199 protein-coding genes, 4 pseudogenes and 1 riboswitch (1 of these 204 only partly in view) are annotated in these 230,686 nt (G+C 42.1%); of the genes and pseudogenes, 163 read left to right on the top strand and 40 right to left on the bottom strand.

All coding sequences use genetic code 11. The features are described 5' to 3' along the window. Positions 1–1,461: the 5' portion of a bifunctional diguanylate cyclase/phosphodiesterase gene (locus AJGP001_RS14380; RefSeq protein WP_058384371.1), read on the bottom strand. It extends 546 nt beyond the left edge of the window; 1,461 of the gene's 2,007 nt are visible here — the first part of the coding sequence; the start codon lies at positions 1,459–1,461; its stop codon lies beyond the left edge, outside the window. Between the two features lie 165 nt (positions 1,462–1,626). Here AJGP001_RS14380 and AJGP001_RS14375 point away from each other — a divergent pair, with 165 nt between their 5' ends. The 6 genes from AJGP001_RS14375 to AJGP001_RS14350 all read left to right on the top strand — a co-directional run bounded on the left by AJGP001_RS14375 (position 1,627) and on the right by AJGP001_RS14350 (position 9,078). Next, positions 1,627–2,169 (top strand): copper resistance CopC family protein, encoded by a 543-nt coding sequence (locus AJGP001_RS14375; protein ID WP_071153147.1) that lies wholly within the window; start codon positions 1,627–1,629, stop codon positions 2,167–2,169. Next, positions 2,166–3,227, top strand: a complete 1,062-nt coding sequence (locus AJGP001_RS14370; protein ID WP_078080687.1) for a copper resistance D family protein — start codon at positions 2,166–2,168, stop codon at positions 3,225–3,227. Before AJGP001_RS14375 ends, AJGP001_RS14370 begins: the two co-directional genes overlap by 4 nt. A 54-nt stretch (positions 3,228–3,281) precedes the next feature. Next, a complete protein-coding gene (locus tag AJGP001_RS14365; protein WP_071153148.1) occupies positions 3,282–4,214 on the top strand; it encodes a DMT family transporter in 933 nt (310 codons plus the stop codon). Between the two features lie 247 nt (positions 4,215–4,461). After that, entirely contained in the window at positions 4,462–6,189 is a 1,728-nt protein-coding gene (locus AJGP001_RS14360; RefSeq protein WP_071153149.1) for an ABC transporter ATP-binding protein, read from the top strand. After that, on the top strand, positions 6,182–8,005 hold the full coding sequence (locus tag AJGP001_RS14355) for an ABC transporter ATP-binding protein (RefSeq protein WP_151897526.1): 1,824 nt from the start codon (positions 6,182–6,184) through the stop codon (positions 8,003–8,005). The genes AJGP001_RS14360 and AJGP001_RS14355 overlap by 8 nt, the downstream gene beginning before the upstream one ends. A gap of 227 nt (positions 8,006–8,232) precedes the next feature. Continuing rightward, positions 8,233–9,078, top strand: a complete 846-nt coding sequence (locus tag AJGP001_RS14350; protein ID WP_071153150.1) for a GNAT family N-acetyltransferase — start codon at positions 8,233–8,235, stop codon at positions 9,076–9,078. Between the two features lie 68 nt (positions 9,079–9,146). On the opposite strand, the gene AJGP001_RS14345 is transcribed toward AJGP001_RS14350, so the two are convergent. Beyond that, positions 9,147–9,374 (bottom strand): hypothetical protein, encoded by a 228-nt coding sequence (locus AJGP001_RS14345; RefSeq protein WP_071153151.1) that lies wholly within the window; start codon positions 9,372–9,374, stop codon positions 9,147–9,149. Between the two features lie 185 nt (positions 9,375–9,559). On the opposite strand from AJGP001_RS14345, the gene kynA reads away from it, so the two are divergent. Together kynA and AJGP001_RS14335 are read left to right on the top strand one after the other, a co-directional pair. After that, positions 9,560–10,414: a tryptophan 2,3-dioxygenase gene (gene kynA, locus AJGP001_RS14340; protein WP_058384379.1), complete on the top strand. Its 855-nt coding sequence runs from the start codon at positions 9,560–9,562 to the stop codon at positions 10,412–10,414. Positions 10,415–10,424: 10 nt separating this feature from the next. After that, on the top strand, positions 10,425–11,138 hold the full coding sequence (locus AJGP001_RS14335) for a glycerophosphodiester phosphodiesterase family protein (protein WP_058384380.1): 714 nt from the start codon (positions 10,425–10,427) through the stop codon (positions 11,136–11,138). 95 nt (positions 11,139–11,233) lie between these two features. Here AJGP001_RS14335 and AJGP001_RS14330 read toward each other — a convergent pair whose 3' ends face one another. From AJGP001_RS14330 to AJGP001_RS14315, 4 genes are all read right to left on the bottom strand, one after another. Beyond that, the gene (locus AJGP001_RS14330) at positions 11,234–12,253 is read right to left on the bottom strand and encodes a DUF2804 domain-containing protein (RefSeq protein ID WP_078080685.1); all 1,020 of its coding nucleotides are present in this window, start codon (positions 12,251–12,253) and stop codon (positions 11,234–11,236) included. A 129-nt stretch (positions 12,254–12,382) separates the two neighbouring features. Then, entirely contained in the window at positions 12,383–13,246 is an 864-nt protein-coding gene (locus AJGP001_RS14325; protein WP_078080684.1) for a DegV family protein, read from the bottom strand. Positions 13,247–13,353: 107 nt separating this feature from the next. Next, positions 13,354–13,914, bottom strand: a complete 561-nt coding sequence (locus AJGP001_RS14320; RefSeq protein ID WP_071153153.1) for a glycerol-3-phosphate acyltransferase — start codon at positions 13,912–13,914, stop codon at positions 13,354–13,356. A gap of 78 nt (positions 13,915–13,992) precedes the next feature. Then, on the bottom strand, positions 13,993–15,369 hold the full coding sequence (locus AJGP001_RS14315) for a dipeptidase (protein WP_078080683.1): 1,377 nt from the start codon (positions 15,367–15,369) through the stop codon (positions 13,993–13,995). 149 nt (positions 15,370–15,518) lie between these two features. Between AJGP001_RS14315 and AJGP001_RS14310 the strand changes: the two genes are divergently transcribed. From AJGP001_RS14310 to AJGP001_RS14300, 3 genes are all read left to right on the top strand, one after another. Then, complete coding sequence (locus tag AJGP001_RS14310; protein WP_071153154.1) at positions 15,519–16,763, top strand: CNNM domain-containing protein; 1,245 nt, start codon at positions 15,519–15,521, stop codon at positions 16,761–16,763. A gap of 551 nt (positions 16,764–17,314) precedes the next feature. After that, entirely contained in the window at positions 17,315–17,851 is a 537-nt protein-coding gene (locus AJGP001_RS14305) for an RNA polymerase sigma factor (RefSeq protein WP_058384386.1), read from the top strand. A gap of 94 nt (positions 17,852–17,945) precedes the next feature. Further along, the gene (locus AJGP001_RS14300; RefSeq protein WP_078080682.1) at positions 17,946–19,400 is read left to right on the top strand and encodes a phospholipase D-like domain-containing protein; all 1,455 of its coding nucleotides are present in this window, start codon (positions 17,946–17,948) and stop codon (positions 19,398–19,400) included. A gap of 45 nt (positions 19,401–19,445) precedes the next feature. Here the strand turns inward: AJGP001_RS14300 and AJGP001_RS14295 are convergent, their stop codons facing one another. Beyond that, positions 19,446–21,011 (bottom strand): ABC-F family ATP-binding cassette domain-containing protein, encoded by a 1,566-nt coding sequence (locus AJGP001_RS14295; RefSeq protein WP_058384388.1) that lies wholly within the window; start codon positions 21,009–21,011, stop codon positions 19,446–19,448. Positions 21,012–21,048: 37 nt separating this feature from the next. Continuing rightward, a complete protein-coding gene (locus tag AJGP001_RS14290) occupies positions 21,049–21,231 on the bottom strand; it encodes an SE1832 family protein (RefSeq protein ID WP_058384389.1) in 183 nt (60 codons plus the stop codon). 146 nt (positions 21,232–21,377) lie between these two features. Here AJGP001_RS14290 and AJGP001_RS14285 point away from each other — a divergent pair, with 146 nt between their 5' ends. Both AJGP001_RS14285 and AJGP001_RS14280 read left to right on the top strand, forming a co-directional pair. Next, on the top strand, positions 21,378–23,201 hold the full coding sequence (locus AJGP001_RS14285; protein WP_071153156.1) for a cation:proton antiporter: 1,824 nt from the start codon (positions 21,378–21,380) through the stop codon (positions 23,199–23,201). A 134-nt stretch (positions 23,202–23,335) separates the two neighbouring features. Then, a complete protein-coding gene (locus AJGP001_RS14280; RefSeq protein ID WP_071153157.1) occupies positions 23,336–23,899 on the top strand; it encodes an NADPH-dependent FMN reductase in 564 nt (187 codons plus the stop codon). Between the two features lie 188 nt (positions 23,900–24,087). On the opposite strand, the gene AJGP001_RS14275 is transcribed toward AJGP001_RS14280, so the two are convergent. Then, positions 24,088–25,035: an NERD domain-containing protein gene (locus tag AJGP001_RS14275; protein ID WP_078080681.1), complete on the bottom strand. Its 948-nt coding sequence runs from the start codon at positions 25,033–25,035 to the stop codon at positions 24,088–24,090. A 254-nt stretch (positions 25,036–25,289) separates the two neighbouring features. On the opposite strand from AJGP001_RS14275, the gene AJGP001_RS14270 reads away from it, so the two are divergent. From AJGP001_RS14270 to AJGP001_RS14235, 8 genes are all read left to right on the top strand, one after another. After that, positions 25,290–27,449, top strand: coding sequence for a DNA topoisomerase III (locus AJGP001_RS14270; protein WP_078080680.1), 2,160 nt, complete (start codon positions 25,290–25,292; stop codon positions 27,447–27,449). Positions 27,450–27,512: 63 nt separating this feature from the next. Then, on the top strand, positions 27,513–28,004 hold the full coding sequence (ybaK, locus tag AJGP001_RS14265; protein WP_078080679.1) for a Cys-tRNA(Pro) deacylase: 492 nt from the start codon (positions 27,513–27,515) through the stop codon (positions 28,002–28,004). 66 nt (positions 28,005–28,070) lie between these two features. Beyond that, positions 28,071–28,712: a YczE/YyaS/YitT family protein gene (locus AJGP001_RS14260; RefSeq protein ID WP_058384395.1), complete on the top strand. Its 642-nt coding sequence runs from the start codon at positions 28,071–28,073 to the stop codon at positions 28,710–28,712. Between the two features lie 225 nt (positions 28,713–28,937). Further along, positions 28,938–29,573, top strand: a complete 636-nt coding sequence (locus tag AJGP001_RS14255; protein ID WP_058384396.1) for a class I SAM-dependent DNA methyltransferase — start codon at positions 28,938–28,940, stop codon at positions 29,571–29,573. 12 nt (positions 29,574–29,585) lie between these two features. Further along, on the top strand, positions 29,586–30,059 hold the full coding sequence (locus AJGP001_RS14250; RefSeq protein WP_071153009.1) for an S-ribosylhomocysteine lyase: 474 nt from the start codon (positions 29,586–29,588) through the stop codon (positions 30,057–30,059). Between the two features lie 11 nt (positions 30,060–30,070). Next, positions 30,071–31,006: a PLP-dependent cysteine synthase family protein gene (locus AJGP001_RS14245; protein WP_071153010.1), complete on the top strand. Its 936-nt coding sequence runs from the start codon at positions 30,071–30,073 to the stop codon at positions 31,004–31,006. Further along, a complete protein-coding gene (locus AJGP001_RS14240; RefSeq protein WP_071153011.1) occupies positions 31,003–32,136 on the top strand; it encodes a bifunctional cystathionine gamma-lyase/homocysteine desulfhydrase in 1,134 nt (377 codons plus the stop codon). Before AJGP001_RS14245 ends, AJGP001_RS14240 begins: the two co-directional genes overlap by 4 nt. 92 nt (positions 32,137–32,228) lie before the next feature. After that, positions 32,229–33,419: a glycine C-acetyltransferase gene (locus tag AJGP001_RS14235; RefSeq protein ID WP_058384400.1), complete on the top strand. Its 1,191-nt coding sequence runs from the start codon at positions 32,229–32,231 to the stop codon at positions 33,417–33,419. A gap of 119 nt (positions 33,420–33,538) precedes the next feature. On the opposite strand, the gene AJGP001_RS14230 is transcribed toward AJGP001_RS14235, so the two are convergent. Further along, on the bottom strand, positions 33,539–34,744 hold the full coding sequence (locus AJGP001_RS14230) for a M20 metallopeptidase family protein (RefSeq protein ID WP_078080678.1): 1,206 nt from the start codon (positions 34,742–34,744) through the stop codon (positions 33,539–33,541). Between the two features lie 98 nt (positions 34,745–34,842). Here AJGP001_RS14230 and AJGP001_RS14225 point away from each other — a divergent pair, with 98 nt between their 5' ends. Further along, complete coding sequence (locus AJGP001_RS14225) at positions 34,843–35,955, top strand: mandelate racemase/muconate lactonizing enzyme family protein (RefSeq protein ID WP_071153012.1); 1,113 nt, start codon at positions 34,843–34,845, stop codon at positions 35,953–35,955. 210 nt (positions 35,956–36,165) lie between these two features. On the opposite strand, the gene AJGP001_RS14220 is transcribed toward AJGP001_RS14225, so the two are convergent. The 3 genes from AJGP001_RS14220 to AJGP001_RS14210 are packed head-to-tail and all read right to left on the bottom strand — an operon-like array spanning position 36,166 to position 38,449. After that, positions 36,166–36,909, bottom strand: a complete 744-nt coding sequence (locus tag AJGP001_RS14220) for an amino acid ABC transporter ATP-binding protein (protein WP_078080677.1) — start codon at positions 36,907–36,909, stop codon at positions 36,166–36,168. A gap of 36 nt (positions 36,910–36,945) precedes the next feature. Next, positions 36,946–37,647, bottom strand: coding sequence for an amino acid ABC transporter permease (locus AJGP001_RS14215; protein WP_058386841.1), 702 nt, complete (start codon positions 37,645–37,647; stop codon positions 36,946–36,948). Next, positions 37,634–38,449 carry an amino acid ABC transporter substrate-binding protein gene (locus tag AJGP001_RS14210; protein ID WP_071153013.1) on the bottom strand — a complete coding sequence of 272 codons (816 nt, stop codon included), beginning with the start codon at positions 38,447–38,449 and terminating at the stop codon, positions 37,634–37,636. Before AJGP001_RS14210 ends, AJGP001_RS14215 begins: the two co-directional genes overlap by 14 nt. A 452-nt stretch (positions 38,450–38,901) precedes the next feature. On the opposite strand from AJGP001_RS14210, the gene AJGP001_RS14205 reads away from it, so the two are divergent. Further along, positions 38,902–39,846, top strand: a complete 945-nt coding sequence (locus AJGP001_RS14205; RefSeq protein WP_058384405.1) for an L-threonine 3-dehydrogenase — start codon at positions 38,902–38,904, stop codon at positions 39,844–39,846. Positions 39,847–39,894: 48 nt separating this feature from the next. Here the strand turns inward: AJGP001_RS14205 and AJGP001_RS14200 are convergent, their stop codons facing one another. The 5 genes from AJGP001_RS14200 to AJGP001_RS14180 form a co-directional block, all read right to left on the bottom strand. Further along, positions 39,895–41,247: a YjiH family protein gene (locus tag AJGP001_RS14200; RefSeq protein WP_071153014.1), complete on the bottom strand. Its 1,353-nt coding sequence runs from the start codon at positions 41,245–41,247 to the stop codon at positions 39,895–39,897. Positions 41,248–41,403: 156 nt separating this feature from the next. Next, complete coding sequence (bshB2, locus tag AJGP001_RS14195; protein ID WP_071153015.1) at positions 41,404–42,093, bottom strand: bacillithiol biosynthesis deacetylase BshB2; 690 nt, start codon at positions 42,091–42,093, stop codon at positions 41,404–41,406. Between the two features lie 14 nt (positions 42,094–42,107). Beyond that, complete coding sequence (locus AJGP001_RS14190) at positions 42,108–42,458, bottom strand: YojF family protein (protein WP_058384408.1); 351 nt, start codon at positions 42,456–42,458, stop codon at positions 42,108–42,110. Positions 42,459–42,660: 202 nt separating this feature from the next. Continuing rightward, entirely contained in the window at positions 42,661–43,494 is an 834-nt protein-coding gene (gene pdxK / locus AJGP001_RS14185) for a pyridoxine/pyridoxal/pyridoxamine kinase (RefSeq protein WP_071153016.1), read from the bottom strand. A gap of 59 nt (positions 43,495–43,553) precedes the next feature. After that, on the bottom strand, positions 43,554–43,808 hold the full coding sequence (locus AJGP001_RS14180; protein ID WP_071153017.1) for a hypothetical protein: 255 nt from the start codon (positions 43,806–43,808) through the stop codon (positions 43,554–43,556). Positions 43,809–43,877: 69 nt separating this feature from the next. Between AJGP001_RS14180 and AJGP001_RS14175 the strand changes: the two genes are divergently transcribed. Genes AJGP001_RS14175 through AJGP001_RS14160 form a run of 4 tightly spaced genes read left to right on the top strand, consistent with a single transcriptional unit; the run spans position 43,878 to position 46,000 of the window. Next, the gene (locus AJGP001_RS14175) at positions 43,878–44,597 is read left to right on the top strand and encodes a DUF4230 domain-containing protein (RefSeq protein WP_071153018.1); all 720 of its coding nucleotides are present in this window, start codon (positions 43,878–43,880) and stop codon (positions 44,595–44,597) included. Further along, the gene (locus tag AJGP001_RS14170; protein ID WP_071153019.1) at positions 44,597–45,277 is read left to right on the top strand and encodes a uracil-DNA glycosylase; all 681 of its coding nucleotides are present in this window, start codon (positions 44,597–44,599) and stop codon (positions 45,275–45,277) included. The genes AJGP001_RS14175 and AJGP001_RS14170 overlap by 1 nt, the downstream gene beginning before the upstream one ends. 58 nt (positions 45,278–45,335) lie before the next feature. Continuing rightward, the gene (locus tag AJGP001_RS14165; RefSeq protein ID WP_071153020.1) at positions 45,336–45,602 is read left to right on the top strand and encodes a YwdI family protein; all 267 of its coding nucleotides are present in this window, start codon (positions 45,336–45,338) and stop codon (positions 45,600–45,602) included. A 20-nt stretch (positions 45,603–45,622) separates the two neighbouring features. Beyond that, positions 45,623–46,000 (top strand): DUF423 domain-containing protein, encoded by a 378-nt coding sequence (locus AJGP001_RS14160; protein WP_071153021.1) that lies wholly within the window; start codon positions 45,623–45,625, stop codon positions 45,998–46,000. A gap of 272 nt (positions 46,001–46,272) precedes the next feature. On the opposite strand, the gene hemQ is transcribed toward AJGP001_RS14160, so the two are convergent. Beyond that, positions 46,273–47,022 (bottom strand): hydrogen peroxide-dependent heme synthase, encoded by a 750-nt coding sequence (gene hemQ / locus AJGP001_RS14155; protein WP_058384415.1) that lies wholly within the window; start codon positions 47,020–47,022, stop codon positions 46,273–46,275. Between the two features lie 175 nt (positions 47,023–47,197). Here hemQ and AJGP001_RS14150 point away from each other — a divergent pair, with 175 nt between their 5' ends. The 3 genes from AJGP001_RS14150 to AJGP001_RS14140 are packed head-to-tail and all read left to right on the top strand — an operon-like array spanning position 47,198 to position 49,872. Then, positions 47,198–48,019, top strand: coding sequence for a lipoate--protein ligase family protein (locus tag AJGP001_RS14150; protein ID WP_071153022.1), 822 nt, complete (start codon positions 47,198–47,200; stop codon positions 48,017–48,019). A 53-nt stretch (positions 48,020–48,072) separates the two neighbouring features. After that, a complete protein-coding gene (locus AJGP001_RS14145) occupies positions 48,073–49,377 on the top strand; it encodes an HD domain-containing protein (RefSeq protein WP_058384417.1) in 1,305 nt (434 codons plus the stop codon). Next, complete coding sequence (locus tag AJGP001_RS14140; protein ID WP_058384418.1) at positions 49,378–49,872, top strand: YwgA family protein; 495 nt, start codon at positions 49,378–49,380, stop codon at positions 49,870–49,872. Between the two features lie 843 nt (positions 49,873–50,715). On the opposite strand, the gene AJGP001_RS14135 is transcribed toward AJGP001_RS14140, so the two are convergent. After that, positions 50,716–50,901, bottom strand: a complete 186-nt coding sequence (locus AJGP001_RS14135) for a 2-hydroxymuconate tautomerase (protein WP_038704761.1) — start codon at positions 50,899–50,901, stop codon at positions 50,716–50,718. 61 nt (positions 50,902–50,962) lie between these two features. Between AJGP001_RS14135 and AJGP001_RS14130 the strand changes: the two genes are divergently transcribed. The 29 genes from AJGP001_RS14130 to AJGP001_RS13985 all read left to right on the top strand — a co-directional run bounded on the left by AJGP001_RS14130 (position 50,963) and on the right by AJGP001_RS13985 (position 83,523). Next, entirely contained in the window at positions 50,963–51,478 is a 516-nt protein-coding gene (locus tag AJGP001_RS14130; protein WP_071153023.1) for a YwhD family protein, read from the top strand. Between the two features lie 397 nt (positions 51,479–51,875). Beyond that, positions 51,876–52,709: a spermidine synthase gene (gene speE, locus AJGP001_RS14125; RefSeq protein ID WP_078080676.1), complete on the top strand. Its 834-nt coding sequence runs from the start codon at positions 51,876–51,878 to the stop codon at positions 52,707–52,709. A gap of 3 nt (positions 52,710–52,712) precedes the next feature. Continuing rightward, complete coding sequence (gene speB, locus AJGP001_RS14120; protein WP_078080675.1) at positions 52,713–53,585, top strand: agmatinase; 873 nt, start codon at positions 52,713–52,715, stop codon at positions 53,583–53,585. A 568-nt stretch (positions 53,586–54,153) separates the two neighbouring features. Then, on the top strand, positions 54,154–54,651 hold the full coding sequence (locus tag AJGP001_RS14115; RefSeq protein ID WP_078080674.1) for an antibiotic biosynthesis monooxygenase family protein: 498 nt from the start codon (positions 54,154–54,156) through the stop codon (positions 54,649–54,651). 138 nt (positions 54,652–54,789) lie between these two features. Next, positions 54,790–56,013 (top strand): cation:proton antiporter, encoded by a 1,224-nt coding sequence (locus AJGP001_RS14110; RefSeq protein ID WP_071153024.1) that lies wholly within the window; start codon positions 54,790–54,792, stop codon positions 56,011–56,013. 193 nt (positions 56,014–56,206) lie between these two features. Then, the gene (locus AJGP001_RS14105) at positions 56,207–56,614 is read left to right on the top strand and encodes a YwiB family protein (protein ID WP_058384424.1); all 408 of its coding nucleotides are present in this window, start codon (positions 56,207–56,209) and stop codon (positions 56,612–56,614) included. Continuing rightward, positions 56,614–58,275, top strand: coding sequence for an arginine--tRNA ligase (argS, locus tag AJGP001_RS14100; protein WP_071153025.1), 1,662 nt, complete (start codon positions 56,614–56,616; stop codon positions 58,273–58,275). Before AJGP001_RS14105 ends, argS begins: the two co-directional genes overlap by 1 nt. Positions 58,276–58,319: 44 nt before the next feature. Continuing rightward, positions 58,320–58,506, top strand: a riboswitch (cobalamin riboswitch). 174 nt (positions 58,507–58,680) lie between these two features. Continuing rightward, complete coding sequence (locus AJGP001_RS14095) at positions 58,681–59,652, top strand: ABC transporter substrate-binding protein (RefSeq protein ID WP_071153100.1); 972 nt, start codon at positions 58,681–58,683, stop codon at positions 59,650–59,652. Continuing rightward, on the top strand, positions 59,636–60,637 hold the full coding sequence (locus AJGP001_RS14090; RefSeq protein WP_425439664.1) for a FecCD family ABC transporter permease: 1,002 nt from the start codon (positions 59,636–59,638) through the stop codon (positions 60,635–60,637). Before AJGP001_RS14095 ends, AJGP001_RS14090 begins: the two co-directional genes overlap by 17 nt. A 2-nt stretch (positions 60,638–60,639) precedes the next feature. Then, positions 60,640–62,103 carry an adenosylcobinamide amidohydrolase gene (locus AJGP001_RS14085; protein WP_071153026.1) on the top strand — a complete coding sequence of 488 codons (1,464 nt, stop codon included), beginning with the start codon at positions 60,640–60,642 and terminating at the stop codon, positions 62,101–62,103. Continuing rightward, complete coding sequence (gene cbiB / locus AJGP001_RS14080) at positions 62,103–63,056, top strand: adenosylcobinamide-phosphate synthase CbiB (protein ID WP_071153101.1); 954 nt, start codon at positions 62,103–62,105, stop codon at positions 63,054–63,056. Before AJGP001_RS14085 ends, cbiB begins: the two co-directional genes overlap by 1 nt. Next, positions 63,043–64,122: a pyridoxal phosphate-dependent aminotransferase gene (locus AJGP001_RS14075; protein WP_071153027.1), complete on the top strand. Its 1,080-nt coding sequence runs from the start codon at positions 63,043–63,045 to the stop codon at positions 64,120–64,122. The genes cbiB and AJGP001_RS14075 overlap by 14 nt, the downstream gene beginning before the upstream one ends. Continuing rightward, entirely contained in the window at positions 64,104–64,652 is a 549-nt protein-coding gene (locus AJGP001_RS14070) for a bifunctional adenosylcobinamide kinase/adenosylcobinamide-phosphate guanylyltransferase (protein WP_071153028.1), read from the top strand. The genes AJGP001_RS14075 and AJGP001_RS14070 overlap by 19 nt, the downstream gene beginning before the upstream one ends. Positions 64,653–64,656: 4 nt before the next feature. Further along, on the top strand, positions 64,657–66,114 hold the full coding sequence (locus tag AJGP001_RS14065; RefSeq protein ID WP_078080673.1) for a cobyric acid synthase: 1,458 nt from the start codon (positions 64,657–64,659) through the stop codon (positions 66,112–66,114). After that, positions 66,111–66,881: an adenosylcobinamide-GDP ribazoletransferase gene (cobS, locus tag AJGP001_RS14060; protein ID WP_071153029.1), complete on the top strand. Its 771-nt coding sequence runs from the start codon at positions 66,111–66,113 to the stop codon at positions 66,879–66,881. The genes AJGP001_RS14065 and cobS overlap by 4 nt, the downstream gene beginning before the upstream one ends. Then, positions 66,854–67,438, top strand: coding sequence for a histidine phosphatase family protein (locus AJGP001_RS14055; RefSeq protein WP_071153030.1), 585 nt, complete (start codon positions 66,854–66,856; stop codon positions 67,436–67,438). The genes cobS and AJGP001_RS14055 overlap by 28 nt, the downstream gene beginning before the upstream one ends. Continuing rightward, positions 67,390–67,818, top strand: coding sequence for a bifunctional adenosylcobinamide kinase/adenosylcobinamide-phosphate guanylyltransferase (locus AJGP001_RS14050; protein WP_071153031.1), 429 nt, complete (start codon positions 67,390–67,392; stop codon positions 67,816–67,818). Before AJGP001_RS14055 ends, AJGP001_RS14050 begins: the two co-directional genes overlap by 49 nt. Beyond that, the gene (locus AJGP001_RS14045; protein WP_071153032.1) at positions 67,790–68,380 is read left to right on the top strand and encodes a cob(I)yrinic acid a,c-diamide adenosyltransferase; all 591 of its coding nucleotides are present in this window, start codon (positions 67,790–67,792) and stop codon (positions 68,378–68,380) included. Before AJGP001_RS14050 ends, AJGP001_RS14045 begins: the two co-directional genes overlap by 29 nt. Then, a complete protein-coding gene (locus AJGP001_RS14040) occupies positions 68,316–68,876 on the top strand; it encodes an ECF transporter S component (protein ID WP_245830199.1) in 561 nt (186 codons plus the stop codon). The genes AJGP001_RS14045 and AJGP001_RS14040 overlap by 65 nt, the downstream gene beginning before the upstream one ends. Next, the gene (locus AJGP001_RS14035) at positions 68,854–69,531 is read left to right on the top strand and encodes an alpha-ribazole-5-phosphate synthase (RefSeq protein ID WP_071153034.1); all 678 of its coding nucleotides are present in this window, start codon (positions 68,854–68,856) and stop codon (positions 69,529–69,531) included. Before AJGP001_RS14040 ends, AJGP001_RS14035 begins: the two co-directional genes overlap by 23 nt. A gap of 274 nt (positions 69,532–69,805) precedes the next feature. Next, positions 69,806–71,941, top strand: coding sequence for a (Fe-S)-binding protein (locus AJGP001_RS14030; protein WP_078080672.1), 2,136 nt, complete (start codon positions 69,806–69,808; stop codon positions 71,939–71,941). A gap of 349 nt (positions 71,942–72,290) precedes the next feature. Continuing rightward, complete coding sequence (locus tag AJGP001_RS14025) at positions 72,291–73,484, top strand: acetyl-CoA C-acetyltransferase (protein WP_071153035.1); 1,194 nt, start codon at positions 72,291–72,293, stop codon at positions 73,482–73,484. Positions 73,485–73,486: 2 nt separating this feature from the next. Next, positions 73,487–74,338, top strand: coding sequence for a 3-hydroxybutyryl-CoA dehydrogenase (locus AJGP001_RS14020; RefSeq protein ID WP_071153036.1), 852 nt, complete (start codon positions 73,487–73,489; stop codon positions 74,336–74,338). 17 nt (positions 74,339–74,355) lie between these two features. After that, entirely contained in the window at positions 74,356–75,492 is a 1,137-nt protein-coding gene (locus tag AJGP001_RS14015; protein ID WP_071153037.1) for an acyl-CoA dehydrogenase, read from the top strand. A 16-nt stretch (positions 75,493–75,508) separates the two neighbouring features. Beyond that, positions 75,509–76,648 carry an acyl-CoA dehydrogenase gene (locus tag AJGP001_RS14010; protein WP_071153038.1) on the top strand — a complete coding sequence of 380 codons (1,140 nt, stop codon included), beginning with the start codon at positions 75,509–75,511 and terminating at the stop codon, positions 76,646–76,648. A 15-nt stretch (positions 76,649–76,663) separates the two neighbouring features. Continuing rightward, on the top strand, positions 76,664–77,305 hold the full coding sequence (locus tag AJGP001_RS14005; RefSeq protein ID WP_071153039.1) for a TetR/AcrR family transcriptional regulator: 642 nt from the start codon (positions 76,664–76,666) through the stop codon (positions 77,303–77,305). Between the two features lie 4 nt (positions 77,306–77,309). After that, complete coding sequence (icmF, locus tag AJGP001_RS14000; RefSeq protein WP_078080671.1) at positions 77,310–80,561, top strand: fused isobutyryl-CoA mutase/GTPase IcmF; 3,252 nt, start codon at positions 77,310–77,312, stop codon at positions 80,559–80,561. Between the two features lie 646 nt (positions 80,562–81,207). Continuing rightward, a complete protein-coding gene (rpoE, locus tag AJGP001_RS13990) occupies positions 81,208–81,768 on the top strand; it encodes a DNA-directed RNA polymerase subunit delta (RefSeq protein WP_071153041.1) in 561 nt (186 codons plus the stop codon). A gap of 156 nt (positions 81,769–81,924) precedes the next feature. Then, positions 81,925–83,523 (top strand): CTP synthase, encoded by a 1,599-nt coding sequence (locus tag AJGP001_RS13985; RefSeq protein ID WP_078080670.1) that lies wholly within the window; start codon positions 81,925–81,927, stop codon positions 83,521–83,523. A 58-nt stretch (positions 83,524–83,581) separates the two neighbouring features. Here the strand turns inward: AJGP001_RS13985 and AJGP001_RS13980 are convergent, their stop codons facing one another. Then, the gene (locus tag AJGP001_RS13980; RefSeq protein ID WP_071153042.1) at positions 83,582–84,058 is read right to left on the bottom strand and encodes a DUF2529 family protein; all 477 of its coding nucleotides are present in this window, start codon (positions 84,056–84,058) and stop codon (positions 83,582–83,584) included. A 47-nt stretch (positions 84,059–84,105) separates the two neighbouring features. On the opposite strand from AJGP001_RS13980, the gene AJGP001_RS13975 reads away from it, so the two are divergent. From AJGP001_RS13975 to wecB, 19 genes are all read left to right on the top strand, one after another. Beyond that, entirely contained in the window at positions 84,106–84,465 is a 360-nt protein-coding gene (locus AJGP001_RS13975; RefSeq protein WP_071153043.1) for a response regulator, read from the top strand. Positions 84,466–84,549: 84 nt separating this feature from the next. Continuing rightward, on the top strand, positions 84,550–85,407 hold the full coding sequence (locus tag AJGP001_RS13970) for a class II fructose-bisphosphate aldolase (protein WP_071153044.1): 858 nt from the start codon (positions 84,550–84,552) through the stop codon (positions 85,405–85,407). A gap of 77 nt (positions 85,408–85,484) precedes the next feature. Next, positions 85,485–86,141: a fructose-6-phosphate aldolase gene (gene fsa, locus AJGP001_RS13965; protein WP_058384448.1), complete on the top strand. Its 657-nt coding sequence runs from the start codon at positions 85,485–85,487 to the stop codon at positions 86,139–86,141. A gap of 49 nt (positions 86,142–86,190) precedes the next feature. Further along, positions 86,191–86,319, top strand: coding sequence for a hypothetical protein (locus AJGP001_RS17750; RefSeq protein WP_256204103.1), 129 nt, complete (start codon positions 86,191–86,193; stop codon positions 86,317–86,319). Further along, a complete protein-coding gene (locus tag AJGP001_RS13960; RefSeq protein ID WP_058384449.1) occupies positions 86,301–87,599 on the top strand; it encodes a UDP-N-acetylglucosamine 1-carboxyvinyltransferase in 1,299 nt (432 codons plus the stop codon). Before AJGP001_RS17750 ends, AJGP001_RS13960 begins: the two co-directional genes overlap by 19 nt. Positions 87,600–87,671: 72 nt before the next feature. Beyond that, complete coding sequence (gene glpX / locus AJGP001_RS13955) at positions 87,672–88,637, top strand: class II fructose-bisphosphatase (RefSeq protein ID WP_071153045.1); 966 nt, start codon at positions 87,672–87,674, stop codon at positions 88,635–88,637. Positions 88,638–88,866: 229 nt separating this feature from the next. After that, complete coding sequence (gene rho, locus AJGP001_RS13950) at positions 88,867–90,150, top strand: transcription termination factor Rho (protein WP_071153046.1); 1,284 nt, start codon at positions 88,867–88,869, stop codon at positions 90,148–90,150. Between the two features lie 150 nt (positions 90,151–90,300). Next, on the top strand, positions 90,301–90,516 hold the full coding sequence (rpmE, locus tag AJGP001_RS13945; protein WP_008432981.1) for a 50S ribosomal protein L31: 216 nt from the start codon (positions 90,301–90,303) through the stop codon (positions 90,514–90,516). 321 nt (positions 90,517–90,837) lie between these two features. Then, positions 90,838–91,428, top strand: a complete 591-nt coding sequence (locus tag AJGP001_RS13940) for a thymidine kinase (RefSeq protein ID WP_071153047.1) — start codon at positions 90,838–90,840, stop codon at positions 91,426–91,428. A 352-nt stretch (positions 91,429–91,780) separates the two neighbouring features. Continuing rightward, positions 91,781–92,860: a peptide chain release factor 1 gene (gene prfA / locus AJGP001_RS13935; protein WP_058384453.1), complete on the top strand. Its 1,080-nt coding sequence runs from the start codon at positions 91,781–91,783 to the stop codon at positions 92,858–92,860. Beyond that, positions 92,847–93,704, top strand: coding sequence for a peptide chain release factor N(5)-glutamine methyltransferase (gene prmC, locus AJGP001_RS13930; RefSeq protein WP_071153048.1), 858 nt, complete (start codon positions 92,847–92,849; stop codon positions 93,702–93,704). Before prfA ends, prmC begins: the two co-directional genes overlap by 14 nt. 89 nt (positions 93,705–93,793) lie before the next feature. Further along, positions 93,794–94,786 carry an L-threonylcarbamoyladenylate synthase gene (locus tag AJGP001_RS13925; protein ID WP_071153049.1) on the top strand — a complete coding sequence of 331 codons (993 nt, stop codon included), beginning with the start codon at positions 93,794–93,796 and terminating at the stop codon, positions 94,784–94,786. A gap of 21 nt (positions 94,787–94,807) precedes the next feature. After that, a complete protein-coding gene (locus AJGP001_RS13920; RefSeq protein WP_071153050.1) occupies positions 94,808–95,236 on the top strand; it encodes a low molecular weight protein arginine phosphatase in 429 nt (142 codons plus the stop codon). Between the two features lie 152 nt (positions 95,237–95,388). Continuing rightward, entirely contained in the window at positions 95,389–95,826 is a 438-nt protein-coding gene (gene rpiB, locus AJGP001_RS13915; protein WP_058384457.1) for a ribose 5-phosphate isomerase B, read from the top strand. Positions 95,827–95,838: 12 nt separating this feature from the next. Beyond that, positions 95,839–96,423: a TIGR01440 family protein gene (locus AJGP001_RS13910; RefSeq protein ID WP_058384458.1), complete on the top strand. Its 585-nt coding sequence runs from the start codon at positions 95,839–95,841 to the stop codon at positions 96,421–96,423. Then, a complete protein-coding gene (gene glyA, locus AJGP001_RS13905) occupies positions 96,410–97,645 on the top strand; it encodes a serine hydroxymethyltransferase (protein ID WP_071153051.1) in 1,236 nt (411 codons plus the stop codon). Before AJGP001_RS13910 ends, glyA begins: the two co-directional genes overlap by 14 nt. A 258-nt stretch (positions 97,646–97,903) precedes the next feature. Continuing rightward, positions 97,904–100,078 carry an EAL domain-containing protein gene (locus tag AJGP001_RS13900; protein WP_071153052.1) on the top strand — a complete coding sequence of 725 codons (2,175 nt, stop codon included), beginning with the start codon at positions 97,904–97,906 and terminating at the stop codon, positions 100,076–100,078. Positions 100,079–100,313: 235 nt separating this feature from the next. Further along, the gene (gene upp / locus AJGP001_RS13895; RefSeq protein WP_058384461.1) at positions 100,314–100,943 is read left to right on the top strand and encodes a uracil phosphoribosyltransferase; all 630 of its coding nucleotides are present in this window, start codon (positions 100,314–100,316) and stop codon (positions 100,941–100,943) included. A 19-nt stretch (positions 100,944–100,962) separates the two neighbouring features. Continuing rightward, positions 100,963–102,081, top strand: coding sequence for a non-hydrolyzing UDP-N-acetylglucosamine 2-epimerase (gene wecB, locus AJGP001_RS13890; protein ID WP_058384462.1), 1,119 nt, complete (start codon positions 100,963–100,965; stop codon positions 102,079–102,081). On the opposite strand, the gene AJGP001_RS13885 is transcribed toward wecB, so the two are convergent. Then, a complete protein-coding gene (locus AJGP001_RS13885; protein WP_071153053.1) occupies positions 102,063–102,248 on the bottom strand; it encodes a hypothetical protein in 186 nt (61 codons plus the stop codon). The genes wecB and AJGP001_RS13885 overlap by 19 nt on opposite strands. A gap of 316 nt (positions 102,249–102,564) precedes the next feature. Between AJGP001_RS13885 and AJGP001_RS13880 the strand changes: the two genes are divergently transcribed. From AJGP001_RS13880 to AJGP001_RS13805, 16 genes are all read left to right on the top strand, one after another. Next, a complete protein-coding gene (locus tag AJGP001_RS13880) occupies positions 102,565–102,786 on the top strand; it encodes an AtpZ/AtpI family protein (RefSeq protein ID WP_058384463.1) in 222 nt (73 codons plus the stop codon). 2 nt (positions 102,787–102,788) lie between these two features. Beyond that, on the top strand, positions 102,789–103,160 hold the full coding sequence (locus AJGP001_RS13875) for an ATP synthase subunit I (RefSeq protein ID WP_058384464.1): 372 nt from the start codon (positions 102,789–102,791) through the stop codon (positions 103,158–103,160). Between the two features lie 27 nt (positions 103,161–103,187). Continuing rightward, positions 103,188–103,898, top strand: a complete 711-nt coding sequence (atpB, locus tag AJGP001_RS13870; RefSeq protein ID WP_058384465.1) for a F0F1 ATP synthase subunit A — start codon at positions 103,188–103,190, stop codon at positions 103,896–103,898. Between the two features lie 58 nt (positions 103,899–103,956). Further along, positions 103,957–104,181 (top strand): F0F1 ATP synthase subunit C, encoded by a 225-nt coding sequence (gene atpE, locus AJGP001_RS13865; protein ID WP_006829234.1) that lies wholly within the window; start codon positions 103,957–103,959, stop codon positions 104,179–104,181. A 160-nt stretch (positions 104,182–104,341) separates the two neighbouring features. Continuing rightward, entirely contained in the window at positions 104,342–104,863 is a 522-nt protein-coding gene (gene atpF / locus AJGP001_RS13860; protein WP_058384466.1) for a F0F1 ATP synthase subunit B, read from the top strand. Then, positions 104,860–105,390: a F0F1 ATP synthase subunit delta gene (locus AJGP001_RS13855; RefSeq protein ID WP_058384467.1), complete on the top strand. Its 531-nt coding sequence runs from the start codon at positions 104,860–104,862 to the stop codon at positions 105,388–105,390. Before atpF ends, AJGP001_RS13855 begins: the two co-directional genes overlap by 4 nt. 27 nt (positions 105,391–105,417) lie before the next feature. Beyond that, positions 105,418–106,926 (top strand): F0F1 ATP synthase subunit alpha, encoded by a 1,509-nt coding sequence (gene atpA, locus AJGP001_RS13850; RefSeq protein ID WP_058384468.1) that lies wholly within the window; start codon positions 105,418–105,420, stop codon positions 106,924–106,926. A 47-nt stretch (positions 106,927–106,973) separates the two neighbouring features. Further along, complete coding sequence (atpG, locus tag AJGP001_RS13845; protein WP_058384469.1) at positions 106,974–107,831, top strand: ATP synthase F1 subunit gamma; 858 nt, start codon at positions 106,974–106,976, stop codon at positions 107,829–107,831. A 168-nt stretch (positions 107,832–107,999) separates the two neighbouring features. Next, on the top strand, positions 108,000–109,415 hold the full coding sequence (gene atpD, locus AJGP001_RS13840) for a F0F1 ATP synthase subunit beta (protein WP_058384470.1): 1,416 nt from the start codon (positions 108,000–108,002) through the stop codon (positions 109,413–109,415). A 24-nt stretch (positions 109,416–109,439) separates the two neighbouring features. Next, positions 109,440–109,844 carry a F0F1 ATP synthase subunit epsilon gene (locus AJGP001_RS13835; protein WP_071153054.1) on the top strand — a complete coding sequence of 135 codons (405 nt, stop codon included), beginning with the start codon at positions 109,440–109,442 and terminating at the stop codon, positions 109,842–109,844. Positions 109,845–110,038: 194 nt separating this feature from the next. Further along, entirely contained in the window at positions 110,039–110,272 is a 234-nt protein-coding gene (locus AJGP001_RS13830; protein ID WP_078080669.1) for a DUF1146 family protein, read from the top strand. Positions 110,273–110,620: 348 nt separating this feature from the next. Further along, complete coding sequence (gene murA / locus AJGP001_RS13825; protein ID WP_071153056.1) at positions 110,621–111,919, top strand: UDP-N-acetylglucosamine 1-carboxyvinyltransferase; 1,299 nt, start codon at positions 110,621–110,623, stop codon at positions 111,917–111,919. A gap of 295 nt (positions 111,920–112,214) precedes the next feature. Beyond that, positions 112,215–113,213 carry a rod shape-determining protein gene (gene mreB, locus AJGP001_RS13820; RefSeq protein WP_058384474.1) on the top strand — a complete coding sequence of 333 codons (999 nt, stop codon included), beginning with the start codon at positions 112,215–112,217 and terminating at the stop codon, positions 113,211–113,213. Positions 113,214–113,330: 117 nt separating this feature from the next. Continuing rightward, a complete protein-coding gene (locus tag AJGP001_RS13815) occupies positions 113,331–113,594 on the top strand; it encodes a DNA-directed RNA polymerase subunit beta (RefSeq protein WP_078080668.1) in 264 nt (87 codons plus the stop codon). Positions 113,595–113,673: 79 nt separating this feature from the next. Further along, entirely contained in the window at positions 113,674–114,114 is a 441-nt protein-coding gene (fabZ, locus tag AJGP001_RS13810; protein WP_058384476.1) for a 3-hydroxyacyl-ACP dehydratase FabZ, read from the top strand. A gap of 52 nt (positions 114,115–114,166) precedes the next feature. Beyond that, positions 114,167–114,553 carry a hypothetical protein gene (locus tag AJGP001_RS13805; protein WP_071153058.1) on the top strand — a complete coding sequence of 129 codons (387 nt, stop codon included), beginning with the start codon at positions 114,167–114,169 and terminating at the stop codon, positions 114,551–114,553. Between the two features lie 116 nt (positions 114,554–114,669). Here AJGP001_RS13805 and AJGP001_RS13800 read toward each other — a convergent pair whose 3' ends face one another. Then, on the bottom strand, positions 114,670–115,101 hold the full coding sequence (locus AJGP001_RS13800) for a YwpF family protein (protein WP_071153059.1): 432 nt from the start codon (positions 115,099–115,101) through the stop codon (positions 114,670–114,672). A gap of 289 nt (positions 115,102–115,390) precedes the next feature. Between AJGP001_RS13800 and AJGP001_RS13795 the strand changes: the two genes are divergently transcribed. Next, positions 115,391–115,801: a single-stranded DNA-binding protein gene (locus AJGP001_RS13795; protein WP_058384479.1), complete on the top strand. Its 411-nt coding sequence runs from the start codon at positions 115,391–115,393 to the stop codon at positions 115,799–115,801. A 27-nt stretch (positions 115,802–115,828) separates the two neighbouring features. Beyond that, positions 115,829–115,972: a hypothetical protein gene (locus tag AJGP001_RS17560; protein WP_169793176.1), complete on the top strand. Its 144-nt coding sequence runs from the start codon at positions 115,829–115,831 to the stop codon at positions 115,970–115,972. Positions 115,973–116,035: 63 nt separating this feature from the next. On the opposite strand, the gene AJGP001_RS13790 is transcribed toward AJGP001_RS17560, so the two are convergent. Both AJGP001_RS13790 and AJGP001_RS13785 read right to left on the bottom strand, forming a co-directional pair. Then, the gene (locus AJGP001_RS13790; protein ID WP_058384480.1) at positions 116,036–118,759 is read right to left on the bottom strand and encodes a DEAD/DEAH box helicase; all 2,724 of its coding nucleotides are present in this window, start codon (positions 118,757–118,759) and stop codon (positions 116,036–116,038) included. Then, positions 118,756–120,288 carry a hypothetical protein gene (locus AJGP001_RS13785; protein WP_058384481.1) on the bottom strand — a complete coding sequence of 511 codons (1,533 nt, stop codon included), beginning with the start codon at positions 120,286–120,288 and terminating at the stop codon, positions 118,756–118,758. Before AJGP001_RS13785 ends, AJGP001_RS13790 begins: the two co-directional genes overlap by 4 nt. Before the next feature lie 197 nt (positions 120,289–120,485). Between AJGP001_RS13785 and AJGP001_RS13780 the strand changes: the two genes are divergently transcribed. The 20 genes and pseudogenes from AJGP001_RS13780 to AJGP001_RS13680 all read left to right on the top strand — a co-directional run bounded on the left by AJGP001_RS13780 (position 120,486) and on the right by AJGP001_RS13680 (position 145,588). Continuing rightward, positions 120,486–120,857, top strand: a complete 372-nt coding sequence (locus tag AJGP001_RS13780) for a hypothetical protein (protein ID WP_071153061.1) — start codon at positions 120,486–120,488, stop codon at positions 120,855–120,857. Positions 120,858–121,223: 366 nt separating this feature from the next. Continuing rightward, a complete protein-coding gene (locus AJGP001_RS13775; protein WP_058384483.1) occupies positions 121,224–121,694 on the top strand; it encodes a hypothetical protein in 471 nt (156 codons plus the stop codon). Positions 121,695–122,207: 513 nt separating this feature from the next. Further along, positions 122,208–123,028: pseudogene (locus AJGP001_RS13770) on the top strand (M55 family metallopeptidase). Positions 123,029–123,105: 77 nt separating this feature from the next. Then, positions 123,106–124,029, top strand: coding sequence for a S66 peptidase family protein (locus AJGP001_RS13765; RefSeq protein ID WP_078080667.1), 924 nt, complete (start codon positions 123,106–123,108; stop codon positions 124,027–124,029). 36 nt (positions 124,030–124,065) lie between these two features. Beyond that, positions 124,066–124,998: a C40 family peptidase gene (locus AJGP001_RS13760; RefSeq protein ID WP_071153063.1), complete on the top strand. Its 933-nt coding sequence runs from the start codon at positions 124,066–124,068 to the stop codon at positions 124,996–124,998. Between the two features lie 156 nt (positions 124,999–125,154). Beyond that, positions 125,155–125,385 (top strand): DUF2187 family protein, encoded by a 231-nt coding sequence (locus AJGP001_RS13755; protein ID WP_237150114.1) that lies wholly within the window; start codon positions 125,155–125,157, stop codon positions 125,383–125,385. A 360-nt stretch (positions 125,386–125,745) separates the two neighbouring features. Further along, entirely contained in the window at positions 125,746–126,438 is a 693-nt protein-coding gene (locus AJGP001_RS13750) for a hypothetical protein (protein WP_245830197.1), read from the top strand. Next, positions 126,431–127,729 (top strand): efflux RND transporter periplasmic adaptor subunit, encoded by a 1,299-nt coding sequence (locus AJGP001_RS13745; RefSeq protein ID WP_071153102.1) that lies wholly within the window; start codon positions 126,431–126,433, stop codon positions 127,727–127,729. The genes AJGP001_RS13750 and AJGP001_RS13745 overlap by 8 nt, the downstream gene beginning before the upstream one ends. Positions 127,730–127,883: 154 nt before the next feature. After that, complete coding sequence (locus AJGP001_RS13740) at positions 127,884–128,150, top strand: YhdT family protein (protein ID WP_058384487.1); 267 nt, start codon at positions 127,884–127,886, stop codon at positions 128,148–128,150. Next, entirely contained in the window at positions 128,150–129,610 is a 1,461-nt protein-coding gene (panF, locus tag AJGP001_RS13735) for a sodium/pantothenate symporter (RefSeq protein ID WP_058384488.1), read from the top strand. The genes AJGP001_RS13740 and panF overlap by 1 nt, the downstream gene beginning before the upstream one ends. 64 nt (positions 129,611–129,674) lie before the next feature. After that, positions 129,675–130,589, top strand: a complete 915-nt coding sequence (locus AJGP001_RS13730) for a DMT family transporter (protein ID WP_078080666.1) — start codon at positions 129,675–129,677, stop codon at positions 130,587–130,589. Positions 130,590–130,731: 142 nt separating this feature from the next. Then, positions 130,732–132,345, top strand: coding sequence for a M20/M25/M40 family metallo-hydrolase (locus AJGP001_RS13725; RefSeq protein ID WP_071153064.1), 1,614 nt, complete (start codon positions 130,732–130,734; stop codon positions 132,343–132,345). 257 nt (positions 132,346–132,602) lie between these two features. Continuing rightward, complete coding sequence (locus AJGP001_RS13715) at positions 132,603–133,547, top strand: nuclease-related domain-containing protein (RefSeq protein WP_071153066.1); 945 nt, start codon at positions 132,603–132,605, stop codon at positions 133,545–133,547. A gap of 173 nt (positions 133,548–133,720) precedes the next feature. Next, positions 133,721–134,812, top strand: coding sequence for an amidohydrolase (locus tag AJGP001_RS13710; RefSeq protein WP_071153067.1), 1,092 nt, complete (start codon positions 133,721–133,723; stop codon positions 134,810–134,812). Between the two features lie 96 nt (positions 134,813–134,908). Beyond that, positions 134,909–135,946: a CAP and S-layer homology domain-containing protein gene (locus tag AJGP001_RS13705; RefSeq protein ID WP_071153068.1), complete on the top strand. Its 1,038-nt coding sequence runs from the start codon at positions 134,909–134,911 to the stop codon at positions 135,944–135,946. Positions 135,947–136,173: 227 nt separating this feature from the next. Then, the gene (locus tag AJGP001_RS13700; protein ID WP_071153069.1) at positions 136,174–137,592 is read left to right on the top strand and encodes an alanine/glycine:cation symporter family protein; all 1,419 of its coding nucleotides are present in this window, start codon (positions 136,174–136,176) and stop codon (positions 137,590–137,592) included. 316 nt (positions 137,593–137,908) lie between these two features. Then, positions 137,909–140,086 (top strand): 5'-nucleotidase C-terminal domain-containing protein, encoded by a 2,178-nt coding sequence (locus tag AJGP001_RS13695; RefSeq protein WP_071153070.1) that lies wholly within the window; start codon positions 137,909–137,911, stop codon positions 140,084–140,086. A gap of 386 nt (positions 140,087–140,472) precedes the next feature. After that, positions 140,473–141,936, top strand: coding sequence for an N-acetylmuramoyl-L-alanine amidase (locus AJGP001_RS13690; protein WP_078080665.1), 1,464 nt, complete (start codon positions 140,473–140,475; stop codon positions 141,934–141,936). 310 nt (positions 141,937–142,246) lie between these two features. After that, a complete protein-coding gene (locus tag AJGP001_RS13685; RefSeq protein WP_143039495.1) occupies positions 142,247–143,293 on the top strand; it encodes a C40 family peptidase in 1,047 nt (348 codons plus the stop codon). 291 nt (positions 143,294–143,584) lie between these two features. After that, positions 143,585–145,588 (top strand): S-layer homology domain-containing protein, encoded by a 2,004-nt coding sequence (locus AJGP001_RS13680; protein ID WP_071153073.1) that lies wholly within the window; start codon positions 143,585–143,587, stop codon positions 145,586–145,588. Between the two features lie 312 nt (positions 145,589–145,900). On the opposite strand, the gene AJGP001_RS13675 is transcribed toward AJGP001_RS13680, so the two are convergent. From AJGP001_RS13675 to csaB, 4 genes are all read right to left on the bottom strand, one after another. Further along, a complete protein-coding gene (locus AJGP001_RS13675) occupies positions 145,901–147,469 on the bottom strand; it encodes a hypothetical protein (protein WP_071153074.1) in 1,569 nt (522 codons plus the stop codon). A gap of 7 nt (positions 147,470–147,476) precedes the next feature. Then, entirely contained in the window at positions 147,477–148,997 is a 1,521-nt protein-coding gene (murJ, locus tag AJGP001_RS13670) for a murein biosynthesis integral membrane protein MurJ (RefSeq protein WP_071153075.1), read from the bottom strand. Between the two features lie 70 nt (positions 148,998–149,067). Beyond that, positions 149,068–150,243, bottom strand: a complete 1,176-nt coding sequence (locus AJGP001_RS13665; RefSeq protein ID WP_058384501.1) for a glycosyltransferase family 4 protein — start codon at positions 150,241–150,243, stop codon at positions 149,068–149,070. 23 nt (positions 150,244–150,266) lie between these two features. After that, positions 150,267–151,376, bottom strand: coding sequence for a polysaccharide pyruvyl transferase CsaB (gene csaB / locus AJGP001_RS13660; protein ID WP_071153076.1), 1,110 nt, complete (start codon positions 151,374–151,376; stop codon positions 150,267–150,269). 133 nt (positions 151,377–151,509) lie between these two features. Here csaB and AJGP001_RS13655 point away from each other — a divergent pair, with 133 nt between their 5' ends. The 7 genes from AJGP001_RS13655 to AJGP001_RS13625 all read left to right on the top strand — a co-directional run bounded on the left by AJGP001_RS13655 (position 151,510) and on the right by AJGP001_RS13625 (position 161,945). Then, positions 151,510–152,226 carry a WecB/TagA/CpsF family glycosyltransferase gene (locus tag AJGP001_RS13655; RefSeq protein WP_071153077.1) on the top strand — a complete coding sequence of 239 codons (717 nt, stop codon included), beginning with the start codon at positions 151,510–151,512 and terminating at the stop codon, positions 152,224–152,226. A gap of 16 nt (positions 152,227–152,242) precedes the next feature. Beyond that, the gene (locus AJGP001_RS13650) at positions 152,243–153,514 is read left to right on the top strand and encodes a nucleotide sugar dehydrogenase (RefSeq protein ID WP_071153078.1); all 1,272 of its coding nucleotides are present in this window, start codon (positions 152,243–152,245) and stop codon (positions 153,512–153,514) included. A gap of 370 nt (positions 153,515–153,884) precedes the next feature. Further along, complete coding sequence (gene galU, locus AJGP001_RS13645; RefSeq protein WP_071153079.1) at positions 153,885–154,757, top strand: UTP--glucose-1-phosphate uridylyltransferase GalU; 873 nt, start codon at positions 153,885–153,887, stop codon at positions 154,755–154,757. Positions 154,758–154,779: 22 nt separating this feature from the next. Continuing rightward, positions 154,780–155,895, top strand: coding sequence for a glycosyltransferase family 4 protein (locus AJGP001_RS13640; RefSeq protein ID WP_071153080.1), 1,116 nt, complete (start codon positions 154,780–154,782; stop codon positions 155,893–155,895). Positions 155,896–155,909: 14 nt separating this feature from the next. After that, complete coding sequence (locus AJGP001_RS13635; RefSeq protein WP_078080664.1) at positions 155,910–157,310, top strand: O-antigen ligase family protein; 1,401 nt, start codon at positions 155,910–155,912, stop codon at positions 157,308–157,310. A gap of 678 nt (positions 157,311–157,988) precedes the next feature. Next, on the top strand, positions 157,989–160,439 hold the full coding sequence (locus AJGP001_RS13630) for an S-layer homology domain-containing protein (protein ID WP_078080663.1): 2,451 nt from the start codon (positions 157,989–157,991) through the stop codon (positions 160,437–160,439). A 165-nt stretch (positions 160,440–160,604) separates the two neighbouring features. Continuing rightward, positions 160,605–161,945, top strand: a complete 1,341-nt coding sequence (locus AJGP001_RS13625; protein WP_078080662.1) for an S-layer homology domain-containing protein — start codon at positions 160,605–160,607, stop codon at positions 161,943–161,945. A gap of 35 nt (positions 161,946–161,980) precedes the next feature. On the opposite strand, the gene AJGP001_RS13620 is transcribed toward AJGP001_RS13625, so the two are convergent. Continuing rightward, positions 161,981–163,837, bottom strand: a complete 1,857-nt coding sequence (locus AJGP001_RS13620) for an LTA synthase family protein (RefSeq protein ID WP_169835277.1) — start codon at positions 163,835–163,837, stop codon at positions 161,981–161,983. 274 nt (positions 163,838–164,111) lie between these two features. Here AJGP001_RS13620 and AJGP001_RS17745 point away from each other — a divergent pair, with 274 nt between their 5' ends. The 4 genes from AJGP001_RS17745 (at position 164,112) to AJGP001_RS13600 (ending at position 173,454) form a co-directional block, all read left to right on the top strand. Next, positions 164,112–167,771, top strand: a complete 3,660-nt coding sequence (locus tag AJGP001_RS17745) for a S8 family serine peptidase (RefSeq protein WP_071153085.1) — start codon at positions 164,112–164,114, stop codon at positions 167,769–167,771. Positions 167,772–168,007: 236 nt separating this feature from the next. Beyond that, positions 168,008–168,589: a transposase gene (locus AJGP001_RS13610; protein WP_071153086.1), complete on the top strand. Its 582-nt coding sequence runs from the start codon at positions 168,008–168,010 to the stop codon at positions 168,587–168,589. A 127-nt stretch (positions 168,590–168,716) separates the two neighbouring features. Next, entirely contained in the window at positions 168,717–172,217 is a 3,501-nt protein-coding gene (locus tag AJGP001_RS13605; protein ID WP_281251054.1) for a DUF6359 domain-containing protein, read from the top strand. 130 nt (positions 172,218–172,347) lie between these two features. Further along, positions 172,348–173,454, top strand: coding sequence for a S1C family serine protease (locus tag AJGP001_RS13600; RefSeq protein WP_078080659.1), 1,107 nt, complete (start codon positions 172,348–172,350; stop codon positions 173,452–173,454). Between the two features lie 1,080 nt (positions 173,455–174,534). On the opposite strand, the gene AJGP001_RS13595 is transcribed toward AJGP001_RS13600, so the two are convergent. Beyond that, positions 174,535–175,275: a C40 family peptidase gene (locus AJGP001_RS13595; RefSeq protein ID WP_078080658.1), complete on the bottom strand. Its 741-nt coding sequence runs from the start codon at positions 175,273–175,275 to the stop codon at positions 174,535–174,537. 520 nt (positions 175,276–175,795) lie between these two features. Between AJGP001_RS13595 and AJGP001_RS13590 the strand changes: the two genes are divergently transcribed. From AJGP001_RS13590 to AJGP001_RS13570, 4 genes are all read left to right on the top strand, one after another. Further along, positions 175,796–176,761 (top strand): CBASS cGAMP-activated phospholipase, encoded by a 966-nt coding sequence (locus tag AJGP001_RS13590; protein WP_078080657.1) that lies wholly within the window; start codon positions 175,796–175,798, stop codon positions 176,759–176,761. A gap of 170 nt (positions 176,762–176,931) precedes the next feature. Next, on the top strand, positions 176,932–177,957 hold the full coding sequence (locus tag AJGP001_RS13585) for an acyltransferase (protein WP_071153088.1): 1,026 nt from the start codon (positions 176,932–176,934) through the stop codon (positions 177,955–177,957). Between the two features lie 1,253 nt (positions 177,958–179,210). Beyond that, a complete protein-coding gene (locus AJGP001_RS13575) occupies positions 179,211–181,121 on the top strand; it encodes a S8 family serine peptidase (protein WP_071153090.1) in 1,911 nt (636 codons plus the stop codon). Between the two features lie 212 nt (positions 181,122–181,333). Continuing rightward, a complete protein-coding gene (locus tag AJGP001_RS13570; RefSeq protein WP_078080656.1) occupies positions 181,334–185,107 on the top strand; it encodes a S8 family serine peptidase in 3,774 nt (1,257 codons plus the stop codon). Between the two features lie 86 nt (positions 185,108–185,193). Here the strand turns inward: AJGP001_RS13570 and AJGP001_RS13565 are convergent, their stop codons facing one another. Further along, on the bottom strand, positions 185,194–186,285 hold the full coding sequence (locus AJGP001_RS13565; protein WP_071153093.1) for an S-layer homology domain-containing protein: 1,092 nt from the start codon (positions 186,283–186,285) through the stop codon (positions 185,194–185,196). Between the two features lie 259 nt (positions 186,286–186,544). Between AJGP001_RS13565 and AJGP001_RS13560 the strand changes: the two genes are divergently transcribed. Further along, on the top strand, positions 186,545–188,905 hold the full coding sequence (locus AJGP001_RS13560) for a bifunctional 2',3'-cyclic-nucleotide 2'-phosphodiesterase/3'-nucleotidase (RefSeq protein ID WP_071153094.1): 2,361 nt from the start codon (positions 186,545–186,547) through the stop codon (positions 188,903–188,905). 77 nt (positions 188,906–188,982) lie between these two features. Here AJGP001_RS13560 and AJGP001_RS13555 read toward each other — a convergent pair whose 3' ends face one another. Then, entirely contained in the window at positions 188,983–190,026 is a 1,044-nt protein-coding gene (locus AJGP001_RS13555; protein ID WP_078080655.1) for a hypothetical protein, read from the bottom strand. Positions 190,027–190,037: 11 nt separating this feature from the next. After that, a complete protein-coding gene (locus tag AJGP001_RS13550; RefSeq protein WP_071153097.1) occupies positions 190,038–191,480 on the bottom strand; it encodes an MBOAT family O-acyltransferase in 1,443 nt (480 codons plus the stop codon). A gap of 1,000 nt (positions 191,481–192,480) precedes the next feature. Here AJGP001_RS13550 and AJGP001_RS13535 point away from each other — a divergent pair. The 7 genes from AJGP001_RS13535 (at position 192,481) to AJGP001_RS13495 (ending at position 199,937) form a co-directional block, all read left to right on the top strand. After that, entirely contained in the window at positions 192,481–193,422 is a 942-nt protein-coding gene (locus tag AJGP001_RS13535; protein WP_058384526.1) for a glycosyltransferase family 2 protein, read from the top strand. Then, on the top strand, positions 193,419–195,158 hold the full coding sequence (locus AJGP001_RS13530) for a DUF6020 family protein (protein WP_078080652.1): 1,740 nt from the start codon (positions 193,419–193,421) through the stop codon (positions 195,156–195,158). The genes AJGP001_RS13535 and AJGP001_RS13530 overlap by 4 nt, the downstream gene beginning before the upstream one ends. Continuing rightward, positions 195,151–195,489: an EamA family transporter gene (locus AJGP001_RS13525; RefSeq protein ID WP_245830195.1), complete on the top strand. Its 339-nt coding sequence runs from the start codon at positions 195,151–195,153 to the stop codon at positions 195,487–195,489. Before AJGP001_RS13530 ends, AJGP001_RS13525 begins: the two co-directional genes overlap by 8 nt. After that, positions 195,476–195,820 (top strand): EamA family transporter, encoded by a 345-nt coding sequence (locus AJGP001_RS13520; RefSeq protein ID WP_245830193.1) that lies wholly within the window; start codon positions 195,476–195,478, stop codon positions 195,818–195,820. The genes AJGP001_RS13525 and AJGP001_RS13520 overlap by 14 nt, the downstream gene beginning before the upstream one ends. Before the next feature lie 1,550 nt (positions 195,821–197,370). Then, the gene (locus AJGP001_RS13505; RefSeq protein WP_071154221.1) at positions 197,371–198,204 is read left to right on the top strand and encodes a GDP-mannose 4,6-dehydratase; all 834 of its coding nucleotides are present in this window, start codon (positions 197,371–197,373) and stop codon (positions 198,202–198,204) included. Positions 198,205–198,336: 132 nt separating this feature from the next. After that, entirely contained in the window at positions 198,337–199,497 is a 1,161-nt protein-coding gene (locus AJGP001_RS13500; RefSeq protein WP_078080651.1) for a glycosyltransferase, read from the top strand. A gap of 197 nt (positions 199,498–199,694) precedes the next feature. Continuing rightward, the gene (locus tag AJGP001_RS13495; protein WP_071154222.1) at positions 199,695–199,937 is read left to right on the top strand and encodes a hypothetical protein; all 243 of its coding nucleotides are present in this window, start codon (positions 199,695–199,697) and stop codon (positions 199,935–199,937) included. A gap of 1,281 nt (positions 199,938–201,218) precedes the next feature. Here AJGP001_RS13495 and tagU read toward each other — a convergent pair. Then, entirely contained in the window at positions 201,219–202,142 is a 924-nt protein-coding gene (gene tagU, locus AJGP001_RS13485; RefSeq protein WP_071154224.1) for a polyisoprenyl-teichoic acid--peptidoglycan teichoic acid transferase TagU, read from the bottom strand. A gap of 14 nt (positions 202,143–202,156) precedes the next feature. After that, positions 202,157–202,942: an SGNH/GDSL hydrolase family protein gene (locus AJGP001_RS13480; RefSeq protein ID WP_071154225.1), complete on the bottom strand. Its 786-nt coding sequence runs from the start codon at positions 202,940–202,942 to the stop codon at positions 202,157–202,159. 181 nt (positions 202,943–203,123) lie between these two features. Between AJGP001_RS13480 and AJGP001_RS13475 the strand changes: the two genes are divergently transcribed. From AJGP001_RS13475 to galE, 17 genes and pseudogenes are all read left to right on the top strand, one after another. After that, entirely contained in the window at positions 203,124–203,888 is a 765-nt protein-coding gene (locus AJGP001_RS13475) for a YveK family protein (protein WP_071154226.1), read from the top strand. Further along, positions 203,848–204,549, top strand: coding sequence for a CpsD/CapB family tyrosine-protein kinase (locus AJGP001_RS13470; RefSeq protein ID WP_071154227.1), 702 nt, complete (start codon positions 203,848–203,850; stop codon positions 204,547–204,549). The genes AJGP001_RS13475 and AJGP001_RS13470 overlap by 41 nt, the downstream gene beginning before the upstream one ends. A gap of 49 nt (positions 204,550–204,598) precedes the next feature. Beyond that, positions 204,599–205,366: a tyrosine-protein phosphatase gene (locus tag AJGP001_RS13465; protein WP_071154228.1), complete on the top strand. Its 768-nt coding sequence runs from the start codon at positions 204,599–204,601 to the stop codon at positions 205,364–205,366. Between the two features lie 127 nt (positions 205,367–205,493). Then, the gene (locus tag AJGP001_RS13460; RefSeq protein WP_071154229.1) at positions 205,494–207,335 is read left to right on the top strand and encodes a polysaccharide biosynthesis protein; all 1,842 of its coding nucleotides are present in this window, start codon (positions 205,494–205,496) and stop codon (positions 207,333–207,335) included. A gap of 42 nt (positions 207,336–207,377) precedes the next feature. After that, a complete protein-coding gene (locus AJGP001_RS13455) occupies positions 207,378–208,490 on the top strand; it encodes a DegT/DnrJ/EryC1/StrS family aminotransferase (protein WP_071154230.1) in 1,113 nt (370 codons plus the stop codon). Between the two features lie 8 nt (positions 208,491–208,498). Next, positions 208,499–209,155, top strand: coding sequence for a sugar transferase (locus AJGP001_RS13450; protein ID WP_071154263.1), 657 nt, complete (start codon positions 208,499–208,501; stop codon positions 209,153–209,155). Beyond that, entirely contained in the window at positions 209,139–209,633 is a 495-nt protein-coding gene (locus AJGP001_RS13445) for a GNAT family N-acetyltransferase (RefSeq protein ID WP_071154231.1), read from the top strand. The genes AJGP001_RS13450 and AJGP001_RS13445 overlap by 17 nt, the downstream gene beginning before the upstream one ends. Further along, on the top strand, positions 209,623–210,576 hold the full coding sequence (locus AJGP001_RS13440; RefSeq protein ID WP_071154232.1) for a DegT/DnrJ/EryC1/StrS family aminotransferase: 954 nt from the start codon (positions 209,623–209,625) through the stop codon (positions 210,574–210,576). Before AJGP001_RS13445 ends, AJGP001_RS13440 begins: the two co-directional genes overlap by 11 nt. Positions 210,577–210,607: 31 nt before the next feature. Further along, entirely contained in the window at positions 210,608–211,645 is a 1,038-nt protein-coding gene (locus AJGP001_RS13435; RefSeq protein WP_078080649.1) for a GNAT family N-acetyltransferase, read from the top strand. Between the two features lie 35 nt (positions 211,646–211,680). Beyond that, complete coding sequence (locus AJGP001_RS13430) at positions 211,681–212,775, top strand: glycosyltransferase family 4 protein (protein WP_078080648.1); 1,095 nt, start codon at positions 211,681–211,683, stop codon at positions 212,773–212,775. Between the two features lie 445 nt (positions 212,776–213,220). Continuing rightward, a complete protein-coding gene (locus tag AJGP001_RS13425; protein ID WP_078080647.1) occupies positions 213,221–214,255 on the top strand; it encodes a glycosyltransferase in 1,035 nt (344 codons plus the stop codon). 129 nt (positions 214,256–214,384) lie between these two features. After that, positions 214,385–215,460 (top strand): annotated as a pseudogene (locus AJGP001_RS17790) (EpsG family protein). 201 nt (positions 215,461–215,661) lie between these two features. Further along, a complete protein-coding gene (locus AJGP001_RS13410; protein WP_071154238.1) occupies positions 215,662–216,537 on the top strand; it encodes a glycosyltransferase family 2 protein in 876 nt (291 codons plus the stop codon). Between the two features lie 49 nt (positions 216,538–216,586). After that, positions 216,587–218,122 (top strand): murein biosynthesis integral membrane protein MurJ, encoded by a 1,536-nt coding sequence (murJ, locus tag AJGP001_RS13405; protein ID WP_071154239.1) that lies wholly within the window; start codon positions 216,587–216,589, stop codon positions 218,120–218,122. Between the two features lie 59 nt (positions 218,123–218,181). Further along, a pseudogene (locus AJGP001_RS13400) lies at positions 218,182–219,079 on the top strand (UTP--glucose-1-phosphate uridylyltransferase). A gap of 74 nt (positions 219,080–219,153) precedes the next feature. Next, a complete protein-coding gene (locus tag AJGP001_RS13395) occupies positions 219,154–219,432 on the top strand; it encodes a hypothetical protein (RefSeq protein ID WP_071154240.1) in 279 nt (92 codons plus the stop codon). Between the two features lie 59 nt (positions 219,433–219,491). Next, the gene (gene galE / locus AJGP001_RS13390) at positions 219,492–220,490 is read left to right on the top strand and encodes a UDP-glucose 4-epimerase GalE (protein ID WP_071154241.1); all 999 of its coding nucleotides are present in this window, start codon (positions 219,492–219,494) and stop codon (positions 220,488–220,490) included. Positions 220,491–220,749: 259 nt separating this feature from the next. On the opposite strand, the pseudogene tnpC reads toward galE, so the two are convergent. Both tnpC and AJGP001_RS13380 read right to left on the bottom strand, forming a co-directional pair. Next, positions 220,750–221,373 (bottom strand): annotated as a pseudogene (tnpC, locus tag AJGP001_RS13385) (IS66 family transposase); the annotation flags it as partial. Between the two features lie 269 nt (positions 221,374–221,642). Next, complete coding sequence (locus AJGP001_RS13380; RefSeq protein WP_071154243.1) at positions 221,643–222,836, bottom strand: IS4 family transposase; 1,194 nt, start codon at positions 222,834–222,836, stop codon at positions 221,643–221,645. A 321-nt stretch (positions 222,837–223,157) separates the two neighbouring features. Here AJGP001_RS13380 and AJGP001_RS17410 point away from each other — a divergent pair, with 321 nt between their 5' ends. From AJGP001_RS17410 to darG, 6 genes are all read left to right on the top strand, one after another. After that, positions 223,158–223,874, top strand: a complete 717-nt coding sequence (locus AJGP001_RS17410) for an SEC-C metal-binding domain-containing protein (protein ID WP_151897516.1) — start codon at positions 223,158–223,160, stop codon at positions 223,872–223,874. Between the two features lie 333 nt (positions 223,875–224,207). After that, positions 224,208–224,681, top strand: a complete 474-nt coding sequence (locus AJGP001_RS13370) for a ParB N-terminal domain-containing protein (protein WP_071154245.1) — start codon at positions 224,208–224,210, stop codon at positions 224,679–224,681. Positions 224,682–225,063: 382 nt separating this feature from the next. Then, on the top strand, positions 225,064–225,186 hold the full coding sequence (locus AJGP001_RS17740; protein ID WP_256204369.1) for a hypothetical protein: 123 nt from the start codon (positions 225,064–225,066) through the stop codon (positions 225,184–225,186). 270 nt (positions 225,187–225,456) lie between these two features. Beyond that, positions 225,457–226,038, top strand: coding sequence for a competence protein ComK (locus tag AJGP001_RS13365; protein ID WP_071154246.1), 582 nt, complete (start codon positions 225,457–225,459; stop codon positions 226,036–226,038). A 343-nt stretch (positions 226,039–226,381) separates the two neighbouring features. Next, positions 226,382–227,002, top strand: a complete 621-nt coding sequence (gene darT, locus AJGP001_RS13360) for a type II toxin-antitoxin system toxin DNA ADP-ribosyl transferase DarT (RefSeq protein ID WP_071154247.1) — start codon at positions 226,382–226,384, stop codon at positions 227,000–227,002. A gap of 10 nt (positions 227,003–227,012) precedes the next feature. Continuing rightward, the gene (gene darG, locus AJGP001_RS13355) at positions 227,013–228,044 is read left to right on the top strand and encodes a type II toxin-antitoxin system antitoxin DNA ADP-ribosyl glycohydrolase DarG (protein WP_078080644.1); all 1,032 of its coding nucleotides are present in this window, start codon (positions 227,013–227,015) and stop codon (positions 228,042–228,044) included. A 208-nt stretch (positions 228,045–228,252) separates the two neighbouring features. On the opposite strand, the gene AJGP001_RS13350 is transcribed toward darG, so the two are convergent. Next, positions 228,253–228,474, bottom strand: coding sequence for a hypothetical protein (locus tag AJGP001_RS13350; protein ID WP_071154248.1), 222 nt, complete (start codon positions 228,472–228,474; stop codon positions 228,253–228,255). Positions 228,475–228,622: 148 nt separating this feature from the next. Further along, positions 228,623–229,726, bottom strand: a complete 1,104-nt coding sequence (locus AJGP001_RS13345; protein ID WP_071154249.1) for a Fic family protein — start codon at positions 229,724–229,726, stop codon at positions 228,623–228,625. A 536-nt stretch (positions 229,727–230,262) separates the two neighbouring features. Here AJGP001_RS13345 and AJGP001_RS17555 point away from each other — a divergent pair. Further along, complete coding sequence (locus AJGP001_RS17555) at positions 230,263–230,433, top strand: DUF7686 domain-containing protein (protein WP_169835275.1); 171 nt, start codon at positions 230,263–230,265, stop codon at positions 230,431–230,433. Positions 230,434–230,686: the final 253 nt, after the last annotated feature.

The following is a 230,686-nucleotide window of genomic DNA, read 5'->3' as shown; positions in this document are numbered from 1 at the left end:
AACGACGAAACTTCCAATTTCATTGATTAACCCATTTTCTTCGGCAATCGGTATTAGCTCATCGGGAGTAATCACGCCGATTTCTGAATCGGTCCAACGTACCAATGCCTCTACTCTTTCGACTTTGCCGTTTTCCAAATTGACTTGTGGCTGATACAAAAGCTGCAAATCTTTACGATCTAATGCGTATATTAATCGTTTTTCAATATGTGCTTTTCGGCTCAAGCGCTCATGATCGTCGGATGTCAATGCAGAAATTGCGCTGCCTCCACGATCTTTCACTTTCTTGATGGTCGCATAAGAAGCTTTGATTAGATGCATAAAATTTTGCTGATCTTCCGGATATTTTGTAATGGCTCCACTGACTGTTAGTGGCATGGCTGTTCCACCTAAGTAGATGGGGTGCTGTTGCAAATAATGGAGAAATCCTTCAATAAACCAATTGCTTAATGGCGTTACTAAAGCAAATTCATGTAAACCAGCGCGTGTAATAATAGAATCGGAAAAATACATGCGTAGACGTTTAGTGAATTCAATAAGTAACTCATTTTCAGTAGCTGTGTCCGACACATCACGTAAGGTATAAAAACGGTCAATATCAAGAAAAATAAAGGAGAAATGGCGTCCTTCTTCTATGTATTCATTGACTATCTGCTCAAGACGATGACGATTTTCCAAGCCTGTGACCGGATCGATAAAAGCAATTTCCTCAAGATGCTGTTGAGCTTGTTTAGTGGCTGTAATGTCTTTTTCTAGAAAAATATAATAAGTATCTTCATTAGAAAGTTGCATAGGAATAGCTGTTAGATCTACCCAGTAAAGTTCGCCATCTTTTTTTACTTTTTTTGCTTCGCCGTTCCAAATTTTACCTTCTCGTAAAGTGGTAATAACTGAGTCGACAAAACGGACATCTGTTTCGCTCTCTCCAAACATATGCCATACAGGCTTGCTTAAAATGCGTTTAGGTGTCCATTTACTTAGCTTTAAAAATAATGGATTTGCATAGGTAATTAAAAATTCTTGATCGAAATACAGCATCATGAAAGAATCATCTAAACCATTTCTCAAATGATTTAATTCTTTCGAGGAAGAGTCATCTTTATCTGCTTCATCCATTTCATAGATTGTCATCACAAACTGTTGGTCTTCGAATGTGTAGGATTTAGCTACGACAGTCGTATATGCCTTAATTCCTTCGCCTAATTCGATTTCAATATCTTCAAATCTCACCGGTTCCTCGGCATGTAATAACTTATCCCACGAATGCTTGCTTAGAGCTGCCTTCTCAGGATTCATATAAGGAGAGATTTTTCCTGTAACCGCTTCAGATTGTATTTGGAAAACGCGCTCTGCATGCTGGTTACACCACGTAATCAAGCCGTTTTTGTCATTAATGATGATAGGGAAGGGAATATGGTTGAAGACAAGGGTGTCAGTTAGTTTTTTTTGCAGTTCATTCATTCGTTGACGCTCCTTAACCGTAGTTTACTTTCATTATAGAGAAGAAAAGGTCTATCGTCATCCTTTTCCAAATATTCTCTAGTGAGATTTGTAGAATTTTTGCTGTCCTTTCCGCGAAAATCGTGAGAGAATAGGCATAAATCATATGAAAATTGAGGTAAAAAAATGTATAAGAAGTTTTTTGTATTTGTATTCCTACTCTTACTTGTTCCTGTTTCAGTTCAAGCACACACAACTTTATTGTCTTCGACACCTGCTGAAGGCGAGAACATTATGGAAGCTTTAAAAGAAGTACAGTTAGTTTTCGGCACAAAAATCGAAGAAGGCAGCACCATGTCCATCGAGGGAGAAAGTGGTTCTTTTGAATTTGACCGTATCGTCGTTGGAGATAATTCGTTAGTTGGGACCCTTAATGAGGCCTTGCCTAACGGATCTTATCGTATTCTTTGGAATATCATTGGAGAAGACGGTCATCCGATTGAAGGAGAGATTACTTTTGGGGTCTCTATCGAAATTGAAGAAGAAGTGACGCCTGCAGTGGTATCTGAAAAGACAGAAGAGCCAGAAGCAAAAACTATAGCAGCTTCAGAAACAGTAGCGGAAACTCAAACTGAAAGTGACAGCAATCTACTCGTAACAATCTTACTGGTTCTTGCTGCAATTTTAGTGGTTTACGGCATTTATAAATTGCTGTTGAAGAAAAAATGACTTTTTTTACTGGATTTGCTGATGTCTTGTTGTATATTGCTTTTTCCTATCTTGCAGGTTTTGTTGTGTTGCAATTCATACCAGAAGACCGAAAACCATCGCTGTCTACCTCTAAAGTTTTGTTGCTAATCAGTATTGCAGGAATAGCTTTGCTGTCATTTGTCCCTGTGTTTGAATTGACTGTATTTTTGCAGAGTAGTCAGGGGCTAGTAGAAGCTTATCAAAATGCTATTACTGAGTTTCGAATAGGACAAGGATGGTTAATTACCTTATTGTTTAGTATCATTTTGGCAATAGTAATTTATTTAAATGGCAGCCGTTATATTCAAGCCTTTTATTTACTTCTACTTATATTAACTGTCGGGTTTTACAGCCACATTTCAACGATTGATCTATGGGTTGGGTTTGCTCTTCATTCAAGTCATATTCTTTTAATGTCGATTTGGACAGGAGTTTTGCTTCACGTAGCGTGGTTTGCAAAAGATGGAGCGAACTGGCGCAAGTTTCTTATGTGGTTCACGCCACTTGCCTTATTTTGTGTAGCAGGAGTAATTGCCAGCGGAATTATCATTATGTTTTTTTTCGTAGCACCTGCGGATTACACAAATTCTTGGGCCCTGCCGTATGGTCAGTTGCTGTTACTCAAGCATGTAAGCATCGTACCCGTTTTGCTAGCCGCTCTCATAAATGGTTTTCTTAACAAGAAAAAAGATTTTCAGCCAACCTGGCTAAAGGTCGAGAGCTTACTGTTACTGGTAGTCTTTGTGTTTACAGCTTTTATGAGCAAACAAGCGCCGCCTCATGATGTTAATGATACATTGCGGATTGAAGGAAGCGGCTGGTTTATCGACAAGCTCACAGGTCCGTTTTATATTCCCATTGCTGCCGAGCTCGATGTGACTTTGAACGGCTCTCTACTAATGGGTCTCAGTTTGTTATTACTAGCATTAATGGTTGTCGGCTTTTACCGACAATTAAATACTTGGTTGTCGCTGTTTTTTAGTGTAGGATTTATCAGTTGCTTTTATACAGGATTGATGTTGAATCTGTCGTTTTGAGTAATTACGGGCCAATCTTTCGGGATTGGTTTTTCTATGTGGAGGGATGCGGAGATGGATCGTTTAAAAGGAATTTCAATGATATTGATTGGTGCGATGATGTGGGGAGCAACAGGCCCTTTGATGGAGTGGATAATGAATAATTATGCTATCACGGTGCCGTTTCTTATTACGATACGGCTGTCGGTTGCGGGCTTATTATTGCTATTATTTCTAAAGTTAAAAGGAGTTCATATCACAGCCGTTTTTCGCAATAAATACTGGATTCGACCTTTGCTGATTTTTTCTATTCTTGGAATGCTCGGTGTTCAATATAGTTTTGTTGCGGCCATTGAAGCAAGTAACGCAGTAGTTGCAACGTTAATGCAGTTTCTTGCTCCCGTTTACATTATTGTTTTTGTTTCCATTACTCATAAAAAAATGCCACCTGTTTATCAAATTATCGGGATGCTAGGCACGTTAGCTGGGTTGTTTTTACTGTTAACTAATGGCAAGCCTGACCAACTGATTATTAGCGGAGAAGCTGTTTTTTGGGGGATCTTAGTAGGTCTAGCGTTTACTTTTTATACACTTTATCCTGCGCGTCTTATGCAGGAATGGGGAGTATTAGTTGTTGTCGGTTGGTCAATGCTGTTTGCTGGGATTTTCTTAGGGTTAGTAAATCCAATCTTTTTATCAGATGAATGGCCAATTTTAGCTGAGCCAGCAGTTGCTGTGTCCATACTTGCTATTATTGTTATCGGGACAGCTGCTTTTGTGCTATTCCTCAGCAGCATGCGCTATATTACTGCAGTTGAAACGAGTATTCTTTCGTCACTTGAACCATTGACGGCAATGGTTATTTCAATGTTCTGGTTTGGCCAAGTATTGACGAAGATTCAGTTATTTGGTGCACTGGCAATGCTAGTATTTGTCGCTTGGCTATCGCTTGCTGGAAATCCAAAAAAGGAAAAAAAGCAGGTTGATTTGCCACAAACTATAGAGTAATTCTCCACTATATAGGTTGAACGTATCATTTCCACTCGCTGATATTACGCAAAATAGTTGTATTTTAACTTATTAATAGGATAATTCCTGTCTGGTTTTCTAGTCTGTATTGATTTGAAGAGAACGATGCCTTTTTATAGGCATCGTTTTTCTGGTTTAAAATAGAAATTCCTATTCGATATCAGAAAATTATGGCATACTATTGAGTATAAAGGTTCGAGTTTCGAAACGTTTAGGAGGCATTCACATGAAAACCGTTTTCTCATACGCTAAACCATATAAATTTTACATTGTTATTGCGTTGATTTTAATGATTCTGGAATTAATAGTTGAATTGATACAGCCACTTGTCATCGCTCGTATCATTGATGAAGGAATTGTTGCGAAAGATCAAGGTGTCATCATTCAATTAGGAATTGTACTGATGGCTTTATCCGTCATCGCTTTTATTTCGGGTATTGTTAACTCGTATTTTGCCGCGCATGCATCACACAGCTTTTCGTTTGATCTCCGACAGGCTCTCTATGGGCGCATTCAATCTTTTTCATTGGCCATGTTCAATAAATTTCCAGCTTCTGGTTTAATCACACGGTTGACCAGTGACATAACGATGGTTCAGCAAGTTCTCTACATGGGATTACGGATTATGCTACGAGCCCCTTTGCTAGTAGTGGGCAGTATGATTATGGCATTTGTCGTTAATCCAAAACTAGCTCTTTATTTAGTCATTGTTTTTCCTATTCTACTAATTTTTCTGTACGTCATGGTTAAAAAAGGCGTTAGCTATTTTGGCTTTGTTCAAAAACGCTTAGACCGTGTTAACCGTATTGTTCAAGAAAACCTGCAAGCAGTGCGGTTGATCAAAGCATATCTACGAGGGAAATATGAATCTAACCGTTTTTCTGAAGTGGCGGGAGCGTTAAAAGTTGATACGGTAAAAGCATTCAGGGTTATGGAAATTATTTTGCCGATTTTATTATTTGGCATGAACCTTTCTTTATTGGCGGTTCTATGGTTTGGTGCTTTTGAGATTCGTAGTGGTGGAGCGCAAATTGGTGAATTGGTAGCTATCGTCAACTATGCCATGCGAATGACGGGTGCGTTCTCGATGTTTTCTTTTATCATTATGATTTTTGCACGAGCAAAAGCTTCTTCTGAGCGAATTGAAGAAGTGTTGCTAGCAGAAGATGTTCATGAACAAGATGAAATTGGCGAGGTCAAAGCTATTCGTCGCGGAGAAGTCCGATTTGAGCATGTATCGTTCGCTTATCCTGAAACTGCGCAACCAGTTCTAAAAGACGTTTCTTTCCATTTAAGAGCCAATGAAAAACTGGCAATTATGGGGGCGACAGGATCTGGGAAATCTTCTTTACTGCAACTGCTTCCGCGTTTTTATGACGCGACTGAAGGAACTGTGTCGGTGCATGGCCGGGATGTCACAGAGTGGTCGCTGCGCGCACTGCGCAAAACGATTGGCATTGTGCCACAGCAATCACTGTTATTTACAGGAACAATTTCTAACAATCTCTCGTGGGGGAAAGATGAAGTGGCACAGGATGAACTGGCTGATGCAGCGATTAAAGCTCAGATTCATGAAACCGTCGAGCGTTTCCCCAAAGGATATTTTACACGGGTTGGCCAAAAAGGGGTCAATTTGTCTGGTGGTCAAAAGCAGCGTTTGTCTATAGCGCGTGCTTTGGTACGCAAGCCTTCTATTTTGATTTTAGACGACAGCACGAGTGCACTGGATGTAAAAACCGAAGCTGCATTATGGGCAGAACTGGACCGTGAAAATGCAACGATGCTCATAGTCACTCAAAAAATTCGGACGGCAATGAGAGCAGATTGGATTTTACTACTAGAGGATGGCATCGTGTCAGGTTATGGAACCCATGAACAGCTCATGAGGAGTTCGGAGTTGTATCGTCAAATTACGATGTCCCAACAAGAGGAGGAGGTGGATGAATATGTTTGATGCTATTCGTCGTCCTTTCGGTCATGAACCGATTCTGACAAAAGAAGACTTGAGTAAAAACAAAGAAAAGAAAAATGAACGTGCTGAAAATTGGAAATCGACACTGCTGCGAATTTGGAAGTTAGTGGACGAACAACGAACCTTACTCATTGTAGTGTTGGCGCTCGTTTTTGTCAGCTCATCTCTAGCGTTACTAGGTCCTTATTTAATCGGCTTTATCATTGATCAGTATATTGTCCCGCAAACTTTTGCAGGTATGGGCATTGTGGTGCTATGGTTAATTGTTGTGTATATGGGCCATTCCGCATCTTTGTATTTGCAAAATTTTTGGATGGTGGGAATTGCCCAACAAGTTATTTACCGATTACGAACAAGGCTCTTTTCACATCTTCAACGGCTGCCTGTAACTTTTTTTGACAAGCGACAACACGGTGAATTGATGAGTCGGATGACTAATGATATTGAAAATGTTTCTTCAACATTAAATACTTCATTTATCCAAGTGTTTTCAAGTATTTTAACTTTAACAGGTACAGCGATCGTCATGCTGACACTTAGTCCTTTGTTGACGTTATTCACGTTGATTATTATTCCGCTCATGTACATTTCCATTCAATGGATTACGAAACGAACTAGCCGTCTTTATAAAGAGCAACAAAAAGCAATTGGTGAATTAAATGGCATGATTGAGGAAACGATTTCTGGACAAAAAATCATAAAGGCGTTTTCACAAGAACCGCGTGTTATGGAGGATTTCAGAGAAAAAAGTGAACGGCTTCGACACGCTGGATTTTGGGCTTGGACTTATGCTGGATTTATTCCAAAAGTGATGAACTTTCTTAATAACGGAAGCTTTGCGGTAGTAGCTGGTGTAGGAGGAATTCTTGCTTTTAATGGATCCATCTCAATAGGTGTCATCGTTATTTTCACCGAGTATTCACGGCAATTTACGCGGCCGTTAAACGATCTGGCCAACCAGTTTAATACGGTGTTGTCAGCAATAGCAGGGGCTGAGCGTGTTTTCTCGATTATGGATGAGGTAGAAGAAAAAGACGATCAAGTTTTGAATGTGGAGAAAAAATTAGAAGGGCAAGTCGTCTTTGACCAAGTTTCTTTTAAATACGAAGGTTCAGAAGAAGCGTGGACTATTCGCGATGTCAGTTTTACCGTTGGCATTGGTCAAACAGTAGCGCTCGTTGGTGCAACGGGAGCAGGGAAAACGACCGTCATGCAATTGTTAGCACGCTTTTATGATGCCAATAAAGGTGAAATCCGTCTAGATGGCACGCCGATTTCTTTTATGCCTCGCGAAACCTTACGTAAACAAATCGCTTTTGTGTTGCAGGATCCTTTCTTGTTTGAGGCGACGGTCAGCGACAATATCCGCTATGGAAAATTGGACGCGACCGACGAAGAAGTAATAGCCGCCGCAAAAGGTGCCAATGCACACGACTTTATCGCGAACCTGCCGGATGGCTACGATACCATTTTAACTGGAGACGGGTCGATGATTAGTCAAGGACAGAAACAATTGCTGTCAATTGCACGAGCGTTGATTGCTGATCCGGTTATTCTATTGCTCGATGAGGCGACGAGCAGTATTGATACCGTTACTGAGCTGAAAATACAAGAAGCACTTGAGCATCTTATGTCGGGCCGAACGAGCTTCGTCATTGCGCACAGATTGAATACCGTTCGAAAAGCTGATTTGGTGCTGGTTATGGAGATGGGAAAACTGGTTGAATCGGGAACACAACAGCAGTTGTTAAATAAAAACGGTATTTATGCCACTATGCTGGCAGATGCGAAGTCATAAAAATGAGTTTCTCCAAGTCAGATTCGCTCTAGTACAGATAGTCTAATTGGAGAAAAAGGTCTGTTCCAGTTAATACGGAACAGGCCTTTTGGTTTAACCGTCTTTATTTGTCCTTTTGAGGCGAATACCGGATTTTGCTACTGTATGATAGGATAAAATACAGGGAGATAGTAAAATTTTTTCTGCAAACCGCTTTAGTGGAATTTAAATTTTTAGGAGGTCGTAAGATGGAATTGTCGTTATCAATCCTTTCATTTCCAGTAGACGAACAAACAGCCAGGGATATGGAGCAGTTGTTGAGCGACTTGCCGACTGAGCATCAAACGGTTCTTCATCCCAACTTGTGGAGAGCTGCTGATTCAAGAGGGTTTGCCGTGATTGCCTACACAGATCAAGAAGAGTTGATTGGCTTTGCCGCAGCAGCAGATATGGTCGGGTTGCATCATTATGAATGGTCACTATTTGTTCATCCGGATTACCGAAGACATTCACTTGGAACCGCTCTAGCAGATGGTGTTTCTCATGCCCTGGAACAGCGCCAAGCGGAAAGTAAGCTAGCGGCTTTCGCCGGAGATATGGAAATTTCTGCGTTTATGGAAAGTATCAACTATTACCCAGACTTTAATGAAATAGTGCTTTCTGCTAAGCCATTACGAGATGATAAAGAAACTGAAGGCGTCGAGTTTGTTCCTTATGCAGGTGCAGCGAAAGAATTAATGGAGTTGTTGACCGCGTCATTTGACGATACAATGACACCAATTATGGAGCACAATATGGTAGATCCAGAAAGAGAGATTTGGCTGCTGCAAAAAGACCAGCAGTTAATCGCGACTGCAACGCTTGTGATCGAAGAGAACGCCTTATGGGTAACTGCATTTGCCGTTCATCCGGATCAGCAAGGCCGTGGGTATGGTCAACAGTTTTTAACGTGGTGTCGGCAGTTGGCGTTTCAGCGGGGACTTACGGAAGTGCTGCTAGACGTCGAAACGGATAATGACGCACTATATGTTTACGAAAAATCCGGATTTCAAAGAATACAGACCATTTCTTACTGGAAACACGAAACTGTGTAATCAAAAAATCATCCGCATCAGCGAACGATTTTCTGGAGTACGTTGCAACTGACAGTCTACTCAACAAATCAGTTGCTGATTTGTTTGTATTCTTTTTTTATGCCGTCCGGATACGTAACTTCGACTTTAATTTCATCGTCCATCCCTGGATAGTCGACGTTGACATCAAACTCAGTAAAGCCGAATGTGTTACCTCCAATATGATTTTGGTCCAAACCACTGTCCGAATGGAGAGATTGTTCTTGATTGTCATTGGTTACAGGGTCAGTTACCTGTTTATCATCTCCACACAGCAAGCAGCCAAACAGAAGATAGCAGTAGAGGCAATGTATTCTTGTTATTAAAAATCATCTGACTTCACCCTTACATTTAGCTTATACTGTGTATATTCCCGGATTTTTAGGGGTTACTCAATTGTTTACAGAAGACCTTACAACTGAGACTAGCAGAGCCTAAGCTGAGAACAAACGGAGTGATTTAAATGAACAATTACGAAAACGGACAAAATATCGCAGCTGCAACCGAAAAGAATATTCGTACAGATTTTAAAGAAAGTATGACCTATGGGGACTACTTGCATTTAGATAAGTTGTTAACAGCACAAGATGGCGTTAGCGGACATCATGATGAAACTTTGTTTATTATCATTCACCAAGTATCAGAACTATGGATGAAGCTAATTTTGCATGAGTTGCAATCAGCTATCGATAACATTACGAAAGACGATTTGCAGCCAGCATTCAAGCAATTGGCAAGGGTATCGCGGATTCAAGCGCAGATTATCCAAGGATGGGACGTCTTGTCTACATTGACCCCTGCTGAATATATGGAGTTTCGTGATGATCTTGGTAACGCCAGTGGATTTCAATCTTATCAATACCGTATGATTGAATTTGCTCTGGGTTATAAAACGAAACACGTATTGAAAATTTATGAAAAAGACGCACCGCTTCACGCACAGCTTGAAAAAGCGTTTAATGCTCCCGGTCTTTACGATGCGGCGATTCAGAAACTGGCAAGAAGTGGATTTGTGATCGATGAAGAAGTATTGCAACGCGATGTCAGTATGGTTTATGAATCTAATGATAGCGTCCGTGAAGCTTGGAAAACGGTTTATCGTGACGTGGATACTTACTGGGAATTGTATCAATTAGCGGAGAAATTAGTCGATATTGAAGATTGGCTACAGCAATGGCGTTTCCGCCACATGAAGACAGTAGAACGGATTATTGGATTCAAGCAAGGAACTGGAGGTTCATCTGGAGTTAATTACTTGAAAAAAGTATTAGATCAATACTTTTTCCCTGAACTGTGGGAAATACGAACAGATATCTAGGAGGGTTTTTGTGAAAATTTATGCACATAGAGGGTGCTCGGGTAGTTATCCAGAAAATACAGCAGTAGCTTTTCGTGCAGCGGCTGAATTGCCAATCACAGGCGTAGAAATTGATGTTCATTTGACCAAAGATGGTCAAATTGTCGTCATCCACGATGAAAAAGTTAACCGCACGACCAACGGCAAAGGCTACGTAAAAGACTTAACGTTAAAAGAATTAAAAGAGCTTGATTGTGGCTCTTGGTATTCTGAAGAGTGGAGCGATGAAAAAATTCTTACGTTGGACGAAGTGTTCGACATTTTTCAAGAGACCAACCACCGACTGAATATCGAGTTAAAATCGGATGTCTTTCCATATGACGGCTTAGTCGATGGAGTAATTGATTTGGCTGCTAAGCGAGGATTTACGAATCGTGTATTGATTTCTTCTTTTAATCACGAAGACATTCAAACAGTTGTGCAAGGAAAACAAGTGGAAAGTGCTATCCTAACATTTGAAGTAATGGTAGACGTCTATGATTACGCGCGCGTCATTGGGACAAAGCGGATCAATGTTTCCTTGCCATCAGCTTTTAGAAGAATGACTACCGACGCATTGAGAAAAGGCGCGATTGTTTATGTTTATACAGTCAATGACATTAGCTATGCAGAGGAATTACAAAGAATTGGAGTTCATGGCATCTTTACGGATTATCCAGAAAAAATGCTCGCCCATTTTGGGTGAACAACTAAAACTAGCAAGCTGAATAAAATGGTATTTATCACAAAAGTGAACGGCAAAAAAGCCGAATTGGATTTTTCCAATTCGGCTTTTTTGAATTACCATTTAGCATAATTCTCCTCGATAGAGCCGAGAAGTTGCGTAATTTTTAGTTTTTTGCCATCAGCATAGCGTACATAGCCATTGTAATAGCCAAAAAGTTGATGAATTTCCGACTTAACGAGCCGCGCATCATTTGCGGACACACGTTCAAAAAACGGAGAAAAGGTCAATCTGACATCATCAGAAAATCTACTATGAATCAACCAAGGTCTTTTGTAGTCTTGGCGGTCATAGTGAAACAAGACATCTTCATGGATTTTCGTCATCTTACCGTTAACGAAAAAAGCATTTTCTGTCATTCCCGTGCCATCTGTCCACTTGCCGCCTAAATTCAAGCCGATCACTTTTCCGAGCGATCGTTGGGAAGTCATCGCCCAATTCCGAAGAGATTCTCGCGGCCAAACACCTCGTCCGAAGTCCAATACGGCAAAGCTGTCTAGAGGATCAAACTTAAAATTCTGACTGCCAATTTTAACCATGCCAGTTACGGGTAAAGACATATGCTTACCGGTGAACTGGAAAGTATGACGATTCCAAGGGACAACGACATTCAACGAGTCATAATCTTTAGGGTGCCTAATAACCAAAATCGCTTCTAAATCTTCTCCGTCAAATTCTTTCGCGTTGACAGTGAGATGCGTTGCGTTCTGGCTATGTATAGATTCAATCGTCATAGAATCGCTACGGAAATAGCAAGGATCCAATGCGTTTTCGGGTAATTTCACATGGCGCGTGAATGGCATGATGACTGTTTTTTCATAAAATCGTTGTGTTTCATAATTAAGGAAATAAACAACACAAACAGTCGCGTAATCGAGATGAGAAATAGTTGCTGAAAACAAAATTTCATCACCGAATATGCACCATGAATTCCATTTTTTTTTACGCATAAAATTACCACGTAAATTACTTTCTACCAAAGGTTGCTTTGCATATCCAATCGCTTTTGGATTTAATTTGCCTCTTGCATCACAAAGTTTTACAAATTCAGTAAGCTCTCGTTCTACATGTTGCATTAAATCCACCTCACCATCATTCTTCTACTCTTATTGTAGCAGAACAGATACTAAATATCCTTTTAGGACGGATGGATTCAGTTGGAAAGTCTGAAAAGATTAAATGACTATCAGGTCATTAGTCCTGTACTAATGCGACAAAACTGGTTTTCGCCATTGCAAAGCAACTGTCCCTTCTCCAGCATGAACTGCCAGGGATGAACTCAAGTCACCAATTAAAATATCAGCAGCCGGAATTTCTTTAAGGAGCTCTTGTTTTAGACTTTCAGCTTCTTTCATGACGTGACCATGCATGATTTGGAAGCGCTGAACACCATACTCATCATGATCTTTTTTCGCATGATTAATTAAATACTGAATGGCTTTTTTATGTGAGCGAACTTTATCAATCGGTTTTAATTCACCATCAGGGGTCAGCTGAACAATCGGTTTAATCTGCAACAAACTTCCCAAATAATATTGAGCGCCACTCATTCGTCCACCTTTATAAAGTTGGGACAGATTACCGATTAAAATATAGTTACGGAAATCCGCTGTTTCCTTTTCCAATCGCTGCGCAATTTCCATAGCTTCGAGCCCTTGTTTTTCAAGCGTAAGTCCACGTTCAATCAAGCCAGACAAGCCATAGGATAACGCTAGCGAATCGATGGCATAGATTTTAAAGTCACTCATTTCCGCACCAGCAGTAGAAGAGGCAATGGTTCCACTGAGTTTTGTCGAAGCATGGACAGCAATAGCGCATTCATAGTCATTTTTTAATTTGTCATACAACTCCGCGAATTTTCCAGCAGATGGCTGAGAAGTTTTTGGGAAACTGGTCGCTTCTTTAATACGTTTATAAAGTTCATCGTTCGTCAAATCAATGCCATCGTCAACAAACTCTTCTGTGCCAAAATGAATATTCAGTGGAACGATATAAACGTCCGGATGTGCTTTAAATTCTTCAGTTACAAAGCCAGTCGTATCCATAATCCACGCTATCGGCTTTTTCATAAAAAAACCCCTATCTTTTTTAGAATAATTTGAATACAAAAACTATACCATGGATAATATTTCAGCGATAGTACGAGTTGAAAAACTGCTCATAACGAATGAGAAAATCAGCGGAATCGGCTATTGAATGATTTTTCGATATCTGATTTATGTTTAATTACAATAACGATAATCGCTATAAATAGCGGCCAGATGACAAACCATACTTGCAAGAGTAACGCCATTGCTATAAACCCGGTAAAACTTGCAAGCATGGATAAGGTTGCGCTTTTGAACCAAGGATAAAACGCCAAAAATAAAATAAACATAACTAAAAATAAATCCGGTGTTAAACAAAAAGTTACACCGACAAAAGCAGCAATTCCTTTGCCACCTCGGTACTTGAGCCAAAAAGGAAACAAGTGACCGAGAATAACAGCCAAACCGGCGACAGCTATTGCCCAAATAGAAAAATTGAAAAAGAAACCAATCCAGACAACCAACGCGCCTTTTCCAGCGTCGCCGAGAAAAGTCAAAACAAACGCGGATTTTCCGAGAATAGCGCCGGCATTTCGCGCGCCGAGATTACCGCTGCGTTGCTGACGTAAATCAACGCCTTTCCATTTACCAATCCACCAAGCAGTTAGGAAATTACCGATTAAATAGGATACTAGCCAGTAAACAATCATAGAAAGTCCCCCAATTCCAAAATTAGCTCGAAGTAGAAAGGCCTTCCCAGCATATCAGGAAGGCCTTTATGGAATAGATTAATTTAGCTTGGCTGCTTCGAAAAGGTAGTCGCTAATGACGCGAAGTCCTTTATCAAAGTTCTCCAAATGGAAATGTTCATTGGGTGCATGAAAATTTTCAGATGCCAATCCGAAGCCCATTAAGACAACAGGCAAGCCAAGAATTTCATCGAATGCAGCAACAATTGGAATCGATCCGCCCATCCGTGTAAAGGCAGTTGGCACACCGTAAACTTTCTCGTAAGAACGTCCGGCTGCTTGAATGGCAGGGTGATCGAACGGTGTCAAGAAAGGTTTTCCTTTATCAAACTCCGTAATTTCAACAGTTACGCCGGCAGGTTTATGGGAGTCAACATGTGCTTTTAGTTTCGCTACGATGTCGTCTGGGTCTTGATTAGGCACTAAGCGACAGGTAATTTTTGTGCTAGCTTCAGCAGGAAGCACAGTTTTGATGCCTTCACCTGAGAAGCCCCCAGTAATGCCGTTTACTTCAAGTGTCGGGCGAATCCAGGTGCGCTCAACAAAAGAATAACCTACCTCACCAAAGTCCTCCGAAATACCGATTTCCTGTTTTTCGTGTTCAAGATCAAATTCAAGTGCGGCAAATTCTTCGCGCTCTTTGTCTGATACTTCGATAACGTCGTCATAAAAACCTTCTACTTGAATTAAGCCTTCTTTGTCGCGGAACGATTGCAAGATTTCCACAATAGCATGCAATGGGTTTTGGACTGCACCGCCGTAAAGACCAGAATGCAAATCGCCTTTTGGTCCTTTAACATCAATTTGAATACCAGCAAGTCCGCGCAAACCATAGCATACAGCAGGACGCCCAGGTCCTTGCATGCCTGTATCGGAAATGACGATGATATCCGCCTTTAATAATTCTTGGTTTTCTTCGACGTATTTCGGAAGATTCGGACTGCCGATTTCTTCTTCACCTTCGATAATGAATTTAATGTTCACTGGCAATTCATCGTTTAACTTGAGTAAAGCTTCCACGGCTTTGACGTGCATAAAAACTTGTCCTTTGTCGTCACTTGCACCGCGAGCAAACAATTTGTTATCGCGCACTTGTGGCTCAAAAGGAGCTGATTCCCAAAGGTGTAGAGGGTCTACTGGCTGCACATCGTAATGGCCGTATACGAGTACAGTGGGTTTGCCTTCTGCATGAAGCCAGTCTGCATAAACAACAGGATGTCCATCAGTTTGGTCGATTTTAACATTTTCCAAACCTACATGTTCCATCGCAGTGACCAGCCATTCTGCAGCTTTGTGCATATCGGCTTTGTGTTCAGATAAAGAACTTACTGAAGGAATGCGTAAAAACGTTTTTAATTCGTCTAAATGTGTTTCCCGGTTGTCTTTAAAGTATTGGTCTACAGCTTGAATGTTCATCAGGATCCCTCGATTCGTTAAATTTACGTATAAAAAAAGTATAACATACCAGGTTTTGGTTTTCGACAAGTGGAAATTGGCTATGGTATAGTGTTTACTACGGAAAGAGTTCGTAAAATTTTGTGTTCATGACACTGGAGGAAATAAAATTGTTTATAGCATTAGGTATCTTTTTATTCATGTCGTTTTTCTTATCGGGAAGCGAAACGGCATTAACTGCGGTAAATAGGATGAAGGTCCATCTTCGCGCGGAGCAGGGTGACGCCAAGGCGCAGAAACTGCAGAAATTGATTGCGAAGCCGGACCGAATGATTACAACAATCTTAATCGGTAATAATATTGCCAATATTATGTTGCCAACACTGGTAACGACAATCGCTATTACTAGAGGATGGGAAGTCGGAGTTGCCACTGCCATTTTGACGGTCATTTTAATTATTTTTGGAGAAGTGTTACCTAAAACCATTTCAGCTACATTTGCTGATAAAGTGGCTTATATTGTTTTCCCAGTTATCAGTTTTATGGTCGTTGCATTGCTGCCGTTAACTTGGTTGCTGGCGCAATTTACGAATATTTTTATTCGTATCATTTCAAAAGGTACAGTAAAAGAAGCGACTATGACGAAAGAGGAATTGCGAACGATGGTTGATATTGCATCGACAGAAGGCACTTTTGAAGAAGATGAATCTGAACGTATCAAAGGAGTTTTGGATTTCCCTCATAAAGACGTATCAGATGTTATGTCTACTCACCGAACAGATACGGTAGGAATTTCCATTGACTCAACCTATGAAGAAGTTCGCGATCTAATCTTAGATTCGTCTTATACGCGTTATCCTGTTTACGAAGAAAGCATGGATAATGTCGTTGGCTTGTTTTATTCGAAAAAATTGATTGAATGGTCGATGAATCCGAATTTGACCTTAGAAGAATTGATGGACGATAATCCACTGTTCGTTGTCCAATCGGTTAGTGTGGAAAAAGTCTTTAAGATGATGATGTCGAAGAAAAAGCATATGGCTGTTATTTTAGACGAGTACGGTGGCACACTAGGCATCGTTACACACGAAGACATTATCGAAGAAATGATTGGTCAGGATATCGAAGATGAAACAGATGAAGATGATGATGAATTAGTTTTTGAAATGACCGACAAGATGTTGTCTTGTCATGGGCGTCTTGAAATTGAAGACGTCAACGACATGTTCAACGTTGAAGTGCCAAATGATCATGACACCATTGCAGGATTTGTCATGCAGCAACTGGGTCATGTGCCAGAAGAAGGCGAACAGTTTACCTATGAAAATCTTTACGTTGAAATCAACGAAATGGATCGTAACCGGATTGTTCGCTTAACCATTACAAAAACAGATAAAGAAGAAGTCTCAGTCTAAAAAACCTCTGTCTCCGGACAGAGGTTTTTTTTGATAGATGACTAGAGAAATCATCTATAGTCATACTATTGTATGGAAGCGGGCAGAGTAGAAATTTAGAAATAGGTTGAACTAATAATTTCTACTTGTCGATATTCCGCAAAACAGCTGTGTTTTCGGGCCTACAGGATGTGGGATATGCATCTGGCGCGAAAGGACGTCACGGTATCAGTTGCCAAGGGCTTGCGCCGAACTCACTTTGGCTGGACGCACAAGTGAGTTCGGCAGTTCACTTACCCACGGAAGTCATGCCTAAAGCGGTGTAGAAATTCGGTTTCTTTCATTTAACTTATCTAACTTGAGAAGTGCCCACAACCGAAACTTTCCAGCTGTCAGTTATTAGTTCAATTTATACAATTTCAAATTGCAGGTTCCCAATATTACACATTTGTAAGGAGAATGAAAGTACAAGCGATAGAGTGAAAGCAAAATTTCCGTCAATATAAGGATATAAGACAAAGCGGAAGCGTTGATGGCTTCGCTGGACAATCAGAACGGACGGGGGCACGATCATGGAAACGTTATATACAGAATACAATCGATACATCTACCATTTATGCTTAAAACTAACACGCAATAAAGCAGAAGCGGAAGATTTAATGCAAGAAGTTTGGCTAAAAGTTGTACGCTACGAATCCTCTATTGCTGAGGTGGACCATGTTAAAGCATGGCTGACAACCATCTGTATGAATACGTTCCGTGATCGTTACCGCAAAAATGTAAGACGCAGCAAGCACTTGATACAACAGCCAGAAGGCTTGGACGTTTCTTTGCTTGATCTAATCGCTTCGGATTCAGAAGGTGTAGCTGAATTGTTGGAAAAACAAGATGTTTCCGTTATGATTCGACATAAAATTTCAGAGCTAGATTCGATTTACCGTACGACAATTTTGTATTTTTATGTTCACCAATACTCGTTGATTGAAATTGCCGATGTCATGAAAGTGTCAATCGGTACGGTGAAATCTCGTTTGTTCCGCGGCAAACAACGCTTAAAAGATATGTTGATGGATGATGCTCGGACACGCGAGTACGTCGTAGCCATTTAAAAAAGCAACCGAATTTTCGGTTGCTTTTTTTATGGAAAAAATTATAAGAATTTTAATCTTTTGCTGGTTATAATGGACTTAAGGGGGAAAGTCTATGAAAAAGAGAAAGTTTAAAAATGGGAGCAAAAGAAAAAGAATTATTATGAGAAGTCTCGGTGTTCTGGCGTTCCTTTATATCGCAGTTATCGCTTGGCAGACATTTAAGCCTTTACCTGAAGGAGTTTCAACTGCAGGTGATCTTCACAAAGTAGACCAAGTTGAAATGATCTATGACTTGTCGTATGCACAAGACAAAGAAGGTACGGAAACAGAAAGTGAACTGCAGATATTCAATGAAATTTACGCAATGATTGATCAAGCAGAAGAATTCATCGTCATAGACCTTTTCCTTTTCGATAATTACAATGACCAAAAAACAGATTTTCCAGCAGTAGCAGAAACTTTAACAGATCACTTATTAGATAAAAAAGAAAAAAATCCGAATCTGCCAATCTATTTTATCACCGATCCATTAAATTACGGTTATGGATCTTATGACAGCCAATTTCTAGATACATTAGAAACTGAAGGCGTTGAAGTCATTGTGACGGATCTGGACAAGCTACGCGATTCCACACCACTTTATTCCGGATTTTACCGTATCATTTTTCAATGGTTCGATAACAGTGGAAAGGGATGGATACCAAACGGCATGTCGAGTGATGCACCTGATTTAACGGCATCTTCTTATCTGGAAATGATGAATATTAAAGCCAATCACAGAAAAGCGGTCATTACCGAAAAAGAAGCAATCATCAGCTCAGCAAACCCTCACAATGCCAGTGGGTTACATAGCAATATGGCTTTCAAAGTCAGTGGTCCGATCATCAATGATATACTAGCAGCTGAAGAAGCCGTGTCCCAGTTTTCAGGCGGACCGGACTTTCCGAGAATCAAAGCAACTGAACAACAAGGTCAATACGAAGTTCAATACCTGACAGAGCGAAAAGTGTTAGATGCGTTGCTTCCGGATATTGAACGAACAAAAAAAGGAGACTCGATTCAACTGGCGATGTTCTATATCTCAGAGACGAGTGTGGTCAATGCGTTAACGGATGCGGCTAATCGCGGAGTCGACGTGCACCTGATACTAGATGCCAACGAAAATGCTTTTGGTACCGAAAAAACAGGATTGCCGAACCGACCTGTAGTGAATGAAATGCTTGCCGAATCAGACGACCATTTGCAAGTGCGTTGGTATAATGCAGTCGTCGGCCAGTTTCATACAAAATCTATTATGATTCAAAGGCAAGATGAAACAGTCGTCATGGGCGGCTCAACGAATTATACGGAACGAGCATTCAATGACTACAACCTTGAAAGTACATTACGCATCGAAGCACCGAATGAAAGTGAACTGACTACAGAAATGACTCAGTATTTCGATCGGCTATGGAGTAACGAGGATGCGCTTTATACACTCGATGTCGAAGAATATCAAGATGATTTCAGCTTTTGGCAACGTGGAATTTATGGCTTCCAAAAACTGTTTAAGTTAACGACTTATTAAAAAAATGCCTCTTCTGGAAACCCAGAAGAGGCATTTTTTCGGTTCTTAAACTTCTTCCGGTTTACCCGCAGAAATCCATTCTTCAACATCCCAGACTTTTGTTGCCAGTCCTTCGTAAAATTCAGGCTCGTGGCTGACCAAAACAATTGTGCCTTTATATGCTTGCATCGCACGTTTCAATTCAGCTTTTGCATCGATGTCCAAGTGATTCGTAGGCTCATCGAAAATGAGCCAATTGCTTTCTTCCATCATCAACTTGCACAGTCGAACTTTAGCTTGTTCGCCACCGCTCAACTGCGTCATTGGACGTGAGATATGCTCGTTTTTCAAACCTGTACGAGCAAGTGCGCCACGTACTTGGCCCTGGTCCATACTTGGGTAAGCTGACCAGATTTCGTCCAGCGGCGTATGAGTTGGTGCTTTGACTTCCTGTTCGAAATAACTTGGCGTCAAATATTCTCCGCGCAGAACATCACCATCAAGCGGTTTGATTTTGCCGAGCATTGTTTTGAGTAACGTCGATTTACCGACACCATTCATGCCGACAAGCGCAATTTTTTCCCCACGTTCGATCATAAACGTTAATGGTGGAAGAAGTGCTTTGTCATAGCCAATCGATAGAGCTTCCGCTTCCACAACATAACGACTCGGGCTACGTGTTTCTTTAAAAGCAAATTGCGGTTTTGCTGCAACTTCAGGCTTATCAATGCGGTCCATACGATCCAGCTGTTTCTGGCGAGATTTAGCACGACCCGTTGTAGAAGCACGAGCTTTGTTTTTCGCAATAAAGGTCTCAGTTTTTTTGATCATGTCTTCTTGTCTTTCATAAGCATCCAAATGCTGTTGCTTGCTTAGTTCTGCAAGTTCAATAAATTTCTCATAAGTTGCTGTATAGCGAGTTAAACGTGAAAATTCCAAGTGGAAAATGACGCTCGTAACACTGCTCATAAATTCCGTATCATGTGAAATCAATAGGAAGGCATGTGGGTAGTTTTTTAAATAGTTAACAAGCCATTGAATATGCTCTTCGTCGAGATAGTTGGTCGGCTCATCCAAAAGCAAAACTTTTGGTTTTTCAAGAAGCAGTTTGGCAAGCAATAGCTTTGTGCGTTGTCCGCCGGAAAGAGCTTCAACATTGCGGTCAAGTCCAATTGCATCAAGACCCAAACCGCGAGCGATTTCTTCCACTTTGCCATCAAGTGTGTAAAAATCACCAGCATCTAAAGCATCTTGCGCTTCAGCCATTTGCTCAAGCAATTCTTCTAATCGCTCAGGATCCGCATCGCCCATTTGCATCGCGACATCGTTCAGTTCTTCTTCTTTTTTATAAAGAGGTAAGAACGCGTCTTGAAGAGTTTGACGGATTGAACGTCCTGGTTGCAATTGCGTATGTTGATCTAAATAACCATAATGTGTCCGTGGCTGCCATTCAACGCGTCCGTCGTCATGAATGATTTTGCCCGTTAAAATGTTCATCATTGTCGATTTACCAACTCCATTGGCCCCGACTAATCCCACATGTTCGCCTTCGACCAAACGGAATGATACATCGTTAAAAAGAGTACGATCACCGAAAGTATGGCTTAAATTTTCTACTGTTAATAAACTCATTTAATAAATTCCTCCATTATCATAAAAAAAATCGCGGTTACAGATCCGCGAGTTTTTGGTTTAATTCCGCAAGTTGTCGTTCCATTTTTTCTAACCGTAGTTCTGCTTTCTCCACCATGCCAGCGTGTCCAGTCGTTTCGAGCTTTTCGATATCACCTTGATGGCTTACATAATCCATCTTCAGTTCAGCAATCGCATATTCCAATTCCTGCTTGTTCACAAAATCACCCTTATTTTTCTACCAGTGTAACACAAAAACACGGAAATTGAATGCTTTACGATTCCCATTCAATATATAATACCTGTATAATGCCAAAAAAGAACGAAAGGAAGTGACCTGCCATCGATACCTTATTATTTGACTTGATGCTTATTATTTTTCTGGGAGTGCTTTCCCAATGGATCGCTTGGCGTCTTCAGCTTCCTGCTATTGTACTGATGTCAATTGCGGGGCTTCTCGTAGGCCCGATTTTTGAAGTGATTCACCCTGCAGAGAGTTTTGGAGAATTGTTTAATCCGTTTATTTCGTTAGCGGTTGCCATTATCTTATTTGAAGGCAGTTTGAATTTAAATTTTAAAGAAATTCGTAACTTTAGCAAACCCATTTTACGAATCGTTACACTTGGTGCTTTTATCGCCTGGATTGCAGGATCTCTCGCAGCCCATTATATAGCTGGGCTATCGTTTGGTGTAGCGTTTGTTATTGGTGGCTTATTCATCGTTACCGGACCTACGGTTATTTTACCGATGTTGCGGCAGGCTAAGTTAAAATCACGTCCTGCAGCTATCTTGAAATGGGAAGGAATTGTAGTGGATCCTTTTGGTGCGCTGCTCGCTTTGTTTGCGTTTCAATTTGTGTTGTTTGCCATTGGTGATGAGACTGCAGCTGCGTTTGGCTTATTTTTCTTGGCATCATTGTTTGCTGTGGCACTCGGTGCTGGAGCAGGATGGCTAATGGGAATGATGTTCGAAAAAGGACAAGTTCCAGAATTCCTCAAAGCTCCGATGGTATTTGGTGTAGTGTTATTGGTTTTCGTTGTATCAGACATTGTAATGCACGAAACAGGACTACTAGCAGTTACAGCAATGGGAATGATTATGGCCAACATGAACATTGCGTCTATTAACGATATGCGTCATTTTAAAGAAAATATTTCTGTCTTGTTGATTTCTAGTATTTTCGTCATGCTCACGGCTTCGCTTAGCTTAGAGGTCTTGATCGGTATCTTTAATTGGCAAGTGATTTCCTTTGTATTGGCAATGCTGTTTATCGTTCGACCTTTATCCATCTGGTTGTCGACCATTGGGACGGACTTGACGATTCAAGAAAAAACGCTGGTTGGCTGGATCGCACCTCGTGGCATTGTCGCATTGACCGTCTCGGGGTATTTTGCAGGCGTCTTGCTGGAAGCTGGTTTTGCGGATGCGGAGTTGTTGACCGCTTTAACATTTGCACTGGTCTTTTCTACTGTGATTGTCCACGGCTTTACGATTGGCTGGGTTGGCAAAAAGCTTGGACTTGCGACAGCTGACGATCCAGGGGTCATTATTATCGGTGCTAGCCGGTTCGCGACAAAACTCGGCAAAGTATTAGCGGATCTTGAAAAAAGCGTTTTGATTATAGATTCCTCTTGGGGGCGTTTGCAAGAAGCCCATCAAATGGGACTAAAGACGTATGCTGGTGAAATTCTATCGGAACACACTGATTATGAAGTTGATTTAACGCCGTATGAAACGATGGTGGTTGCGACTGGAACTGATTCGTATAACGCGCTCGTCGTTAATAATTTTGTTCCAGAAATGGGCCGTGCAAATCTTTACCAGACAGCGATTCAAGAAGGCGACCCAGGCGATTTTCATTCCTCATTGAGTGGTCGAACATTATTTGGAGAAGAATGGAACATCCATAAGTTGGAAACAAAAGCAGAAGCAGGCTACACGATGCGCAAAACACAATTGTCGGAGCAGTTTACTTATGAAGATTTCAAGACAAAATGGTCTAACGATACCATTCCTTTGTTTGTTCAATACGCCCAAGGCAAAATTGAGTTTTTTGCAGAAAACAACAAACTCGAGCCAAAAGCTGGAGACATCATCGTCAGCTTTACTGCATCTTCTCCCGAATCTGAGCGAACGCAGGAACGTTTAGAAAGCAAACGTTCAAAAAACGGAACTCAGACTAAAGAATGAAATCTCTCTCTCAAAAGTAATTAAGGTACGTAATGTGAAACAGGGTTTGTTATGATGAAGACAAACAGGTTATTGCGATGCTGCAAGTAGATGCAGTCGACAGCAAGAACGTATTTTGAGGAGGACAAGAGAGTATGAAAGTTTTATTAGTAGACGGCACGATCATCGGCAGAAAAACCGGTGCCATTCTGGAACAAATTCAAGTTTATATTAATGAAACCAATCCTGAAATTGAGTTAAAATTATTAAAGTTAGCTGATTACGATCATCAGTTTGTTGATGGGCGACCGCTTGGTGAATACAATGACAGCATGCAAGAAATGGTTCATCGTTTTGAAGAAGCAGATGGCTATATCATCGCAACACCGATTTTCCAAGGATCCATTCCGGGTGTGTTGAAAAATACATTTGATATGCTTCACCCGCGCACGATGCGTTACAAACCGGTATCAATCGTGGCAAATGGTGGAACGTATCAGCATCACTTAGTGATTGAAAATCAGTTAAAGCCGATTCTTGATTACTTCCGCTGTCTTGTAACGCCAAACTATGTATACACGCATACGAGTCATTTTGACGAAACCAATACGATTGTCAGTGAAGACGTTCACAATCGCTTGCGCGAATTGGCACGTGTTTTCGTGCAATATGCTGAAATGAGCAAACATTTGTCGAAAGAAACATTGGATAATCATTAATAAGGTAGTGAAGAAACCTCCCGGATGTGGGAGGTTTCTTCTTTTTGGATTTTATTTGAAATGGGTTTAGGTTTTATTCCACTAATTGGGCTTGCTGTCGAAAAGGAGTAGAATACTGTCCGAATTGGCTAGAATACTGTCCGAATTCCACCCAATACTGTCCAAATTACGAAAATACTGTCGAAACGCTAAAACGCCTCGGGAATCACATACTGCCGATCTTTAAAACGGCCGTGATAAGGCATTTTCGTGCTCGCTAAGAGCTTCGAAGCAATCGAAGGAGACGTGATTCCTGTAAAATCGCGAAATTCTCGGCTGCTGATTGTCGGTTTGACCAAACTGCGGTATTGCCTGAGCGCATCAAGATGCGCGAGAGGATCAGCATGCAGACATGCATTACAACGCCATTTTCCACCACGATAATGGAGCAGGCAATATGGGCAGTTGGGGCATAACACACCAGGTGGAAATGAATCCGTAAGTCCAAGTGACGTAAATGGTTTTATTGAATAGAGCGCGAGTAAGTTTTTCGCCAGTGACTCTGTTTTTCTTTGAGATAATACATCGTGCGGGTGAAGAATCAACAATTGTTCCATGAGGTGTGGTAGTCCAGATGACTGAATCATGATGCGACTGCCTGCGCGAGATTGAATCACAGACGATGGGTACGTAAAAATGATGGCGCCGACAACAGGCAGCTGGATGCGTTGCTTGCGTAAAAATTGTTCCAGCCACTTTTCGTGGCGGCGCAATTGATCGTCTGGATTATTCATGCCATCAATGCTGCCGTCTTTATTGGTTCTGGAAAATTGCCTCAAAGTAGGATCGAAATTGAGCAAGCCAGAAATGCTTTTGATTTCCAAAGCCAATACAAATCGACTAGTCACAAGAACACTATCAATTTGATGGGAAGACATCTCTTTTTGAATGAACAAGTCGTGGATGAAATAATGCGGTAACGAGAGGTCGATTTCGTGCCAAAAGGAGTCTACGCGCAATTCGCCGTGATATCCGGCGGTGATGCGACGGAGTTTTTCTGTCCAGTGGGGATGTCGGGGATGGACAGTGGGCATTCGTTGAAGCAAACTTTCCAGTTGGAAAATTTGAGGGGGCTTTATGCGTGTTTTAATGATCAATCGATCCTCTCCTTTATGTGAAATTACTTTAAATATAGCTAGAATGAGCGTGTTGTGCAAGTGGAATTTGAAGTTAATGGAAGTACTGTCCGGATTGGATGAAATACTGTCCAAATTCGTTAGAATACTGTCCGAATTCCACCAAATACTGTCCAAATTCGAGAAATACTGTCCAACCCCCAAAAATACTTCTGAAAAGCCAGTCCCAACAGAAAATGTTACACTAATCACAGTAGAAATGAGGGTGAATATAAATGAAATCAATCGTTTTAGCAGAAAAGCCATCCGTCGCACGTGACATTGCGCGTGTATTAGGGTGCGAGCAAAAAGGCAACGGCTATTTAGAAGGCAAACAGTATATCGTCACGTGGGCACTCGGCCATTTGGTGACGCATGCGCAGCCAGAGCAATACAACAATGATTTTAAAGAGTGGAAAATGGATACGTTGCCGATTATTCCAAAACCATTTAAATTAGTGCCAATCAAACAATCGATGAAACAATTTAATGCGGTAAAATCTCAATTACAGCGCGGCGATGTCAAAGAAGTCATCATCGCAACAGACGCAGGCCGCGAAGGGGAGCTTGTCGCACGTTGGATTTTAGAGAAAACCAATACACATAAACCGGTAAAACGGTTGTGGATTTCGTCGGTAACCGACAAAGCCATTAAAGACGGCTTTAACAACTTAAAAGACGGGCGTGCTTACGAAAATCTATATGCAGCGGCTGTTGCACGCGCAGAAGCGGATTGGGTCGTCGGGATTAACGCAACACGCGCACTAACTGTTAAATACAACGCACAATTATCAACAGGGCGCGTACAAACGCCGACACTTGCGATGATTGCGGAACGCGAAAAGCAAATTCGCAACTTCCAACCGAAACCTTATTACGGTATGCAAGCCATCACCGATCAAGCAAAATTCACTTGGACAGATGGCAACTCGACACAATCATTTGATAAAGAAAAAATTGACAAGCTATTCAACAAACTCGAAAACACACATGAAGGCACCGTGACGGACATTAAAATCACGCCGAAACGTCAGCCAGCACCGCCTTTATTTGATTTGACCGAACTGCAAAAAGAAGCTTATAAGCGCTATAGCTGGTCGGCGAAAGAAACACTTAACACGCTGCAAAATTTATACGAGCGCTATAAAATCGTGACATACCCGCGTACAGACTCGAAACATTTAACGAGTGATATGCGCGATACGTTAAAAGATCGCGTAAAAGCAGTGCAAGTCGGACCGTACCGCAGTTTGTCGGCAATGATTTTGAAAAATCCAGTGGCTCCGCAAAATGGCGTCATTGATGACGCGAAAGTATCCGATCACCATGCCATTATCCCGACGGAAGAAACACCACCGCTGCACGAATTATCAGACAAAGAGCATAAATTATACGACATGATCGTCAAACGGTTTCTTGCTGTATTTTATCCGCAATACGAATATGATCAAACGACGGTCAAGCTAACGGCTGGAGGCGAAACGTTCCAAGCAAAAGGCAATACCGTTCGCAATGAAGGCTGGAAACGCATTTACAAAGATGACGGCGAGGACAACGACACGACGTTGCCAGCGTTTGAAAAAGGTCAATCGTTGACGCTCAAAGGCATTGCATTAACAGATGGCAAAACCAAGCCACCTGCATTTTTCAATGAAGGAACGTTACTTGGCGCCATGGAAAATCCAGCGCAGTTTATGAGTGGCGAAACAAAAGAAGTGATTCAAACGCTTGGCGAAGTGGGCGGACTCGGCACAGTAGCCACACGAGCTGACGTCATCGATAAATTATTTAATACCTTTTTGATCGAGAAAAAAGGCAAAGATTTGACGATTACGTCAAAAGGTCGCCAGTTGCTGGAGCTTGTTCCGGAAGACTTAAAGTCGCCGAAACTGACCGCCGATTGGGAGCAGCAATTAACGAAAATTGCGAAAGGCCAATTGAAAAAAGAAGACTTCATAAAAGAAATGATTGTCTTTGCTGAAAAATCGGTGTCAGATATTAAAAAGAGCGATAAGAAATTCAAACACGATAACATTACTGGCAAAATGTGCCCGGATTGTGGGAAACCGCTTCTTGAAGTCAACGGTAAGCGTGGCAAGATGAACGTCTGCCAAGATCGTGAATGTGGTTATAAAAAACAAGTGGCGATGCAAACCAATGCGCGCTGCCCAAATTGTCATAAAAAATTGGAATTGCAAGGTGAAGGAGACGGCAAGATTTTCGTCTGCAAATGTGGTCATCGTGAAAAACTATCAGCATTTGAGAAACGCAAAAAATCCGGTCAATCCAAAGCCAACAAAAAAGACGTCAATAAATACTTGAACCAGCAAGATGAAGCCCCTCAAAATACCGCAATGGCCGAAGCCTTGAAAAAATTATTAGGTCAAAGCGAATAGAATCTTGAGGCGTATGATGATATGCTGTGACTAAAGAATCTTTTCAAAGCAAGGGGAGAGGTTATGGCGAAGAAAATGGTGAAAACCAATGCAGCACGTATGCTTGATAAAAGTGGAATCTATTACGAACTGCTTCATTACCGTACAGAAGACGGCAAAGTAGACGGAGTTTCTGTCGCTGAAAAAATTGGTTTTGCTGTAGAATTTGTATACAAAACGCTGGTTGCAACGGGGGCATCAAAACAGGCTTACGTCTTTGTCATACCCGTTGCAGAAGAATTGGATTTAAAAAAAGCCGCCCAAGCCACTGGTGAAAAGAAAATCGAAATGCTACCGGTCAAGGAAATCTTGACATTAACTGGCTATATTCGTGGGGGTTGCTCTCCTGTTGGCATGAAAAAACCGTTCCCGACCTTCATTTCCTCAGAAGCTGGACAACTAGATGAAATAATCGTTTCTGCTGGTAAAATTGGTGTTCAGCTGAAACTAGCTCCTAATGAACTGCTGGCTGCAACAACTGGTCAGTTTGCCGAGTTGACAGCATCAAGTCAATAGAGCATCCATCCATTCGCGTTGAATGGGTGGATTTTTCATATCACAATAAAAGAAAGAAGGATGTTGATGAAGCGTTCGCTATTTTATCGCTGGCTGTTCTTTATCGTTGGATTGATTGTCCTTGCTCTTGGCTTTACAATGACCATAAAAGGCAGCAAATTAGGAATTGGGCCGTGGGATGTGCTACACGTCGGATTGTATTTAAAATTTGGACTGACCATTGGTACGTGGTCAGTCATTGCCGGTTTCACACTGATTGGGAGTACGGCTTTCTTTACGCGAAGGATCCCGCAAATCGGTACTTTTTTAAATATGTTGCTCGTCGGAGTCTTTATCGATGTTTTTAATTTTTTAATTCCTGATATTCAAACCTTGGTCGGACAAATTGTGATTTTGTCTGCCGGAATTATTATTTCAGGCTACGGCGTCGGTCTTTACGTATCACCGAAAATTGGTGCAGGTCCTCGGGATAGCTTGATGATGCTGCTCGTTGATAAGACAGGACTTAGTATTAGTGTCGTTCGAGCAGGAATTGAAGTAGGAGTGGCATTACTGGGTTGGTTGCTCGGTGGACCTGTTGGCATTGGAACCATTGCCGTTGCTTTGTTAACTGGTAGAATTGTACAAGTTTCTTTGCCTCAATTTGAAAGATTGTTAGTAACACTGATCGGTGAAAAAGAAAATCTGCCGCCCGTTCTGAAAGTTTAAGAGTTAGGCGTGTGTAACTTATTCTAAAGTGATGTGAAGTCTAACTACAAGTAGAGCCTGGCATTGGTTGCCGGGCTTTTTTGTGCCTCAATTTTAACGCATCCAAATTAAAGATACTAATGCATTTCACAACTCACGATAGTTGAAACCCATACGGCAATATGTTATAAATAAAACCTAGTAAGTCTATTGGTTTTATAAAATACGAATTTAACGGAGGATTTTATGGGTCGAGAATTTGTAGAAATATTTGATGAGTGGGTTCATACGTATGATGATTCAGTTAGTGGAAAAGACGAGGAATACAAAGACGTCTTCTTAAAATACAACGAAATCTTGCAGGCAGTGGCTGATGCAGCCAGTGAGCCAGTTATCGAGTTTGGTGTCGGTACCGGGAATTTGACTGAAAAACTTCTTGAACGAGGGTTGCAAGTAGTAGGAATCGAACCCAACCAAGCGATGCGTAAAGTAACTGCAGAAAAAATGGCAGACTTAAAAGTAATCGACGGAGATTTTTTGGAATTTGAAGCCGGAATTTCACCGCAAAGCTTTGTCAGTTCTTATGCGTTCCATCATTTAACGGATACAGAAAAAGCCCAAGCTTTTCAACTTTATGCCGATCAACTGCCAAGAGGCGGAAAAGTAATTTTTGCAGACACTGTATTCGTTTCAGAAAGAGCCAAACAGGAAATAATTGCGTTTGAACAAAATAGAGGTCATCTTAATTTAGTAGAAGACTTGAACCGTGAATACTACACGACGGTTCCAAAACTAGAAGAGTTGATTACAAAAGCAGGGTTTACCGTAAAGTTGTCGAAGATGAACAACTATGTCTTTCTGATTGAAGCAACTAAAATCTAAGGAGCGATAGAGATGAAAAAAATGAATGTTGAAAGCTTTAACTTGGATCACACAAAAGTAGTGGCACCATATGTCCGTTTAGCTGGAGAAAAAACAGGAGCTAAAGGCGATACGATTCGCAAATACGACATCCGTTTCAAGCAACCAAACAAAGAGCATATGGAAATGCCTGGACTTCATTCGCTTGAACATATGATGGCTGAACACAGTCGCAATCATTCTGATAACATCGTTGATATTGGGCCAATGGGATGCCAGACAGGATTTTATTTGTCTGTTATTAATTTGGATGATTATGATGAAATTCTTCAAATATTAGAAAATACATTAAAAGACGTCTTAGAGGCAGACGAAGTGCCAGCATGCAATGAAGTTCAATGTGGTTGGGCTGCGAGTCATAGCTTAGAAGGCGCGAAAGAATTGGCGCGTGAAATGTTAGCGAAAAAAGATCAATGGACTCAAGTATTCGCTGAAACAGCGAACTAAGGAGAATCTTGATGAATTATGTAACGAACATTCAACAATTGATCGGGAACACACCATTACTAGAGTTAACGCATAGTAAAATCCCAAACGGTTGCCGCATCTTTGCTAAGCTTGAATATTTCAATCCAGGCGGAAGCGTCAAAGACCGATTAGGCGTTTCGCTTATTGAAGATGCCGAAAAGCGTGGTGTCTTGAAGCCAGGCGGCACAATCATAGAGCCAACTGCTGGCAACACTGGCATTGGATTAGCGATTGCTGCAATTGGCAAAGGCTATCACGTGAAATTTGTGGTACCCGAAAAGTTCAGCCAAGAAAAACAAGGTTTGATGCGCGCATTAGGAGCAGAAGTCATTAACACACCGACGGAAGAAGGCATCAAAGGTGCCATCAAAAAAGCCGAGCAATTGGTTAAAGAGCAAAATGCCTTCTCACCTTCTCAATTTTCCAACCCGGCGAATCCACAAACTTATGTTCAAACACTTGGTCCGGAAGTTTGGACTGCATTAGACGGAGAAATTGATATTTTTGTTGCGGGTGCTGGATCAGGTGGAACTTTTATGGGGACTGCTCGCTATTTAAAATCGCAAAAGCCATCGATAAAAACGGTCATTGTGGAACCAGAAGGCTCAATATTAAACGGTGGGTCATCAGGACCTCATTTGACCGAAGGCATCGGCATGGAATTTTTGCCGGATTATATGGATAAAAGCTATTTTGAAGCGATTCATACAATTACGGACAAAGATGCATTCATGGCAGTTCGAGAACTAGCGAAGACAGAAGGCTTATTGGTTGGTAGTTCGTCAGGAGCGGCATTTGTAGCAGCGTTACGCGAAGCCGAAAATGCGAAGCCTGGAAGTCATATCGTGACGGTGTTTGCCGATTCAAGTGAACGCTATATGAGTCAACATATTTACGATAGAAGTTTTGAGGAGGAACAGCAATGAAGCCAAAAACGAGATTAATCCACGGTGGCATTGTCGGCGACGAAGCAACAGGCGCTGTATCGACACCGATTTACCAAGTGAGCACGTATAAGCAGGAAGCGGTCGGGAAATTTAAAGGCTATGAATATTCACGTACCGGAAACCCGACACGTCACGCACTGGAAGAATTGATAGCAGATGTCGAATTCGGTCATGCTGGATTTGCATTTGGCTCAGGGATGGCCGCTATTTCATCAGTTATGATGTTGTTTTCAGCAGGTGACCATATCGTGTTAACCGATGATGTATACGGTGGAACTTACCGTGTCATCAATAAAGTATTAAACCGCTTTGGCTTAGAATTTACTTTTGTGGATACTGGAAACCTAGCAGAAGTAGAAGCCGCTGTAAAAGAAAACACAAAAGCGATTTTCATTGAAACACCGACCAACCCATTGCTAAAAGTAACGGATATTGAAGCTGTTGCAGCATTTGCGAAGTCGAAAAACTTAGTAACGATTGTTGACAATACATTCATGACGCCTTATTTACAAAACCCAATTAAATTAGGTGCAGATATTGTCTTGCATAGTGCGACAAAATACATTGGCGGACATAGTGATGTTGTGGCGGGACTGGTTGTTGTTAATTCAGCGGAGCTTGCAGAAGAAGTTCACTTTGTGCAAAATTCGATCGGGGCAATTTTAGGACCGCAAGATTCGTGGTTGCTTATTCGTGGATTAAAAACTCTAGGCTTGCGCATGGAAGAAGCGAACTCTAATGCTCAAAAAATCGCGGAATTTTTAGAAGGACATGACGCTGTTGGAAAAGTGATTTATCCGGGACTTGAAAGTCACCCGGGACGCGAATTAATGCAAAAACAAGCGACGGGCTTTGGCGGCATGATTTCGTTTGATGTCGGCAGTAAAGAAAAAGCAGGAGAATTACTGGCGAAATTGAAATACTTTACGTTGGCCGAAAGCTTAGGGGCAGTTGAGAGTTTAATTTCTGTGCCAGCGCAAATGACACACGCATCGATTCCAATTGAACGCCGTGCAGAGTTAGGTATTGTAGAAGGTTTGGTGCGAATTTCAGTCGGAATAGAAGATGTAGAAGATTTGATTGAAGACCTAGCGTATGCATTAAAATGAGTAGAAAGCGGACCTCGGTCCGCTTTTTCTTTTGGAAAAAATGACCGTATGGTAAGATAGAGACAGAATTTCGTTTTGAAAGGAAGAGGACATTGTCAAAAAAACTAGATGCATTTTTAGATGAGAACTTAACAGAATTAAAAGAGCAAGGTCTTTACAATGAAATTGACCCGGTTGAAGGACCAAACGGCGCGATCATTAAAGTTCGCGGCAAAGACCTGATCAACCTTTCTTCAAATAACTACTTAGGACTTGCGACAAACGAAGACTTGAAACAAGTAGCAAAAGACGCAATCGATAAATACGGTGTTGGCGCAGGCGCGGTTCGTACAATTAACGGAACACTTGATTTACACGTAAAATTAGAAGAAAAGCTTGCTGAATTCAAAGGAACAGCAGCAGCAATTTCCTATCAATCTGGTTTTAACTGCAACATGGCGGCGATTTCAGCTGTAATGGATAAAAACGATGCGATTCTTTCGGATCAATTAAACCACGCATCGATTATCGATGGTTGCCGTTTATCGAAAGCGAAAATCATCGCATTTAAACACTCGGATATGGAAGATTTGCGCATGAAAGCAAAAGAAGCAACAGAATCTGGCCTTTACAATAAAGTGATGGTCATCACAGACGGCGTCTTCTCGATGGATGGGGATATTGCCAAACTTCCAGAAATCGTTGAAATCGCAAAAGAATTTGATTTGATTACGTATGTGGATGATGCACACGGATCAGGCGTAACGGGCAAAGGAAAAGGAACTGTAAAACATTTCGGTCTTGAAAAAGAAATCGATATGCAAATGGGAACTTTATCTAAAGCAGTCGGCGTTGTCGGTGGTTATGTAGCCGGTAAGAAAAACCTAATCGACTGGTTAAAAGTGCGTTCACGTCCGTTCTTGTTTTCAACAGCGGTAACTCCAGGAGACGTTGCAGCGATTACTGCAGCGGTACAAATGATTATTGACTCAACAGAATTGCACGATAAGCTATGGGAAAATGGCGATTACTTGAAAAAAGGTCTAGACGCATTAGGCTTTGACATCGGTCATTCCGAAACACCAATCACACCTTGCATCATCGGCGACGAGAAGTTAACACAAGAATTTTCGAAGCGCTTATTTGAAGAAGGCGTTTATGCAAAATCAATCGTCTTCCCAACAGTTCCAAAAGGCACGGGACGCGTACGCAATATGCCAACAGCGGCTCACACAAAAGAAATGTTAGATGAAGCGATCGCGACTTACGAAAAAGTCGGCAAAGCATTAGGCGTTATCAACTAAAAAATACGAAACAAGCCAAGCGGCATGCCGCTTGGCTTGTTTTTATTTCCAAATAAAGGCGATACTGTCCAGATTGGACCAAATACTGTCCGAATCGTGCAAAATACTGTCCAAATTTCTCAAATACTGTCCAAATCAACCCGAATACTGTCCAAAGCCTTTTCTTGCGCCTCAAAATAAATCGCAGCAAAGACTTTTGCCGTCATCAACATGGCATTTTCATTAAAATCAAAGTTTTCATGATGATGCGGGTAAACCAATTCGCTATCATCCATTTTGGCGCCAACAAAAAAGTACGCGCCTGGCTTAGCTTGCGTATAATACGTAAAATCCTCAACTGGCATAATCGGATCGATTTCCACTACATGTTCATCTCCCAGCACGCCGCGTGCAGCGGCACGAACAATATCCGTTTCAGTGAGGTGATTCCAAAGCGAGTCGTAGCCCGTTTCGATGATCAATTCGGCAGTGGCGCCCATCGCTATGGCGACATTTTCCACAATTGCCCGTAAACGTTGTCCTGCAAGTATGCGAAGCTCAGGATCAAAGACACGAATGGTGCCTTCTAAAACAGCTTTGCTTGAAATAACGTTATCAGCATCACCCGCATGGAATTTACCGATAGAAACGACCAATTCTTTTAATGGATTGGCGTTACGGCTAACAATGGATTGAAGCGCGACCATAATATGGCTCGCTACTAAAATCGGGTCGATGCCTTGATGAGGTTCTGCGCCATGAGTTCCAGAACCGTGGACGGTAATTTTGATAGCATCTTCAGAAGCTTGCAAAAAGCCATCCCGCAAATAAACGCGACCCACATCCATCTTGCTCTGCAAATGAGCACCGAAAACTGCATCGACCCCGTCTAAGCAACCATCTTCAATCATGGCACGTGCCCCGCCTGGTGATAGTTCCTCACCAAATTGATGGATTAACACGATGGTTCCAGGCAAATCTTTTTGGATCGCGACCATCGCTTTTGCAAAACCAAGTAACGCAGCGGTATGTCCGTCGTGTCCACAAGCATGCATAACACCAGGGACCGTAGATTTATACGAGACATCTTTTTGATCCTCAATCGGCAACGCATCGAAATCGGCACGGAACGCGATCGTCTTGCCCGGTTTGCCACCACGAATTGTTCCAACGACCCCTCGTCCACCAACATTACGACGAACGTCAACGCCCATTGCTTCTAGTTGCTCTGCAATAAAAGCAGGAGTCGCGATTTCTTGATGCGACAACTCAGGATTCATGTGTAAGTATCTTCTAATTTCTACCATCTCTTCGAACAACGAATCGATTTGTTGTATGATTGTCATTTTCAAAACTCCTTTGATTATCAAATAAATTATCAATTATTCATAAAGTTCACTATAGTATAAGTATACAACAAGTTAAATCCATTGGAGGCTCTTAAATGAAAATTACAAAAGCGACGTTACACGCGGTCAGATTTCCTCTCAACGAACCATTTATTATTTCTTACGCAACTTATCCAGATATGCCAGCATTGATTGTCGTATTAGAAACGGATACCGGACTGACCGGCTACGGCGAAGCAGTTCCAGATGAGCATGTCACGGGAGAGTATTTTACTTCGGCATTTGAAGTGTTGAAAGAACAATTCCTCCCGGCAATTATCGGGCTGAGTCCATTCGACATCGAAGCGATTCATTCGAAAATGACTGCCTTAATGACAGGTAACTCAGCTGCAAAAGCCGCTGTGGATATTGCTTGTTATGATTTAATGGGCAAAGCAGTGGGACAGCCAGTTTACAATTTAATTGGTGGACAAGCAACTGCATATTTGGATTATCCCAAAGTGCTGAGCATCGAAGCGCCTGAAATTATGGCGGAAAAAGCGTTGCACGCTGTCGAAATGGGTTATGCTTCCTTGAAATTGAAAGTAGGCAAAGGACAAGCAAAAGAAGACGTAGAGCGAATTTTAGCTGTTCGTCAAGCAGTCGGTAGCGACGTGCCAATCCGTGTTGATGTCAATCAAGGATGGAAATCACCAGGCATTGCAGTCGCAGCGATTAAACAACTCGAGGAGGCTAACATTGCCTGGATTGAACAGCCAATCCGTATGGGGGATATTCGCGGATTAGCAGAAGTCCGGTCAAAGACAGCCGTCCCAATTATGGCTGACGAAAGTATTCAATCGATGGAAGACTTGCTAGAAATTATTCGTTTGCAAGCAGCAGATGTTATTAACATTAAGCTAATGAAATGTGCCGGCATTTTCTATGCTACGCAAATGGCGAAGACTGCTGAAGCCGCTGGCATGTTGTGCCAAATCGGTTCGATGGTAGAATCATCTGTTGCTTCAGCAGCAGGCTATCACGTTGCGATGGCACGTATCAATATCGAAAGCACAGAATTAACCGGACCATTGCTCTTTAGCGAAGAAATTGGCGATTTAACTTATGAACATCCATATGTATTGTTATCAGGCAAGCCGGGTTTAGGTATAGAAATAGATCAAGCACAGCTAGACAAACTAACAGTAAAGTCATGTGTAATTGAGTAGAAACAGAAAAACTCGCATCCCTTACAAGGGGTGCGAGTTTTTCTGTTTATAAGAGTCGAATCTACACGGCAGCTTGCGCTTTTCTGGTTGTCCAGCGCAAGCAGCCAGATTCTAGGGTCTTAAGCCACTCTCACTATGCGACTGACGAGACGTCGCTTCGCGAGAGCGTCTTACGCCCGTCGAATCTACACGGCAGCTTGTGCTTTTCTGTTAATCCGTATCTTGAATTAAACTCAAAAAGCGTTTGGTTCGTTCTTCAGTTGGGTGATTGAAAATGTCTTCCGGCTTGCCGCGTTCGACGATGCGTCCTTCGTCCATAAACAATACTTCGTCAGCGACGCCTTTGGCAAAGCGCATTTCGTGTGTCACGACAACCATTGTCATGCCTTCAGCGGCTAAATCTTTCATAACTTGTAGCACCTCCCCAACTAATTCGGGATCGAGTGCAGATGTTGGTTCGTCGAAGAGCATGACTTTCGGTTCGAGTGCTAGCGCTCGCGCAATACCGACGCGCTGTTGTTGACCACCACTCAGTTGGAACGGGTAGTCATTGATTTTTTCGCCGAGCCCAACTTTTATGAGCAATTGCTCTGCTTTTTGTTTAGCTAGTTTTTTGTTTTGTTTTTGAACAGTAATGGGTCCTTCCATGACATTTTCAAGAGCGGTCATGTGAGGAAATAAATTATAATGCTGAAAGACCATGGCGGATTGTTTACGAAAAGCCATGATTTGCTTTTTTGATAATGGTTTAGCGAAATCGACCGTTTGTTCACCAATTGTTACTAAACCCGAAGTTGGGGTTTCCAACGTATTTAGGCACCGTAGAAATGTCGTTTTTCCAGAACCAGAGGGACCAATCACGACAATTGCTTGTCCTTTTTGAACATCTGTATCGATGCCTTTTAATACTTCGAGTTGACCGAACTTTTTATGCAAATTTTTTATTGAAATCATATTGAACTCCTTACTGCATTCAGTAACCTGCGTGTATTATCTGGAAACATAACGGTCAAAACGATGTTCGAGCCTGCCTTGGACTAATGACAAGGCAAAGCAAATGACCCAGTACAGCAATGCCGCTTGACCGTATAATAGCAGGAATTCATAATTGGTTGCGGCAATTTGCTGTGCGACTCTGAACATTTCGGTAACTAAAATTAGGGAAGCAAGAGACGTATCTTTGACTAAACTGATAAAGGTATTGGACAAGGGAGGCAAAGAAACGCGCGATGCTTGTGGCAAAATGACGCGCCGCAGCGATTGCGTGTAGGACATGCCAATGGTATTGGCTGCCTCCCATTGCCCTTTTGGAATGGACAAGATCGCTGCTCGAATCACTTCAGACGCATAAGCGCCGACGTTCAGCGAAAAACCAATGACTGCTGCTGGGAATGGATCGATTGTGATGCCAAGTGTCGGCAATCCATAAAATAAGATGAACAATTGAACGAGTAAAGGTGTCCCACGAATAATGGAAACATAAACACGTGCGATAAGTTGAAAAATCTTAACTGTGGAAATTCGAGCCAGCGCTGTCAAAACCGCCAATATCAAACCGAAAATAAAAGAGATAATCGATAAAGGTAATGTAAATTGAAGTGTTGCTTCGATCAAAGGAAGAAATGAGGATTGCGCAATATCCACAAGTCGTTCCATTCTGACCGGATCAGAAAAAATACTATTCAAGTACATTTTCACCAAACCATTTTTCTGAAATTTCATCGTACGTGCCGTCTTCAATCATGTCAGCTAGTGCTTGGTTTGCTTCCTCTACTATTGCGCCGCTGCCTTTTCTAAATAGTAGCCCACTTTGTGCAGCATCTTCTGATTTATCTATTACTTTTACTTTCGCATCTGGACGTTGTTTCAGAAAATCCAAAACGGTTAAATTATCGTTAACGGTTGCATCCACGCGACCAGAATTCAATAATTCAATCGCTTGGTTAAATCCTTCAACCCCTTCAAGCTCTGCGCCAAAAGAAGTTGCTGTTTCAGCGTAGTTACTTGTGAGCGATTGTGCAGACAACTGACCTTTTAAATCTTCGAAGCTTTTAATTTCATTATTATCTTCAGCGACTACTAGGACTGCAGTCGACGTAATGTATGGATTTGAAAACTCATAGCTTTCTTGGCGTTCTGGATTAATACCGACTTGATTGGCTACCATATCAAACCGGCCAGCATCCAACCCTGCAAACATGGCATCCCATTGTGTTTCAAGGAATTCAGCTTCTACGCCGAGGCGATCAGCCACTTCACGTGCAATTTCAACATCAAAACCAGTGAGTTCTCCTGAGGCATCATGGAACGTGAAAGGCGGATATGTGCCTTCTGTACCAATGACCAACGTTCCTTCTTCTTGGACTTTAGCCAATACATCGTCTTCGGATTTATTGGCATCATCTGTCGTTGGATCTTCTTCCTTTGAACCGCTGCAAGCAGCTAAAACGAACATTATTCCTACTAATAAAAACGTTAAACTAAATTTTTTCATCAATAATCTCCTCAATTCCTTTGTAGTTTTAATCTAGATAATTTCTTTTTGAATGTGTATCTTCTTATTTTTTTCCTAAGCTAGACAACCAAAATACAAAGTTTATTTAACCTACTTGTATAGTTGGTTTTAAAGCTAAAAAAAAGAACAATTGCTGACTAAAAAAAAGAAATCCTAAAGTTGGTCTATTATAGCATGTATTTTCCTGTTCTCCAACCGTGCAGACATAGAAAATAAGTCCGAAATTTTTGGGTTATCAATGATCAAAGACTTACAAAGGCTATTTCATCAATAGAAGTAGCTATTCAGGTGGATTTCGAAGAAAATATTTGTATTTTTAAAAAGAACATCTTATAATGACTTAATAGGAAAGCTTTAATTGACAAGGTTTATAGGGATATTTTTGTGTTTTTAGACAGGACAAATGTTTTTGGGGAAAAGGAGTGTTGGAAATGGAACGAATTATGATTACGGGTGCTTTAGGACAAATAGGGTCAGAACTTGTTGGCAAAATGCGCAGCATATATGGCAATGATAATGTCTTAGCAACAGATATACGTCAAACTGCCGATCAATCAGGACCTTTTGAAATTTTGGATGTAACAGATGCACAGAGAATGTACGATTTAGCAAAAGATTTCGGTGCAGACACGATGGTTCATATGGCGGCTCTATTATCAGCGACTGCTGAAGAAAAACCATTACTTGCTTGGAACTTGAACATGGGGGGGCTTGTAAATGCACTTGAAGCCTCTCGCAAGCTAGGAATGCAATTTTTTACGCCTAGTTCTATCGGAGCGTTCGGTCCTTCAACACCTAAGAAAGATACGCCACAAGATACGTTACAGCGTCCAACAACAATGTACGGCGTTAATAAAGTAGCTGGTGAATTGCTCTGCGATTATTATCACACGAAATTTGGTGTCGATACACGCGGTGTTCGTTTCCCCGGGCTCATTTCGAACGTAGCACAACCGGGCGGCGGCACAACTGATTATGCAGTCGATATTTATTACCAAGCAATTGAAAAAGCAAGCTACACTTCATATATTGCAGAAGGAACAGCTATGGACATGATGTATATGCCTGACGCGCTGCAAGCGATTGTCGACTTAATGGAAGCAGATTCAGATCAATTAATTCACCGTAACGCATTTAACGTAACAGCAATGAGTTTCACGCCTGAAGAAATTGCAGCGTCTATCCAAAAGCACATTCCCGACTTTAAAATGTCTTACGCAGTTGATCCGGTGAGACAGGAAATTGCAGATAGCTGGCCAGACAATATCGATGCATCGGCGGCGAAAGCCGAATGGGGCTTTAAAACGTCATATGACTTAGATGCAATGACTGTCGATATGTTAGAAAAGCTAAAAAAAAAGCTTCAACTAGTTTAAGACAATAAAAAATGCCATCCGCAATTTGCGGATGGCATTTTGTGTAGATTAGAACAACAAGTGCGCAACGCCTACAACAATCGGCAAAGCGATAATTGTACGAAGCAAGAAGATGATGATCAGGTCCAGGATGTTGACAGGGATTTTAGATCCAAGTAACAATCCACCAACTTCGGACATGTAAATCAATTGTGTGACGGACATGGTAGCGACGACAAAACGTGTCATTTCAGACTCGATGTCTGCACCAAGAATAGCAGGTAAGAACATATCAGCAAAGCCAACAACCATTAATTGAGCGGCTTCAGCTGCTTCTGGAACACCGAGCAATCGCAGGTAGGGTTCAAACGGTGTACCAAGAATGCTGAATACAGGTGTATACTCGGCTAAAATCAATGCAATTGTACCAAATGCCATTACAACTGGTGCAACACCAATCCACATATCTAGTACGTTTTTAAAACCATCCTCAAAAAACTTTTTAACTGAACGATTTTCTTCAGCTTTTGTCAAAGCATTTTCAATTCCGTGAGAAGTGACATTATAGCCTTGTGGAACATCTTCAGATTGAGAATCTTGAGGTGACCCGTCCATGAACGTAGTCGATTTGTTTGTCAGTGGATAAAGGCGTGGCATGATCAATGCCAAAATAACACCTGCTAAGATAACAGTAGCGTAGTACGGAAGGAAATAGGTGCCGAGGCCGATTTCCTGTATGACTACAATAGCAAAAGTAATCGAAACAACGGAGAACGTGGTTCCGATAATCGCTGCTTCACGCTGCGTATATCTGTTTGCCTCATATTGCTTGCTTGTCAATAAAACACCAATGGTACCATCTCCAACCCATGACGCCAAAGCATCAATAGATGAGCGACCTGGCAAGCGGAAAAGTGGACGCATGATTTTTACCATTATCGTACCGAAAAATTCCAATAAGCCAAAGTTCATCAAGAGGGGAAGAAACAATCCAGCAAAAAGAAAAATAGTGAAAAGGAAAGACAGTAAACCATCTCCAGATAAAAGAAGTCCGCCGGTATTTTCATTCCAGATAGGTTCAGGACCGACTTGGAACAACACCATAACCGCAAAAACCGCGCCGAGAATCCGAACAATCGTCCAAAATAGATTGACATTAAAGAGCTTGTCGATAAATGAAACATAGTCAGTTTCATTAACTTTTTTAGTGATAAAGAACAATGAACCGAGAGCGGCTACGATTAAAATGCCCATCATAATCCACGGTACGATGGATTCGATCGCTCCAGCCATAAGGTTAGCAAGAACTGCTATAGTTACCATCCAGCCATCTTCAGTTGGAATTGGCACTAAAAACAGGAGGATTCCGAGTAAAGAAGGAATCAAAAACAATAACCATGTTGAAGTAGAAAACTTTTTCACAAATAATTCCCCTTTTCTCCGTGCATGAATACACATAATAATAACTGATTATACAACGCTTTCCCCTATGTAAACGCTTTTATAACCAATGTTTATATTATCTGAAAATGCCTTAAAAAAACACCCCCCAACTGAGAAAAAGTTGAAGGGTGTTTTTTAGAAGGATTTTTCGAAATCTTCGTGCCAGCGATAATGATAAAAACGTTCTTTGGTTAACCAGTTTTCTGTAGCAGTATCACCTTGCTGAAGCTTATGTTCCATTTCTTCCAGCATCCAAGCTGTTTGTGAAATATGAGCTTTCATGGAATTCATTTTTTGCTCACGGACTTCACGGATGTCAAAAACGACATCAGGTTGGCCGAGCATCTCCACCGTATTATTTGCAAAAGCTACGCCGTGAAGTGTTGGCCGATCTTTCATTCGGCGGACAGCACGAACAACAGCGCGTGCTGTTGCCTCATGATCTGGATGGACCGCAAAGTCCGGGTAAAAGGTGATGATTTTTGAAGGATTGAGTTCTTCAATCAAATCCGTCATCATCTTAACCATTTTCTCATCATCTTCAAACTCAATGGTTTTATCACGCAAGCCCATCATTCGAAGATCGGTTAATCCCATTGCGTCTGCAGAAGCTTGAAGCTCTTTTTTGCGGACTACAGGGAGCGATTCTCTCGTAGCAAAGGGCGGATTGCCTAAGTTGCGTCCCATTTCGCCAAGTGTTAGGCAAGCGTATGTAACAGGGGTGCCTTGTTGAATATGTGTCGTGATCGTTCCGGAAACACCAAATGCTTCGTCATCCGGGTGAGGGAAGACGACCAGCACATGACGTTCGTGTGGAATTGTCATTATGTGTCCCTCCTTTAATAACTAAACGGTGTTTCGCTAATTTCAAGCGCAACCGCTAGTTTTCCGTCTCCGGCGTGTCCGGCAAGCAACAGCCGACCCTCTTCGTCTAATTCGTAATGCGTAATGCCTTGTGCGTAGACCCAGCCATGCGGTAATTTTAGTCCAACACGGTGTGGACTGTCACCAACCACTTTTCCAAGTTCGTAATTGATCACAACGTTCCGGATAAATGCACCGGCGTTGAAAAAACTTTCGTTAAAATGTGAGGCATAAGAGCCGTTGGTTGTTTCCAAATGAAGGTAAACATCTTTACCGGCAAAAGCATCCAGCTGGACTTGTAATTTTTTTACTTCAACTAATTCCATGATGTTCCTCCTATAAAATCGGTATTCTTTCAGTATAAGGAATTATGTATGAGAATGCGATTAGGTTGCTTTGTAAAGCTAAGATTGTCCTGAGAATTCGCCCGCAGATAGGAGGCTAACAACCGCACCTCATTTCAACAGCAACAAAATTGGACCGCAAAAAAAGCGCGCCGAAGAAAATCCGGCACGCGTTTGTTCTTGCTTATAATTCAGTCACAATGACTTCAGGTTTTGTGAATTTCGAAGCGGCACCGTGCATAACTGGACCAACGTATTCGTTCAGCTTCCAGCCGTGCTGAATTGCTGTTGCGACAAAAAATTTCGCATTTAGAACAGCGTCTTTAACAGATTGCCCGTTTGCTAAGTTCGCGGTAATCGCAGCAGCGAACGTACAACCTGCGCCGTGGTTATAAGTGGTATCTGTTTTTTCAGATGTCAGTAAATAATGTGTTTTGCCATCAAACAATAAGTCTGCTGCTTTTTCATGCTGGAGCTGTTTGCCGCCTTTGATGACCACAAATTCTGCGCCGTGTGCGTGAATTTTTTCAGCGGCCGCTTGCATGTCTTCAACAGTTTTCAACACGCCCATTCCGGATAAATTGCCCGCTTCTACCAAGTTGGGTGTCACGACTTTGGCGTTTGGCAATAAATACTTTATCATGGCATCCACATTTTCAGGGAACAACACTTCGTTTTCCCCTTTGCAAGCCATAACGGGATCAATGACAACGTCTTTGATTCCAGAGTCTGCAATGGCTTTGCCGGCCATTTCAATGATGTCTACAGTTGGGAGCATACCAGTCTTCAAAGCGTCAACCCCTGTAGAAAACGCTGTTTTCAACTGGGCGTCTAGTGTATCTAATGCGATTGGATGAATCCCATGACTCCAGCCATTCTCAGGATCCATTGTGACGATGACCGTTAATGCGTTCATGCCATAAGTTCCGTGTTCTTGGAATGTTTTAAGGTCTGCTTGTATGCCTGCACCGCCAGAAGTATCTGATCCAGCAATGGTTAAGGTTTTTTTGAGTGTCATTAGGTTAGCTCCTCTAAATTGGATTGTCTTTGCCACTATTTTAACAAAATTTCGAGTGTTTACAACGAATTACGCTTATTCGGGACAAGCAGTAAAATGGTAGTTGCAACGCAAATAAGCAAAAAGGCAGTCGCAAAAATGCCCATTAAAACAAAGCCGCTTTTGAAAAGACCAATCGTAATAAGTAATGTTAGAATAGAAACAATAGCAATAATTACACCTAAACAGCCTAGTCCAGCGCGCTTTGCGCTTTCAGGAGCTGTTGTGCCTTTCGTTTTTGAAACACTCGTAATCTTTTCGCGCCAATCGGCCATCGTAATCGCTCCTTTGGACAATCGTACCATGAAGCTGGATAAATAGAACATAAGAAAGTAGGGGATATTTTGGCTAAAGATCCACGGATGACTGAAATCGAACGGTTGTTAGAAGAAATGAAAGAGCAAGGGGATACGAAAGAATCTGGCTTCTGGAAATATGCCAAACTGATGATGAGTGTTTTTCGCAATTCTTTTTTAGTGCTCATTGTGGTTTTACTATTACTTTTAGTGGCCTTGCCCCTTGGAGCTTTTTGGATGATTAAAGGCAGCACCTTCACAGAAAGTAAAGGCGCTTTTTTAGAACAGATTCAGGACTTGAATGAACTGTCCACAGCGGAAGCTTTTTCGAAAGTGATTATCGAACGCGAGGACAATTCATTATTTGGTCAGGAGATTGGCCTCGATTTGCCTGGTACAAAACGGCAATTATTGGTCATTATTCCAGGGTCAGTACGAGCTGGAATTGATTTTTCCAAAGTATCTGAAGACGATATAGTACTCGATGAAGATGCTCAAACAGCGACATTAACATTGCCCCCAGCAGAATTTCTAGGAGGACCGGAATTGTTTATGGATCAAGTAGAAGTTTATTCGTATGAAGGGCTGTTTCGCAGCGGGGCTGACATTTCTGAAGCTTACGAACTGGCAGAAGAAGCTAAAAAGTTGATGCTTCAAGAAACGGAAGGTCAAGGTGTGTTACAGACGGCCGAAGATAATGCTGCGCGTTCTGTTCAAGAGATGTTCGGCTTGGTCAATTATGATGTTACAGTCGAGTTCGAGGAGTGATGGAGTTGAAAAAACAAATTTTTCACAACGATTGGCAGCAGGTCATCGGTAAAGAATTCGACAAACCGTATTATTTGGAGCTGCGTGCGTTTTTGAAAGAAGAATACGCTGAGCAAACGATTTATCCTGCAATGGAAAATATTTGGTCGGCCTTTGAACATACTGCCTATCGCGATGTAAAAGTCGTTATTCTCGGACAAGATCCATATCATGGTCCCAACCAAGCACATGGACTTAGTTTTTCTGTTTTACCCGGAGTAGCGCATCCGCCAAGCTTACGGAATTTGCTGAAAGAATTAAAAGAAGATATTGGTTGCGAAAAACCAAAAGATGGCACTTTAACGAAATGGGCCGACCAGGGCATTTTAATGATGAACAGCGTATTGACAGTAAGAGCAGGAGAAGCACATTCGCATCGCAACAAAGGCTGGGAGACGTTTACGGACAGCGTGATTGGTAAATTGTCCGAGCGCGAAGAGCCAATTGTTTTTATATTATGGGGCAAACCTGCCCAAATGAAAAAACGACTGATTGACCTCGATAAACATGATGTGCTTGAAGCGCCTCATCCAAGTCCGCTCAGCGCCCATCGTGGATTTTTTGGCAGTCGGCCTTATTCAAAAGTGAACAGTCTGTTACAAAGCCGTGGACAACAGCCTATTGATTTTTGTTTGGACTGAACTCTAGCAGGTGGACGTGTTAAACTGGAATTAAATCAAAACGGAGAGGGGCTGTATCATGGCCATCGATACGACGCGTATTTTAAATGAAATCGACAAGCATACGACGCGTGCTCGGGATGGCGATTCTTCAAAGTTTCGCGACTCAGTCGTAGCCATTCGTGCATTATGCGATTTGTTGTTAGAAGACGAGCAACCGATGAGCGACATTCAAACCCCACGTGCCGTGCCGCTTTCTTCCCCTCAGCCGCAAACGCAGACAGTATCTGCCGTCAACAAGCTGAAAGAAGAAGACGCAAACGGCGATTCGCTGTTTGAATTTTAAATGGAAAGAGGAAGTCAACTATGAAGTTTTTCTTAATTGCTGGAGCGGTTAACGCTCTTTTATCTGTAGCGTTCGGCGCATTTGGCGCACACCTTTTAGAAGGTCGTGTTGCAGACAAGTATTTGGATACATGGCAAACTGCCGTACAGTATCAAATGTTTCACTCGATTGGCTTGATTGTTGTCGCAATCTTGATGAGTTCAACGCTACTCGGATCACTCAGTTCATTAAGTTGGGCCGGTTATTTAATGCTTGCCGGAATTGTTATTTTCTCAGGTAGCTTATACGTATTAAGTTTGACGGGAATCGGAGTTCTTGGCGCTATTACGCCAATCGGAGGCATTGCGTTTATCGCCGCTTGGATCATGGTCATTATCGCTGCAGCTAAAGCATTATAATGACGTTGAAAAGGGCAATTCGCTTCGCGCGAATTGCCCTTTTTTTGAGTCGTTTTGCCGATTGGACAGTAAAGTATATGATTCGGACAGTATTCGATGGAATTCGGACAGTATTTGTCGCGAAACGGACAGTATTTTGTTCCATTCGGACAGTATATCCAAATAATTGGAATAAATTCATAAAAGTTTGCTGGAAATCTCTTCACGAGGTGCGGTCACAAAAATTCAAATAGAAAAAGTCGCCTAAAGGGCGACTTTTCAATATAGATCAATTAAACTTCTAACATTTTAGTTGTGCGTTCGGCATCTAGGCGTGTGCCTACATAGAATGAACCAAATTCTGCGTAACGCGCGCTGACTTCGTCAAAACGCATTTCGTAGATCAACTTTTTGAATTGAAGAACGTCGTCTGCAAACAAAGTAACGCCCCATTCGTAGTCATCAAAGCCGACAGATCCAGAAATGATCTGTTTGACTTTACCAGCATAGCTACGGCCGATTTTACCATGAGATAGCATTAATTCTTTACGTGTATCCATTGGGAGCATGTACCAGTTATCATCACCGTCGCGACGCTTGTCCATTGGATAGAAGCAAATATACTGCGAACGTTGAAGTTCTGGGTATAGACGAGAACGGATATGTGGATTTTGGTAAGGATCTTCATCTGATTTTCCGGCAAGGTAGTTAGAAAGCTCAACAACTGAAACGTATGAGTACGTAGGAACTGTATAAGCAATCAATGTCAATTTGTTGTATTCTGTTTCAAGTTCGTTTAATTCGTCCATCGTTTCACGCAACATCATTAACATCAAGTCAGCTTTTTGGCCAACAATTGAATACAAGGCATGTGCGCCGGTTTTATTTTCATCAGCTTGGTTGATTTTGTCCATGAATGCTTGGAATTCGTCGATCGCGAATTGGCGTTCTTCGTCCGTTAGCATTTTCCACGAAACCCAGTCCATTGAGCGGAAATCATGGAGAACGTACCAGCCGTCTAATGTAATTGCAGCTTCATTCATTACTCAAACACTCCTTTTAATGTAAATCTCTCATCAATCAGTTTATCACACTGGCCATACAACTTCCTTTAAAACAAATGGCTGTCACTAATTTGACATGACGTCCACGGGTTTTCAGCGCTTGCTGAAAAGAGTAAACTAGAGACATGGAATTGCAGAAAGAGGAGAAAAAAATATGCCGTTATTTTTTGAAGAAACAGCTTGGCGTTTTTGGAATCAATCGTTAAGCGCGAAAAGTCGCTCTGCACTTGAATCATTTGCAGCAGACGACACATTATGCGAGTTGGTGGGGGCGGGAAAGAGCGCGCCAACCGTTCGAACATGGGTGCACGACGATACGGTAGTGTTAGGAATCCAAGATCATCGTTTGCCGCATATTGAAAAAGGCATGGATGTATTAAAAGACCATGGCTTTACGCCGATTGTACGGAATTCAGGAGGACTGGCAGTTGTGCTGGATGCCGGCGTTTTAAACATCTCGCTCGTGCTATCGGAAAAAGACAACGCCATCGATATCTCAGCGGGTTACGACTTGATGCTCGATTTGGTGCGTGAATTATTCCCTGAAGCGGATATTGACGCCTACGAAATCGTGGGATCGTATTGTCCAGGCTCTTACGATCTCAGCATTGGGGGTCGGAAATTCGCGGGCATTTCACAGCGCCGAATTCGTCGCGGCATCGCTGTTCAAGTTTATTTATGTATTGAAGGTAGTGGCGCACAGCGTGCAGAGGTCATTCGTGACTTTTACAAAGCGGGACTCCAAGGCGAAGAAACAAAGTTTGCCTATCCTGAAATAAAACCAGAAACAATGGCATCGCTTAGTGAACTATTGGCAAGACAAATTACTGTCCAAGAAGTTGTTGTAGATTTACATGCTTTGATGGGGTCACCAGTACCGATGGCGCTACAGCCTGATGAAACAGAGTTATACGGATTTTATTTAGATCGTGTAGTTGAGCGGAACCGAAAAATGCTAGAACGTCCTCTTGAATAGCATTGTGGCGCTGGTGTAGAATAGCTGTTACATGAAAAAACGGAGGTGCGCGGGTGAGTTACGCAACACAAAAATTAGCCGAAGAAAAAGTCTTTAAAGATCCAGTTCATCGATATGTCCACGTGCGCGACCAAGTGATTTGGGACTTGATCAATTCGCGCGAAGTTCAGCGTTTGCGCAGGATCAAGCAATTGGGCACTTCATATTTAGTCTTTCACGGGGCGGAACATAGTCGGTTCAACCATTCGCTTGGCGTTTATGAAATCGTCCGCAGGATTTCGGATGATATTTTTCACGGTCGTCCAGAATGGGATGAAAATGAACGGTTAGTGGTGTTGTGCGCAGCGCTTCTTCACGACTTGGGACACGGTCCGTTTTCGCATTCATTTGAAAAAGTTTTCTCTGTCGATCACGAAGAATTTACACGGAAAATCCTGCTTGGAAATACTGAGGTTAACGAAATTCTTCAGAACGTGTCACCAGAGTTTCCGACGAAAGTGGCAGAAGTTATCGCTAAAACGTATTCAAATAAACAGGTTGTGTCGTTGATTTCTAGTCAAATCGACGCGGATCGCATGGATTATCTTCAGCGCGATGCTTATTATACAGGGGTTTCGTACGGTCATTTTGATATGGAGCGAATTCTACGGGTGATGCGCCCACTAGGGGATCAAGTGGTGATCAAATCGAGTGGGATGCATGCAGTTGAGGATTACATCATGAGCCGCTATCAAATGTATTGGCAAGTGTATTTCCATCCAGTTGCGCGCAGTGCAGAAGTGATTTTACGGAAAATCCTTCAACGGGCAAAAGAATTGAGTGGAAATGGCTATAAATTCGAACAACCTCCAACTCATTTCTTATCATTTTTTGACCGCAGTTTTACGTTGAAAGACTATTTGGCGCTAGATGAAGGCGTCTTAATGACTTATTTTCAATTATGGATGACCGAACGCGATCCGATTCTTTCGGACTTGTGCGACCGATTTGTCAACAGGCGTTTGTTTCAATATGTCGATTTTGACCCAGCCAAGAATTACAAGAAGCTGGGCGAGTTGACCGAATTGTTTCGTTCTGCCGGCATAGACCCAGAGTATTATTTGATTGATGATTCAACTTCTGACTTGCCTTATGATTTTTATCGCCCGGGTGAAGAAGAAGAACGTTTGCCAATTCATTTGTTAATGCCAAATGGTGATATTAAAGAATTATCACGCTTGTCACAAATTGTGGATGCGATTTCAGGTAAACGCAGAACGGATTATAAATTGTATTTTCCAGCTGAACTATTGATCGACGGCAAAAAGACAGCCATCAAGCAGCAGATTTTGGAAATGCTTCGAGAAGGAGGGGTCTAGTTGCTCCAAGAACACGCAAAAATTGTGGACTTTATTGCCACTGCAGAAGGTGTAACCGGTCGCAAGAAATTGCAGAAAATGATTTACATCATGAAGAAGCTGGACATTCCGTTTCAGGAAAAATACGAGTTTCATATTTATGGACCGTATTCAGAGGAATTGACTGCTCGTGTAGAGGAGTTATGCGACATGGGATTTTTATCAGAGGCATTAGAGGATAAAGGTTCTTATGTTCAATATAAATATACGGTAACAGAAGAAGGTCAGGAGTTTCGCAAGGTTTTGGGCACCTCTATTTTAGAAAACCCAGCGACTGCTGAAAAACTGAACGCCAAAAGTGGCCGTTTTTTAGAGTTAACCGCAACACTCTTGTATTTCGATAATTTACCTCATCAGGAACAAATTGACAAGCTACACATCGTCAAAGGAAAACTTAACTTTACAGTAGAAGAGATAGAAGATTCTTTTGCCTTTATTGCGGAATTGAGTTCATAACAAGCAGCAAACGAAAAAACTCCCGTAACGGGAGTTTTTTGGCTATTTTATGGGAAATGTCTAATCTAGCTTTTATCGGAGCTGACCAGGCACTTTCACTTTTCTATGGTCCAGTTGCAAGTGCCTAGCTCCTCGGGACATAAGCCAACCCAACTGTGTGGCAGAGAGCGCCACACTGCTGGTCCGTCTTATGCCTGTCGGAGCTGACCAGGCACTTTCACTTTTCTATTGATCCAGCTGCAAGTGCCTAGCTCCTCGGGACATAAGCCAACCCAACTGTGTGGCAAAGAGCGCCACACTGCTGGTCCGTCTTATGCCTGTCGGAGCTGACCAGGCACTTTCACTTTTCTATGGTCCAGTTGCAAGTGCCTAGCTCCTCGGGACATAAGCCAACCCAACTGTGTGGCAGAGAGCACCACACTGCTGGTCCGTCTTATGCCTATCGGAGCTGACCAGGCACTTTCACTTTTCTATTGATCCAGCTGCAAGTGCCTAGCTCCTCGGGACATAAGCCAACCCAACTGTGTGGCAGAGAGCACCACACTGCTGGTCCGTCTTATGCCCGTCGGAGCTGAACAGGCACTTTCACTTTTCTATGGTCCAGTTGCAAGTGCCTAGCTCCTCGGGTCATAAGCCACGCTAGCTGTGCGGCTGAAAACACGCCGCTTCGCCAGCGCGTCTTATGCTTGTCGAAGCTGAACGGCCATTTCCGCTTTTCGAGTTGTCCAGTTCCAGCAGCCAGATTCTCGGGTTATAAGCCACGCTAGCTGTGCGGCTGAAAACACGCCGCTTCGCCAGCGCGTCTTATGCCCGTCGAATCTACACGGCTGCTTTCACTTTTCTTTATTGATCGCTAAAGAGTTTGCCTTTTGTGCCGTAATCTGTTTTTTTCATGTCTTCGATAAAGACGGTTACGTTTTCGATTGGTGCGCCTGTCGTTTCAGAAACGGCTTCGGATACCTTTTCAACAAGTGCGCGTTTCTGGTCTTCTGTGCGACCTTCGAGCATTTTTACAGTAACGTATGGCATAATGAATACAGCTCCTTTTCTTAAGAATACTATCATCATAGCAGAACGGAGGATTCAGACAATGGCGAATGAAGAAAAACCAAAACAAAAAGTAGGATTTACCATTATAAAAAATGATCCAACGGACGGCCATAAAGGTTATGGCATTGGGTCTCTATCTTTGGAGAATGTTTCTCCCTTATTTATTGACGTAGAAGAGCAAGAAGCGTTTATTGATATCGGTGCCATGCATGCCCGCAGTGAAGTAGAGCGCGGCATTAAATTTACAACTAACCGAGAAGATTCGGCAGGTGGCAAAGATTATTGGCTTGTGTGGATCACCATCGATTTTAATCCGGTAGGCCCTTATTACGCCGGAGTTGCAGCGTGTGAAATGGTCGTCAATCGTGAAAAACGAAGAGGCTACAAAATTTTAGCAGATCACGTGAACCGCATGGACAAATCAATGAAACGCAAAATTCTTGTGGACCAAATGGATGAGCCATCAAAACGCGTACTGGCCGACTATTTAGAATCGCATAACGCAGAAATGTGGAACAATAGCTCAGAGCAACTTCATCAAGACTTAGGTAGATGATAAAAAACGTGTTCATGTGATAATAAAATGCTTTTTGAACAGAGTATGACATTTCAAATTGCGTCTACCGGATGGTTGAAGTTGTTTATAAAAGGCAGTACACTAGAACTACAGCTTTTCAATAGAAAGCTAGGACACCTGATAGCGAGCAAGTGCCGTGAGCCATTGCGATAAAACCCAAGCCCAATGCCTCATGTCTCTTTCTCCGCACCATCAGGATTTAAAAAGGTTTTCTGTGCAGGGAAAAAGTTCCCTGCACAGAAAACCTTTTTATTTTTAGTGTAGTGCAGCTTTGAGCGGGTAAAGAGGAGTATGAAATAAATATTGCACTTTTTTGGAAAACACTTATACTTTTTTAAGTGGATTTTATTCAGAATGAAAAGGAGTTTGGTTATAGATGGCAGGATTTTGGTATACAGAAAAGCAAACAGAAAACTTTGGGATTACGATGAAAATCAATAAAACCCTTCATACAGAACAAACAGATTTTCAATATCTTGAAATGGCAGAAACAGCAGAGTGGGGCAATATGCTATTTTTAGACGGCATGGTCATGACTTCTGAAAAAGACGAATTTGTTTATCACGAAATGGTTGCACACGTTCCCTTGTTTACACACCCGAACCCAGAAAACGTTTTAGTCGTTGGCGGCGGTGATGGCGGCGTAATTCGTGAAATTTTAAAGCACCCGTCTGTTAAAAAAGCGACACTTGTCGACATTGATGGAAAAGTAATCGAGTACTCGAAAAAATTCTTGCCGAGCATTGCGTCAGGCTTAGAAGATTCACGCGTAGAAGTAATTGTTGGAGACGGATTTATGCATATTGCAGAATCAGATAACGAATTTGACGTGATTATGGTAGATTCAACAGAGCCTGTTGGACCCGCTGTAAACTTATTCTCTAAAGGTTTTTATGCAGGAATTTCAAAAGCCTTAAAAGAAGACGGTATTTTCGTCGCGCAATCGGACAACCCGTGGTTTAAAGCAGATTTGATCAAGCAAGTGCAAAGTGATGTAAAAGAAATTTTCCCAGTTACTAGTCTGTACTTGGCGAACATTCCAACATACCCAAGTGGTTTGTGGGCGTTCACGATTGGTTCGAAAAAGTACAACCCACTAGAAGTACCAGCAGAACGTTTCCATGAAATCGACACGAAATACTACACGCCAGAGTTACACAACGCTGCGTTTGTATTACCGAAATTCGTGAAAGATTTGACAGGAGAATAACACATGAGATTCGACGAAACGTATTCAGGAAAAGTATTCATTAAAAGCCATCCGAATTACGAAGAATCCAAAGCAGTTCTCTACGGCATGCCGATGGACTGGACCGTTAGCTACCGTCCAGGTTCTCGTTTTGGTCCGAACAAAATTCGCGAAGTTTCCATTGGACTAGAAGAATATAGCCCGTACCTTGATCGTGAGCTAGGAGACGTTAAGTTTTTTGATGCAGGTGATATTCCGTTACCATTCGGTAATCCGGAAAAAAGCTTAGTGGAAATCGAAACGTATGTACACACTCTTTTAGCGGACGAAAAAATTCCAATGGGCATGGGCGGCGAGCATTTGGTGTCATTGCCCGTAATGAAAGCAGTCGCTAGCAAATACGATGATCTGGCAATTATTCACTTTGATGCGCACACAGACCTTCGCGAAAACTACGAAGGTGAAGAATATTCGCATTCGACACCGATACGCAAAATCGCAGATCATATCGGACCGAAGAACGTCTATTCATTTGGTATTCGTTCAGGGATGAAAGAAGAATTTGACTGGGCCAAAGAAAACGGCATGCACCTTTCGAAATTTGAAGTGCTCGAGCCGTTAAAAGAAGTTTTGCCAACGCTTGAAGGGCGCAATGTGTACGTCACGATTGATATGGACGTACTAGACCCTGCACACGCACCAGGAACCGGAACAGTTGACGCAGGCGGTATCACGTCTCGCGAATTACTAGCTTCTATCCATGCAATCGCAGCATCAGGTGTCAATGTCGTCGGTTTTGACCTTGTAGAACTAGCACCCGTGTACGATCATTCCGACCAAACAGCGAACACAGCAAGCAAATTAATGCGCGAAATGATTTTAGGTTGGGTGAAATAAGAAAAGCGCAAGCGGCCGTGTAGATTCGACGGGCGTAAGACGCGCTAGCGAAGCGGCGTTTTTTCAGCCGCACAGCTAGAGTGACTTATGACCCTAGAATCTGGCCGCTAGAGCTAGCCAAAAAGAAAAGCGAAAGCGCACATGTAGCTCTGCCGGGCATAAGACGGATCGACGAAGCGGCGTTCTTTGCCGCACAGTCGAGACGGCTTATGACCCAAAGAGCTGTGCGCTAGAGCTAGCCAATAAGAAAAGCGCAAGCGGCTGTTCAGTCCCGACAGGCTTAAGACAGAACACGCAGGAAATCTTGATTTCTGCAGTGGGCTGACTTAAGACCCCGAGGGACTAGCCGCTAGAGCTAGCCAATAAGAAAAGCGCAAGCGGCCGTGTAGATTCGACGGGCGTAAGACGCGCTAGCGAAGCGGCGTTTTTCCAGCCAATTAAATAGACCGTCAAACCCGTCTGGAATGTTTCTAGACGGGTTTTCTTATGGTGGCAAGAGCCTAAATTAGAAAACTTCTCTTGAAAACGGTAAAATGAAAAAAAGAATCCAGTAGAAGAGGTGCGTAGCATGAAATTGTATAAATGGACGGGGCCACAAGCTCAAGTCGAACAAACTAAGGCAGACCAACCAAATGCGAACATGACCCAGTTACAGAATGAGAAAGAAGCTGTGGTGCTTTACGAGGCAGGAGACGGGACAACTTTACGCAACGCAGAAGCGTATGAAGTGTTAAACGCTGTGGGCCATATTGAGGACGGCGGCTACGCGGTTTTTAACAATATTCCGGTAACAGATGAAGGTCGCGATCTTTTTGAATCGCGTTTTCAAAACAGAGTTGGAATGGTAGAAAAAGAACCTGGCTTTGCAGCAATACGTGTACTGCGTCCGCTTTATTCGGATACTTATACTATTTTAACTTTATGGAAAGACGAGAAATCGTTTAAAGATTGGCAAGAGTCACAAGCATATGGTCATGCACATGCAAAACGTGGTACAAAAGAAGGGATAGACAAACGACCAAATATTTTTCCGCGACCTTCTTTTGTCACTACCTATACGAAGTAACATTAAAATAAGGCAGACGGAGAAAACGAATTGTTTTCCCGTCTGTTTTTGGTTCCAGAAATAGTGGGCGCTACGTTTATTAAAATCCAATAAGAGATATAGATGAAGAAAGCAATAAAAAAGAAAGGACAGTGACTTATGCATGAGTTTGATGAGGTATTCATCCAAATCTTGGTGTTATTGGCCATTGCGATTACAGTTGTCGGGATTGCCAGAAAAATCAAGCAACCAGACACCATTGCATTAGTTCTGGTAGGTCTTTTGCTGGGAACGACTAGCTTACCATTTCCATTCATTGACATGGCCGAAGAATTTATTACACAATCGGAAGTTTTCCAAGTGATCATCATTTCTTTGTTTTTACCTATCCTGCTTGGTGATGCTACGTTAAAGCTTCCTTTTTATCATTTATACAAACGAAGAAAGACCGTATTAGGCCTTGCTTTAGGTGGAACATTTATATCATTTGTTGTGATTGGGTTTTTAACTCATTTTTTGCTAGGTCTTCCTTTAGCGGTCGCTTTTACGTTTGCGGCATTGATGAGCGCAACCGATCCAATCAGTGTCTTATCCATCTTTAAATCTGCAGGGGTTTCAGAAAAGCTTTCCACAATTATGGAAGGCGAATCTCTTTTTAATGACGGAATTGCGATCGTCTTATTTCAAATCGCGTCTGTTTATTTACTGACTTATATTGATATGGGCTGGGCAGGCTTAGGCAGTGGTGTGTTGCTATTTCTTCGTTTTGCTGTAGGAGGCATATTGGTGGGTGTCATTCTGGGGTACCTCTTTTCACAAGTTATTCGCTTTTATGACGATTATCCTTTTGAAATTGCCATCTCTGCATTATTATTTTTCGGGAGTTATTTTATCGCAGAGCATATACACGTGTCTGGAATCATCGCTGTAGTAGCAGGAGGGTTTGTTTTTAATGATTACGGCGGTAAAATCGGGATGTCAGAGTTAACGAAAAATGCGATTAATACATTTTGGGACGTCATCACACTTATTGCGAATTCGTTAATTTTCTTGATTGTCGGATTGGAAATTCGCAATATCGATTTTTCTGGCCAATGGTTGATCATCTTGTTGGCCATTGTGATTGTTTTAGTGGCGAGAGTTGTTGCTCTGTTTTTCAGTACAATGCCGGCTAAAGACTTAAATCGTAAAGAGCGGATTTTATTGAACTGGGGCGGGTTAAAAGGGAGTTTATCGATTGCCTTAGCATTAAGTCTCCCGGCAAGTTTCGACGGACGTGAAACGATTTTAATCTTAACGTTTGCGGTCGTCCTGTTTTCTTTAGTCATTCAAGGCTTAACCATCAAACCATTGATTAAATTATTAGGACTTCAGTCAAGATAAACCCAATCATACGAATGAAAAATAAACCGACCCTAAAATAAAGGGTCGGTTTTTGCTATAAATTTATCGAATTTCTCCATTCGCAACGTCCCGGTAAAAAGAACTGGTGCAAACAAGTAGGTGCTGTATTGAAAAAGCCGAGTGAATCGGGCTATAATGAGAAGGTTATTATTTGACGGGGAGGCGGAGAGACATGCAAAAGACAGTACAAATAAAACTGACAACGACGATCCGTCAGCCGGAAATGGAAGAACAAGTAATGGTATTGGAATCTCGAGGAACATTAACGGAGAAAAACCAGCTGCGCTATTTGCAGTATGCCGAGCAGCAAGATGACCTTGAAATTCGGACGATGGTTAAACTTCAAGAAAATGAAGCGGTGATTATGAGAAGCGGCGGCTTGCAGATGCGGCTCCCTTTTTTATTACATAAAGAACAAACCGGCAATCTGACAAATGAACAAGGATCGTTTATGTTGACGACGAAAGCGCATGAACTGTTGATCAGTGATACACGATTCAAGGTTCGATACGATATGGCATTAGGGTCAGAACATGTCGGTGAATACGAAATGGAAATACAATTTATGGAGGCTAAATAATGAATGCAGTAGAACAAGTTCAACACGCCATTAAAACAGCATTTGCGGAAGCAATCGAAAAAGCAGAGTTAACAACAGAATCAGTTGAAGTACAGTTGGAAACACCGAGAGATAAAACAAATGGCGATTATGCAACGAATATTGCGATGCAATTAACACGTTTGGCGAAAAAGCCACCTCGTGCAATTGCCGAAGCGATTGTAGCAAATCTTGATAAAGATGCAGCGAACATCCAAACAGTAGATATTGCTGGACCCGGATTTATCAACATTACAATCAAAAAAGATTATTTGCAGGACGTTGTCAAAACCGTACTAGAGCAAAAAGTAGATTACGGGCGTTCAACGGCAGGCGGCAATGAACGCATCCAAGTAGAGTTTGTTTCGGCTAATCCAACTGGAGACCTGCATTTAGGGCATGCGCGTGGCTCGTCAGTCGGCGATTCGCTATGCAACATTCTAGACTTGGCTGGATATGATGTATCTCGTGAATATTATATTAACGATGCCGGTAACCAAATTAACAATTTGGCTTTATCGATCGAAGCGCGTTATTTTGAGGCACTTGGCAAAGGCGACAGCATGCCAGAAGATGGCTACCGTGGCCAAGATATTAAAGACATCGCAGAAGCGCTGGTTCAAGAACATGGCGAAAAATTTGTCAGCATGACGCATGAAGAGCGTTTTGAAACATTCCGTCAACACGGGTTAAAAGTGGAATTAGCTAAACTGCAGCAAGATTTAGCAAACTTCCGCGTTGAGTTTGATGAATGGTACCCAGAATCATCCTTATACAAAAACGGTAAAATCGATGAAGCATTAGCTAAGCTCCGTGCAAATGGTCATGTCTTTGAAGAAGAAGGTGCTACTTGGTTCCGGTCAACAACATTTGGAGATGACAAAGATCGTGTCTTAATTAAAAATGATGGCACGTATACGTATTTAATGCCGGATATTGCCTACCATGAAGATAAATTGCAACGCGGTTTTGGCAAGCTGATCAACGTTTGGGGTGCTGACCACCACGGTTATATTCCACGGATGAAAGCGGCGATCGAAGCGCTTGGGTATGACCGTGATACACTTGAAGTGAGCATTATTCAAATGGTGCAATTGTACAAAGACGGCGAAAAAATGAAGATGAGCAAGCGTACAGGAAAAGCGGTAACGATGCGCGAACTAGTCGAACTAGTTGGACTAGATGCCGTTCGTTATTTCTTCGCGATGCGTTCAGGCGATTCGCATATGGACTTTGATTTGGATTTGGCTGTTTCTCAGTCCAACGAAAATCCGGTTTATTACTCGCAATATGCGCATGCTCGTATTAGCTCAATCTTGCGTCAAGCAGAAGAACAAGGTTTACTAGCTTCAGAAGAGCATTTAAACTTGTTGACTTCTGAAAAAGAAATTGATGTGTTGAAAAAAATTGGGGATTTCCCACAAGTCATCGCAGATGCAGCGAAACAACGTGCACCTCACCGCATTACAACGTACATTCAAGAATTGGCGTCAAATTTCCATAGTTTCTACAATGCCAATAAAGTATTAGATGCAGCAAACGCCGAAATGACAAGTGCTCGTTTGGCATTGATCACGGCTGTGAAAACAACGTTAGCGAATGCACTCAAAACAGTCGGCGTTAGAGCTCCTGAAAAAATGTAAGCGAAAGCTAAACGGTTACGTGTATAATGAAACAGAATTCGAACTTTATAGCGATTCATAAAGGTGCTTATGTCTAAGAACATGAGTTAAAAGGGAAGCCGGTTCAACTCCGGCGCGGTCCCGCCACTGTATGTGAGAGGAATTTGCAACATGCCACTGAAGCAATGCTTTGGGAAGGTGCAAACACCAATGATCACAAGCCAGGAGACCTGCCTTTATGACAACACACCCATATGCCTGCGAGGAAAGGCTGGATGCGCATGCTTTTTTATGGCGTCCTTTCAATCCCTCGCAGAACTTTGCGGGGGATTTTGTTTTGTGTCAGTTTTAAGTAGTCCACAAATCAGCGTCCGCCTGCAGCGATTTTTTATAACAAAAACACGACACTCTAGGGGGATTTTAATGATGAACAAGTTTTGGAAGTTTGGAGCAACAGCGGGATTAGCAGCCGTTTTACTAGCAGGATGTGGAGATACAGCAACGCCAGAAGAGGATGTCGAAACACCAGCAGAACCACCGACAGAAGTAGCAGAAGTTGAATATCCGGTAACCATCATAGATGCAGTCGGAGATGAAATTGTTATTGAAGAAGAGCCAGAAGCTATTGTCTCGATGATTCCATCGAATACAGAAATTGCTTATGAATTAGGATTAGGCGAAAAAATGGTCGGCGTATCCGATTATGATAACTACCCAGAAGAAACAGCGGATGTTGAAAAAATTGGGGGACAAGAATTTAATGTAGAAAAAATTATTAGCCTTCAGCCAGACTTAGTGCTTGCACACGAATCGGGACTAGGTGTTGGAGATGCTGGATTGCAACAATTACGTGATGCAGGCCTTGACGTATTCGTCGTTCAAAATGCGGCTAGTTTTGAAGAAGTTTACGATTCAATTACAGAAATTGCACAAGCGACAGGAACGATGGAAGCAGCAGAAAAACTAGTTTCAGAAATGGAAGTCCAAGTGGCTGAAATCGAAGAACTGGCAGCAACAATTGAAGAACCCAAAACGGTCTTTTTAGAAGTCGGCAGCCAACCGGACATTTACACAACGGGAAGCGGCACATTCATGGATGAAATGTTGACATTGATTAATGCGGAAAACGTTGCTGGCGAATTAGAAGGATGGGTTATTATGGACCCAGAAGCAATCGTTGCAGCAAATCCGGATGTTATGATCACGACAGAAGGCGATTATGTTGAAGATGCAGTCGGTCAAATTAAAAAACGTGGCGGCTTTGCAGAAGTAACAGCTGTTAAAGAAGATGCCATCTACAGCTTAAATTCAGATATGCTCACTCGTTCAGGACCACGTTTAACTGCAGGACTAATGGAAATGGCACAGGCAGTTTATCCTGATGTTTTCAATGAGTAAACATCTAGTAGCATACAGCGTCTCTCTGCTGATTTTAGTAGGAGCCGTATTGCTCGGGGTGACCGTTGGAACGGTTTCTATTTCACCAGTTGTGCTGTGGAATCCGTCATCAGATGAAGCGGCGGCCAATATTTTATGGAATATTCGCATGCCTCGCGTAATTTTGGCAGGGCTTGTTGGAGCAGCGTTAGCGATTGCGGGTGCTGCGTTCCAAGGGCTTTTAAAAAATCCATTGGCCGATCCTTACACCCTGGGAGTGTCTTCCGGTGCCTCAGTCGGCGCTGTGACGACGCTCTTTTTTGGTATTTCGATACCGTTTTTAGGACCCTTCACCTTACCGGTTATGAGCATGATCGGAGCATTGCTGACGATGTTTGCCGTTATGAGCTTTGCAAAACTGGTGGATCGCTCGATGAAAATGGAAACCGTCATTTTAACTGGAATCATCTTTAGTTCATTTCTTGGATCAATTATTTCTTTAATGATTGCTTTAACAGGAGAAGAGTTACGGCAAATTATCGGGTGGCTGCTCGGCAGTGTGTCTATGCGTGGTTGGCCATATGTCCGAATGGCGTTGCCGTTTGTGTTAATCGGTTCTTTCATATTATGGCTAAAGCGTCGTGAATTAAATGCGATGCTGTTCGGTGAAGAACGCGCGCAGCACTTAGGCGTAGATGTCAAAAAGAGCAAAATGACGATCTTGATTGGCGGATCGGTACTAACAGGAGCCGCTGTTTCGGTTTCTGGAACGATTGGTTTTGTCGGATTGGTCGTTCCGCATATGACCCGTTTATTATGGGGATCGGATCATCGCCACGTTTTGCCTTTGTCGTTTATTAATGGAGCCGCTCTTTTGATCGTTTGTGATTTGGTATCACGAACGATTATCTCACCAACAGAATTGCCAATTGGTGTCATTACGGCGTTTATCGGCGCACCGGTATTTGCCTTTATCTTTTTCCGGCAGCGCAAAGGAGGGGTATAACAATGCTTGAAATAAAGGATCTAACAGGTGGCTACGGCGATAAAAATATCGTAAAAGACGTATCTTTTACTGTGAAGAAAGGCTCTATTCTAGGTATTTTAGGGCCAAATGGTAGCGGCAAATCGACCTTAATGAAATTAATTAGTGGTGTATTGCCAGCTGAAAGCGGCGAAGTTCGAATCGAAGGTATGTCGATTGCAGATTTTCCAGCTAAAGAACTAGCGAAAAAAATGGCGGTATTGCCTCAATTGCATACACACGCCTTTTCCCATACAGTTCGAGAAACGGTCTCGCTTGGCAGGTATCCGCATCAAGGGGGCTGGTTTTCATTATGGTCTGAAGAAGATGAGCGGACCGTTATAGAAGCCATGCGCTTGATGGACATTAGCCATTATGAAAAAACGCAAATTGACCGGATGTCTGGTGGCGAGCAGCAGCGTGTTTTCGTCGCACAAGCATTAGCGCAAGATGCGGACATTTTACTATTAGATGAACCAACGAACCACTTAGATATTAACCATCAAAAGGAATTGCTCGATACCATTAAAAAGCAAGCTATTGAAAAAGAGTTAACCATTGTTTCGATTTTTCACGATATCAATTTGGCGTCTATGTATTGCGATCAATTATTGTTGCTTGACCGGGGTCAAGTTGTTCGAATGGGTGAACCACATGAAGTGGTTCGCGAACAGGATATTGAACGGGTCTATAAAACGCGAGTTAGCAATCACCCACATCCTGAATTACCAAAGCCGCAAATCACTTTATTGCCAGGAGTTAAGAATGCTTCAGCCATCTTCAAAATTCGGGCAGAAGAATTTCAGATTTCTAAAGACATGGTGCTATACAAAAGCCCCATTCCGTTAAAAACGGTTTCCTCAGCAGTCGTCAATGCAGGCTCCGGATGGTTCCGGAATTTTATGAACCGCCATGTGGATGCGTTTTATAATGTAGATGATAGTGTTCTTGAAATGACGGAGTATATTGCGGGAAATGGCTTGAAAACGACGGATACAGTAGGAATGATGACAGCGGTTCAAACGCAAGATGCCATTGTTAAAGAATATGCAGGTCCTTTTGGTTCGGTCGTCATTGCGGTAACTGCAGGCGTTGGAAACGGTGTGGATGTCTCAAAAGCAGTAGAACGTACGCTACGCGTTGGTACCATCAACACATGGATACTAGTTAATGGAGTTTTGTCGGATGAAGCATTTATCCAAGCAATGATTACGGCGACTGAAGCCAAAACGAAAGCACTTCAACAAGAGCAAGTTAAAGATCCGCTGACTGGTACAATTGCAACCGGAACATCGACTGATAGTTGTTTGGTTGCGGCAACGCAACAAGGGGAGCAATTGCCTTATGCAGGGCCAATTACCGAGCTTGGAAAATTAATCGGTGTTGGCGTTTTTGAGTGTACTGTCGAAGCACTCAAATTATATGAACTAGCGAAAGCGAAAAATTGATAATGGCACATATTATCGCGATAATGCTAGGTTTAACCATCGATCGTATGGTTGGAGATCCACCAAATTGGCCGCATCCGGTTCGCTGGATCGGCACAGCAATAAGCATATTAACGCGTCGCTGGAACAAGGGGGCAAACGCCTACCGAAACGGCTTTTTGTTAGTAGGAACTATTGCCTTGACCGTGTTTTTGATTGTTTATCTAGTTGTCGCACTGGCGTACTCGTCGAACCTTTTTGTAGGAATTGTCTTAGAAGCTTTACTGATTGCTTCTGGACTTGCCCAGAAGAGCTTAAAAGACGCAGCGATGGATGTTTACACGCCGCTGATCGATAAAGATATGGTGTTAGCACGTGAAAAATTATCTTGGATTGTCGGCAGAGATACAGCTGGCTTGAATGAAAGTGAAATAACGCGAGGCGTTGTTGAAACGGTTTCTGAAAATACGAGCGACGGTGTGACCGCGCCATTATTCTGGGCATTTTTGCTTGGAGCACCTGGATTATGGTTGTATAAAGCGGTCAATACGCTGGATTCAATGGTCGGTTATCATAATGAGGAATTTGAGAAGTTTGGCTTTGCTTCAGCAAAAACCGATGATGTGCTGAATTTCATTCCGAGTCGGTTAACCGGCTTTTTGATTTTAATCATGACAGAAAACAAACAGGCACTGTCCTTACATCAACGTTTTGCGAAATGGCTACAAGATGCACCCAAGCATCCAAGTCCAAACAGTGGTTGGTTAGAAGCGGCTACAGCGGTGCAACTGGGCATTGAGCTCGGTGGTGTAAATCGTTATCGTGGAGTCGAGACTTACCGTGCACGAATGGGAATCCCGATTTATCCATTAGAAGCACGACATATTCATGACACTGTTGGACACATGCAACGAGTCACCATTGGATTTTTCATTTTATTTGTTTTAGGAGGGGTCTTGCTTGGTATTGCCTAATCACGGAGCTAATCCACTACATCTGTATAAACAAGCTGGAATCACTCCCCCTGAGCAAATTGTGGATTTCAGCGAAAACGTTCATCCGTTCGGTCCACCTGCATTCTTGGCAGAACAGTGGCCCAAAATGCTAGAACGGGTCGGAACTTATCCCGATCCACAAGGAGAACCGTTTCGCACAGCAGCTGCAAAATTTCATCAAGTAAAAGTAGACCAACTGGCTATAGGGAACGGTGCAGCTGAGATTTTCACTTGGTTAGCTAGAAGATATCGCAATCAACAAGTAGTATTAATCGAACCGGCATTTTCTGAATACCGCCAAACGCTGGAATCGGAAAACGTTCAGATCAGAGTGATTCAGCTGGGACCGGAAAATGGCTGGAAATTGACGTTGGAAAAACTTCAACCCGCCATTGTAGGCTGCACGGCGCTGTACATTTGCAACCCACAGAATCCTACAGGTATTTTGTTAGACCTCGAAACACTTAAAAAAATAGCGCAAGCTTGTTTAATTCAAAACTGCGAACTGGTACTTGATGAAGCCTTTATCGATTTTATTGGCGAACAAGTTTCGTTTATGCCGTTTTTACAGGAATTTCCGAATGTTATCATTGTTCGTTCGATGACCAAAATGTATGCAATTCCTGGGTTGCGACTGGGCTATGCGGTTAGTCAAACTGAAACAATCGATCAATTAAAGCAAGGAGCGGCACATTGGAATGTTAATGCCTTGTCTGCTGCGATTGGAGCAGATTGTCTGAAAGCAGTCAGTTATCGCTTCAAGGTGATTGGAGCCGCTTCAGCAGAACGACAGAAGATGCAGCAGTTTTTTAGTAGAAATCATTGTCGAACAACTGATTCTGCCGCTAATTTCTTGTCGTTTCAGTTGCCAGACCCGTATGATTCTCAAGCGTTTTTCGTAGAACTATTAAAAAAAGGAATGGTCCTTAGACACACGGAATCGTTCCGAGGAATGGATGGCAAGTGGTTCCGAATCGGCATGAAGTCAACGGAAAATATGGAGAAACTTCGGGAGGCGATTGCAGCATGGCTCGAGGTCAATTAGTTTTTATCAGTGGTGGAGTTCGTAGCGGCAAAAGCACTTATGCAGAAATGCTTGTACGTGATACTGGCAAGGGCCGGAGGATTTATTTGGCTAGCGGTCAAGCTTATGATGAAGAGATGATCGAGCGCATTGAACGTCATCGAAAAGATCGGCAGGAAGATGGCTGGCTAACTATTGAGCAAGCCTACAGTATGGCAAATGTGTTACAAGAGCTTGAACCGGACGATTTGGTGCTATGGGACTGCGTAACAACGTGGCTTGCCAATGAACTTTATGAAGGTTGGGAAACGGGCAATATGTGTGCTGACATTGAAGACTGCATGGAGCAGAAATGGGGTAAGTTACAAGAGACGATTCTGGAAATGTTGAATACAGTCCATTCGTTGACAATTGTCTCAAATGAAGTATTAGACGACTTTGTGCGAGATCGACTGTACCAAAGCTGGCTTGGGCGTATTCATATTTGGCTCGTTCAGCAAGCTGATCAGGCACTCGAAATGGAAAATGGGTTGTCATTTAGAAGGAAGTGAAAAAATGCGTGGAATAATGATTCAAGGAACTTCATCAGATGTCGGAAAAAGCATGATATGTACAGCTTTTTGCCGAATTTTTTCTGATGAAGGATTCGAAGTAGCTCCTTTTAAATCGCAGAACATGTCGAACAATTCCTACGTCACAATACTTGGCGAAGAGATTGGTCGCGCGCAAGGTGTTCAAGCAGAAGCAGCGCGTGTTTTAGCGACCGTAGACATGAATCCAATCTTACTGAAACCTGAAAGTGGGATGAAATCGCAAGTGATTTTATTTGGTGAAAAACTTGAAACGATGGATGGTATGGATTACCGAGCACAGTTTTACGAAAAAGGATTAAAAGCAATCGATCAAGCACTAGCAAATTTGGCGCAAGACTTTACTCATCTAGTTATTGAAGGAGCTGGGAGTCCAGCTGAAGTCAACTTAAACGACCGCGAGATAGTTAATATGACGGTTGCTAAACGTGCAGATGTTCCGGTAATTTTAGTAGCCGATATCGAACGAGGTGGTGTTTTTGCATCGATTATCGGAACGCTCGCTTTGATACCCGAAAAACAGCGAGTTAAGGGTCTAATCATTAATAAATTCAGAGGCGACGTACAGCTTTTTGAAGAGGGTATCCGTTTTCTTGAATCGTATACAGGCATACCGGTACTCGGAGTTATTCCTCATATGGATCGTCATGAAATCGAACAAGAAGATTCGCTTGGAGTTCAAGCTGTTCAGCAGATATCCAGAGTTGAACATGCGATTGAACTAGTTGTCTGCAAACATCCTTATATGTCAAACTTCACAGATATTGAACCTTTTCTCAATGAACCAGATATTACCATTCGTTGGGCTGAAACAGTTGCTGATATTGGACATCCAGATATCTTGCTGTTACCAGGCACGAAAAGCACCATTGCAGATCTGCGCTACTGGAAACAGCAAAAGCTTGGAGCCAAACTGAGTGAACTGTACGGCAACACATGGATTGTCGGTTTGTGCGGAGGCTTTCAACTGTTTGCTGAAACCTTAACAGATCCACAAGGTTACGACGGCACAGCAGTAGAAAATGAAGAAGGATTTAGCTTGATCCCATCTATGCATGTGGAGTTTCAAAAGCAGAAAATGGTTCGACGCCAGAGAGCTACAGTAAAGTTTGAACATGCAGAAGTTGAAGTCGCAGGTTATGAAATTCATCACGGTAAAGTGACAGCATCCGCTTATCCGCTTATGCATTGTGGAGATATTGGAGAGGGATATTTTCATAATCGGCTACTGGGCACACATCTACATGGGTTTTTCCAGGATCTACACTGCCGTACTGCGTTTCTCGCACCCATTCGAAGGCAGAAAAATCTACCAATACCTTCACGTGAAGTAGTGAAGGATCCTTTTGATCGCTGGGCAGGACATGTTAAACGTCATCTCGACTGGGAGAAAGTCATAGAAATAATGGAAGCCGATCAATGAGCCAGCAGCTAAGAACAGGCCTTTTATTAGCGCTTCAATTTTTTTCAGTGATCCCAGTGAAAAAACAATTACCAATGGAAAAAATTCATATTACGGCGATGTATGCGATGCTGCCACTAGTAGGCATCCTTTTCGGTAGTGTTTTAGCAGTGTCGGTTTGGTTGTTACGTGATGCGACGGATGTCAGTTCATTGCTAATCGGCTTTGTCGTTGTCGCAATTGGCCTAGTGGTAACCGGAGGATTGCATATGGACGGACTGGCAGATACGGGCGATGCTTATTTTTCTTATCAAGACCGAGAAAAACGCTTAGCTATTATGGCAGATCCGCGGATTGGTGCTTTTGGAACGATGGTGTTACTACTGGCGATTGTTGGAAAAGTGATTATCGTGGCCGAATCGGTAGACTCTGTTTCTCTAGCAGTGATTTTATGGATTCCTGTTTTTTCAAGAATTGGCATGCTGGTCTTGTTCAGCTCAACCAAGTCAGCAAAACTTGATGGACTTGCAGCATTCTTTCAGCAACGGACAAATCACAAAGTCGTCTGGCTACTGGCGATTGCATGGCTGGGTTTTAGCTTTGCTGTGACCGTTTGGAGTACGACTAGTTGGATTGCGCTGATTTTGCTGATGCTATTACTTGTCTCACTTTGGCTGTACCGCGCTTGGTGCCTAAAGAATTTTGGCGGTGTTACAGGTGATTTGTTCGGCGCTTATGTGGAAGGAGTGGAAATTTTATTATGGATCAGTCTTTTGTTCTTCGTTTAATTCGCCATGCCGCTACACGAGGCAATGAACAAAAACGCTATATCGGTTGGACCGATGAATCCATTTTGCCCTTTAAAGCCACGCCTGACCTGCAGATAAAAAAAGTTGTGGGCAGTGATTTAAAGCGGTGTCGAGAAACTGCTGCTATCCTGTTTCCCAATGCAGTTTACCAGGCAAACAGAGATTTTCGAGAATGTCATTTCGGTCAATGGGAAATGAAAACTTACGATGAGTTGAAAAGTAGTCAACTGTATCGGAACTGGATAGATCACCCTTGGCAGATCAGACCACCAAGTGGTGAAAGTCTCGCTGACATGGCGGAGCGAGTCGAACGAGGTTTGAAGAAACTGCCAGAAGGTAAAGCGATTACGCTCGTTCTTCACGGGGGACCGATTCGTTACTTAATTGCTGAAGCTTTGGGTGACAAATTTCAAAATCAAACTGCGCTGCATGGTGGTTGCCACATGTTAACGTGGCAGAGTCGCCAAGCGTTCGAGGAGCGTGAATTATGCACATCGTTTTCGGTGGAGCCTTTAACGGCAAACGGCAATACGTAAAAGAGCAATTGAAAAACCATAATGTTGACTGGAATGAAGCTCGGTTACCTGAAATAGCAACTCGAGAAACCGTCGTTATTGCAGGTTTAGAAAATTGGGTGAGACAACAACTTGAACAAGGTTTTTCAGAACAGTATATGATAGAACAAGTAAGGAAAATAGCTGGCCAGAAACAACTGTTGCAAATTTGGGTGCTGACAGATTTGAATCGCGGCATCGTGCCGACTGAACGGATCGAGCGTGAAATGCGCGACGTTCTTGGCCGGTTATATCAATTTTTATTTCATGAAGCAGAAAGTATTACACGAATTTGGTACGGCATTCCACAAACAATAAAAGGGGCGGATCAAGATGAAAATTTACACAAAAACAGGCGATAAAGGGCAAACTAGTTTAATCGGAGCACGTACGGATAAAGATGCACCACGCGTAGAAGCCTATGGCACTATTGACGAAGTGAATTCGTTTATTGGCAAGGCGATGACGGAATTGGCACCGGAAAAATACGCCGATTTGTTAGAAGACCTAGAAGCGATACAAAACGAATTATTCGATTGCGGCGGAGATTTAGCTGACGTTCGAAAAGAGCCGAATTTTAAGATGACGGAAGCACCCGTTGAAGTTTTAGAAAAACGCATCGATGAACTAATGGAAGAACCGCCACTACTTGAACGATTCATTTTACCAGGAGGATCACCAGCAGCTGCAACTTTGCATATTGCACGTACGATTACGCGTCGTGCTGAGCGACAAACAGTGACGTTGATGAGATCAGGCGAAGAGTTTCCACTAGTCGTTCAACGTTATTTAAACCGTTTATCGGATTATCTATTTGCGGCATCGCGTGTCGTCAATTCACGTGCAGGTGTGCCAGATAATGAATATGTTCGTAGCGCTAAAGTCTTTAAAGGCGGCGGACGCGGCAAGAAATCGGCCGAGTGAGATGACGACAAAAAAATTAGCGCTTGCGGCGTTATTTATTAGCTTATCGGCAATCGGCGGGATGATTAAAATTCCGCTTGGCATCACGTCTATTGCGCTCGATTCGATGCCCGCATTAATTGCGGTGCTGTTTTTTACAGCACCTCTGGCAGCTACCATTGCGGCATTTGGTCACTTGATTTCGGCGCTATTTGGCGGTATGCCACTCGGACCATTACACCTGATTATTGCAGTCGAAATGTGGCTTGTTGTTTGGCTGTTCGCAAAACTGCATCAAGCAGGTAGGCATTGGTTGAAATGGCTGGCATTTGTTATTGGCAATGGAGTAGTAGCGGCAGTGCCGTTTTACTTTTTACTATCGCCCGCATTTTTTTATGCGTCCGTGCCAGGACTGTTAATTGCTGCTTCTATTAATGCAGCAGTTGCTGCTCTTTTAATGCCGTATGTCCTAAAAGCTAGTGGAGGTTCACACTATGCGTCACGAAATATGGATTGATGACTTTGTCATTACGTCGGACAATGCAGCAGGAATTGGTGAAAAACAGCACGACATCATCTATGCGCCTAATGCCATTACTGCGAAGTTTGCGGCACGCGTCGCGTTACTTGAACAATGGGCTGCAGGTAGCGAACCAGACGCAGTGCTGCTTCATAACTTTAGTGGAGCTGCGGAGTGGAACGATTACGTTACGGGTCTCACTGAACTATTTACTGAAGCAGAAACGCTAGTGCCCTCCATTTCGGGAAGTACAGAAAGCAATATGCCGACGCTGCAATCGGGTATTTCTGTAACAATGATTGGCAAACGAAAAAGAAATTTTATGCCGGCAGATGCTCTTAGGTGGTTTGCTTATGGTGTTCCACTTGTTGGGGAAGACGTGCTGACTAAGGTGGATCAAATTGCGGATCTTGTTCTCCTCAAGACAGCCCTTGAAACAGCCTTGATCGAACGCATGTGGCCAGTCGGCTCAAAAGGAATCGCACAAGAGTTTGAGTTGTTGATGGAGCGTCGTGTGGGAATATCCACTGCGCTTAACACAGAAACTTCTGGCGGTCCGGCGACCTGTGTTTTGGTCGGTGTACAGCACAGTAAAGCTGAATACGCTCAGCGTTACTTTGGGGAAAATCTTTTTGAGATAGAGTTTAGATAGGGAAAAGCATTATCCATTCTTTAGGATAATGCTTTTTTATTTAAGAGTAGAAAGTTAAGAGAGTTCTGTACCTAGCATTTTTTCAGCGTACATCTAACAAATTTTTCTTATATAAATACAAGTAAACTCTGACAATTTAAAAATTATTCAAAATATAAGTTGACTGAATGCTCATTCATATTTTAATATAGAACATAGTATCGACAAGCTGCTGTCATTCACGTAAACTTTGAGTAAGTTATTTTTAGAATATACACACAAGGGGGATCTCGCGATGGAACCATTGTTAATTGCAAACTGGATTTTATTCATAGCTGTAACCGCTTACGCAGTTTATCTCTTCATCTATTTATTGAAGTCGAGATATGATTTTATCCAACTCGGTAAAAAAGTCGAGTTTGAAGAAAATTTCAACGAGCGTTTGCGTAAAGTTATGGTCAACGTATTTGGTCAGAAAAAATTATTGAAAGATAAGAAGAGCGGGACAATTCACGTTATGTTCTTCTATGGCTTCTTGTTAGTTCAAGCGAGCGCTATTGATTTTATTATTAAGGGATTATCGCCAGATTCACATTTACCGCTTGGACCTCTTTACCCAGCGTTTACTTTTTTCCAAGAAATTGTGACGTTAACCATTTTGGTTGCTGTAATTTGGGCGTTCTACCGACGCTATATTGAAAAGCTTGTTCGCTTGAAACGCGGATGGAAATCAGGACTTGTTCTTATTTTCATCGGTGGATTAATGGTAACAGTACTGATCGGTAACGGAATGAACATGATTTGGCACGGCCATGAAGCTGCCTGGACTGAACCAGTTGCTTCTTTAGTCGCGGGTGCATTTGCTTGGTTACCTGAAGCTGCAGCCATTTCGATTTTCTACGTGATGTGGTGGGCACATTTGCTATTCCTGCTGACGTTCTTAGTTTATGTACCACAATCAAAACACGCTCACTTGATCTTCGGACCAGTGAACACATGGTTCCACAGAGTAGATCATGTAGGTCGCTTAAAGCCAATCAACTTTGAAGAAATGGAAGACGAAGAAGATCCAGACGCAATGCCATCATTTGGAGTCGGGAAAATCACTGATTTCTCACAAAGCCAAATGATCGATTTCTACGCTTGCGTAGAATGTGGCCGTTGTACGAATATGTGTCCAGCAACAGGGACAGGGAAAATGCTGTCACCGATGGATTTGATCACAAAATTGCGTGACAACCTGACAAACACTGGTGCTGTCATGACGCAGAAAAAACCATGGGTGCCGGCCATGGCATTCAACAATACGCAAGGAAACCAGTTGGCAATGGCTGCGGGCGCTGAAGGTATTACAATCGACGAACTTTACAGCCCGAGCTTAATTGGAGACGTTATTACAGAAGAAGAAATTTGGGCGTGTACGACTTGCCGAAACTGTGAAGACCAATGTCCAGTTATGAACGAGCACGTGGACAAAATCATCGATCTTCGCCGTTATTTAGTAATGACAGAAGGAAAAATGAATCCGGATGCGCAGCGCGCGATGACAAACATCGAACGTCAAGGAAATCCTTGGGGTCTTAACCGTAAAGAAAAAGAAAATTGGAGAGATGCACGTCCAGATATTCAAATTCCGACAGTCAAAGAAATGAACAAAGCAGGCGAAGAGTTTGAATTCCTATTCTGGGTTGGCTCGATGGGTTCATTCGACAGTCGCTCGCAAAAGATCGCTTTGTCATTTGCTCGACTGATGAACGAAGCGGGTGTGAAATTTGCAATTCTCGGTAACAAAGAGAAAAACTCAGGTGACACGCCACGTCGTCTTGGAAATGAATTTTTATTCCAAGAACTAGCAACCGCTAATATTAAAGAATTTGAAAAAGCGGAAGTGAAAAAAATCGTCACAATTGATCCGCACGCTTACAATATCTTTAAAAACGAATACCCGGATTTTGGTTTTAAAGTTGAAGTTTATCACCATACGGAAATGTTGTTTGATCTCGTTCAAGAGGGACGTCTAAAACCACAATTCGCGGTAAACGAGCGAATTACGTTCCATGACTCTTGTTATCTAGGTCGCTACAACGATGTTTACGATGCACCGCGCGAAATATTAAAAGCGATCGAAGGCGTAGAATTAGTTGAAATGAAACGTAATCGTGAAGACGGCATGTGCTGTGGAGCTGGTGGCGGAATGATGTGGATGGAAGAAGATGTAGGCCACCGTGTTAACGTTGCCCGTACTGAGCAAGCACTTGAAGTTAGCCCAACGATGATTTCTTCTGGCTGTCCGTATTGCTTAACAATGTTATCAGACGGAACAAAAGCGAAAGAAGTCGAAGAACAAGTTGGCACATACGACGTAGCTGAACTATTGGAAATGGCGGTTCTTGGAAACATGGCACCAGAGCCGGAAGCAATTGTTCAATAACTAGCAACCTCGTGAAGATTTTCTTGAGTACTTCTGGTCAAATTAATGAGCCAGCAATAAATAATTGATTAATGACAGAAGATTGAGTAGAATAACAGCATAAGCAATAAAAAAAAGGGAGTAGAATACTCCCTTTTCTTTTCGGTAAAAATCGAGCGAGCGTTCAGTCACTAAATGAACTAAAAATAATTCGGGCGATTTATTTGTCACGAAGCTAGTAGACCCATGCAAGAGCATGGCGTTTGAGTCGTGTAGTTTACACGATATCCGAACACAATATAAGAGGTATTTCTTTTTTTAAAAGAAGTTGAAACCGTTTTCAAGAAAGCATAAAGGGAGGAAAATCATCATGGCAAAAACAGTCATTATCGACGGGGCACGTACAGCATTTGGGAAATTCGGCGGTAACTTGAGCACGCTAACAGCAAGTGACCTTGGAGCAGAAGCCATCAAAGCCGCGATGAGCCGCGCAGCTATTCAACCAGAAGACGTTCAAGAAGTGATCATGGGTAATGTGCTGCAAGCAGGACAAGGCCAAATTCCTTCTCGTCAAGCTGCGACAAAAGCAGGAATTCCATACAACGTAAAATCTGAAACAATCAATAAAGTCTGTGCATCGGGTATGCGCAGTGTTACATTAGCCGATCAACTTATCCGTTTAGGTGATGAAGAAGTTATTGTTGCAGGTGGCATGGAATCGATGTCCAATGCACCTTATTATTTACCAAAAGCACGCTGGGGTCTTCGTATGGGAGACGCTCAAGTCGTTGACGGCATGGTCCATGACGGTTTGTCATGCTCATTCCACCCAGACCGTGTTCACATGGGAACTTACGGCAATTCAACTGCTGAAGACTTTGACTTGTCTCGTGAAGAGCAAGACAAATGGTCGGCTCGTTCGCATGAACGTGCGATCAAAGCAAAAGATTTGTTTGCAGAAGAAATTGTGGCAATCGACATTCCGCAGCGCAAAGGAGATCCAATTACAGTTGATGTGGATGAAGCTCCGCGCGCCAATTCAACAATTGAAGCATTGGCAAAGCTAAAACCAGCATTCGGTAAAGATGGTACCATTACTGCTGGAAACGCACCTGGAATTAATGACGGAGCGGCGGCACTTGTCTTAATGAGTGAAGAACGAGCACAAAAAGAAGACAAAAAAGTTTTGGCTCACATTCTTTCACATACAGAAGTCGCAATCGAACCACATCGTTTCCCAGAAACTCCTGGAATCGTCATCAACGAGCTATTACAGAAAACAGGTAAATCGTTAGACGACATCGATTTATTCGAAATTAACGAAGCGTTTGCAGCAGTAGCATTAGCTAGCTCGAAAATTGCTGGACTTGACGCTGAAAAAGTGAACGTCAACGGGGGGTCTGTAGCACTTGGTCACCCAATTGGTGCAAGTGGTGCACGCATTATTCTGACACTCGCTTACGAATTAAAACGTCGCGGAGGCGGCATCGGTATCGCAGCAATCTGCTCAGGTGGCGGACAAGGCGACGCGATTATGATCAGCGTTCCTAAGGAGGAAAAATAAGCATGTCGATTCAAAACGTAATGGTTATTGGGGCAGGACAAATGGGTTCTGGCATCGCACAAGTTTGTGCACAAGCAGGATTAAATGTGAAGTTAAACGATATGAAACAAGAAGCATATGATAAAGGGATTGCAACAATCACAAAAAATTTATCGCGTAATGTTGAAAAAGGTCGCATGACAGAAAAAGAAAAAATAGCGGTTCTTAGCCGCATTACATCTTCACTAGACTTAAAAGACGCACACGATGTCGATATTGTCATTGAAGCAGCGGTTGAAAACATGGCGATTAAACATAGCATTTTTAAAACACTCGACGAAGTAGCGCCAAAGCACGCAATTCTCGCAACAAATACGTCGTCGTTACCAATCACAGAAATCGCGGCAGTAACCAACCGTCCTGAACAAGTAATTGGCATGCATTTTATGAATCCAGTGCCAATCATGAAGTTGGTGGAAATTATTCGTGGCTTGGCGACATCGGATGAAGTGTATAAAAAAGTGGAAGAAATGACTGTGCAATTGTCAAAAACTCCAGTAGAAGTAAATGATTTCCCGGGGTTTGTCGCCAACCGCATTTTGATGCCAATGATCAATGAAGCAATCTTCACACTTCAAGAAGGTGTCGCTACAAAAGAAGCCATTGATGACATCATGAAGATGGGCATGAACCATCCAATGGGACCACTCGAATTGGCTGATTTTATCGGACTTGATACGTGCCTTTATATTATGGAAGTGCTGCATGAAGGATTCGGTGACAGCAAATATCGTCCGAGCCCATTATTGCGCCAATACGTAAAAGCGGGATGGCTTGGTAAGAAAACCGGTCGTGGATTCTACAGCTACGCATAACATTAGGAGGAAACATTATGGATTTGCACTTTACAGATGAACAACTTATGATGCGCAACATGGTGCGAGATTTCGCAAAAGAAGAAATTGCTCCTTTTATCGAAAATATGGAAAACGATGAATTCCCAACAGAAATTATTAAGAAAATGGGTAAGCTTGGCTTGATGGGCATTACTGCACCTGAAAAATACGGCGGTTCTGAAATGGATTTTACTTCCTACATCACAGCTATTCATGAACTTTCAAAAGTAAGCAGTGTAGTGGGCGTAATTTTGTCTGTTCATACGTCTGTTGGGACAAACCCGATTTTGAATTTCGGATCACAACAACAAATTGAGAAATACGTACCAAAACTGGCAAGTGGCGAATACTTAGGAGCTTTCTGTTTAACAGAACCAGCAGCTGGTTCTGACGCTGGAAGCTTGAAAACAAAAGCTGTTCTAGACGGCGATGACTATGTATTAAATGGCTCAAAAGTATTTATTACGAATGGTGGAGCAGCTGATACGTATATCGTCTTTGCCTCTACAAAACCCGCTGCCGGATCTCGTGGAATTTCAGCGTTTATCGTTGAAAAAGACACACCGGGATTAATCATTGGGAAGAACGAAAAGAAAATGGGAATGCATGGTTCGAAAACCGTTCAACTAACATTCGAAAACATGCGCGTTCCAGCTGAAAACCTACTAGGCGAGGAAAATAAAGGATTCAGCATCGCAATGGCGAATTTGAACGTTGGGCGTATTGGCATTGCAGCACAGGCACTTGGTATTGCTGAAGCGGCTTATGAATACGCAGTAGCTTATGCAAAAGAACGCGTACAGTTTGGAAAACCAATTACTCATCAACAAGGTATTGGCTTTAAACTAGCAGACATGGCAACACAAGTAGAAGCGGCAAAACTGTTGGTTTACAACGCAGCAGATTTGTATTCAAAAGGTAAAGACTGTAATAAAGAAGCTTCAATGGCAAAACTTTTCGCTTCAAAAGCAGCGATGGACGTAACCATTGAAGCCATTCAAGTATTCGGCGGTTATGGTTATACAAAAGATTATCCAGTTGAGCGTCTATTCCGCGACGCGAAAGTAACGGAAATTTACGAAGGCACAAGTGAAATTCAACGTATTGTAATAAGCAAACAACTAACCAAATAATTGGAGGAATAAAAATATGAATTTTCAACTATCTGAAGAACACCAAATGATCCGCAAAATGGTAAGAGATTTCGCAAATAAAGAAGTAGCGCCAACTGCAGAAGAGCGTGACGAGGAAGAACGTTTTGACCGTGAAATTTTCGATAAAATGGCTGAACTTGGCTTAACAGGAATTCCATGGCCAGAAGAGTATGGCGGAATTGGCTCAGATTACTTGGCGTATTGCATCGCAGTTGAAGAGTTATCACGCGTTTGTGCATCAACTGGCGTTACATTATCAGCACATACTTCATTAGCTGGTTGGCCGGTATATACATTCGGAACAGAAGAGCAAAAACAAAAATACCTTCGTCCAATGGCTGAAGGAACTAAAATCGGCGCTTATGGTTTGACTGAACCATCTGCAGGATCTGATGCAGGTTCTATGCGCACATCGGCAAGAGAAGATGGCGATCATTACGTATTAAATGGTTCGAAAATCTTTATCACAAACGGTGGCATCGCAGACATCTATGTCGTTTTCGCAGTAACAGATCCAGAATCAAAACATAAAGGCACGACAGCATTTATCATCGAAAAAGAATTTGAAGGTTTCTCGGTCGGTAAAAAAGAACGCAAGCTAGGCATTCGTTCAAGCCCGACAACGGAAATTATTTTTGACAACTGCCGCGTACCAAAAGAAAATGTCTTAGGGGAACTGGGTCAAGGCTTTAAAATTGCGATGCAAACACTTGACGGCGGCCGTAACGGAATTGCAGCTCAAGCGGTTGGAATCGCGCAAGGCGCACTTGACGCTTCAATCGATTACGCAAAAGAGCGTGAGCAATTCGGTAAGCCAATCTTGGTTAATCAAGGAGTTTCATTTAAATTAGCAGATATGGCAACTTCAATTGAAGCTTCTCGTTTGTTGACGTATCAAGCTGCTTGGCTTGAGTCGAACAAATTGTCTTATAGCAAAGAGTCAGCAATGGCGAAACTAATGGCAGGTGACACAGCGATGAAAGTGACCGTTGAAGCAGTACAAGTATTCGGTGGCTACGGTTATACAAAAGACTACCCGGTTGAACGCTTTATGCGCGATGCGAAAATCACACAAATTTACGAAGGTACACAAGAAGTTCAGCGTCTTGTTATTTCTCGGATGGTCACGAAATAAGCGGAGGGGTGCCTTATGAACAAAAAGCGTGAGATTGAGTCTTCCGTGAAAGATGAAAGCTTAATAGAAAAGCGTCGTGAACAAATGATTCGCGGCGCTGTCACGCTATTTAAAGAAAAAGGCTTTCACCGGACGACGACACGAGAAATTGCTAAAGCAGCAGGTTTTAGCATTGGAACTTTATACGAATACATCCGGACAAAAGAAGATGTGTTGTATCTTGTTTGTGACTCGATTTATGACGAAGTGCATGCACGTCTCGACAAACTTGATATCGAACAAGGGTCTGTTAGCGTTCTGACGATGGCGATTGAACATTACTACATTTTGATTGACGAGATGCAAGACGAATTTGTTGTCATGTACCAAGAATCCAAATCATTGCCAAAAGACGCTTTGGGCTACGTGCTGAATAAGGAACTCCAAATGGTCGCAATTTTTGAACGATTACTGACACAATGCGTCGAGAATAACGAAATCGCCATGACACCCAAAGAAGTGGTCATGGCGGCTCACCATTTATTTGTACAAGGACAGATGTGGGCTTTCAGACGCTGGGCTTTAGATGATTTCACCATTCAGGAATTTATCCATATCCAAACTAAGTTTCTTTTGCAGGGGATGGCAGGAGAACACATTTCAATACAGGGGGCTTAATATAATGGCTATCATTGAAGAATCGAAAACCTATCAGCCGAAAAATCATATTCGCTTTGTTACAGCTTCAAGTCTTTTTGACGGCCACGACGCGTCGATTAATATTATGCGCCGGATTTTGCAGTCGAGCGGTGCCGAAGTGATTCACTTAGGGCACAACCGTTCTGTTGAAGAAGTAGTCAATGCAGCGATTCAAGAAGACGTACAAGGCATTTGTATTTCTTCTTACCAAGGCGGTCATATGGAATACTTTAAGTATATGTATGATTTATTAAAGGAAAAAGGCGCTTCGCATATCCGTATTTACGGCGGTGGCGGCGGCGTTATTTTGCCACGCGAAATCAAAGAACTTGAAGCTTACGGCGTTGCGGGGATTTTTTCACCTGAAGATGGCCGTAAAAAAGGCTTGCAAGGCATGATCACTGAAATTGTTGAGGAATGTGATTTCTCAACGGTAAAAGAAAATCAGTCTTTTGAAAACTTAACAACTGAAGAACCGGTTGTACTGGCGAACGTCATTACAGCGGCTGAAGAAGCCCACACGCGAGATACAGATACAGATGAATTGTTGAGGGTGGTTCGTGAACAAACGAAAAACACACCGATTCTTGGAATTACGGGAACAGGCGGAGCTGGTAAAAGTTCGTTAACAGATGAATTGATTCGTCGTTTCTTATCAGAACTTCCAGACAAAAAAATTGCCATTTTGTCTATTGACCCAACCAAACAAAAAACGGGCGGGGCACTTTTAGGTGATCGTATCCGCATGAACGCCATTTTCAACAAGCGCGTCTTTATGAGGAGTCTTGCAACACGTGGTTCGCGTTCTGAATTGTCAGGCGCAATCGGTGATGTATTGGATGTTGTGAAAGCAGCAGATTTTGACTTGATTATCGTTGAAACGAGCGGAATTGGTCAAGGCGATGCAGAAATCGCGAATTTCTCAGACGTTTCGATGTATGTGATGACAAGTGAATTTGGTGCGCCGTCACAGCTTGAGAAAATCGATATGATTGATTATGCAGATTTGATTTGTATCAATAAATTCGAACGCAGCGGTTCACAAGATGCGCTTCGTCAAGTGCAAAAGCAGTACCAGCGCAGCCGCCTGTTGTGGGATAAAGAGCTAGATGATATGCCGGTTTACGGCACCATCGCAAGTCAGTTTAACGATAAAGGCACGAACTCGTTGTTTGCGGCATTAGTAGGGACGATTAATGAAAAATGTGGAACTGATTGGGAAACGGATTACGACAAATTCGTTAAAACGCAAAAAGAAAACCTCATTATTCCAAACGAACGTCGCTATTATTTGCGTGAACTGACGGATACAATCCGTGGCTATCACGCGAAAACGAAAGAGCAATCTGCTTTTGCACGTCGTCTGTTCCAATTAGAAGGAGCAATCGAAGCGGTAAAAGAAAAAGCGCCGGATGATGCATTAGTTGCTTCACTCGAGTCGCTTGCAGAAGGTGTTCGTGATGAACTAACAGCCGAATCAAAACGCATTTTAAACAACTGGGATGCCTTAAAAGAAATGTATGCGGGGGACGAGTTTGTTACGACGGTACGTGACAAAGAAATTCGTACCATTTTGCGTACAGAAAGCTTGTCTGGCATTAAAGTGCCTCGCGTTGTCTTGCCGAAATTCGTTGATTACGGTGAAATTTTGTCATGGGTTTATTTGGAGAATGCTCCAGGTTCATTCCCTTATACAGCAGGTGTATTCCCGTTCAAACGTGCTGGAGAAGATCCAAAACGTCAGTTTGCAGGAGAAGGTACACCTGAACGCACCAATCGTCGTTTCCATTACTTATCAAAAGACGACGATGCAAAACGTTTGTCAACAGCGTTTGACTCGGTAACGCTTTACGGCGAAGACCCGGATCACCGCCCGGATATTTACGGGAAAGTCGGCGAGTCTGGTGTATCCATTTGTACATTAGATGACATGAAGAAATTGTATGAAGGATTTGACCTTTGCGCACCGTCGACTTCTGTATCGATGACCATCAACGGACCGGCGCCAATCATTTTGGCGATGTTCATGAACACAGCAATTGATCAGCAAGTAAAAATCAATGAAGAAAAACTGGGTCGCACGTTGACTGTAGAAGAATTCACAGAAGTTCGTGAAGGCACGCTGCAAGTGGTTCGTGGAACCGTACAAGCGGATATTCTAAAAGAAGACCAAGGACAAAATACGTGTATCTTCTCAACTGAATTTGCATTACGAATGATGGGCGATATTCAGCAATACTTTATCGACCATAAAGTACGTAACTACTATTCAGTATCAATTTCTGGCTACCACATTGCAGAAGCGGGTGCGAATCCGATTTCACAATTAGCGTTTACCCTGTCGAACGGCTTCACGTACGTGGAATATTATTTGAGCCGCGGCATGAAAATCGATGACTTTGCACCAAACTTGTCGTTCTTCTTCTCGAACGGACTAGACCCGGAGTATACAGTTATTGGACGTGTAGCACGCCGCATTTGGGCAGTTGTCATGCGCGATAAATACGGTGCCAATGAACGTAGCCAAAAGCTGAAATACCACGTACAAACGTCAGGCCGCAGCTTGCACGCTCAGGAAATCGACTTTAACGATATCCGGACAACGCTTCAAGCGTTAATGGCGTTGCAAGACAACTGTAACTCATTGCACACCAACGCTTACGACGAAGCCATCACAACACCGACAGAAGAATCGGTCCGTCGCGCAATGGCCATTCAAATGATCATCACCAAAGAACACGGTCTTTCGAAAAACGAGAACCCGCTACAAGGCGCGTTCATCATTGAAGAAATGACCCAATTGGTAGAAGAAGCGGTAATGACAGAATTTGACCGCATCAACGACCGTGGAGGCGTACTGGGCGCAATGGAAACACAATACCAACGCGGCAAAATTCAAGAAGAATCCATGCATTACGAAATGAAAAAACACACAGGCGAATTGCCGATTATCGGAGTCAACACATACTTGAACCCGAATCCGCAAACGGACGATGACATCAACTCGATGGAAATCGCCCGCGCCACAATAGAAGAAAAAGAAACACAAATCGGCAACTTGCGCGCTTTCCAAGAACGCCATGATTCGGATGAAGCGTTAAATCGCTTGAAACAAGTAGCGAAAACTGGCGGCAACATCTTTGAAGAATTGATGGAAACTGTAAAAGTCGCAAGTCTCGGCCAAATCACCACCGCTTTATACGAAGTCGGCGGGCAATACAGACGCAATATGTAAGTAAAAGCTGGATAAAGAAGATGGAACACATGTCGAACGACATGTGTTCCATCTTTTTTGCACGGAACGAGAGAAATACGCACGGAACGAGAGAAATACGCACGGAACGAGAGAAATACGCACGGAACGAGAGAAATACGCACGGAACGAGAGAAATACGCACGGAACGAGAGAAATACGTACGGAACGAGAGAAATACGCACGGTGCGAGAGAAATACGCACGGCGCGAGAGAAATACGCACGGAATGAGAGAAAGACGCAAGTTTCAACAAAAAACGCACACAACAAAAATCCTGCTTATCTGATAGAAAAACACAAATTAAAGAACTTTCTTTTTCAAAAGGATAGACAGTCGATATCCGTTTAGGTTTTCTGTATACTAAGAGAATGTGCAACATCTGAAAAAAGAAGGATGAATCCTATGCGTAAAGCTATTCACTACATAATCATCGGAATCTGTGTCATACTGATTTTCTTCCTGTACAATAAAGCTTTGGGATCAATTCCGTTTATGATTCTAGCAATCTATTTATTTTATTTTGGTTGGAGACAAATAGATCCAAGAAAAAAGAATACACGGTAGCGGAGACTAGTTAGTTTGTATATAATGAATTAAGTTATGAAAGAAGAAGGGACGTGCACGGAATGAAAATTCGTGAATTATCTAAAGAAGAACTAATAGAAGAGTCGTTTGTTGACTTGACATATGCGATGTTGCAAGAGACACATGAAACAAAAACCTATGCAGAATTGGTTGCAGAAATTGAAAAGTTACTGAGCCTATCTAAAGAGGATATGAAAGATCGATTAGTCCAGTTTTATACAGATTTGAACATTGACGGCCGCTTTTTGATTTTAGGCGAAAACCGTTGGGGTCTTCGCGAGTGGTACCCAGTTGAACAGATTGAAGAAGAATCTGCGCCAACGGTTAAAGCTCGTAAAAAGAAAGCCAAAGTGTCGGATGATGAAGGCTTTGACGATCTGGATGACTTGGCACTTGAAGACGAATTGGAGTTTGAGGACTTCGGTGAAGACGATGAAGACGAAGATGAAGACGATTTGATCAAATCGCCTGTTGAAGTACTAGACTTCGATGTGGATGAAGACAAAGAAGATGTAGACGTACTCGTTGAAGATATGGATGGCAACATCATTGATGACGAAGACGATAATGAAGACGAAGAAGACGAGGACGACTTAAAGTAAACTGAACATTTTTTCACCTTGACTTATGAGGTCAGACTGGATAATATTTTATTTGGGCTCCTTACAATAGGAGAGATGATTCGTACAGTTTACGCGCTCCCCTGCATGCAGCAGGCGGAGCGCTTTTTATTTTTTACCATTCGAGGAGGAAAAGGAATGACAAAGTATATATTTGTAACCGGTGGCGTTGTGTCATCACTCGGAAAAGGTATTGTAGCTGCATCATTAGGACGTTTATTGAAAAACAGGGGATTGAATGTAACGATTCAAAAATTTGATCCGTACATCAACATTGACCCAGGAACAATGAGTCCATACCAGCACGGGGAAGTTTTTGTGACGAATGATGGCGCAGAAACAGATTTGGATCTTGGTCACTACGAACGTTTTATCGACATCAACTTAAACAAATACTCAAACGTAACAACAGGAAAAGTATATTCAACGGTCATTCAAAAAGAACGTCGCGGCGATTACTTGGGTGGAACGGTTCAAGTAATTCCACACATCACAAATGAAATCAAAGACCGCTTGTTGCGTGCTGCAAAAACAGCGAACGCAGATGTGGTCATTACAGAAATCGGTGGAACGGTTGGAGACATCGAATCACTGCCATTCCTTGAAGCAATCCGTCAAATGAAATCAGATCTTGGTCGCGATGAAGTAATGTATGTTCACTGTACATTGATTCCGTACCTAGGTGCTGCGAAAGAAATGAAGACAAAGCCGACACAGCATAGCGTCAAAGAACTTCGCAGTCTTGGAATTCAACCAAACCTGATTGTTGTGCGCACAGAACATCCGGTGCCACAGGACATGAAAGACAAAATTGCATTGTTCTGCGATATTAAGCCAGAAGAAGTTATTGAATCACGTGACGTAGATGTGATTTACGAAATGCCGCTTCGTTTGCAAGAGCAGCATATGGACCAAATCGTTCTAGATCATTTCGGAATTGAAGCGCCAGAAGCGGATATGACAGAGTGGAGAACACTTGTTGAGAAAGTACAATCTCTTAAAAAGAGCGTTCGTATTGGCCTTGTTGGGAAATACGTGGAACTTCAAGATGCCTACATTTCAGTAGTTGAAGCATTAAAGCATGCTGGCTTCGCGTTTGATTCTGAAATCGAAGTAGATTGGATCAACGCGGAACACATCAACGCAGAAAATGCTGCAGAAAAACTAAAAGACTGTGACGGCATTTTAGTTCCTGGTGGTTTCGGCGATCGTGGCGTTGAAGGGAAAATCATCGCAACTCAATTTGCGCGCGAAAACAATGTACCATTCTTCGGTATTTGTCTAGGAATGCAACTCGCTTCTGTTGAATTTGCACGCAGCATCATGAACTTAGAAGGTGCACATTCTTCTGAATTAAATGCGAAAACGTCTTTCCCGGTTATCGATCTATTGCCTGAGCAAAAAGATATCGAAGACTTAGGCGGAACACTTCGTCTTGGTTTGTACCCTGCGAAACTTACAATAGGTTCGAAAGCACAAGAAGCTTACGGCGAAGAACTGGTTTACGAAAGACACCGTCATCGTTATGAGTTCAATAACGAATACCGTGAGGCTTTTGAGAATGCTGGATTTAAATTCACTGGAACTAGCCCGGATGGCCGTTTAGTAGAGATTATTGAATTAGCCGACCACCCGTGGTTCCTAGCTTGCCAATTCCACCCAGAATTTATTTCGCGTCCAAACCGTCCACAACCACTATTCCGTGAGTTTGTGAGAGCATCTATCGCTAATAAATAAAGAATTCACAAAAGCCTTCCCTTGAAAAAAAAGGGAAGGCTTTTGTGAAGGGATTCACCTATTCACCTAGCATATCGTCTATACTCAATTTGACTGCATAATAAATATACAGTGCAGCTAAGGCATACGGAACCAACACAGGCTGGTCATCGTCCTGTAATAGGTTGCCTGCTAGGTCATTTAGAGAGAAGAAAGCATCCGCCAACTCACTTTCCTGTGAGTGCGCAGCAACAAATGCAAAGGCAATGCCAGCATCTGCTAACCTGCCAGCAAGCTCGTCCCCTTCGTCATTTAGAGCTAATATCCAGACTCGATCAGTCCTGTGAACGATGCTTGAAGGCGACCATTCGACGGCAGTAGGCAAACTGTTTAAAGCAACGGGAATCACAGCTTTCATTTCACCAAAGGCTGCGATAAACACAGTACCTTCTGCAACGATGGCTTGTGCTAATACGCTAGCAATGTTATGGATAGGAGTATGTTGCTGAGACAAATGTGCCAGCATCTGTGTAAATTGTACGGTTAATCGATTCATAAAACTCACCTCGTAAAAAAGTATAGCAGATAAAGGAGTGGCTCTTCTTGAAGACTATTTTGATAGTAGACGATCAGCTAGGCATCCGACTATTATTAAAAGAAGTATTTAGCAAAGAAGGTTATCAAGCAATCGCAGCGGGAAACGGAATAGAAGCGCTTAAAAAAGTACAGGAATTTTCTCCGGATCTCGTATTACTAGACATGAAAATTCCTGGAATGGATGGCATTGAGATTTTAAAGCGCTTGAAAAAGACTAATCCTCGCATTCACGTCATTATGATGACAGCTTATGGTGAACTCGATCTCATTAAAGAATCAATGAATTGGGGGGCGGAGCGTTATTTCACTAAGCCTTTCGACGTCTTTGAAGTGCGTGATGCAGTTAAGCAACTACTCGAACAGTAGCTAGCGAAGAAGTGGCGTAACTACTGGGTTTTTGATATAGTATAAAGGATATTCGCTTTAACCATCGCTGAGGAGGAAATTTAAATGCCGTTAGTTTCTATGAAAGAAATGATGATAAAAGGTAAACAAGAAGGATATGCAATTGGTCAATTCAATTTAAATAATTTAGAATTCACACAGGCTATTCTTCAAGCCGCACAAGAAGAAAATTCTCCAGTTATTTGTGGAGTTTCTGAAGGCGCAGCACGTTACATGGGTGGATTTACAACAGTTGTTAATATGGTTAAAGGATTGATGCACGATTATAAAATTACGGTTCCGGTGGCGATTCATTTAGACCACGGTTCGAGCTTTGAGAAGTGTAAGGAAGCGATTGATGCAGGATTTACATCGGTCATGATTGATGCATCTCATCATCCATTTGAAGAAAATATTGAAATTACAAAACAAGTAGTCGAATATGCACGTCAGCACAATGTTTCTGTGGAAGCAGAATTAGGGACTGTCGGTGGACAAGAAGACGACATCATTGCGGATGGCGTTATTTACGCGGATCCACAGGAATGCAAGCAAATGGTTGAACAAACGGGTATTGATTGCCTAGCACCTGCACTTGGTTCAGTTCACGGACCTTATAAAGGTGAACCGAATTTAGGGTTTAAAGAAATGGAAGAAATCTCACAGCTATGTGACGTACCGCTCGTGTTGCACGGCGGAACAGGAATTCCATTAAAAGATATTCAACGTTCAGTTTCTCTTGGTACATCGAAAATCAATGTCAACACAGAAAGCCAAATTACATCGGCTCAAGCAGTTCGTGAAGTGTTGAAAAACGATGCGGATGTTTATGATCCTCGCAAATACATGGGACCAGCCCGTGAAGCGATTAAAAAAACAGTTACGGGTAAAATGCGTGAGTTCGGAAGTTCAGGAAAAGCATAATTTAAAAACAACAAGACGGAGGAGAAGCGTCCGAAAGGCGTCTTCTCTTTTTCCCGTCAAACTGGAGGAGAGAACATATGAAATTTTTTATTGATACAGCAAACTTTGACGAAATTAAAGAAGCACACGCATGGGGGATTCTTTCGGGGGTTACAACAAATCCATCATTAGTCGCAAAAGAAAAAAATGTTTCGTTCCATGACCGCTTAAAAGAAATTGCTGCGCTTGTTGACGGTTCAATTAGTGGAGAAGTGATTGCACTTGATGCAGAAGGGATGATCAAAGAAGGCCGCGAATTGGCTGATCTTGCTCCAAACATCACGGTGAAATTGCCGATGACACCAGAAGGCTTGAAAGCTTGTGCAGTTCTTGCCTCAGAAGGCAAAAAAGTAAACGTTACATTGATCTTCAGTGCGAACCAAGCATTGCTTGCAGCACGTGCTGGAGCGGCTTACGTGTCACCATTCCTTGGGCGTCTTGATGACATTGGACATAACGGCATGGACTTGATCGCAACAATTTCAGAAATTTTTGCAATCCATGATATTTCTTCAGAAATTATTGCGGCATCTATTCGCCATCCACAGCACGTTACAGAAGCGGCTTTAAACGGTGCACATATTGCGACAATGCCAATTAAAGTGATGCACCAAATGTTCAGACACCCGTTGACAGACCAAGGAATCGAAGCATTCCTTGCAGACTGGGAAAAACGTTCAGTAGAAGTAAACTAAAAAATCTTGAAACAGTCGATTCCTTCCTGAAATGGGAAGGGACGCCTTCGTGAAAGTGGAAAAAATGCAAGTTGAGATCGGCAATCAGCTGAAGCGCCGAACCAATGGAACTTTTCAAGCCAACCAAACGGCCCGAAAAGTGGATAAAGGAGAAATTCAATGGATGTTTATAAAATAAAAGGTGGTAATCGCCTTTCCGGAACGATTAAAGTCAATGGCGCTAAAAATAGTGCAGTAGCATTGATTCCTGCGTCGATATTAGCTAATTCGCCAGTATCGATTGAAGGGTTACCGGGGATTTCTGATGCATGGACACTGAAAAGTATTTTGGAGGAAATTGGTGGAGAAGTGACTTTTGAAGACGGAACAATGACGATTGATCCGACGACAATGGTAGATATGCCTTTACCAAATGGCAATGTGAAAAAATTGCGAGCTTCTTATTACATGATGGGCGCAATGCTTGGCCGATTTAAGCACGCAGCAATTGGTCTTCCGGGAGGCTGTTTCTTAGGACCTCGTCCAATTGATCAGCATATTAAAGGCTTTGAAGCGCTTGGCGCAAAAGTAACGAATGAACAAGGTGCGATCTATTTGCGTGCCGATGAACTTCGTGGTGCTAAAATTTATTTAGATGTTGTCAGTGTCGGAGCAACCATTAACATTATGTTGGCGGCCGTTATGGCTAAAGGACAGACAACGATTGAAAATGCGGCAAAAGAGCCGGAGATTATTGACGTTGCGACTTTATTGACGAATATGGGCGCCAAAATCAAAGGAGCCGGAACCGATGTTATCCGAATTGACGGTGTAGAGGAATTACATGGAACCAATCACACAATCATTCCTGATCGAATCGAAGCCGGAACATTCATGATTATGGCAGCTGCAATTGGTGATGGCGTGACGATTGATAACGTCATTCCATTCCATATGGAAGCATTGACTGCAAAATTACGTGAAATGGGTGTTGACGTTCAAGAAGGTGAAGAATCGATTTTTATTCCTAAATCTACTGATCTTCATGCGATTGACGTAAAAACATTAGTTTACCCAGGGTTTCCAACAGATCTTCAGCAGCCATTTTCTGTACTTATGACTCAGGCTCAAGGATCTTCTATGATTACCGACACCATTTACTCGGCACGCTTTAAGCATATCGATGAACTTCGTCGCATGAATGCCAGTGGCCGTGTTGAAGGCCGAGCAGCAATTGTCACAGGGCCAACGCCATTGACGTCTGCAACTGTAGTGGCATCTGACTTACGTGCAGGAGCAGCTTTGGTAATCGCAGGGCTACTTGCAGAAGGTGAAACTGAAATTCGTGAAATTTATCATATCGAACGTGGGTATTCATCTATTATTGAGAAGCTTCAAGGTCTGGGTGCTGATATTCGGAGAGAAACAATTGACCCTGTGACGAGCATGAAGTCCGACCTTAGCCAAGACGCAAATTGATCTTCTTTTAGCATAAAAATATGTGCTACACTAATTAAGACATAGTTAAAGCTGAACGGAGGAACTGATCGTATGGAACGAAGTTTATCGATGGAATTAGTGCGTATTACTGAAGCAGCAGCAATTGCCTCTTCAAAATGGATGGGCCGCGGCATGAAAATCGAAGCAGATGATGCAGCGACCACAGCGATGAGAACGGTATTTGATACCATTCCGATGCGTGGTGTAGTGGTCATCGGTGAAGGTGAGATGGACGAGGCACCTATGCTTTATATCGGTGAGGAATTAGGAACAGGCAATGGTCCTGAAGTGGACGTTGCAGTAGATCCTTTAGAAGGAACGAATATTGTTGCCGCTGGTGGATGGAATGCTTTGGCAGTTCTAGCAATCGCGGATCGTGGCAACCTGTTAAATGCACCTGATATGTACATGGACAAAATTGCGGTTGGCCCAGAATCGGTTGGCAAAATTGATATCAATGCGCCAGTTATTGATAATCTCCGTGCTGTAGCAAAAGCTAAAAATAAAGACATTGAAGACGTGGTTGCGACAATTATGGATCGTCCGCGTCACAAGGATGTTATTGATCAGATTCGTGCAGCGGGAGCCCGCATCAAGCTAATTGGTGATGGAGACGTTGCCGGCGCAATCAATACCGCATTTGATCAAACAGGCGTTGATATTCTATTCGGAATTGGTGGAGCACCTGAAGGCGTAATCGCTGCAGTTGGCTTAAAATGCTTAGGTGGCGAAATCCAAGGGAAGCTGCTTCCGCAAAACGAAGAAGAAGCACAACGTTGCATAGATATGGGGATTGATGTGAACAAAGTGTTGATGATGGATGATCTTGTTAAAGGCGACGATGCTATTTTTGCAGCAACCGGTGTTACAGACGGAGAACTGTTAAAAGGCGTTCAGCTAAAAGGTGGCTTCGCAGAAAGCCACACACTGGTTATGCGAGCAAAATCAGGAACCATTCGCTTTATCGAAGGACGTCACAGTCTGCAGAAAAAGCCAAATCTCGTAATGAACGATTAACGATCCTACTTCATAAATGAGTCCGGCAATTTGCCGGGCTTCTTCTTTAAGATCTTCTCAATCATTCACTACTGATCCTCAAATTACGTAACAAGAATCAAATGCCATCTGCACCATCTTTAAACGAGCAGACGTTAAGAATGCTTAAATCAACAGATAAATGAACAAAGCAATAAGCCTATTTAAACGATTTATAAAAAATAATACGAATAAGAGTGGTGTCCGATACATGGCAACGATAACAATCTCCGCATTGGAGAATATGACGTTAAAAGAGCTTTACAATTTAGCAAAAGAATACAAGCTGACTAACTACAGTAAGCTATCTAAAAAGGAACTAATTTTTGCGATTTTGAAAACGCGTGCAGAACAAGAAGGTTTTTTCTTTATGGAAGGTGTATTGGAAATTATCCAATCTGAAGGTTTTGGTTTCTTACGACCAATCAATTATTCGCCTAGCTCACAGGATATTTATATTTCCGCTTCTCAAATCCGTCGTTTTGATTTGAGAAATGGCGATAAAGTTTCAGGGAAAGTACGTCCGCCGAAAGAAAATGAACGCTATTTCGGGTTACTGCAAGTAGAAGCAGTCAACGGTGAAGATCCAGAAGTGGCGAAAGAACGTGTTCACTTTCCAGGGCTTACACCACTTTACCCAGATCGTCACATTCGTTTAGAAACGACGCCGGCTCATTTATCTACGCGCATTATGGATTTAGTATCGCCTGTCGGATTTGGTCAACGCGGTTTAATCGTAGCGCCACCTAAAGCGGGTAAGACAATGCTACTAAAAGAAATCGCTAATTCCATTACAACGAATCACCCAGAAGCAGAACTAATTGTCTTGCTAATAGATGAACGTCCAGAAGAAGTAACGGACATCGAGCGATCAGTAAATGCAGATGTCGTGTCATCGACGTTTGATGAAGTCCCTGAAAACCACGTGAAAGTCGCTGAACTTGTTCTTGAACGTGCTATGCGCCTCGTTGAACATAAACGTGACGTAGTTATTTTAATGGACTCAATTACGCGCCTAGCTCGAGCATATAATTTGGTGATTCCTCCGAGTGGACGTACACTATCAGGAGGAATCGATCCAGCAGCTTTCCACCGACCAAAACGCTTTTTCGGAGCAGCACGTAATATCGAAGAAGGCGGCAGTTTAACTATTTTAGCGACAGCTTTAGTAGAAACTGGATCGCGTATGGATGAAGTTATTTATGAGGAATTTAAAGGAACAGGTAACATGGAATTGCATCTTGACCGCAGTTTGGCTGAGCGTCGAATCTTCCCAGCACTTGATATTCGTCGTTCTGGCACACGTAAAGAGGAATTGTTAATTGAACCGAAACAACTTGAAAAGCTTTGGACTATTCGAAAAACGTTCTCGGATACACACGATTTTGGAGAACGTTTCCTGAAAAAACTAGGTCAAACAAATACCAATGAAGAATTTTTTGAGCAATTAGCAACTGAGATGAAAACGCATCGGAACAATAAGAAGATGATTTAATTACTTGCAAAAGACGCAGGAATTTGATATGATTGCGTTAATGAATTAAAGCAAAGCTATTGCATATACGGTCTGAAGAACCGTGTAAGGCAATAGTAAAATAGATTAAACTCTGTTCCAGATGGTTCAGGGCGAGAGGAGAAAATTACGATGAAAACAGGAATTCACCCAGATTACAAACAAGCTACAGTAACTTGCTCATGTGGAAACTCTTTCACAACTGGTTCTGTAAAAGAAAACATCAACGTTGAGCTTTGCTCGGAATGTCATCCATTCTACACTGGACGTCAGAAATTCGCAGCAGCTGATGGCCGCGTAGATCGTTTCAACAAAAAATACGGCTTAAAAGAAGAAATTAACGAGTAATACTTGCTCAGCGCTAGACTGGGATTGGGGATTTCAATTGTTGAATTTCCAACTTCCAGTCTTTTGCTTTCTTCTATCAATTAAAATTATACCTGCCTCGCGCGAAAACGCCTGGCGGGTATTTTTTCGTTTTATATCAGAAAAAACGCCTTACATATTCCAAAAAATCAGCAGGTTACGACATTATTTTGGTATGATAAATAGCAAAGAAACTCCTTAATCCATCTATTTCTTCGCTCATTGAGTAAATAACTAGGGATAAAAAGCGTTGCTGATCGCTAAAACAGTAAAAAACACAAGTGTTTGAAAGGGGTCTCACCTATGTATGTTATGAAGCAAACAGGCTGGGTCGAATTGATCTGCGGGAGCATGTTTTCCGGGAAATCGGAAGAATTGATTCGCCGTGTCCGTCGTTCCCAATTTGCTAAACAAAAAATTGCTGTATTTAAACCGAAAATCGACGATCGTTATAGTAAAGAAGAGGTCGTTTCTCATAATGGTTCAACTGTAATTGCCTTGCCCATTTCTTGCTCATCTGAAATGTGGGAATACATTACGGATGAATTTGATGTAATTGCTATAGATGAAGCTCAGTTTTTTGACGAAGATATTATTGGCAATGTTCAGAAACTCGCCAATCACGGATTCCGTGTAATTGTTGCGGGACTCGACCAAGACTTTAGAGGCCGTCCGTTCGGACCAATGCCAGCACTACTCGCAATTGCTGAGCAAGTAACAAAACTTCAAGCAGTTTGCACAGTTTGTGGTTCACCGGCAAGTCGCACGCAACGTTTAATCGACGGAAAACCGGCAGGCTCGGACGATCCAACCATTTTGGTCGGCGCATCAGAAGCCTACGAACCTCGCTGCCGCCATCACCATGAAGTGCCGACTGGCGTTACTGTTAAGTGAATAGAGTATAGATATTGAGATGGTTTTGACGAAATCGCTGCAGGCGGACGCTTTCCGCGGGCATGGCCTCTGCCGCTCTTCCTTCTAAGAGTCATGTGAACAATTATGCAAAGTGAAAACTCTATTTAAAAATTACAGCTGGCTTATCATTAAATCATCAGTGAAGACTTTGATTATTAATATCATTTATTAAGATATGAAGCAAACTAGCGGAGACTCCCGCGGGATAGCGAAGTACCGAACTAACTCGGGCACAAAGCCCGAGTTAGTTCGGTGCAAGCCCGCAGGAAAGCGGAGCTAGTTTGCGGAATATCACAACAATAACCAAAAATTAGAACTTGAGGTGACACCTATGTTTGATCGATTACAATCAGTAGAAGATCGGTATGACCGTTTAAATGAATTGCTAAGTGATCCAGATATCGTTAGTGATACCAATAAGCTACGCGACTATTCAAAAGAACAATCAGACTTGCAAGAAACGGTTGAAAGTTACCGTGAATACAAAGACTTAACCACTCAATTGGCAGAAGCCAAAGCCATGTTCGACGAAAAAATGGATGCCGATATGCGTGAAATGGTCAAAGAAGAAGTGAGTGAACTAGACCAACAGGTTTCGGTTGTTGAAGAGCGCCTTCACAAATTATTGATTCCAAAAGATCCGAATGATGACAAAAACGTTATTATGGAAATTCGTGGAGCAGCAGGTGGCGATGAAGCAGCTTTGTTCGCTGGAGATTTATACCGCATGTATACGCGTTTTGCTGAATCCAATGGCTGGAAAGTGCAAGTAATGGATTCAAATCCGACGGGTCTTGGCGGATTCAAGGAAATCGTCTTTATGATTACCGGTAAAGGCGCTTATTCAAAAATGAAATACGAAAATGGCGCACACCGTGTACAACGCGTTCCGGAAACAGAATCAGGCGGACGTATTCATACTTCTACTGCTACGGTTGCTTGTTTACCAGAAGTTGAAGAAGTAGAAGTTGATATTCATGAAAATGATATTCGTACCGATACGTATGCATCTTCTGGAGCAGGTGGACAATCGGTAAACACGACCATGTCAGCTGTTCGTTTGACGCATCTTCCAACGAATACAGTAGTAACGTGTCAGGACGAGAAATCACAAATTAAAAACAAAGCGAGTGCAATGAAAGTATTACGTGCGCGTGTTTACGAAAAATTCCAGCAAGAAGCTCAAGCTGAATACGATGCAGTTCGTAAATCAGCTGTTGGAACGGGTGACCGTTCTGAACGAATCCGCACATATAATTTTCCTCAAAATCGTGTAACGGATCATCGAATTGGTTTAACCATTCAAAAGTTGGATCAGATTTTACAAGGGAAAATGGATGAAATTATTGATGCCTTGATTATTGAAGAACAATCTGCTCGTATGGAAAGTCTCAATAATGACCAAGCTTAAGTATGTTTATGAGGCCCTGAAGAGGGCTTCTTCTTATTTAGAGGAAAATGGCCGCGAAGAAGGAGCCGCACGTGTGCTTCTTCAACACCAACTGGGTCTTTCGTATTCAGGGTTAATGGCATCAATGCGTGATGAAATAACCGAAGCGCAATTAGAAAGTTTTTGGACGAATATTGAACTACACACAAAAGGAATTCCTGTCCAACATTTGACAGGTACAGAAGAATTTTATGGCAGGCAATTTCGCGTAAATGCCGATGTATTAATTCCTAGACCCGAAACTGAAGAGTTAATAGAAGAAACGCTGCAACTAATCGAACGCCATATGTTAACAAAAGAAATCGCAATTGCGGATATTGGTACGGGAAGTGGTGTTATTGCCATTACGATGAAATGTGAATTGCCACAAGCGCAGGTCACTGCGACAGATATCTCCGAGCCAGCGCTACAAACAGCAATGCAAAATGCGGAAGAGTTAAATGCTGAAATTGATTTTCGGTTAGGTGATGTAACAAAACCAATCGAAAATCAAAAATGGGACGTTATTTTATCTAATCCGCCCTATATCGCCTATGCAGAAGCCCCAGGACTATCGGATAGCGTTCGTGATTTTGAGCCGCATCATGCTTTGTTTGCAGATAATGAAGGGCTGGCACTTTATGAAAAAATGGCAAAACAATTTCCCGAATTGCTAAATAAACCGGGAATTATCGGGTTTGAAATAGGTTATCAACAAGGAGCTGCCGTAGAAAAGATGCTAAAAAGAGCTTTTCCGACAGCATTAATCTATTGTAAAAAAGATATCAACAAAAATGACCGAATGGTTTTTGCGGTAATCGAGTAATTTATACACAAGTTACGCACAGGCTACATGACTTTATCCACGATTTGTGGATAAAAGATGAAAAACCCTTAAAAATAGGAGTTGTTGGTGTGAAAACGAAAATTGTTGTTGTGGATAAAAATGTGGATGAAGAAAATAGTTATACACAAGCTGTGGATATTTTGAAATCTGGTGAAGTAGTCGCTTTTCCAACCGAAACAGTATATGGTCTAGGAGCAGATGCAACGAATTTTGAAGCAGTCAGTAAAATTTTTGAAGCAAAAGGACGTCCTGCAGATAATCCACTGATTGTTCATGTTGATTCAAAAGAAACGGCATTGAGATATGTACAAGAAGTATCATCAAAAGCATTGGACTGCATGGATGCTTTTTGGCCGGGTGCTTTGACGTTGATTTTAAAAGCCGAACCTGAAATTTTTGCGTCTAATGTAACAGCGGATTTGCAAACGGTCGGAATTCGCGTACCCAATCATCCAGTTGCGTTAACCTTACTGCAAAAATTGCAATTGCCTTTAGCTGCGCCGAGTGCCAACACGAGCGGCAAGCCTAGTCCAACTTTAGCTGAACATGTATTTCATGATATGGAGTCTAAAATCCCATTGATTTTGGACGGGGGAGCTACTGAGATTGGTATAGAGTCAACTGTTTTAGATATGACGAGCGAACCACCGGTCATTTTACGTCCGGGCAAAGTGTCAAAAGAACAAATAGAGGCAGTAATCGGAACGGTCCGGTCGTCATCAGGTAACACAAGCAATGTACCTAAATCACCAGGAATGAAATACATGCATTACGCGCCTACAGCTCCTTTGTATTTGATTGAAAATGAAAAAGGCTTGATTGAAAAAGCGATTGAATACGTTCAAGGAAAAGGGAAACGCATCGCAGTCATTAGCGAAACTGAATACCCAATGGCTGACTTTAATTTTCCACTGTCAATGGACAGCCTCTATGCTAGTTTGCGGAAATGCGATTTAACAGATGCTGACTTGATTTTGGCATCAGTAGAATCTGGCACGAAAGAAAATGACGCATTAATGAATAGACTCGAAAAAGCGGCCGACCACAAATGGTTTAGTTGAGTTGCTGAAAGGAGATGCAACATGAAAATTCTTTTTGTTTGCACGGGCAATACATGCCGAAGTCCGATGGCTGAAGCAATCTTAACGTCTAAAAATGTGGCTGGTGTAGAAGTGCGTTCTGCTGGTATATTCGCTGGAATTGCCCCACTCTCTACAAACGCCCAAGCGGTTCTGAACCAACAGCAAATTTCGTTTACGCACACTTCAAAGCCGCTCGATGCTGAAGATTTGCAGTGGGCAGAATTAGTTTTAACTATGACCCATTCACACAAAATGACGCTGTTGCAAGCATATCCGGAAGTGGCAACTAAACTTTATACGCTAACTGAATTTGTCAAAGATTCGAGTAAGGATATTAGTGATCCATACGGTGGACCACTGGAGCTGTATGAAAAAACATTCCAAGAACTCAAGTTCTTAATTGATAAAATTGTTCTCAAAATGACGTGAGCAAAAAAGACAGACAAGCCTTTCACGGGTTTGCCTGTCTTTTTTGCGTAAAAATGTTAGAATTAATTAAAAGCGTGAAGAAAATTCGGCATGATTCGACACTGGCGCTTTTGCTGATTCATAAATTTGATTCCAAGAAAAGAGGGTATATTATGAGAGTAGCAATTTCATCAGATCATGGCGGCAACAATTTAAGGAAAGAAATCGTTAATTTAATGAACGAAATTGGGATTGAATACAAGGATTTTGGTCCACATACAGACGATTCAGTAGATTACCCAGATTATGCAAAACCGGTAGCAGATCTTGTAGCAAGTGGAGAATTTGATCGGGGTATTTTGATTTGCGGCACGGGTATCGGGATGTCTATCTCTGCGAATAAAGTTAAAGGAATCCGTTGTGCACTTGTGCATGATGTATTTAGTGCAAAAGCGACAAGAGGACATAACGATTCGAATATTTTAGCGATGGGCGAGCGCGTTATTGGTCCAGGTCTTGCACGCGAAATTGCGCAGACCTGGCTAACTGAAGAATTTGAAGGCGGTAGACACGAAAAACGCATTCAAAAAATCACAGACCTCGAAAAATAAGGAGGAGTCGGCATGCAAACTTTATGGCAATTGCAACTTGAAGAGGTTTTAAGCGAATTAGAGCAGCAGATCGAATTCAGGAAAGGCCAAGTGTTTGTAGTCGGCTGTTCAACATCAGAAGTAGCAGGAAAGCGCATCGGAACAGGTGGAGGCCTGGATATTGCAGAAAGTTTGTTTGGACCTTTAGCAAAATTTGCAGCTCGCCACCATCTCTTTTTGGCGTTTCAAGGCTGCGAACATATTAACCGGGCCTTGACTGTAGAGCGTCGGGCAGCTGAAAAATATGGCTGGGAACCGGTCACGGTGATTCCTGCTCCAAAAGCGGGAGGGTCAATGAGTGCATACGCATTCGGTAATATGATCGATCCTGTGGTGGTAGAAGAAATCCAGGCACATGCGGGGATTGATATTGGACAAACAATGATTGGCATGCATTTAAAAAGAGTTGCCGTTCCGTTGCGTACATCTGTTAAACTAGTAGGTGAAGCGGTTGTGGCATCCGCTACGACACGGCCGAAATTAATTGGCGGTGAGCGTGCGAACTATAATCGTGAGCTTGTTCAATCACGGGAGGGATATACGGATGGAATTGATTAAGATGCAAGACCCAGCAGTATATGAAGCGATGAATGCAGAAAAAGGAAGACAAGAAGCGAATATCGAATTGATTGCTTCTGAAAACTTTGTTTCGCAAGCCGTTATGGATGCACAAGGATCAGTATTAACAAACAAATACGCAGAAGGCTATCCGGGCAAACGCTATTACGGAGGCTGTGAATATGTAGATGTGGTTGAAAACATTGCACGTGACCGGCTGAAAGAGATTTTTGGCGCAGAGCATGCGAACGTTCAACCCCACTCAGGATCACAGGCCAATATGGCTGTATACACAGCCATTTTGGACAAAGGCGATACGATTCTTGGGATGAACTTAAACCATGGTGGGCATTTAACACATGGTAGTAAAGTGAATTTTAGTGGGATGCAGTATAATTTTGTTGAGTACGGAGTCACGGAAGAAGAGCAATTAATTGATTATGAAGCAGTTCGTCAAGCGGCATTAGAGCATAAGCCAAAAATGATCGTTGCTGGAGCAAGTGCTTACTCACGTCAATTGGATTTTGCTAAGTTCCGTGAAATTGCTGATGAAGTTGGCGCATACTTGATGGTCGACATGGCTCATATTGCAGGTCTAGTTGCTACTGGAGCTCATTCCAATCCTGTCCCTCACGCTCATTTCGTTACATCGACTACGCATAAAACATTGCGTGGACCACGTGGTGGATTGATTCTTTGTAACGCAGAATTTGCGAAAAAAATTGATAAAACGATTTTCCCAGGAATTCAAGGCGGTCCGCTTATGCACGTAATCGCAGCGAAAGCCGTTGCATTTGGCGAAGCGCAACAACCAGAATTCAAAACCTATATTGAACAAGTTGTAAAAAATGCGGATGCACTAGCTAAAGCATTGATCGCAGAAGGTGTGAATATCGTCTCTGGCGGCACGGACAATCATTTGCTGCTGCTCGATCTTCGTTCGTTAAATCTGACCGGGAAAGTTGCAGAACATGTACTTGATGAAGTTGGTATTACGACGAACAAAAATACCATTCCATTCGATCCGGAAAGCCCATTTGTCACATCGGGTATCCGCTTAGGAACTGCTGCTGTTACATCTCGTGGATTTAAAGAACAGGATATGAACGAAATTGCTGCGATTATGGCCATGCTTTTGAAAAATCCGGAAGATGAAAACGTGAAAAAAGATGCTACAGAACGTACGGCTAAACTAACTGCTGCGCATCCCTTATATAAATAAATTCATGCAGCTACCGAGTAAAACTGCTTGGTAGCTGTATTTTTACATTATTAAATTTGAAGAGGCACTTCATTTCTCGTAGTGATAGCGATTCTTCTAGCTGCTACGCTCAGCTTGCAGAAGTCTATACTTTTTTTCGTTATATAGCGGCACCACTTTAAGTTGTAGATGGTCAAATTTCTTCGTATCAGCATGTAAAGGTGAATGTATATTGTTCAGTTGAAGTACATAGAAATAACAGCAGGAGGGACGTGTCGCATGTACACGAATGAACTTGAAAGAGATAAGAAAGTGATTATAGAGTGGCTGCGCCGTCTAGGTGTAGAATTCCATACATCGTTTCTAATCATCAATTCTGAAATAGAAAATCATCCCATCGTTTATGCAAATGACGCTTTCTACAAAATGATCGGCTATAGCGAAGCGGAAACGCTCGGGCGCAATGGACGCTTTCTTCACGGAGAAAAAACAGCAAAAGAAGCAAGTGATAAAGTACGTGCCTGCGTGGCTTCTGGTGAGAGTGGAGTAGTTGAAATCGTCAATTACCGAAAAAACGGCACACCTTTTTGGAATGAAATATCAGTGGAACCTTTGTCTTTTCCAGAGAAGAATTTCAATTTCACTTTGATGCTACAGCACGATATTACAGATCGTAAGCGTGCGGAAGCGCTGATTAAACTTCAAAAAGAAACGTATAGAGGCATTGAAAAAGGACATATGCTCAGTGTGCTGTTGCAGGACATCTGCCAGACAGCCGAATCGTTTTTTATTGATAGTGCAAAATGTACAGTTTTGTTGATCGATGATGATGAATTTTATAAAATCGGTGCAGCCAATTCTATGCCAAAAGGCTTTCAAGAAGCGATTAGTGGCTTAGCCGTTGAAGAAGATATTGGAACGTGCGGAGCTGCGTTTCATAGACAGAAATTAGTAGTTGTCGAAGACATGGGCTCAGATTATCTATGGCGGAATCATCAGCAATTGGTAAAAGAGTATGGGTTGGTAGCAAGCTGGTCCATTCCCATATTCAACGTTGAAGGAAAGACAATGGGTACGTTTGGGATTTACTTTTCTGTTCCATTGACTCCACACGAAGAAGATTTAGCCTTCATGGAAGAAATCGGATCCATTACTTCACTGGCGATCAAGTATTCTCAGCAGCAAGAAAAAATTCTGCGGCTTGCTTATGTCGATGAGCATACAGGATTGCCCAACCGAAATTATTTCAGAAATGAAGTCGCTGAACTGCTCAAAGAAAAACGAGAAGGCTTTATTGCCTTTATATCAACAGATGAATACGTCGCAGTAGTCGATCAATACGGTCACAGCACAGGAGATACCATTATGAGTGAAATCGGCAAACGGTTGATGCTGTCACAAAATTCTTCTGAGGGGTTGATTGCACGGTTTTCAGATTCAACGTTGGCCATGTTTAGCATGATGCCGTTCACTAAAATCCCGGAATATTTAGAGCATCTGTTGCAGGGGCTAGTCGAACCGATTACTGTTGGCGATATGGAATTATTTCTAACTTTGAAAATTGGTGTAGCAGTTGTGACTCCTCATCAAGAGAATTCGGAAGAATTGATTCGTTGTGCAGATAGTGCTTTGTCTCAGGCAAAACTTCGGACAGGCGAAGCGATTTGTTATTTTGAGAGTGAACATGATGAGTTTATGATGAAATACCTGCGTGTGGCTAATGAATTGACCGCAGCCCTCAGGCGCAATGAAGTGGGCGTGCACCTGCAGCCGAAAGTCGATTTGGCAACTGGTGAAATTTTAAGCTTTGAAGCGCTCGCTCGCTGGACTTCACCGGACCTTGGCACGATTTCGCCGGATGTCTTTATTCCAGCAGCTGAAAAAAATGGCAAGATTCGTTTGTTGGAGCAGAACATCTTACAACAAGTGTTGGACTGGATGAAAAAAAGAGTAGAGCAGGGCTTGAAGATTCGACAAGTAGCTATCAACATATCAGCAGATCATTTTTTTCATCATTCATTTGTTCCGCATCTAATGGATATGACTGCCGAATATGGTATTGATCCACAGTGGATTCAATTGGAAATTACAGAACGAATTGGCTTTGTTGATATCGAGACAGCCAATAAAGTATTCAAACACTTGAAGCAGTGCGGCTTTACTACGTCGATTGATGATTTTGGAACAGGTTACTCATCACTCAGCTACTTACAAAAACTGCCTGTCGAAGAATTAAAAATCGATCGTTCATTCATTTCGAATATGAATGAGCCAGGAACATTGGCGATTATTCGAACCATCATCCAGCTTGCAGAAAACCTGAACATGCGTGCAGTAGCAGAAGGTGTGGAAACGGAAAAAGATCGTCAAACATTGTTGGAGCTTGGCTGCAAAGTAGGGCAAGGTTATCTGTTCTATAAACCGATGCCGCTGAACGAAGCTTTTTTCTTGTAACAGAAAAACTTGTTAGGAACTGAACATTAATTGCGTTGGCTCAAAAATGAATGGCGCTGATGGTTGTCCAAAAATTTGATGCCAAGAAAAGCTGGGGAAGTTATCCTGGCTTTTTTTTTTGTGAAATAAACCATAGGTGAAAATAACTGAATAATGCTAAAGCAATATCTGACAACTTGGGCTACTGGTTTTCTGTTATACTATTTAAGATAATATTTGAAAAGGAGAGATAGCCATGGGAAAAGTATACGTTTTCGATCATCCGCTGATCCAACATAAAGTAACGTACATCCGTGATAAATCTACAGGCACAAAAGAGTTTCGTGAATTGGTGGATGAAATTGCTACATTGATGGCATTTGAAATCACACGCGACTTGCCATTAGAGGAAATCGACGTGGAGACACCAGTTCAAATGGCGAAATCTAAAGTTTTAGCAGGAAAAAAATTAGGCGTTGTGCCGATTTTGCGTGCAGGAATTGGAATGGTAGATGGAATTTTGAAATTGATTCCAGCTGCTAAAGTTGGACATATTGGGTTATACCGTGACCCGGTTACGTTGCAGCCGGTTGAGTACTATTTGAAATTACCTTCTGATGTACAAGAACGAGATTTCATCGTAGTTGATCCAATGCTTGCTACAGGCGGATCAGCAATCGAAGCAGTCAACTCTATGAAAAAACGTGGAGCCACAAAAATCCGTTTCATGTGCATCATCGCAGCTCCTGAAGGTGTAGAAGCTTTGCAAAAAGCTCATCCGGATGTGGATATCTACATCGCAGCGCTTGATGAGAAATTGAACGAAAAAGGATACATCGTACCAGGTCTTGGAGATGCTGGCGACCGATTATTCGGAACAAAATAAGAGAGCGAGGTATATCAGCTTGACGAAAAAATGGAAAGTAATGACGATATTTGGTACGCGGCCTGAAGCCATTAAAATGGCACCGCTTGTGTTAGAACTGCAAAAACATCCGGACACCATTGAGCCATTAGTAACGGTGACGGCGCAGCACAGAGAAATGCTGGACCAGGTTCTGGAGACATTCGGTATCACGCCTGATTTCGACTTGAACATTATGAAAGATCGTCAAACATTGACTGATGTGACAATGCGCGCGATGCAAGGGCTTGATGAAGTTATGAAAAAAGCAAAACCAGATATCGTGCTGGTTCATGGCGATACGACAACAACTTTCGCCGCTAGTCTTGCCGCATTTTATAACCAAGTTGCCATTGGACATGTAGAAGCGGGTTTGCGTACGCACAATAAATACTCGCCATATCCTGAAGAAATGAACCGTCAATTGACGGGAGTCATGGCAGACATTCATTTTTCACCAACTGAAAAATCTGCTCAAAATCTGCTTGCTGAAAACAAAAAAGAAGAAACCATTTATATTACAGGAAATACAGCGATTGATGCACTTCAAACAACGGTGCGTGAAACGTATTCGCATCCAATTTTGGAGAAAATCGGTACGGATCGTATGATTCTTTTGACGGCACATCGTCGTGAAAATTTAGGCCAACCGATGCGCAATATGTTCCGTGCCATCAAACGTTTGATCGAAGAGCATGACGATATTCAAGTAGTTTACCCGGTGCATATGAATCCGGCAGTACGTGAAGTAGCAGATGAGGTATTGGGTCGCGATCCGCGTATCCATTTGATCGAGCCGTTGGAAGTTTTGGATTTCCACAACTTTGCAGCACGTTCGTTCTTTATCCTGACTGACTCTGGTGGCATTCAAGAAGAGGCACCCTCATTAGGTAAGCCGGTATTGGTCCTGCGTGATACGACTGAACGCCCTGAAGGTATTAGTGCGGGAACGCTTAAGCTTGCGGGAACGGACGAAGAAACAATTTACGGAATGGCCAAAGAATTGCTGACGGATGAAGCGGCGTATAAAGCAATGTCGCAAGCATCTAATCCATACGGAGACGGTAAAGCATCTGCTCGGATTGTAGAAGCATTGCACACTTATTTCTCGAAGTTGTAAAAGAGTGAATCGCCGATTCCACTTTTCGTGTTGTCCAGTTGCAAGTGCCCAGCTCTTCGGGATGTAAGCCACTCTAGCTGTGCGGCAAAGAACGCCGCTTCGCCAGATTGTCTTACACCTGTCAGAGCTAAACAGGCACTTTCACTTTTCGTGTTGTCCAGTTGCATCGGCTAGCTCCTCGGGGTCTTAAGTCAGCCTGGCTGTGTGGCTGAAAAACGCCACTTCGCCATTCTGTCTTAAGCCTGTCGGAGCTAAAATAGCCGATTCCACTTTTCGTGTTAAAGTTTGTCGACAATATGTCAGAGGGAAATCGCTTGTGAAGTTTTTCACTTCTACTAATTGACATGATTTTACCCCTAATGTATGCTTACAAAGGGTATGCATGAGAAGGTTTTCTTACATAGAATATGTAATTTGGAAGCCTGATGCGACTACTCTTTTTGAGGGTGTAATGTCAAATCAACGAAGTTCGAGGGGGTTGTCATGCGCCCAACAAAAAGGCCCTTGCAAGCGATGGCAATTTACAGCGCCATCCTCTCACAACTTGTCGGGTCCGTACTCATCGGGGTGTTTACAGGTATGTGGCTCGATGAAAGGATCGGAACCGCCCCGTTTTTCATGATCATCTGCCTATTCATAGGCATTACTGCCGGTGTTTGGGCAATGCTTCAGACTGTCCGCAAATTCGAATCAGGAGACAAGTGAAAATGGATGGACTTAGGGAGATATATACAAGGCTAAAAAAGATGATCCTTTTCATCTTAGCGTTCTACGTTATTGGTTGGGGGTTTACCTCTTATCAAGAAGTGTTCGCAGGTCTCATCATCGGAACTTTGTTCGGCATTTACAACATGTGGATTCTCGTTCGTCGGATGGAGAAATTCGACCGAGCGGTGGCTGAAGGCTCGAAAGTTCGTTCGCTTGGAACGGCATTACGGTTTGCATCAGGTGTTGCAGCTGTGGCGATTGCCATTTTATTCGCAGAGCACATTCACTTGGTCAGTACAGTAATTGGGTTGATGGTCCCTTATGCTCTGTTATTAACAGAGCGGATTGTTTATCACGTGAAACACCATTAAGAATGTGGAAAGAGAGGTGAAACTATCGTGGAACATGGCGCTCCTATGCTCAAGGTGTTCGGGATCTGGTTCAACCTATCGAACGTTATGATGCTACTTGTAGCCGCTCTTATCGTCTTCCTAATTGCTTTTGTCGCTACACGGAATTTGCAACTTAAACCGACGGGTATGCAAAACTTCATGGAATGGATCATGGATTTCGTGAAAGGGATAATCAAAAGCAATATGGATTGGAAAGATGGTGGCCGATTCCATGTTCTTGGAATCACCCTGATTATGTTCATTTTTGTGTCGAACATGTTGGGACTTCCATTTGCAATAGTTGTCAACGGAGATCTGTGGTGGAAATCACCAACAGCTGATCCGACGGTAGCAATGACACTAGCCGCAACGGTACTAGTTTTGAGCCATTTTTATGGGATCAAGCTAAAAGGACTAAAAGGATATGGTGGAAGCTATCTTAAGCCCATGCCATTCCTATTTCCTTTAAAGATTATTGAGGAATTCGCAAATACGCTGACACTCGGTCTGCGTCTTTACGGTAACATCTATGCGGGGGAAATCTTGTTAACTTTGTTAGCAGGCCTCGCATCAGCAAGTGCTTTCGGATTTGCAACAGCTATTTTACCAATGATGGCGTGGCAAGGGTTCTCGATCTTTATCGGGGCAATCCAATCATTTATTTTCGTTATGTTGACGATGGTCTATTTATCGCATAAAGTTGCCGACGACCATTGAGTATAAACTGCTCATCGAGCAAACAAAAAAACAACTATCCTGAGGAGGACACATTACAATGACAGGTTCATTAGGTTTATTAGCAGCAGCAATCGCAGTAGGTTTAGCAGCACTAGGCGCGGGTATCGGTAACGGTCTTATCGTTTCAAAAACAGTTGAAGGTATCGCTCGCCAGCCAGAAGCTCGTGGCGTATTACAAACAACTATGTTCATCGGTGTTGCATTGGTTGAGGCATTGCCAATCATCGCTGTAGTTATCGCGTTCATCGTTATGAACCAATAGTATTTTTATACAAAAAGTTAAATGGTGGGGATGCTTCGACATGGTTTTCGCCATTTAAACTTGTATGAACTAGTATTTTTCAGAAACACAACTTACGAAAATAAAAGATCTTACTATAGAAGAAATTGCATTTTAGGCTCTTGAAGGGAGTGAAACAATCGTGTTTTTTGATCACCTCGTACTCGGTGCAACCGGGGAGTTTTTGAATATTGGAGACATTCTCGCTACACTTGTGATCTTCATTTTACTAATGTTGCTATTGAAGAAGTTCGCATGGGGTCCTTTGATGGGCATAATGCAGCAACGTGAAGATTTGATCAAGAGTGAGATCGAAACTGCTGAAAACAGCCGTCTAGAATCACACAAATTGCTTGAAGAGCAGCGCAGCCTTCTTAAAGATGCGCGTACACAAGCACAAGAAATCGTTGAAAACGCTAAAAAGCAAGGCGAAGTTTCGCGTGAGGAAATCATTACAACTGCACGTGCTGAATCTGCTCGCATGAAAGATGCTGCAGTTCAGGAAATTGCTAACGAAAGAGATAAAGCGATTTCAGCTGTTCGTGAAGAAGTTGTGGCATTGTCACTACTTGCTGCTACGAAAGTGCTTGAAAAAGAAATCTCTGAGGAAGACAACCGTCAGTTGATTAATGAAACGATTGCGAAGGCAGGCGAAGTTCAGTGAGTCAAGTTGCAGAACGCTACGCTTTAGCATTGTTCCAAGTCGCTCAAAAGCATGAATCGTCTTTGGCAATTGAACATGATTTACGTGAAGTGAAAAAAGTCTTTGAAATGACTCCTGAACTTTACAATTTGATTGTTTCTCCAAAACTTTCAGCTGATAAAAGAACAAACTTAATCAATGAAGTGTTTCATGAGGCAAATCCGTTTGTCGTTAACACACTCCAATTGATGGCAGAACGCAAACGTCTGAACGAAGTTGGCTCATTGGCTGATGAGTTTATTGCTTTATCTAATCATGCACAAGGAATCGAAGATGCAGAAGTATATTCTACACGTCCATTGACTGAAGAAGAACGTGCATCGATTTCTTCTGTATTCGCTAAAAAAATTGGCAAACAATCTTTGCGAATTGAAAATATTATCGACCCATCGTTGATCGGTGGATTACGTATTCAAATCGGTAACCGTATTTATGACAGCAGCGTGAGCACGAAACTGGCACGCTTGCAACGTCAACTAATCGGTTAATTATGAAATTATGAGAGGGTGACATACATGAGCATCAAAGCTGAAGAAATCAGCGGTCTGATTAAACAACAGATTGAAAATTATCAATCAGAGATGAAAGTTGACGACGTTGGTACAGTAATTACCATTGGTGATGGTATCGCGCGCGCTCATGGCCTCGACAATGTCATGGCTGGAGAACTTGTAGAGTTCTCAACTGGTGCTATTGGTATGGCGCAAAACTTGGAAGCCAACAACGTTGGTATTATTATCCTTGGCCCTTACACAGACATCAAAGAAGGCGATGAAGTACGTCGAACTGGCCGTATTATGGAAGTACCGGTAGGACACGAACTTATCGGACGTGTAGTAAATCCACTTGGACAACCTGTTGACGGTCTTGGACCAATCAACACAACAAAATCTCGTCCAATTGAAAGTCCTGCACAAGGTGTAATGGCCCGTAAATCGGTTCATGAGCCACTTCAAACAGGTATTAAAGCGATTGATGCACTTGTGCCAATCGGTCGTGGACAGCGTGAGTTGATCATCGGTGACCGTCAGACAGGTAAAACTTCTGTAGCGATCGATACGATTTTAAACCAAGCTGACCAAGATATGATTTGTATCTACGTGGCAATCGGACAAAAAGAATCTACTGTACGTAACGTAGTAGAAACTTTCCGTAAAAATGGAGCATTAGATTACACAATCGTTGTAACAGCTTCAGCTTCACAACCAGCTCCATTATTGTACTTGGCTCCTTATGCAGGTATTACAATGGCAGAAGAATTCATGTTTGAAGGCAAACACGTGTTAATCGTCTATGATGATTTAACAAAACAAGCATCTGCTTACCGTGAACTTTCACTACTACTTCGTCGTCCACCAGGCCGTGAAGCTTACCCAGGTGACGTTTTCTACTTGCACTCACGTTTACTAGAACGTGCTGCAAAATTAAACGAAACTCTTGGTTCAGGTTCTATCACAGCATTGCCGTTCGTTGAAACGCAAGCTGGCGATATTGCTGCATATATTCCAACAAACGTTATCTCGATTACAGATGGTCAGATTTTCCTTCAGTCGGATCTATTCTTCTCGGGTGTACGCCCAGCGATCAATGCGGGTCTTTCTGTATCACGTGTTGGTGGTTCAGCTCAGATCAAAGCAATGAAAAAAGTTGCGGGTACATTACGTCTTGACTTGGCTGCTTTCCGTGAACTTGAGTCATTCTCACAGTTTGGTTCAGATCTTGATGCTGCAACTGCTGCGAAACTTGAGCGTGGGAAACGTACAGTTGAAGTCTTGAAGCAAGACTTGAACAATCCAATCAAAGTTGAAAAACAAGTTGTTATTTTCTACGCGTTAACTCGTGGATTCCTTGACGATATCGCGATCAACGACATTTCTCGCTTTGAAGCTGAATTGACAAGCTGGTTAGATCTAAACCACACAGAAATTTTGGATACTATTCGCACAACTCAAGGATTACCAGCTGATGACGCATTTGCTGCAGCGATTAACGAATTCAAACGCACATTTGCAAAATCTGAGTAATATCGAGTTCGAATAAGAAGAAAAAATAATAAGGTGGTGAAATACCAGTGGCATCATTACGCGATATAAAAAACCGAATTACGTCAACGAAGAAAACAAGTCAAATCACAAGAGCCATGCAAATGGTTTCTGCATCTAAACTAAGCCGTGCGGAAGTAAACGCGAAAGCGTTCGTTCCATACATGCACAAAATTCAGGATGTTGTCGCATCTATCGCAGCTGGATCTTCAGATACTAGCAACCCGATGATGATTGCTCGCCCTGTAAAGAAAACCGCTTATTTAGTGATTACATCAGATCGTGGGCTAGTAGGTGGATATAACAGTAATATTCTTCGTACTGTTATGGCTAAAATCCGCGAACGCCATACATCTAATGACGACTTTGTAATCCTCAGCGTTGGCCGGAAAGGAAAGGAATTCTTTGCGAAGCAAGGAATGACGATTCTTGAGAGTGCAATCGCACTTCCGGATCATCCGACGTTTGCGGATATTAAAGAAATAACGCGCAAAGCTGTTGGTATGTTCTCAGATGGTACGTATGACGAAGTTTATATGTACTACAATCACTTTGTTTCAGCTATTCAACAAGAAGTCACAGAGAAAAAAGTCTTGCCGCTGACGGATATTCAACCGACAGGATCAACTGCATCGTATGAGTTTGATCCTTCAGCAGAAGCAATTTTGGAAGTTTTACTTCCTCAATACGCAGAAAGCTTAATCTTTGGGGCTGTTCTTGACGGCAAAGCGAGTGAACATGCTGCATCCATGACAGCAATGAAGAGCGCGACTGATAATGCGTCTGATTTGATTAGTGGACTTACACTTCAATACAACCGTGCACGCCAAGCAGCAATCACACAGGAAATTACAGAGATTGTTGGCGGAGCATCTGCTTTAGAATAAAACATACAGAAGTATTCATGTAGACTCGACAGGCTAATGGCGAAATGCACTAGAAATTTTATTTCTAGAGTAGATTGCCTGAGAGCCTGTAAAATCTAGATGCTACATTCTAAAAATGAGTATCCCGTATAGGGAATTTTATAAAAAAGTAAGACAGGAGGGAACAGCATGAATACAGGACACGTTCTTCAGGTTATGGGACCTGTTGTAGATATCAAGTTCGCTAACGGACAGCTACCAGCTATTTATAACGCCTTAACTGTAAATATTGATCGTCCCGGCCAAGATCAAGTCGTTTTAACGCTTGAAGTGGCTCTTCACCTTGGTGATGATTCAGTCCGTACAATCGCGCTGGAATCCACTGATGGATTACAACGTGGTTCAGTAGTAACTGACTTGGGCAAAGCAATTTCTGTTCCAGTTGGAGATGTAACATTAGGCCGTGTATTCAACGTGCTTGGTGAAGTTATCGATTTAGGGGAAGAAATTCCAGCAGCAGTGCGTCGTGATCCGATTCACCGTTTAGCACCTACATTTGAGCATCTTTCCACAGAAGTTGAAATTCTTGAAACAGGTATCAAAGTTGTCGATTTGCTTGCACCTTATATCAAAGGTGGTAAAATCGGTCTCTTCGGTGGTGCCGGGGTAGGTAAAACAGTTCTTATTCAAGAATTGATTAACAACATCGCACAAGAACACGGTGGTTTATCCGTATTCGCTGGTGTTGGTGAACGTACACGTGAAGGAAATGACTTGTTCTTTGAAATGAGCGATTCTGGCGTTATTAAGAAAACGGCTATGGTTTTCGGCCAAATGAACGAGCCACCGGGTGCACGTATGCGTGTTGCTTTGACTGGTTTGACAATGGCAGAATACTTCCGTGACGAACAAGGCGCTGACGTTCTTCTATTCATCGATAACATTTACCGTTTCACACAAGCAGGATCTGAGGTATCTGCATTACTAGGCCGTATGCCATCAGCAGTTGGTTACCAACCAACACTTGCTACTGAAATGGGTCAATTACAAGAGCGTATCACGACGACAAGCAAAGGGTCAGTAACATCGATTCAAGCAATTTATGTACCAGCCGATGACTATACGGATCCGGCTCCGGCTACAACTTTTGCTCACTTAGATGCAACGACTAACCTTGAGCGTAAACTTTCCGAGATGGGTATTTACCCAGCAGTGGATCCTTTAGCATCAACTTCTCGTGCATTGTCACCAGAAATTGTTGGCGAAGAACACTACGGAATCTCGCGTGAAGTTCAAGAAACTTTGCAGCGCTACAGAGAATTACAAGATATTATTGCAATCCTTGGTATGGATGAGCTAAGTGATGAGGACAAGCTGACGGTTAACCGTGCACGCCGCGTTCAAAACTTCCTTTCTCAAAACTTCCACGTTGCTGAACAGTTCACTGGCCAAAAAGGTTCTTATGTTCCAGTTCAAGAAACGATCAAAGGATTCAGAGGAATTCTTGATGGAAAATATGACCACTTGCCAGAAGATGCTTTCCGTTTAGTTGGACGCATTGAAGATGTTATTGCAAAAGCAAAAGGCATGGGCGTAGAAGTCTAAAACCAGGGACCAGGAGGGAAAAAAATGAAGACCATTACAGTCAATATTGTCACTCCCGACGGCCCGGTATACGATTCAGAAGTATCTATGGTTATTGCAGTTACAGCAACAGGTGAGATGGGTATTTTACCAGGTCACATTCCAACAGTAGCTCCTCTTGGAATCGGTGCAGTCCGATTAAAGAAAGACAACTCGACAGAATTAGTTGCGGTAAACGGCGGATTTCTTGAAATCCGTCCTGAAAAAGTGACTATCCTTGCACAATCGGCTGAACGCGCAACAGAAATCGATCTGTCTCGTGCTCAGGAATCCGCTAAACGTGCAGAAGCACTTTTACAGGCAAATAAAGATGAAATCGACTTTAAACGTGCAGAATTGGCGTTAAAGCGTGCGATGAATCGTATCAACGTTTATGAGGGTAATGTTTAAAGAAAAGTGAAAACGGCCGTTCAGCTCCGACAGGCATAAGACAGGCCAGCAATGTGGCGTTCTTTGCCACATAGCTGGGTTGGCTTATGACCCGAGGAGTTGGCCGTTGGAACTAGAAAATAAAGAAAAGCAGAAGCGGGCAAAAGGGCAATTGACTTTTGTCCGCTTTTTCAATTTACGAAAGGATGGATAACATGGAAAGCATGATTGGGCAAACAGCATTGATTTCTATTTTTAGCCATATTTTCTTCACCGGAGTTGCTTTTTATGCAATGCGTGCATTAATGTTTGAAAAATTTATTCACAAGCACCATGTGTTACAGGCTCAAATTCTGTATATTTTTCTTAGTATTTCAATAGGGACGATGGTATCTACTTTTTTCCTAAATATTTCATCTTGGTCTAGGCAATTGCCTTATCTGTTTTAAAATTGCCGTTTTGCCATGGCCTTGAAGTTCATAGCTGTGGCAAAACGGCAAAATTATATTTCCGGGGAAATAAAAGAGTATATAAGGTTTACGCTAATGACAGTGGGGAAAAGGTTTAATAGAAATACTTTTAAAACATGACTTTTAGCCCTAACGGACATAAAAGTGAATAGGTATACGAACAATGTAGTGTTCCGATTAATAATAGAACAAAATGAGAGTATAGTTGCTTGTTTTTTATTAAAAAAAAGGTAATATGAATAAGGTTTTGGTTCTAAATAATGACATTGGACTTTTAATTGTAGATGAGATATATAGATGAATATTAAACATATGGAGGGCATATTAGTGGATCAGATTATTGTAAAAGGCGGCCAAAAGTTAAAAGGAAAGGTACGGGTAGAAGGTGCTAAAAATGCAGTTCTCCCTGTATTGGCTGGAGCATTATTAGCTTCTAAAGGCTCAAGTGTAATTAAAGAAGTACCGAATTTAGCAGATGTATACACAATCCAAGAGGTCTTGAAAAGCTTGAACGTTTCCATTGAGTATTTCCCAGAAAAAAATGAAATGCTAATTGATTCTTCTGCAACGTTATCGAGTGAAGCACAATTTGAATATGTACGTAAAATGCGTGCCTCAATTTTGGTAATGGGACCAGTTCTTGCGCGTAATGGTTTTGCTCGTGTAGCGTTGCCAGGGGGCTGTGCAATTGGATCACGTCCCATCGATCAGCACTTAAAAGGTTTTGAAGCAATGGGTGCGAGCATTACATTTGGAAACGGATTTGTTGAAGCAAAAACAGTAGGTCGTTTACGTGGCGCGAAAATCTATTTGGATTTTCCGAGTGTAGGCGCAACTGAAAATATTATGATGGCTGCTGCTTTAGCAGAAGGCACAACACTTATCGAAAATGCTGCTAAAGAACCTGAAATTGTTGATTTAGCAAATTACATAAATGAGATGGGTGGTCGCGTTATTGGCGCGGGTACAGATACGATGCGCATCGAAGGTGTAGAAGAGATGCATGGTGCTGAACATTACATCATCCCAGATCGTGTTGAAGCAGGAACGTTTATGGTCGCAGCTGCAATTACAGAAGGCGATGTAACGATCGAAAACGCTGTGCCAGAACATATGACAGCTTTGATTTCCAAAATGGGTGAAATGGGTGTTGATATTCAAGAAACAGCAGAAGGATTGCGTATCCGTGCAAGTCGTCCGCTTCGGTCAATCGATATCAAAACAATGCCACATCCAGGATTCCCAACAGATATGCAATCGCAGATGATGTCATTAATGCTAACGGCAACTGGCAATGGTATTTTGACGGAAACAGTTTTTGAAAATCGCTTTATGCATGTGGAAGAATTCCGTCGCATGAATGCTTCAGTTAAAATTGAAGGGCGTTCGGTAATTATGGAAGGTCCATCAAAGCTTCAAGGAGCTGAAGTTGCGGCTACGGATTTAAGAGCTGCGGCTGCATTGATTCTGGCGGGACTTGCTGCAGATGGAATTACACGAGTAAACGAACTTTATCATTTGGATCGTGGCTATGTTAACTTTCATTTGAAACTAGCAGCTTTGGGCGCAGACATTGAGCGTGTAACTACTGAACAGATTGATGTTAAAGTTGAGCAATTGGTCTAATACGTTTATAAAGGGCTTGCGGCACTGTTTACCAGTCTCGCAAGCTTTTTCAATTGCTGTGAATAAATCGAGGAATTTTTGTCAATGAGATCTACATTATGATAAAATACTCTGTTAAGAGAATCTTTTTGAAGGTACATAAAAATGGTGGGAAATCTTTGTCAATGAGGAGTTTGCTATCGTTGAGTAGTAGGGGAGTCAAACGGATTTGTGCATTTTGTACATATGCCGTTCGAAAAGTGTTAGATTATAAGTCGTCAAACGGAATAACTGGTTTAAAAGGAGTGCGAGCTTAATGTTTTCTAAAGATATCGGAATCGATCTAGGGACTGCAAATGTATTAATATATGTTAAAGGCAAAGGAATCATTTTGAACGAACCTTCAGTAGTAGCCATGGATAAGAAAACAAATGAAATCGTGGCTATTGGAAAAGAAGCGCATAAAATGATTGGTAGAACGCCAAAACACATTGTGTCTGTCCGCCCATTGAGAGATGGAGTAATCCACGATTTTGATGTTACTGAAGCAATGCTGAAGCACTTTATTCATATTTTAAAGTTAAAGGGTTTTATGTCAAAGCCACGCATTCTAATATGTTGTCCGACGAATGTCACGAGTATTGAACAAAATGCAATCCGTGAAGTCGCAGAAAAAGCAGGTGCCAAAAAAGTATACGTGGAAGTCGAACCAAAAGTAGCGGCAATTGGTGCCGGTCTTGATATCTATCGACCAAACGCCAGCATGGTCATTGATATTGGTGGTGGGACGACGGATATCGCAGTTTTATCTATGGGTGATATTGTCACAAGTGAAACCATTAAAATAGCCGGTGACCGCTTTGATCAGCAGATAATGACTTATATTAAACATCACCATAAGTTGTTGATCGGTGAAAAAACTGCCGAAAAGATTAAGCAGGAAATTGGGACAGCAGTATCGTGTACCAAAGCAAAAGAAATAGAAATACGTGGACGTGATCTGTTAACGGCTTTTCCAAAAACGTTGATCATTACTTCACCGGAAATCGAAACTGCTTTGCGGGATTCGATTCAATCGATAGTTGAAGCAGCGCGAATGGTATTGGAGAAAACGCCACCTGAACTAGCGTCAGACATTGTGGAAAGTGGCGCAATTTTAACGGGTGGTGGCGCATTAGTGGACGGGCTGGATCAGTTATTAGCCGAAAAATTAGAAATCCCTGTTTCAATTGCCGAAAATCCATTGGAATGTGTTGTGTTGGGAACGGGTCTGATGCTGGAGGCGAAAGAAAATATTTTTCGCCACCGAAAATAAGGGCGATCGGCAGATAGTCAAAGTAGAATATTCTAGTTATACTACTAACTACAGTTTATCTATTCGAGTTTTGTTTGGAATTCGATAATTCAGTAGATGGAAAGGTTGACGGAGTGAATGGCTGAACTGAAGAAAAACTTTTCTCTTCGAAAAAAAACGTCTAAAGATGCAGCAAGTACAGAGAATCCGAAAAAGACGTGGTGGGTTCAAATACGGCTGTTTCCAATCTGGCTTCGTATTATCATTGTCATTGTATTGATTGCGTTAGCGGTTGTTTTAGGCGTCATGATTGGCTTTGGTGTCATTGGTGATGGTGAACCGGCGGATGCGCTGAAATGGGAAACTTGGCAGCATATAGTAGATATCATGAGTGGCAAATAGCGAAAAACTTCACCTAGTAGATGGCACTTGAAAAAAGAGTAGTAGACACTGTAAAGTAAGATAAAAGGAGCTGGATCAATTGTTGACAACAGAACAAATTCAAGCAATTTTACCTCATCGCTACCCATTTTTGATGGTAGACCGCATTTTAGAAATTGAAGCTGGCAAGAAAGCTGTTGGCTTAAAAAATGTATCGGCAAACGAAGAGTTTTTTAATGGGCATTTTCCAGGGTACCCTGTTATGCCAGGTGTTTTAATCGTTGAAGCGCTCGCACAAGTTGGTGCAGCCGCTGTGCTACAATTAGATGCCAATAAAGGCCGTCTAGCATTTTTTACAGGCATCGACAACTGCCGATTTAAAAGACAAGTTGTGCCGGGTGATCAGTTGCGTTTAGAAGTAGTATTGACAAAATTGCGCGGTTCAATGGGCAAAGGTCATGCAATTGCTACAGTGGATGGGGAAATTGCGTGCGAATGCGATATTCTCTTTGCACTGGGACCAGTAGCTTCAGCAGAGTAAGTTGCTAAAGCTGCACATCTAAATTTGGTGTTTGGAAATGGAGGCTAGTCATATGTACAAATCACTGCCACCAAGTGTGAAAAGCAGTATTACAAAATCCATCTCGAAAGTATTCGAAAAATACATGACTCAAATTGAATGGCAAGAAGAGAAATACCAGTTAGTCGACTTTCTGGCTGCTTGGAAAGCATATATTGAAAATGAGGCAAAGTGGTATAAACAAGTACCGGAAGAAACGAAGCTTGCTCCTGCATTTCACGAAAGTATTGCAGAAAGAATCAATCAAACAATTGAACGGATAGTAAACGAACCTCCTTCTGAAGAACAAGTTGCCCGCATTGAAGCCAAACAGGAACTTTTACATACCTCTTATGACTATGCATGCAGAGCAGAAGCGGATTTTATTGAAGAAAAGCTGGTAAAAAAATCACTCGATTAAAGTTTGAGTAAACGAATAAACATCGCTTCCATTCATTTAAGAATAAAAAAGCTGTTCCTGAAAGTCAGAATGTAGACTTTCAGGAACAGCTTTTTATATGGGATTTTAAGGTGCCATTAAGTTTCGTCTTTACGAAGCCCTGGCCGCGTACGCATATCGATTTCAAAGCGTTCGAGTAAGTCTTGGCCTTCAAGTCCATCTTCTAGCAACTCTGACAGCAAAGTTTCTGCGTATTTTCGACGAGCTCGTTTTAATGTACCTTTCATTAAGACTGAAACATGATCACCCATGATTTTCACATCATGAACTTCTACTTCAAAAGGGGCAGGTTCGTTTCCAGGATAAGAAATGACAACTTGGACGGCGACCGTCTCTTTTGTTTTTTTTAGCTGATCAAACGTCTCTTGATGTTCTAAATCAATCAGCATTTCAAGAATCCACGAGCGTTCACTATTTTCTTGGTTGATGATGATGCCGTCATTTACCGGATAATCCGTCACTTGGTCATCTTTTTCAATACCCAATGACAGCATTTTAAATGTTTTCATTTAGCAATGCCTCCTATACAACTTTGTTTCAGTATAGCATATTGAAGATTTGGCTGGCATACTGAAAAAGCTTGTTTGGAAATATCCAGATTCTACTAAAAATCAGTTTTGATTTGCAGTGCACTCGTATGAAAACTGAACAAACTCAACTAATAGCAGCGAAAACTATTTTTAGCAATCGATCAAAAATGAAATATGATAGAGGAAAAGCCCTGAAAAATTATTTTTCCTACTTTGCAAAGAATTCAATCTTCTTAGTATGCTCTAGTTAAGTAAAGGGGGTGAGAAAATGAATCAAGTTGGGATTGTAGGGCGTTTAACAAAAGATCCATCCATGCGAGTCATGAATGAAGGTCGGATACATACTTCCTTCATCGTTGCAGTTTCGAGAAACTACAAAAATCAGAAAGGAGAAATAGAAACAGATTTTGTACTTTGTTCCAGCTGGGGGAAACCGGCGCATAATGTCTCGAAATACTGCGTCAAAGGTTCACTCGTCGCAGTTACGGGACGTCTTCAGTCACGCTCCTACGATAAAGAAGACGGCACACGTATTTATGTGACAGAAGTACTCGGTGATCAAATTCGATTCCTCGATAAAAGAAAGTCACAAGAAGAAAATGCTCCGCAGTCAGAAGTGCCGCAAAACGATGCAGACTTCGATTTCCAACCGCCACAAACTGAACAAATCAATGCATAAATGAGTAAACAAAGGAGGCACTTAGCTATGCCAAAAGATGTGCAGCTGCAGCTAGAAGTGCATATGGAGCAATTAATCAAACTAACGGCTTTGCTCCATCAACGATTGGCAGAGGCCGAGCGGGAACTAAGTGAACTGAAAGTGATTTTCCGTTCGATTCAAAAAGGGTGAGTATTCGCGTCTAAAAGGGGAAATCCGGCCAGGTGGGGACCTGGCCGGATTATTTAACGCTAATTAAAGTGTGTAAGTAAATAATTCTTTCAAGTCGTGATCAGAAAGGTCGGTCATCCATTGACTCGATTGAATAAATTCTTCTGACATCGATTGTTTTTGAACCAATAACGAATCAATTTTCTCCTCAATCGTCCCGATTGTCACAAATTTATGAACATGAACAAATTGGGTTTGACCAATCCGGTAAGCACGGTCAGTCGCCTGATTTTCCACAGCTGGATTCCACCATCTGTCTGCATGTAAGACATGCGTTGCGGCTGTTAAGTTAAGACCCGTACCGCCTGCTTTTAAAGACAAGATGAAAATCGGGAATTTTCCAGCTTGGAACTGAGCCACTAAGGTATCCCGTTGTTGTTTTGGCATGCTGCCTGTTAAGAATGGCACTTCGTGTCCGTATAATTCATTGATTGCCTGTTGCAGCAAATGTCCCATCCCGATGTATTGCGTGAAAATCAAACATTGTTCCCCGCGTTCAGCAATTTCTCCGGCTAAGGTCACAATGCGCTCCAGTTTTTGAGAACGAGGCAAAACTTCAGCAGCGTTGGTATACGGCTCTTTCAAGTAAAGAGACGGATGATTACATAGCTGCTTTAATTTACTAAGCATTTTCAAGACTAGTCCTTTTTTCTCGAATCCTGTGAGCGTCTCCATTTTCTGCACCGTATCCTGGACAAGTCCTTCGTAAAGAGCCGCTTGCTCTGGTGTTAGTGGACAATATTCCAGCTGTTCTTGTTTTTCAGGCAAGTTTAACTGAAGATCCGGATCTTTTTTCGTCCGGCGTAGCAGGAACGGCTGAATCCGCTGACGTAATTTTTCTTTGTGTTCTTCAGAATTATCCCGTTCAATTGGAATCATAAAGTTTTCCTGGAATTGCTTAATCCGATAGAGATAGCCTTTGTTGATAAAATCGAAAATTGACCACAATTCAGACAAACGGTTTTCAATTGGTGTTCCTGTCAAGGCAATGTGATGGTCACCTTTGAATTTTCGAATGGTCCGGGATTGTTTTGTGTACATATTCTTGATGTTCTGCGCTTCATCGAGTGTAATACTCGACCAGTGCAAGCTTTGCATTTCCTCACCATCCGAAGAGGCGATGCCATAAGTCGATAAAACAACATCCGGTTTTTCTTCAGCTAAGAAGGCATTAAATTCTTCGCCTTTCGGACGGATGCTTCCGTAATGAGTGACGACCTTTAGCTCAGGCGCAAAACGTTCTAATTCTTTTTGCCAGTTGCCGAGCACTGAAGTTGGGCAGACGATGAGCGATGGTTGATCGGGATTTTTTCCATGGACATGAAGCAAGTAGGTGATCAACTGAACCGTTTTTCCAAGCCCCATATCATCTGCCAAACAAAGTCCAAAGCCTTCTTCACGCATAAACACCAAATAATCGAAACCAATTTTCTGGTAAGGACGTAGCTCTGTCAATAAATTCTGTGGCAAGGGTGTCTCAGGTAAGTCGCGTTTGTCCAGTAGTTTATCCAGCAATGTTTTTAGCGATCTGTTCAAATGGAATTCAACTAATGGATCTTCTTCATCAGCCGTTTCCTCCAACATGATATCAGGGACATTTTGGAACAACATATCTTTGATTGTCCAATCAGCATCTTCTGCTTCTTCAATCATTTTCCGCAATTGCATCAATAAGTTTGAATCGACACGCACCCATTCGTTCCCAATACGAATAAATTCTTTGTTCTCAGACACTAAGCGTTGGAAATCTTGCATGCTCAGCTCATGACCGTTTAAGGAAAACTGCCAGTCAAAATTAATGATTTGATCAAGCCCGACAACCGATGCTTTTTTGATTGGTGAATTGACATTCGCTTTGACGCGGATTTTTGATTCTTGAACAACTTTCAACCAAGACGGAATGGACACTTCAATACCGAAAGCTTGCAAAATTTCTGCATCATTGCGCAGAAACTCAAGAATTTCTGCGTCTGTCCATTCGGTATGATAAAAGCGATCTTCATCAAAACTTTCAATAGAAGGGCATAAACTCAGTAGCAACGATTGACGTTTTTTGATATCTTCAGCAAAAGAGCGCCATTTCTCTGGTAAAGCTTTATCGATGAGTTCATCTGCACGGCGCTTAGAAGGAGACCAGTAAACACTGCCACGCTTCGAACGCATAACCACTTTAAAAGACCAAAATTCATTAGCATCCGGTTCGCTCAGCTGCACTGCTACGACATAATCGTCAGCATCCGGTAACCCTTGCCAACCTGCTTGTTGAACAAAGCCTTGAATATAAGGAAGTTGGGCTACTGATAATCCTTTTTGGCGCAATTGATGTTGAATGGTATCAGCAAGAAACGTTCGAATTTCACTATCTCCATAGGCATCGTGAATGATAATATTATTTTCTTCAATTGTCACATGATCCCATAGCTTAGGATCACTTAACGAGTCTGCCACTTTTCCGGCAAGCTTCAACCAGCCTTCATCTTCAGCGCGCTGTCCGACAAATGTAACGTAATGGTGAGGTTCGCTTTGAAATAGACGAACAAAATCAGCGGGAGTCAAGACCAAATCCAGGCCATCAGTCTGTGCAGTCAAGCCAAAAAAGCTGTCTTTATCCAGAAAATATAAATACGACTTCCAGATTTCAGGAGGAATCCGGTTGCCGGCTTCATTGACCGCTTGAATACGGAAAAGTTCTCCACGGGTAATGGTTAAATAATAGAGACGGCTTCCTTCAGTTTGGAATTGATTCATATAAGATTTCCTTTCTCGATCTCTTCTTGCAGTGCACGCAGGCGTTTGTTCTGTGTCCGGATTTCAGCAATATAAGCAGTCCAAAAGTCCAGTTGGCCACTTTTTTTACAGGCTGCTTTCATCTTTTTCCAGATTCGGACCGCTTGTTTGTAGCTTGGACGGTTCCGTTCTTCAAGATGAGCCAGCGCGTATCGGTGAAAGAGCGGCAGCACATAGTCAGGTGCCTCATTCTGTACTTCTTTAAGACCGCACTCCTCTGCAAAATACAAAGGGGAATTGTGAAGGTGATGCAATTCTGCCCACTGTTTATACAATTGCTTTTCGATTAAATAAGCAGAGTACGCAGGCAACCCATAATGACCAAACTGCTTGAATAGATCTTCCCAGTCTAATTCGCTTAATTCGATTTGTGAAAACAAGCGACTGAGCGTTCGAACATATTGATGCCGGTATTGTGTATAGAGTCCTTCAAAGAGAAATGTTTTTACGTGAGGCTTGATGGCCAAGAGAATACTGGTCAGCGCTTGTAAGTGCCCTTCATTTTCAGCAAGAACAGCTAAAGCGACCCAGTCGTGTGTTTCGTTTGGCGATATTTTTTTAACGTCCAATTCTCTCTTTAACAAAACGGCAAAAAAAGTTTTTAAACGTTCATCCGGATTTTTAAATGCCAACAGTTCTTCTTCACGCAATCTGCTCGTAGTAAACAAGGTAGTCCAAAATAATTCGTAAAGTGAAAAACGCTGTGAAAATGATTGATCTTTTTCTTCTATAAACTCTCGGATTAAGATTTTCAAGTGTTCAAAAAAAGCATCTGTTTCGAATGTCCGGTGCTGCACGCGCAGTTGCTCAAGCAAATCCCGCAATGCATGGATTTCGTCATCAAACCAAGTCTTAAAAAACGAATGGTGAACTTCTTGTGTACCCGTGATAAAAGTCGCCCATACTTCCGTCAAAGAAATAAAATGAGCATAAGTGCGGTAAAGAACCTTCCATTCACGTTCTAAGGGCATATAAGACAATGCGTTTTTCAAACGACCATCATACATTTGTTCAAAATAAAAATAATTGCGTGTTGTGTAATCTGGAATTTCATCGCGCCAGATGCTGCGGATTAGCTTTGTCCACTGCTCAGGAGAGCGCTTCTCAGCTAATAAGGTAAGTTGTTTATTTTCAGGTTCACGCCAAGAGGCCACCCATTCAGAAAGAGAACCAATTTTTTGATACAGCGCAAAAATGACCGCCAATCGATGGCGGCACATCGGCTCCTGTGGACAAGCACAAATTGCCGTAAGCTTGTCAAAGTTCAAAATAACCTTCACTGCATGAGCATCTTTTACAATAGCTTCAAGTAATAAGCGTTCTTCGTTAAATGATTGAATTTGTACACCATCGTGTCGCACTAAAAAGACTGCTTTTCGAACCATTTCTTCATCCAACGCACGAGTCGGTAGAAGTGATTTGTCGATAGCAGCCATATAATTGTGAATCGTATCTTCGAATCTTTTCGCTAGGGATTGAACCGTAGCCATATGCATCGCCCCAAAATAGACTTTCCTTCTATTATACGACTTTCAGACTGCTCCGTAAACGGTGAACAATCGTTTAATGCGGCATAGCCTAAAAAATAGCAAATTTATTTCTGCTTAGTCCTCTTTTTGTGTAAGATAAATGGTATTATAAAAGTTATAAAGACCTAATTATATCGTTTTGGATAGGAGAATGATAGTTGTTCAATTCGTTTGTTTTAGAAATCCCCGACTTGCGTTCTGTTTTGCATCCGAAGGACGTTGGGGCTTGGGAAGTAGTCTATACGAAGGATGAATTGGTGTTTGGTAAAATCAGATGGCAAATTTCATCAGATGGTGATTGTTACAGTATCCATAACCCTCAATTGTTTCCAGAGCACCTAGCGCAAATACAGATTGATTTCAAAATGAACCGAATCGTTTTTTACAAACGGCAATTATCTGATGAGGAGTTTCATGTTTTGGTGGCATGTATTTTGGAACAACTATGTATTTATATTGAGCCAAACGAAATGCATTTTATGGTCACCACTCCACGTCACCGACATCAACGAACACGCACGAAAAAATAACAACGCGATTCTCCTGTGCCTACCAGCTAACCTATTTTGGTTAGTTGGTAGGCTTTTTCGTATTAAGTATTCTCTTGGCACAGGTAGATCGGTATAGAGTGCGATTTTGTAAGTAGTCGTGTGTGAGGAAGAACCTTTGTTAATCGTACTTAGTGAAAGAAATCTGTGCTTCAACTTCGTGAGAAAAAATTTGGGAGGATCACAAAGAACGATGAATCACAGAAATAGCATAAAAGTTGTGACAAAAAATGTTCATAAACGTCTACTATATAAGAAGGTTGTTATGCAATTCTATATTCGAGAAGAAACTTTTATGCTATAATTTATGTAATCAGAATATTACAAATAATTAGAGGGGTGAGTCATATGTTGCATGTAAAGCTCATGAAGCCATTCTATACAAAGAAAGAAGGGCATCTAGTAAAGTTTGTGTTTGCTTATCAGTACTTTTCAATTATGAAAGATGATGAGTTGTTTCACTTTATTCCCGTAGAAGGCAAAGAGATTATCGTCAACCTCAATACCTTTCAAGTAGAAAACCTTTCGGAAGTGTTCGTCTTTCAAAAAGGCAATCGCTTTATCCGCTTGCCTTTGTATCAATTGCTGCTCGTGTCGGATATCCACAAGCATCTTCAAGCAATAGTGCAAGAAGAAAGAGATGAATTGATTGAAGTGAACGAACAAACACGAAAAGAAGCAACCGATGCTATTTACTTTTTAGAGCAGGAAAACTACAGTCGCCTGATCGATGAAGCATTGAGTACAGGAAACCGAGCGATGTTCGATGAGTTATTAATTCAGCAGCGCGAATTACAACAATTACATGGAGGTTTGTAAAGTGGAATTAGTAGCCTATGGATAAAAAACGTCTTTCCAGATTGTAAGGGGAAGGCGTTTTTGAATGCAAAAACAAGCATGTTAAAAGCTCTTTTCCGTTTGAATCGGAAAAGAGCTTTTAAGTATCTACGTTAATCATATGTCACCCCTTACATTAAAGTGTAGAAATTGATAAATAGCATAACGGCTGTTGAGCCAGCTACTCCGATTGCAAGATCTCCCCAACCTAATTCAAGTACTTTATCGAAATTCATAATCATCCGCTCCTTTTTTGTTTTTTTATGGAGATCTTACAGGTAAGTTACGGTGTTTGCTAACTTGTTTTTAGTATAAATGAATGATTTGTGATAAACATCGTACAAAATAACTAAAAATTCTAAAAAATAAAATAAAAAGTTTCCTTTTATCCCGTTCTTGGATAATCTCGGCGTCCGGTGGATTGAACTATGTTATGCGTATTGGTACATTGAATCATAAGAACGGAACAGAAATGAATAGCAAAGGAGTTTTTCAATGAAATTTTATTTGTCTATGGACATGGAAGGCGTCACAGCATTGCCGGACTATACCTATGTAGATGCTAAAGAAAAAAATTACGAACGTGGACGTCGTTTGATGACAGCAGATGCCAATGCGGTTATTCATGGTTCAGTGGATGCGGGTGCTGACAAGTTGTTGGTCAACGACAGTCACTCGAAGATGAATAACCTAATTGCTGAGGAGTTGCAGGAAAGAGCGGAGTTGATTACGAGTGGAGTTAAAGCGTATTCTATGGTTGAAGGTTTAGATAGTAGTTTTACAGGTACTTTTTTTGCATATCATGCATGAGCAGGACAAAAAGGGGTTATGGCTCATTCCATGGTTTTTGCGGTGCGATCAATGTGGATTGATGACGTCGAAATTGGTGAGCTTGGTTTAATACCTATGTTGCCGGCTACTACGGGGTACCCGTATTGTTAGTAGCAGGAGACGATTGTGCGTGCAAAAAAGCACAAGCATTAATCCCGAACAGTACTATAGCAGCTGTTAAACAATCTCTAACGCGTTCAGCGGTGCAAACTTTGCAACCAAAAAAAGCACAACAGCTTCTACATGCACAAACTATACGTGCAATTGAGAACCGGGAAAATGTTAAACCACTCGTTCCACCGGACAAACCGCTATTAAAAATCGAGTTTACCAATTACGGTGAAGCAGAACTTGCCGCCAGGATGCCGGGGTGTGAATTGCAACAACAGACGACCATTGTTCATTTTCAAGCGAAAGATATACTAGAAGCGTACCGTGCCATGTTAGTAATGACGGAACTTGCGATGCAAGCAAAGTTCTGTTGAATCCCGATTTCAGTAAACAGTGTGTCTGAAGGGGTATACTGGAAAAAAACGTTAGTACATAAAAGGAGTAGATGATTTTGCGTAAATTACCAAGTCGATTAAAAAAAGGGGACTTAGTAGGTGTCATCGCGCCTTCGAGTCCACCCAATCAAGAAAGTCTTCAGAAAGCTTTACCATTTTTAGAAGAGCTCGGCCTAAGAGTCAAATTGGGAAACTCCGTGACTGCGGTCAATGGTTATTTGGCAGGAACGGATGAAGAACGTTTGGCCGATTTACACGCGATGTTTGAAGACCCAGAAGTGTCAGGCATTTTTTGTGCGGGTGGCGGCTACGGGGCAGCGCGTATAGCAGACCAAATTGATTACGCCATGATTAAAGAAAACCCGAAAGTGTTCTGGGGCTATTCGGATATTACCTTTTTACATACAGCTATCGGGGAATACGCCGATTTGGTGACGTTCCACGGGCCAATGTTAGCTTCAGATGTTGGCAAACCAGAATTCCATGAACGCAGTCGCCGCATGTTCAATCAATTGTTTGAACCATTTGAATTGCATTACACAGAAGAAGTCACGCCTCTCGAAACACTGGTCGGAGGGGTCGCTCAAGGCGAACTTGTCGGAGGCAATTTGTCTTTAGTCCGCAGTGCAATCGGTACCAAGTTCGATTTGGATGTGAAGGGTAAGATTTTACTGATCGAAGAAATAGATGAAGAACCGTGTGAAGTAGATGAAATTTTAAACCAGCTGCGCATGGCGCGGAAATTTGACGAAGCAGCAGGCATTGTTATTGGCGATTTCAAAAACGCTGAGCCAAATAAACGACAACCTTCGTTGACATTAGATCAGGTAGTCGATCATTACTTTGGTCAATTGAAGATACCTGTTGTCAAAGGCTTTAAAATTGGCCATTGTGAACCCCATTTTTCTGTACCACTTGGTGCGCTTGCACGTTTAGATGGCGATGCTAAAACCTTGACTATTCTTCCGGGTGTCGAATAACTGGTTCTAAATTAGAACAGAAATGGAGTGAATCGTTTGTTGCAGACAGAATCCACGGCATGGGTATGTCGTGTTCCGGTTGCAACCGTTTGGACAGCACCAGAAAAAGCGCGTGCGGTCGATGCGGAAGGAATTGCGGAACACCCTAATTTGAACAACTGGCTACGAACTATGAGCCGGGAAGACAAACAAGACTTAGTTGATAGCAACCGAATCCAAACGCAACTCCTATACGGGGAACCTGTGTTGATTGAGGAGGTAGTAAACGGCTGGGCGAAAATCATGGCGCTTTGGCAACCATGCCAAAAAGATGAACGTGGCTATCCAGGATGGGTACCTAGTAGTCAATTAAAAGAAGTCGAAAACTTAACAGAACTTGACTATGCCCGTGTTACGCATCATAAAGCACAACTGTGGACAGAGAATTTCAAGCCGCTAAAAGTGGTGTCGTTTAATACAATGTTACCCGTCAAAGAAATAGCTGACTTTATTCGTTTGCAAACGCCTGATGGAGATGCATTCATTATGGCAAATACGGTGGAAATAGTTAGTGCGTATAACCAAAGTCCAAAAGGAAATGGATTGGACATCGCCAATCTTGGAGCGGAGTTTTTGGATTTGCCTTATTTATGGGCAGGGATGTCGAGCTATGGTTATGACTGTTCAGGTTTTACGTATAATTTAATGAAAGCCAATGGCGTCATTATTTCGCGTGATGCGGTAGACCAAGTACTTGAAGGCATTGAAATTGACCTGCATGCACAAAACACGTGGCACATTGGTGATTTGTTGTTTTTTGCTTACGAGGAAGGACGAGGCAAACTTCATCATGTGGGTGTTTATTACGGCAATGGTTTAATGCTTCATTCGCCTACTCCTGGAAAATCGGTTGAGATCATTGAATTGGCAGGAACAAAGCATGCCACCGAGTTATGTGCAGTCCGCCGATTTGTAGATGAAGAAGCGTAGCGTTAAAGAAAAAACGCCTCATTTTATTTCAGGCGCCACCGAATGACGGATACTTACTGCGTAAATTTGTCTGGATAGCCTATTTGTTTAAAGGTGAAATAGAAGCTGAATTGTGGTACAATAAGCAGATAGCGTTTTAAAAAGAGAGGCGTGGTAATGATGGCATTCCAACCCCATGAAAAAGAAGTATCTGAATTCGTAGCAGCGCGCTACATAGGCGAATGGATTTCGTTCACTCGCAACGGCGTCGATGTTAACGGCACAATCTTTAAAATTATGGACAACTCGGTGATTGTTGAAATTTCACCAGAAGACGCAAAAGAAATTGGTGCGGCATCCAACATGACCGTAATTTCACATAAGAAATACCGAATCACGGAAGCGTGATTCGGTGAGAAGGAGGCTGTTCGCCATGAACAGCCTCTTTTTTTTTGAGTGTTTTGGTTTCAATCCGTCCCTCCCGTAACGCGCTTTTGCTAGAGAGCGGAGGTGTCTGTAGTTTTTAAGAAACTGTGGCGATAGTTATGATGGGGAGCCATCAGCATGGCCCATATGGTCGATTCGAAAGCGTTCGCTTGAAGCAATTTCTTCGTTTTCACGCGTAGATGTCAGACCAGATATCTAAGTCTTTCGACTCAAAGCGATTAAAAAATGGAAAATGTACCAGCTAATTCATTCCAAAGGTGACGCTTTTTTGGTAAAGTAAAGTGAAGCAGAACGTTAATTGCCTTGAAAGGAACTATACGCATGATATCGGACTTTAAATTCTGGCATTTTTTCTCTAGACAAGGGCAACTTATACATAATATACAAACGACTGAAATGCGCAATGTCAACAAACGCATTGCCTGCATCATTGCCATCGGTCTGTTGGTTTTTGCCATCGGTGAAGTTTGGGGCATGAATACTTCTTCATTGACGCCACTGTTATCAGCGGGGATGTGGGACGCTTATACGTTGGCACGTTGGACTTCGCTTATGGGCACACTTCTTTGGGCTGGGTTTTATGTAGCTTTCCATTTATATGGAGCTTCTTTTTTATTCAGCAAAATTCTGAAGATGCCGTGGCGAGGCGCGATTATCATGCAAATGTATGTGACTGCTTTACTGGTCATCGAAAAAGGGTTGATTTTCTTACTGTTTGCTGTGACTGGTTTTACGACGTCTGTTTCATTTTTCTCGTTCGGACCGATTGCCGCGACGTTTTTGGATAATCATTTCTTGATTTATTTCTTTAACCAACTGACTGTATTTACTTCCTTAATCATCGCTGTACAATATCGTTTTATCCGCAGCTTTACAAAAATCAGCCCGAAACTGATTTTATTCGGCTTGATTATGCTGCATATTTTCGTAGCACTATTCGTAGCCTTGTTTAGCCTGGTTCCGGTAAACGACATGTTGAGTGGTTTCATGGAAGGGGGCAACCCATTTGAATAAGTTCTTTTTTGTCGGTTTATCGGTAGCAGTTGTTGCTTTTTTGACAGCTAATGCTCTTTTGCTATTTGGTGAGAAAAGCATTTTGCCGAAAAGCGTGTATGTCAGTGATTATGAACAAAGTTATGCCCGTACATACGATACGGAATTGTTCAAAGAAGCTCTAACAGCTCCGCAAGGAATCGTGGAAATTTATGTTCAAGATCATGAAGCACTTGAACAATGGACCGTGAGTGAAGGAGACCGCGTAACAGCAGGATCTGAGCTAGCGCTATTAAACGAAGCAGAAACAGAAGAACAGCGTGCGGCGTGGGAAACACAGAAAACGGCTTTAGAAGGGCAGCAAACCGAAGTGAGAAGCTCGCTTGCCACACTTCAACAGGCTAAAAACGCTCAAAGCGGCCCTGTATCACAAGATGCGTCAAATAATTCCGAAGTTACCAACGAAGACGGTGAAACCATCGAGTTTGACGTCAATGTGTCTGTCGGTGTAGCGGTTCCACAAGATGGCTCTTACGCTGCAGGCATTGCTCAAGCAGAACAACAATTGGCTTCTATTGAATCACAATTAGCGGTATTGAATGCGCAATTGTCACAAAGCTTGTCGAACCCGTCTGTCATCAGTCCCGTAGATGGAACGGTGTCCAAAATCAACCGCGACACAGCACCGTTAAGTATTGAAATTTATTCCGATGAAAAAGTATTTCTTAGCTATGTGTTAGAAGATGAATGGCCGTTAGTCCAAGTCGCAGATGCAGTTAAAATTCAAGGCGAAGGCATTGATGGGATAGCTACGGGGACAGTCCAAAGCGTTTCTGAAGTGCCAGCTGAAAAATCCAAATGGCTAGAAGCCTATCATCAGTTAGATCCAAAAGAGCAAAACAACCCACTGGCGTATTACGAAATTCGAGTGGTGGCGGATACGCCGATTGAAGAGGTAATGCCCTTTGGCACTAACGTCAACACGTCGATTACAGTAGAAAAAGCTGAAAATGCGGTTGCATTACCGACAGCTTGGCTTTTCGACTACGACGGAGTAGATGGCAAAACACATGTATTGAACATTAATGGTCGTCCACAGACATTGCCTGTAACTACCGATTTTGAAGACGGCGCGAAAGCCGTATTGTCAAAAGGGCCAGAAGCCGGAACGGTTATTATTCATGAAGACAAGCTCGAGACTTTTGTCTCGCCGCCAAAAGTCTTTATGCCATTCCCAGGACGTCAACCCAATTTTGAAGATGCGAAAAACACGTCTTGGCGTGCTTACGTTGAATACGTCTTGGCGCGTTAAACAAGCAAAAAACCCGGAAGCAACAGCTTTCGGGTTTTTGACTGTTTTAGAAAGACTGGATATCATCAGTTAGAACGAGCAATCATGTACGATAGAGTAAGAAAAAACGTGAATTTCGACTTGCCGTTAAAAGTAGACGAACGGAGTGTGTAGAATGGAAAAAACAGATTGGCGATTTAAAATAGCTCACAAAGAAGCATGGATTGGCGTCGGGTTGGCATTGTTTAATTTTATTTGGTGGTTTGGTTTTGCGTATGGTCTCGGTTCACGACCTGTTGACGAGTACAGCTACATTTTCGGTTTGCCAGATTGGTTTTTTTACAGTTGTGTCGTTGGCTTTTTGCTGATTTCGGTATTGGTCATCGTCGTGGTCCATTTTTTTTTCACAGAAGTACCGTTTGACGAAGAGGAGGATTCATGATGAATTATGCAGTATTGGTGCCGATGATTGTCTTTTTACTGGTCATTTTCTTTATCGGCTATTGGTCGAGTCGTAAGTTGTCGACGTCTTCCAATTTCATTAGTGATTATTTCCTCGGCGGTCGTGAACTTGGTGGCTTCGTACTGGCGATGACGATGGTCGCGACTTACGGCAGTGCGTCGAGTTTTCTTGGTGGTCCCGGCACGGCCTATACGATGGGATTTGGTTGGGTGCTGCTCGCCATGGCACAAGTCGTAACCGGTTATTTTGTGTTAATGATCCTCGGTAAAAAATACGCCATTATGGCACGCCGCTACAAAGCAATTACGATGATTGATTTTTTGAAATCACGTTACAACAGTTCAGCTGTCGTATTGCTATCTGCTTTTAGCATTATTGTTTTTCTTTTCTCAGCGATGGCAGCACAGTGGATAGGCGGGGCACGCCTTGTCGAGTCACTAACGGGTTTATCGTATAATTCAGCGCTGTTTTTGTTTGCGGTTAGTGTACTTGTTTACGTTACAATTGGCGGTTTCCGCGCAGTTGCACTGACAGATGCTGTTCAAGGCGCCGTTATGCTAGTCGGGACACTGGTGTTGTTGGTCGCAGTTATTAGTGCAGGCGGCGGCATTCCGAATATCGTGAATGACCTGATCAATGAAAACCCGAATTTGGTGACGCCTTATGGTGCAACTGGTGATTTAACGGCCGCTTACGTGTCATCATTTTGGATTTTGGTTGGTGTCGGCGTAGTTGGCTTGCCGCAAATTGCGGTGCGTGCCATGTCTTATAAAAATTCGCGTTCGATGCACCGAGCTTTGATTATTGGAACCCTTGTCACCGGTGTGATTATGCTCAATATGCATTTGATCGGCGTCTTTGCACGCCCCGTGATGCCAGGTATTGAAATTGGCGACAAAGTGATTCCACTGATTGCACTGGAAACCTTGCCGCCTTGGGTAGCGGGCATCGTTCTTGCCGCTCCAATGGCTGCCATTATGTCAACAGTCGATTCGTTGCTCCTGCTAGTTAGCTCGTCGATTGTGAAAGATGTTTACTTAAATTACGTAAAACCTGACGCCACGATCCAAACGATCAAGCGCATTTCTTTTGGTGTGACAGGGGTTCTTGGCGTTATTGTCTTTTTACTAGCATTAAATCCACCAGAACTATTAATTTTCTTGAATCTATTTGCCTTCGGTGGCCTAGAAGCCGCTTTTATTTGGCCGATTGTTCTTGGGTTGTACTGGAAGTGGGGCAATAAATACGGCGCGATTGCATCGATGGCAACAGGGATTAGTAGCTATATCGCTTTGCATTTTTATAACCTGGAAAACGGCAATCTGTTCGGTGTGCACACAGTGACCATGCCGGTGCTGTTATCACTCGCTGCTTTTGTTGTATTTAGTTTATTGATTGACAGAAAGGCCTATCAGTATAATGTTCCTACGCTTAAATAAGGGCTAGGTACAAAATGATAAAATAAATGCTTGTCCTAGGATAGGCGAAAGAAGGTCTGTACAATTGACTCCTTGGAAAATTTACGGCATCTTAACAGCTGTCATGATTGTGTGGGGCTTTAACTTATCTGCTGTTAAATACATGTTGGAATTTATCGACCCCGTCACTTTAACGGCATTTCGAATTTTGTTGGCGGGAATATCGGTAATGGCGATACTCGCGAGCTTTAGAATGCTCAGATGGCCAGTCAAAAGTGAATGGAAATTTATCTTCCTCGGTTCGTTACTCAATGTAGTGGCCCACCATTATTTCTTGTCAAACGGCTTGTCTATTACGACCGGTTCGAATGCAGGGCTAATTCTAGGTACGGGGCCGATGCTAACAGCCGTGCTGGTGTCTCTGATCATGCGCAATTATCCGTCTAAACTGCAGTGGCTCGGAGTAGTGGTTGGCTTTGCCGGAGTGGCGGCTACCGTCATGGTAGGAAATGGTGCAGCTAGCGGATTGAATACGGGTGACATTTTTGTCTTTATCTCGATTTTAGCGCAAGTCTTAAGTTACATTGTGATCGCTAACGCTGCACGTACCTTAGACCCGCGCATATTGACGGGGTATATGTTTGTGACAGGTGCACTCGTGTTGTTCGTTATTTCACTCCTACAAGAACCCGGTGAAATCCAAGCGTTTGCTGCTGTACCTGTATCCTTTTGGGTTGCATTCGGATTTTCCGCGATGATTGGAACGGCCGTTGGTCACATGCTCTACAATTATTCAATTGGACAAGCAGGACCAACAAAAGCAGCTATTTTCATGAACTTGAATACTTTGTTTTCGTTAGTAGGAGCCAGTGTGATTTTAAATGAAAAAATCACAGTCGGTCATATTTATGGATTGGTGCTCATTGTAATCGGCGTGCTATTCGGTTCTGGTGCCGCTGAAGACTTATTAAAAAAACGTAAAAAGCGGCTCTCGTCTTGAGCCGTTTTTTTCTGTCTAAGTCGGTATTGCGACAAGGAGACTTGCTATTTTTAAGTCGCCGCTCTTTTTATTTAGACGAAGTTTTACTATAATAAATTAGAGATAGCTAAACAGCTTTAGACAACTAGAGGAGTGAAAAGCCGTGGCCACATTATGGGGGACGCCAGAGAAATTACAGGAATTATTGTGTGAACTTGTTAGTTGGAAAAGCTTAACGTTGACGGATGGAGAAGTAGAGTTTGCTTACAAGCTTCAAGACAAATTAATGGAGCTGCCCTATTTTCAAGCAAACCCAGAACATATCAGCATGGGTGAAGTAAACTGGGGGCGTCAAAGCGTAACGGCTCTTTATAAACACCCAGAAGCGGTAGACACCATTGTCTTGCTGAGCCATTTTGATACGGTACACACAGGAGAATATGGAGATTTGGAACCTTTAGCATGCAGTCCCCAGTTACTAGGCGAAGCTTTTCAGCAGATTCGCGATGAACTCGATGCAGATACCGTACGTGATCTTGATTCTGGAGAATACCTCTTTGGCCGTGGAACGATGGACATGAAAGCAGGTCTTGCGCTTCACATGGCGTTGGTCGAAAAAGCATCAATCGAACAGTGGCCGATCAACTTATTGTTGATGACCGTTCCGGATGAAGAAGTAAACTCAGCAGGCATGCGCTACGGGGTAACTAGGCTGCTCGACCTCGAACGCGAACACGGGCTGGAATTTATTTTGTTTCTAAACGGTGAACCGGTTTTTGCGATGAAGCCAGGTGACACAGCGCATTATTTATATACGGGGTCCATCGGTAAAATCATGCCATCGGCTCTTTTTTACGGCAAGGAAACACATGTCGGCGAACCGCTTTCAGGCATCACGTCGAGCTATATTTCCACATACTTAACGCACCGGATGGAATGGAATTCTAGCTTTAGAGAAGTGGTTTACGGCGAACCTACGCCGTTACCCGTGACATTAACGCAACGTGATATGAAAGAAGAATACTCAGCGCAAACACCTTACCGCACTTCTGCGATGTACAATGTCTTTACGATGGAACGCAATGCAGAAGAAGTATTTGACATTTTCGAAAATGTGGCAAAAGGAGCGGCTGCTCATTGCGAACGTGATTATTACGCCATGTGTGAACGTGAAAACATCGAACCTGTCGGTGGCATTAACGTCATGCGCTACGAAAAACTAATGGAATACGCACGCACTAAATTTGGCCACGATTACATTACAGACTTACTGCGTGACACGTTAATGCATCCTGAGTGGGACGTTCGTGAAAAATCCATGCATGTTACAGACATTTTGCTTATCAACTGCCAAGAACTAACGCCAGCAATGGTGTTAATGTACGCACCGCCTTTTTACCCGCCAGTAAACTCATCTGAAAATGAACTGGTTAAACGCTGCGTTGCACAAGTCATAGAAAACGCCAAAGAAAAATTTGATTTAGATGTTAAACAAGGTCACTTTTTTAACGGCATCTCAGACCTCAGCTATGTTAGCTACAAAGACCAAAGCGACGGCTGGGTCACTTATGAAAACAACACACCGGTTTACGGCGATTCCTACAGCATTCCGTTTCAAGCGATGAAACAATTATCTGCGCCTGTTCTCAATGTTGGGCCATACGGCAAAGACGCACACAAACGCACAGAACGACTGCACATCAAAAATACATTTGAAGAAATGCCGATTCTCTTAGAACAAATGATTTTATCCATTCCAGTAAAAAGTCGCCACTAAGGCGGCTTTTTTTTATGGTTTTTGCTCGTGAAAAGAGTCTATGGGCTTTGGGCATATATGGATTTCAGAACGCTGAGCGAGCGTGTGGAAGAAGGCTGAAAAGTTCGGCTAGAGAACTAAAAATGGAGCATTCACACAGCAATAGCCAGCTTCTAAATCTCAAATTTAAAAGCTATAACGCTCTCAAAAACGATTTTCGGATATAAATGGGAACTATCTGAAAAACCTGTTAAACTACTTAAAAAAGGAGGAACTGTATGATTATCAAATGCCGAGAACTGCCAGCAAAAATTAACGGTTATGAAGCTTTACTGAAAAGACTATCGCCAAGGCACCCGAAACGAACAGCTATTAAAACGAGTCTTCATAAAGCAAGAGCCGATTATGGAGGTGAAGAGCGTCTAGACGAAGCGCTCTATTTTTTCGATCCACCATACGCATATCAAATGATCCAAGATTTTTCATTGGACGAACCGTTCAAAATTCAAGTCGATACTGTTTTGATTACACAAAGCTGCGTGATTTTACTGGAAGTCAAAAACAGTACAGGCAAACTTCAATTCAAGCAAAATCCTAGCCTGCTGCATACCATTTCGGTAGACGGAGAAGTTAAAAGCGATACAAGTCCAATCACGCAAATGGATGAGACCGCGCTGCGTGTAGAAAAAATTTTAAGAACAATGGGTTATAAGTTGCCGGTTTCTAGCATAATGGTCGTTGCCCACCCCTCTCAAATCGTCGAAGAAGTACCACGAAACTGTCGAATACTAGCAGTCGGCGACATAAACTTCTATTTGTCTACCTTAAACTTACCCACACCGATCCTCTCACTAGAAGAACTCCATGAACTCGGCAAAACACTCCTCACACTCCATCAAAACGTTCCGGCTTTTCCACTTGCTCCTAAGTTTCAAATCGAACAATCTGAAATCGAAACCGGCGTTTTCTGTCCACGTTGTCACCTTGGGAAAATGGAACGAACAACAATAGCATGGGAATGTGAAACATGCCGGTTGATCAGCAGAAACGCACACTTAACAGCACTCGACGAATGGTTTATGCTATTAAAATCATCAATTAGCACAGCAGAATGTTGTGGATTTATTGGGATGACAAATCTCGAAACAGCTAAACATTTTCTAATGAAAAACGGTTGTCAACCAGTAGGTGGAAGGCGATATCGCCATTATACTCGTCAATAATAAACGGGAAACTTGAATTGAGAACACACGGATTGAATAGGGAAAATCCCCGTGTAGCAGCGCGGAATACGGAGGTTCCCCCCCTCACTTACAGCATTTCTTCACAACTTTCTCCTGTCCTCGTGTACAATCAAACTATAGTATTTAATTTTTCAGTTAAAGGAGTCGAGCCGATGAATAGTGAACAGCAAATAGTGGATTATTTTCATCATTTTCACGCGCATCCAGAAGTCAGTTGGAGAGAAGTAGAAACGACAAAAAAATTAGCAGCGATTATGACTGAACTGGGCGTCAAACATCATACGTTTCCAGATGTTACCGGGTTGATTGCTGAAATTGGTGAAGGACCAGAAGTAATTGCAATGCGGGCCGACATGGATGCGCTTTGGCAAGAAGTGGACGGGACATTGCAAGCTAATCATTCGTGCGGCCATGATGCCAATATGGCGATGGTGCTCGGTGCATTGCTGTATTTAAAAGATGAAACACTAACGAAACGTGTACGTTTTATTTTTCAGCCGGCCGAAGAATTGGGCAATGGCTCACTGTCAATGATTGAACGTGGGGCAATTGATGAAGTTTCGCAACTATATGGTGTTCATTTACGTCCTATCGAAGAGTTGCCATTTGGCCAAGTGACACCTGCACTTCATCACGGATCGGGTATTTTCTTAAGAGGAAAAATTCAAGGTGTCGATGCTCACGGGGCACGTCCGCATCAAGGAAAGAATGCTATCGATGTGATTGCAGCCATTCATCAATTTGTAAAATCGATTTATTTCTCGCCGTTTGAATCTTATTCAGCAAAGCTGACTCATATCCAAACAGGTGGAGACAGCCTCAACATCATTCCGGGAGCAGCGAAATTTGCACTGGATGTTCGGTCGCAATCGAATGGATTAATGATAGAACTGCAGCAAAAAATTAGCGACGGCTTAACAGCGATTGCCAAACTGCATGATGTCGAAATCACTTTTGAGTGGACGGATTATACGCCTGCTGCGGAAGTGTCAGAAACCGCGATGCACATTGCGGATGCCGCTATTCGTCAGACACTTGGGGACGAAGCAACTGCACCACCTATTCAAACAACCGGTGCAGATGATTTTCATTTTTATACCATTAAAAAACCTGAACTTCATGCCGCGATGATTGGCATTGGAGCAGATTTGACGCCAGGGCTTCATCATCCAATGATGAATTTTAACCTCAAAGCACTTGATATTGGTGCACGTGTTTTAGCCAATATAGCAAAGCACAAATAAAAATATAAAAAAATGATAGAAAACAAGGAAAAAGGGTATAGGTAAAACAGAGTAAAAAAAGCATATTTGAGAGATCTCAAATAGGAAGGAGGGCATATGAAAAAAAATGTTGTTTCGATACTAATCGCTCTCTTATTTTTACTTCCTGTCTCATCTGTTCAAGCTCACCACTTTCCGGACTTGTCAAAATATCATTTTGCTTATTATTCAATCCATAATTTATCCAAAGCGGGAATTTTAAATGGGTACAGTAACGGAAAATTTGGTCCTAATGATAATGTGACTAGAGCACAAGCAGCACTAATCTTAGCTAAAACCTTAAAAATCGATTTGAACACAAAGTTCAAACCCACATTCACAGATGTACCAACTACTCACTATGCCTATAAAGAAATTGCCGCTTTAACTGAAAAAGGCGTATTTGCGGATGCTACGAAATTTAATCCAGACAATCCTTTACCAAGAGCGCAAATGGCAAGAATTGTAGTAGCAGGTTTTGATATTACGGTAGATGCTAACGATGAAATTAGTTTTAAAGATGTTCCCTTAACGCATTGGGCACATTCTTATATAGTGACGATGGCGGAAGTTAATATTACCAGAGGGGTAACAACAGCAACGTTTCAGCCAGAGACGTTAGTAACACGCGCACAATTGGCTGCTTTTATTGAACGGTCTATTCAATTCTCAGAACGTGTCAATGCAAAAACGATTACTTACGACAAGGCAAAAAAAGCATATTCAGGTGTGACATCAGTTGCCTACGACACCATCGCAATGGTCAATGAAATCAGACAAGCAGCAGGTGCAGGAAAGCTACAGGAAGACTCAGCTTTGACCAAAATTGCTCAACTAAAAGCAGAAGACATGGCGCGCAATAATTATTTTGCCCATAGCTCTCCAACTTATGGCTTGCCGTGGGAAATGGCAATTGATTTAGGTTACCCAACCAATCAAGTAGGCGAAAATTTGGCGAGTGGGTACATAACTGCAAACGAAACAGTGGATGCATGGATGGAGTCTTCAGGCCATAAAGACAATCTTTTATTAAAATCGTATACAGTAATTGGCGTAGGGTATACGGAAGATTCAGATGGATTCCCTTATTGGGTGCATATGTATGCGATTAGGTAACGAAAAAGTACGTAAAAGCGGTACATGAAGCCATCAATATTCCCCGGGAAATAACTTAAAATACTAAAAATTCTCATCACCTTTAATCAGGTGATATAATGAGAGTGAGCCGATATCCGAGACCCTCTTTTACAGAGGGTCTCATTTTTATATCTAGTAGCAGAAAAATGTTTTAGCTACTGGTGACAGGGTATTGATAACAAGTTGAGTAAAAGGGGAGAATTTAAATGGATGCTTTTTTAGATGGGATCACGTGGTTCGTTGATAACGTCAATACTTTACTGTGGACATACATATTAATTGCATTACTGATGGGCCTCGGCCTTTATTTCACCATTCGTACCAAATTCGTCCAAGTTCGCTTGTTTGGCGAGATGTTCCGAGTGATTACTGAGAAGAAAGACGGGGACAGCGGCGTATCTGCTTTCCAAGCTTTTACCATCTCAACTGCATCACGTGTAGGAACTGGGAACATCACTGGTGTCGCTTTGGCAATTGCCATTGGGGGACCTGGAGCTGTTTTTTGGATGTGGATGGTCGCGATTATCGGAATGGCTACTGCATTCATCGAAAGTACATTGGCTCAAGTTTACAAAGTTCGTGACGGTGAACAATTCCGTGGCGGTCCCGCTTATTATATGGAAAAAGCGTTGGGTAACCGCAAATTAGGAATCGTTTTTGCGATTCTCTTAACGTTGGCGTTTGGATTTATCTTCAACTCGGTTCAATCAAACACCATCGCGCAATCATTTGAAGATGTCTTCAATATTCCCGATTGGTCGGTTGGATTGGGACTTGTTCTTTTGACAGCGGTCGTTATTTTCGGTGGCGTTAAACGAATCGCCAGTGTGACACAAATAGTCGTACCGATCATGGCAACTGTGTACATCATTGTGGCCTTGTATATTGTCATCATGAATTTTACTGAAATTCCTGCTGTCTTTAGTTTGATTATGAAAAGTGCTTTCGGCTTAGAAGAAGCAGTAGGCGGCGGTATTGGTGCAGCGATTATGCAAGGTGTTCGTCGAGGATTATTTTCCAACGAAGCCGGTATGGGTTCTGTACCGAACGCGGCAGCATCTGCCAACGTTTCGCATCCAGCGAAGCAAGGACTCGTTCAAAGTTTAGGTGTATTCTTCGATACAATCGTTATTTGTTCGGCAACAGCTTTTATCATCATCTTAGCCGGACTGTATTCAACGAGTGAAAAAGAAGGAATTCTTTTGACACAGGCTTCACTAGATGTCCACTTAGGTAGCTGGGCGCCTTACTTTTTAGCAATTGCTATTTTGTTCTTTGCTTTTAGTTCAATTATTGGTAATTATTATTACGGTGAAACGAATATTGAATTTATCAATGCGCATAGCGGCTGGTTAATGGCTTACCGTTTTGGTGTCTTGGCGATGGTCATGTTCGGTGCACTCGCTCAAGTTCAATTGGTTTGGAATATGGCTGATCTGTTCATGGGCTTCATGGCCGTACTCAATTTGGTCGTCATTGCGCTGCTTGGCAAAACGGCTTTCAACGTACTCGACGATTATACAGAACAACGTAAAGCTGGAAAAAATCCAGTATTCTTTGCGAAAAACATTCCCGGTTTAAAAAACACAGAATGTTGGGGTGAAGGCGAAAGCCGTCACGAATAATAAAGAAAAACCCTTTTGCTAATTGGCAAAAGGGTTTTTTAGATTTCAAGAAAATAGAAGGGATGAATTTTTAAATGGGATCCCTCGCTTTTTGCGAAGTAGAATCGAGCGTTACCATCGGTTTTATGAAGTCCCTCAACAAGAGTCGAGTAAATGCCTAGCTAAATAGTGGAGCCGAAACATGAGTGAGTCATTTAACCTACATAACAATTAAAAGAATAATGTGTTTTTTGTGTAAATTGTCTAGCTGGACCTTGTTTATTTTGGTAAAGTAGAAGAGCAATGAGAAACATAATCCTTAAGGAGGAAAGAGCACATGACAAATGTCTTACAGAACAAAAAATTCATCGCTTCGGCAATCGCTGTAACAATGGTGGCTTCCGCAGTTTCAACCGTATCAGCGGATACGACGAAATTTCAAGATGTTTCCGACCGTTACATGAAAGCGGTTAATTTTTTAGTTGAAAATGGCATTACCAATGGTATTTCTGAAACACATTACGGTACGGCGGAAAATATAAAAAGACAAGATGCAGCTGTAATGATTGCGCGGGCAATAGGATTTAATTCAAATCAAGATTTTAACGATTCCGGATTTACAGACGTTCCGGCTTCAGCCAAATGGGCTGTAGATGCTTTAGTACAAGCAGGGATTGTTCACGGGAAAACAGCAAAACGCTTTGGTTCAACAGATTTGCTGACACGAAACGAACTTTCGAAAATCTTGGCCGGCGCTGCACAATACGATATAGATGACAAAGTAACAAAAACACAATTTACTGATGTTAACGCCAAATTTGCAAAATACGTAGACGCATTACTTAAAAATGGCATTACAGTAGGGAAATCTGAAACGCAATACGGTTCAGAATTCAATCTGACACGTGGCGAAATGGCCTTGTTTATTTTCCGAGCAAAAGAAGATTTGAAGAGAGAGTTATTCTCAATGTCTTTGATGCATACAAATGATACACATGCTCGCTTAGCGTCAGCCCCTAAACGCGTAACGGCTGTGAAGGAATTCCGAGCAAAAAATCCGGATGCTTTATTGCTAGATGCTGGAGATGTATTTTCTGGAACGTTGTATTTTAACGAGTTCACTGGGGAACCGGATGTTAAAATGATGAATTTAATGGGCTATGATGCCATGACTTTCGGAAATCATGAGTTTGACTTAGGTTCTTCTGAAGAAGGACACCAGGCATTAAAAGATTTCGTCACAGCTGCCACATTCCCATTCTTATCTGCCAATGCAGATTTTTCGAAGAATCCGTTGTTTGAAGGCTTGTTCCAAGCAAAAATTCCAACAAAAGCAGATTCGGGAAATATTTATTCCGGTATGGTGAAGGAAATTAATGGCGAAAAAGTAGGGATATTTGGTCTTACAACAGAAGATACAGCTGCTATTTCCAGCCCGGGCGATATCACGTTCTCAAATTACATCGATGAAGCTCAAAAAATGGTAGACGAATTTGAAAAAATGGGAATTGATAAAGTAGTCGCGCTGACGCACATTGGATTTGATGACAACGCTGCCGTAGATAACGATCAAGAATTAGCAAAAGCAGTCGAAGGAATTGACGTCATTGTAGGAGGGCATACGCATACAAAGTTAACTAATCCTGTCTTGGTGAATAAGTTTGAAGCGCCAACAATTATTGTTCAAACGGGACAATACGGCGATAGTTTAGGAACCTTGAATGTGGAATTTGACGAGCATGGCGAAGTGTATGCATATGGCGGCGAGTTGATCAAAATTGAGGCGCAAGCTGAAGATGCAGAAGCGCTGAAAATCCTTAAACCTTATACAGACAGAGTAAAAGAAATTGAAGAAGAAGAAACGGCAGCAGTTGCTGTATCGGCTCTCCTCAATCCACGATCGGGTGATGAAGGCAATACAACTGGAGCTAGCGTGCGAAGCAACGAGACACCATTAGGCAATATTATTACGGACGGCATGCTGGCAAAAGCAAGAACTTTTAGTCCAGAAACTGTAATGGCTTTCCAAAATGGTGGCGGGATTCGCTCTGGGATTAACGCGGGACCAATTACAGTGGGAGAAGTCATCACTGTATTACCATTTGGCAACACATTAGCGACAATGGATTTAACAGGTGCTGAAATCAAACAAGCATTTGAAATCAGCGTAGGTCAGTATCCAAACGAAAATGGCGGATTCTTGCATGTGGCTGGAGCCGAAATTCGTTTTGATGCATCAAAACCTGCGGGATCGAAAATTGTGTCAATTACGTTTGTTGATGCGAACGGAGTTAAAACACCTTTAGTAGATTCAACAACATACAAAGTGGCTACTAATGCCTTTACAGCTAAAGGCGGAGATGGTTATGACGTGTTAGCGAAAGCCTACGCTGAAGGTCGCGCGATTGATTTGGGCATCTCAGATTGGATTAACTTCCAAGAAGAGTTAGAGCGGATTGGTCAAATCACACCTAAAGTTGAAGGACGTATTGTCGAAATTAACACACCTCAATAATTCAGTAACTTTACTATTGTCGAAAGCTTTGTCCTGAGTAAAAAGGGCAAAGCTTTTTTTTGTGATCAAAATTTTTTTAAGAAAATGAAAGAAATGTATGGTCGCTAAGATAAATTTACTATGAGTCAAAAGACAGAGTGTTTTCTTCTCACTGGAATGCAATTAAACGAGATGTCTCAATGAGTTAAAAAGAAGAACAAGATGAAAAAAAAGTAATAAAACCGAAACACTGACGTTTAAGTAAAGATCCAATAAGTGACTTTTGGTTCACTGTAGTTATTAAATTTAATTGTTAAATAAAGTAAATAGTCTTAAAGTTACATAGAATTTATATGATTTATAGTTTAAAGTGTTGATTAACAAAGTCATCTAGGAGGAATATAAGTTTGAAAAAGTGGATAATTTTACTATGTATAGCACTCATTTCTTCAGTAATAGTCCCTAACAGTCATGTGGAAGCAAGTGGAAATTTCCAAGATATTGGGGATAGTCACCGTGCTGTAACTGAAATATCTTATTTAGTGAATAAGAAAATCATTAACGGTGTAACGTCAACTCACTTTGTGCCTGATAGAGAAGTGACAAGAGGAGAAGCTGCTGCAATGATTGGCAGATCTTTAGGGTTGAATGGTACGAAACGTGATACGGGCTTTAAGGATGTTGGAGCTGGCAACATGGCTTCAGGTTATATCGTGGAACTTGTTAATAAAAAAGTAATTAGCGGCTATAGCGATGGAACGTTCCGTCCGAATGCTAAGTTAAATCGTGGTGAAATGGCAATTTTAATCAATCGTGCTTTTAATCTCGGAGGCACCAATTCATCAAACTCTGCTCAGATTCTGATGGATAAAGGAATTGCGCAAGGAATGACAGATGGCAGCTTTGGAACGAACGTTACGATTATTCGTTCAGACTTTGCTGTATTCTTAGCAAGAACACTCAATGCAGATTTCCGTGTGCAGAGTGGAGATACCTCTATTTTTAAAACAACACAATACGTGAATGTAGGATCAACTACATTGAATATGCGCTCTAAACCGCAAATTACCAATTCGCCTTCAAATGTTATTGCGAAACTTACACACGGACAAGCAGTAAGTGTTGCAAGTTACACTGGCAATTGGGCATATATTAAAGTCAATAACCTTAAAGGATATGTTGATAAATCCTATTTACAATCAAAAAAACCATCTGCTGTACTGCCGGCTCCTCCCCCAGTAGCTGGCAATGATATCACAGTAATTATTGATCCCGGGCACGGTGGTAGTGACCCAGGAGCAGATGGTTTCGGATTTTTAGAAAAAAATGTTGTGCTAAATGTTGGCAATCACATGAAAGCTTATTTCGACAAGACGGCGATTCAAGTGAAAATGACACGGACAGGTGATACGTTCCCGAGTTTGACACAGCGTGCTCAATTTGCTGGGAAATACGGCGGCGATTTATTTGTTAGTATTCATGCCAATGCTTTCAACAACTCGGCTAATGGACAAGAGTCGTTTTACTATAGTTCAAAAGCTGCAACAAATCCCTATACAAATCAGTCTAAAGCGCTGTCTATCTATATGCTTGGCAGAATGCAAGAAGCTTGGCCGTTAGTTAATCGCGGAGTAAAAGAAGGCAATTTAGCCGTATTGCGTCAAAATACGGTGCCTGCTACTTTAGTTGAAATGGGCTTTATTGACAGTGCAACAGATATTAAATACATTCAATCAGAAACTCATCGTAAAAATATGGGCAGAGCCTTATTCTTAGCCACTCTGGATTACTATTACCATTACGAAGGACGCACGGATTTAGCTCAGTATTACAGTGTAGCTGGATCTTCACCAAGTAAACGACTTCACTAAATATGTATTCTTTTCCACAAAACCTCCACCAGTATTGTCATCAGGTGGGGGTTTTGTATTCAGGGAATAGCGTATTAAAATTAGAAGAAAAATACTGTTGACTAAACAAAAGGGCCTTAATTCTGAAAAAATATATACCTTTTTATTGTAATTATTAAACATATAAAAGCGACTTGTTACACAAATGTAATGAAAATGTAACAATAACTGTGAGAATTGTCTGTTAAAATCAAAATTAGGTTAACAGCACGATTAGATGATTCGGTGCTTGATCAGCTAACCGGATCAAAAAACAATAAGAGGTGACAAATTGAAGAATCGCATATTGCTAATAATGATGATGGTACTAATACTTTCAGTAGTCAGTCCGTTTTTATCTACTGAAGCTAAGGCAACAGCACCAGACGATATTGCCAGTTATGCTCTTAAATTTAAAGGAACACCTTACAAATTTGGTGGCACTACTACAGCGGGATTCGATTGTTCAGGTTATATCCTGCATGTATTCAAAAATTTCGGTATTTCGTTACCAAGAACGTCAGCAGAACAATTTAATGTAGGGACACCTGTTTCGAAGAGTAACCTTCAAGAAGGTGACCTAGTATTCTTTGCCAATACATATAAGCCGGGAATTTCTCATACAGGTATTTATTTGGGAGACGGCGACGTAATTTCAGCAGAAAGTAAAGGTGTAGCAATTTCGAACCTTGATACAAATCCTTACTGGGGACCTAAATACGCGGGTGCCAAACGCTTAAGTGGTGCAACAAGTGTTACGCCACCTATTCAAGCGGTGTTGCCACCAGTAACAGATGGTGAATTTGTAGATGTGGCTGCGACGCATCCAGCCTATAAAGCGATTAAATCATTAAATACTTCTGGAATTATTAATGGTTTTGAAAAGCAGGACTTCCGTCCAAATGAATCAATCACGCGTGGACAAGCAGCAGCTATGGTGAATCGTGTGTTGCAACTTGAACCATCAGGCGCTGTTAAGTTCACAGATGTTTCAACGACACATCGTTTTGCAAAAGACATTGCAGCGATGAATCAGTCAGGAATTATTCTCGGGTACACAAATGGCGCATACGGCGTAGATGATACGTTAACAAAAACGCAATTGGCAGTTATTTTAGATCGTGCCTTTAAAATGTCTGAGTCCAGCAAAGCACAAGCGAGTACATCGTCTATAAAATATTTAGATATTCCTTCAACATTCTGGGCTCACAAGCCTATCGTTACCCTTAAAGCAATTGATCAAACAACGGTTTTCCAAACATCAAGATATTATGAGTCCAAAAATGCAAATCGTTCAGAATTTGCAGCTGGGTTATACAGTGCAATGAGAGTGAAGTAATCGAATACGCAAAAGAACCTTTCTCTACAAGGGGAAAGGTTCTTTTTTTGGTACTAGAGATAGGTGTAAAGAATCAGTTTCGAGAGCTTTTTTTTGATGTAGTTAAATCACATTAGGCATAAGGATCTTATTTTAGTGTATTCCCAGATTCTCCTTCTTTAAAACATATTTTTACTATAAACTATGTATAAAAGAGGTTTATATTGGCAACTAATGAACTATTAGGATGATTCAAAACTACGAGTAGGATGCGTTGCAAAACGCTATTCGTACACTCAACAGGGGGCACATATGAAGACAGTCAATAAGTTAGCAGTCATTATTTTACTAATTACCGGTATTTTTGGCTTTGCCTCAAGCAGTGAAGCTACTGACATTGTACCTGGCAGTGCGCTAGAAAAAGAAATGAAAGAAATGGTGCAAAAAGGAATTTTGACAGGGTACAAAGACGGTACATATAAGCCGACAGCTAATGTAACCCGGGAACAATTTGCTGCATTTATTAACCGTGCATTAAATTTACCAGCAGGAATCCACCCGTTTAAAGACGTTCCAAAAAATTCTAGCCTTTCAAATGAAATTGGAGCAGCCTATAGTGCAGGCTTGATGGTCGGAGTTACAGACAGCACATTCCGGCCAACTGCTAACATTACACGCGAACAAATGGCTCAAACCTTAAAAAATGTTCTTGAATACCAAGACATGGAAGTAATAGAAAAGCGCATCGAGTTTTCAGATGCTGAAGACTTTGTTTCTTCTGGCGGGATTCGCGCAGTATTTGCGATTGTTCATTACGAGATTACAGAAGGTATGCCGGATGGGAAAGGCGGTTTAAAATACGGACCGAAAGACATTGCTAGCCGTGAACAAGCTGCTGCTTTTATCTATCGCTTCTTGTTGGCTCATGAAAAAGCAAGTGTGCCACCGATTTTGCCAGACATACCAAATGATGGATCGTTGTATTATCTTGGGTATGTAGATAAAGGCGTACTCGTCAAACAGCAGTACGGTCATAAAGACTATCAGCTAGCGGTCGAATCGTTTAAAAAGGTTCCAACTGCACAAGTGATTTTCCATGGAGATGAAATCATTCAGATGAAGAGTGGATTGGCTTTTGGTAATCGAGTTTCAGGGAGCGGTACAAAAGAAGTGACCACCATTTATTATGATTCTCAATTTACCAAACAAGCTACATACATCGAACACGGCAGAGAATTACGTTATATCGATTCAACTGAAGAATTTGTAAAAGTTCAAGTGGGTGGAACGATTGGGTATGCAAAACATAGCGAAGTGGATTTTGTTCCTTCAGAATTAATTACAAATCAAGACTATTACTTGAAAAACAAATGGGGAACGCTAGAGCATTACCAATACAATTACGTTAGTAAAACTCGCGCTAGCCATTCAATTGGGCCTGCGCCTTCAGAAATGGCTGAAGGAGTAAAATACTACAGCAAAGACGGGATACATTTTGCCAATGCAGCAGGAGTTACTCAGTTTGTTCACTACCCTTATTTCCAGTATCAATCTGTTCGCACAACTACCAATTACACTGCTGAACAGCTAGATCAATATGTGATGAGCAAACTAAAAGCAGTCACGACGAGTTCAGGAACATATAAAGACGCAGTAAACAAGTCGAAGTTAATTGGTACGGGTAAATATTTTATTGCGATGCAAAACAAATACAATGTCAACGCTTTGTTCATGCTATCTGCTGCCATGCACGAAAGTGCTTATGGCATGAGTGGCAATGCACAGACCAAAAACAACTTGTTCGGAATTCGTGTTTTTGACGGCTCTCCACATGAAGGCACGGTTTACTCTAAACCCGAAGCGAGTATCGATGCTTTTGCACGTGAGTACATGAACCGCAATTATGCAAATCCGCTCGGTGGCTATGCAAACGGAGCAAGTCCTGGCAACAAGACGACAGGCTTTAACGTTAGCTATGCTTCAGATCCGACATGGGGTGCGAAAGTAGCGGGACACATGTTCCGTGCAGATTTAGAATTAGGCAAAAAAGACATCGGGCAACACAAATTAGGCATTACCAATACCGCTTCAACAAACGTTCGAAACGCGCCAAACGGTCCGACGGTATTGTATCAATTCAAGCGTGGAAACCTAGGTGTCAACAATGCGTTTGGTTATCCTGTCGTCATTCTAGACACTCAAAAAGCAACGGATGGCTATACTTGGTACAAAGTCATTTCTGACTTGAATCCTGAGGCAGATACGAATAACGGTGTAGGGTGGATTCGTTCCGACTTAGTTGATCCTATTAATTGATATCGACAAATAAACAACAAAAGGCGCGTTGGATAAAATCCAACACGCCTTTTGTTTTTTTCGGGTCGTAGACAAAAGAATTTTTATAATCACTTCATCATTGATATGTAAGACTCTGCGCTCCAAGCTGACGCGATGCCAGTTGCCGAGGATGAAGCTTGAGCCTCCTGATCGCATTGCGCTCCAAATCCTTGAGAGATTGCTTATGAAAACTAGATTTGGTGGTTAGACCGGTTGACTTATACACAGTTATTCATTTTGATTAGATCTTTTTCTTTTCGCATACCACTTAATTCAAAATGTCTCCTAACACTACTCCATCAGAATCGTCACTTTTTCAATCAATTCAATGTTCTCTTCCTCTAAATAAAGAAGTTTCGAATCAATCATGTCATCAAAATAGGCATTGCGTTCCATTCCCAGTTTTTCTAACAATAATTGCGTTTCCAGTAAATCCAGTAACGTCAGCTGAGGATAATCATCTCCGCTAAATGTCCCATCAGGACGCGCCTGGTACCAGAGATCCCCGTTTTCGCGAATCCATCCGCCAGCATCCTGACAAAATTCTTCGATGCCGCTCGTTACGCTTTCGGCTGCCTCTAAATAATCCTTATTTTCTGTATCACCATAGGCCTGTAGCAAAATCTTTAAGCCGCCTAATTCGTGGTTTAACGAAGCATGCGTTAACGGCGTTTGGTCATCTTCATCAAAATAATCAACGATTAAAAATCCGCTAGCAGTAGGAAGTGTTTGTTCGGCGTTAATCTGCGTTAACAAATAATCGGCATAAGTTTCCACAGCTAAATCATTTTGCTCAATTTGGTCGTCATACAGTTTAGCAGTTTCATCTAAGTAAAATGCGACGTATTCGTTATAACGAGTATCCACATAAGGTGCCGTGACTTCATAGGCGTTTTTTAACCATGTGCTGGTATATTCAGTGGGCCAACGCGATCCGTCAAACTCAGCCAAGTAATAAAGTAAGTTGACACGTGAGTTTAAAATCATCGTTTCGTGAAAAGCAGAAGGGTCTTTTTGATTCCAGCGTAAGGCCTCATCGTCTTCGAAACGACCAATTGCGCGGCCATAGCCCATTTTGGAGCTAGGTTCAATCGAAAAAGGCAGTTTGGTATAAGGGCCGTCGGTTGTCAGCCAGTTTAGTTGAACGGTTTGATTGTTCAAGGAATGATCAATCCACTCTTCTTCGGATGCGGTTGACGAAAACAACGGTTTTTCTGAAATCATCGCCCAAGATTCAGCCAGCTGAAGGGGCTGTAACCAAAACTTCTTGACGAGGGTGTTGCCCGAAATTTCTAGGTCTCGCACTTCTTTAGAAAGCTTGCGAAGATGACTGCTTGTTCCGTCATCGTAGTCGGTTTGCATTTTTTTAGACACATAGACATTGCTTTGAAGAAGCTCGAAATCGGAGCTTTTCAGCGTACCAAACGGATTAACAGTAGGGTCCATTCCGAAAACATCATGGTACTCATGTTCAATAATAGCAGGATTCCAACTGGTGAATTCAGGGTCTTCTAAACCCGATACAACGACCGTAGCAGGAAAGAACAACCAGCTGTTGTTTTCAAAGCGTTCAAAAAGAAAGGTAGAACCATTGCCTAAAGTTCGTTCCGTAATATCAACAAAGCCCACTTTCGCGCCAAACAACTCGATGTGTACACGGTGACTTTCGTCTATCGTGTTTTCAACTGTACGTTCTGTTTTTTCAGGTGGCATGATCGTAAATAGGGCTGGCAATTCAATGGTCACAGCCAATTCATCGCCTTCGTAAATAACGCGATTTTCTGTGACGAAGAAAAACGCAGCGAGTAGGAGCGAAGCAACCAGTAAAAAAAGGCCAGCTCCCCAAAAGACTTTCTTCAACACGGGATCATCCTTTCTTTTTCCGTTTGATTAATCCTACAAAACGTGCAAATCCGGCTGGGTGCATGAACCGCAACAGCACACCGTAAACGACAATTCCAATAGGAACAAGAACGGCCAGTTGAACAAGTGCGGGCCATTCGGATGCTGACAAGGCTGTCTTTGCGCCCCATACAGCAAGCCCCATCGCCGTAGCCGGTACAATCACGCGAACTGCCATGGACACGAAGCGTTTAAATTCGTGCATGCCTAAATCTTTGTAGACAACGACCATTGATAAAGTGAAGTAGTAAATCGAAACGATAGAGGCAGCAAAAGCCAACGCCAAATAGCCATAATCATCTACTAAGAACCAGTTTAACAAGAAGTTCAGTACGATGGTCGTCACGCTAATGCGAAGAACCACTGCTGTTTTACCGCGAGCATACATCGATTTTGACAGCATCAATTGCATACCTTGGAAAATGATGATAGGCAAATAGAACAGTAAGGCCATATACGTATAGTCTGCGTCTTGTGCAGTAAACGCGCCGCCTTCGTAGATGAACGAAATAATGGCATCACCCACGACTAACAAACCAACAGAAATCGGCACAAGCGTAACAAACGAAATTTCCATGCCTAAAAACAAAGTATCTTTGAATTTGGCTGGATCAGTTGCTTGTTCAGACATTAAGGTGAAAATGATTGCTGCCAAAGTAGCCGCATAAATGGCCGTTGGGATGCTAATGATCAACGAAGCGTTATTCAAATAAGAAACAGCCGCTTCAATCGTCCCTGAGGCAAAAGCTTTATTGACGAACAAATTTACTTGCCCGACAACCGAATTTAAAAGAGAAGGGATGATTAAAATAACGAAAGCTTTTCGGAAATCAGACTCCAACTTTAACGTTGGCTGCCAGCTGTAATTTGATTTGATCAAATAATACATCTGGATGATGGCACCGATAATGGTTCCTGTCACAAATCCATAAGCTAATGCATAAATGCCCCATATGTCACTAAACAACAACGCGAACATGGCGGACATAAATGTCGCCAGTAGCTTGGATACAAGAGTCGGAACAAAAATGCGGCGTGATTGAAGGTAAGATTCTAAAAGTCCTGCTAATGCGATAAATGTCATAAAGATAAAAAAGACTTCCGTCATCTGAATCGCAATAACTTCTGTTTCTGGCAGCATGTTGCCATAGATGAGCGGCACGATCCAACCGGCAGTGGACCAGCCGACAATCGACACACCGATAAACAGCAACATCGTCCAGTTTAAAAGCGCATTTGCGTTGCGATCGGTTACATCCAATTTACTTTGTCGCCGTTTAATATACAGTGGCAAGAAGACGTTATTAAAGCCAGTAGCGATCATGGCCACTACTAATGTAATAAAGGAAAAAGCCAAAAAATAACCATCTGTTTCAGCAGAAGCACCGAATTCCCGGGCGACAATCGATTCGCGTAGTAATCCCGATAGTTTTAATAACAGAGCCAGGCCAGTCGTCCAAATAGCCGCTTTTTTAAGACTCGACATAAATTCACTTCTTTCTCAGCAAAAAGCGGCTGGCTCAAAATAGAGAACCGGCCACTTTTTCTTTGGATACTCAGTTTGTTGTGAGCGCTTGTTGATAAATCTTTTCGTATTTCTCAGCAGCCGCAAAATGCGAATACTGCTCGATAATTTTAGTGCGGGCAGCTGTTGCCAGCTTTTCGCCTTCTTGTGGATTCGCCAGTAAATAAATCATCGCGTCCGATAATTGCTCTACATTTTGCTCTTCAACGAGCAGTCCGTCCGTGTTATGATCGACAATTTCTTTTAATCCACCCACCGCACAAGCAATCAAAGGAATACCTGAGCCCATAGCTTCTAAAGCAGAAATCGACGTCGCTTCTTCGACACCCGCGGAATAGATAGAAGGGACAAGCGCGATGTCACTAAGTGCGTAATACTGAATCATGTCTTTGTGATCGACTGCACCGAGCATAGTGACGTTTTTATCGATACCAAGCTCTTTTGCTTTGGCTTTCATCTGTTCCATCATTTCGCCAGTACCGGCAAAAACCAAGCGAGCATTCGGGTATTTTTCGAGTACCGGTGGAAATGACAAGATCGGATAAATAACACCGTTTTTCTTTGTTAACCTGCGAGGGATAAAGAAAATCAGCTCGTCTTGCGCGATGCCGTATTTTGTCCGGAATTCGGCGCGACGTTCGAGTTCGGGTTTGAAATCTTCCACATCGATAAAGTTTTTGATCATCGACGCTTCTACATTCGCTTCACGCTTTATATATTCCTTGATTCGTGTATCAACCGTAATCACAGCGCGCGTTTTTTTGTACATGCTGTATTCCACATCTAGTAACTTTTGTGCGTGCTTGCTGCCTTCTGCAACAGAACCTTTAGAGATGCCTTCAAACGTTAAGTAACCGTGAGTCGTCGTCACTGTAGGAAGTCCCACGTTGAGCGCAGCACGTGTTGCGAATACGTCTTGCGCATTAATCACATCAAATGACTTGTAAGCTTCATCTTTTAAAATCTGTTCCAGAAATTCCTGGCGGCGATTTAAGGTCCAAACGTAACCTGCTCCAAGGGATGCTTTATTCAGTAAAAAAGAAGGGCCACGTGCGATAAAATCACGGCGCCATTTAGGGACGTCTGAAAAAGACAGTGTTTCAACAGTATGTCCTAAATTTTCAAGACCCGTTTTTAATGTCGTCATATGTGTTGAAAGTCCACCTAAATGGGGATAGTCGTAAGTTGTTGCCAATAAAATTTTCATTTGACAGTTCCTTCCTAAAAAGCTTATTTCACAAAATGTTCTTGTAACAATTCGATATTGCGCATCGCTTCAGCGTGAAGCTTGGCCACATTCGGTTCCATAATTTGCTGTGCTTGTGTTTTGTTATCCAATAGGTATAACGCATTGGTTAATAGTTTGGTTTCATCTATCTCACCTAAACGGAAAGAATAGTCCCACATTCCTGAACGTTTCAAGAAACTTTCTACTTTTTTGTCGTAGCTGAATCCAAGATGAGGCACATTTGATAAAGCCGAGAAGATTAACGCGTGTAAGCGCAAACCGACAGTTAGTTCGGCATGACGAATGAAATTCAAAAACTCATTCGGCGTGAAGTCAGAACCGAGCAAGTAGGTTTTGTCTGCGTGTTTCATTTTTGCCATGACGTCTTTTGAAGCGGGCACATCGTATTTGCCTTCCATTGGAACAAATACCGGTGTCACGCCGCGCTGTTCGATCAATTGATCGAGTAAGTGAGCTGTTTTCTCAATATAATCCGGATGACTAAACCACGGACGAACCGTGACGGCCACAATTTTTTCGTCGCCGGTCAACGGCAGAGACTGATACGCACGATCTTCTTCGTCTGCTTTAAACGCAAAAACGATATCGGCAGTCACAACTGTTTCGGGACGCGTCACACCGAGCTTTTTCAAATAATCTTTCGAATACTGATCACGTACCGTAATAAAATCTGCGCGGTTCGCAAAGAGCTTCATCAAGATTTTACCCCAAGTTGATGTCACAGGGCCAATCCCTTGTGAAAAGAACATGACTTTTGTGCCGCAAAGTTTCGCTAGCATGACAATCAACAAGTAATAAGGAAGCGGACCAAACAAAAATTTCGTCGGGTAGGTGTCTTGCAACAAGCCGCCGCCTCCAGAAATCATCAAATCTGCACTCCGTAACGCTTTTACTTTTTCTTTGTTTTCACGTCTCCATGCGCGGTATACCGATTTGACGCCATATTCTTTTGCCGTCTGGTCTGGGGATAAGGAAAACACAGTAATTTCGGGGTTGGTTAATTCGGCTCTTAAATTATCAATAATCGCTTTTAGGATGGCTTCATCGCCAGTATTGCCCAATCCATAAAAGCCAGATAGTACTATTTTCACACTATTTCCTCCTCAAACTAAAGCTCTCAAGCCTTGTCCTTGCTAAATTCTATCACTTGTTAAACAGCCTATGCAACTACTGTTGAAATCTGCTATACTAATAAAATTGAAAGCTAGCGAATAGAGGGTACTCATGATGAAAGAAAGCTATTTAGGGGTGAATGTTTCACCTCTGTCATATGAAGGTATAATAGAAGATTTAAGACAGCGGATTCTAAATGGAGATCAGTCGACCATCATCGCTGTTAATCCGGAAAAAGTCATTGCCGCTGAGCGGGATCCGCAAGTGAAACAACTGATCAATTCGTCAACTTACCAGATTGCGGACGGCATTGGCATTTTGCTCGCCGCTAAAATAAAAGGCGGCAACATCACTTCCCGTGTAACAGGTGTCGATATGATGGCGAAGCTACTAGAATTTGCGACTGCAGAAAAACTTCCCGTGTATTTTTACGGTGCACAAGAAGAAGTGGTCACAAAAGCAATTAGCAGCATTCAAGAAACCAATCCGGGAATCCTTGTCGCGGGATACACCAACGGCTTTGAAAAAGATGAAGATGCACTCGTTGAGCGGATTAACGCGAGCGGTGCAAAACTTATTTTTGTTGCACTCGGTAGTCCGAAACAAGAATTGTGGATTCAACGAAACATGGGACGACTCCAAAACGTCCAAGTATTCCAAGGAGTCGGCGGCAGTTTTGACGTCTTTTCCGGAACCGTTAAACGAGCGCCGTTACTTTTTCGCAAGCTCGGAATTGAATGGCTTTACCGATTAATTTCCAGTCCGTCTCGCATCAAACGACAAATGAATTTGCCCATTTTTTTAATGAAAGTATTACGATCACGCTAAAGGAGCTAATGTAAAAATGAAGAAGTCTATCTGTGTTGTCGGTCTTGGCTATATCGGTTTGCCGACAGCTGTTATGTTTGCCAATCACGGACATCAGGTCCACGGTGTTGATATAAATGAAAAAGCAGTAAAAATGATCGGAAATAAAGAACTTCATATAGAAGAAGATGGATTGCAAGAGCGTTTAGACACAGCAATCGACAACGGTGCTTTTACGGTTGGAACAAAACCTGTAGAGGCAGATGTATTCATTATTGCGGTGCCTTCACCGATCAATCCGGACAAAACAGCGGAACTTGAATACGTGCGTCAAGCAACGGCTTCTATTGTGCCGTTTTTGAAAAAAGGCAATCTGGTTATTCTTGAATCGACTGTGCCACCTAAAACGGTGGAAAACGTCATGATCCCTGAACTCATTCAATCAGGTCTTAACATGGGAACGGAATTATTTGTTTCTCATTCACCTGAACGTGTGATTCCAGGCAAAGTATTTACTGAATTGGTCTCTAATGACCGGATTATTGGCGGCATTAACGAACAATCTGCTCGCGTGACGTCGGAGTTATACAATTCGTTTGTCGAAGGACGTATGCACGAAACGGATACGACCACGGCTGAACTTGTAAAAGTCATGGAAAACACATACCGGGATGTCAACATTGCATTCGCAAACGAACTAGCCATGATTGCCCAAAACATCGGCGTCAATATTTGGGAAGCGATCCAGTTGGCGAACTACCATCCGCGAGTCAATATTCATACGCCAGGACCAGGTGTGGGCGGACATTGTATCGCTGTCGATCCATGGTTCTTAGTTGAATTAGATCCGCAGAAGTCGAAAATGATCCATTTGGCTCGTCAAACAAATGACGGCATGCCGGCCTACACAGCTCAGCTAACAGCAGACATTTTAAAAGCTAAAGGCATTGTTGATCCGAAAATCGCTATTTTTGGGTTAGCGTTCAAAGGCAATATTGACGACATGCGCGAAAGCCCTTCAGTAGATGTTGTCGAGCAGTTCACGTTGCGCAACTTCAATGTGAAGGCATTCGATCCGCATATTAAAGTTAATAATATTGACCAGCAAACGCAACATGCAGAAGAAGCCTTAACAGACGCGTCTGCACTCGTTATCGTAACGGATCATCAAGTATTTAAAGACTTAGATCCAATGACGTTGACTTCGATGAAAAACAAAATCATTGTCGATACAAAAAACTGCATAAGCCGTGAAAAATGGCAAGCTGCTGGTTTTGATGTGTACGTACTTGGTGATTCGAAAAACTAAAATAAGAAGGTAACTTTGAGGTATGGGTTGGAAGAAATCGCTCCAAGTGAACGCTTTCGGGCCCGCAGGATGCGGGTCATGCAGCTGGCGCGACAGGACGTCGCGGTGCCGGCTGCCGGGGGCTCGCAGGAGTCGCTACCATCCGCTCTTTCTTCTAGGAGTCATATTAAATAAATAAAAGTTCTAATATTTAACTGCCATTAAGATATGGAGCAAAACAATGGAGACTCCAGCGGGATAGCGAAGTGCCGAAATCCACTCGGGCGTTAAGCCCGAGTTAGTTCGGCGCAAGCCCGCAGGAAAGCGGAATTGTTTTGCGGAATATCGACTATAAAATTAAAAATTTCAACTAAACTAGGGAGACAAGCCTATGAAAAAAGTAAGGAAAGCGATTATTCCCGCTGCTGGATTAGGTACGCGTTTTTTACCAGCAACAAAAGCGATGCCGAAAGAAATGCTGCCGATTGTAGACAAACCGACCATTCAATACATTGTGGAAGAAGCAATTGCTTCGGGTATTGAAGACATTATTATCGTGACGGGAAAAGACAAACGGGCAATTGAAGATCATTTTGATTCGGCTCCTTTTCTGGAAGCGCGTCTTGAGGAATCCGAAAAGTTTGAATTGCTGAATGCCGTTCAGTTATCCAGCAAAGTGGATATTCACTATATCCGTCAAAAATCACCTCTGGGTCTTGGTCATGCAGTTTGGACTGCACGGAAATTTATCGGCGATGAACCTTTTGCTGTGTTGCTCGGCGATGATATTATTCAATCAGAAGTTCCAGGACTTCAGCAGTTGATGGCGCAATACAACAAAACGCAGTCTTCGGTCATTGGTGTTATGGAAGTTCCAGAAGAAGAAACCTATCGTTACGGTATTATGGATCCGTCCACAGTAGAAGGGCGGCTATACAAAGCCAATAAATTTGTCGAAAAACCACGAGCGGGTACGTCTCCATCCAATTTAGCCATTATTGGGCGTTACGTCTTCACTCCAGAAATTTTCGGGTTTTTAGATAAGATGAAAGTCGGTGCGAATGGAGAAATCCAATTAACCGATGCCATTGAACAATTAAACGCAGTGCAAGATGTTTACGGATACGCGTTCGAAGGAAAGCGTTATGACGTAGGAGAAAAACGTGGATTTGTTGAAACAACACTGGAATTTGCTTTGGCACGTCCAGAACTTCGTGAAGATTTACTGGATTTCATGAAACTGAAACTAGAAGAATACAAGTAAAGTTCGAAAGGAAGGCCTATCTTTGAAAATTTTGCTCGTATCAAACATGTACCCTTCAGAAGAATTTCCAAGCTTCGGCGTTTTTGTAAAAAACACCGAAGCCATTTTAACGGATGAAGGATTTACTGTAGACAAAGCGGTTGTAACAAAGTCTATTAAAAAATCACAAAAAATAGCGGCTTATCTTGGCCATTATGCCAACGTTCTTCGGAAAGGGCTAACAGGTAACTACGATGCGATTTATGTGCATTATGCAGCTCACAATGCTTTTCCGCTTTTACTATTGAAAAAACTAAAGCCATCTGTCAAAATTATGACAAATGTTCATGGCAGTGACGTCGTTCCGGAAGTAGCCTCTCAAGAAAAATTCCAGCCTTATGTTAAAAAGCTATTGCAGCAATCCACGATGATTATTACGCCATCACATTATTACAAAGAGCTTGTTCACGAGAAATATGCAGTGACGACACCGATTGAAATTTTTCCATCAGGTGGCGTAAACTCAGCAGTCTTTTATCCGAATCCCGGTGCACGACAACGCCAGCTAGAACAATTAGCATTAGATTCGACGATGCGTTATTTTGGTTACGTTGGACGGATGGATGTCGGCAAAGGCTGGGATCATTTACTAAAAGGGTTTTCTGCTTTTCTTGAGCAGAATCCAGCTGAAAAAAGCAAAACACGGTTAATCATGGTTGGTTCAGGCAAAGACGACGATGCATTTTTTCAAATGAGATCAGATCTTGGCTTAGACGACGTAGTGGTGCATTTTCCGTTGATGAAACACCAAGATTTAGCGGCCATTTATAACATCATTGAACTTTTCATATTCCCGACGACGAGAAAAGGGGAGAGTCTCGGATTGGTTGGCCTCGAAGCAATGGCTTGTGGCACACCGATTCTAGCAAGCCGAATTGGTGGCATACTGGACTATGTCCAAGATGGTGCCAACAGCTGGTTATTTGCTGCTGGTGAGTGGGAAGATTTGGTTAAACAGTTGGAGCTGTATAACCAATTAACAATGGAAGAAAAGCAACAAATCGCTAAAGCTGCCTATGAAACAGCGCAAAATTATGATCAGCGAAAGATTCAATCAAAACTTTCTGCGATATTTCATAACTTAGAGCTAACTAAATGAAAGAGGATTTAACTATGGACTCTAAAAAAATTCTACTATTTTTTATCGCATTTATTGCCGTACAACCGATCATCGATATTTTGACGACGGCTTCTATTTTTATGGTAGATACAAGTCTAACTGTAGGGGTACTTCTTCGAACGGCGTATATGGCGTTAGCGATCGTATTTCTTTTGTGGATGGCAAGGACCAGCAAAAACAGCCGTCTTTTTACTGGGTATTTAATCGGTTTAGCGTTGCTGATTGGTATTAACATTGTCAGTAATCTTCAACTTAAAGATCCTTATTATTTGTTCCAGGAACTTAAGTTTTTCAACAAAGCTATTTATTTTCACATCGTCTTATTTGGGTTGTTAGTTGTTTACCGTCAGCTGAAAGATAAAAAGTACGACATCGCTAGTCAAACGACCAAGTATTTGTGGATTGCTGGACTAGTTATTGGTGTTATTTTTATCGTTGCCCAATTGACGGGAACGAGTTTGTCTAATTATTCGCATACAAAAACGGGATTTACAGGTTGGTTTTATGCCGGTAATGAAATAGGTGCCATCATGGCAATTATTTTGCCTATCATGGCTTTGTATGCAATTGAGAAAACCGATGCCTGGAAAAAATCTTGGTCGTGGATCCCTTTTATCCTGTTAGCTGTTGGCATGCTCGCGTTAGGAACGAAAGTGGGCTATGGCGGCATTATTATTGTCTTATTATCAGTTGTGATCGGTAGTTTAATCATGCTTGCTATGAAAAAACGCGCGTCGACCATTAAAATTAATTTGCTCATTGCGACGTTCTTAACCGTTGTCTTAATTGCGGTGACGCCGGTCACGCCGGTGTTCGGCAACATGTTTGCTCACATCACTTCTCTCGGCATCAATTTCGGAGAGCCAGTTGAACGTCCTGGAGATGAAGTGTTAGTAGAAGGTGACGAAGGATTTGAACAACAACAAGAAGAGGAAGAAGATACTGGAATAACAAGTGCACAAGTACAGAATTTAGTATTTAGTTCGCGTGAAACCTATGCACAATTTATGAAGGAAGATTTTCAAGATTCGCCGATGATGCAGCAATTATTCGGTTTAGGCTTTGCAGGGAATTATGAAACGCCAGCCCCTGGCAAGTCGCCGACGATGATCGAAATGGACTTTCATGACTGGTTTTATTCGTTCGGTTGGGTGACCTTCATTTACATGATGATTCCGTTCGTTTGGTTTACCGGTAAATTCCTGCTTCACTTTTTGTTCAATATCAAAACCCACTTTACCTATTTTTATATTTTGTACGGCGTTGCCTTTCTTCTTGGCATCGGCATTGCGTACACTGCGGGACATGTATTAACGGCACCTGCTGTTTCAATTTATGTCGCAGCAATTTTGGCCATGTTAGTCGTAAATGAAGATTTGCTCGAATCAAAATAACCAATCGTAAGTTTTGCCCCGAAAGGTAGCGTTGTAATGACGCGGTCTTTCGGGGCTTTTTTTATGGAGCGTAATTGCAAGCTTAAAAACAAGACTAAACAAGGGATAGGGGAGGTCCTTACTAGAAGAGGGTACAAAGACTAGCTGAATTTGAAAAAACTTTTTATTGAAACTAGTTAAGAAAAAAAGGAGTAAGTAAAAAGTCTCTGTTTTATTCGGTGAAAATAAGATGTAAAAGTTTTAAAATATTATTTTAATAAATATTTATTATTTCTAGCGAAGTTTAAAAAGATAGATTATAATAAAAAATCATTTTTATTGGAATTGTATGATAAATGGGTTGATTCTCTAGGTACTAATTGCCATTTTGAGGTTTCAATATTTAGAAAACCGTATTAAATGTAATTCTTTTGTATTATTTTTGTAAGTATTAGTAAATTTTTTGATATATTATTACATTAGTGGTTGATTAAACTTAATTCTTTGGTAAACTAAGTAAGAGTTTAGTTATCTGTACAAAAACTTTCATCTGATCCACAAGAGGTAGGACCTTTGCTTCGTTCATAAGACGTTGTTAATCTACAAATAGTGGAAATGTGATGGTAAAACGGATAATTGAATTGAGTTATATGACTCAATATAGTTATAGCACCACAAACCCAAGGAGGAATTACATTAATGGCTTACCAACCAAAAAATTACAAGAAATTCGTAGCAACTGCAGCAACGGCTACTTTAGTAGCAACGGCAATCGCTCCAGCAGCATTCGCAGACCAAGCTTCAACTTCAGCTTTCACTGATGTGGGAGATCGTTATACAGACGCAGTTGATTACGTAGTATCTGGCGGAATTGCAATCGGTATTACTCCGACTCAATTCGGTGTTAGCGCTTCAATCACTCGTGGCGATGCAGCGATCATGATCGCTACTGCAGCAGGTTTGATGAACGAAAAAGCTCCAGCTTCAGGTTTCTCTGACGTTCCTAAACGTGGTGCGGTTGCAGTCAACTCGCTTAAAGAAGCGGGAATCATCAACGGCGTTTCAGCTACAAAATTCGGCTGGGATCAAACAATCACTCGTGGACAAGCAGCATTCATGCTTGCACAAGCTTATGACCTAAAAGACGGCGACGTTTCTAAATTGAACTTTACTGACGTTGGTTCAAAACACCGTTTCGCAACTGAAGTTGCATCATTAGTTGAAAACAAAATCACTGATGGCGAAACTGCAACTAAGTTCGGAATCGAATCATCAATCAAACGTGGAGATTTCGCAATCTTCCTTCATAGATTACATGAGTTAACTAAAGCTCCTATGGCACCTACAGTATCATCTGTTACTGGTCTTAACACTAACCAGGTTCAAGTTAACTTCAACACAACTTTGAACGCTGATGATAAAGTTGCTAAAGATGCAACTGAAGTTGCAAACTATAAATTAGGTTCAGCAACTCCAACTAAAGCAGAATTGTCAACTGACAAGCGTTCAGTAGTCTTAACTTTTGCATCATCAGTTGAAGGCAAAGATCAAGTTCTTGTAGTTGAGCCAACTGCTACAAACGTAAAAGACACAGACGGTAAATGGGTAAACACTGAGAAATTTAGCGGCGTATTCACTTATACGGATACTGTTAAACCAGTTATCACTAGCACTGTTTACGAAAACGGTAAAATTACTTTGACTTTCTCTGAAGACCTTGGAACAGCTCCAACAGTAATCCGTGTAAACGGTGAGCCAGTTACAGGTACGACTACTGGAAACAAAGTTGTAATCACTAAATCGTTAAACGCTAGTCAAACAGCTTCTCTATATGTAGCAGGAGCTACTGACAACGCAGCAGTTAAAAACGAAATGGTTATCTATAACGGTTCAGTAACTGCTCCATCAGCAGATATGGAAAAACCACGCGTAACAAGTGTACAAGTAGTTGATCAAAAAACTGCTAAAGTTACTTTAAGCGAAGATATTGTTGAAGACAACGTATCTGTTAAATTGCAACAAGGTGGAACACAAACTACAGCTACTTTAGTTCGTGATACTACTGACACAACTGGCAAAACGTATTTGTTAAATGTAGGGGAATTATTCCCAGCAGGTTCTACAGCAACTTCACAAACTTTCACTTTGTACGCTGAAGCTGGAGTTATGACAGATCTTGCTGCAAACAAAAACGAATTTTACAGTACTTCAGTAACTTTCGCTAAAGACTTGACTGCACCAACACTTTCTTCTACACGTGTTTCTGCTGAAAACGAAAAATTAGAATTCACTTTCAACGAGAAACTTGTTGTTGCAGGTTCTGATAGCCAAATCACTATCCGCAACTCACAAGGTGTAAACTTCACAGCTGTTGATGCAGAATCTATGCTGAAAACTGATGACGCTTCTACTTACTTAGTAGATTTCAAAGCAACTACTGCAGCTTTAGATGCTGGCACTTACACAGTTACTTTCCCAGCTGGATACTTCACTGATGCATACGGCAACAAATCTGCAGCAGTTTCATCAACAATCACTGTACCTGGAACTCCAGCAGCAGTTGATAACGATAAACCAACTGCTTCAGTAGTTACTACAGGCACTAACGAATTCACTGTTTCTTACAGCGAAGAAGTTGCTGCTAACGGAATCAGCCTTTCAAGCTACCGTCTAGATGGACAAGCATTACCAGCTGGAACGGACATCTATTTCACTGGAACTGATAAAATGACAGCAGTAATCAAATTGCCTGCTGGATCTGTAAACATCGGTAACCAAACAGCTGGTACTCCAGCAGTATTAACAGTATTGAACACTACTGACAAAGCAGGAAACGTAATTGTTACTGCTAACTCAGAAGTAACAATCAAAGACAACACACCTGCAAAAATCACTTCAGTACAAACTGCTGGTGACGTTGTAGTTGTAACATTTGATGAAGTTATCTCAATTCCTAACGTTGATGCAAACTCTGTATTCGATGTTAAGGTTGGCTCAACTGAAGCAAATGCTGGTAATTTGGTAGTTGTTGACGGTAACGAAACTCAAGTAAGATTCACGCTTGATACAGCTCCAACTGGTACAGTAAGTGCTACAGTTAAAGCTGGACAAACTGAATTGGTTGACAGAAACGGCGTTCTTGTAAAATAATTGAACGTTAGTTGAGCGCTTTGTGCTCATAATAAAAAAAGTGATACCAGGCTAGTGCCTGGTATCACTTTTTTGCTATTTGGTGCCTGGCACGCACACAATTCACACACAATTCAATAAATGGTAAGATACGTATAAAAAGAGTGGAAGAAAGGTGAAAATCACATGAGATTTCCTCGAAAATGTAAAGCTGCCGTTATCTTTACGGGACTGCTGTCAATACTCTTGATTTTTTCGATCATAACTACGTCGGCTAGTGCCGCTGCGCCATTAAAAGATGTGGCTACAACGCATTGGGCTTATGAGGACATTCAGTCGTTGCTCGAAAAAAACGTCTTGTCTGGCTATTCAAATGGAACGTTCAAACCAGAACAAGACGTGACGCGTGCACAAGCGGCAAAAATTATTGCATTGGCTGCGGGTATTGAGCCGCTCAATCCGAAAACAGCGAGTTATCCTGATGTGGCGACGGGTCACTGGGCGTTTGGTTATATTGAAGCATTGAAAAAAGAAGGCGTTATTCATGGCAAAGGCAATGGGCTGTATGCTCCGGATGACAAGTTAACACGTGGACAAATGGCCAAGATTTTGACAGAAGGTTTTGATCTTGTTGGTCATTCCACGAATTTCTTTGCCGATGTGACCACAAAAGATTGGATGTTTACGTATGTCTTAGCACTGCGTGATAACGGCATTACGGTTGGGTATCCGGAAGACAATACCTACCGGCCAAACGGCATCGTCACACGTGCGCAAATGGCTGCGTTTGCCAATCGCGCGATGGAATGGAAAGCTCTTCAACAACCAGCACTTCCGGGTAAAGTTATTGGATTTGGAGACAGCAATACGTCAGGTTCTTATTTACCGAAAGAATTTCCCGAGTACCCGAATCACAATTGGCCGGCTTTAGCAGGAATCACCAATGCCGGTGTCAGTGGCAATACGACAGCAAGTGCCTTGAAAAGATTCACACAAGACGTGTTGGATCAACAGCCATCTACGGTCGTCATGATGTTCGGGTTGAACGACGCATTAATGCGTGCAGATACGAAACAACCACAAGTCAGTAAGGAGCAATTCGAAAAAAATATCTCGCAACTAACAACGCAAATGGTGGCAAAAGGCATAACGGTTGTGTTGATGACCAATTTGCCCGTCAATGAACGTGTGTATTACCAGTCTCAAGCAGCGCAAACCCCAGGTATTGAAAAACTCTATGCCAGTAAGGGGGGCCTTCATGCGTGGCAAGACAGCTACAATGATATTATTCGCAAAGTCGCTCAACAACAAGGTGTTGAACTCATCGATAATTATGCCAACGCGGTGCAAAAAGCAGGAGGCGCAACAGACACTGATCTTGCAAACAGCGGATTAGTTGATCCACTTCTCGGATTTCATTGGACACCGCGCGGGCATATGATGGTGGCGCATTCCGTAAATGTGCGGGTGCCAGGCACCCACACAACTCTCGCGCAATTCAACAACAAAACCCCCACAAGCCGGTAATTCGGCGTGTGGGGGTTTTAACTGTGATTTTAGGGTTAGTTACCAAACAGTTTTTCGAGTGAGTATTGATCTCCGAACAGCAGGTCGTATTGAATCATTTCGTATTGCTGTTTGGTGGTCTCCACTTTATCGGGAGTCACTTTATAAAGTTCGCCATCTGCGTCTATTTTCACTTCGTTTGTGTAGCCCGGCATTTCCGCTTGGAAGTTTTCCAGTACTGCGTGATACAAAGGCTGCTCAATTCCAGCTAGGTCAAAGACAGTTGGTGCTAGGAAAGAGGGGCTGATCGTACCAAGGTCTGGAACTTCAGTGCCGTAGTTATTCCAAATAGCCAGCGGTGTGGATCTCATTTTCTTTTGATCTTCTAGGCTCCAATTAACGTCGCCCGCTCCGCGAGGGACATATCCAGCTTGCTTGAATAATTTATAGTCATTGCCAATCGCAGGTAAATGGTCTCCGAAAAAGACGACAATGGTTGGTTCGTCAGACGTTTCGTAATAATCGATCAAGCTCTTAAATGCAGCATCAGCGTCTGCGACTCCTTGTGTGTACGACCGCAACAATAAATTGAAAACGGGATCCACTGCAGGAGGTGTCTGCGTTTCGACAGTGAAATCTGGGTATTTATCCACGTTGTAACTGGTGTGGTTTTGCATCGTAATTGCATAGATAAATGACGGATCTTCATTCGCTTCTGTTTGTTCGATGATGGTATCGGTCACTTGCTGGTCAGAAACGTAAGGTCCTCGGTAGACAGGATCGGTAAACCCGTCAATATCAATGAATTCATCAAAACCGATATGTTTATACACTTCTTCCCGGTTCCAAAACCATTTCGGGTAAGGGTGAATGGCCGTCGTCTCATACCCGAGACTTGCCAAATAGTTAGGCATCGCCGGAATTTCACTTTTAATGTATTGCTGGTACGGAACGGAACCAGGCGGTAAGAACATATTGGTAAAGCCCGTCAGCGCTTCGAACTCGACGTTACTCGTGCCGCCGCCAAAAGCGGGAGCCAAAATATGGCCATCTTGCTGTGCTCTGACGTTTGGCATAGGGTCTTCATTAAACGACAACCCTTCAATCGACGTCGGGTCCCAGAAAGATTCGCTCATGATAAAGATGATGTTCGGATCTTGCTTAGCCGTTGAATTGGATTGCGGTTCAACTTTAGTCAAGTTGTCAACGATATCCATCACGTTCTTTTCGTTGTAGCCACTTGGTGGCAGCACGATAGCACTTTGCATATTCAACATAAACGTCAGCAAAAAGCCATTGGTTTTGTAATTGCGTTCTTGATCAAATGTCAGGTTGTTAATGTCGACATCTTTTAACGTGGACTCTACTTCAGGAATGGACCGGTAGAAAACGAAAATGCTCAAGTATGCGGCACCTAAACCAATAAACAGCATACGAACCCATGGGTTTAAGCGAATCCAGCGCTTTGGTTTTTTGATAAACAGAAACACCGAAATGGCGACAATGACCGCCACGATAAGTCCGAAAACAAGAATGACTTGTGTCAAGTTGATCGTTTCATATAAATTTGGCAATAAATTCAATACATTATTATAAAGCAACAAATCCCAAGGGTATAAAAATTCCCCTAAAAAACTGAATTTATAATAGCTGAAAACAGCCAGAGTCACCACTAACGCATTGGTGACGACAAAACTAACAAAATAACGATTAAAGATTCCTAAAAACACGATGAACAAGCTAAAAACAATCATGTAATTAAAGAAAAAGGCTTCTTTGTGATCACTGCGCCACACAGCGCGTTCAGCGTAACTACCGTTTAAATACGTTTCAATTCCATTTACCAACAAAAAGAAATAAAACATGGTGGCTAACATCACCAAAACCGGCTTGTAGCTCCATTTGACTTTCATATAAATCACCTCAAAAAAAATTTTCGACTTTGCTGCTCCTGATGCAATCGGAATATCGACTACCCTCAAGTATAAAGGAAGTACAAGAGGCAAGCAAATTGCGCGAGAGTTGTGTGGGTGCCTGGCACCCATACAATATACCCAAAATTTAAAGAAAAAACGGTCAACAAGATAGCTTTGGAACCATGGACTTTTGATGTATAAAATGGAAAAATGAAGGTGGATTAATTAATTGATAATTTTGATAATTTTATCTTGAAAAGGAGGAATCAAGATGAGGAAAACAAGTTTTTGGTTAATGGTGTTCATCTTATTGATCAGTAGTGTCACAGGGTTCAGTAGTTCGGTCGCATCAAAAGGGCTAAATCCCGAAGTGAAGCTGTCGAAAACCTTAGTAAAGCCGCAGTCACCAAAAGAAAAAGTGCGAATCATCATTGAATTACAAGAACAGCCGACGATTGAAATCGCAACGACGAAGGGTGTTCTTTACAAAGAGTTGTCTGAAAGTCAAAAACAACGCATTGAAGCGGCTGCCACTAAAAAACAAAAAACGGCACAAACAGCTATTACGAAAGTGGCACCCAAAATCGATTATCTTCAAACGTTTACAGCGGTCTTTAACGGTTTCTCAGCAGAAGTTACTGCGGGACAAGTAGCCCAAATCGCGGAGTTGCCGAGTGTTAAAGCTGTATATGAAGCGACGGAGTATAAACGTCCTGCAGTCCAGCCGACGATGAAATACACCAAAGAACTGGTTCAAGCGCAACAAGCCTGGCGTGATTATGGCTTTAAAGGAGAAGGCATGATTGTCGGCGTGATCGATACAGGCATTGACTCGGGACATCGCGACATGAAACTGAGCGATAGCAAGACGGCTACCTTAACAAAAGGCCAAGTCGATGCGTTTGTCTCGGATCACGCGATTGAAGAAGGTGCATTTTTCACAGAAAAAGTGCCGTTTGGTTACAATTATATGGACGCCAACACTGAAATTCGTGACGTGGCACCGGGTGCTTCGATGCACGGCATGCACGTAGCCGGAACGATTGGTGCAAATGGCGATGAAAAAAAGGGTGGCATTAAAGGTGTTGCTCCGGAAGCGCAATTGTTGGCGCTGAAAGTGTTCGGCAACGACGCTTTATACCCAACAACTTTCGGTGATATTTACATTAAAGCGATGGACGACGCCATTAAACTTGGTGCAGACGTTATCAACATGTCGCTCGGCGCCACCGCTGGATTTGTCGATACGTCGAGTCCCGAACAGCAAGCAGTAGAACGCGCGACAAATAATGGGATTTTAGTAGCGATTTCTGCCGGCAACGAAGACATGCTGGGGTCTGGTTTTCAAGCACCTTTTGCCAAAAACCAAGACTACGGTTTGATTGGTACACCGGGAACTTCGGTGGATTCGTTCGGGGTAGCGTCATTTGAAAATACAGTGATTACAACGGAGAGTTTTGTCTACAGCGTAGACGGCAAAGTGTCGGCTCGTGCGCTATACTTGCCGGCAAACGAAGTCGACCCGCAAAAACTACCGGATGCTTCTTATCAAGTGGTTGAAGTTGGACTCGGTATGCCTGAGGATTTTGAAGGCAAAGACTTGACCGATAAATTCGCGTTGATTGCACGCGGTACCATTCCATTTGCGGAAAAAGCTTTTGCAGCGCAGTCTGCTGGAGCAGCAGGGGTTATTATTTACAACAATACGACGGGACCGGTTAATATTGAATGGGATCCGTCTATTGCCATTCCATTTTTGTCGACACTTCAAAAAGATGGATTGGCCATGAAAGCAGCATTACAAGCTGGAAAGGCGGTCACCATTGCGTTTGACGGAAAAGAGCTTGAAACGCCGAATCCAAATGCCGGTAAAATGATTGATTTCACGTCTTGGGGACCAACACCCAACTTGGATTTTAAGCCAGAAATCACTGCACCAGGTGGCAATATTTTCTCGACGCTAAATGACAACGACTACGGGTTGATGAGTGGTACATCGATGGCGGCACCACACGTTGCAGGAGGAACGGCATTGATTTTTCAGCGCATTGAAGAGCTTGGCTTAGCAGGCAGAGACCGCGTTGAGTTCGCCAAAAACTTGCTGATGAACACGGCCAATCCAGTTGAACTGGTAGCGGGTCAATTCGTGTCACCAAGACGTCAAGGCGCAGGACTGATGCAGTTGCACGACGCCTTATCGACCGACGTAATCGTCACGGACGGAGCGACTGGTGACGCCAAAGTCGCGTTAAAAGAACTGACAAAAAATCAACTCACCATCAAGTTGCAAGCTGAAAATTTCTCAGACACGGCAGTAACTTACGAAGTCACAGTTAACGTTCAAACCGATGCAATTGTAAAACACAAAAAGCGCAAGATCAACACGACCGATCCTAATCGAGCAGGATCAAAAGTGGTAACAGATCTCGTCAACATTACCGCACCCGACCTTGTGACGGTACCAGCAAATGGCACAACAGAAATTCAAGTGACCATCGATGCGTCAACTTTAGTAGGACGTCCCGAATTTAAAGCGTTCACTAACGGTTTTTTCATCGACGGGTTTATTACATTAACCGATGCGAACGAAGAAGTAACCGGCAACACGCCGCTGACCGTGCCGTATTTTGGCTTTAATGGCAAATGGGACGCAGCATCGATTTTTGATGACGTCGCATGGAGTCCAGAAACGTTTTACGCTTCGACGTTTTTAACGGACGACTTTGGTTTGATCGTCAACGGCGGCAGTCACCAACAAGGTTTTGTTCCTGAGCGTTTTGCTTTTTCACCAAATGGCGACGGGAGCCGGGAGTCGATTATTCCCGTATTTTCGCTGTTGCGTAACGCCAAAGCGTTGGAAGTAAACGTGCTGGACGCGGATGGCAAGAAACTCCGGACCTTGCAGACAGGAAAAAACCTAGTGAAAAACTTCACGGAAAGTTTTTCTTATTATTATGATTTTTTCAACGAGTGGAACGGCGAAGTGCTCGGCAAGCCAGTTAAAGATGGCCAGTATCAACTGCAAATGCGTGCGATTATTGATTATCCAGGAGCTAAATGGCAGTCACGAGTCATGCCGATTTTAGTGGATACCGTGGCACCTAAAGCAACTGCTACGCTGGATACGAAAACGGGCACGGTGAAAGTCACCAGCTTTACCGACAACAAACAAGGCGGAGGACCTGACCGCTGGGAAGTGTTCCATAACGGTGTGGAACTAACGCAAGCTCCGGACAGCTTTGAAGACCAGTCGTTATCACCGAGCGTCAAGAGCTACAAATTGCCTGTGGCCATCAAAAAAGGCGACAAGCTAAACGCGGTATTCCATGATACCGCCGGCAATAAAATCACAGTGCCACTAACCGGTGTTGTTGCAGATACACAACAACCAGCAGTGTCCATCATCTCGCCGGGGCTTTTCGAAGTGCTAAGTACGAAGAGAGTCGGCGTATTCGGTGTCGTAGAAGACCAGTCACGTATCGTCTCAGTAACCGTTAACGGTGAAAAAGCCGAACGCTTTGACGGAATGTTTTTCCAACACACCTTAACACTCAAAGACGGGCGTAACGACATCTTCGCTAAAGCCGTCGACGAAGCTGGCAACGAACTCGAAGTACGCAGCCAAGTGTTAATCGATACACAGCCGGCGCTACTGAAAATTTTGGATTTGCCAGAAACGGTGGGTGCAGAAGCGGATTCTGCAGAAGTAAGGTTTAATGTCTCAGACAACATGAACGCCATCCAAGTGTATGTAATCGACAGCGAAGTTTTTCGCCAAGACATGACCGAGCCCTACGGCGAAGTCGGCTTTGATGAAGACATGACCATCACGGTTCCGGTTGCTGCTCTAGGTGATAACAAATTCACTTTGAAAGTCATCGACGCAGCAGGACATGTCACAGAAGAAAGCTTCACGATCAAGAAACAGTGAGTGAATAATGGCGTGTTTGATTGTTTGGGTGCCAGGCACCCAAACAATTCAAACACAACTCAAAAAAATATTTTGAAAGAGAATTTGCAGGTTATCGAGTGGTTTCACAGTGAAAAATTAGTTTTGAGTCAGTATGCGTACATAAATCCAAGTTATTGTCTTTTTGGAACAATTGACGAACCTCGATCTTATTTCTACTATAGTCATAATCAGTAGTTGAAAAGGAGCGTGAAACGATGGGGAGAAGTCGACGTATTTGGACTCCGCATGCATACGAACATGTTGTGATGAGAGGCAACAATAGGCAAGCGATTTTTCAAGAGAAATCAGATATCGACGCTTTTTTTAGAGTCTTAACGTATGCACACGAAAAGTACCCGTTTACCATGTTGGCCTATTGCTTAATGACCAACCATTACCACTTATTGATCCGCTCACCCGAAGTCCCGTTAAGCAAGCTAATGGCACTCATTAACAAACGCTACAGCGATTATCACAAGAAAAAATACAACTACAGCGGCTATTTTTACGAAAGCCGTTATTATTCGGGCAAAGCCATAACCCACAAAAGCATCCTCGCAGTTAGCCGATACGTCCACAGAAACCCCATAGATACCAGTACCCCCATGGTAGCCACAATGAAAGACTATCCACACAGTTCGTACCGATTATACGCAGATGCACTACAAGCCCCCTATCAATTCCTCGATTTAAGTTATTTGCCAACCATTCTACCAAGGCCATATTCCAAATGCTTAACGGGTTATTTGATGTACTGCGAAGAACGGGATCTTCCGGAGAGGAGAGAGGGTGAATAGAATTGTACGAGAATTGAGCGGGTGCCAGGCACCAAATAAGAAAATTATTTCATTATTTGCATAAATTTAATAAAGCGTTTACAATTTTGCGCTATACTTGATAAGTAACTCATTCTATTCAAAGGAAGTGGAGCTTTTGTCGAGAAACACATGGACGAAGATTTTTTTGAGTTTACTACTGGTTTTGTCTGCAGTACTGCCTTACACAGCAGCAACTGCTGCAGAACCGATTACGGTAGCTGAAGCCATTGCGAATAATTCCGGTTCGGCTACGGTGAAAGGATTTATCGTCGGGACAGCTAGCAGCAACACTAGCTACGACCAAGAAGCGCCTTTTACAGCTGTTTCAAATCTAGGGCTTGCTGATTCACCAGATGAAACCGATCCGACAAAAATTCTTCCAGTTCAGTTGCCATCAAGTTCCGCAATTCGTGCAGGTTTGAACTTGGTGGACAATCCGACTAAATTTAAAGCAGAAGTGACCATTACAGGTTCATTGGAAACTTACTTTACAACAGCAGGTCTAAAGTCTCCAACGGCTTTCACGATTCTGTCTGAAGGTGAAGTACCACCTGAGGCAACTGTCGTCGACACGTTGGCACAAGCGCGCACGATGTCGGGCAAACTGGTCCAAGTTGACGCCACGGTGACAACGGGCATAGGATTTTGGGGCGCGACTGCCTTTTACGTACAAGACGATACAGCTGGCATGTACGTTTATGCTTCAAACGCCACCGTTGCACCGGGAGACAAGGTGCGGTTGACGGGAACGGTCGCGGAGTATAGCGGCGAGCTTCAGCTGCAGCCGAATACAATAGAAGTTCTTTCTACAGGCAACGACTTGCCGTCCGTTCAAACCGTTACACCGACCGCTATTAATGAACAGACACAAGGCGAGCGTATTGAATTAGAAAATGTGACCATCACAAACTTGAAATCCGTTAACGATTTTGGAACGTTTGAGTTTTCGGCAACAGCTGAAAACGGTGAAACGGTCACCATTCGTAACGATAACCGCAACGGACTAAACTTCGAACAATTTACGAAGCAATACAAAGAAGGCGATTTAATCCATGTCAGCGGAATCGCTTCAAAGTTCAACGCTTCTTATCAGGTGAAAACACTCGGCTTCGAGAGCTTTGACCTGGTGAATAAGCCAGCTGTCTACGTAGATGTGTTTCCAGGTGTCGTTTCGGAAGGCACTGAAATCACGTTAGCTTCAGGCTGGAAAAACGCCGCTATTTACTATACGCTTGACGGTTCTACACCAACTGCCGCAAGCACCAAATATACAGCGCCAATCGTTTTGACAAAAGACGTAACGATCAAAGCCATCGCCATCACGGACGAAACGTCTGAGATTTTTACTTTTGCTTACACCGTTTTGAAAACAGGGGACTTGAAAATCCGTGATATTCAAGGCACGAATCATTACTCAGATTACCAAGGTGTCGTTGTCAATGAAATCGTCGGTGTCGTGACGCACGTCTACAACTCGGCAAACTTCGTCATTCAAGACATCAATCCAGATGATGATGTGACAACTTCAGAAGCATTGATGGTCAATAAAGCATCAAATGGTCTTCAACTTGGTGACCTGGTTACCATCACCGGAACTGTAGAAGAGCATTTCCAAGAAGGCTATTCAGATGCAAAAGATAACGATTTACCAATCACGCGCATTCGTGCGACTGACGCAACCAAAACAGCAACAGCCGCACTTCCTGAACCCATCATCATTGGAAAAGACGTTCAACCGCCATCTGAGATTATCGATAACGATGGCTTAACATCGTTTGATCCGACAGAAGACGGCGTTGATTTCTGGGAATCCCTTGAACTTATGCGCTTAGCTGTACCAAACGCACAGGTTGTGGGACCACAAAACTACGGCGAAGTGGTCATCGTTGCTGAAAACTCACCCAATACAGACTTCCATAAACAAGGTGGAATTTTGATTTCAGAAAATGACTACAACCCGGAACGCATTACCGTCGATTTCAACAATGAAAACTACGTAGCCAAGGCAGGCGACTCGTTTACCGGTAATATTATCGGCGTAATGGGCTTCGGCTTTGGTAACTACAAGCTATGGGCGACAGAAAATGATTTGCCAACGCTTAAAGACGGCGGCACGAAGCCGGAACAAACATGGATTGCTAAGCAAAAAGACGAACTGACGGTAGCCGCTTATAATGTAGAAAATTTTTCTGCAGATCCGAGTCATACATCTGATACCAAAGCACAGCGCATTGCAGAGTCGTTCGTTAACGACTTAAACTCACCAGACATCATCGTTATGGTAGAAGTACAAGACAATGACGGCCCGGTTGCATCAGGAAACAGTGACGCAACGTTAAGCTATGAACGGTTGATTCAAGACATCAAAACAGCAGGCGGTCCAACGTATGCCTGGACTGACATCGCACCTGAATACAACAAAGACGGTGGGCAACCAGGTGGCAACATCCGTGTCGGGTATTTGTATAATCCTGAACGCGTAACCTTGTCAGAAGGAACAAAAGGCACTGCAACTCAAGACAACTCGTGGGTAGACGGCGAACTGGCTTTGAATCCAGGACGCGTTCAGCCAATCGCAATGCCAAACACCCGTAAACCAATTGCTGCACAATTTGACTTCCAAGGTGAGCAAGTCGTCGTTATTGGCGCTCACTTAAACTCAAAAGGTGGAGACCAGCCACTATTCGGCAAAAACCAGCCGCCTGTTCTTGGCTCTGTTGCAGAGCGCATTGAACTGGCAACAGCGATTAACGGCTTTATCGCGGATGGACTTAAACAAAATCCAGACTTGAACGTGATCGTTGCAGGAGACATGAATGATTTCGAATTTACACCTGCGCTAGCTGCATTAAAAGGCGATATTTTAACGAATAAAGTCGAAGATGTGCCGGTAGAAGATCGCTTTTCGTATTATTACCAAGGAAATTCACAAGTACTCGATCACTTGCTTGTGACGAACAACTTGGCACAACGTACAGAACTGGATATGGTCCACATTAACGCGATGTTCATGGAACAACAGGGCCGCGCATCAGATCATGATCCGCTACTAGCACAAATTGCCTTCGAAAAACCATCAGTTCCGGGCGAACAACAAGCAAATCCTGACTTTTCAGGTGACCAGGCTGTCGTTACAGCGGGCGAACCGAATAAAGATGGAGAACTTGCCATTACATTTACTGAAAGAAATCTAGTTGAACTGCTGAAGAGCGGCAAAGACTTACGGGTCGACATGCCGACAGCAGCTGTCAGCTTTTCAGCTGAAAACATTCAGCAAATTGCCTCAGCTGCAGGATCAGCATTTGTATTGGAGGTAGTAGTGGCAGACGCAAAAGAAGTCGACAAACGCCCAACTCTTACGAAACAAATCGACTTGTCGGTAACGGATGCAGCAGGAAAAGACCTTGCTTTGACATTCACTTCACCGGTGACACTGGCATTTGACACAACGAAAGACGTGAAAATCCAGTTTGGTGCGCGTGAAGATCGCAAAGGCAAGTGGAAAATCATTCAAGGGAAGTTAAAAGGGTCAACGTTTACACTTCATGTGAACGAGTTAGGAAACTACACAGTCGTTACGAATAAAGGCCAAATAAAGAAAAAATAATACCCAAACAAGCATCCCGTTTGAATCGTGCCTAAAAAGCACGGTTCAACGGGATGCTTTTTCTTTGCGCGCACAAGACCTTTTATCAGCGAGTTGATATAATGAACACAAAAAGAAGCGAGTGAACACGATGAATCAACTCTCGAGCTATAAAAAAATACTGCCAGTTCTTTTATTTTTTGTTGTTGCCATGAGTGCCTGTCAAGCACCAAAAGAGGACACGCGACCAGTTCCAGAAGAAACTGAAATGGTAGAGCAAAGCCAAGCAACGATGATCGCCCATGCTAAAACGCATGTCTACACACTGTATACCGATCTTGAACAAGGTTCGGGTTTTTTGATTAACAACAAAGGGGACATCTTGACCAATGCCCACGTCGTTTTAGATGCATCCTACATCACCGTCAAAAATAGCGACGGTCAAGAGTTTAATGGCAACGTGATCGGTATATCTGAAACGGAGGATCTTGCCATTGTTCGCGTCGCTGAACTAGCAGGCAAAGAGCCGTTAGCGATTAAAATGGAGGCCGTTGAAGTCGGTACGCCAGTCGTCGCAATCGGCAGTCCAAACGACCAAAGCAACACCGCAACAACCGGTGAAATCACAACAACCGATCTCGATTTTTCGGATCAATACCAATACACAGACCTTTACGAAATGACCGCAGAAATCGCCCAAGGATCAAGTGGGGGGCCGCTCATCGCAGCAGACACAGGAGCAATTATTGGCATCAACTCCATTATTCTCGAAGAAAAACCAGGATCTGGCTACAGCATCCCGCTTTATACAGTCTGGGATCAACTAAGCGAATGGACCGAAAACCCACTGGTTACCGAAGAACAGGAAGTCGTCTTGCAAGATGTTAAAGATGCTTATTTTGCTGAAGATTTGCTGGAAAGTTTTATATCCGCCTACTACGAATTACTGCCTTATTCATTAAACGACGCTGACTCGGCTTATTACTTGTCCTACGTGTTGCCAGGCAGTCAAGCGGAACAGGAAGCAACCCGTTTGATTGAAGAGTATAGCGGACAAAATCGCATGTACGATACGGTTCAACCGACAATTACGCGTACTGAGATTAACGAAGAAAGCGCAGTAGTCACTGCTGAAGCAGAGTTTACTTACCACGAAGAAACTGGCGACAAATCAACAACTGTGTCACATGCAGGTGTTTATACGGTGGTGATTGATGAGTACGGAGATTATCAAATTACGGATATTGTGAATAACTGACGAGCAGGCTCTTGAAGGAGTCTGTTTTTTGTGGTTTTATACACCGCTTGGCAGAGATGGAGCACGTGCCAGCGCTAGGAGTGGTAATTTAGGTTCGAGTTTTTAGTTTTTCTCGGGTTCTGGAAGTCGCCTTCGAGCGCTTGGGCATGGCTCTTGCACTAAGCCGAGAAGAGCACTCGTCTTCGTGCTTCGCCTAGCCCTTGGCGCGCCTCGGCTAGGGAGTGGTGGATGTATAAGTGCACCTATTTTTATGTGGGAGTAGAGGGTGTAAGGTTCTGGAAACACTTGGCGGCGGTGGTGCACGTGCCTTCGCTAAGTAAGATTGAATAAGGGTAATAGGTTTTTTTAGGTTCTATACACCGCTTCGAGCGCTTGGGGCATGGCTCTCACACTAAGCCGAGAAGAGCACTCGTCTTCGTGCTTCGCCTAGCCCTTGGCGCGCCTCGGCTGGGTGTTGGGGGAGACTCAGCGAACTTACTTTTTTTGGGGTGGGTAGTGGGTGTGAAGTTCTGGAGTCGCTTGGCGGCGGAAGTGCACGCGCCTTCGCTTTTAGGGTGATGATTGCCTGGGGCTAGACACAAATGTTCTGCAATTTGTGTCTAGCCCGTTGTCGTCCATGGCTCTCACACTAAGCCGAGAAGAGTACTCGTCTTAGCGCTTCGCCTAGCCCGCGACGCGCCTCAGCTAGGGAGTGGTGGATGTTGTACATCTATTTGTATGTGGCAGTAGAGGGTGTAAGGTTCTGGAGACGCTCGGCCGCGGTGGTGCATGCGCCATCGCTAGAGGTGAAGGAAGAGTTGACGAGGTTTACCCGGGTGGTTGCTATCTGTACATGGGAATTTCACATCTTCATCTGATTGTTTTGCTGTTCTAAATGAACTGGTCACTTCTATACACAAAATTCACTCGTTATTTCAATTTTATAGCTTAGGAAGAAATCGAGAACAGAGCGGTAGATAGTATTACCGGCAAGGCTGTAGCTTTAGCTATCTCCAACTAAATTTTTACATAAAAAAAGAGGACCGGCAAAGGCCTGCTATCAGCAGACGTTCGGGTCACTCTTTTGAGTATCTGATTGGATTAGAAACGTTTGAAGCTGTGGAATTTTTTGCCCCAGTAAGGATCGTCCATGCTTTTCACTTCTGATTTTGCTCCGCCTGCATGGACAAATTTGTTGTTACCGATGTAAATCCCAACGTGTGAGATTCCAGCGCGGTACGTGTTCGCAAAGAAAACCAAATCGCCTGGCTGTGGGTTGCTGACTTTGTAAGTCTCAGCATATTGTGAAAGCGTTGTGCGTGACACGCTTTTGCCTGCTTGTTTAAATGCGTATTGGATAAATGCGCTGCAGTCAAATCCAGCAGTAGTTGTGCCGCCAAATTTGTAAGGAATACCTTGAAGTGCTAAAGCTTCTGATACCACTGATGAAGAAGAAGATGTTTTCGCAGAAGCTTTTTTCACGGTAGTTGAAGTAAGCAACGTGCTTAGTACCCAACCAGATTTGCCGTTAACTTTTACTTTGTACCAAGTCGATTTGCCGACTTTCTTTTGGTGAGTAGCCGTTGCGATTGCGCCTTTTTTAGCCATCGTCACAACTTTGTATTTGGTTCCTGCATCAGCACGAACGTTTGAGTTGTATTTCATTTTAAATGTACCTGATTTTGCAGTTGCTTTGCTGGCAGCAACTTGCTCTATGGATAAATCCGTAGTTACCTGAGATGAAGCGTCGTTTTGGATAGGCTGAGTTGCCTGTGCGTCTGTGGCTGAGTTAGCAAATAGCAATGATCCTGCTGTAAGTAGCGTAAAGAAAAGTTTTTTCATTGTTGTTGGTTCCTCCAAGTTTTTATTATTCACATTCATGAATTAATAATATTTTGCTCTGTCATTTACTATATAGAGAGAACAACTTAAAAACAACGTCAATTCAATTGCAGTTATATTACAGTTGTATAACAAAATGAAAAACGCTTTGGAAACCTTGATGTAGAGGGATTTTGAATAGCTATAAAAAACGAAAAAAAGGTTTAATTCTCTGAAAAAGAGCTTTTCATGTCTCGATATAGTTGCTTTGTAACAATTAACATCCTAATAAATCCAAAATTAAAAGTCCTGCCAGCTCTATTTTAGCTACACAAAGCCAAAAAAATACAAGGGAATCTTAGACGAATAGTCTTTTTTTCATCTACTAATACAATACTCAAAATAGCATAAAGAAATAATATTACTATCTCAATAGTGTGAAAAATGAGATTGGACAAATAAATTTGGAACCAATTTTGACAACATTCGAAACGCTTCTTACAATTAGATTAATCAGAAAGTTAGAGGGAGGGACACTAGCGTGAAAAAAATTTTAGCGATCGATGGAGGTGGCGTGCGTGGCATTATTCCTGCAATGCTACTCGCCGAATTAGAAGCAGAAAGTGGAAAACCCATTTCTGAGTTGTTCGATTTGATTGTCGGGGCATCGACGGGTGGGATTTTGGCACTCGGACTTGTCGCACCAGATCTGCAAGATGCTAGAAAACCACGCTATTCGGCACAGCAATTTCTTGGATTTTATATAGAAGAATCTCAAGAAATATTTGATAAAAGTTTTTTTTACAAAGTTACGCGCGGCATCTTCACGAGCCGTTACCATGCACGTACACTTGAAAAAGTGCTGAAAAAGTATTTTGGGCGCACGATGCTCTCAGAAGCGATCAAACCTGTCGTCGTTCCGAGCTATGAACTTCGCGGCCGATTTACTGCCTTTTTCAAAAGTCGTGACGTCCATACAAAGAAAATCGAAAAAGATGTATTCATGCGGGATGTAGCACGGGCAGGATCGGCAGCTCCCACTTACTTTACCCCCAAAAAAATAAAGGCTTATCCAGGTGCAAGCTTTATTGACGGTGGGGTGTTTGCCAACAATCCAGCGATGTGTGCCTATGCGGAAGCAAAAGAAATTTTCCCGGACGATGAAGATCTACTCGTTGTGTCACTCGGAACAGGAAATCCACAGCTGACCATCGAATTTGAAAATTACCGTACATGGGGTCTGCTTAGATGGGCACGTCCACTTTGGTATATCCTCATGGACGGCAGCTCAGATGTTGTTCATTATCAATTGAATTATGTGTTACCGGAACGAGAAAAAAACAAGCGCTACTACCGCTTTCAAATTGAATTGTTGCAAGATGGCAGAGAAAAACTAGATGATGGGTCTCCGGAAAATATCCAGGCCTTGGTTAAACTCGGGCAAGAGTTAGTCGACACACGAAAAGAAGAAATCCGAGAGCTTTGCCGGCAATTAGTGGAATCCTAATTTGTCATCAAAATGTATTGGTTCAAAGCTCTGCAACAAGCTAAGATGATAAAAGGAACAAAAAGTGGTGAAACTCTTTCTTCTATAATAGAAGGAGTCGAACTTGTTCAAGTGATTTTCAGTGACACTGAACACGTATCCAATTTAGTTCGAAAAAGGAGATACCCGAAATGGCCAGAAGATACGACTATATGGATTGGCTGCGGGTCTTGTCGATTTTTGTTGTGGTCGGCATCCATGTAGTATCAAAAATTATTAACAATGCTACGACAGATGAATGGATTTGGCATTTTGCCAACGCCTTTGACGCAGGGTTGCGTTGGTGTGTACCTATTTTCTTCATGCTTAGTGGGGCGTTGCTCCTGACGCGCGGCAAAGAAGAAAGTGTTTGGCAATTTCTCCAGAAACGATTAGCAAAAGTTGTTATTCCGTTGCTATTTTGGAGCTTGGTGTACACGCTATACAATATTTACATACTGGATGAATCGTATAGCGCTTATGAAATTTTGGTGCAGTTTTTAACCGATGATATTTATTACCACTTGTGGTTTTTATACACCATCACGGGTCTTTACTTGATGGCGCCTTTTTTGAAACTGCTCGTCATGCATATGGACAAGAAGACGTTTCAAGCCTTTTTGCTGTTTTGGATTTTCTTTTCTAGCTTTTTGCCATTCTTGCCAAAGTTCTTTAACTTTGAACTTGCTTTGGCTGCCGGCCTGTTTGAACCGTATATTGGGTATTTTTTGCTCGGTGCGTATCTCGTGCTTTACCCGGTACCGAAAAAATACATGCCAACACTTGGCATACTCGCAGCAGTCAGTTATGTGGTGACGGTGTGGGGGACTTATTATTTAAATGTTGGATTGCCGGCGGGCGAGTTTGATGAATTTTTCTATGAGCATTACCGGCCGAATAATTTGTTGATTACGCTGTTTATTTTCATCGGCTTTCAGCATATGGCGAAACGAATCAAACCAAATGCGTTGATCACCCGCATCAGTACAGCAACGTTCGGCATTTACATCATTCACCCGCTTATTCAAGTTTTTTTGAATAGAAGCTTTGGGTTAAATGAAACAACGTTTAATCCACTGATTGGTGTGCCGCTTGTTTGGATCTTGATCTTTGTTATTTCGTTCGGCATCATTTTGGCGATGCAAAAGTTACCGGTTGTTAACCGACTGGTGCCATAGAAACGAGCCAGCCTTTCTGTTGAGGGGCTGGCTTTTAATTTTTGTGGGGTTCTGGAGTTTCTAGGCGGTGGAAAGAACGCGAAATCTTGATAGGTTTGGTGAGATTCTGAAAGTCGCCTTCGGACGCTTTGGGCATGGCTTTCGCACGAAGCCGAGAAGAGCACTCGTCTTCGTGCTTCGCCTAGCCCTTGGCGCGCCTCGGCTGGGTGTTGGGGAAGACTTAGCGAACTTACTTTGTTTTGGTTGGGTAGTGGGTGTGGGGTTCTGGAGTCGCTTGGCGGCGGTGGTGCACGCGCCGGCGCTAGGAGTGGGTAATTTGGGTTCGAGTTTTTAGTTTTTGTGGGGTTCTGGAAGTCGCCTTCGAGCGCTTGGGGCATGGCTTTCGCACGAAGCCGAGAAGAGCACTCGTCTTTGTGCTTCGCCTAGCCCTTGGCGCGCCTCGGCTGGGTGTTGGGGAATACTTCATCAGCCTACTGGTGTTGGTTGGGAGTAAGTGTCGGGTTCTAGAGTTGCTTGGCGGCGGTGGTGCACGCGCCTGCGCTTTTTGTGTTCAGATTCGGGATTGTTGGAGGAGTTTTTGTGAAGTTTTAGAAGTCGCTTTCGGACGCTTGGGGTAGAGCAAAGACGATTGCTCCTGCGCAAGCTCGTCGCAAATGAGGTCCCAGGAATGCCTGGTCCCTCATTGGCTCTCGCACAAAGCCGAGAAGAGCACTCGTCTTCGTGCTTCGCCTAGCCCTTGGCGCGCCTTGGCTGGGTGTTGGGGAAGACTTAGCGAACTTACTTTGTTTGGTTGGGTAGTGGGTGTGAGGGGTTCTGGAGTCGCTTGGCGGCGGTGGTGCACGCGCCGGCGCTTTTATCGTGAGGCTGGTTTCATGTTCACGTGCTCCCAAGCCAAGGTTCTGCACAACACTTTCAAAAAAGAGTACTTGTGGTTTTTTTTGGGGGATGCATACGCTGTCCTTTTAGGGTGATGATTTTTGCTTTTGACACTTTAGATTTAGGGGGGACGTGGGTTGTTTTCTAGATATAATGGAAATTTATTTATTCTGATATCTTTTTTTGAAAAGACCTTTCTATCTTTGCTGGAAGTGCGTACAATACAAGTAACTAAACACTGGATGCAATTGGCTTTGACGCGTATGCGGACATCTTATATACTGAAATTGGAAACGAATTTATATGTATGTTAAATATTTCTTTTATTTTTGGAAAATTAAACAAATTCAATTGGTTTAGTAAAGGGGGGGTTTTTATTGAGAATAGTTTATGGCGTGTTGAGCGCGTTACTTTTGTTCGCAGCAATGGGACAACTAACGGTTTCCGCTCAAGATCAGGATGAAAAACGCATGATTATCGTTTATGAAAAAGAGCAAAAGAGCTTTTCAATCGCTGAAAAGACCGAAGATTCTGGTGGTTCTGATGTGGAGGTTTATGATGAAGTGGCGATTGCGTCTGCTATGATGACAAACGCAGAAGCGCAGGAACTTTTAAAAGATTCGTCAGTTCGGACAATTGAGGAAGATATTGTGTTTTCACTTAGTGCGCAAACAGAAGGCTGGGGAATTCCTCAAATAAAAGCACCCGTAGCTTGGAATTCAGGATTTACCGGAAAAGGTGTGAAAATTGCTGTCATTGATTCGGGAATTTCTCCGCATAATGATTTGGTGATCAAAGGCGGGATTTCAACTGCCGATTATACAACTTCCTATTCAGATGACCAGGGACATGGAACGCATGTTGCCGGAATCATTGGTGCCCGCAATAATGGCATTGGCATAAAAGGGGTGGCTTATGACGCTGATATTTATTCTGTAAAAGCTTTTGACTGGGAAGGCAATGCTTATTTGTCGGATTTGATTGAAGGTGTGGAATGGTCAATCGCGAATAATATGAATATTATTAATCTTAGTGGAGGTTCTGCGGAAAATTCCAACGCCTTTAAAGCCGTTTTTGACCGAGCATATGCGAAAGGGCTGTTGATCGTGGCGGCCGCTGGAAATGTCGGTACTTTAAGTGGAAAAGAGGATAATGTGGAATTTCCTGCTCGCTATTCGTCTGTTATTGCAGTTGGCGCATTGGATCAAGATGCTAAACGTGCAGAATTTTCTTCAACAGGACCCGCTGTTGAAGTGATGGCACCCGGCGCATATGTTTTCAGTACGATGACGAGCAATCGGTACGAATATTTATCAGGAACGTCTATGGCCACGCCTTATGTAGCTGGCCAATTGGCTTTGTTGAAGCAAGCTTATCCAAAACTAACAAACAAGGATTTACGTGCGATTATAGCGGAAGAAGCAAAAGATTTAGGCAAAGTGGGCAGAGATCCGCTATATGGTCATGGCTTGATTCAAATTTCTTCCTATAAAGCACCGAGAGTATCGGAAACAAACAATCCGTTACTTAGTTTACGTCCGGACAAGTCGTCAATCACGAGTACAGTCGGCAATTCGGTTCAACTGGCGTTAACGGCTTCGTACACAAAGGGGGAAGTCATCAATGCAGCAGAAACCGCAAAATGGATTTCTGCAGATCCCTCGATTGCAACGGTATCCAAAGGGAAAGTGACGATGAAAGCAGTTGGCAGTACGACGGTAAAAGCGACTGTGGGAAGCAAAACGGTATCGCTGAAAGTAGAGGTTGTGCAAACAGCTAGATTGTTTACGGATGTTTCTGAAAAGTATTTCCCAGCCGTTGATTATTTGGTGAAAAGAGGACTTACCAAAGGTGAGCGTTCGACGCGATTTGGCATTCAAAGCCCGATCTTGCGTGTAGATGCAGCGATTTGGCTGGCAAAAGAGTTGGAATTAGATTTAGCAGCAGCTCCAGCTTCTAGATTTACCGATGTCCCGGCACGTGCTGTAGCGTCCGTTAATGCGCTAAAACATGCGGGCTACATTGATGGCAAGACGGAGACATTATTTGGTGCTGCGCAAAGTATGACGCGAGGTGAAATCGCATTGATTTTGCAAAATAGTTATGCTTTGCAGCCAACTGCCGAAAAATTGCCATTTACAGATGTCTCTCCACGCTATGAAGAAGCGGTCAATGCACTCGTAGCGAACGGAGTTACAAATGGCGTAACCGCTACACAATTTGGCGTGAGTCAAAATGTAACGCGAGGTCAGCTGGCAATCTTTATTTATCAACTATCTCTTAAATAAGATGGAATTTGATTGGTGCTTAGAAATCGTCTGCCTATGGGTAGGCGATTTTTTGTTGTCTGCATCAGAGTAATTTAACTACTTTTGTAACAATTGTAATGTAAACGTAATATATATTTGACAAAAGAATAGTGGCAAGAGTGTTTTAATATGGTAAATTTAAACTGTCTTTTAGTTTGAAAATTCCGTTAGTTAAACAAGGGGGAGAAAGATTGGGGAAGATACGTTCGATTTTATTGATGGCATTGGTGTTTTTAGTCGCTTTTGGTTCGTTTTCGGCAGGTATACCGAATGTTTCAGCAGCACCGAACAAAACAGGTGCCGGCAACGAAGAATTGCAGCTCAAAAAACCAGCAGTTAAAATACCAGAAACGCTGAAGAACCCGAAAAATCCGAAAAAACAAGTTCGGATTATCGTAGAATTAGAAAGTGATCCAACAATCGAAAACGCAACACGTAAAGGGGTACTTTACAAAGATTTACCTAAGAAACAAAAAGAATCATTAGAAGCAACAGTAAGCACTGAACAAAATTCAATTCAATCGACTATTTCAGAACTTGCTCCAGAGATTACCTATTTAGAAAATTTCACGACGGTTTTTAACGGCTTTTCTGCTGAAGTCGAAGCAGGAAAAGTAAAAGAAATTGCCTCACAAACAGGTGTAAAAGCAGTTTATGAGTCAACCGAATACAAACGTCCGGAAATCAAACCGGAAATGAAATACTCAAAAGAACTTGTGCAAGCGCAACAAGTTTGGAACGATTATAAGTATAAAGGTGAAGGCATGGTCGTCGGCGTAATTGATACCGGCATCGACCCAAGCCATAAAGATATGGTATTAACAGATGACACATCAGGTGAAATTACAAAAGCCGAAGTCGGTGCATTGCTCGGGGACCAATCCATTGAAGGCGGTCAATTTTTCACTTCTAAAGTGCCATTTGGCTATAATTACATGGACGGCAACAACGAAATTTTAGACCTTGGACCTGAAGCTTCAATGCACGGCATGCACGTAGCCGGTACAGTGGGAGCAAACGGCAATGAGGAAAATGGCGGCATTAAAGGCGTAGCACCAGAAGCACAATTACTGGCATTAAAAGTGTTCGGCAACGATCCGTTGTATCCGTCAACTTACGGAGATATTTACATTAAAGCGATTGATGACTCGATCAAATTAGGAGCAGACGTCATTAATATGTCACTTGGATCTGTTTCAGGATTTGTGGATTCTCAAAACCCGGAACAACAAGCAGTAGAGCGCGCGACGAATAGCGGTATTCTCGTGTCCATTTCAGCTGGAAACTCGGATATGCTGGGATCGGGTTATTTCTATCCTTACGCAGAAAACCAAGATTACGGCTTAACAGGTTCACCAAGTGTTTCATTTGACTCGTTTGGTGTAGCGTCATTTGAAAACGATATTATTACGGCCATGAGTTTTGCTTATCAAGCGGACGGTGCAGAAGCTGGACGCGCGATGTACTTATTGGCAAACGATAAAGACCCGCGTGAGTTGCCAGCAGCTTCTTATGAAGTGGCAAGTGCAGGATTTGGTACAGCGGCTGACTTTGCTGGAACCGATTTTACCGGCAAATTTGCACTTATTTCACGCGGCAGCATTGCCTTTGTTGAAAAAGCAACCAATGCGCAAGCAGCAGGAGCAGTAGGAGTTATTATTTACAACAACACAACAGGTACCATCAATATGGCATCAGACCCAGCAGTTACGATTCCTTATATGTCGACTCTTCAAACAGATGGCGTCGCGATGAAGGCGTTAATCGATGCTGGCAAAAAGGTTACGGTTAACTTTGATGGGCAATATTTAGAAACGAAAAGCCCGACAGCTGGCCAAATGAGCAATTTCACTTCTTGGGGACCAACGCCAAACTTGGACTTCAAACCTGAAATTACAGCGCCAGGTGGCAACATTTTCTCAACTTTAAACAATGATGAGTACGGCTTAATGAGCGGAACGTCTATGGCAGCACCGCATGTTTCAGGCGGAACGGCATTGATTTTCCAACGCTTAGATGAACTCGGCCTAGAGGGCGAAGAACGTGTTCAGTTTGCGAAAAACCTGATGATGAATACAGCCAACCCAGTAGAATTGATTGCGGGCGAGTTTGTTTCACCACGTCGCCAAGGAGCAGGGTTGATGCAATTGCATGATGCGCTATCGACAGATGTGACGGTAGTTGAGAAATCAACAGGCGAATCCAAAGTAGCGTTAAAAGAAATCAAAGACGACAACTTTACATTTACCGTCGTAGCAGAGAATTTCTCTGACCAACCGGCAAATTATCAAGTAGCTGTAAATGTTCAAACTGATAAAGTATTAAAAGCAAGCGGCGTCGACGTAACGGCACCAAACGTTGCGGGATCGAACGTAGTGACAGAACAAGTGGTGATTGACGCGCCTAAAACAGTCGCAGTTCCGGCAAATGGCAGCAAAGAAATCATCGTGTCAGTAGATGTATCGGCACTGGAAAAAGATGCAGCCTATCAAGCCTTTACAAATGGCTTTTTCGTGGACGGGTTCTTAACATTAACGGACGTGAACGAAGAAGTGACAGGCAACACACCATTAGTCGTACCTTACTTCGGCTTTAACGGCGGATGGGACGATGCAAATATTTTTGATTACGTGGCATGGAATCCATCCACTTATTACGGCACGACATTCTTAGCAGATGAAAAAGGCAAAACCATTACAGGTGGAACGCATCAACCAGACTTTGTGCCAAGTCAATTCGCCTTTTCACCAAACGGCGATGGTGTCATGGACAAAGTAGTTCCGGTGTATTCATTGCTCAGAAACGCCAAAGAATTTGAAGTGAACGTATTGGACGCGGCAGGCAAAAAGTTGCGGACGATACGCACAGAAGATGAGTTGGTAAAAAATTACGCATCAACTGAATCGTATAATTTCAATCCAGCAAATGGCTGGGACGGAAAAGTGCTTGAAAAAGCAGTAGCAGATGGCAACTACCAAATTCAATTGCGCGCGGTCATCGATTACGAAAATGCGGAATGGCAGTCATTTGAATTCCCCGTCAAAGTCGATACGGTCGCACCAGTAGCGGTTGCAAGCTTTAACGCAGCAGCCAAATTAGTAGAAGTTGCAAGCTTTACCGATAACCCACAAGGAGCGGGTCCAGATCGTTGGGAAGTGTTCTTAAACGGTAAAGAACTAACAGAAGATGCAGCAACACCGAAAGACGACTCATTAGCTCCTGGCGTTAAGAGCTATGCAGTGTCAGCTGAGCTAAAAGCCGGTGACAAGCTAAGTGCTGTATTCTACGACACAGCAGGCAACAAACAAGTAGTTGACTTAGCAACCGCGACGCCAGAAAAAGTTAAACCGGTCGTCTTTATCGATAAGCCGGACGTCTTATCCGTACACAAAACAAAAGAAGTGGCGATTGCTGGACGAGTAGAAGACGATTCGAAAATTGTCTCAGTGACCGTTAACGGCGAACCGGCAAAAGAATTTGACGGCAAAACCTTTAGCCACAGCCTGACATTAGCGGACGGTTCTCATTACGTTAAAGTCAAAGCGATTGACGAATTCGGCAACGAAATGGAAATTCGCCGTCAAGTGTTAGTAGACACGAAGCCTGCGGTGATCACATTAGTAGACGTACCGAAAAAAGTCGGTTCTGACCAAGACGAAGTGGAAATCACGTTTAACGTCAAAGACAATTTCGACGAAATCAGTGCGTATTACTACGATGATGAGATTTTCGCACAAAAACTAACAGCACCATACGAACTGAAAAACTTCAGTAAAAACATTACAACAACCGTACCTGTACTAACCGATGGCGCAAACGAGATCAAACTCAAAGTCATTGATCTGGCTGGACATGTTACAGAAAAAACGTTCACCATCACGAAAAAAGCCGGGAAACCTGACAAGCCGGGGAAACCTGAAAAACCAGGAAAACCTGAAAAGCCAGGAAAACCGAATAAGAACTAAATGAAAAAAAGCCGGAAGCTTTGCTGCTTCCGGCTTTTTTCTATTGAATTGAATTGCATGAGAATTGTTTGGGTGCCAGGCACCAATTACTGGATTTTTATCAGTTCGTAGAAAACTTTACCATCGAAATCGACCGTTTTAACATTGCCGAATCCTTCGACCATGTAATATTTGTAGCCCGTGTCGTGTTTAACTGAAGGATCGAATGGAACCGTAACTTCAGTAGCGTTAGTAAACGTTTTGTAGCCGGTCTTGACGGTTACATTTACACCAGTAATTTTACTTTTAGGTGCGAAAGGATTGTCGATGTTGAATACTTTCCCTTTTTGGATAGGGTAAACCAATTCAACTACATATTCAGAGTACGGATAGCCAATAGCATACATGTCGTCGGTTTCGTTTTCTGTATAGAAGATGTCTTCCTGGTCTTTAGTGTAGTTTTCCCAAAGAAACCCGAGTGATTCGCCAGTTGCTGCGAGCTTGGAGTCTTCCGTATAGTGAGAATTTAGTATCGTGCCATCGTCTAAACGGTATGAATAAATCTTCGTTTTATCACGCAAGTAAGAGTTTTCCATATGCGTATCATTTTTGAAGACAGGCTCTAATCCACGCGCAAGAAATGCAGAAAACTGACCGCGAGTCACAGCGTCTAAAGGACGGAACGTTTTGTCAGGATAGCCGACGGCGATATTGTAACTAACGATTTTGTTGATTGACTCAAATGCCTTCATGTTGCTTGAAACATCTTTAAAATTCAATTCAGTTGAAAGAGGTGTCGTGAAAACATTCCCAAGGACAATCGCCATATCGCCGCGAGTCATTTTTGCATCGGGACGGAATGTTTTATCTGGATAACCGTTCAAGTAACCGGCTTTTTGCGCAGCGGCAATATACCCACTCGCTTTACTGCTTTTACTCACATCGGTAAATTGAGTCGCTTTTTGAGTAACATCCAATCCTTTTAGCTTGCCAATCATAATCGCCGCTTCGGCGCGAGTGACAACGTTATCGGGACGGAACGTATTGTCATCATAGCCTGTGATTACTTTCTTGCCAATCAGGTAATCGATCTCGTCGTGAAAGCGGTAGTTTTCTGGCACGTCAGATGCAGCCAAAGCAGGTGTAGCGATCAAACTCAAAGCCAGTACAGTGCTACATAAAAACAAAGTTTTCTTCAAAGTTATCCAACCTCTCCAAGATCTATAGTTAATTCCATTTATAGTATACCCACTAAATGTCCTTAAATGGGTTTTTTATGAAAAAAACTTAAAGTAGTGTGAGAATTGTTTGGGTGCCAGGCACCAAATACGCTATTTTTACTCATTCAAACAAAAATCCATCACCCTGCATTGTGAAATTTTTGTAAATACCTCCTATTATTTCGGTTGTCGTATATAATAGAGTTGTTCGACTATTCGATTAAAGGGAGATGGAGAAATGACGTTTGGCAGAAAAGCTTCTATGATTCTGGTGGCACTCGTTCTGGTGCTTAGCGGATTTTTCACTGCGAGTCCTAGGGCAGCGGCAGCGAACGAAGTGACGAGAGGCGAGTTTATTCAGCATTTGGTAACTTCATTAAAAGTAGAGTTAGGAGACGGTTCGACGATCAGCTTTAAGGATGTCGATAAAAAACTCGCTCCCTACGTGGAAGCGGCATACAACTTAAAGCTCACAAGCGGCAAGTCAAAGACCGTATTTGCACCAAACGAAAAATTGTCTCGTGAGCAAGCATTTTCAATCGCTTCACGTGCAGTGATAACCGATAAAGTATATTCAACAGGATTGCTTGGCGGGTTTAAAGATCGCCATTACTTCAGTCAAAGTCTGTTAAAAGACTTGGCAAAAGGAGTGGGCATCGGTTTACTGGTCGGGTACGGAGACGGTACGGTAAAGCCATCCAAACCTGTTTCTCCGGGCGAAATGCGGGCCATTGTTCAGCGTTTGCTGAAAGAATATCAGCCAGCAGGCAGTAAGAACGTCACATTGCGCATTTTGGGAACATCTGATTTACACACGAACTTTGTCAATTACGATTATTACCGAGACCAGCCATCAAACAGTTTAGGTTTAGTTAAAACAGGGGTCTTAATCGAACAAGCACGCGCAGAAAACAGCAACTCGCTGCTATTTGATAACGGGGACTTGATTCAAGGAACGCCATTTGGCGGGTATAAAGTATCCGTCGACCCCATCGAAAAAGGAGAGCTGCACCCTGCTTACGCAGCACTCAAATCACTTGATTTCGATGCTTCAACTTTAGGCAATCACGAATTTAATTTTGGGTTGGATTATTTAGACGAAGCACTGGACGATGCACCGTTTCCTGTCTTGAATGCCAACGTCTACGATGCTAAGACAAATAAAAACCGCTACAAGCCGTACACCATTATCGACAAACAAGTCGTCGATGGAAAAGGTAAAAAGCACACCATTCAAGTAGGCGTCATCGGAGTTGTTGCTCCGCAAATTATGAAATGGGACCGCGCGCATCTTGAAGGGAAAGTTACGGCAAAAGATGCAGTCGAGTCCGTTAAAAAATTCCTTCCTGAAGTGGAAAAAGCGGGAGCAGATGTAGTCGTTGTGTTATCCCACTCTGGAATGGGGGATGAAAAATACGACGTCGGTGAAGAAGACATCACCTATCAACTTTCTGAAATTGACGGCATCGATGCCATCGTCACAGGTCATAATCATGACGTATTCCCTGGATCTTACGGGGACTTGAAGAACGTTGACCAACAACAAGGAACGATTAACGGCACACCTGTTGTGATGCCGGGTAACTTTGGTAGCCATTTAGGCGTTATCGATTTACAGCTTTCTCCAAAAGGAAAAGACTGGAACGTTGCATCCGGAAAAGCGCAATTGCGCAAAATTGACACCGAATCAGACATCGTTTCACAGCAAGTAATTGATGCAGTCAAAGAAACACATGAAGCAACCATCGACTATGTGCGCAGCCCAGTCGGTGAAACCACAGCACCCATTAACAGCTATTTCTCATTGGTCAAAGACGACCCATCTGTTCAAATTGTCAACAACGCACAGAGCTGGTACGTCAAACAGCAAGTAGCAGGAACAGCCAACGCAGACTTGCCAATTTTGTCCGCAGCAGCACCGTTTAAAGCAGGTGGACGAAACGGCGGGAATTATTACACCGATATCAAGACAGGCGAAATCGCCATTAAAAACGTCGCCGATTTATACGTCTTCGACAACACCATTTATGCCTTGAAACTAACCGGTAAAGAAGTGAAAGAATGGCTAGAAATGGCGGCAGGGCAATTCCAACAAATCAACCCGTCAGCAACAACAGAACAACCGTTGATCAACACAGACTTCCGTACCTATAATTTTGATGTATTGGACGGCGTCACGTACGAAATCGACGTCACGATCCCTGCAAAATACGATGCAGAAGCGGCACTCGTCAATCCAACTTCGAACCGCATCAAAAAGCTTTCTTATAACGGAGCGCCTGTAACCGATACACAGGAATTCTTAGTCGTCACAAACAATTACCGCGCAACAGGCAACTTCCCAGGCGTAACTGATGCCAAAGAAGTCATCGACTATGCCTATGAAAATCGCCAAGTCATCATCGACTACATGCTTGAAGTCGGAACAATCGACCCAGCAGCCGATGATAACTGGAAGTTTGCACCGATTGCCGGCAACCAAAACATCACCTTTGAAACGTCAGCTAACGCACAAAGCCTCATACCAGAAGCGAGCGGCATCACTTACGTCGCACCATCTGCCAATGATTTCGGTAAATACCGCATCGACATTAAGTAACATAAAAAAGCTTTCCGCGAGTCGCGGAAAGCTTTTTTGAATTGTTTGGGAGTTGTTTGGGTGCCTGGCACCCAAACTCATTCTAGCTCGGCCGCTAACTTTCGAACCATCGCCAAATGCTCTTCGATATTATCTTCCGTCACCCACACACCAAAATCTTCGGGCACCTCGGCATGTTCACCTTGTTCCAAACGCTCGGAAATCAGTTTGCCGATTTCTGGATAAAAATGATGGCCGTCGTAATAATTCAAAATGTCATTCGTTACATCATTGGGGTACATGAAATTCCAGACGCCACCGTATACAGCGACCAAGTCACGGAGCCACATTTCGTATTCGTCCAGTAAGCCGGTTCCGACCATCGACTTGAACAACTCTGTTGAAATCGGTGTCGTGTAGACAATTTTTTCAGCTTCTGGGTGCGTATCGTGAACTTTTTGCATGATTTCTTTGTAGCGCGAATAATAAACATAATGATCGCCGTAAAACGTATTTTCAAAACGCGTAATTTTAGCTGCCGTGTCGCGTTGGGTTTCTTCTGCCGTCAGCTTTTTCGCAAACGCATCGCCTTGTCGATTGTACAAACGGTCCGCCGTAATGTCGTCCGCTGCCGATAATTTTAAGTTATCAACCGCAAAACCGAATGTGTCAAAGGACAGCAAATTCTTCGCCCGGTAAAAAGGCTCTTGCACTTTTGTTTCATAGCCCGTAATCGCACGGGCATCTTTTGCCTGTTCTTCACTCGATTTGAAAAAATCGACGCCAATCAAAACCCGCTCATAATCCGGATGTTGATCAAAGGCATAAAGCAACATCGTATAATATTCGCGCATCGATAAATTGGCAACGGCGTAATTATAAACAGTCCATTTCTCAAACCCCGACGGCTGAACATACGTGCTACGGCTACTGCCAAGCAACAACGTATCGGCATCTGTCGGGTCATAAAGCTGTTGCGCGGTTTTTTGTTCCCGCTCGTCCGCGACAATTTGCACATCGTTCAACCCATGCGCATGACCATAATGCCACAAAGGATCTATCCAAAAGTTAAAAGCAGCAACAGCAAACGTCAGTGAGGCGAAAATCGCCATGACGGCAAAGCTAAATTTTTTATCGTTCATGGGATCATCTCCTAAAAGTTAAAGTACAAGAATTCACTAACTTGTTGCAGCTGCATGACGCTATAGAAAAGCAGAACAGCAATAAAAACAGCCATACCGGCATTGCGTTGCTTTTGCTCCATAATTTCAACAGAATTTTTCGCAAAAAACGCCAGCGCCAACCCAATCGCTAAAGTTAACGCAACTTCGATAGAAGACGCAGAAAACGGCAGCTTCAGCAGCCAACTTTCATCAATCGATGGCAAGAGCGAAGCCAATCCGCTCGGCAAGTAAAAGCCGTTAAATCCGAACATCGCCTTTAAAACCGTCAACGCATCAGCCAAGGTCAATGCACGGAAAAAGACCCAAGCAAGATGGACAAACAAGAACGTCACAATCCAAGCGGACACGTTATTCATACGGTGACCGGTGCCTTTCCACCAACGGCAAATGACACTGGCAAAGCCGTGCAGCGCCCCCCAAATCAGAAACGTCCATCCAGCACCGTGCCAAATCCCACTAATAAAGAAAATAATCAGGATATGTAAATACGTGCGAGTAGATCCTTTTCGGTTGCCTCCAAGCGGAATGTAAATATACGTCGTCAAGAAATGAGACAAAGTAATGTGCCAGCGTCTCCAGAAATCTTGAATATCCAATGCTTTATAAGGCGAATTGAAATTCAGCGGCAAGCGAATGTTAAACAACAGCGCCAGCCCAATCGCCATATCCGAGTACCCACTAAAATCGAAATACAATTGCAGCGTATAAGACAAAGTCGTAAACCAACTATCCACAAAAGTCAGCGAACCGACATTGCCATAGCCTTGATTGGCCCACTCTGCAAACTGATCCGCAATCGCCACTTTCTTAAAAAGCCCAATCGCAAAAATCAGCAAGCCTTTGGAAATATTCTCATAAACGATGCGGTAAGAATCCTTAGACGAAAACTGAGACATCACTTGCCGGTGATGAACAATCGGTCCCGCGATCAATTGCGGGAAAAACGACACAAACAACCCGTAATTCAAAAAATTATATTCTTTCGTTTCCAACCGGTACGAATCCACCAAATACGCAATTTGCTGGAACGTATAAAAACTAATCGCCAGTGGCAACAAAATATTCTTCAAAACCAAATCTTCACCAAAAACCACATTGATGTTTTCAACAAAAAAGTCGTAATACTTATAATAACCGAGCAGCAACACATTAAACAAAATCCCGGCAGTTAAAATGCCTCTCCGGTAAACGCCACCCCGATCACGCCCAAGAAAAGCCCCAATCGCATAATTGAGCAGCATCGAAATCAAAATCAGCGGCAAATAAGCAGGATTCCAATAGCCATAGAAAAACAAAGAAGCAACCAGCAACCAAGTCTTCGCAAACGGAATATGGATGCGCCCAAGAACATAATACAAAATCCAAACAATCGGCAAAAACAAAAAGATAAACTCAAAAGAATTGAAAATCATGTCCAGACACCTTCACAATACTAGAATTAATCGCTTAAAAGTACGCTCAAAACGTATAAAAACTTTCAAAAAAGCGAGAAGCAAAAACCCCGAACAACCTCTTCGCCAAACCTCACCCAGCCCAACAGAAACGCGATCACCATTCCGCAACAACCAAGTAAAGTTTCATAACCCATCTATTATAACGTGAGAAAAATCTATTGTCATGAAATTGTTTGGGTGCCTGGCACGAATTACCACATTTGTACTACCCAACACAAGAAAGTATCATCAAAAAACAGATATAACGAATCTCAAAAAAACAAAACCATCTCCACACCCACCGCCGCCAAGCGACTCCAGAACTCCACACCCACTACCTAACCCAAACAAAATAAGTTCGCTGAGTCTATCCCACAATACCCAGCCAAGCGCCCGCAGGCGAAGTCCAGAACCCCACAAAACGAACTCCAACAAAAAAACACCCAGCGCCGGCGCGTGCACCACCGCCGCCAAGCGACACCAGAACCCGACGCTTACTCCCATCCCAATACCAGTAGGCTCATGAAGTATTCCCACAACACCCAGCCAAGGCGCGCCAAGGGCTAGGCGAAGCACGAAGACGAGTGCACTTCTCGGCTTTGTGCGAAAGCCATGCCCAAGCGTCCGCAGGCGACTAATAGAACGCCTCAAAAACTCCTCCACCAATCCCGAATCTGAACACAAAAAGCGCCGGCGCGTGCACCACCGCCGCCAAGCGATTCCAGAACCCTACACCCACTACCTAACCCAAACAAAATAAGTTCGCTGAGTCTATCCCACAACACCCAGCCAAGCCATGCCCAAGCGTCCGCAGGCGAAGTCCAGAACCCCACAAAACGAACTCTACCAAAACTCTCCACCAAAACTCAACATTCAAAAAACTCCCACATAACCCCAAAACAGAAAGCCATTTCACTAAATCTGGGAATCATGATATGATAGCTTAGTTAATGTTTAAAATCAAAAGGAGAAAATGTCTATGAAAATTGCAGTATTACTGCCTTGCTACAACGAAGAAATGACCATCGGCAAAGTGATAGATGACTTTAAAAGAGAACTTCCAGAATCGACAATATACGTCTATGACAACAACTCGAAAGACAAAACCACAGAAGTCGCGCTAGCCCACGGTGCAGTCGTTCGCCAAGAACCTCGCCAAGGAAAAGGCAACGTCGTGCGTTCCATGTTCCGAGAAATCGATGCGGACGTTTACGTCATGGCAGATGGCGACGATACATACCCAGCTGAATTCGTTCACAACATCATCAAGCCCGTCATTGACGGAGAGGCCAACCTCGTCATCGGCGACCGGTTATCCAATGGGACGTATTTCAATGAAAACAAACGAAAATTCCACGGCTTCGGCAACACACTTGTCAAAAACCTGATCAACGGCTTATACAAAAGCAACATCACCGACATCATGACCGGCTATCGTGCATTTGACCGCTTGTTCGTCAAATCACTGCCAGTCACAAGCCCAGGTTTTGAAATCGAAACCGAAATGAGCATTCACGCACTGGACAACAACTTCTTGATCAAAGAAGTGGCCATCGATTACCGCGACCGTCCAGAAGGCAGTGAATCAAAACTGAATACCGTACAAGACGGCATCAAAGTACTGCGAATGATTTTTACCTTATTCAAAGACTACAAGCCGTTACTATTCTTCTCGTGCTGGGCTGCCTTGTTCTTCATCTTGGGACTAGCTGCGGGAATTCCTGTAATCGTCGAGTACGTTCAAACTGACTTTGTGACGCGCGTACCGTCCGCGATTTTAGCAGTCGGCTTAATGCTGTTGTCTATGTTGGCATTTGCTTGTGGCCTCATACTCGACACCGTAGCGGGCACGCATCGCAAGCAATACGAACTCGAATTAATTCGAATTAGCGACCGCATCAAAAGCGAGAAAACTTTATGAAAAAAACGTACCTACTAGGTGCTGCATCTTTTGTTGCAGCACTTTTCCTTGCTTTTACTGCCATTTTTTACTTTCAGCCAATTCGTAATGCCCATCCTTTACTCATTGTTTTCATCACGCTCGTGCTGTTCGGCTTACTCGTATACAGTCGGTCGTTCGTGCACACAGTCAACGGATGGACACGCGCTAAAAAAATCAGCTTAGCCATTTTCATGCCGCTGTTTACCGTGTTAGCAGGACTCAGCTTACTTGGCGACCAGCAATACTTAGCCGACAACCACTGGCTCGTTAAAACCGCTGTTTATCTCGGTTTGTTTTTAACGACTGCACTCGTCGTGCTGTCCATCATTAAGCTCTTGCTCAGCATTCAAACGCCAGCAGGTGAACAAAAAGTATCGCCGTTTTATGTGCTGCTTTACATGTTGCCGATGCTCGGTGCGTCACTGGTCATGTTTATCGCCTTTTATCCCGCGGCCATGACGCCCGATTCGTTATCGCAATGGGAGCAGTCCGAAACAAAAGAATTTACCAACTGGCATCCCGTCATGTTCACCTGGCTCATTATGTTCTTACGAAAAATCTGGGATAGCCCCGGCATCATTGCGTTGTTCCAAATTGTTGCGTTGGCCCTGGCGATGGGCTATATGGGTTATCTAATGAAACGCTTTAAAGTCAACACCTGGATCCTTTGGGCGGTGCTAATTGTCGCGGCGATTGTGCCCGTCAATTCCATCATGTCGATCATTATTTGGAAAGACGTCTTATACAGCACGTCGTTGTTGTTCTTTTCTTTATTAATTTTACTGCTCGTGAAAACAAAAGGACTGGAAACGAAAAAAGTTTCGTTCGTCTTGTTATTCCTGTTAGGCTCGTTTATGTTGGTGTTTTTCCGCCATAACGGGTTTCCAGTATTCGTCATCACCATGATCGCGGCACTCATTATGTACCGCCGCATGTGGAAGCAATTACTGCCGATGACACTTGGCATCATCATCATTCACCAAGTCATTACCGGTCCCGTGTATACCGCACTTGACGTGGTCGATTCCGATCCGCAAGAAGCGCTCAGCATCCCAACGCAGCAAATCGCCAACATTGTTACCAAAAATGGCGACATGACCGAAGAGCAGCGCGAATACATCAATCGCCTTATGCCGCTCGAACTGTGGCCTGAGAAATACAATCCGTCTAGCGTGGATCCGATCAAATTTTCATGGGGCGAATACGATCGCTGGGTCATTTACGACGATCCGGCGCAATACGCCAAGCACTGGGCGCAGCTGGTCCTTCAAAATCCAGGACTTGCCGTCGAAGCCTTTCTCGACGAAACGTCCTTGGTGTGGCAGATGCGACTCGAAGAAGACGGTCACATGAACCGCTTTGTCACCAACATCTATTATGGCAATGAATTCAATCTACTCAATCAAGTCATTTACCCAAAAGTGACCTATAGCGCGCAATTGTATTTGAAAGTCGACACAGAAGCAGAAGAATTCTTGTGGCGCCCGGCGGTGTACTTGTTCTTTATCACCTTGTTCATGTACGTTGCGTATTTACGCAACAACTGGCGTGTGTGGTTGATCTTGTTGCCAATCGCCTTAAACACAGCGGCCGTCATGGCAACCATGCCCGCTCAAGATTTCCGTTATTTGTTCAATGCGTCGCTCTTTTTCTACGCCGCCTTGCTAATCAGCTTGCTCAATTTCGACGACAAGGGTGGGTCTCTGCGTGAATAAACCCGAAAAAACGGCTCCCATCGGCATCTTGTTGATGATTTTCGCCGCCATTTCCACAGCAACGGGTCAGTTGCTATGGAAACTGTCTGACGCGATACTGGACGTGCACATGCTCGGCGGTTTCGTCTTGTACGGCATGGGCGCTGTGCTCATGACCGCGGCATTCCGTTTTGGCAAGCTGTCCGTGCTGCATCCATTACTCAGTCTCGGTTACGTCATCGCCATTTTTTACGGAACGCTGTTTTTAGACGAAGCCATCACGTTTAATGTCTCGATGGGCACGTTGCTCATTTTGATCGGGGTTATCGTCATAGGGGGTGACAGCGATTAATCTGTTATTGGTCTTGTTGTTAGTCGTCATGACCTGGGTCGGTGCATTTGGCGGCTTTTTCCTAAAAAAAGCGTCGTCGTTTAATATCAACATGGAGCGCAAAGCATTTATGCTGCGCTTGCTGTTTGGGGTTTTCCTCTACGGCGTCAGCGCCATTTTGAACATTGTGGCGTTAAAATTCTTGCCGTATACGATCGTGTTCCCGTTGACGGCGATCACGTACATTTGGACGATGCTGATTTCTTATTTCCTCTTAAAAGAACACATTGGCACACGCAAAATTCTAGGTGTGTTGCTCATTGTGACGGGGGCATTCGTGCTCGTCAGTTAAGAAATAAAAGCTGCAGAAAGACTTGGCATTGCCGAGTTTTCTGCAGCTTTTTTTGTTTGGGAGGGGAGTGAGTGATTATAGTTTTTGAGGCGTTCTATTAGTCGCCTTCGAGCGCTTTGGGCATGGCTCCCGCACAAAGCCGAGAAGAGCACTCGTCTTCGTGCTACGCCTAGCCCTTGGCGCGCCTCGGCTGGGTGTTGGGGAAGTCGCAGCGAACTTACTTTTTTGGGGTGGGTAGTAGGTGTGGAATTCTGGACTCGCTTGGCGACGACAGTGCACGCGCCGGCGCTTTTTTTTGTGGGTTTTGGGATTGTTGATGAAGTTTTGAGCGGTTCTGGAAGTCGCCTTCGAGCGCTTTGGGCATGGCTTTCGCACAAAGCCGAGAAGAGCACTCGTCTTCGTGCTACGCCTAGCCCCTGTCGCGCCTCGGCTGGGTGTTGGGGGAGACTTAGCGAACTTACTTTTTTGGGGTGGGTAGTAGGTGTGGAATTCTGGACTCGCTTGGCGGCGGTGGTGCACGCGCCGGCGCTTTTTGTGTTTAGATTCGGGATTGGTGGAGGAGTTTTTGCGGGGTTTTAGAAGACGCCTTCGAGCGCTTTGGGCATGGCTTTCGCACAAAGCCGAGAAGAGCACTCGTCTTCGTGCTTCGCCTAGCCCCTGACGCGCCTCGGCTGGGTGGTGTGGGACGTGCTCCCAAGCCAAGGTTCTGCACAACACTTTTAAAAAAGAGTGCTTGTAGTTTTTGTGGGGTTCTAGAAGTCGCCTTCGAGCGCTTTGGGCATGGCTTTCGCACAAAGCCGAGAAGTACACTCGTCTTCGTGCTTCGCCTAGCCCTTGGCGCGCCTCAGCTGGTGTTGGGGGAGACTTAGCGAACTTACTTTGTTTGGGTGTGATAGTGGGTGTGGGGTTCTGGAATCGCTTGGCGGCGGTGGTGCACGCGCCGGCGCTTTTTGTGAGGCTGGTTTCATGTTCACTTGGGGCTAGACACAAATGTTCTCCAATTTGTGGCCGACACAGGGAAGTACTCCCAAGCCAAAGTTCTGCACAACACTTTCAAAAAAGAGTACATATAGTTTTTGTAGGGTACCAAACACCGCATTCGGGCATCGAGGGCAATGAGGCGCTTCCCGTATATGATACTTTTAACGAATAGCAATAATACTTTTTTGACTACTCAACAGACGAAAATAAATTCTCTTCAACAAATCCTCTACTTTAAAGATAGTCCATAAGAACCGAATATTAATACGTTACGTTAAATGATATCCTTTTAAAGGTAAAAAGCATCAAATAAATTCCATTTTAATAAATATTCCTGACTAATTAAAATAGAAGTACGCCTATAGACTAAATATTTTTTCGTTTAATGATGCAAAGTATCTAATTACATTGTATAATGATTAAATATTTAGAAAATAATATCTTTTAACCTACTTTTAACACGGATGTCATAACATTGGAAGTATAACTGGTGCGAAAGAAGGGGTCGTTAGGTTTAATTGCTTAGGTGACTCCAGATTTCAGTAATCCAGCAAGAGAGGTGGAGGGCAGTGAATACTAAGACCATACTTATTACAGGTGGCCACGGATTTATCGGCTCCCATATCATCCAGTATTATTTAGATAAATACCCAGACTACCAAATCATTAATATTGACTACAATACAGAAGCTGGCTGCTTAGAAACTCTCTCAAAACAAGCGACGCGCTACGCATTTCACCGCGTGGATATTCGCAATGCGTATGCCATCAATCATTTGTTTGAGCTTTATGACATAACGGATATTCTCCATTTCGCAGCAGAAACCCGCAGTATGGACTGTGTTGGTGAAATTCGGCTGTATGAACAAACCAATGTTTTGGGAACGATGAACCTATTGTATGCCGCGCAAAATGCTTGGATGCTAGATGCGCATCAGCCTAACCCTAAGTACGCAGCATCTCGTTTGCTTCACTTATCACTGACGGATGCAAAACAAGAGACTTTATATAGCGAAAGCAAAGAAAAGGCCGACAGAATGATCCAGCGGTTCCATGAGCAATGCGGCTTGAATAGCGTTACTACTGCCAGTCCCGAAATCTTCAGTCCTATGCAGCAAGACGACAAACTGACTGCAGGTTACTTTCATCAAGCGTTAGAAGGCAAGCTCGACTCTTCAGAAGAAATGACCCATAAACTGCAGGTTAATGATCTATGCGAAGCAATTGACACGGTTTTTCGTTTGGGAGAAGCTGGCGAGCGGTATGAAATCGGTTCGAATGCGCATGTAGGAGACAAAAGACTTGCTTGGAGCACTACCTCGTTGCTAGAGGATCATTTCCTGGGAAATAACCGAGAGAATGGACAAACCAATAGCGTATTTTCTCTCGAATCACCACATTAACATGTGGCTCGAAAGGTCCGCGCACAACACACCGTTCAGGCAGGACTTATGCATAAGCTTTGATTGGCATAGTAATGAAACAATCTAGGTTTCAATAAATAAAGAAGACATATTAATAGATGAGGTGAAGTTATGAGTACATTCAGTAATGCCCGTTTGTTTAATGTTGAAAAACCAAAACGTCCCATCAAATCAATTGCACTGATTCATAAAAACATGAAGCCGGGTGGGGTAGAAATGCTTGTTGTTCGTATGGTCAAATGGCTCAGTACGAACGGCTACAAAGTGACGTTGTTTCTGTTTAGTAACGGCGGTCCTTTGCTACGCGAACTCGAATCGATTGAAGGCGTTACGATTGTTGTCGATGAAGACGCAAGCAATCCGTCGGTGAACTTATGGCTCGTCACAAAAATGCTGAGCAGGCGATTAGAACAGAAATTCGATTTGGTGTATTCGTTTGGGCCGATGTCGTTCTTGTTATCCTATCTGTTACCGGCGAGTAAGCGCATGTCGGGTGTTTACAATCCGAACAGCTACGCACAAAAAGGCTTGCACGGAACGGTCAAAACACTCAAACTAATCGATCCCAACTACTATCAAAAACTGCTGTTTATGAATCCATCTGTTAAAGAAAAGACCGAACAAGTTATCGGAGAACCGTTGGAAAATGCGATTTTCCCATTGCCTCTGGATTTTTGTGCACCGACGAAAACCTTAGGCAATTTCCATTCGCGTCGCATCATTTCCTTCGGTCAGCTCGCTGAATTTCGCACTTATAATTACTACATGATCGAGATTATGGAAAAGCTTATCCAAATCGACCCAGAATTCACCTACCACATTTACGGAGACGGCCCAGGAGAAGACAGCTTACGCCAGAAAATCAACAACTCCACAGCGCGTGACCACATTTTCATGCACGGCAAGTTTACTTGCGATGACAAAAGACGCGGGTTGCCAAACACGTTTTGCTTTGTCGGGATGGGCGTTTCGTTAATCGAAGCAGCAGGTTGCGGCATTCCGGGAATCACCGCCAAGATCAACGACCAGTTGGGATTAACAGAAGGCTTTCTGCACCAACTGCCACCATACGAAAGCGGCGAATCGTTCTCAGCAGACAGCGAACTGTACAGCGTTCAAGCGCAAATCGAACAATTGCTGTCGAGTGAAACGCGGTATCACAAAGTTTCAAAGCATGACCGTGCCAAAGCCAACGAATTTGAAAGCAATCACGTCATGGAAAAATTCATCAAAGAAGCAGAAGTGGAGAAATACGCCTTCCGGTTACATTAACAAAAAATAGGTATTTCGATTGGGAAATTAAAAAAGTGTATAGTTGTAGCTGTATATAACGTGTTTATCAAAATGTCGCAATAGTTAATGCGTCATTTTGACTAGTAATATCTATACAAAACTACTATAATGGGAATATTAGAGAGAGAGAAGTTCATAGGGCCTATAAAAAAATCAGAAAGTGAGCTGAAGGACTTATGGGGGAATACGAGTCTTATAAAGAAAAAATAGAAAAACGTCACAACAAAGCATTGGTAGAAGTCATTAAAGACCTTTACATCCATGAAGATCTAGGGCCATCGGTAAGCGCCAAACAACTAGGCATACCGCGTCAAGCCTTCATCCATTTTGTGCAACACTACGATTTAAAAAAACTCAAGTTCGGTGAATTTGAAAAAATCGACGATCATATCGAAACTTCAGATTACCCAATAAAATAATCAAACCCCCGCTCTTGCATTTCAAGAGCGGGGTTTTGTGTTGGAAGAGGGAAGGCAACATTTTTTGTGAAAGTCGTGTTCAAAAGTAAAAAAATAGGTAAGAATAGCAAACACAGGGTTCAAAAACAGGAAACACGGATAGAAACAGCAACCGTCTTTGCTCTACCCAAAGAGATCGAAGGCGACATCTAGAACCCCACAAAAACTACAAGCACTCTCTTTTGAAAGTGTTGTGCAGAACCTTGGCTGGCCCCAAGTGAACATGAAACCAGCCTCACGATAAAAGCGTCGGCGCGTGCACCACCGCCGCCAAGCGAATCCAGAATTCACACCCACTACCTAACCCAAACAAAGTAAGTTCGCTGAGTCTCCCCAACACCAGCCAAGGCGCGACAGGGGCTAGGCGAAGCAATAAGACGAGTGCACTTCTCGGCTTATTGCGAGAGCCATGCCCAAGCGTCCGAAGGCGACTAATAGAACGTCTCGAAAACTCCTCCACCAATCCCGAATCTGAACACAAAAAAGCGCCGGCGCGTGCACCACCGCCGCCAAGCGACACCAGAACCCACACCCACTACCCCCACAAAAAAAGTGTGTTCGTTGAAATCCCCCACACCACCAGCCGAGGCGCGACAGGGGCTAGGCGAAGCAATAAGACGAGTGCACTTCTCGGCTTATTGCAAGAGCCAAGCCCAAAGCGCCCGAAGGCGACACCAGAACCGCTCAAAAACTTCATCAACAATCCCAAAACCCATAAAAAAAAGCGCCGGCGCGTGCACCACCGCCGCCAAGCGACACCAGAACCCACACCCACTACCCCCACAAAAAAAGTGTGTTCGTTGAAATCCCCCACACCACCAGCCGAGGCGCGACAGGGGCTAGGCGAAGCAATAAGACGAGTGCACTTCTCGGCTTATTGCAAGAGCCAAGCCCAAAGCGCCCGAAGGCGACACCAGAACCGCTCAAAAACTTCATCAACAATCCCAAAACCCATAAAAAAAAGCGCCGGCGCGTGCACCGCCGCCAAGCGACACCAGAACCCACACCCACTACCCCCACAAAAAAAGTATGTTCGTTGAAATCCCCCACACCACCAGCCGATGCGCGACAGGGGCTAGGCGAAGCAATAAGACGAGTGTACTTCTCGGCTTAGTGCGGGAGCCAAGCCCAAAGCGCCCGAAGGCGACACCAGAACCCCTCGAAAACTCCACCAACAATCCCTTCCACAATCCCCAACAACAAAAAAAGCGCAATCCCACAACAGGACCACGCTCACCAACCTTACATATTCAAATGCGCCTTCAACGTCGACTGAATCTCCGCCAACTCCGCATCATCCATAACATAATACCAAATCCCATTAATCGTCTCGCCCGTGCCATCCTCCACCATCAACTGATCAACCGTACCGATCGCATCGCGGTAATTCGACTGCACATCCATCATCTCATCAAACGTCATATTCGTCCGCACATTATCACCAAGCGCCGTGAAAATATCCTGGTAATTCAACAAGCTATTCACCGAAGCGCCTTTTTTCATAATGCCCTGAATCACTTGCTTCTGACGATTCTGACGACCAAAATCACCTTCAGGATCCTGCTTACGCATGCGTACATACCCCAAAGCCTCTTCGCCATCAAGCGCAATCGTCCCTTTAGCAAACTCATCGAACGCTAACGTGTTGTTCACTTCCACACCGCCAACCGCATCGACAATATCTTGGAAACCTTCCATGTTCACTTGCATCACATAGTCAATCGGAATATCCAACAAGTTCTCAACCGTCGCCATCGACATTTCAATGCCACCAAACGCATACGCGTGGTTAATCTTATCGGTCGTGCCGCGTCCAATAATCTCGGTATACGTATCACGCGGAATCGAGACCATTTTCGTCGATTGGTCTGCGGGGTTGATGGTCATAACCACCATCGTATCCGAACGTCCACGATCATCTTCGCGTTCATCAACACCGAGCAGCAACACCGAAAACGGATCTTGGTCACTCAGGACAACTTCTTGGTCCGTCGTACGCTTGTCGGATGCTTCGCGTTCGATCGGTTCATGAATTTCTTCTAAGGTGTTCGTAAAACTCGTATAAACCGTAAATAAATAAATGCCGAGACCGATTACAATGACACCGAGTATGCCGAATACCCATGGCCATTTTTTCTTTTTGTTTTTCTGTTCTCTTCTGCCCATCAAACGAATCTCCTTTAGTTAGCGATAAAATACGCTTCCAGTTCTTGTGCCCATAATGCAGCGCCTTTGTCATTGGGTAACCCGTCTTGCGTTAAATAGTCTTTCAGTCCAATGTCATCCGTATCTGGCCATGCAGACCAGTGATCAATATACGTATAGCCATTCGTTCCAGCAAATTCACTTAACGCTGTAATCTGTGCCAAATAATAACCGGCACCAAAAATCGGTTGAGCAGGGTGGAGCACGATAGCGGCGTCTGCTACCTCATTCGTAAGTCTCGCGTCAAACGCTCGAATGTGTTCGCGTTCTTGTTCAATCGCGATGCGGTCGTTGTTCATCAACGTCATCGGCTCAAGAAGTACGACGTCATAACCTGCCGAAAGATCCACCGAGGCAAGTGCTTCAGAAGTTCCTTCCATAGAAGTAACCGCCACATCGATAAATTCCCCGTACGCGTCTTCTAACGAAACAGCGAGTCGCTCCGCGTAACCCGGTTCACCAGACTCCAGCGCTGCAGAACCAGCGATAAGGAATTTCAAGCCATCCCCTTGATCGTTTCTGTCAGCAAAAATTTCCTGCAACTGTTCGTCCATGTTGGCAGTCAAACCGTCCACGTTCACAGAATCGACATTTTCTTCCTCGACCTTGTTATCCTTCTTCTTATCTACAGCCGCAGTCTCTTCTACTTCGGGCGTAGCCAGTACATTATCTAGCTTGTCTTGCCACGTGAGGTAGCTAAAAACTAGCGCAATCACACAAATAATAACAGCTAACACAGCTCCAATTTTATACAAGTTCATCTAAATACTCCTTTCAAAAAGCACCAATACGTATCAATTAACATAGCATAAATCATTCTAATAGCCTATTAAACTTTTTGAAATTGGAAGTTCTTTCTACACTCTCCTATGTTATACTATTTTATGTTGTTTATTGAGCAATTATGATAAGAATTTGAAATTTAAAGGAGATAATTACGACATGGAAGAAACCATTAGCTTACAAGACCTGTTTAAAACACTAAAAAAACGGGCTGGATTAATAGCATTGTTAACCATTTTAGCCATTACGATCGCAGGGGTTGTATCGTTCCTAGTGTTAACTCCGATGTATGAGACTTCCACACAAATCTTGGTCAACCAAGAAGCGACGGAAGCTTCCCAACTGACCAACCAAAACATCCAAACAGACCTTCAATTGATCAATACATATTCCGTCATCATCAAAAGTCCGGCCATCTTAGATGAAGTATCCAGTCAACTAGATCTTGATATGTCGGTTGAACAGTTAAACAGCAAAATCACAGTTGCGACTGCGGAAAACTCTCAAGTCGTCAATGTGACCGTACAAGATGAAGACCCGGCACTTGCCGTTGATATTGCCAACACTACGGCAAAAGTGTTTGAAGGCGAGATCAAAGAGTTGATGAACGTTGACAACGTGTCAATATTGTCACCAGCCGTATTAAAAGAAAATCCGTCACCTGTCGCACCGAACCCGATGCTCAACATGGCGATTGCAGCAGTAATCGGCTTGATGCTCGGTGTCGGTATCGCATTCTTACTGGAATATTTGGATACGACGATCAAAGATCAACAAGACATCGAAGACATTTTGGGCGTGCCTATGCTCGGAGTGATTTCACCGATTAAAGAAGAAGCAAAACTAGAACCAATTACTTCAAGAAGAAAGGCGGGGAAGACGAATGGCAAGAAAGAAGAAAGTGCTGCAGGATACCGCGCGTAAACTAATCTCATTTACTACACCACGCTCTTTTGTCTCTGAGCAGTTCCGCACATTGCGAACGAATATCACATTTTCATCACCAGACGCCGATATCCGGACAATGGTTGTTACATCAGCTGCCCCTTCAGAAGGCAAGTCAACCACTTCTGCTAACTTAGCGGTAGTTTATGCACAAGAAGGCAAGAACGTATTATTAGTTGATGGAGATATGAGAAAACCAACAACGCATCATACATTCCATATGGGGAACACCATCGGATTATCGAGTGTCTTAACAAGACAAAGTTCAATTGAAGAAGCCGTGCGCACAACTGTGGTGGATCGACTCGACTTACTGACTTGTGGACCAATTCCTCCAAATCCGGCAGAATTGCTGTCTTCCAAATCGATGGATATGTTAATCCAACAGTTGAAAGAACGTTATGATTTGATTATTTTCGATGCACCGCCCATTTTGTCGGTTACAGACGGACAAATCTTATCGAACAAATGCGATGGGACCATTCTTGTTGTCAGTTCAGGCAATACCGAAAAAGACATGGCACTTAAAGCAAAAGAAGCGATCGTTTCATCAAATAGTCGGTTGATCGGTGCTGTATTAAATAACTTCGAATTACCTAAAGATAGCAACTATTACCAATATTACGGTACGACAGAGTAAAAAGGACTCCCTTTTTACTTTTTTTAAAGCGCTAAAGGAGGAAGAACGGATGATCGACACGCACGCCCATATTCTGCCTGGACTTGATGACGGAGCAGAAACAATGGAACAAACAAAACGACTGCTGGAAAAAGCGGTAGAAGAGCAACTTACCGGCATTATTGCAACGCCGCATGCTTTTCATCCAAATTTCACGACCAATCTCGCGGCTCTAAACAAACAATTAGAGGGGGTCAATAGCTGGATTGCGGAGCAGCAGTTGCCAATTACCATTTACAGTGGACAAGAATGCCGTTTGGGTGAAAAACTTCCTGAAAAACTTGCTGCAAAAGAAGCCTTAACACTAGCGGGGTCGCGCTACGTGTTGTTGGAGTTGCCTTCTTCTGGTATTCCGGCGTACACGGTGCCCATTATTCAACAGTTAATCATGAAAAACTACGTACCGATTATTGCGCATGCCGAGCGTAACCAAGGCATTATCGAAAAACCAGAGCGCTTGAAAAAGCTCTTGCTTCACGGCGCGATGGCACAAGTGACGGCAGGTTCTGTTGCAGGCAGCTTTGGCAAAGCCATTCAACGCACGGCGATGAGCTTGATCGATGCCAATTTGATCCACGTTTACGGCTCTGATGTCCACAGCTTGGACAAACGGCCATTCCTCTTTAACGAAGGCCTCGATTATTTAGAGAAAAAGCAACAGCACGACATGGTGGATATTTTCCTGGAAAACAACGAACGCATCTTGTTGGATGAACATTTCCATGTATTAGAGCCGGAAGACATCTCTAAAGGAAAATGGTGGAACATATTTACTTAATAACTAACAAAAAAGTATTATTTTGTTTGAAAAATCCTTTCATTTCCATTTAATCGTGTGTTAGAATGAGGGAAGATTTTTACCCAGTTAAGTAAAAAGTACTGGATTTTGAAAGGAATGACCCCTCATGTCACTGAAAAACCGTGTTTCGTTATTACTAATCGTGGACTCGATTATTGTCTTTTTCTCTATTTTTGTCGGTTATTATGTGCTGTATCCTTATGACCATGTGTTGCAAAACCATTTCTTGTTAGCGAGTGCATTAACGATTTTTGTCGCGCATCACGCGCTGGCGATGTACTACGGCTTGTACCGAAAAGTGTGGGAATACGCGTCCATCGGTGAATTGGCGTCTATTTTCAAGGCGGTTACGTGGTCAATCGTAGTTATTGGACTCGTCCAATTGGTTTACAGAGGCGACGTGTTGTTCCGTGCCTTACTCATTACGTGGATGCTGCATTTGCTGCTAATCGGTGGATCGCGTTTGTCTTGGCGGTTATTCAGAGACAACAAGATGAACCCGAAAACGTCAGACTTGAAACGCACCTTAATCGTTGGTGCCGGAAAAGCAGGCAGCTTAGTATCCCGTCAATTACTGGCCAATCCTGAAAACGGCTTGTTGCCCGTCCTGTACGTAGATGATGACAAAAACAAGCAAGGCTTGGATATTTACGGTGTCCGTGTGGTGCACGGCAATACAAAAAACATTGCCGACATCGCTGTCGACAACAAAATTGACACCATCATTATCGCCATTCCGTCACTCGGCAAGCAAGAAACCGCCGAACTGATTCAAACGTGCATGGACTCAGGTGTTCGTACGCAAACCATTCCACTGATTGAAGACATCATGACTGGCAAAGTGTCGGTAACAGATATTCAAGACGTCAAAATTGAAGACTTGTTAGGTCGAGATGAAGTCAAACTGGATATGGACAAAATCGCGGGTCAACTGACGAGTAAAACCATTTTAGTCACAGGCGCGGGTGGTTCCATCGGTTCTGAAATCTCCCGTCAAATCGCGCGTTTTGGACCAAAGAAACTCCTGCTTCTCGGACACGGCGAAAACTCGATTTACTTGATCGACATGGAACTGCGTCAAACCGTAGCACCGGACACGGAGATCATACCGATTATCGCGGACGTCCAAGACCGCGAGCGCATTTTAGACATTATGAATACATACAAACCGGATGTGGTGTACCACGCAGCGGCACATAAACACGTGCCGTTGATGGAAAGCAATCCAATGGAAGCAGTTAAAAACAATGTCTACGGCACGAAAAACGTTGCAGAAGCCGCGCATATGAGCGGTGTTGGCAATTTCGTTATGGTGTCGACAGACAAAGCCGTCAACCCACCGAATGTGATGGGCGCGACAAAGCGCTTTGCTGAAATGATTGTGCAAAACTTAGCAAAACGTAGTGATACGAAATTTGCGGCTGTACGCTTTGGTAATGTACTCGGCTCCCGCGGCTCGGTCATTCCACTGTTTAAAAAACAAATCGCAGCAGGTGGTCCAGTAACCGTAACCGACCCACGCATGACCCGTTATTTCATGACGATTCCAGAAGCATCACGATTGGTGATTCAAGCAGGTACGCTCGCTGAAGGTGGCGAAGTGTTTGTCCTCGATATGGGCGAGCCGGTGAAAATTGTAGATCTTGCACAAAACTTGATCCGCTTGTCGGGTTATGCAGAAGGCGAAATTGGCATTAACTTTTCTGGGATTCGTCCGGGAGAGAAATTGTTTGAGGAATTGTTGAATGATAACGAGATTCAGACAGAGCAAGTGTTTCCGAAGATTTATATCGGGAAAGCGAATCCGGTTGGTGAGGGTGAGTTGACTTATTTGTTGGAGAAGTTGCCTGAGATGCGGAATGATGAGGTTAAGGATGTGTTGGTTTCTTTAGCAAATAGAAAGAATATCGACTTGAAAGATAAAGAACTGCTTAATGTCAGCAATTAAGCTAGCGTGGATATTAGCAGGATAAGGAAGGATGCAAGAAAAATGGCAGAAAGAATTTTACTTTCATCCCCTCATATGAGCGATGAAGGCTTTGAACAGGAATTTGTAAAAGAAGCATTCGACACCAATTGGATTGCGCCACTTGGATCAAACGTCAATGGCTTTGAAGAGGAGTTAGCAGCGAAGGTTGGTTCGAAAGCCGCAGCTGCGTTATCTTCTGGTACGGCAGCGATTCATCTTGCGCTAATTGCGGCCGGAGTGAAAAAAGACGATATTGTTTTTTGTTCAACGTTAACATTCTCTGCAACAGCAAATCCAATCATTTATCAAAATGCCATTCCAGTATTTATCGACAGTGATTACGAAACATGGAACATGTCTCCAAAAGCATTAGAAGAAGCTTTTGAAAAATACCCACAAGTGAAAGCTGTACTATTAGTTCATCTTTATGGGTTATCAGCAGACATGGACAAAATTGTAGCGCTTTGTAAAAAATACAATGTTGCATTGATTGAAGATGCAGCAGAATCTTTAGGAACTTATTATAAAGGCCAGCATACAGGAACTTTCGGGGATTATGGAATCTTCTCGTTTAATGGCAATAAGATTATCACCACTTCAGGTGGAGGTATGCTTGTTTCTAACAACGAAGAGCGCATTGCAAAGGCTAGATTTTGGGCGACTCAATCTAGAGATCAAGCTAGACATTACCAGCACAGTGAACTAGGTTTCAACTATCGCATGAGTAATGTAGTTGCTGGAATCGGTAGAGGTCAACTGAAAGTCTTAGACGATCGAGTGGCGAAGAAAAATTACATCTATAATTTTTACAAAGACCACTTGAACGATCTTGAAGGCGTAGAATTCATGCCAAATAATGAATGGGACCAACCCAACCATTGGTTAAGTGCTATGACGTTGACTGGAAAGGTTCGTCCAATTGAAGTGATGGAAGCGTTAGAAAAAGAAAACATTGAGTCTCGTCCGGTTTGGAAGCCGATGCATTTGCAGCCTTATTTTGAGAAGTATGATTACGTAGGGGCAGATGTTTCTAAGAAGTTGTTTGAGAATGGAATTTGTTTGCCGAGTGATTCGAAGATTACGGATGAGCAGCTGGGTAGAGTTGTAGAGATTATTCGAGGGTTGTGGGAATAGAAATGGAAATGGAAGATTCAAAAAGAGGATTATATAGACAATTTTTAAAAAGACCAATAGATTTGTTACTGTCTTTGATTGCAATTATAGCTCTTAGTCCAGTTTTTTTAGTTGTGGGTATTCTAGTTAGAACTAAACTTGGAAGCCCTATTTTATTTAAGCAGGCTCGTCCAGGCCTGAATGAGAAGTTATTTTTGATGTATAAATTTAGGACAATGACTGATAGGAAAGATGAAAAAGGCGAATTGCTGTCAGATAGTGAGAGAATTACTGGTTTCGGAAAATTCTTGAGATCCACTTCGTTAGACGAATTGCCAAGTCTCTTCAATATTCTAAAAGGTGACATGTCAATTGTGGGACCGCGCCCATTGTTGGTCCGATATTTACCTTATTATCGTATCGAAGAAAGAAAGAGAAGTCATGTTAGACCCGGAATTACTGGATTAGCACAAATTAACGGAAGAAATGCATTGACTTGGGATGAGCGCTTTAAAGTAGATGTTAGTTATGCAAAAAAAATGTCCTTTTTGTTAGATTTTAAAATAATTATTGGTACCATTCTCGTCGTATTTCAAAGGAAAGATATTTTAGTCGGAACTGAACATATACTTAAAGATCTAGATATCGAGAGAAAAGAGGAATTCAGTAATGAAATTATCAAATAAAGATATAGAAATTAGATTAATGAATACTAAAGATCTTAGTGATAACAAAAATGTTATTATTGAATTACTTGAAGATAACATGAAGCTCAATTTCCCTACTTTAAGACAATTTACCGATTATGCTATTAAAGGATTTTCGGACATGGTTAAGTATAAAAAAAATGACACTGCCATACTGGTAGGAGCTTTTAATGAGAATGGACTTGTTGGTTTTATTTGGGCTCATAAAAGAGAATTATTTGGAGAAAAGAGATTACATATTGGACATATTATCGTTAACACACAAATTAGATCGAAAGGCGTGGGCTCTAGATTAATTTCTTTTTTAGAAAACTTTTCTGAATCTGAAAATATAATGAAGATTGAATTGAACACAACAATTAGCAATGAAAATACTATGAAATTTTATAAATCTAAAGGGTACAGTACTGTGCGTGTACAATTTGAAAAAGAATTGGGTGGAACTAGTGATTATTGATAAAGTAGCTACCAATCAAGAAAATTATAGAAAAAATGAATATTATTATAATAGTGCACGTGATGGAATGTTTGATTTGTTTAACAATATGATAAATGAAGGCATGATTAACACTTTGTTTTTACCTGGATATATTGGATGGTCACCTAAAGAAGGAAGTGGAATCTTCGACCCCGTTAATAATCTAGAAGGTCTTTCTATACAATATTATAAGATGACTTCTGATTTGAATATCGATGTGAATGATTTGTCTAGTAAAATCAAGGAAGTAGATCACGGAAAAAGTGCAGTTCTTCTTGTAAACTATTTCGGTTTTGTTGATCCAGGACTAAATGAAATTGTAAATATAGTACGTGAATTTTCGGGATTGATAATCGAAGATAACGCACATGGATTTTTCACATATCATCATACTCTAGAGAAGTTTTCTGATGCAACGTTTTTTTCATTGCATAAAATGTTTCCTTTCAATAACGGTGGCAGTTTATTAATAAATAATAATAAATTAAAGTCATTACCATTTGCAGGGGAAAGAACAAGAGACATTGCAGGAGACCCATTCGAATATGATATAACAAATATTGCAAAGAAAAGAAAAGACAATTATTTAAAATTAGAAAAAATAATCATGGATAATAACACAGAGGAATATTTTTTGCCATTAAAAAAAGAATTAGGGGAAAACACAATTCCTCAAACTTTTCCTATTGTTATCAGTAAAGGAAATAGAGATAAAGTATACCAATTAATGAATGACTCAGGTTATGGGGTTGTTAGTCTTTATCATACTTTGATTGAACCACTCAGAGGATCTGAATACAAGGAAAGTTTAGAACTTTCTAGACGTATTATGAACTTACCTGTACACCAAGATGTCGATAGTGATAAATATCTAGAGATGGTTGAACTATTAATAGAATTGTGTTTGAGAACTAATGAATAGTTTTTAATGAAAGGAGAATTCTATTTTCAAAATGCTATCAATTATAGACTTTCAAGATAATCAAAAGTGGGACGAAGTTGTAAAAAGCTTTGAAAATTATGAAGTAAATTATTTAAATGGATATGTAAATGCATTTTATAGACAAGGCGATGGAGAGCCACTCTTAGTTTATTATAACGATAATGAAACGAGAGCAATAAATGTTATTATGAAACGCGATATATCAAAAATAGAAGATTTAACTAATAAAATACCAGCTAACACCTGGTTCGATCTTTCTACACCTTATGGGTATGGTGGATTTTTAATTGAAGGTAAGAATTATGAAAAAGTTAATAAAGCTTACGAAAAGTACTGTAAAGAAGAAGGATTCATTTGTGAATTTGTTAGATTTCATTTAATTAATGAATACCATTTAAAATACAATGGCGAAATTGAAACTAATACTCGAAATGTAGTAAGGGATCTAGAAGTACCTCTGGATTTGATGTTTATGGATTTTGAGCATAAAGTTAGAAAAAGTATAAAAAAAGCCAATAAGGCTGAGTTGGAAATAGAAGTTGATTTAGATGGTAAAAGATTAAATGAATTTTTGTCGATTTACTATGGAACAATGGATAGATCAAATGCTAATAAAACATTCTATTACCCAAAAGAGTTTTTTGAAAATCTTAATAAAATGGAAAACAATTTTGTATATCTACATGTTTGGTATCAAAAAAAAATAATCTCTACTGAGTTAGTTATATTTGGCAGTGAAAATTGTTACTCATTCTTAGGTGGTACTGATAGAGAATATTTCCATCTGAGTGCAAATAACTATTTAAAATATGAAATCATTAAATGGGCAAAAGAAAAAGGACTTAAACGCTTCATTCTCGGAGGAGGATATGGCGCTGATGATGGCATTTTTAAATATAAAAAAAGTTTTGCACCTAATGGAGTATGTAGTTTTTATGTGGGGAAAAAAGTTTTTAACGAAGAAAAATATAATGAACTAGTTCAAATGCGTAATGAAGATATGGGATTTGAAAGTGATAATTTATTTTTTCCAAAATACCGAGCATAAATCAGTTAATAAGTTAGATTTAGGGAGCCTTGATAATGAAAATATTATACGTAACAACAGTATCAGATACCATGGGTTTTTTTATTTCACACATTAAAATGTTAATAGAAGAAGGGCATACTGTAGATATGGCTTGTAATATAGGAAAGCCATTACCTACAGAACTACTCAATTTAGGATGTAAAGCTTATAATATAGAATTTCAACGCTCCCCTTTTAAAAATGAAAATCTAAAAGCTTATAAAAAACTTAAAGCTCTTTTGTTTGAAAAAGAATATGATATAGTACATACTCATACCCCTATTGCCTCGGTATTCACAAGAAGAGCTTGTAAAAGAATAAAAAATGTAAAAGTCATTTATACAGCACATGGCTTTCATTTTTATAAGAATGGACCAATTTTAAATTGGTTAATTTACTTTCCGATAGAAAAGTGGTTGGCAAAATATACTGATATTCTTGTTACGATAAATCAAGAAGACTATAAAAGATCTATTCAACACTTTAGAGCGAAAAAACTACAGTATATTCCTGGGGTTGGTATAAATAAAAGAAATTTCATTAAAGTTAAAAATAATCAAATGATTAGTGAAAAAGAACTTAACTTACCAAGAGAAGCATTTGTACTCCTTTCCATAGGAGAGCTAAATAAAAATAAAAACCATGAAACAGTAATTAAAGCATTAGCACAAATAAAAAATCCTAATATTTATTATTTAATCTGCGGAGCTGGTCCTCTGGAAAGTCATTTGAATAATTTAATAACAAATTTAAATTTAAAAAGTCAAATCAAGCTATTAGGTTTTAAACAAGAAATAGCCGATTTTTATAATTTAGCTGATGTTTTCATATTTCCATCTTATAGAGAAGGATTATCAGTTGCCTTAATGGAAGCAATGTCATCTAGATTGCCTGTAATTTGTTCTAATATAAGAGGTAATGTAGATTTAATTGACAATGATAAAGGTGGTTACTTAGTGGAACCTGAGGATGTTCAAGGGTTTTCAAATGCAATAAAAAATCTATATCAATCAGTAGAATTGAGAGAAGCATTTAGTGTTTATAACTTCGAGAAAATTGATGAATATACTATAGAAAAAGTATTGAAAAAAATAAAAGAACTATATTGAATTATGCGTATTGATTAGTATAATCATCCAAATAAATATGAAAAAAGATGCCTTTTCTGTAGGCTGTGAGCGCGAACCAAAAACTACAGTAAGAAGTGTCTCGGCATCAAGCTTCATGTCAGCTATATACAGGATACTTGTGTGCTGCGTAGTATGGTGGAAATCCCCGGATTAGTACACAATGGAACGATCAGTGAAGAATTGACCAACCGGTGGTTTAACCTGATGCAGGATTGAGTGTATTTCAACATTAAGCGCATTGATTAGTTCTTATCGAATTCGTCATGTAGATGAAAAAATATCAAACTGTCGACCGTTCAATCACTCCAACCCCTGCCAGAAAATGGGCTAGTGTCACCTGTGAGTTCACCTGCTAGTTAATCAACCCAATTAATAGAAAGTTATATGAGGAGTTTAAAAATTTAAAAAGGTGGGTTAAGAAATTTTGAAAAAAAAAATATTGCATCTACTTAATACATCTTCATATTCTGGTGCAGAAAATGTTGCGATAACAATTATTAATAATACAAGCGACGATTTCGATAGCAGTTATGCTTCTCTAAAGGGATCAATTAAAAACGACTTATACCAGAATAGAATTAAATTTTTACCCGTACAATCAATGTCAATATTGGAAATTCGACGAATAGTAAAAGAATACAAACCAGATATAGTTCATGCTCATGATTTTACAACAAGCATTATAGCGGCACTATCAGGAATTAGTGTTCCCATAATTTCTCATCTTCATAACAATTCTCCTTGGATAAAAACTTATCATCCTTATTCATTTATTTATCTTTTTTCAACACTAAGATATAAGAAAATCTTAGGAGTTTCAAAATCAGTTTTTGAGGAGTATGTATTTGGTAAGAAAATAAGAAAAAAATCACTAGTAGTCTTTAATCCTCTCAATATAAAAGAAGTTATTTTGAAGGCTGAAAAAGCTACTGAAACAAAAGCTTTTGATATTATTTTCTTAGGGAGATTAGCAGAGGCAAAAAATCCTTTAAGATTTATAAACATAATTAAAAAAGTGTCACTTGAGTATCCGAACATAAAAGTTGCGATTATTGGCGATGGCAACTTAAAATTTGATTGTCAAAAGAAGATAAAAGAAATTGGCTTAACTGAAAATATTGAAATGCTAGGTTTCTTAAGTAATCCATATGGGATAGTTAAAAACTCTAGAATATTGTGTATGACTTCTAAATGGGAAGGTTTTGGATTAGTTGCGGTGGAGGCGCTGGCTTTAGGTTTACCAGTTGTAGCTAGCGGAGTAGGGGGCCTTCCGGATATATTAGATAATCACTGTGGTTTACTTGCTTCAAATGATGAAGAATTTGTTTGTGAGTTATTGACCCTATTAAGCGATGAACAATATCACAATGGAAAATCTGAAGCTGCTTTAGAAAGATCAAGGGAATTATCTAATATTGAAGAATACATTTCTAGAATTAAAAAGATATATAATGGTTGAAATATGAGATTAATTTATAGTTCTAATGACAGGCATAATATATAGATAAGTGGTGAATTAAATTTGTGGTTTTATATACTTTTATTTTCTTTTTGCATATTTCTATTGATTTTAAATAATTTTATAAAAATGAATCATAAAAAAATTTTTGAGATTACAAGCCTAATTATTCTTTGTTTAATTTCAGGAACTCGATATTACTTAGGTGGCTCGGACTATTATATCTATGAGACAGTATTTAATGGACTCCCTACTTTAAAAGATTTTATTATAAATTTTGCTCATATACATAATTATTATCCCACATACGGTTTTGAATCAGGCTACCTTTTTATCAATAGTTTAATTAAAACGTTGGGATTAAATTTTTTCGGGTTCACCCTTATAAATTCCATATTCTTTTATACTTGTCTTTACATTGGGTTTAAAAAATATTCGTTTAATTTCAATTTGCTTATTATCGTATTTTTATACAAAGTATTCTTTTATAATACATTTATAAGTATGAGACAATCAATTACTTTAGCTATCTTTTTCTTAGCTATAAAATATATTGAAGAAAAAAAATTGTAAAATATTTCTCAATGAGTTTTTTTGCTATTTTATTTCACAATGCTGCTATAATAATGCTGCCTATCTACTTTATAAACAATTTAAATTTGACAAAAAGAAAGCTAATTTTAGCTAATATTATATTTATACCAACAATTTTGATTAGTTTCTTTAATATATCAGTAATGCAAATATTTGATTTTCTTTTACCGCTTTTCGAAAACCCCGTAGCAAGTGCTAAAGCTGAGAATCTATTAACAAGTGATTCGGAATCGTCCATAGGAATATTTCACACACTTGAATATTTTCTTATAATGCTTTTTATTATCATTAATTTTGAAAAAGTAGTTAAGGTTGATAAACATTCAATGATAATACTAAAGTTATTTTTAATTTTACTTCCAATATTCACATTATTTAGCGGTTATGGGATAATGACAAGATTAAAAGACTATTTCATTCTTACATATCCTATAGTCCTTGGATATTTATGTCTAATTGATAAAGGGAAATATCGCAATATTGTTCAGATTTCTACGATATTGATTTGTGGTTTCGGATTTATTAGATTTATTTTGTTGTTCGATGGTGGAGCAATGATTCCTTATGAAAGTTATTTGTTTAAAGGGTATAGTATTTTTAGTAAAAACTAGGAGGTGATATCTTAATCTTAATATTACAGGCTTATCACAATTATATAATTCAGCATCAGAAATGGTAATAATGAATTTAAATTACTAATGAGTTAGGATATAAAAAAGTACGGTATTCCAGTTTATAGAGCTTGTATGAGATTAAGAAAATAGCAACCTATATGCAAGAATTTTTTTATCCAATTGATAGGAGAATGAAATGTGGAAATAACTATATTTACCCCCACTTATAATAGGGCATATACATTACTGAGATTATATAATTCTTTAAAAGCACAAACAAATAAAAATTTTATTTGGTTAATAGTTGACGATGGATCTACAGATAATTCGAAAGAGTTAATCGAAAATTGGATTAACCACAAATTTATTGAAATAGTATATTATAAGCAAAAAAATCAAGGGAAGTCAATGGCCCACAACAAAGGTGTAAATTTAACACGAACAGAATTATTTACATGTGTTGATTCAGATGATTATTTAGAAGAACGAGCTGTTGAATATATATTAAATAAATGGAATTCTCAAAAAAGTTCAAAGCTTACAGGAATATTAGCATATAAAGGGTTACCAGAGAATAAAACTTTAACTTCAATGGACAACGTAGCTATAAAATCTTCAACTTTAAATTTAGCTTATAGTAGATATGGATTAAAGGGCGATACTATGCTGATTTTTAGAAAAGATATTTTGTCAAAATATAAATTCCCCCAATTTTCTGATGAAAAATTTGTGCCAGAAGCCTATTTATACGATTTAGTCGATCAAGAAGGTGAACTTCTGTTTCTTAGAGAAGTACTATATTACTGTGAATACTTAGAAGATGGATATACAAATAATATGGCGAAATTATTAGCGGATAATCCAAAGGGATATTTAGCATATATTAAACAAAGATTAATTTTCGATAGGACAATAAAGAGTAAAATTACCAATACGATAAGATATATAGGAATGTGTATATGTGCGGGGGAAAAAAAATATATTCAAAATTCTGTTTACCCTAAAATCACTTTTATATTAATGCCAGTAGGTTATATTTTTTTTTATAAAAAGTACAAAAATATCAATACTTGATTTTGGATAATTGTAATGGTTGAAAATCTATAAAGCATCGAGGATTAAAATGAAGAAAACAGTTTTACTTTTAATGGGAATTTCAATTATATCTGGAGTTTTCGGATTTCTTAGAGATGTTGTTTTAGCATACTTTTACGGAGCTTCAAATATTAGTGATGCTTTCTTAATAGCTTTTACAATACCGACTGCCATATTTGGAATAATAGGAACTGGAATATCGACTGGTTACATTCCGATATATAATCAAATTGAAATTAGAAAAGAAGAAGGAGCAACAAATAAATTTACAAATAATATATTAAATATTTTATTTGTCTTAATTACTTTTATAATATTTCTTGGGTTATCATATACTGAATTTTTAGTTAAGATTTTCGCTTCGGGTTTCGAAGGAGAAACACTTGATTTAACAGTAAAGTTAACCGGAATTAGCTTGTTTGCTATTTACTTCTCTTGCCTAGTAGCTCTTTTTACTCCTTATTTACAAGTCAAAGGGAGTTATTTTATCCCAGCCATAAGTGGTTTTCCGATGAATTTATTCTTGATTTTATTTATTATTCTAAGTTATAATTCGAATTTAACTATGCTCTCACTTGGTATAGTGATAGCGCTTGCCTCACAATTCTTTATATATATTCCTGCTTTATATAAAAAGGGTTTTAAGTATAAGTATATTTTTAATTTAAAAGATCCAGATACCAAAAAAATGGCGTATTTAGCTCTTCCTGCAATACTAGGAGCATCAGTTAATCAGATAAATTCTATAGTAGATATTACTATGGCTTCAAATTTAATATCAGGTGGCATTTCTTCATTAACATATTCCTCTCGAATTACTGCATTCGTGCAGGGGATATTTGTCGCTTCACTCGCTACGGTTATATTTCCAATTATCTCTAAAATGGCAGCTAACAATGAGTTGTTGAAATTGAAAAAAACAGTTTCTAAAGCTCTTATCATAATTAGTGCATTAGTGATTCCTGGTGCTGTAGGGATAATGATACTTGCAGAACCAATTGTAGAATTAATCTATGGTCGAGGAGCATTTGATAGTTTGGCTTTAAGCATGACTTCTTCAGCTTTATTTTTTTATGCAATGGGGATGATAGGCTTCGGTTTTCGGGAAATCTTATCAAAAGTATTTTACTCTCTCCAAGATACAAAAACACCTGTAATTAATGCTTCTATAGCTGTAGTAATTAATATAATATTAAATATTATATTGTCAAAATATATGGGGTTAAGTGGCCTTGCTTTAGCTACCAGCTTATCTTCGATAATATGTTCACTGCTATTATATAAAAGTTTAACAAAAAAAATAGGATATTTAGAAGTCAAGTACATATATATATCCTTTGTAAAAATCTTAGCAGCGTCCATTTTAATGGGGGTGGCCGTGAAGGTAACTTATTTTTTTCTGGTTTCTATATCAGGATTAATTTTATCTTTAGTTTTTTCGGTAATTATAGGTTTAGTGGTGTATGTGATAATAATTTACTTCTTGAAAATAAGAGATATTGATGCTTTTGTATTACCTTTTAAAAAAAGAACCAAATCATATCTAAAAGATAAGAGATTCTAAGTTGCTTTTTATAAAATTATAATTATACAGATGCGACTGAAAATGTTAATTCCTAAATTATAAGTAGATCCAAAGATGAGAGAGAAAAAGCAATAACACCTACGTTTGGACGAGGAAAAAGATTTCTGCCAATTACAATAGCAATACCGAAAGAAATATTGCCAACCGTGTATAAGCCAACGATTCAATCCATTATAGAAGAAGCGATTGCTTCTGGTATAGAAGATATCATTATTGTGAACGGTAAAGATAAACATACGATTGAAGACTATTTTGATCATGCCTTTAAATTGGAAGACACATTGATGAAAAAAAGGGGAAATGGAAATGTTAGACTCTATCTTAGAGACATCTAAAGTAGAAAATCATTTTGTCCGCCAGAAGTAGCCGCTTGGCTTGGGTCATGCCATTTGGTCAGCGCGCAAGTTTGTCGGCAACGAGCTTTTCGCTGTGCTGTTAGGCGATGACATCATTGAAAATGAGGAGCCGTGTTTGGCTCAGTTAATGGATTAGCATGAAGGGATCGGCAAGAATGTCATTGGTGTTCAGCAAATTGCTGAAAGCGACACTGACCGCTATGGCATTATCGATCCTGTTTCTGTGGACGGCAAATTAATTAAAGTGAACAAGTTTATGGAGAAACCGGCAGCAGGAACAGCGTCATCCAATTATGCCATCATGGGCTGTTATATCCTGACACTGGAAATCATCAAATACTTAGGAGAGCATCAGTTAGGCGCAGGTGGAGAGATCCAATTGACCGATGCCATACAGAAGCTGAACGATGTCCAATCGTTTTATGTTTGTGACTTTGACGGGCTACGATTTGATTTGGGTGAGAAGTTTGGTTTCATCGAAACGATGATTGAGTTTACTTTGAAGCGGCCTGAGTTGAGAAAGCAACTATTAGAGTTATTTGAACGAAAATTAAGTGAGTCTTATACAATAAAGTTATAGCTTTAAAATTTTAAGGAGTAATGCACTTTATCCGATGAATTTAAGGGGCAGCGATGTGAGATGTATAAAAGGAAATGATTTTAAGTGTCATATTAGGACTTACTGTGGATACACCTATATGGATTAAGTATTTAAGTGAAAATGGAGCAGATCATATCGTAGTATTGAATTATGATCACATGGGAGAGCCAGAAAAGAACAACGAAGTACTTTATCTATCTCCATTTGATGTGAAAATCGAAATGAACAAGTTTGACTCAGTGGAATTTTATAAATCTTTGTATGGTTATCCGGGTATGGGAGGCAATATGTCTTCTTTATATAAAAGTAAGAAAGATGATGTTGAAGATTAATTTAGAAATGGTGTAACCATTAAGTAAAATTGAATACGTTGAAAGGGAGCGCTTTCTAAATGAACATACTAGTAACTGGTGGAGCTGGCTATATTGGTTCTCATACCTCCATTGCTTTGTTGAAGGCGGGACATAAAGTAATAATTGCTGATAATCTATATAATAGTAAGCTTGAGACAGTTGAGAACATTATGCAAATCACAGGTAAAGAAGTGACTTTTTATGAGATTGATGTAACAGATGCACAAGCTGTTGAATTGATTTTTAGAAATTATAAGATAGAGGCGGTTATTCATTTTGCTGGGCTTAAGGCTGTTGGTGAGTCTGTAGAAAAACCACAAGATTATTATTACAATAATCTGGTCAGTACAATGGTTCTGAGCAATGCATGCCTTAAGCATGGTGTGAACAAGTTTGTATTTAGCTCTTCTGCGACAGTATATGGTGACAATACTAGTGTTCCATTTATAGAGACTATGGATCTTTTGCCAACAACCAATCCATATGGTGAGACAAAGGCGATGAGTGAGCGAATTTTGACTGATGTTATGAAAGCAAATCCAGGTTTTTCTGTCTCAATACTTAGATATTTCAATCCTGTTGGAGCTCATGAGAGTGGGTTAATTGGCGAAGCACCAAACGGAACGCCGAATAATCTTATGCCATATATTACTCAAGTTGCTAAAGGGAAATTAAAGGAAGTAAAAGTCTTTGGAAATGATTACTCAACTGTCGATGGGACAGGTGTACGTGATTATATCCATGTGTTGGATTTAGCTGATGGTCATGTGGCTGCAGTGGATAATCTTGCAGAAGGTATACATGCATATAACTTAGGATCCGGTAAAGGAACGAGTGTATTAGAGTTATTAAAAGCATTTGAAAAAGCAAATGGAATCGAAATACCTTTTGAAATTATAGAGCGCAGACCAGGAGACATTGCTTCATGCTATGCAGATGTATCAAAAGCAGAACTGGAATTGGGATGGGTCGCTAAAAGGGATGTTATTTCTATGTGTCAGGATGCTTGGAGATTTGAGAAGAGTTTTAAGGAATAAATTTTTCGCCTTCGTAAATCGTATTAATTATTTAGGAAATAAAATAGAGAAGTGGTTATTAGTTAGTATACAGTTTACCGGAATTCTCAGATTTTAAGGTGAGTAATGTAAAGTCAAGGGGAAAATCGCGCCCCTGTGAGCGAAACAATTCAGTCTATACAAAGAAATTGACTAGAGAAAAGTAAGCGTCCAATATCCAACACCTAGTTTCTTCGAAAAGAAAATGCCTTTCCGATTTTTTGTCGGAAAGGCATTTTTGTTATTTTTTCTTTTGGATATAACAATCTTTTGGAAGTTCCTTCGACCAGGGCATGAGATGATCGATGTTCAGGTCCGCCGTCATATCCAACTGCGGAAGTTCTTCGAAAAGAAATTGAAGGTAGAAAAATGGATTCAAGCCATTCTCTTTGGCTGTCTCTACGAGACTGTAGATGATGGCACTTGATTTCGCCCCATTCGTCGATACGGCAAACAGCCAATTCTTTCTTCCGATGACGAACGGTTTAATCGACCGTTCCGCGCGATTGTTGTCGATCTCGATACGTCCGTCTTTCATGAACGTTGTCAACTTGTTCCATTGATTCAACGAGTAAGTGATGGCTTTGCCGGTTGCCGATTGCGGCGCAATGATTTCTTTTTGTTCAGTTAGCCATACCAAATAAGCATCCAGCACAGGCTGACTGTCTTTTTGTCGTATTTTCAATCGTTCTTTTGCATCCAACTTCTTAATTTTTCGTTCAATCGCGAATAATTGATTACAGAAGTTGAGGCCCTTTTTAGCAATCGTCGATCGGATGGCACTTGATGAGGGGTTCTTCAATGCCTTCAGCGCCTCATCGAATTTCCTGCGGGCATGTGCCCAACAGCCCACGAGTTCAACATTCTCAAAAAACGCGCCCCTGTGAGCGAAACAATTCAGTCTATACAAAGAAGTTGAATAACGAAAACGCCATCTTCAATGAAATCAACCGATTTCGAAGATGGCATTCGTATATTTATTGAGATTAATAAATAGTCATAATTGAACCGTTCACCATTAGCGTTGTGCATAAGCAAGAAATATCCAGTAAGTGAGGTTTTTTACAGGCGACTGCTGAAAAAAATCAAAAAAAAGGAGTGCTCCGCCCAAAACGAGTCGATTCCCTTTTTTTACTATTTAATTACCGGTGTTCGACTGAGCGGATTGACAATGGCATGGTCTGCTCCGTAATCCCGTGCCTTCTTTGGATAGCCGAGATTGCTCTTTCTCCCTTGGGTGGTAAATTCGGAAATTCGTTCGAATTCCTTCCGGGCATCTGCCCATTTCTGCAAGAGATAGAGCTGAATATTCCGTAGAAAATAGGCGGTTGTGACGTTCGGATACGTAAGTAGCCGGTAAATCTCCATCAAGGCAATGTACAACTGGTTCCAGATGCCGACTGGCGACTGGCTGTACAGGTGGTCCACTTTTACGTGTTGCTTCAGCCATTTGAAGAAAAGCTCGATCAACCACCGGTTCTTGTAGATTTCCATAATCTCTAGATCTGACAGATCTAGTCGGTTTGAAATCAGGCGGAAGTGACGCCCTTTGCGGTCGTTGAACTCAACAAGTTTGACGGGATCCGGGCGGGATCGGATGGTAACAAGGGCATGTCGGCTGACCTGCTCGGAATCGGTTGGCAGCTCTTGGATGCTGTCCACCCTGAAATTGGATTTGACCCGGACGACGAACTTTACTTTCCGTTCCAGCCAGCCAGCCATTTTTGGCTTTTCCCCATATCCCCGATCCGCGATATAAGTCGCGTCATCATCTACGATGAGGTGGTTGACCGCTTCAATATCCGGAACATTGGCAGTGGAAGGAATCATTGCTTCCGGAAATGCGCTGTTCGCTTTCACGATGGCTAGCCGCAGGTGAATTTTGACGCCGCAATAATGCGGTGTTAAAGCCGTCCAATCGAGCGCATGTTTGGACAATGGAATCGCAGAGGAATCGATGATCGCCAGCTTACCAACTTTGGGATTCAACCCCTTTTCGCCTTCCATAATCCGGTGATAGTGGTCGGTTAACTGAAAAAGGATATGCGACAGTTCACCGGTATCCAGCACGGCAAGTCGTCGGCTCAATTGACCTGCACTAAACGATTCTACGTCCAGCTCCTGTTGAATTTCAGATTGGGAACGAATCCCGCCTTCAATCATCCGCAACGAATTCCATTTGAGCAGATTAGCTAGAATAAACGTTTTCACTAATCCATCATTGTGCAGCTTGTCATAGCCCGAATTTTTGGCAAGGCATGCCAAAGATGCGGTCGGCAACAGCGCTAAATATTGACGAAAGACAGTCATCTGGTCTACACTGATCATGATAAATACTCCTTCTGTAGGATTAAGGGAATCGACTCGTCATCGTCCCCTCTACAGTAGGAGTATTTTTAGTTCTGCGCAAGTTTAGAGAGGCGTATTTCTGCTTAAATTTTAGATGGAATTTAAGGAAATAAAATACAAATACATATTTTTACATTGGCGCAACGCTAGTGACCGTTCACAGGGACCATTTGGGAACTGCTGGAAAAAACGTTCCCTCTTATAAATAAAACCGGATCTGGTGTGTCACCCTGGGTTGGAAACGATGCTTCGAACCTGTACACTAAAATAAAACAGAACCGACAGGAACGGAGTGGGAACATGGATAGTAAAACCTGGGTGGATTATATCTCAGCGATGGTTAATTTATATGGCATTGTGCCCTTTGAGCAAGTGGCAAAAGTGATTTCAAGCCAAAACAAAGAGAGCATAGCAGCTGAGGAAATCAAGGCGTGGATTCAAGATCCATTTGCAGGAGGACTAGCAAAAGCGGCGCTTCAGAACCGGTTCGTCTATGAATACGGTGGAGGCTTTTTTGTCGGAGAATGGATCATGGAATTCGAAGCGTTTGATGAACACTGGCTGGCGCAACAAGGAAAGCCCTATTATGTGCCGGAACGGGAAGAACTGCTAAAATGGAGCGACCCTGATTATTTTGAAAAGCCAACAGAATTTTTCAACCTACAGCAATACATGGTAACGCTTTTCCCAGAAGCAGCTAGTGACAAAGTAGAAGGTGCTGCGGAGGATTTACAGATGATGGCGGAGGACCCCTTTTCACTTGAGCGGATTATTAGGGAATTTGATCGCATGGGGCTGAAGCTTGAAGAAAGTGGGCAATTGAAGAAAGTGGCGGAGCTAGTGATGGATATGCATAACCATACGCGCCTTCAAATTAATCGGGGGTATACTCCGCACGAGTTATTTCAAGAAGAAAAAAAGAGCTTGCTTTCGTTGTCCGAAAAAATAGGCCGAAATGATCCATGCCTTTGCGGCAGCGGAAAGAAATATAAGAAATGCTGCGGGAAAGTAGCTTAGTAAAAACGCGCTCTATTAAGAAAAGTAATTCAATAAACAAGTCACGTCTTAGGGAAATGTATAAAGACATGACAGAGTACCGTTTCGGACAAAAAATAATACCACTCCGGACAGATTTTAATACCACCTCTGCCATCGCAGTACCAGTCCATTCCTGACCAGTGAAAGACCGCCAGATGAAATCGCGCCCCTGTGAGCGAGACAATTCCGTCTATACAAAGAATTTGTATATTTAGTGAGATTGATAAATGGTCATAATTGAACCGTACACAAGGATTATCTAGGGAAATAGGCTATTCTGAAATGAACATAGAAGAAAATGAGGTGCGCTACATGAAGAAACTAACAGAGAATCCGGATTTTATTCCTTGCATAGCAGTTGAAGGGGACGAAATGCTCGGTGGCTTTCCGTTCAATTGGCATGTCACACGGGCCACTAGATGGATTCAAGCAAATCTGGATCAAGTTGAACGGTCTGTTGTACAGATTGGTCCACCGGGGCCGGGAGCGGATTCGTCGAATCTGGACGAAGAGTTTTTGCCAACAGCGGACCTGACCCGGCCAATTATCATGGTCCGCATGCGTCCGGAATTTTTCCGGCTGATCGACGGCAACCACCGCGTCGCAAAAGCGAGACGTACGGGAATAAAGGAACTGCCGGCCTACTACTTAACGCAAGAACAACACCGCCAGTTTTTTACCTCCACGGATATGGACAAGCGCTACGTGGAGTATTGGAATGGCAAGCTGAAAGATTTTAAGAAAGACAAAGGCCGCTGGGGAGTTGTCGGAGAAGTTCGGGTGTGAGTGGGTGAACGCGGATGGAATGCAGCCTGATTGTAAGAGATGGTGTCCTAGGAAAGGAAAAATTCTATACAATGCTGAATGGTGCGGTTCGTTCAGAGCATAAAATACAGTAAAGACGAAATAAAAAAGAATGCCCCTCCGATTTTTGTCGGAAGAGCATTCTTTTTTTGATCAACAAAAGAGGATGGCGATTGTTAAGCGGAAAAGCAGCTTATTTTATTCGATTAACAGAAAATCTGTAACGATTTAAGTGAAAAACTGAGTAGAAGTAACAAATAGTAAAATAGCACCAAAAAGTTATTAAAAAAGTATTTAAAATAGTTAGACTTTTAAATAGTCATAAATGTATAATAAAGTAAATGAAAAACAGGAGTAAAGACATATGAGTAACAATGGAGTGGCAACTACCATTAACGGATCTCCCTATCATCAGTTGGGTAAGAGAAATTATCCGCGCGTAATGATTGACGGAGTTTTTACGAAAGAACAGCCCCCCGTCTATTAACCGACAGAAGAATAAGGCAAGAAAAAACAGTTTCAAGTCACTCAGCGTCTGTAGTTTATCCAGCAAGACCACAATAGGAGCCATGCTTGGCTGCAACTCGAAGGAGGTGAGGAAGATGTGAGTGAGCAACTGACGGCAATAGAAAACCCCCGGGTGTGACAGTCTGGACAACGGTTACCCGAGGGAGAATAGCTGGAGTATACCAACTACTTGTTAGTATACTCCAAATAACTTTAAATTTTAAGGGTTAAATTAAAAGGGGGACTACAAGTGAGACAGAAAACAATTAAAAACAGTGAAATGAAACAGGAGTATGGCATCAGTTCCGAGACGATTGTCATCTTGCCAGATTTTGATGAAAATGGATTTTTGAATTCATTGATTTGCAAAAAAGACGAAATTACGAAGGCGGGCTTGAGTCCGTATGACCTGATCGACATGAATTTGCGGTTTCGTGGTTCTAGCATGAGAGGGGCATTGGATGGCGCCCGGACCCTCCTGGATAAAAGGTATATGAACCCGGTGATTCTCGACAAAGAACGTGACATTATTTTGTTTCCCAGCAGGTCGCCGTTCCGGGAAGACTGTGTTTGGCTGTCGCTCCGGCACGTCAGGAGTTACAGGCGTTCAGGAACGAGCCATACCCTAGTCGAGCTGAGCAACAACAGCACCATTCGTCTCGATGTCAGCTTTCACACGTTCAATAAGAGAATCCAGCGAGCCTACGAACTGCGCTACAAAATGCAGGCGCAGATGATCCGGTTTGAATCGCAAGTTGTGGAGTCGGGTGCTGGGTATCATTTGAAGAAGAGCAAAAAAGGATTGAATTATGTCGGAGTGGAAGAAAAGTAAGCGATCAGGACAGCTTTTTTAGCGATGCCATTCATGCAAATGGCGACCTGTGTCAAAGATAACGCGAGTGTTGGCTAACAACCTTATGCAAAAAAAGCCGTATCCGGAGATTCAGCGGAACGGTTTTTTTGTGTTTAGGTGAGTGCTTAAATAGGAGGGGATTGAGGATGTTAAAGTGCTGGCTTGTGAACTGCTAAACTGTTTTGCTCGATTGAAAGTTTTATACAAATGAGCAGCGGGAGAACCTGCAGAGTGAATTAAGGAAAGTATCATGAAATTATGATAAAATAAGTGAAAAGGTAATCAGTTAGGCAAAAAGAAAAGATGAGTCTGGATGTGTAAAATGGAAACGAATAAATTGCTTTTTCATATGACACATATTAAGAACTTGCCATCTATTTTAAAAAATCAAGAGTTATTAGCTTATTCAGAAATGGCATTGCGCAATACGCTATATCAGGATATTGCCAATCCCCGTATTCAAGAAAGACGATCCACTACTTCTATTCCGCTGGCGCCCCATGGAAGCTTGCATGAATATGTTCCATTTTATTTTGCTGCGCGTTCACCTATGCTGTATTCGGTGCTCCATAATGGAACCAATCAGGAAGAGATGGTGTACTTAGTTACAGATACCGAAACAATCGATCGAAGCGGAGTGCCTTATCTGTTTACAGATGGCCATGCAATCATGGTGATATCAGAGTTTTATTCTGACTTAACAGAATTGAACAAAATTGATTGGCCATTGATGGAAGATCCGTTTTGGAAAGACACTGAGGAAGATCCCGATAGAAAGCGGCGGAGGCAAGCAGAATTTCTCGTACATAAAAAAGTTCCAATTCAGCTCTTTACAGGCTTTGCTGTGATAAATCAACTAGCGAAGGATCGAGTAGAAGAACTTTTAAAAAATCATCAAGTCAATAAACCAGTGGGCATACGCAGACATTTCTATTATAAGTGAGGTGAGTGAAATGATTATTCGGTCTTCAGGAAATTTACTGGAAGATTCGGCAGAAGCATATGTGAATACAGTTAATACCGTCGGAGTTATGGGAAAGGGAATTGCACTGCAGTTCAAACAGGCATTTCCAGATGTGTTCAAGCAATATGCAAAAGACAGTAAGCTAGGGCAAGTAAAAGTCGGCAGTATGCATGTTGTTCCTGTAGAAGGATTGACAAACCCTAAATACGTCATCAATTTCCCAACAAAAGAGCATTGGAAAAATCCCTCAAAAATGAATTACATTGATTTGGGACTTCAGGATTTAGTGAAGACCATAACCGAATTGGGGATTCAGACAATTGCCATTCCGCCTCTTGGCTGCGGGAACGGAGGACTGGAGTGGGATAGCGTTCGCGTTAAAATTGAGCAGGCCTTCAAAGATGTTCCAGTGGAAGTTCATTTATACGGACCAGCTGGCTCGCCTTTGCCCGACAAGATGAAAATCGGGACAACGGAGCCTCGGATGACAAAAGGGCGTGCTCTATTGCTTTCCCTGATGGATAGCTATTCTGGACCTGGGTATCGGCTCTCTCATTTGGAGATTCAGAAACTGGCTTATTTTTTGCAAGAAGTCGGAGAACCCATGAAACTGCGATTTCAGAAAAATAAATATGGTCCATATGCAGACAGTTTAAATCATGTGCTTCAACGAATTGAAGGTCATTTTATTCGAGGCTACGGGGACCGGAGCAGTGAAGCGGAAATCTATCTGTTGGAAGATGCAGCAGACCATGCAATTGCATTTCTTCGGAGAGACAGAGAGTCCCTCAAACGCTTGAAAAAAGTGAATGAGATCATTCAAGGATTCGAAACACCATATGGAATGGAATTATTAGCGACGGTCCATTGGGTGGTGAAACAATATCCAGAACGATCAATGGATTTATCTTTTGTGACGGAACAAGTTCAGAATTGGAGCAATCGCAAGAAAGAACTATTTTCAGCGAAACACATTGAAAAGGTATGGCGGTATCTTTTATCGCTGAATCGTGCTTCTTAAGTAAATGGAGTCCTTGCCCAAAAGACCTTCTATTTTATAGACGAAGCTTGAAAATCGCATCTTAAGGAAAGAAGTTGAATAACGAAAATGCCACCTTCAATGAAATCAATCGATTTCGAAGGTGGCATTTGTGTAGTTGCTGATCTACATAACTAGTCGTAATTGCACCACTCACGGGGAGTGTTTAGGAACTGTGGAGAAACATCATTTATATTGTTCCGTTTTGATTTCCATATTCCTTTTCAACCATCAGAAGGATTTTTGTCTCATCTTTAGAGCGAGGGCATTGTCTACCCGTCTTTAAATCAGAAACAATTTCTCCTGTTCTCTCTTCTACCGTTTTCAGGAAATCATCTGGCAGAGTCGACTTAGAATTTCGACGCTCCTTCATAGCAATACGTGCAATTTCCAGTTTACGTTTAGACTCCATTGTCGATCACCTCTTTACCGCATACTAGCACATTTTTTGGCAATCCATATAATCGTAGCTCACAGGGACCATTTGAGAAATTTGGAGGATAAAAAGAGAACAAGGCCCAAATTTCTCAATATGGGAAGGAGAGTCTTTACGTTGCCAGTTACTCTTTCATGATCGCGATTAAGTCATAGAGATAATAACGTCGATTCCGTTGACGATCGTTTCCGAATACCAAATTTTGCTGAACTAGCTGCTTTAGGCTTTGGCGTATCGTGACAGGTGCAAGGCCTGTCAGCACCTCCAATTGTTTAACGTCCGCAATCGGTGAATGGAACATGGCGCGCCAAACTTTTTGTGTAGAGGGTTGCGTTAACCTCGCTAATCCGGACTGGTAAAGTTCTTCTGCCTGATTTAGTTTATCATACTGGTGGCCGGCCATTTTGATGGTGGCATCTAGGAAAAAACTGATCCAGGACTTCCAATCGGGAACCGGTTTGTCGATGCCACGGACACCGTTTAATAACGCGTAGTACTTGAATTTTTCTCGTTCCAACTCTTCGCTCAAGAAAAAATAAGGCGTTTCAATCAGTTTGCTCTGCAATAAATAAAGAACGATTAAGATTCGACCCAATCGGCCATTCCCGTCCAAAAAAGGATGAATTGATTCAAATTGGGCGTGTATGATGGCTGATTTAATTAGTGAATGCAGCTCGTCCGACGGTTCTTCTGCATAGGGATTGCCATTGATGAACCGTTCCAGATTCGTCATATACTGATCCATCAATTGCGGTTCTGGAGGGATATAGGCCGCATCTTTCAACTGGTTAGTGGGACCGATGAAATTTTGGACGCGCCGGTAGTTGCCAGAGGCACCCGAAGAACCTCTTGCGTTTTTCATGAGGACTTCATGAATCTGCCGGATTAATCGTTCGGATAAGGGATAGCCAGCTTGCACCGCTTCGATTCCAATGGCCAATGCTTCCTGATAGTTTCTCACTTCAGTCTTTTCCCAGTCGTCCTGGTGATCCAATTGATCCTCCAACATATCGTGGAATGTCACTTGCGTCCCTTCAATTCTTGTCGATTGCACAGACTCCATCAATGTAATCAATTCCAAAAAGGATTGATTGACTACGGAATAACGCAATTTCTCCTTTAACTTCTCCAACTTGGCCAAGGCTGTCACGACTTTCTTGTAGAAAAACAATTCGGTTTTACTATCAAACTCAATAGGGAGGAAGGGCAAAGAAAACGGTTGCTTCAAATAATCACCTCTAACATAATTTATTTTCCTATTTTTGTTTTAATACATTTTATATCAGTGTAGCGATATTTTTTGTTCGTTTTATAACGTAAGTATGTATGTTAACTCAGATTCTATCAGTGAAAAAATCACACCAGGCAAAGAATTTCGAAGAGCGCATTTGTATTGATGAAGAGCGTTAACTCGTCATCAATAAGCACAGTAACCTTATGGAGAAAATGTCCCAGTAAAGCCGTGAGAATCGCCATAAATCAACGCTGCATCAGCCGCGGCACCAACTTTTCTGCATTAGAGGTGACGAACAGATGTAGCATTCCAATTTGTTGGATTTTCGCTTAGTGTAAAGAGAAAGAGTAAGTGAGAAAAGAGGTGCGGATAGGTCGCTATGTGACAGATGCGGAAAAAAGATGCCTATAGTCACTGGAATTCAAAAGAAGAGTCGGAGCGTCTTTGTGTGGAAGCGACAAGTTATCCAGACGGCGTAACGATTCAAGACGGGGAAGGCAAGCCCTATCCATTTCGGTTGAGAAAACGAGATGGGTGTCAGTATGGAAGCGGAAGAGCTAGAAGATGGGGGGTATCAGTTTACCATCCATGGTGAGCTAGACGTGGATCAAGGGCAGTTGTTGGAGTTGATTGCCAAGGCTGAACGAGGAATGGCTGAAATCTACATCCAAAAAGGCGAATTTCCAAATGGCCAGTGCTAGTATTCGCTCCAACATGACCGCTTACTAGGACGCATCGATTCGGATTTATCAGACGACCTAATGTCGTTAGTGGCGATTGATGGGAAATCCTATAAAACTGGAGATGTTCGATCAGTTTGAGGAAGTCGAGTGGGAAAACAGAGTAGTTGTTCATGATAGAGAGTTCGAGGACGAATAAAAAGGTGAAATCGCGTATGAAAGAACAGACCACAGTTGCGCTGTATGAATTTTAGAGAATCTCGAAGGAGGTCGT

The sequence above is a fragment of the Planococcus faecalis genome, assembly GCF_002009235.1.
Taxonomy (GTDB): Bacteria; Bacillota; Bacilli; order Bacillales_A; family Planococcaceae; genus Planococcus; species Planococcus kocurii.
Note: the sequence above shows the minus strand (reverse complement) of the source record. Positions and strands in the feature narration are given on the sequence as shown.

Bases quoted from the DNA above. Each gene is read 5' to 3' on its own strand.
- AJGP001_RS14375 (WP_071153147.1), top strand. From the start codon at position 1,627: ATGTATAAGAAGTTTTTTGTATTTGTATTCCTACTCTTACTTGTTCCT.
- AJGP001_RS14370 (WP_078080687.1), top strand. From the start codon at position 2,166: ATGACTTTTTTTACTGGATTTGCTGATGTCTTGTTGTATATTGCTTTT.
- AJGP001_RS14365 (WP_071153148.1), top strand. From the start codon at position 3,282: ATGGATCGTTTAAAAGGAATTTCAATGATATTGATTGGTGCGATGATG.
- AJGP001_RS14360 (WP_071153149.1), top strand. From the start codon at position 4,462: ATGAAAACCGTTTTCTCATACGCTAAACCATATAAATTTTACATTGTT.
- AJGP001_RS14355 (WP_151897526.1), top strand. From the start codon at position 6,182: ATGTTTGATGCTATTCGTCGTCCTTTCGGTCATGAACCGATTCTGACA.
- AJGP001_RS14350 (WP_071153150.1), top strand. From the start codon at position 8,233: ATGGAATTGTCGTTATCAATCCTTTCATTTCCAGTAGACGAACAAACA.
- kynA (WP_058384379.1), top strand. From the start codon at position 9,560: ATGAACAATTACGAAAACGGACAAAATATCGCAGCTGCAACCGAAAAG.
- AJGP001_RS14330 (WP_078080685.1), bottom strand. From the start codon at position 12,253: ATGCAACATGTAGAACGAGAGCTTACTGAATTTGTAAAACTTTGTGAT.
- AJGP001_RS14325 (WP_078080684.1), bottom strand. From the start codon at position 13,246: ATGAAAAAGCCGATAGCGTGGATTATGGATACGACTGGCTTTGTAACT.
- AJGP001_RS14320 (WP_071153153.1), bottom strand. From the start codon at position 13,914: ATGATTGTTTACTGGCTAGTATCCTATTTAATCGGTAATTTCCTAACT.
- AJGP001_RS14315 (WP_078080683.1), bottom strand. From the start codon at position 15,369: ATGAACATTCAAGCTGTAGACCAATACTTTAAAGACAACCGGGAAACA.
- AJGP001_RS14305 (WP_058384386.1), top strand. From the start codon at position 17,315: ATGGAAACGTTATATACAGAATACAATCGATACATCTACCATTTATGC.
- AJGP001_RS14300 (WP_078080682.1), top strand. From the start codon at position 17,946: ATGAAAAAGAGAAAGTTTAAAAATGGGAGCAAAAGAAAAAGAATTATT.
- AJGP001_RS14295 (WP_058384388.1), bottom strand. From the start codon at position 21,011: ATGAGTTTATTAACAGTAGAAAATTTAAGCCATACTTTCGGTGATCGT.
- AJGP001_RS14285 (WP_071153156.1), top strand. From the start codon at position 21,378: ATGCTTATTATTTTTCTGGGAGTGCTTTCCCAATGGATCGCTTGGCGT.
- AJGP001_RS14280 (WP_071153157.1), top strand. From the start codon at position 23,336: ATGAAAGTTTTATTAGTAGACGGCACGATCATCGGCAGAAAAACCGGT.
- AJGP001_RS14270 (WP_078080680.1), top strand. From the start codon at position 25,290: ATGAAATCAATCGTTTTAGCAGAAAAGCCATCCGTCGCACGTGACATT.
- ybaK (WP_078080679.1), top strand. From the start codon at position 27,513: ATGGCGAAGAAAATGGTGAAAACCAATGCAGCACGTATGCTTGATAAA.
- AJGP001_RS14260 (WP_058384395.1), top strand. From the start codon at position 28,071: ATGAAGCGTTCGCTATTTTATCGCTGGCTGTTCTTTATCGTTGGATTG.
- AJGP001_RS14255 (WP_058384396.1), top strand. From the start codon at position 28,938: ATGGGTCGAGAATTTGTAGAAATATTTGATGAGTGGGTTCATACGTAT.
- AJGP001_RS14250 (WP_071153009.1), top strand. From the start codon at position 29,586: ATGAAAAAAATGAATGTTGAAAGCTTTAACTTGGATCACACAAAAGTA.
- AJGP001_RS14245 (WP_071153010.1), top strand. From the start codon at position 30,071: ATGAATTATGTAACGAACATTCAACAATTGATCGGGAACACACCATTA.
- AJGP001_RS14240 (WP_071153011.1), top strand. From the start codon at position 31,003: ATGAAGCCAAAAACGAGATTAATCCACGGTGGCATTGTCGGCGACGAA.
- AJGP001_RS14230 (WP_078080678.1), bottom strand. From the start codon at position 34,744: ATGACAATCATACAACAAATCGATTCGTTGTTCGAAGAGATGGTAGAA.
- AJGP001_RS14225 (WP_071153012.1), top strand. From the start codon at position 34,843: ATGAAAATTACAAAAGCGACGTTACACGCGGTCAGATTTCCTCTCAAC.
- AJGP001_RS14220 (WP_078080677.1), bottom strand. From the start codon at position 36,909: ATGATTTCAATAAAAAATTTGCATAAAAAGTTCGGTCAACTCGAAGTA.
- AJGP001_RS14215 (WP_058386841.1), bottom strand. From the start codon at position 37,647: ATGTACTTGAATAGTATTTTTTCTGATCCGGTCAGAATGGAACGACTT.
- AJGP001_RS14210 (WP_071153013.1), bottom strand. From the start codon at position 38,449: ATGAAAAAATTTAGTTTAACGTTTTTATTAGTAGGAATAATGTTCGTT.
- AJGP001_RS14205 (WP_058384405.1), top strand. From the start codon at position 38,902: ATGGAACGAATTATGATTACGGGTGCTTTAGGACAAATAGGGTCAGAA.
- bshB2 (WP_071153015.1), bottom strand. From the start codon at position 42,093: ATGACAATTCCACACGAACGTCATGTGCTGGTCGTCTTCCCTCACCCG.
- AJGP001_RS14190 (WP_058384408.1), bottom strand. From the start codon at position 42,458: ATGGAATTAGTTGAAGTAAAAAAATTACAAGTCCAGCTGGATGCTTTT.
- pdxK (WP_071153016.1), bottom strand. From the start codon at position 43,494: ATGACACTCAAAAAAACCTTAACCATTGCTGGATCAGATACTTCTGGC.
- AJGP001_RS14180 (WP_071153017.1), bottom strand. From the start codon at position 43,808: ATGGCCGATTGGCGCGAAAAGATTACGAGTGTTTCAAAAACGAAAGGC.
- AJGP001_RS14170 (WP_071153019.1), top strand. From the start codon at position 44,597: ATGGAGTTGAAAAAACAAATTTTTCACAACGATTGGCAGCAGGTCATC.
- AJGP001_RS14165 (WP_071153020.1), top strand. From the start codon at position 45,336: ATGGCCATCGATACGACGCGTATTTTAAATGAAATCGACAAGCATACG.
- AJGP001_RS14160 (WP_071153021.1), top strand. From the start codon at position 45,623: ATGAAGTTTTTCTTAATTGCTGGAGCGGTTAACGCTCTTTTATCTGTA.
- hemQ (WP_058384415.1), bottom strand. From the start codon at position 47,022: ATGAATGAAGCTGCAATTACATTAGACGGCTGGTACGTTCTCCATGAT.
- AJGP001_RS14150 (WP_071153022.1), top strand. From the start codon at position 47,198: ATGCCGTTATTTTTTGAAGAAACAGCTTGGCGTTTTTGGAATCAATCG.
- AJGP001_RS14135 (WP_038704761.1), bottom strand. From the start codon at position 50,901: ATGCCATACGTTACTGTAAAAATGCTCGAAGGTCGCACAGAAGACCAG.
- AJGP001_RS14130 (WP_071153023.1), top strand. From the start codon at position 50,963: ATGGCGAATGAAGAAAAACCAAAACAAAAAGTAGGATTTACCATTATA.
- speE (WP_078080676.1), top strand. From the start codon at position 51,876: ATGGCAGGATTTTGGTATACAGAAAAGCAAACAGAAAACTTTGGGATT.
- speB (WP_078080675.1), top strand. From the start codon at position 52,713: ATGAGATTCGACGAAACGTATTCAGGAAAAGTATTCATTAAAAGCCAT.
- AJGP001_RS14115 (WP_078080674.1), top strand. From the start codon at position 54,154: ATGAAATTGTATAAATGGACGGGGCCACAAGCTCAAGTCGAACAAACT.
- AJGP001_RS14110 (WP_071153024.1), top strand. From the start codon at position 54,790: ATGCATGAGTTTGATGAGGTATTCATCCAAATCTTGGTGTTATTGGCC.
- AJGP001_RS14105 (WP_058384424.1), top strand. From the start codon at position 56,207: ATGCAAAAGACAGTACAAATAAAACTGACAACGACGATCCGTCAGCCG.
- argS (WP_071153025.1), top strand. From the start codon at position 56,614: ATGAATGCAGTAGAACAAGTTCAACACGCCATTAAAACAGCATTTGCG.
- AJGP001_RS14095 (WP_071153100.1), top strand. From the start codon at position 58,681: ATGAACAAGTTTTGGAAGTTTGGAGCAACAGCGGGATTAGCAGCCGTT.
- AJGP001_RS14090 (WP_425439664.1), top strand. From the start codon at position 59,636: ATGTTTTCAATGAGTAAACATCTAGTAGCATACAGCGTCTCTCTGCTG.
- AJGP001_RS14085 (WP_071153026.1), top strand. From the start codon at position 60,640: ATGCTTGAAATAAAGGATCTAACAGGTGGCTACGGCGATAAAAATATC.
- AJGP001_RS14070 (WP_071153028.1), top strand. From the start codon at position 64,104: ATGGCTCGAGGTCAATTAGTTTTTATCAGTGGTGGAGTTCGTAGCGGC.
- AJGP001_RS14065 (WP_078080673.1), top strand. From the start codon at position 64,657: ATGCGTGGAATAATGATTCAAGGAACTTCATCAGATGTCGGAAAAAGC.
- cobS (WP_071153029.1), top strand. From the start codon at position 66,111: ATGAGCCAGCAGCTAAGAACAGGCCTTTTATTAGCGCTTCAATTTTTT.
- AJGP001_RS14055 (WP_071153030.1), top strand. From the start codon at position 66,854: ATGGATCAGTCTTTTGTTCTTCGTTTAATTCGCCATGCCGCTACACGA.
- AJGP001_RS14050 (WP_071153031.1), top strand. From the start codon at position 67,390: ATGCACATCGTTTTCGGTGGAGCCTTTAACGGCAAACGGCAATACGTA.
- AJGP001_RS14045 (WP_071153032.1), top strand. From the start codon at position 67,790: ATGAAAATTTACACAAAAACAGGCGATAAAGGGCAAACTAGTTTAATC.
- AJGP001_RS14040 (WP_245830199.1), top strand. From the start codon at position 68,316: ATGAATATGTTCGTAGCGCTAAAGTCTTTAAAGGCGGCGGACGCGGCA.
- AJGP001_RS14035 (WP_071153034.1), top strand. From the start codon at position 68,854: ATGCGTCACGAAATATGGATTGATGACTTTGTCATTACGTCGGACAAT.
- AJGP001_RS14030 (WP_078080672.1), top strand. From the start codon at position 69,806: ATGGAACCATTGTTAATTGCAAACTGGATTTTATTCATAGCTGTAACC.
- AJGP001_RS14025 (WP_071153035.1), top strand. From the start codon at position 72,291: ATGGCAAAAACAGTCATTATCGACGGGGCACGTACAGCATTTGGGAAA.
- AJGP001_RS14020 (WP_071153036.1), top strand. From the start codon at position 73,487: ATGTCGATTCAAAACGTAATGGTTATTGGGGCAGGACAAATGGGTTCT.
- AJGP001_RS14015 (WP_071153037.1), top strand. From the start codon at position 74,356: ATGGATTTGCACTTTACAGATGAACAACTTATGATGCGCAACATGGTG.
- AJGP001_RS14010 (WP_071153038.1), top strand. From the start codon at position 75,509: ATGAATTTTCAACTATCTGAAGAACACCAAATGATCCGCAAAATGGTA.
- AJGP001_RS14005 (WP_071153039.1), top strand. From the start codon at position 76,664: ATGAACAAAAAGCGTGAGATTGAGTCTTCCGTGAAAGATGAAAGCTTA.
- icmF (WP_078080671.1), top strand. From the start codon at position 77,310: ATGGCTATCATTGAAGAATCGAAAACCTATCAGCCGAAAAATCATATT.
- rpoE (WP_071153041.1), top strand. From the start codon at position 81,208: ATGAAAATTCGTGAATTATCTAAAGAAGAACTAATAGAAGAGTCGTTT.
- AJGP001_RS13985 (WP_078080670.1), top strand. From the start codon at position 81,925: ATGACAAAGTATATATTTGTAACCGGTGGCGTTGTGTCATCACTCGGA.
- AJGP001_RS13980 (WP_071153042.1), bottom strand. From the start codon at position 84,058: ATGAATCGATTAACCGTACAATTTACACAGATGCTGGCACATTTGTCT.
- AJGP001_RS13970 (WP_071153044.1), top strand. From the start codon at position 84,550: ATGCCGTTAGTTTCTATGAAAGAAATGATGATAAAAGGTAAACAAGAA.
- fsa (WP_058384448.1), top strand. From the start codon at position 85,485: ATGAAATTTTTTATTGATACAGCAAACTTTGACGAAATTAAAGAAGCA.
- AJGP001_RS13960 (WP_058384449.1), top strand. From the start codon at position 86,301: ATGGATGTTTATAAAATAAAAGGTGGTAATCGCCTTTCCGGAACGATT.
- glpX (WP_071153045.1), top strand. From the start codon at position 87,672: ATGGAACGAAGTTTATCGATGGAATTAGTGCGTATTACTGAAGCAGCA.
- rho (WP_071153046.1), top strand. From the start codon at position 88,867: ATGGCAACGATAACAATCTCCGCATTGGAGAATATGACGTTAAAAGAG.
- rpmE (WP_008432981.1), top strand. From the start codon at position 90,301: ATGAAAACAGGAATTCACCCAGATTACAAACAAGCTACAGTAACTTGC.
- AJGP001_RS13940 (WP_071153047.1), top strand. From the start codon at position 90,838: ATGTATGTTATGAAGCAAACAGGCTGGGTCGAATTGATCTGCGGGAGC.
- prfA (WP_058384453.1), top strand. From the start codon at position 91,781: ATGTTTGATCGATTACAATCAGTAGAAGATCGGTATGACCGTTTAAAT.
- prmC (WP_071153048.1), top strand. From the start codon at position 92,847: ATGACCAAGCTTAAGTATGTTTATGAGGCCCTGAAGAGGGCTTCTTCT.
- AJGP001_RS13920 (WP_071153050.1), top strand. From the start codon at position 94,808: ATGAAAATTCTTTTTGTTTGCACGGGCAATACATGCCGAAGTCCGATG.
- rpiB (WP_058384457.1), top strand. From the start codon at position 95,389: ATGAGAGTAGCAATTTCATCAGATCATGGCGGCAACAATTTAAGGAAA.
- AJGP001_RS13910 (WP_058384458.1), top strand. From the start codon at position 95,839: ATGCAAACTTTATGGCAATTGCAACTTGAAGAGGTTTTAAGCGAATTA.
- glyA (WP_071153051.1), top strand. From the start codon at position 96,410: ATGGAATTGATTAAGATGCAAGACCCAGCAGTATATGAAGCGATGAAT.
- AJGP001_RS13900 (WP_071153052.1), top strand. From the start codon at position 97,904: ATGTACACGAATGAACTTGAAAGAGATAAGAAAGTGATTATAGAGTGG.
- upp (WP_058384461.1), top strand. From the start codon at position 100,314: ATGGGAAAAGTATACGTTTTCGATCATCCGCTGATCCAACATAAAGTA.
- AJGP001_RS13885 (WP_071153053.1), bottom strand. From the start codon at position 102,248: ATGCAACTGGACAACACGAAAAGTGAAAGTGCCTGTTTAGCTCTGACA.
- AJGP001_RS13880 (WP_058384463.1), top strand. From the start codon at position 102,565: ATGCGCCCAACAAAAAGGCCCTTGCAAGCGATGGCAATTTACAGCGCC.
- AJGP001_RS13875 (WP_058384464.1), top strand. From the start codon at position 102,789: ATGGATGGACTTAGGGAGATATATACAAGGCTAAAAAAGATGATCCTT.
- atpE (WP_006829234.1), top strand. From the start codon at position 103,957: ATGACAGGTTCATTAGGTTTATTAGCAGCAGCAATCGCAGTAGGTTTA.
- atpA (WP_058384468.1), top strand. From the start codon at position 105,418: ATGAGCATCAAAGCTGAAGAAATCAGCGGTCTGATTAAACAACAGATT.
- atpD (WP_058384470.1), top strand. From the start codon at position 108,000: ATGAATACAGGACACGTTCTTCAGGTTATGGGACCTGTTGTAGATATC.
- AJGP001_RS13835 (WP_071153054.1), top strand. From the start codon at position 109,440: ATGAAGACCATTACAGTCAATATTGTCACTCCCGACGGCCCGGTATAC.
- AJGP001_RS13830 (WP_078080669.1), top strand. From the start codon at position 110,039: ATGGAAAGCATGATTGGGCAAACAGCATTGATTTCTATTTTTAGCCAT.
- mreB (WP_058384474.1), top strand. From the start codon at position 112,215: ATGTTTTCTAAAGATATCGGAATCGATCTAGGGACTGCAAATGTATTA.
- AJGP001_RS13815 (WP_078080668.1), top strand. From the start codon at position 113,331: ATGGCTGAACTGAAGAAAAACTTTTCTCTTCGAAAAAAAACGTCTAAA.
- AJGP001_RS13805 (WP_071153058.1), top strand. From the start codon at position 114,167: ATGTACAAATCACTGCCACCAAGTGTGAAAAGCAGTATTACAAAATCC.
- AJGP001_RS13800 (WP_071153059.1), bottom strand. From the start codon at position 115,101: ATGAAAACATTTAAAATGCTGTCATTGGGTATTGAAAAAGATGACCAA.
- AJGP001_RS13795 (WP_058384479.1), top strand. From the start codon at position 115,391: ATGAATCAAGTTGGGATTGTAGGGCGTTTAACAAAAGATCCATCCATG.
- AJGP001_RS17560 (WP_169793176.1), top strand. From the start codon at position 115,829: ATGCCAAAAGATGTGCAGCTGCAGCTAGAAGTGCATATGGAGCAATTA.
- AJGP001_RS13790 (WP_058384480.1), bottom strand. From the start codon at position 118,759: ATGAATCAATTCCAAACTGAAGGAAGCCGTCTCTATTATTTAACCATT.
- AJGP001_RS13785 (WP_058384481.1), bottom strand. From the start codon at position 120,288: ATGGCTACGGTTCAATCCCTAGCGAAAAGATTCGAAGATACGATTCAC.
- AJGP001_RS13775 (WP_058384483.1), top strand. From the start codon at position 121,224: ATGTTGCATGTAAAGCTCATGAAGCCATTCTATACAAAGAAAGAAGGG.
- AJGP001_RS13755 (WP_237150114.1), top strand. From the start codon at position 125,155: ATGATGGCATTCCAACCCCATGAAAAAGAAGTATCTGAATTCGTAGCA.
- AJGP001_RS13750 (WP_245830197.1), top strand. From the start codon at position 125,746: ATGATATCGGACTTTAAATTCTGGCATTTTTTCTCTAGACAAGGGCAA.
- AJGP001_RS13740 (WP_058384487.1), top strand. From the start codon at position 127,884: ATGGAAAAAACAGATTGGCGATTTAAAATAGCTCACAAAGAAGCATGG.
- panF (WP_058384488.1), top strand. From the start codon at position 128,150: ATGAATTATGCAGTATTGGTGCCGATGATTGTCTTTTTACTGGTCATT.
- AJGP001_RS13715 (WP_071153066.1), top strand. From the start codon at position 132,603: ATGATTATCAAATGCCGAGAACTGCCAGCAAAAATTAACGGTTATGAA.
- AJGP001_RS13710 (WP_071153067.1), top strand. From the start codon at position 133,721: ATGAATAGTGAACAGCAAATAGTGGATTATTTTCATCATTTTCACGCG.
- AJGP001_RS13705 (WP_071153068.1), top strand. From the start codon at position 134,909: ATGAAAAAAAATGTTGTTTCGATACTAATCGCTCTCTTATTTTTACTT.
- AJGP001_RS13700 (WP_071153069.1), top strand. From the start codon at position 136,174: ATGGATGCTTTTTTAGATGGGATCACGTGGTTCGTTGATAACGTCAAT.
- AJGP001_RS13695 (WP_071153070.1), top strand. From the start codon at position 137,909: ATGACAAATGTCTTACAGAACAAAAAATTCATCGCTTCGGCAATCGCT.
- AJGP001_RS13680 (WP_071153073.1), top strand. From the start codon at position 143,585: ATGAAGACAGTCAATAAGTTAGCAGTCATTATTTTACTAATTACCGGT.
- murJ (WP_071153075.1), bottom strand. From the start codon at position 148,997: ATGTCGAGTCTTAAAAAAGCGGCTATTTGGACGACTGGCCTGGCTCTG.
- AJGP001_RS13665 (WP_058384501.1), bottom strand. From the start codon at position 150,243: ATGAAAATTTTATTGGCAACAACTTACGACTATCCCCATTTAGGTGGA.
- AJGP001_RS13655 (WP_071153077.1), top strand. From the start codon at position 151,510: ATGATGAAAGAAAGCTATTTAGGGGTGAATGTTTCACCTCTGTCATAT.
- AJGP001_RS13650 (WP_071153078.1), top strand. From the start codon at position 152,243: ATGAAGAAGTCTATCTGTGTTGTCGGTCTTGGCTATATCGGTTTGCCG.
- galU (WP_071153079.1), top strand. From the start codon at position 153,885: ATGAAAAAAGTAAGGAAAGCGATTATTCCCGCTGCTGGATTAGGTACG.
- AJGP001_RS13635 (WP_078080664.1), top strand. From the start codon at position 155,910: ATGGACTCTAAAAAAATTCTACTATTTTTTATCGCATTTATTGCCGTA.
- AJGP001_RS13630 (WP_078080663.1), top strand. From the start codon at position 157,989: ATGGCTTACCAACCAAAAAATTACAAGAAATTCGTAGCAACTGCAGCA.
- AJGP001_RS13625 (WP_078080662.1), top strand. From the start codon at position 160,605: ATGAGATTTCCTCGAAAATGTAAAGCTGCCGTTATCTTTACGGGACTG.
- AJGP001_RS13620 (WP_169835277.1), bottom strand. From the start codon at position 163,837: ATGAAAGTCAAATGGAGCTACAAGCCGGTTTTGGTGATGTTAGCCACC.
- AJGP001_RS17745 (WP_071153085.1), top strand. From the start codon at position 164,112: ATGAGGAAAACAAGTTTTTGGTTAATGGTGTTCATCTTATTGATCAGT.
- AJGP001_RS13610 (WP_071153086.1), top strand. From the start codon at position 168,008: ATGGGGAGAAGTCGACGTATTTGGACTCCGCATGCATACGAACATGTT.
- AJGP001_RS13600 (WP_078080659.1), top strand. From the start codon at position 172,348: ATGAATCAACTCTCGAGCTATAAAAAAATACTGCCAGTTCTTTTATTT.
- AJGP001_RS13595 (WP_078080658.1), bottom strand. From the start codon at position 175,275: ATGAAAAAACTTTTCTTTACGCTACTTACAGCAGGATCATTGCTATTT.
- AJGP001_RS13585 (WP_071153088.1), top strand. From the start codon at position 176,932: ATGGCCAGAAGATACGACTATATGGATTGGCTGCGGGTCTTGTCGATT.
- AJGP001_RS13560 (WP_071153094.1), top strand. From the start codon at position 186,545: ATGACGTTTGGCAGAAAAGCTTCTATGATTCTGGTGGCACTCGTTCTG.
- AJGP001_RS13555 (WP_078080655.1), bottom strand. From the start codon at position 190,026: ATGAACGATAAAAAATTTAGCTTTGCCGTCATGGCGATTTTCGCCTCA.
- AJGP001_RS13550 (WP_071153097.1), bottom strand. From the start codon at position 191,480: ATGATTTTCAATTCTTTTGAGTTTATCTTTTTGTTTTTGCCGATTGTT.
- AJGP001_RS13535 (WP_058384526.1), top strand. From the start codon at position 192,481: ATGAAAATTGCAGTATTACTGCCTTGCTACAACGAAGAAATGACCATC.
- AJGP001_RS13530 (WP_078080652.1), top strand. From the start codon at position 193,419: ATGAAAAAAACGTACCTACTAGGTGCTGCATCTTTTGTTGCAGCACTT.
- AJGP001_RS13500 (WP_078080651.1), top strand. From the start codon at position 198,337: ATGAGTACATTCAGTAATGCCCGTTTGTTTAATGTTGAAAAACCAAAA.
- AJGP001_RS13495 (WP_071154222.1), top strand. From the start codon at position 199,695: ATGGGGGAATACGAGTCTTATAAAGAAAAAATAGAAAAACGTCACAAC.
- tagU (WP_071154224.1), bottom strand. From the start codon at position 202,142: ATGGGCAGAAGAGAACAGAAAAACAAAAAGAAAAAATGGCCATGGGTA.
- AJGP001_RS13480 (WP_071154225.1), bottom strand. From the start codon at position 202,942: ATGAACTTGTATAAAATTGGAGCTGTGTTAGCTGTTATTATTTGTGTG.
- AJGP001_RS13475 (WP_071154226.1), top strand. From the start codon at position 203,124: ATGGAAGAAACCATTAGCTTACAAGACCTGTTTAAAACACTAAAAAAA.
- AJGP001_RS13470 (WP_071154227.1), top strand. From the start codon at position 203,848: ATGGCAAGAAAGAAGAAAGTGCTGCAGGATACCGCGCGTAAACTAATC.
- AJGP001_RS13465 (WP_071154228.1), top strand. From the start codon at position 204,599: ATGATCGACACGCACGCCCATATTCTGCCTGGACTTGATGACGGAGCA.
- AJGP001_RS13460 (WP_071154229.1), top strand. From the start codon at position 205,494: ATGTCACTGAAAAACCGTGTTTCGTTATTACTAATCGTGGACTCGATT.
- AJGP001_RS13455 (WP_071154230.1), top strand. From the start codon at position 207,378: ATGGCAGAAAGAATTTTACTTTCATCCCCTCATATGAGCGATGAAGGC.
- AJGP001_RS13450 (WP_071154263.1), top strand. From the start codon at position 208,499: ATGGAAGATTCAAAAAGAGGATTATATAGACAATTTTTAAAAAGACCA.
- AJGP001_RS13445 (WP_071154231.1), top strand. From the start codon at position 209,139: ATGAAATTATCAAATAAAGATATAGAAATTAGATTAATGAATACTAAA.
- AJGP001_RS13435 (WP_078080649.1), top strand. From the start codon at position 210,608: ATGCTATCAATTATAGACTTTCAAGATAATCAAAAGTGGGACGAAGTT.
- AJGP001_RS13430 (WP_078080648.1), top strand. From the start codon at position 211,681: ATGAAAATATTATACGTAACAACAGTATCAGATACCATGGGTTTTTTT.
- murJ (WP_071154239.1), top strand. From the start codon at position 216,587: ATGAAGAAAACAGTTTTACTTTTAATGGGAATTTCAATTATATCTGGA.
- AJGP001_RS13395 (WP_071154240.1), top strand. From the start codon at position 219,154: ATGATTTTAAGTGTCATATTAGGACTTACTGTGGATACACCTATATGG.
- galE (WP_071154241.1), top strand. From the start codon at position 219,492: ATGAACATACTAGTAACTGGTGGAGCTGGCTATATTGGTTCTCATACC.
- AJGP001_RS13380 (WP_071154243.1), bottom strand. From the start codon at position 222,836: ATGATCAGTGTAGACCAGATGACTGTCTTTCGTCAATATTTAGCGCTG.
- AJGP001_RS17410 (WP_151897516.1), top strand. From the start codon at position 223,158: ATGGATAGTAAAACCTGGGTGGATTATATCTCAGCGATGGTTAATTTA.
- AJGP001_RS13370 (WP_071154245.1), top strand. From the start codon at position 224,208: ATGAAGAAACTAACAGAGAATCCGGATTTTATTCCTTGCATAGCAGTT.
- AJGP001_RS17740 (WP_256204369.1), top strand. From the start codon at position 225,064: ATGAGTAACAATGGAGTGGCAACTACCATTAACGGATCTCCCTATCAT.
- darT (WP_071154247.1), top strand. From the start codon at position 226,382: ATGGAAACGAATAAATTGCTTTTTCATATGACACATATTAAGAACTTG.
- darG (WP_078080644.1), top strand. From the start codon at position 227,013: ATGATTATTCGGTCTTCAGGAAATTTACTGGAAGATTCGGCAGAAGCA.
- AJGP001_RS13350 (WP_071154248.1), bottom strand. From the start codon at position 228,474: ATGGAGTCTAAACGTAAACTGGAAATTGCACGTATTGCTATGAAGGAG.
- AJGP001_RS17555 (WP_169835275.1), top strand. From the start codon at position 230,263: ATGGGTGTCAGTATGGAAGCGGAAGAGCTAGAAGATGGGGGGTATCAG.